Origin of the sequence: uncultured Sulfitobacter sp., assembly GCF_947500075.1 — a bacterium.
In the GTDB taxonomy this organism is placed as follows: Bacteria; Pseudomonadota; Alphaproteobacteria; order Rhodobacterales; family Rhodobacteraceae; genus Sulfitobacter.
In genome coordinates this window covers 1-224484 of the sequence record NZ_CANMQS010000002.1, presented here as the reverse complement: position 1 = coordinate 224484, position 224484 = coordinate 1, and the positions used below count along the sequence as shown (strand labels likewise).

At 61.5% G+C, this 224484-nt stretch carries 229 protein-coding genes, 1 tRNA gene, 3 pseudogenes and 2 riboswitches (1 of these 235 only partly in view); of the genes and pseudogenes, 99 read left to right on the top strand and 134 right to left on the bottom strand.

The features are described 5' to 3' along the window. On the bottom strand, positions 1-1167 hold the 5' portion of the coding sequence (metZ, locus tag Q1A91_RS06040) for an O-succinylhomoserine sulfhydrylase (protein WP_299874369.1). It extends 12 nt beyond the left edge of the window; the window shows 1167 of its 1179 coding nt (coding positions 1-1167); the start codon lies at positions 1165-1167; the stop codon falls past the left edge of the window. A 64-nt stretch (positions 1168-1231) separates the two neighbouring features. Continuing rightward, positions 1232-1308, bottom strand: a riboswitch (SAM riboswitch). An 83-nt stretch (positions 1309-1391) separates the two neighbouring features. Between metZ and Q1A91_RS06035 the strand changes: the two genes are divergently transcribed. Together Q1A91_RS06035 and Q1A91_RS06030 are read left to right on the top strand one after the other, a co-directional pair. Beyond that, the gene (locus Q1A91_RS06035) at positions 1392-2099 is read left to right on the top strand and encodes a glutathione S-transferase N-terminal domain-containing protein (RefSeq protein WP_299874367.1); all 708 of its coding nucleotides are present in this window, start codon (positions 1392-1394) and stop codon (positions 2097-2099) included. Positions 2100-2194: 95 nt separating this feature from the next. Continuing rightward, positions 2195-2911 (top strand): cyclic nucleotide-binding domain-containing protein, encoded by a 717-nt coding sequence (locus Q1A91_RS06030; RefSeq protein WP_299874366.1) that lies wholly within the window; start codon positions 2195-2197, stop codon positions 2909-2911. 2 nt (positions 2912-2913) lie between these two features. Here the strand turns inward: Q1A91_RS06030 and Q1A91_RS06025 are convergent, their stop codons facing one another. The 4 genes from Q1A91_RS06025 to Q1A91_RS06010 form a co-directional block, all read right to left on the bottom strand. After that, on the bottom strand, positions 2914-3519 hold the full coding sequence (locus tag Q1A91_RS06025; protein WP_299874363.1) for an inner membrane-spanning protein YciB: 606 nt from the start codon (positions 3517-3519) through the stop codon (positions 2914-2916). Between the two features lie 14 nt (positions 3520-3533). Beyond that, on the bottom strand, positions 3534-4436 hold the full coding sequence (locus tag Q1A91_RS06020; RefSeq protein WP_299874360.1) for a DMT family transporter: 903 nt from the start codon (positions 4434-4436) through the stop codon (positions 3534-3536). 162 nt (positions 4437-4598) lie between these two features. Further along, on the bottom strand, positions 4599-6023 hold the full coding sequence (gene ftsY / locus Q1A91_RS06015) for a signal recognition particle-docking protein FtsY (RefSeq protein WP_299876125.1): 1425 nt from the start codon (positions 6021-6023) through the stop codon (positions 4599-4601). A 415-nt stretch (positions 6024-6438) separates the two neighbouring features. Next, complete coding sequence (locus tag Q1A91_RS06010) at positions 6439-8151, bottom strand: NAD(P)H-dependent oxidoreductase subunit E (protein ID WP_299874357.1); 1713 nt, start codon at positions 8149-8151, stop codon at positions 6439-6441. A gap of 169 nt (positions 8152-8320) precedes the next feature. Between Q1A91_RS06010 and Q1A91_RS06005 the strand changes: the two genes are divergently transcribed. Next, on the top strand, positions 8321-9331 hold the full coding sequence (locus Q1A91_RS06005) for an alkane 1-monooxygenase (RefSeq protein WP_299876124.1): 1011 nt from the start codon (positions 8321-8323) through the stop codon (positions 9329-9331). 49 nt (positions 9332-9380) lie between these two features. Further along, positions 9381-9782, top strand: a complete 402-nt coding sequence (locus Q1A91_RS06000; protein WP_299874354.1) for a hypothetical protein — start codon at positions 9381-9383, stop codon at positions 9780-9782. A gap of 138 nt (positions 9783-9920) precedes the next feature. Here the strand turns inward: Q1A91_RS06000 and xseA are convergent, their stop codons facing one another. Next, positions 9921-11462 (bottom strand): exodeoxyribonuclease VII large subunit, encoded by a 1542-nt coding sequence (gene xseA / locus Q1A91_RS05995; RefSeq protein ID WP_299874351.1) that lies wholly within the window; start codon positions 11460-11462, stop codon positions 9921-9923. Positions 11463-11530: 68 nt separating this feature from the next. Between xseA and purD the strand changes: the two genes are divergently transcribed. Next, positions 11531-12793 carry a phosphoribosylamine--glycine ligase gene (gene purD, locus Q1A91_RS05990; RefSeq protein ID WP_299874348.1) on the top strand — a complete coding sequence of 421 codons (1263 nt, stop codon included), beginning with the start codon at positions 11531-11533 and terminating at the stop codon, positions 12791-12793. Between the two features lie 130 nt (positions 12794-12923). Here the strand turns inward: purD and Q1A91_RS05985 are convergent, their stop codons facing one another. From Q1A91_RS05985 to Q1A91_RS05975, 3 genes are read right to left on the bottom strand one after another with little or no spacing between them, the layout of a single operon-like run. Then, positions 12924-13313, bottom strand: coding sequence for a hypothetical protein (locus Q1A91_RS05985; protein ID WP_299874346.1), 390 nt, complete (start codon positions 13311-13313; stop codon positions 12924-12926). Continuing rightward, positions 13310-14017 (bottom strand): VCBS repeat-containing protein, encoded by a 708-nt coding sequence (locus Q1A91_RS05980; protein ID WP_299874343.1) that lies wholly within the window; start codon positions 14015-14017, stop codon positions 13310-13312. Before Q1A91_RS05980 ends, Q1A91_RS05985 begins: the two co-directional genes overlap by 4 nt. Beyond that, positions 14017-14340 carry a 2Fe-2S iron-sulfur cluster-binding protein gene (locus Q1A91_RS05975; protein ID WP_299874340.1) on the bottom strand — a complete coding sequence of 108 codons (324 nt, stop codon included), beginning with the start codon at positions 14338-14340 and terminating at the stop codon, positions 14017-14019. Before Q1A91_RS05975 ends, Q1A91_RS05980 begins: the two co-directional genes overlap by 1 nt. Before the next feature lie 178 nt (positions 14341-14518). On the opposite strand from Q1A91_RS05975, the gene Q1A91_RS05970 reads away from it, so the two are divergent. Next, entirely contained in the window at positions 14519-15070 is a 552-nt protein-coding gene (locus Q1A91_RS05970) for a peptidoglycan-binding domain-containing protein (RefSeq protein ID WP_299874337.1), read from the top strand. A gap of 57 nt (positions 15071-15127) precedes the next feature. Here the strand turns inward: Q1A91_RS05970 and Q1A91_RS05965 are convergent, their stop codons facing one another. The 7 genes from Q1A91_RS05965 to Q1A91_RS05935 form a co-directional block, all read right to left on the bottom strand. Beyond that, complete coding sequence (locus tag Q1A91_RS05965) at positions 15128-16537, bottom strand: DegQ family serine endoprotease (RefSeq protein WP_299876123.1); 1410 nt, start codon at positions 16535-16537, stop codon at positions 15128-15130. Positions 16538-16817: 280 nt separating this feature from the next. Beyond that, positions 16818-17012: a DUF2065 domain-containing protein gene (locus Q1A91_RS05960; protein WP_299874334.1), complete on the bottom strand. Its 195-nt coding sequence runs from the start codon at positions 17010-17012 to the stop codon at positions 16818-16820. Next, complete coding sequence (hflC, locus tag Q1A91_RS05955) at positions 17009-17908, bottom strand: protease modulator HflC (RefSeq protein ID WP_299874332.1); 900 nt, start codon at positions 17906-17908, stop codon at positions 17009-17011. Before hflC ends, Q1A91_RS05960 begins: the two co-directional genes overlap by 4 nt. Then, positions 17908-19128 carry an FtsH protease activity modulator HflK gene (gene hflK / locus Q1A91_RS05950; RefSeq protein WP_299874329.1) on the bottom strand — a complete coding sequence of 407 codons (1221 nt, stop codon included), beginning with the start codon at positions 19126-19128 and terminating at the stop codon, positions 17908-17910. The genes hflC and hflK overlap by 1 nt, the downstream gene beginning before the upstream one ends. 73 nt (positions 19129-19201) lie before the next feature. After that, a complete protein-coding gene (locus Q1A91_RS05945; RefSeq protein WP_299874327.1) occupies positions 19202-20674 on the bottom strand; it encodes an FAD-dependent oxidoreductase in 1473 nt (490 codons plus the stop codon). A gap of 156 nt (positions 20675-20830) precedes the next feature. Continuing rightward, the gene (rpiA, locus tag Q1A91_RS05940) at positions 20831-21619 is read right to left on the bottom strand and encodes a ribose-5-phosphate isomerase RpiA (protein ID WP_299874324.1); all 789 of its coding nucleotides are present in this window, start codon (positions 21617-21619) and stop codon (positions 20831-20833) included. Between the two features lie 156 nt (positions 21620-21775). After that, positions 21776-22357 carry a hypothetical protein gene (locus Q1A91_RS05935; RefSeq protein WP_299874322.1) on the bottom strand — a complete coding sequence of 194 codons (582 nt, stop codon included), beginning with the start codon at positions 22355-22357 and terminating at the stop codon, positions 21776-21778. 202 nt (positions 22358-22559) lie between these two features. Here Q1A91_RS05935 and Q1A91_RS05930 point away from each other — a divergent pair, with 202 nt between their 5' ends. From Q1A91_RS05930 to Q1A91_RS05910, 5 genes are read left to right on the top strand one after another with little or no spacing between them, the layout of a single operon-like run. Then, positions 22560-23933: an L-serine ammonia-lyase gene (locus tag Q1A91_RS05930; RefSeq protein WP_299874319.1), complete on the top strand. Its 1374-nt coding sequence runs from the start codon at positions 22560-22562 to the stop codon at positions 23931-23933. A gap of 43 nt (positions 23934-23976) precedes the next feature. Continuing rightward, positions 23977-25107 (top strand): DNA polymerase III subunit delta', encoded by a 1131-nt coding sequence (locus Q1A91_RS05925; protein WP_299874316.1) that lies wholly within the window; start codon positions 23977-23979, stop codon positions 25105-25107. After that, entirely contained in the window at positions 25104-25916 is an 813-nt protein-coding gene (locus Q1A91_RS05920; protein ID WP_299874313.1) for a TatD family hydrolase, read from the top strand. Before Q1A91_RS05925 ends, Q1A91_RS05920 begins: the two co-directional genes overlap by 4 nt. Further along, complete coding sequence (locus tag Q1A91_RS05915) at positions 25916-26716, top strand: MBL fold metallo-hydrolase (protein WP_299874311.1); 801 nt, start codon at positions 25916-25918, stop codon at positions 26714-26716. Before Q1A91_RS05920 ends, Q1A91_RS05915 begins: the two co-directional genes overlap by 1 nt. Positions 26717-26746: 30 nt before the next feature. Then, positions 26747-27676: an AEC family transporter gene (locus Q1A91_RS05910; RefSeq protein ID WP_299874308.1), complete on the top strand. Its 930-nt coding sequence runs from the start codon at positions 26747-26749 to the stop codon at positions 27674-27676. Between the two features lie 7 nt (positions 27677-27683). Here Q1A91_RS05910 and Q1A91_RS05905 read toward each other — a convergent pair whose 3' ends face one another. Further along, a complete protein-coding gene (locus tag Q1A91_RS05905; protein ID WP_299876122.1) occupies positions 27684-28253 on the bottom strand; it encodes a ferric reductase-like transmembrane domain-containing protein in 570 nt (189 codons plus the stop codon). Between the two features lie 61 nt (positions 28254-28314). Next, positions 28315-28803 (bottom strand): twin-arginine translocation pathway signal, encoded by a 489-nt coding sequence (locus Q1A91_RS05900; protein WP_299874305.1) that lies wholly within the window; start codon positions 28801-28803, stop codon positions 28315-28317. Positions 28804-29027: 224 nt separating this feature from the next. Here Q1A91_RS05900 and Q1A91_RS05895 point away from each other — a divergent pair, with 224 nt between their 5' ends. From Q1A91_RS05895 to Q1A91_RS05840, 12 genes are all read left to right on the top strand, one after another. Beyond that, positions 29028-30053 (top strand): LacI family DNA-binding transcriptional regulator, encoded by a 1026-nt coding sequence (locus Q1A91_RS05895; RefSeq protein ID WP_299874303.1) that lies wholly within the window; start codon positions 29028-29030, stop codon positions 30051-30053. Between the two features lie 95 nt (positions 30054-30148). Beyond that, positions 30149-31465: a sugar ABC transporter substrate-binding protein gene (locus Q1A91_RS05890; protein WP_299874301.1), complete on the top strand. Its 1317-nt coding sequence runs from the start codon at positions 30149-30151 to the stop codon at positions 31463-31465. A gap of 124 nt (positions 31466-31589) precedes the next feature. After that, positions 31590-32456 (top strand): carbohydrate ABC transporter permease, encoded by an 867-nt coding sequence (locus tag Q1A91_RS05885; RefSeq protein ID WP_299874299.1) that lies wholly within the window; start codon positions 31590-31592, stop codon positions 32454-32456. Between the two features lie 2 nt (positions 32457-32458). After that, positions 32459-33289: a carbohydrate ABC transporter permease gene (locus Q1A91_RS05880; protein ID WP_299874297.1), complete on the top strand. Its 831-nt coding sequence runs from the start codon at positions 32459-32461 to the stop codon at positions 33287-33289. A gap of 11 nt (positions 33290-33300) precedes the next feature. Beyond that, positions 33301-34302: an ABC transporter ATP-binding protein gene (locus Q1A91_RS05875; RefSeq protein ID WP_299874294.1), complete on the top strand. Its 1002-nt coding sequence runs from the start codon at positions 33301-33303 to the stop codon at positions 34300-34302. A 2-nt stretch (positions 34303-34304) separates the two neighbouring features. After that, positions 34305-35075, top strand: coding sequence for an L-iditol 2-dehydrogenase (locus Q1A91_RS05870; protein ID WP_299874291.1), 771 nt, complete (start codon positions 34305-34307; stop codon positions 35073-35075). Positions 35076-35086: 11 nt separating this feature from the next. After that, a complete protein-coding gene (locus Q1A91_RS05865) occupies positions 35087-36571 on the top strand; it encodes a mannitol dehydrogenase family protein (protein WP_299874288.1) in 1485 nt (494 codons plus the stop codon). Between the two features lie 32 nt (positions 36572-36603). Beyond that, complete coding sequence (locus Q1A91_RS05860) at positions 36604-37545, top strand: carbohydrate kinase (protein ID WP_299874285.1); 942 nt, start codon at positions 36604-36606, stop codon at positions 37543-37545. Next, a complete protein-coding gene (locus tag Q1A91_RS05855; RefSeq protein WP_299874282.1) occupies positions 37546-38160 on the top strand; it encodes a phosphoribulokinase in 615 nt (204 codons plus the stop codon). Positions 38161-38287: 127 nt separating this feature from the next. After that, positions 38288-40144: a hypothetical protein gene (locus Q1A91_RS05850; protein WP_299874280.1), complete on the top strand. Its 1857-nt coding sequence runs from the start codon at positions 38288-38290 to the stop codon at positions 40142-40144. Positions 40145-40215: 71 nt separating this feature from the next. Then, positions 40216-40380: a hypothetical protein gene (locus Q1A91_RS05845; protein ID WP_299874278.1), complete on the top strand. Its 165-nt coding sequence runs from the start codon at positions 40216-40218 to the stop codon at positions 40378-40380. 15 nt (positions 40381-40395) lie between these two features. Beyond that, positions 40396-41433 (top strand): HEXXH motif-containing putative peptide modification protein, encoded by a 1038-nt coding sequence (locus Q1A91_RS05840; protein WP_299874275.1) that lies wholly within the window; start codon positions 40396-40398, stop codon positions 41431-41433. A 226-nt stretch (positions 41434-41659) separates the two neighbouring features. Here the strand turns inward: Q1A91_RS05840 and Q1A91_RS05835 are convergent, their stop codons facing one another. Then, complete coding sequence (locus Q1A91_RS05835; protein WP_299874272.1) at positions 41660-42700, bottom strand: aromatic ring-hydroxylating dioxygenase subunit alpha; 1041 nt, start codon at positions 42698-42700, stop codon at positions 41660-41662. Between the two features lie 21 nt (positions 42701-42721). Further along, the gene (locus Q1A91_RS05830) at positions 42722-43435 is read right to left on the bottom strand and encodes a hypothetical protein (protein ID WP_299874270.1); all 714 of its coding nucleotides are present in this window, start codon (positions 43433-43435) and stop codon (positions 42722-42724) included. A gap of 90 nt (positions 43436-43525) precedes the next feature. Between Q1A91_RS05830 and Q1A91_RS05825 the strand changes: the two genes are divergently transcribed. From Q1A91_RS05825 to Q1A91_RS05815, 3 genes are all read left to right on the top strand, one after another. Then, positions 43526-44530, top strand: a complete 1005-nt coding sequence (locus Q1A91_RS05825; protein WP_299874267.1) for a hypothetical protein — start codon at positions 43526-43528, stop codon at positions 44528-44530. A 93-nt stretch (positions 44531-44623) separates the two neighbouring features. Continuing rightward, positions 44624-45532, top strand: coding sequence for a hypothetical protein (locus Q1A91_RS05820; RefSeq protein ID WP_299874265.1), 909 nt, complete (start codon positions 44624-44626; stop codon positions 45530-45532). Positions 45533-45684: 152 nt separating this feature from the next. Further along, complete coding sequence (locus Q1A91_RS05815; RefSeq protein WP_299874262.1) at positions 45685-46977, top strand: O-acetylhomoserine aminocarboxypropyltransferase/cysteine synthase family protein; 1293 nt, start codon at positions 45685-45687, stop codon at positions 46975-46977. Positions 46978-47015: 38 nt separating this feature from the next. Here Q1A91_RS05815 and Q1A91_RS05810 read toward each other — a convergent pair whose 3' ends face one another. After that, complete coding sequence (locus tag Q1A91_RS05810) at positions 47016-47711, bottom strand: SIMPL domain-containing protein (RefSeq protein WP_299874260.1); 696 nt, start codon at positions 47709-47711, stop codon at positions 47016-47018. Positions 47712-47882: 171 nt separating this feature from the next. On the opposite strand from Q1A91_RS05810, the gene Q1A91_RS05805 reads away from it, so the two are divergent. The 3 genes from Q1A91_RS05805 to Q1A91_RS05795 all read left to right on the top strand — a co-directional run bounded on the left by Q1A91_RS05805 (position 47883) and on the right by Q1A91_RS05795 (position 53183). Beyond that, a complete protein-coding gene (locus Q1A91_RS05805) occupies positions 47883-50639 on the top strand; it encodes a hypothetical protein (RefSeq protein WP_299874258.1) in 2757 nt (918 codons plus the stop codon). A gap of 150 nt (positions 50640-50789) precedes the next feature. Then, complete coding sequence (locus Q1A91_RS05800; RefSeq protein ID WP_299874256.1) at positions 50790-51245, top strand: Lrp/AsnC family transcriptional regulator; 456 nt, start codon at positions 50790-50792, stop codon at positions 51243-51245. A 30-nt stretch (positions 51246-51275) separates the two neighbouring features. Beyond that, complete coding sequence (locus Q1A91_RS05795; protein WP_299874254.1) at positions 51276-53183, top strand: cation:proton antiporter; 1908 nt, start codon at positions 51276-51278, stop codon at positions 53181-53183. 2 nt (positions 53184-53185) lie between these two features. Here Q1A91_RS05795 and cobT read toward each other — a convergent pair whose 3' ends face one another. Then, positions 53186-54199 (bottom strand): nicotinate-nucleotide--dimethylbenzimidazole phosphoribosyltransferase, encoded by a 1014-nt coding sequence (cobT, locus tag Q1A91_RS05790; protein WP_299874251.1) that lies wholly within the window; start codon positions 54197-54199, stop codon positions 53186-53188. An 82-nt stretch (positions 54200-54281) separates the two neighbouring features. Here cobT and Q1A91_RS05785 point away from each other — a divergent pair, with 82 nt between their 5' ends. Then, positions 54282-55067: an adenosylcobinamide-GDP ribazoletransferase gene (locus tag Q1A91_RS05785; protein ID WP_299874249.1), complete on the top strand. Its 786-nt coding sequence runs from the start codon at positions 54282-54284 to the stop codon at positions 55065-55067. Positions 55068-55122: 55 nt separating this feature from the next. On the opposite strand, the gene Q1A91_RS05780 is transcribed toward Q1A91_RS05785, so the two are convergent. The 5 genes from Q1A91_RS05780 to Q1A91_RS05760 all read right to left on the bottom strand — a co-directional run bounded on the left by Q1A91_RS05780 (position 55123) and on the right by Q1A91_RS05760 (position 60119). Beyond that, complete coding sequence (locus Q1A91_RS05780; RefSeq protein ID WP_299874246.1) at positions 55123-55635, bottom strand: CarD family transcriptional regulator; 513 nt, start codon at positions 55633-55635, stop codon at positions 55123-55125. Between the two features lie 304 nt (positions 55636-55939). Continuing rightward, on the bottom strand, positions 55940-56278 hold the full coding sequence (gene fdxA, locus Q1A91_RS05775; protein WP_299874244.1) for a ferredoxin FdxA: 339 nt from the start codon (positions 56276-56278) through the stop codon (positions 55940-55942). Between the two features lie 52 nt (positions 56279-56330). Continuing rightward, positions 56331-56717, bottom strand: coding sequence for an RNA-binding S4 domain-containing protein (locus tag Q1A91_RS05770; RefSeq protein ID WP_299874242.1), 387 nt, complete (start codon positions 56715-56717; stop codon positions 56331-56333). Then, positions 56718-59528, bottom strand: coding sequence for a helicase-related protein (locus Q1A91_RS05765; RefSeq protein WP_299874239.1), 2811 nt, complete (start codon positions 59526-59528; stop codon positions 56718-56720). 33 nt (positions 59529-59561) lie between these two features. Next, positions 59562-60119, bottom strand: coding sequence for a tetratricopeptide repeat protein (locus Q1A91_RS05760; RefSeq protein WP_299874236.1), 558 nt, complete (start codon positions 60117-60119; stop codon positions 59562-59564). A 74-nt stretch (positions 60120-60193) separates the two neighbouring features. Here Q1A91_RS05760 and Q1A91_RS05755 point away from each other — a divergent pair, with 74 nt between their 5' ends. The 6 genes from Q1A91_RS05755 to Q1A91_RS05730 all read left to right on the top strand — a co-directional run bounded on the left by Q1A91_RS05755 (position 60194) and on the right by Q1A91_RS05730 (position 66974). Beyond that, positions 60194-60484 (top strand): SCP2 sterol-binding domain-containing protein, encoded by a 291-nt coding sequence (locus Q1A91_RS05755; protein WP_299874233.1) that lies wholly within the window; start codon positions 60194-60196, stop codon positions 60482-60484. Next, positions 60484-61431: an alpha/beta fold hydrolase gene (locus Q1A91_RS05750; protein ID WP_299874230.1), complete on the top strand. Its 948-nt coding sequence runs from the start codon at positions 60484-60486 to the stop codon at positions 61429-61431. The genes Q1A91_RS05755 and Q1A91_RS05750 overlap by 1 nt, the downstream gene beginning before the upstream one ends. A gap of 60 nt (positions 61432-61491) precedes the next feature. Continuing rightward, entirely contained in the window at positions 61492-62520 is a 1029-nt protein-coding gene (locus Q1A91_RS05745; protein WP_299874227.1) for a ligase-associated DNA damage response exonuclease, read from the top strand. Next, a complete protein-coding gene (locus tag Q1A91_RS05740) occupies positions 62517-64115 on the top strand; it encodes an ATP-dependent DNA ligase (RefSeq protein WP_299874224.1) in 1599 nt (532 codons plus the stop codon). The genes Q1A91_RS05745 and Q1A91_RS05740 overlap by 4 nt, the downstream gene beginning before the upstream one ends. Positions 64116-64178: 63 nt before the next feature. Beyond that, a complete protein-coding gene (locus Q1A91_RS05735; RefSeq protein ID WP_299876120.1) occupies positions 64179-65999 on the top strand; it encodes a M3 family oligoendopeptidase in 1821 nt (606 codons plus the stop codon). A 21-nt stretch (positions 66000-66020) separates the two neighbouring features. After that, positions 66021-66974: an ADP-ribosylglycohydrolase family protein gene (locus Q1A91_RS05730; protein ID WP_299874222.1), complete on the top strand. Its 954-nt coding sequence runs from the start codon at positions 66021-66023 to the stop codon at positions 66972-66974. Here Q1A91_RS05730 and Q1A91_RS05725 read toward each other — a convergent pair. The 3 genes from Q1A91_RS05725 to Q1A91_RS05715 form a co-directional block, all read right to left on the bottom strand. Then, the gene (locus Q1A91_RS05725) at positions 66962-67231 is read right to left on the bottom strand and encodes a DksA/TraR family C4-type zinc finger protein (protein ID WP_299874219.1); all 270 of its coding nucleotides are present in this window, start codon (positions 67229-67231) and stop codon (positions 66962-66964) included. The two genes, Q1A91_RS05730 and Q1A91_RS05725, sit on opposite strands and share 13 nt — an antisense overlap. A 70-nt stretch (positions 67232-67301) precedes the next feature. Beyond that, a complete protein-coding gene (gene rpoH / locus Q1A91_RS05720; RefSeq protein WP_299874217.1) occupies positions 67302-68198 on the bottom strand; it encodes an RNA polymerase sigma factor RpoH in 897 nt (298 codons plus the stop codon). A 180-nt stretch (positions 68199-68378) separates the two neighbouring features. Beyond that, on the bottom strand, positions 68379-69401 hold the full coding sequence (locus Q1A91_RS05715; protein ID WP_299874215.1) for an RluA family pseudouridine synthase: 1023 nt from the start codon (positions 69399-69401) through the stop codon (positions 68379-68381). On the opposite strand from Q1A91_RS05715, the gene Q1A91_RS05710 reads away from it, so the two are divergent. Continuing rightward, entirely contained in the window at positions 69400-69684 is a 285-nt protein-coding gene (locus Q1A91_RS05710) for a DUF6476 family protein (protein WP_299874213.1), read from the top strand. The two genes, Q1A91_RS05715 and Q1A91_RS05710, sit on opposite strands and share 2 nt — an antisense overlap. 99 nt (positions 69685-69783) lie before the next feature. Here the strand turns inward: Q1A91_RS05710 and Q1A91_RS05705 are convergent. Both Q1A91_RS05705 and Q1A91_RS05700 read right to left on the bottom strand, forming a co-directional pair. Further along, positions 69784-69860, bottom strand: a tRNA-His gene (locus Q1A91_RS05705). A 53-nt stretch (positions 69861-69913) separates the two neighbouring features. After that, positions 69914-70396, bottom strand: a complete 483-nt coding sequence (locus Q1A91_RS05700; protein ID WP_299874210.1) for a GNAT family N-acetyltransferase — start codon at positions 70394-70396, stop codon at positions 69914-69916. Between the two features lie 77 nt (positions 70397-70473). Between Q1A91_RS05700 and Q1A91_RS05695 the strand changes: the two genes are divergently transcribed. Further along, entirely contained in the window at positions 70474-70659 is a 186-nt protein-coding gene (locus Q1A91_RS05695) for a DUF6324 family protein (RefSeq protein ID WP_299874208.1), read from the top strand. A gap of 4 nt (positions 70660-70663) precedes the next feature. On the opposite strand, the gene Q1A91_RS05690 is transcribed toward Q1A91_RS05695, so the two are convergent. Further along, positions 70664-71134 carry an MmcB family DNA repair protein gene (locus tag Q1A91_RS05690; protein ID WP_299874205.1) on the bottom strand — a complete coding sequence of 157 codons (471 nt, stop codon included), beginning with the start codon at positions 71132-71134 and terminating at the stop codon, positions 70664-70666. A 265-nt stretch (positions 71135-71399) separates the two neighbouring features. Here Q1A91_RS05690 and Q1A91_RS05685 point away from each other — a divergent pair, with 265 nt between their 5' ends. Both Q1A91_RS05685 and Q1A91_RS05680 read left to right on the top strand, forming a co-directional pair. Continuing rightward, positions 71400-71720, top strand: a complete 321-nt coding sequence (locus Q1A91_RS05685; protein WP_299874201.1) for a helix-turn-helix transcriptional regulator — start codon at positions 71400-71402, stop codon at positions 71718-71720. Beyond that, complete coding sequence (locus tag Q1A91_RS05680; protein ID WP_299874198.1) at positions 71717-72130, top strand: SRPBCC domain-containing protein; 414 nt, start codon at positions 71717-71719, stop codon at positions 72128-72130. Before Q1A91_RS05685 ends, Q1A91_RS05680 begins: the two co-directional genes overlap by 4 nt. A 257-nt stretch (positions 72131-72387) precedes the next feature. On the opposite strand, the gene Q1A91_RS05675 is transcribed toward Q1A91_RS05680, so the two are convergent. The 5 genes from Q1A91_RS05675 to Q1A91_RS05655 all read right to left on the bottom strand — a co-directional run bounded on the left by Q1A91_RS05675 (position 72388) and on the right by Q1A91_RS05655 (position 75587). Further along, positions 72388-72702, bottom strand: a complete 315-nt coding sequence (locus Q1A91_RS05675) for a hypothetical protein (protein WP_299874195.1) — start codon at positions 72700-72702, stop codon at positions 72388-72390. Positions 72703-72757: 55 nt separating this feature from the next. After that, complete coding sequence (gene nusB, locus Q1A91_RS05670) at positions 72758-73240, bottom strand: transcription antitermination factor NusB (protein ID WP_299874192.1); 483 nt, start codon at positions 73238-73240, stop codon at positions 72758-72760. Then, positions 73237-73788: a 6,7-dimethyl-8-ribityllumazine synthase gene (locus Q1A91_RS05665; RefSeq protein ID WP_299874189.1), complete on the bottom strand. Its 552-nt coding sequence runs from the start codon at positions 73786-73788 to the stop codon at positions 73237-73239. The genes nusB and Q1A91_RS05665 overlap by 4 nt, the downstream gene beginning before the upstream one ends. Before the next feature lie 3 nt (positions 73789-73791). Continuing rightward, positions 73792-74916 (bottom strand): 3,4-dihydroxy-2-butanone-4-phosphate synthase, encoded by a 1125-nt coding sequence (ribB, locus tag Q1A91_RS05660; RefSeq protein WP_299874186.1) that lies wholly within the window; start codon positions 74914-74916, stop codon positions 73792-73794. An 83-nt stretch (positions 74917-74999) separates the two neighbouring features. Continuing rightward, on the bottom strand, positions 75000-75587 hold the full coding sequence (locus Q1A91_RS05655; protein ID WP_299874183.1) for a riboflavin synthase: 588 nt from the start codon (positions 75585-75587) through the stop codon (positions 75000-75002). A 134-nt stretch (positions 75588-75721) separates the two neighbouring features. On the opposite strand from Q1A91_RS05655, the gene Q1A91_RS05650 reads away from it, so the two are divergent. The 3 genes from Q1A91_RS05650 (at position 75722) to Q1A91_RS05640 (ending at position 80302) form a co-directional block, all read left to right on the top strand. Continuing rightward, a complete protein-coding gene (locus tag Q1A91_RS05650) occupies positions 75722-77014 on the top strand; it encodes a capsular biosynthesis protein (protein WP_299874181.1) in 1293 nt (430 codons plus the stop codon). A gap of 117 nt (positions 77015-77131) precedes the next feature. Further along, positions 77132-78268 carry a polysaccharide biosynthesis/export family protein gene (locus tag Q1A91_RS05645; RefSeq protein ID WP_299874178.1) on the top strand — a complete coding sequence of 379 codons (1137 nt, stop codon included), beginning with the start codon at positions 77132-77134 and terminating at the stop codon, positions 78266-78268. Positions 78269-78274: 6 nt separating this feature from the next. After that, positions 78275-80302: a capsular polysaccharide biosynthesis protein gene (locus Q1A91_RS05640; protein ID WP_299874175.1), complete on the top strand. Its 2028-nt coding sequence runs from the start codon at positions 78275-78277 to the stop codon at positions 80300-80302. A 113-nt stretch (positions 80303-80415) separates the two neighbouring features. On the opposite strand, the gene ribD is transcribed toward Q1A91_RS05640, so the two are convergent. The 15 genes from ribD to Q1A91_RS05565 form a co-directional block, all read right to left on the bottom strand. Beyond that, positions 80416-81486, bottom strand: coding sequence for a bifunctional diaminohydroxyphosphoribosylaminopyrimidine deaminase/5-amino-6-(5-phosphoribosylamino)uracil reductase RibD (ribD, locus tag Q1A91_RS05635; RefSeq protein WP_299876118.1), 1071 nt, complete (start codon positions 81484-81486; stop codon positions 80416-80418). A gap of 14 nt (positions 81487-81500) precedes the next feature. Next, entirely contained in the window at positions 81501-81974 is a 474-nt protein-coding gene (gene nrdR, locus Q1A91_RS05630; protein ID WP_299874172.1) for a transcriptional regulator NrdR, read from the bottom strand. Between the two features lie 152 nt (positions 81975-82126). Beyond that, positions 82127-82543, bottom strand: coding sequence for a secondary thiamine-phosphate synthase enzyme YjbQ (locus Q1A91_RS05625; RefSeq protein ID WP_299874169.1), 417 nt, complete (start codon positions 82541-82543; stop codon positions 82127-82129). 45 nt (positions 82544-82588) lie between these two features. Beyond that, entirely contained in the window at positions 82589-82996 is a 408-nt protein-coding gene (locus Q1A91_RS05620; RefSeq protein ID WP_299874166.1) for a hypothetical protein, read from the bottom strand. After that, the gene (locus Q1A91_RS05615) at positions 82993-83388 is read right to left on the bottom strand and encodes a hypothetical protein (protein WP_299874163.1); all 396 of its coding nucleotides are present in this window, start codon (positions 83386-83388) and stop codon (positions 82993-82995) included. The genes Q1A91_RS05620 and Q1A91_RS05615 overlap by 4 nt, the downstream gene beginning before the upstream one ends. 1 nt (position 83389) lies before the next feature. Next, a complete protein-coding gene (locus tag Q1A91_RS05610) occupies positions 83390-83827 on the bottom strand; it encodes a hypothetical protein (RefSeq protein ID WP_299874160.1) in 438 nt (145 codons plus the stop codon). Positions 83828-83996: 169 nt separating this feature from the next. Beyond that, a complete protein-coding gene (rpoD, locus tag Q1A91_RS05605) occupies positions 83997-85979 on the bottom strand; it encodes an RNA polymerase sigma factor RpoD (protein ID WP_299874157.1) in 1983 nt (660 codons plus the stop codon). Between the two features lie 124 nt (positions 85980-86103). After that, the gene (gene dnaG, locus Q1A91_RS05600; protein WP_299874153.1) at positions 86104-88080 is read right to left on the bottom strand and encodes a DNA primase; all 1977 of its coding nucleotides are present in this window, start codon (positions 88078-88080) and stop codon (positions 86104-86106) included. 254 nt (positions 88081-88334) lie between these two features. Then, positions 88335-88685: a hypothetical protein gene (locus Q1A91_RS05595; RefSeq protein ID WP_299874150.1), complete on the bottom strand. Its 351-nt coding sequence runs from the start codon at positions 88683-88685 to the stop codon at positions 88335-88337. A gap of 34 nt (positions 88686-88719) precedes the next feature. Further along, the gene (locus Q1A91_RS05590; RefSeq protein ID WP_299874147.1) at positions 88720-89259 is read right to left on the bottom strand and encodes a sarcosine oxidase subunit gamma; all 540 of its coding nucleotides are present in this window, start codon (positions 89257-89259) and stop codon (positions 88720-88722) included. Continuing rightward, complete coding sequence (locus tag Q1A91_RS05585) at positions 89252-92176, bottom strand: sarcosine oxidase subunit alpha family protein (RefSeq protein ID WP_299874144.1); 2925 nt, start codon at positions 92174-92176, stop codon at positions 89252-89254. Before Q1A91_RS05585 ends, Q1A91_RS05590 begins: the two co-directional genes overlap by 8 nt. Beyond that, positions 92173-92439: a sarcosine oxidase subunit delta gene (locus Q1A91_RS05580; protein ID WP_299874141.1), complete on the bottom strand. Its 267-nt coding sequence runs from the start codon at positions 92437-92439 to the stop codon at positions 92173-92175. The genes Q1A91_RS05585 and Q1A91_RS05580 overlap by 4 nt, the downstream gene beginning before the upstream one ends. Positions 92440-92457: 18 nt before the next feature. Continuing rightward, a complete protein-coding gene (locus Q1A91_RS05575; RefSeq protein ID WP_299874139.1) occupies positions 92458-92952 on the bottom strand; it encodes a hypothetical protein in 495 nt (164 codons plus the stop codon). Continuing rightward, complete coding sequence (locus tag Q1A91_RS05570; RefSeq protein WP_299874135.1) at positions 92930-94183, bottom strand: sarcosine oxidase subunit beta family protein; 1254 nt, start codon at positions 94181-94183, stop codon at positions 92930-92932. Before Q1A91_RS05570 ends, Q1A91_RS05575 begins: the two co-directional genes overlap by 23 nt. Positions 94184-94617: 434 nt before the next feature. Beyond that, positions 94618-95640 carry a LacI family DNA-binding transcriptional regulator gene (locus tag Q1A91_RS05565; protein ID WP_299874132.1) on the bottom strand — a complete coding sequence of 341 codons (1023 nt, stop codon included), beginning with the start codon at positions 95638-95640 and terminating at the stop codon, positions 94618-94620. A gap of 139 nt (positions 95641-95779) precedes the next feature. On the opposite strand from Q1A91_RS05565, the gene Q1A91_RS05560 reads away from it, so the two are divergent. From Q1A91_RS05560 to Q1A91_RS05520, 9 genes are all read left to right on the top strand, one after another. After that, positions 95780-96859 (top strand): sugar ABC transporter substrate-binding protein, encoded by a 1080-nt coding sequence (locus Q1A91_RS05560; protein ID WP_299874129.1) that lies wholly within the window; start codon positions 95780-95782, stop codon positions 96857-96859. A 62-nt stretch (positions 96860-96921) separates the two neighbouring features. Beyond that, a complete protein-coding gene (locus Q1A91_RS05555; protein WP_299874126.1) occupies positions 96922-98439 on the top strand; it encodes a sugar ABC transporter ATP-binding protein in 1518 nt (505 codons plus the stop codon). Positions 98440-98443: 4 nt separating this feature from the next. After that, entirely contained in the window at positions 98444-99394 is a 951-nt protein-coding gene (locus Q1A91_RS05550; RefSeq protein ID WP_299874123.1) for an ABC transporter permease, read from the top strand. After that, a complete protein-coding gene (locus Q1A91_RS05545; protein WP_299874120.1) occupies positions 99394-100338 on the top strand; it encodes an ABC transporter permease in 945 nt (314 codons plus the stop codon). Before Q1A91_RS05550 ends, Q1A91_RS05545 begins: the two co-directional genes overlap by 1 nt. After that, positions 100335-101291, top strand: a complete 957-nt coding sequence (locus Q1A91_RS05540) for an SMP-30/gluconolactonase/LRE family protein (protein ID WP_299874117.1) — start codon at positions 100335-100337, stop codon at positions 101289-101291. The genes Q1A91_RS05545 and Q1A91_RS05540 overlap by 4 nt, the downstream gene beginning before the upstream one ends. Continuing rightward, on the top strand, positions 101288-102187 hold the full coding sequence (ltnD, locus tag Q1A91_RS05535; protein WP_299874114.1) for an L-threonate dehydrogenase: 900 nt from the start codon (positions 101288-101290) through the stop codon (positions 102185-102187). The genes Q1A91_RS05540 and ltnD overlap by 4 nt, the downstream gene beginning before the upstream one ends. Continuing rightward, complete coding sequence (gene otnK, locus Q1A91_RS05530; RefSeq protein ID WP_299874111.1) at positions 102184-103416, top strand: 3-oxo-tetronate kinase; 1233 nt, start codon at positions 102184-102186, stop codon at positions 103414-103416. Before ltnD ends, otnK begins: the two co-directional genes overlap by 4 nt. Next, positions 103413-104060, top strand: a complete 648-nt coding sequence (locus Q1A91_RS05525) for an aldolase (RefSeq protein WP_299874108.1) — start codon at positions 103413-103415, stop codon at positions 104058-104060. The genes otnK and Q1A91_RS05525 overlap by 4 nt, the downstream gene beginning before the upstream one ends. Next, on the top strand, positions 104057-104803 hold the full coding sequence (locus Q1A91_RS05520; protein WP_299874105.1) for a TIM barrel protein: 747 nt from the start codon (positions 104057-104059) through the stop codon (positions 104801-104803). The genes Q1A91_RS05525 and Q1A91_RS05520 overlap by 4 nt, the downstream gene beginning before the upstream one ends. A gap of 58 nt (positions 104804-104861) precedes the next feature. Here Q1A91_RS05520 and Q1A91_RS05515 read toward each other — a convergent pair whose 3' ends face one another. Further along, positions 104862-105335: an ester cyclase gene (locus Q1A91_RS05515; protein WP_299874102.1), complete on the bottom strand. Its 474-nt coding sequence runs from the start codon at positions 105333-105335 to the stop codon at positions 104862-104864. Between the two features lie 104 nt (positions 105336-105439). Here Q1A91_RS05515 and Q1A91_RS05510 point away from each other — a divergent pair, with 104 nt between their 5' ends. Further along, positions 105440-106303: a LysR family transcriptional regulator gene (locus tag Q1A91_RS05510; protein ID WP_299874099.1), complete on the top strand. Its 864-nt coding sequence runs from the start codon at positions 105440-105442 to the stop codon at positions 106301-106303. A gap of 99 nt (positions 106304-106402) precedes the next feature. On the opposite strand, the gene Q1A91_RS05505 is transcribed toward Q1A91_RS05510, so the two are convergent. From Q1A91_RS05505 to Q1A91_RS05490, 4 genes are all read right to left on the bottom strand, one after another. Further along, complete coding sequence (locus Q1A91_RS05505; protein WP_299874097.1) at positions 106403-106894, bottom strand: rhodanese-like domain-containing protein; 492 nt, start codon at positions 106892-106894, stop codon at positions 106403-106405. Positions 106895-106911: 17 nt separating this feature from the next. Continuing rightward, positions 106912-107436, bottom strand: coding sequence for a YHS domain-containing (seleno)protein (locus tag Q1A91_RS05500; RefSeq protein WP_299874094.1), 525 nt, complete (start codon positions 107434-107436; stop codon positions 106912-106914). A 128-nt stretch (positions 107437-107564) separates the two neighbouring features. Next, positions 107565-108341: an SseB family protein gene (locus Q1A91_RS05495; RefSeq protein WP_299874092.1), complete on the bottom strand. Its 777-nt coding sequence runs from the start codon at positions 108339-108341 to the stop codon at positions 107565-107567. Beyond that, a complete protein-coding gene (locus tag Q1A91_RS05490) occupies positions 108322-108921 on the bottom strand; it encodes a uracil-DNA glycosylase family protein (RefSeq protein WP_299874089.1) in 600 nt (199 codons plus the stop codon). The genes Q1A91_RS05495 and Q1A91_RS05490 overlap by 20 nt, the downstream gene beginning before the upstream one ends. Before the next feature lie 160 nt (positions 108922-109081). On the opposite strand from Q1A91_RS05490, the gene Q1A91_RS05485 reads away from it, so the two are divergent. The 6 genes from Q1A91_RS05485 to Q1A91_RS05460 all read left to right on the top strand — a co-directional run bounded on the left by Q1A91_RS05485 (position 109082) and on the right by Q1A91_RS05460 (position 115411). Further along, entirely contained in the window at positions 109082-109420 is a 339-nt protein-coding gene (locus tag Q1A91_RS05485) for a helix-turn-helix transcriptional regulator (RefSeq protein WP_299874087.1), read from the top strand. Continuing rightward, the gene (locus Q1A91_RS05480; RefSeq protein WP_299874085.1) at positions 109413-110444 is read left to right on the top strand and encodes a permease; all 1032 of its coding nucleotides are present in this window, start codon (positions 109413-109415) and stop codon (positions 110442-110444) included. The genes Q1A91_RS05485 and Q1A91_RS05480 overlap by 8 nt, the downstream gene beginning before the upstream one ends. A gap of 234 nt (positions 110445-110678) precedes the next feature. Then, the gene (locus Q1A91_RS05475; RefSeq protein ID WP_299874084.1) at positions 110679-111338 is read left to right on the top strand and encodes an ABC transporter ATP-binding protein; all 660 of its coding nucleotides are present in this window, start codon (positions 110679-110681) and stop codon (positions 111336-111338) included. Next, positions 111316-113058 carry a capsule biosynthesis protein gene (locus Q1A91_RS05470; RefSeq protein ID WP_299874081.1) on the top strand — a complete coding sequence of 581 codons (1743 nt, stop codon included), beginning with the start codon at positions 111316-111318 and terminating at the stop codon, positions 113056-113058. Before Q1A91_RS05475 ends, Q1A91_RS05470 begins: the two co-directional genes overlap by 23 nt. Further along, positions 113055-113888, top strand: a complete 834-nt coding sequence (gene kdsA / locus Q1A91_RS05465) for a 3-deoxy-8-phosphooctulonate synthase (protein WP_299874078.1) — start codon at positions 113055-113057, stop codon at positions 113886-113888. Before Q1A91_RS05470 ends, kdsA begins: the two co-directional genes overlap by 4 nt. 26 nt (positions 113889-113914) lie before the next feature. Then, the gene (locus Q1A91_RS05460) at positions 113915-115411 is read left to right on the top strand and encodes a phosphomannomutase/phosphoglucomutase (RefSeq protein WP_299874075.1); all 1497 of its coding nucleotides are present in this window, start codon (positions 113915-113917) and stop codon (positions 115409-115411) included. Between the two features lie 165 nt (positions 115412-115576). On the opposite strand, the gene Q1A91_RS05455 is transcribed toward Q1A91_RS05460, so the two are convergent. The 5 genes from Q1A91_RS05455 to rpsA all read right to left on the bottom strand — a co-directional run bounded on the left by Q1A91_RS05455 (position 115577) and on the right by rpsA (position 119594). Next, positions 115577-116224: a phosphoribosylanthranilate isomerase gene (locus tag Q1A91_RS05455; RefSeq protein ID WP_299874072.1), complete on the bottom strand. Its 648-nt coding sequence runs from the start codon at positions 116222-116224 to the stop codon at positions 115577-115579. 8 nt (positions 116225-116232) lie between these two features. Beyond that, the gene (locus tag Q1A91_RS05450) at positions 116233-116583 is read right to left on the bottom strand and encodes a LapA family protein (protein ID WP_299874069.1); all 351 of its coding nucleotides are present in this window, start codon (positions 116581-116583) and stop codon (positions 116233-116235) included. After that, positions 116583-116867 carry an integration host factor subunit beta gene (gene ihfB / locus Q1A91_RS05445; protein WP_299874066.1) on the bottom strand — a complete coding sequence of 95 codons (285 nt, stop codon included), beginning with the start codon at positions 116865-116867 and terminating at the stop codon, positions 116583-116585. Before ihfB ends, Q1A91_RS05450 begins: the two co-directional genes overlap by 1 nt. Before the next feature lie 258 nt (positions 116868-117125). Beyond that, entirely contained in the window at positions 117126-117761 is a 636-nt protein-coding gene (locus tag Q1A91_RS05440) for a VPLPA-CTERM sorting domain-containing protein (protein ID WP_299874063.1), read from the bottom strand. Positions 117762-117920: 159 nt separating this feature from the next. After that, positions 117921-119594 (bottom strand): 30S ribosomal protein S1, encoded by a 1674-nt coding sequence (gene rpsA, locus Q1A91_RS05435; protein ID WP_299874060.1) that lies wholly within the window; start codon positions 119592-119594, stop codon positions 117921-117923. A 403-nt stretch (positions 119595-119997) separates the two neighbouring features. Between rpsA and Q1A91_RS05430 the strand changes: the two genes are divergently transcribed. Then, a complete protein-coding gene (locus Q1A91_RS05430; RefSeq protein ID WP_299874057.1) occupies positions 119998-120477 on the top strand; it encodes a hypothetical protein in 480 nt (159 codons plus the stop codon). A gap of 60 nt (positions 120478-120537) precedes the next feature. Here Q1A91_RS05430 and Q1A91_RS05425 read toward each other — a convergent pair whose 3' ends face one another. Further along, positions 120538-121059 carry a GNAT family N-acetyltransferase gene (locus tag Q1A91_RS05425; RefSeq protein ID WP_299874054.1) on the bottom strand — a complete coding sequence of 174 codons (522 nt, stop codon included), beginning with the start codon at positions 121057-121059 and terminating at the stop codon, positions 120538-120540. A 186-nt stretch (positions 121060-121245) separates the two neighbouring features. Next, on the bottom strand, positions 121246-121632 hold the full coding sequence (locus Q1A91_RS05420) for a hypothetical protein (RefSeq protein WP_299874051.1): 387 nt from the start codon (positions 121630-121632) through the stop codon (positions 121246-121248). 371 nt (positions 121633-122003) lie between these two features. On the opposite strand from Q1A91_RS05420, the gene Q1A91_RS05415 reads away from it, so the two are divergent. Beyond that, a complete protein-coding gene (locus Q1A91_RS05415; protein ID WP_299874048.1) occupies positions 122004-122420 on the top strand; it encodes an STAS/SEC14 domain-containing protein in 417 nt (138 codons plus the stop codon). 118 nt (positions 122421-122538) lie between these two features. Continuing rightward, the gene (locus Q1A91_RS05410) at positions 122539-122967 is read left to right on the top strand and encodes a c-type cytochrome (protein WP_299874045.1); all 429 of its coding nucleotides are present in this window, start codon (positions 122539-122541) and stop codon (positions 122965-122967) included. 40 nt (positions 122968-123007) lie between these two features. On the opposite strand, the gene Q1A91_RS05405 is transcribed toward Q1A91_RS05410, so the two are convergent. The 10 genes from Q1A91_RS05405 to Q1A91_RS05360 all read right to left on the bottom strand — a co-directional run bounded on the left by Q1A91_RS05405 (position 123008) and on the right by Q1A91_RS05360 (position 131901). Beyond that, positions 123008-124381, bottom strand: a complete 1374-nt coding sequence (locus Q1A91_RS05405; protein WP_299874042.1) for a P-loop NTPase fold protein — start codon at positions 124379-124381, stop codon at positions 123008-123010. Next, on the bottom strand, positions 124362-124973 hold the full coding sequence (locus tag Q1A91_RS05400; protein WP_299874039.1) for an SCO family protein: 612 nt from the start codon (positions 124971-124973) through the stop codon (positions 124362-124364). Before Q1A91_RS05400 ends, Q1A91_RS05405 begins: the two co-directional genes overlap by 20 nt. Further along, on the bottom strand, positions 124973-125533 hold the full coding sequence (locus Q1A91_RS05395; protein WP_299874037.1) for a hypothetical protein: 561 nt from the start codon (positions 125531-125533) through the stop codon (positions 124973-124975). The genes Q1A91_RS05400 and Q1A91_RS05395 overlap by 1 nt, the downstream gene beginning before the upstream one ends. After that, a complete protein-coding gene (locus tag Q1A91_RS05390; RefSeq protein WP_299874034.1) occupies positions 125533-125976 on the bottom strand; it encodes a hypothetical protein in 444 nt (147 codons plus the stop codon). The genes Q1A91_RS05395 and Q1A91_RS05390 overlap by 1 nt, the downstream gene beginning before the upstream one ends. Before the next feature lie 237 nt (positions 125977-126213). Continuing rightward, a complete protein-coding gene (locus Q1A91_RS05385) occupies positions 126214-126678 on the bottom strand; it encodes a GNAT family N-acetyltransferase (RefSeq protein WP_299874031.1) in 465 nt (154 codons plus the stop codon). 361 nt (positions 126679-127039) lie between these two features. Further along, complete coding sequence (locus Q1A91_RS05380) at positions 127040-128038, bottom strand: sterol desaturase family protein (protein ID WP_299874028.1); 999 nt, start codon at positions 128036-128038, stop codon at positions 127040-127042. Between the two features lie 98 nt (positions 128039-128136). Further along, entirely contained in the window at positions 128137-128724 is a 588-nt protein-coding gene (locus tag Q1A91_RS05375; protein ID WP_299874025.1) for a hypothetical protein, read from the bottom strand. Between the two features lie 312 nt (positions 128725-129036). Beyond that, a complete protein-coding gene (locus Q1A91_RS05370) occupies positions 129037-129657 on the bottom strand; it encodes a d(CMP) kinase (protein WP_299874023.1) in 621 nt (206 codons plus the stop codon). Then, positions 129654-131006 (bottom strand): 3-phosphoshikimate 1-carboxyvinyltransferase, encoded by a 1353-nt coding sequence (aroA, locus tag Q1A91_RS05365; RefSeq protein ID WP_299874020.1) that lies wholly within the window; start codon positions 131004-131006, stop codon positions 129654-129656. The genes Q1A91_RS05370 and aroA overlap by 4 nt, the downstream gene beginning before the upstream one ends. A 175-nt stretch (positions 131007-131181) precedes the next feature. Further along, on the bottom strand, positions 131182-131901 hold the full coding sequence (locus tag Q1A91_RS05360) for a tRNA (guanosine(46)-N(7))-methyltransferase TrmB (RefSeq protein ID WP_299874018.1): 720 nt from the start codon (positions 131899-131901) through the stop codon (positions 131182-131184). Positions 131902-132010: 109 nt separating this feature from the next. Here Q1A91_RS05360 and Q1A91_RS05355 point away from each other — a divergent pair, with 109 nt between their 5' ends. After that, a complete protein-coding gene (locus Q1A91_RS05355) occupies positions 132011-132778 on the top strand; it encodes a response regulator (RefSeq protein WP_299874015.1) in 768 nt (255 codons plus the stop codon). Between the two features lie 305 nt (positions 132779-133083). On the opposite strand, the gene Q1A91_RS05350 is transcribed toward Q1A91_RS05355, so the two are convergent. The 23 genes from Q1A91_RS05350 to Q1A91_RS05240 form a co-directional block, all read right to left on the bottom strand. Beyond that, on the bottom strand, positions 133084-133806 hold the full coding sequence (locus Q1A91_RS05350) for a hypothetical protein (protein ID WP_299874012.1): 723 nt from the start codon (positions 133804-133806) through the stop codon (positions 133084-133086). Then, a complete protein-coding gene (metK, locus tag Q1A91_RS05345) occupies positions 133806-134987 on the bottom strand; it encodes a methionine adenosyltransferase (protein ID WP_299874009.1) in 1182 nt (393 codons plus the stop codon). The genes Q1A91_RS05350 and metK overlap by 1 nt, the downstream gene beginning before the upstream one ends. Positions 134988-134990: 3 nt before the next feature. Then, a riboswitch (SAM-SAH riboswitch) is annotated at positions 134991-135042 on the bottom strand. 38 nt (positions 135043-135080) lie between these two features. Next, a complete protein-coding gene (gene lnt / locus Q1A91_RS05340) occupies positions 135081-136574 on the bottom strand; it encodes an apolipoprotein N-acyltransferase (RefSeq protein WP_299874006.1) in 1494 nt (497 codons plus the stop codon). Beyond that, entirely contained in the window at positions 136571-137479 is a 909-nt protein-coding gene (locus Q1A91_RS05335) for a hemolysin family protein (protein WP_299874004.1), read from the bottom strand. Before Q1A91_RS05335 ends, lnt begins: the two co-directional genes overlap by 4 nt. A gap of 26 nt (positions 137480-137505) precedes the next feature. After that, complete coding sequence (gene ybeY, locus Q1A91_RS05330) at positions 137506-138021, bottom strand: rRNA maturation RNase YbeY (RefSeq protein WP_299874001.1); 516 nt, start codon at positions 138019-138021, stop codon at positions 137506-137508. Between the two features lie 193 nt (positions 138022-138214). Continuing rightward, entirely contained in the window at positions 138215-139207 is a 993-nt protein-coding gene (locus Q1A91_RS05325) for a PhoH family protein (RefSeq protein WP_299876116.1), read from the bottom strand. Between the two features lie 176 nt (positions 139208-139383). After that, complete coding sequence (locus Q1A91_RS05320) at positions 139384-139704, bottom strand: hypothetical protein (protein ID WP_299873998.1); 321 nt, start codon at positions 139702-139704, stop codon at positions 139384-139386. Between the two features lie 15 nt (positions 139705-139719). After that, complete coding sequence (locus tag Q1A91_RS05315; protein ID WP_299873995.1) at positions 139720-140295, bottom strand: OmpA family protein; 576 nt, start codon at positions 140293-140295, stop codon at positions 139720-139722. 266 nt (positions 140296-140561) lie between these two features. Further along, positions 140562-141026, bottom strand: coding sequence for a hypothetical protein (locus Q1A91_RS05310; RefSeq protein WP_299873992.1), 465 nt, complete (start codon positions 141024-141026; stop codon positions 140562-140564). A gap of 219 nt (positions 141027-141245) precedes the next feature. Beyond that, positions 141246-143204, bottom strand: a complete 1959-nt coding sequence (locus Q1A91_RS05305; RefSeq protein ID WP_299873989.1) for a TRAP transporter large permease subunit — start codon at positions 143202-143204, stop codon at positions 141246-141248. Between the two features lie 17 nt (positions 143205-143221). Then, on the bottom strand, positions 143222-144268 hold the full coding sequence (locus Q1A91_RS05300) for a C4-dicarboxylate TRAP transporter substrate-binding protein (protein ID WP_299873986.1): 1047 nt from the start codon (positions 144266-144268) through the stop codon (positions 143222-143224). A 20-nt stretch (positions 144269-144288) separates the two neighbouring features. Beyond that, positions 144289-144681, bottom strand: coding sequence for a YciI family protein (locus Q1A91_RS05295; RefSeq protein WP_299873983.1), 393 nt, complete (start codon positions 144679-144681; stop codon positions 144289-144291). 12 nt (positions 144682-144693) lie between these two features. After that, entirely contained in the window at positions 144694-145347 is a 654-nt protein-coding gene (locus tag Q1A91_RS05290; RefSeq protein ID WP_299873979.1) for a malonic semialdehyde reductase, read from the bottom strand. A 12-nt stretch (positions 145348-145359) separates the two neighbouring features. Beyond that, positions 145360-146190: a 3-keto-5-aminohexanoate cleavage protein gene (locus Q1A91_RS05285; RefSeq protein ID WP_299873977.1), complete on the bottom strand. Its 831-nt coding sequence runs from the start codon at positions 146188-146190 to the stop codon at positions 145360-145362. A gap of 3 nt (positions 146191-146193) precedes the next feature. Then, on the bottom strand, positions 146194-147108 hold the full coding sequence (locus Q1A91_RS05280) for an intradiol ring-cleavage dioxygenase (protein WP_299873974.1): 915 nt from the start codon (positions 147106-147108) through the stop codon (positions 146194-146196). A gap of 7 nt (positions 147109-147115) precedes the next feature. Then, the gene (locus tag Q1A91_RS05275) at positions 147116-148168 is read right to left on the bottom strand and encodes a maleylacetate reductase (protein ID WP_299876114.1); all 1053 of its coding nucleotides are present in this window, start codon (positions 148166-148168) and stop codon (positions 147116-147118) included. 121 nt (positions 148169-148289) lie between these two features. Next, positions 148290-149225, bottom strand: a complete 936-nt coding sequence (locus Q1A91_RS05270; protein WP_299873971.1) for a LysR family transcriptional regulator — start codon at positions 149223-149225, stop codon at positions 148290-148292. Between the two features lie 65 nt (positions 149226-149290). Then, entirely contained in the window at positions 149291-149857 is a 567-nt protein-coding gene (locus tag Q1A91_RS05265; RefSeq protein WP_299873968.1) for a hemerythrin domain-containing protein, read from the bottom strand. 80 nt (positions 149858-149937) lie between these two features. After that, positions 149938-151470, bottom strand: a complete 1533-nt coding sequence (locus Q1A91_RS05260; protein ID WP_299873964.1) for a glutamate synthase-related protein — start codon at positions 151468-151470, stop codon at positions 149938-149940. 1 nt (position 151471) lies between these two features. Next, entirely contained in the window at positions 151472-152461 is a 990-nt protein-coding gene (locus Q1A91_RS05255) for a glutathione S-transferase family protein (protein WP_299873961.1), read from the bottom strand. 11 nt (positions 152462-152472) lie between these two features. Then, positions 152473-153387 carry a pirin family protein gene (locus Q1A91_RS05250; RefSeq protein ID WP_299873958.1) on the bottom strand — a complete coding sequence of 305 codons (915 nt, stop codon included), beginning with the start codon at positions 153385-153387 and terminating at the stop codon, positions 152473-152475. Between the two features lie 20 nt (positions 153388-153407). Continuing rightward, positions 153408-154412 (bottom strand): hypothetical protein, encoded by a 1005-nt coding sequence (locus Q1A91_RS05245; RefSeq protein WP_299873955.1) that lies wholly within the window; start codon positions 154410-154412, stop codon positions 153408-153410. An 80-nt stretch (positions 154413-154492) separates the two neighbouring features. Next, positions 154493-155710 (bottom strand): hypothetical protein, encoded by a 1218-nt coding sequence (locus tag Q1A91_RS05240; RefSeq protein ID WP_299873952.1) that lies wholly within the window; start codon positions 155708-155710, stop codon positions 154493-154495. 204 nt (positions 155711-155914) lie between these two features. Between Q1A91_RS05240 and Q1A91_RS05235 the strand changes: the two genes are divergently transcribed. Beyond that, positions 155915-156805: a LysR family transcriptional regulator gene (locus Q1A91_RS05235; RefSeq protein WP_299873949.1), complete on the top strand. Its 891-nt coding sequence runs from the start codon at positions 155915-155917 to the stop codon at positions 156803-156805. A gap of 1056 nt (positions 156806-157861) precedes the next feature. On the opposite strand, the gene Q1A91_RS05230 is transcribed toward Q1A91_RS05235, so the two are convergent. Further along, positions 157862-158749 carry a LysR family transcriptional regulator gene (locus Q1A91_RS05230; protein WP_299873946.1) on the bottom strand — a complete coding sequence of 296 codons (888 nt, stop codon included), beginning with the start codon at positions 158747-158749 and terminating at the stop codon, positions 157862-157864. A gap of 84 nt (positions 158750-158833) precedes the next feature. On the opposite strand from Q1A91_RS05230, the gene Q1A91_RS05225 reads away from it, so the two are divergent. From Q1A91_RS05225 to Q1A91_RS05160, 14 genes are all read left to right on the top strand, one after another. Then, positions 158834-159988 (top strand): ABC transporter ATP-binding protein, encoded by a 1155-nt coding sequence (locus Q1A91_RS05225; protein WP_299873943.1) that lies wholly within the window; start codon positions 158834-158836, stop codon positions 159986-159988. 1 nt (position 159989) lies between these two features. Next, the gene (locus Q1A91_RS05220) at positions 159990-160955 is read left to right on the top strand and encodes a carbohydrate ABC transporter permease (protein ID WP_299873940.1); all 966 of its coding nucleotides are present in this window, start codon (positions 159990-159992) and stop codon (positions 160953-160955) included. Next, the gene (locus Q1A91_RS05215) at positions 160952-161914 is read left to right on the top strand and encodes a carbohydrate ABC transporter permease (RefSeq protein ID WP_299873937.1); all 963 of its coding nucleotides are present in this window, start codon (positions 160952-160954) and stop codon (positions 161912-161914) included. Before Q1A91_RS05220 ends, Q1A91_RS05215 begins: the two co-directional genes overlap by 4 nt. A gap of 122 nt (positions 161915-162036) precedes the next feature. Further along, positions 162037-163284, top strand: coding sequence for an ABC transporter substrate-binding protein (locus Q1A91_RS05210; protein ID WP_299873934.1), 1248 nt, complete (start codon positions 162037-162039; stop codon positions 163282-163284). Positions 163285-163368: 84 nt separating this feature from the next. Further along, a complete protein-coding gene (locus Q1A91_RS05205; protein WP_299873931.1) occupies positions 163369-164196 on the top strand; it encodes a phosphodiesterase in 828 nt (275 codons plus the stop codon). Further along, positions 164193-164975, top strand: coding sequence for a phosphodiesterase (locus Q1A91_RS05200; RefSeq protein WP_299873928.1), 783 nt, complete (start codon positions 164193-164195; stop codon positions 164973-164975). Before Q1A91_RS05205 ends, Q1A91_RS05200 begins: the two co-directional genes overlap by 4 nt. A 65-nt stretch (positions 164976-165040) precedes the next feature. Then, the gene (locus Q1A91_RS05195) at positions 165041-165910 is read left to right on the top strand and encodes a PhnD/SsuA/transferrin family substrate-binding protein (protein WP_299873925.1); all 870 of its coding nucleotides are present in this window, start codon (positions 165041-165043) and stop codon (positions 165908-165910) included. Further along, positions 165903-166721, top strand: coding sequence for a phosphonate ABC transporter ATP-binding protein (locus Q1A91_RS05190; protein ID WP_299873922.1), 819 nt, complete (start codon positions 165903-165905; stop codon positions 166719-166721). Before Q1A91_RS05195 ends, Q1A91_RS05190 begins: the two co-directional genes overlap by 8 nt. Beyond that, the gene (gene phnE / locus Q1A91_RS05185; RefSeq protein WP_299873919.1) at positions 166714-167517 is read left to right on the top strand and encodes a phosphonate ABC transporter, permease protein PhnE; all 804 of its coding nucleotides are present in this window, start codon (positions 166714-166716) and stop codon (positions 167515-167517) included. Before Q1A91_RS05190 ends, phnE begins: the two co-directional genes overlap by 8 nt. After that, entirely contained in the window at positions 167514-168158 is a 645-nt protein-coding gene (locus Q1A91_RS05180) for a bifunctional 2-polyprenyl-6-hydroxyphenol methylase/3-demethylubiquinol 3-O-methyltransferase UbiG (protein WP_299873916.1), read from the top strand. Before phnE ends, Q1A91_RS05180 begins: the two co-directional genes overlap by 4 nt. Then, the gene (locus Q1A91_RS05175; protein WP_299873913.1) at positions 168159-169388 is read left to right on the top strand and encodes an alpha-D-ribose 1-methylphosphonate 5-triphosphate diphosphatase; all 1230 of its coding nucleotides are present in this window, start codon (positions 168159-168161) and stop codon (positions 169386-169388) included. A 22-nt stretch (positions 169389-169410) separates the two neighbouring features. Continuing rightward, positions 169411-169590, top strand: a complete 180-nt coding sequence (locus Q1A91_RS05170) for a hypothetical protein (protein ID WP_299873910.1) — start codon at positions 169411-169413, stop codon at positions 169588-169590. A gap of 207 nt (positions 169591-169797) precedes the next feature. After that, positions 169798-170160 (top strand): MerR family transcriptional regulator, encoded by a 363-nt coding sequence (locus Q1A91_RS05165; RefSeq protein WP_299873906.1) that lies wholly within the window; start codon positions 169798-169800, stop codon positions 170158-170160. After that, entirely contained in the window at positions 170157-170756 is a 600-nt protein-coding gene (locus Q1A91_RS05160; protein WP_299873903.1) for a short chain dehydrogenase, read from the top strand. Before Q1A91_RS05165 ends, Q1A91_RS05160 begins: the two co-directional genes overlap by 4 nt. Positions 170757-170832: 76 nt before the next feature. On the opposite strand, the gene miaB is transcribed toward Q1A91_RS05160, so the two are convergent. Beyond that, complete coding sequence (gene miaB, locus Q1A91_RS05155) at positions 170833-172137, bottom strand: tRNA (N6-isopentenyl adenosine(37)-C2)-methylthiotransferase MiaB (protein ID WP_299873898.1); 1305 nt, start codon at positions 172135-172137, stop codon at positions 170833-170835. Positions 172138-172249: 112 nt separating this feature from the next. Between miaB and Q1A91_RS05150 the strand changes: the two genes are divergently transcribed. The 3 genes from Q1A91_RS05150 to Q1A91_RS05140 all read left to right on the top strand — a co-directional run bounded on the left by Q1A91_RS05150 (position 172250) and on the right by Q1A91_RS05140 (position 174997). Further along, entirely contained in the window at positions 172250-173119 is an 870-nt protein-coding gene (locus Q1A91_RS05150) for a hypothetical protein (protein WP_299873895.1), read from the top strand. Between the two features lie 115 nt (positions 173120-173234). Then, entirely contained in the window at positions 173235-174113 is an 879-nt protein-coding gene (locus tag Q1A91_RS05145; RefSeq protein ID WP_299873892.1) for an SGNH/GDSL hydrolase family protein, read from the top strand. Between the two features lie 8 nt (positions 174114-174121). Then, complete coding sequence (locus Q1A91_RS05140; RefSeq protein ID WP_299873888.1) at positions 174122-174997, top strand: SGNH/GDSL hydrolase family protein; 876 nt, start codon at positions 174122-174124, stop codon at positions 174995-174997. Here Q1A91_RS05140 and Q1A91_RS05135 read toward each other — a convergent pair. The 4 genes from Q1A91_RS05135 to Q1A91_RS05120 form a co-directional block, all read right to left on the bottom strand. Beyond that, positions 174994-175743 carry an isocitrate lyase/phosphoenolpyruvate mutase family protein gene (locus Q1A91_RS05135; RefSeq protein ID WP_299873885.1) on the bottom strand — a complete coding sequence of 250 codons (750 nt, stop codon included), beginning with the start codon at positions 175741-175743 and terminating at the stop codon, positions 174994-174996. The genes Q1A91_RS05140 and Q1A91_RS05135 overlap by 4 nt on opposite strands. Continuing rightward, a complete protein-coding gene (locus Q1A91_RS05130) occupies positions 175740-176810 on the bottom strand; it encodes a bifunctional transcriptional activator/DNA repair enzyme AdaA (RefSeq protein ID WP_299873882.1) in 1071 nt (356 codons plus the stop codon). The genes Q1A91_RS05135 and Q1A91_RS05130 overlap by 4 nt, the downstream gene beginning before the upstream one ends. An 85-nt stretch (positions 176811-176895) precedes the next feature. After that, a complete protein-coding gene (locus Q1A91_RS05125; RefSeq protein WP_299873880.1) occupies positions 176896-177300 on the bottom strand; it encodes an SH3 domain-containing protein in 405 nt (134 codons plus the stop codon). Further along, complete coding sequence (locus tag Q1A91_RS05120) at positions 177300-178730, bottom strand: Glu/Leu/Phe/Val dehydrogenase (protein WP_299873878.1); 1431 nt, start codon at positions 178728-178730, stop codon at positions 177300-177302. Before Q1A91_RS05120 ends, Q1A91_RS05125 begins: the two co-directional genes overlap by 1 nt. A gap of 460 nt (positions 178731-179190) precedes the next feature. Between Q1A91_RS05120 and Q1A91_RS05115 the strand changes: the two genes are divergently transcribed. Genes Q1A91_RS05115 through Q1A91_RS05105 form a run of 3 tightly spaced genes read left to right on the top strand, consistent with a single transcriptional unit; the run spans position 179191 to position 181714 of the window. Beyond that, entirely contained in the window at positions 179191-180603 is a 1413-nt protein-coding gene (locus Q1A91_RS05115; RefSeq protein WP_299873876.1) for a pilus assembly protein TadG-related protein, read from the top strand. After that, positions 180600-181142, top strand: coding sequence for a pilus assembly protein (locus Q1A91_RS05110; protein WP_299873874.1), 543 nt, complete (start codon positions 180600-180602; stop codon positions 181140-181142). Before Q1A91_RS05115 ends, Q1A91_RS05110 begins: the two co-directional genes overlap by 4 nt. After that, the gene (locus Q1A91_RS05105; RefSeq protein ID WP_299873872.1) at positions 181142-181714 is read left to right on the top strand and encodes a hypothetical protein; all 573 of its coding nucleotides are present in this window, start codon (positions 181142-181144) and stop codon (positions 181712-181714) included. The genes Q1A91_RS05110 and Q1A91_RS05105 overlap by 1 nt, the downstream gene beginning before the upstream one ends. 106 nt (positions 181715-181820) lie before the next feature. Here the strand turns inward: Q1A91_RS05105 and Q1A91_RS05100 are convergent, their stop codons facing one another. The 5 genes from Q1A91_RS05100 to Q1A91_RS05080 all read right to left on the bottom strand — a co-directional run bounded on the left by Q1A91_RS05100 (position 181821) and on the right by Q1A91_RS05080 (position 184429). Continuing rightward, on the bottom strand, positions 181821-182324 hold the full coding sequence (locus Q1A91_RS05100) for a hypothetical protein (protein WP_299873869.1): 504 nt from the start codon (positions 182322-182324) through the stop codon (positions 181821-181823). Positions 182325-182401: 77 nt separating this feature from the next. After that, positions 182402-182887, bottom strand: a complete 486-nt coding sequence (locus Q1A91_RS05095; protein ID WP_299873866.1) for a periplasmic heavy metal sensor — start codon at positions 182885-182887, stop codon at positions 182402-182404. Continuing rightward, positions 182880-183254, bottom strand: coding sequence for a hypothetical protein (locus tag Q1A91_RS05090; RefSeq protein ID WP_299873862.1), 375 nt, complete (start codon positions 183252-183254; stop codon positions 182880-182882). Before Q1A91_RS05090 ends, Q1A91_RS05095 begins: the two co-directional genes overlap by 8 nt. Further along, positions 183244-183834: an RNA polymerase sigma factor gene (locus Q1A91_RS05085; protein WP_299873860.1), complete on the bottom strand. Its 591-nt coding sequence runs from the start codon at positions 183832-183834 to the stop codon at positions 183244-183246. Before Q1A91_RS05085 ends, Q1A91_RS05090 begins: the two co-directional genes overlap by 11 nt. Positions 183835-183889: 55 nt before the next feature. Beyond that, on the bottom strand, positions 183890-184429 hold the full coding sequence (locus Q1A91_RS05080; protein WP_299873857.1) for a calcium sensor EFh: 540 nt from the start codon (positions 184427-184429) through the stop codon (positions 183890-183892). Positions 184430-184625: 196 nt separating this feature from the next. Here Q1A91_RS05080 and Q1A91_RS05075 point away from each other — a divergent pair, with 196 nt between their 5' ends. Beyond that, positions 184626-185045 (top strand): DUF983 domain-containing protein, encoded by a 420-nt coding sequence (locus tag Q1A91_RS05075; protein ID WP_299873854.1) that lies wholly within the window; start codon positions 184626-184628, stop codon positions 185043-185045. A 25-nt stretch (positions 185046-185070) separates the two neighbouring features. Then, entirely contained in the window at positions 185071-185769 is a 699-nt protein-coding gene (locus Q1A91_RS05070) for an NUDIX hydrolase (RefSeq protein ID WP_299873851.1), read from the top strand. Between the two features lie 87 nt (positions 185770-185856). On the opposite strand, the gene Q1A91_RS05065 is transcribed toward Q1A91_RS05070, so the two are convergent. The 7 genes from Q1A91_RS05065 to Q1A91_RS05035 all read right to left on the bottom strand — a co-directional run bounded on the left by Q1A91_RS05065 (position 185857) and on the right by Q1A91_RS05035 (position 192446). Next, a complete protein-coding gene (locus Q1A91_RS05065) occupies positions 185857-186759 on the bottom strand; it encodes a DMT family transporter (protein ID WP_299873849.1) in 903 nt (300 codons plus the stop codon). A 236-nt stretch (positions 186760-186995) separates the two neighbouring features. Then, positions 186996-187745: an SDR family oxidoreductase gene (locus tag Q1A91_RS05060; RefSeq protein WP_299873846.1), complete on the bottom strand. Its 750-nt coding sequence runs from the start codon at positions 187743-187745 to the stop codon at positions 186996-186998. Beyond that, positions 187742-189214: a carnitine 3-dehydrogenase gene (locus Q1A91_RS05055; RefSeq protein ID WP_299873843.1), complete on the bottom strand. Its 1473-nt coding sequence runs from the start codon at positions 189212-189214 to the stop codon at positions 187742-187744. The genes Q1A91_RS05060 and Q1A91_RS05055 overlap by 4 nt, the downstream gene beginning before the upstream one ends. Then, the gene (locus tag Q1A91_RS05050; protein WP_299873840.1) at positions 189211-189747 is read right to left on the bottom strand and encodes a lipocalin; all 537 of its coding nucleotides are present in this window, start codon (positions 189745-189747) and stop codon (positions 189211-189213) included. Before Q1A91_RS05050 ends, Q1A91_RS05055 begins: the two co-directional genes overlap by 4 nt. Before the next feature lie 5 nt (positions 189748-189752). Beyond that, the gene (locus Q1A91_RS05045) at positions 189753-190661 is read right to left on the bottom strand and encodes a 3-keto-5-aminohexanoate cleavage protein (protein WP_299873837.1); all 909 of its coding nucleotides are present in this window, start codon (positions 190659-190661) and stop codon (positions 189753-189755) included. Between the two features lie 117 nt (positions 190662-190778). Next, entirely contained in the window at positions 190779-191270 is a 492-nt protein-coding gene (locus Q1A91_RS05040; RefSeq protein WP_299873832.1) for a ClbS/DfsB family four-helix bundle protein, read from the bottom strand. Positions 191271-191402: 132 nt separating this feature from the next. Further along, the gene (locus tag Q1A91_RS05035) at positions 191403-192446 is read right to left on the bottom strand and encodes an aldo/keto reductase (protein ID WP_299873829.1); all 1044 of its coding nucleotides are present in this window, start codon (positions 192444-192446) and stop codon (positions 191403-191405) included. A 180-nt stretch (positions 192447-192626) separates the two neighbouring features. Between Q1A91_RS05035 and Q1A91_RS05030 the strand changes: the two genes are divergently transcribed. Next, complete coding sequence (locus Q1A91_RS05030) at positions 192627-193886, top strand: MFS transporter (RefSeq protein ID WP_299873826.1); 1260 nt, start codon at positions 192627-192629, stop codon at positions 193884-193886. 37 nt (positions 193887-193923) lie between these two features. Continuing rightward, positions 193924-195696, top strand: a pseudogene (metG, locus tag Q1A91_RS05025) (methionine--tRNA ligase); the annotation flags it as partial. 88 nt (positions 195697-195784) lie between these two features. Here metG and Q1A91_RS05020 read toward each other — a convergent pair. Then, positions 195785-198394, bottom strand: a complete 2610-nt coding sequence (locus tag Q1A91_RS05020) for a methyl-accepting chemotaxis protein (protein ID WP_299873820.1) — start codon at positions 198392-198394, stop codon at positions 195785-195787. A 132-nt stretch (positions 198395-198526) separates the two neighbouring features. Continuing rightward, positions 198527-199459 (bottom strand): hydrogen peroxide-inducible genes activator, encoded by a 933-nt coding sequence (locus Q1A91_RS05015; protein ID WP_299873817.1) that lies wholly within the window; start codon positions 199457-199459, stop codon positions 198527-198529. A gap of 96 nt (positions 199460-199555) precedes the next feature. Here Q1A91_RS05015 and katG point away from each other — a divergent pair, with 96 nt between their 5' ends. The 3 genes from katG (at position 199556) to Q1A91_RS05000 (ending at position 204695) form a co-directional block, all read left to right on the top strand. Beyond that, complete coding sequence (katG, locus tag Q1A91_RS05010) at positions 199556-201772, top strand: catalase/peroxidase HPI (protein WP_299873814.1); 2217 nt, start codon at positions 199556-199558, stop codon at positions 201770-201772. Positions 201773-201925: 153 nt separating this feature from the next. Next, positions 201926-204196 (top strand): molybdopterin-dependent oxidoreductase, encoded by a 2271-nt coding sequence (locus Q1A91_RS05005; protein ID WP_299873811.1) that lies wholly within the window; start codon positions 201926-201928, stop codon positions 204194-204196. A 151-nt stretch (positions 204197-204347) separates the two neighbouring features. Next, complete coding sequence (locus tag Q1A91_RS05000; protein WP_299873808.1) at positions 204348-204695, top strand: helix-turn-helix domain-containing protein; 348 nt, start codon at positions 204348-204350, stop codon at positions 204693-204695. Between the two features lie 17 nt (positions 204696-204712). Here Q1A91_RS05000 and Q1A91_RS04995 read toward each other — a convergent pair whose 3' ends face one another. After that, positions 204713-205594 carry a DMT family transporter gene (locus tag Q1A91_RS04995; RefSeq protein WP_299873806.1) on the bottom strand — a complete coding sequence of 294 codons (882 nt, stop codon included), beginning with the start codon at positions 205592-205594 and terminating at the stop codon, positions 204713-204715. Positions 205595-205675: 81 nt separating this feature from the next. Here Q1A91_RS04995 and Q1A91_RS04990 point away from each other — a divergent pair, with 81 nt between their 5' ends. From Q1A91_RS04990 to Q1A91_RS04980, 3 genes are all read left to right on the top strand, one after another. Continuing rightward, positions 205676-206140 (top strand): OsmC family protein, encoded by a 465-nt coding sequence (locus Q1A91_RS04990; protein ID WP_299873803.1) that lies wholly within the window; start codon positions 205676-205678, stop codon positions 206138-206140. A 69-nt stretch (positions 206141-206209) separates the two neighbouring features. Beyond that, positions 206210-207127 (top strand): MBL fold metallo-hydrolase, encoded by a 918-nt coding sequence (locus Q1A91_RS04985; RefSeq protein ID WP_299873800.1) that lies wholly within the window; start codon positions 206210-206212, stop codon positions 207125-207127. Then, positions 207127-208065 carry an MBL fold metallo-hydrolase gene (locus tag Q1A91_RS04980; RefSeq protein WP_299873797.1) on the top strand — a complete coding sequence of 313 codons (939 nt, stop codon included), beginning with the start codon at positions 207127-207129 and terminating at the stop codon, positions 208063-208065. The genes Q1A91_RS04985 and Q1A91_RS04980 overlap by 1 nt, the downstream gene beginning before the upstream one ends. Positions 208066-208069: 4 nt before the next feature. Here the strand turns inward: Q1A91_RS04980 and Q1A91_RS04975 are convergent, their stop codons facing one another. From Q1A91_RS04975 to Q1A91_RS04910, 14 genes are all read right to left on the bottom strand, one after another. Then, on the bottom strand, positions 208070-209131 hold the full coding sequence (locus Q1A91_RS04975) for a YeeE/YedE family protein (protein WP_299873794.1): 1062 nt from the start codon (positions 209129-209131) through the stop codon (positions 208070-208072). Between the two features lie 66 nt (positions 209132-209197). Continuing rightward, on the bottom strand, positions 209198-210421 hold the full coding sequence (hemA, locus tag Q1A91_RS04970) for a 5-aminolevulinate synthase (RefSeq protein WP_299873791.1): 1224 nt from the start codon (positions 210419-210421) through the stop codon (positions 209198-209200). Beyond that, positions 210422-210853, bottom strand: a complete 432-nt coding sequence (locus tag Q1A91_RS04965; RefSeq protein ID WP_299873789.1) for a DUF302 domain-containing protein — start codon at positions 210851-210853, stop codon at positions 210422-210424. A gap of 88 nt (positions 210854-210941) precedes the next feature. Continuing rightward, the gene (locus Q1A91_RS04960; RefSeq protein WP_299873786.1) at positions 210942-212210 is read right to left on the bottom strand and encodes an NAD(P)/FAD-dependent oxidoreductase; all 1269 of its coding nucleotides are present in this window, start codon (positions 212208-212210) and stop codon (positions 210942-210944) included. 30 nt (positions 212211-212240) lie between these two features. After that, positions 212241-212948 (bottom strand): c-type cytochrome, encoded by a 708-nt coding sequence (locus Q1A91_RS04955; RefSeq protein WP_299873783.1) that lies wholly within the window; start codon positions 212946-212948, stop codon positions 212241-212243. Then, positions 212948-213958, bottom strand: a complete 1011-nt coding sequence (locus Q1A91_RS04950) for a c-type cytochrome (protein ID WP_299873780.1) — start codon at positions 213956-213958, stop codon at positions 212948-212950. The genes Q1A91_RS04955 and Q1A91_RS04950 overlap by 1 nt, the downstream gene beginning before the upstream one ends. After that, entirely contained in the window at positions 213942-215210 is a 1269-nt protein-coding gene (gene soxC / locus Q1A91_RS04945; protein WP_299873777.1) for a sulfite dehydrogenase, read from the bottom strand. The genes Q1A91_RS04950 and soxC overlap by 17 nt, the downstream gene beginning before the upstream one ends. 25 nt (positions 215211-215235) lie before the next feature. After that, positions 215236-216933, bottom strand: a complete 1698-nt coding sequence (gene soxB, locus Q1A91_RS04940) for a thiosulfohydrolase SoxB (protein ID WP_299873774.1) — start codon at positions 216931-216933, stop codon at positions 215236-215238. 68 nt (positions 216934-217001) lie between these two features. Next, a complete protein-coding gene (gene soxA / locus Q1A91_RS04935) occupies positions 217002-217847 on the bottom strand; it encodes a sulfur oxidation c-type cytochrome SoxA (protein ID WP_299873771.1) in 846 nt (281 codons plus the stop codon). Between the two features lie 25 nt (positions 217848-217872). Continuing rightward, positions 217873-218202: a thiosulfate oxidation carrier complex protein SoxZ gene (soxZ, locus tag Q1A91_RS04930; RefSeq protein WP_299873767.1), complete on the bottom strand. Its 330-nt coding sequence runs from the start codon at positions 218200-218202 to the stop codon at positions 217873-217875. 16 nt (positions 218203-218218) lie between these two features. Next, complete coding sequence (soxY, locus tag Q1A91_RS04925) at positions 218219-218635, bottom strand: thiosulfate oxidation carrier protein SoxY (protein WP_299873764.1); 417 nt, start codon at positions 218633-218635, stop codon at positions 218219-218221. Between the two features lie 31 nt (positions 218636-218666). Next, positions 218667-219140: a sulfur oxidation c-type cytochrome SoxX gene (soxX, locus tag Q1A91_RS04920; RefSeq protein WP_299873762.1), complete on the bottom strand. Its 474-nt coding sequence runs from the start codon at positions 219138-219140 to the stop codon at positions 218667-218669. A 96-nt stretch (positions 219141-219236) separates the two neighbouring features. Next, the gene (locus tag Q1A91_RS04915; protein ID WP_299873759.1) at positions 219237-219809 is read right to left on the bottom strand and encodes a thioredoxin family protein; all 573 of its coding nucleotides are present in this window, start codon (positions 219807-219809) and stop codon (positions 219237-219239) included. A gap of 11 nt (positions 219810-219820) precedes the next feature. Beyond that, the gene (locus Q1A91_RS04910; RefSeq protein ID WP_299873756.1) at positions 219821-220558 is read right to left on the bottom strand and encodes a cytochrome c biogenesis CcdA family protein; all 738 of its coding nucleotides are present in this window, start codon (positions 220556-220558) and stop codon (positions 219821-219823) included. Between the two features lie 84 nt (positions 220559-220642). On the opposite strand from Q1A91_RS04910, the gene Q1A91_RS04905 reads away from it, so the two are divergent. From Q1A91_RS04905 to Q1A91_RS04885, 5 genes and pseudogenes are all read left to right on the top strand, one after another. After that, positions 220643-220987: a hypothetical protein gene (locus Q1A91_RS04905; RefSeq protein WP_367278646.1), complete on the top strand. Its 345-nt coding sequence runs from the start codon at positions 220643-220645 to the stop codon at positions 220985-220987. Between the two features lie 105 nt (positions 220988-221092). After that, positions 221093-221428 carry a helix-turn-helix transcriptional regulator gene (locus Q1A91_RS04900; RefSeq protein WP_299873749.1) on the top strand — a complete coding sequence of 112 codons (336 nt, stop codon included), beginning with the start codon at positions 221093-221095 and terminating at the stop codon, positions 221426-221428. A 39-nt stretch (positions 221429-221467) separates the two neighbouring features. Continuing rightward, complete coding sequence (locus Q1A91_RS04895; protein WP_299873746.1) at positions 221468-222529, top strand: YeeE/YedE family protein; 1062 nt, start codon at positions 221468-221470, stop codon at positions 222527-222529. A gap of 201 nt (positions 222530-222730) precedes the next feature. Further along, a pseudogene (locus Q1A91_RS04890) lies at positions 222731-223020 on the top strand (transposase); the annotation flags it as partial. Between the two features lie 105 nt (positions 223021-223125). Beyond that, positions 223126-223479, top strand: a pseudogene (locus Q1A91_RS04885) (integrase core domain-containing protein); the annotation flags it as partial. 354 nt (positions 223480-223833) lie between these two features. Here Q1A91_RS04885 and Q1A91_RS04880 read toward each other — a convergent pair. Continuing rightward, a partial coding sequence (locus Q1A91_RS04880; protein WP_299873743.1) for an IS3 family transposase occupies positions 223834-224484 on the bottom strand: 651 nt, incomplete at its 5' end.

Below are 224484 nucleotides of genomic sequence, written 5' to 3'. Positions count from 1 at the left end.
TGCCTGGGTGAAATCCGCCTGAAGGTCACGGACATCTTCCAGACCGACAGAGATTCGCACCAATCCGGGTGTGATTCCCAGCGCATCCTTCTGATCCTGCGGCAGCCGCTGGTGCGTGGTGAACGCAGGCGGTGTCAGGATGGTTTTGGCATCGCCGAGGTTGTTGGAGATGATCGCAACCTTACAGGCATTGAGGAACCGATATGACCCCTCCTTGCCGCCTTTGACCTCAATCGCCAGCATCGTGCCGCCATCGCCCATCTGGCGCAGGGTCAGAGCGTGCTGGGGATGGCTGGGAAGGCCCGGATAGATCACGCGGGAAAGGTTTTCATGGCCCTCAAGCGCCGTGGCCAGTGCCAGCGCCGTGGCCGATTGCGCCTGAACCCGCAGGCGCATCGTTTCAAGCCCCTTGAGCATGATCCAGGCGGTAAAGGGGCTCATCGAGCCGCCGGTGTGCTTCATGTAAGGCTCAACCGTCTTGCGGATCATCTCCCGCGTGCCAAGGATCACCCCGCCCAGCGCACGGCCCTGCCCGTCGATGTGCTTGGTAGCGGAATAGATCACGATATCAGCGCCTTGCGCGACGGCCTTCGAGTAGATCGGCGTGGCGAAAACGTTGTCACAGACCACAATCGCGCCCTTGGCATGGGCCAGCTTCGAGACCGCTTCGATGTCCACCAGTTCAAGCGCCGGGTTGGAGAGGGATTCGAAGAAGACCGCGCGGGTGTCGGGCCGAATGGCGGCTTCCCACTGGTCCAGATCATGGCCATCGACAAAGGTCACTTCGACGCCGAACCGGGGCAGGATTTCCTCGGCGATATACAGGCACGAGCCGAACAGCGCGCGGGAGGACACCACATGATCGCCCGCCTTGACCAGCGACATCAGCGCGCCATTGACCGCTGCCATGCCGGAAGCCGTGGCAAAGGCGTCTTCGGTCCCTTCGAGGGAGGCGATGCGTTCTTCGAACATCTTGACGGTGGGGTTGCCATAGCGGGCGTAGATGAATTCATCCTCGCCCAGTGCTTCGAACCGCGCCTCAGCCTGTTCGGCGCTGTCATAAACAAAGCCCTGCGTCATGAAGATCGCCTCGGACACTTCGCCGTATTGGCTGCGGCGGGTGCCTGCATGCACCGCACGGGTGCCTTTTTGCCAGTCTTTACTCATTGTTCCATTCCAGTGGTCTCTGCCCCCGAGACGCAAAAAAACCCCAAACGCGGTCAAGCGAAAGGGGGCTTTCATCCTGACCTTTTAGCAGATTGTTTAACGTGGCCCGCAATCCGGTAACAAATCACCACGAGAATTGCTTTACGCCTCTGACCCGGTGTCGGTCAAGCCTTCACTCCTCCGGAAATCCTGTCAAACTCACCTGACCTTGCAGGAGACCACCTATGCCCGCCCCCATCGACCTTTACTACTGGCCCACCCCCAATGGTTGGAAAGTCTCCATCGCGTTGGAGGAAATGGGCCTGCCCTATGAAACCCATCTGATCAACATCGGCGCAGGCGATCAGTTTGCACCTGACTTCCTGAAGATCGCCCCCAACAACCGGATGCCCGCGATTGTGGACCCGGATGGGCCAGATGGCGCGCCGGTGTCGGTCTTTGAATCCGGGGCGATCCTGCAATACCTCGCGCGGAAAACCGGGACGTTTAATGGCAAGACAGAGCGGGACCGCATTGCGGTGGAGGAATGGTTGATGTGGCAGATGGGCGGTCTGGGCCCCATGGCCGGGCAAGCGCATCACTTCCTGAAGTACGCGCCAGCGATGGACCCGCCAAACGATCTGCCCTACGCCAAGGACCGCTACCGGAGCGAGACGGCGCGGCTTTACGGCGTGCTGGATCGGCAGTTGGCACAGGCCGAATACGTCGCGGGTGATTTCATCTCCATCGCGGATTTTGCGATCTGGGGCTGGGCGTCGCTTTGGGAAGGGCAGCAGCAGACGCTGGAAGACAAACCGCACATGGCCCGCTGGCTTGAGACGATGGGCGCACGGCCCGGTGTGCAACGCGGACGGGCGCTGTTTGCGGAGAAACGCGGCGATTTCTCCAAGGACAAAGGCGCACAGGACAAGCTGTTCACCCACAAAAAATAGTCGCCCGCACACAGAATTCTTTACGCAGGGAAAATTTCGATGCAAGCTCTGTCATCTTAGGTCGAGAGAGAGCGTTTTGCGTGTTTGAATATTTGATGAGTCCCGAGACGCTCGTCTATGTGGCCGGTGTTTTCTACATCCTGGGCCTGCTTATCATTAACCAGATTGTTCTGCGATTGATGGTGCTGACGGGCACGGGGTTTTATACGGTCTACTACGCGACCGTCGCGGATACGCCGCTTTGGGAAGCGATGTTCATTTCGATCATGATTGGGTTTGCGAATATATACGGTCTGGCGATCCTGCTGGCGGGTCGGTCACGGCTGGCCATTCCGCGCAAACATGCGGATATCTTTGATCAGTTCTACAGCATGAAACCGGGCGACTTTCGCATCCTGATGCGCAGTGCGCGGCGTTATGTGGCGGATACGGATCTGGTGTTGACTACGGAGGGGATGCCGCTGACGCGATTGTTCTATGTGGTGTCCGGGCACACGTCGATTGTCAAAAAGGGCGACAGTTTCAACGTGCCCGCAGGGGTGTTTGTGGGGGAGGTTGCATATCTGACCGGCGGGCCTGCCTCGGCCACTACAACGCTGGCTGCCGGGTCTGAAATACTGGAGTGGACGGGCGAGGACCTTGCGCGTGCATCGGCACGCTCTGCCCGGTTCAAGCTGGCGCTGGAATCGGTTCTGTCCCTTGATCTGGCACAGAAAGTTGCGCATTCGGTTGCGCCCAACTCTCCGCAGTGGCGCCCCGGTCTGCAAGAGCCGATGGTACAGGAGACGCAGGCCTTGCAGCAGGCGCAGTAGCGTCAGCTTTCGTCTTCAGAGACTGTATATTTCTCAAGCGCCACGATCTGCGTCCAAAGGAATAGAAACGTCACGATCGGAAAGCCAAAGGTTTCGATCTTGACCCAGGCATCGGTGGACATGGTGCGCCAGATCACTTCGTTGGCCACCCCCATCGCCACAAAGAACATCGTCAGCCTCCGGGTCAGCACCATCCAGCCTTGATCAGTCATCGGGATCACCTCGGACATGACATAGGCAAGATAGCTGCGCCCCCGCGCAAGCCCGATGCCGAGGATGATCGCAAAAATGCCATAAGCTATGGTTGTTTTCATCTTGAAAAACTTCTCGTCATTGAACCACCACGTCAGGGCACCAAAGAAGATAACAATGCAGGCTGTGAATACCTGCAACCGGCTGAGTTGTCCGGTCATGGCCCAGAGAATACCCATCGCGATCAACAAGATTGGCACGAAAATAAGGGTTGCCACGATAAACCCGCTGTAGTCTGTCCCGCCCCAGGTAAACACGTCATCGCGGATGCGCTGGTAGATCACGAAAAACAGCAAGGGCGGACCCAGTTCAAGCACATGCTTGAGGATGGGGTTGATGGTTTTGGGCTCAGCCATGCAGGGTCTCTCCTTTATCCGCCCATCTCAACTATCACAGCGCCTGCTGCGATCAATGCCATCAGGCCAAGACGTCGCGGCCCAACGGTTTCTTTGAGAAAAATCCAGCCGATCAGCGCGGCAAACACGGTTGAGGTTTCGCGCAGCACCGCCGCCTCGCCCACCTTGTCGAGCCGCGTTGCCATCATGATCGCGCCAAAGCTGAGGAAAGCGGTGATGCCGCCCACAAACCCACGCGCCAGAAGCGGGCCAAGAGCGGGGGCGTCCACCATCCGCCGCCAGCGCGCCGCCGCGATGAAAGGCATCACCAGCCCGTCAATCATGAAAAACCACGCAAGGAACGTGAACGGGTTCTGCGTGGCGCGGATGCCGTAGGCGTCATAGGTGGTGTAGAGTGCGACAAAGAGCCCGGTCAGCACGGCAATGCCAAGGGCGGCGTGCAGGGTGTCGCGTTCGGACACCAGAAACACCATGTTGTAGATCGCCAGCCCGAAGATACCCGCCAGCAGCACGGCCACCCCCAGCCATTGCACACCTGTGAAGCGTTCCTCAAAGATCAGATAGGCCCCGATCACCGCAAAGAGCGGCCCGGTGCCGCGCACCACCGGGTAGACGACCGTATAGGCCCCCTTGGTATAGGCCCAGGCTTGCAGGCATTTGTAGATGATGTGGATGGAAAAGGCGCCAAGGAAGATGACCCACATATGTGGCTCCGGCCAGGGCACGACAAAAAGCGCAAAGGGGGCAGCCATGATGCAATAGGCGAAATCAATCGCGCCCCGCGTCAGCCACGGATCATGCCGCCCCTTTTGCAGCGCGCCAAAGACCGCGTGCAGAAACGCCGCCATGATGGCGAGGCCAAGGGCAACCTGATGCCCGGTCTCGGTGCCTTCGATGGAGAGCAGCCAATCGGTCAAGACGTACCTTCACACAACCGCCGTCCCCAGGCCTTGTTGTTGGAATTGAGTTTAAAGGCCAAATGAAGCGCAGGTCCGGGCTTCATTTGGCCAATAAACTCATGCGCAGCCGTCGCGCCGGGCAGAAAGCTGAAGTCGGAAGGACGCCCCCGCGCGGGAGGTCTACCGTTCATTGCCCACCAGCGCGTCGGCAAATTCCTCTGGATCAAAGGGTGACAGATCATCGATCTGTTCGCCCACGCCGATGGCATGGATCGGCAGGCCGAATTTATCGGCCAGCGCCACCAGCACGCCGCCCTTGGCGGTGCCGTCAAGTTTGGTCATCACCAGCCCGGATACGTCCGAGATTTCCTGAAACGTTTTCACCTGACTGAGCGCGTTCTGGCCCGTTGTCGCATCCAGCACCAGCAGCGTGTTGTGGGGCGCGGTTTCGTCTTTCTTGCGGATGACACGGACGATCTTGGCCAGTTCCTCCATCAGGTCGCCGCGGTTCTGCAAGCGGCCGGCGGTGTCGATCAGCAGAAGGTCCGCCCCATCGGCCTGCGCCTGTGCCATCGCGTCAAAGGCAAGGCTGGCAGGGTCACTGCCCTGTGCGGCGGTCAGCACGGGCACGCCTGCGCGGTCCCCCCAGACCTGAAGCTGTTCCACCGCCGCCGCGCGGAAGGTGTCGCCTGCGGCAATCACCACCTTCTTACCTGCGGCACGGAACTGGCTGGCGAGTTTGCCAATCGTGGTGGTCTTGCCCGACCCGTTCACGCCGACCACCAGCACCACCTGCGGTGTCTTGGGGAAAAGCGGCAGGGGCCGGGCCACAGGCTCCATGATGCGGGCGACTTCGTCGGCCATCAGGGTTTTGATTTCAGCGACGCTCAATTTCTTGCCGAGCCGCCCTTCGGCCATGTTGGCGGTCACGCGCAGGGCGGTGTCCACGCCCATGTCAGCGGTGATCAGCAATTCTTCGAGCTGTTCGAGCATGTCGTCGTCCAGCGTCCGGCGCACGACGGTCTTGGGGGCGCTGCGGCCCATGAGACGGCCCAGCAAGCCGGGTTTCTTGGCGGGTTCGGAGGTCTCTTCTTCGTCCTCGATGAGGGAGGGGGCAACGGGGGTCAATGTTGTGTGCAAGGGGGCCGGGGCTGCGGGCTCGGGCACGGCTTCTGCGGCCAGACGCTGAGCTTCGGTTTCTTCGGCGACGCGGGCGGCTTCGGCTGCATCACGCTCTGCCTGGGCGCGCGCTTCTTGCGCGGCTTTCTGCTCTGCGTCCAGCCGGGCCTGCTCTGCCGCTTGGGCGCGCGCGGCTTCTTCAGCGGCGCGCCGGTCGGCGTCTTCCTGCGCCTTTTGCGCGGCAGCCACACGCGCCGCTTCATGGGCGGCGGCAAGGCGTGCCGCTTCGGCTTGTGCGGCGGCTTCTGCTTCGGCGGCAAGGCGGGCCTCTTCAGCAGCGCGGGCGGCGGCGGCTTCGGCTTCCTGACGGGCGGCTTCATCTGCGGCCGCGGCGCGTTCGGCGGCAAGGCGTGCTTCCTCGGCGGCGGCTTCCTCAGCGGCGCGGCGTCTTGCAGCCTCTGCGGCGGCGGCTTGTTCCTCTGCGATGCGGGCCGCTTCCTGTTGGGCAGCCAGACGCGCGGCTTCGGCGGCGGCTTCCTCCTCGGCGGCAACACGGGCGGCCTCTTCTGCCGCCAGCCGCTCGGCTTGCGCCTGCGCTTCCCGCGCCGCTTCCTGGCGGGCTTCTTCCTCTGCCGCCAGACGCGCCGCTTCCGCTTCGCGCGCCGCTGCCGCCTGACGCTCCGCCTCGGCTTCCGCCGCGCCCGTCTCTACGACAAGCGTTTCTTCCTCACCACCATCGCTGACGATCGCCTCCAACCCCTCATCAATCTTGGATGAGGATTTGAACAGCCGCTCTTTGAGCTTCTTGAAAAATGCCAAAGGGGGGTCTCCGCGCCAGTGAACTCAGGTCTTTGACCCGATGTATAAGCTGGCGCGGTCAGATGGAAGGGCGCGCGGCCCTTCAGATTTCATCCGCGAAATGCTTCATCACCATGCGAATGGGGTTTGGTGCCGCCTGTCCCAGCCCGCAGATGGAGGCATCGACCATCGCAGTGGAGAGTTCCTCCAGCAGCGGCTGGTCCCATGTATCGGCCTGCATCAGCTTCACGGCCTTCTCACACCCAACGCGGCAGGGTGTGCACTGGCCACAGCTTTCATCCTCGAAGAACCGCAGCATGTTGAGCGCAGCAGCGCGGGCGCTGTCGGTCTCAGAGAGGACGACGACCGCCGCAGACCCGATGAAGCTGCCGTGCGGTTGCAGTGTGTCAAAATCCAGCGGGATGTCGTGCATCGTCGCAGGCAGCAGACCTGAAGAGGGGCCGCCGGGTTGGTAGGCTTTGAACACATGGCCGTCGGCCATGCCGCCGCAGGCTTCGATGATGTCCGTAATCGTGGACCCCGCAGGCAACAGATGCACGCCCGGATTGGCCACACGGCCCGAGACGGAATAGCTGCGCAACCCCTTGCGGCCGTTCTTTTCGGTGCCCGAAAGCACTTCCGGCCCTTCCCGGCAGATGCGGGCAACCCAATGCAATGTCTCGATATTATGGACCAGCGTGGGCTGGCCAAAGACACCCACCTGCGCCACAAAAGGCGGGCGGTGGCGCGGCATGCCGCGTTTGCCTTCGATGCTTTCGATCATCGCGGATTCCTCACCGCAGATGTAGGCCCCTGCCCCGCGGCGCAGGTCGATGTAGCCCTTCTCGACGACGCCCGCCGCTTCAAGTGCGGCGATTTCCTTTGCCAGAATGTGCAGCACGGCGGGGTATTCGTCGCGCATGTAGATAAAGCAGGTCTCCGCCTCCACCGCCCATGCGGCGATCAGCATCCCCTCAAGGAAGAGATGCGGGACACGCTCAAGGTAGTAGCGGTCTTTAAAAGTGCCCGGCTCGCCTTCGTCCCCGTTTACAGCGAGGTAACGGGGGCCTGCGTTGGCGCGGACAAAGCCCCATTTCTTGCCCGACGGGAACCCGGCGCCGCCCAATCCGCGCAGGCCAGAGGACAGGACTTTTTCCTGCACGTCTTCCCAATTGCCGTTTTCCCGCAGGTCCTTGAGCGCGGCATAGCCGCCTTCGGCGGCATAGGCGTCATAGGTCTGATAGTCGGGGATCACCGCGTGGGTGTCCTTGGCGGCGATGGCGGCTTTGACCTTGTCCACATCGGCGTGGTCGATGTGCTTGTGGCCCAGTTCCAGCACCGGGGCCGTGTCGCAACGTCCCATGCAGGGTGCGCGCAGCACGCGGACTTCGGCGGCATCAAAGCCGTCTTCCAGCGCTTTCTTCAACTGCTGGGCGCCGGCCAGCTCACACGACAGGCTATCGCAGACGCGGATGGTCAGCGCGGGGGGTGGGGTTTCGCCTTCTTTGACCACGTCGAAATGGGCATAGAAGGTCGCAACTTCATAGACCTCGGCCATGGACATGCGCATCTCTTCGGCCAGCGCGCGCAGGTGGGCGGCGGACAGGCAGCCGTAGCGGTCCTGAATGAGGTGCAGGAATTCGATCAACAGATCGGCGCGGCGCGGCTGGTCGCCCAGCAGCTCCTGCACGTCGGACCATGCCTGATCTTCCAACTGGCGGCCCTTGGTATGGTGGCGACCCTTGCCTTTGCCGGATTTCCACACGCCTTTGCCGGGTGCGTCCCCACCCGCTTTTTTCCGATCATCCAGCGCCATGTGCCGCTCCTTTAGCTCTGCGTGGCCATTCCTACCAAAGCTATTCCATATCAGCGGATAAAAAACGACAGATTATCCACCCTTTGCGCGGCGGTTGCGCCATGATGTGTTCTTTGTCTCGCCCAATTTCGCCGATACGAAACTTCTGACCCGTAACGAGAGCCCGCCCATGCTGTGGTACGCCATCGCCAGCCTGACCCCTGCCGCGCTTCTGGCGCTGGCGTGCCTGTGGGGCGGTGTGTTTCCGCTGGCGGCAGTGCTGTCGATCACGGTGGTGGTGTTTTTTGCCGACAAGCTGACGCGGCAAGTGCCGGTGTCGGAGGCCGACGGGCGCGCGGTCAGCCTGACGCTGGCAGCGGCGCATTTCCCGCTGCTGGGGGTGGGCATCTGGGCGCTGGCGGCGGGGCCACATCTGGACCTGCTGGACAAGGTGTTGATCTTTACCGGGCTGGGGCTGTTTTTCGGCCAGATTTCAAATTCCAACGCGCATGAGCTTATCCACGCGCAGGCCCGCCCGCTGCGGCGGTTGGGGGCGGCGATCTATACATCCATGCTGCACGGGCACCACGTTTCCGCACATCTGCGGGTGCACCACGTCCATGCCGCGACGGATGCGGACCCCAATTCCGCCCGCGCAGGTGAAGGGTTCTGGCGCTATTGCCTGCGGGCCATGCGTGGGGAGTTTATGGCTGGCTTGCGGGCGGAAAACGCACACCGGTCGCGGGGCGGCAGGCGGCCCCCGCTCAGCCATCCATATGTGGGCTATGTGCTTGGCGGGATTGGGGTTCTCTCCCTTTCCTTCGCCTTTCTTGGTGGCAAGGGTCTGGCCATCCATCTTGGCATCGCGGCTTACGCACAGGTGCAGCTGCTGTTGTCGGATTATGTGCAGCATTACGGTCTGCGGCGGCAGATCCAGCCAAGCGGCAAGCCCGAACCCGTTGGTCCACAGCACAGCTGGAATGCGCCGAAGTGGTATTCATCGGCGATGATGCTGAACGCGCCACGCCATTCCGACCACCATATGCGGCCCGGCAAGGCCTTTCCCGCGCTCGAACTGGATGCGGACCGGATGCCGATGCTGCCCCATTCCCTGCCCGTGATGGCGGTGGTCGCGCTGGTCCCGCCGCTGTGGCGCCGGGTGATGGACCGCCGGGTCGCGCACTGGCAAAACCCCGCGTGAGGCGCTTTGGCATCTGGTCTCTGCCCCGTGGTCGTGGCAGGCTGATGCCATGATGATCAGATGTCTTGTTCTGTGCCTGAGCCTTGCCTTGTCCACGCCGATTGCGGCGCAATCGACCATGTCCGCGGAGGAGTTTGACACCTACACCCGCGGCAAGACGCTGTTTTATGGCCGGGGTGGCAGTGCCTACGGGGCGGAGATCTATCTGGACAACCGCCGCGTGCAGTGGTCGTTTCTGGATGGGGAATGCAAGGACGGGGAATGGTATGAGGCGGATGGGTTGATCTGTTTTGTCTATGAGGACAACCCCGACCCGCAATGCTGGAGTTTTGAACTGGGCGCGCGCGGTCTGATTGCGCGGTTTGAGAACAATCCCGAGACGACAGAGCTTTATGAGGCGCAGGACACGGATGAAGAGATGATCTGTCTGGGGCCGAGGATCGGCGTTTAGAGCAGCCGACCCAAAACCTGAGGGCCTCAGGTTTTGGGTTGGCTGCTCTGGGTATGATTTGAGGTTTTCCGGGGCGGAAAACCACAAGCCTCCGGCGGGGTTTTTAGAACCATTTGGAAGATGGGCCGGGTGCCTGTACTAAAAGAGGGTGCCCTGATCCTCTGGTTTGGTCTTGGTTTTCTTTGCGGCAGGCTTTGCCCCCAGTGTCATCCGGGCGTCGGCAAATTCAATTTCCAACGTTTGGGCGGCCTTGGCAGCCTTGGTTGAGGTGACCACAGCGCCATCACCCCGCACGACCGCATAGCCGCGTGCCAATGTGCCTTTGTAGCTGAGCGTTTCGCGCAGACGGTCCAGCGCGGTGATCCGGTCGCGCAAGGTGTTGATCCGGCGGGTGCCATTGTCAGACAGGCGGGTCACCAGCCGGCCAAAATCCTGCGCCTTGCGCTGTTGATCCTGCACCAGGGCTTCGGGGCGGAAGGCGCGGGCGCGGGTTTCAAAGCGGTCGCGCCGCGTGGCGACGCTGCGGTCCAGCGCCGGGCCAAGCCGGGCGGAGAGTTCGTGCAGGCGGCGACGGTCGTTTTCCACACGGCGCTGCAAGGTGGCGGCGCGCAATCCGCCCGAGACATCGGCCAGCCGGACGCGGCGGCGCTGGACGCCGGAGATGAGCGCGGGGCCCAATTGCTCTGACGCGCGGTCGAGGCGTTGGCGCGGGGTGTCCAGCAAGGCATCGGCACGCGGCAGGGCGCGGGCCATGTCGCGCAAGCGCTGGCCGCGTGTGGTGATGCCCTGGCTCACAAGCTGGCTCATCCGTGCGGCCTGCCCTTCGACCCAGGCGACCAGTTCGTGCCGCACGGGCACTGCCAGTTCCGCCGCCGCCGTCGGCGTGGGGGCGCGTTTGTCGGAGACAAAGTCGATCAGGGTGGTGTCCGTTTCGTGCCCCACGGCCGAGATTAGCGGAATCTCAGAAGCGGCAGCCGCGCGGGCCACGATTTCCTCGTTAAAGCCCCAGAGGTCTTCGACCGATCCACCACCCCGCGCGACAATCAGCAGATCCGGGCGTGGCATCGCGCCACCCGGCGTCATTGCGTTGAACCCAGCAATGGCGCGGGCCACTTCGGGCGCGCAGGCCTGCCCCTGCACCGCGACGGGCCAGACCAGCACCTTGCGCGGGAACCGGTCGCGCAGGCGGTGCATGATGTCGCGGATCACCACCCCTTGCAGGGAGGTCACGACGCCGATGATTTCAGGCAGATAGGGCAGCGGCTTTTTCAGCGCCTCATCAAACAGCCCTTCGGCAGCCAGCGCTTTTTTGCGTTTCTCCAGCAGGGCCATCAGCGCGCCTTCGCCGGCGATGGCGAGGCGCTGGGCGTTAAGCGCAAATTTGGACTGGAAGCCGGAGGCGGTCATTTTGCCTTCGGCCACGACTTCGGTGCCTTCCTCGGGGATCAGGCCCAGTTGCGGGATCTGACCTTTCCACGTCATGCACGACAGAACGGAGCGGTCGTCCTTGAGGTCGAAATACAAATGCCCCGAGCGGGCCTGCACCACGCGGCCCACCTCCCCCTTGATGCGGACCCAGCCGAGTTCGGATTCCACCAGTTTCTTCACCGACCCCGCGATTTCGGAGACGGTGAATTCGGGGGTGTTTGACCCCGGCGTGGGGTCGTCGAGCAGGTCCATGGGGCGTCCTTGTATCTGGCGTTGTGCCAGCTTAGAACGCGGGGCATTGAAGGCCAAGGGAGAGCGCGATGAACATCCTCATTTTAGGCAGTGGTGGACGCGAACATGCGCTGGCCTGGGCGGTGATGCAGAACCCCAAGTGCGACCGTCTGGTGGTGGCACCGGGCAATGCCGGGATTGCAGCGATTGCGGATTGTGCGGATCTGGACATTCTCAACGGCATTGCGGTGGTGAGTTTCTGCGAGGAACGCAGCATTGATTTTGTGATCATAGGGCCGGAGGCGCCGCTGGCCGCGGGTGTGGCCGATGATCTGCGCAACGCCGGGTTCAAGGTCTTCGGGCCCTCGGCGGCGGCGGCGCAGTTGGAGGCCTCCAAGGCCTTCACCAAAGAGATCTGCGATGCTGCACAGGCGCCGACGGCGGCCTATGGTCATTTCACCGATGCGGCATCGGCTTTGGCTTATGTGGCCGCGCAAGGCGCGCCGATTGTGATCAAGGCCGATGGGCTGGCAGCAGGCAAAGGCGTGATCATTGCGATGACGGATGCGGAAGCGCAGGCGGCGGTTGAGACCATGTTTGACGGCGCTTTTGGCGATGCGGGCGCAGAGGTGGTGATCGAGGAATTCATGGAAGGCGAGGAGGCGTCATTCTTTGTGCTCTGCGATGGGGAGGATGTGCTGCCGATTGGCACGGCGCAGGACCACAAGCGTGTGGGGGACGGGGATACCGGGCCAAACACGGGCGGCATGGGGGCGTATTCCCCCGCGCCCGTCTTGAGCGACGCAATTGCAGAGCGCGCTCTGGCGGAAATCGTGCGGCCCACCATGGCAGAGATGGCGCGGCGGGGGATGCCCTATCAGGGGGTTCTGTACGTTGGATTGATGATCAAGGACGGCGCTCCGCGCCTGGTGGAATACAACGTGCGCTTTGGGGATCCGGAGTGTCAGGTGTTGATGATGCGGCTGGGCGCGCAGGCCTTTGACCTGATGCAGGCCTGTGCGGAAGGCCGGTTGGCCGAGATGCAGGTGAACTGGGCGGAAGATCATGCGATCAGCGTGGTGATGGCGGCCAATGGCTATCCGGGCAGTTACGCCAAGGGCAGCGTCATTGGTGGGCTGGATGCCGTGCCGGAAGACAGCGCCAACATGGTGTTTCACGCAGGCACGGGGCGATCCGGCGGGGATATCGTGGCCACGGGGGGGCGGGTGTTGAACGTCACCGCACGGGGGGCGTCGCTGGCAGAGGCGCAGGCACGGGCCTATGCGATGGTCGACCAGATCGACTGGGCGGATGGATTTTGCAGGCGTGACATCGGGTGGCGGGCGCTTTGAGCGCAGATGTATCCTGCAGGGCTGGTGTGGCGGGTTGAAATTTTCTGAAGAAGAAAATTTCAAGGCCTGCGGCTGCTCTAGGGCCAAAAAGAGAGGGGGCGGCGGTGCTCCCACGGGCCGGAGGGTCCGTTCACGAAAGCGGCGCGTCTTCACAGATGACCGGTTGGCGGCTGACCTCCGTGACCTTTTGAATGTTGAATTGGGGGGAGATCAGCACGGTCAGGCCCTGCTGATCATAGGGCACCCAGCAGTGTTCGGGTGTGGGCAGGTCTTCGTAGATGAAACAGACCTGCGGCCCGCGCACTTCGATCCTGCCGTAGGTGCAGGTGCCATCCGGCGTTGCCCAGACCGTGCGCGCGCGGCTGAGGAATTGTTCCACGCCGACAACGCCGCCATAGGGGTAAAGCTCAAACGTCAGGGTGCGTTGATCGGCACGGTCGAGGAAAGCGTCGGGGGTGATTTGTTCCTGCGCCTCAGCCGCACGGGCCAGCGCAAGGATCAGGCAGAGCGCGCGGATCATTTGCAGGCAAGCGCCTTTGCGAAGCTCTGGCGGTTCTGGTGGGGTCCGATGTCGGTGACTTTGAACGCCTCCCCGTCGAAAGTCACGGCCACGAGACGCGCCCAATCGGCGGTGGCGAGGATCATTTCAGGCGCGCCTGCACAGCTGCGGATGCCGCCCGCGATGTCACGTTCCCCGATGCGGTGATTGGTCAGCCCGCCCAGCGCGGCGGCATGGCGCAGCCTGCCACCCTCAAAGCGCCAGACCCGCAGTGTCCTGGCGAGGTGTGGGCGGTCGATATAGGCCACTTCGATCACACCGTCCCCGTCCAGGTCCGCCGCCCCGATGGGCGCAAGCCAGCGGTTGCGCTGGCCGATGTGGGGTGTCTCATCCAGTTTGCCGGTGGCGCCATAAACGGCAAGCGCGCCGCCCTGATAGACGTCCGTTTCGACCACGACGACCTCGGGCGATCCGTCGCCGGTCAGGTCCCACAGGCGGGGGGCAACATCCTCAAATACATGATCTTCGGGCAGGTCGATGCGCAGGGTCCGGGTTTCCCCGTCGCGGGCGACGTCGATCTCAAGCGTGCCCCATTCGATGGCATCGCCAAGAATGCCGTGGGCATAGCGATCTGTTGGCCCTGTGAACCGGGCGTCGGTGATGGTCTGCGCCGTGGCCCCGAAAGTGCCCAGCGCAAGCCATGTCACCGCCGCCCAGAGGCGCATCAGATCTGTTTTTCCGGCATCTGCACGCGCAGCCCATCCAGCGCATCCGTGACCTTGAGCTGGCAGGTCAGGCGGGAGCGGGTGGGGTCGGCTTCATAGGCGAAGTCGAGCATGTCGTCTTCCATGTCGTCCTTGGCGGGCAATTTGTCGACCCAGGCCGGATCCACGTAGACATGGCAGGTGGAGCAGGCACAGGCACCGCCGCAATCGGCTTCGATGCCGGGAATGTTGTTGTCGCGTGCGCCTTCCATGACCGTCAGGCCGTTGGCCACATCCACCACGTGCTCCGTGCCGTTGTGTTCTACATAGGTGATCTTGGCCATCTGGGGCGCCCTTCTGCTAATGATCTCGTGCAGGTGTATGTAACGCTGACCCTGCGGGTCTGCCAGTCCTTTTGTGGCAATGCCTTTCCGCCGCCGCAGGTTGGCGCAAAGCCCGCTAGGCAGGACCGGGCAAAGCCGTTAGGCTGGCGCAAAAGGCAGACCCATGAGGCATTGGGCCATGACACAGGCATCCATGACATTCGCACGGCCCAAGGCTGTGATCCTGGCGTTCGGGCTGGGGGTGCTGGCCGGGTGTGAGACGGAAGCTCCCGCGGTGGAGGCCCCCGAACCCGGTGTGCTGGAAGCCACGCGCAATGGCCCTGACGGGGCGGCACCGGGCAGCTGCTGGGGCCGCACCGTCAGCCCTGCGGTGGTGGAGCAGGTGCGCGAGCAGGTGCAGGTCAGCCCGGCAGAGGTGAGCGTGGATGGCACGATCACCAAGCTGCCGGTCTTTCGCAACGAGGTGCGGGAGCAGATCGTCACGCCGCGTCGGGACAATTGGTTCGAAACCCCTTGCCCCGAAGTGATGACGCCCGCCTTTGTGGAAACCTTGCAGCGGGCCTTGGCGGTGCGCGGCTTCTACGCCGGTCCTGTCACCGGCCAGATGGATGCCGCGACGCGGGCCGCGGTGTTACAGTTGCAATCGAGCGAGGGCTTGCCCTCCGGCGTGCTGTCGCTGGCCACGGCGCGGCAATTGGGATTGGTAGCCGTCGAACTGGTGGCAGAGTAGTGCCACAAAAAAGGGCGCCTGCGGGGCGCCCTTCTGGTGGTTGTCAAAGGTCTCGGATTACTCCGGCAGGCTGAGCGCCACAAAGCGGGGGTCGCCTGCGCGGCGCACTAGCAGCAACAGAGATTTGCGCCCTGCGTCCTTCGCAGCTTTGATCCGCTCTTCGAGGTTGGCGATGCTTGCCACTTTCTGCTGACCTGCCTCGGTGATGATATCACCCACCCGGAGACCTTTTTCAAAGGCTTCAGAAGTCTCGTCGATGTCTGTCACGGCAAGACCGGCCATACCGGCATCCGCCCCCAGTTCTTCGCGGATTTCATCCGTGAGCGGTGTCAGCGTCAGGCCCATCATGGTGGCGGTTGCAGGTGCCTCGGGCTCATCCGGGGTGGTTTGTGCGGCGGGTGTTGCGCCATTGGCGTCTTCGCGGCGGCCCAGCACAACCTTGATCGTCTGGCTCTTGCCCTCGCGCAGGACGGTCACCCGCACGGAAGCGCCCACAGCGGAGTTGCCAACCTGACGGACAAGACCGCGTGTGTCGGCCACATCGACGCCGTCAAAGGACAGGATCACGTCGCCGGTTTCCAGACCGGCGTCCTTGGCCGGACCATCCGGCACGTCGGTGATCAGCGCGCCTGCGGCTTTCTCCAGCCCCAGACCTTCGGCGATGTCATCGGTCACGTCCTGGATGCGCACACCCAGCCAGCCGCGCCGCGTTTCGCCGAATTCCTTCAACTGGTCGACCACGCGGGTCACCACGTTGGAGGCCATGGAAAAGCCGATGCCGATGGAACCGCCGTTGGGCGACAGGATCGCGGTGTTCACGCCGATCACGTCACCATCCATGTTAAAAAGCGGCCCGCCCGAGTTGCCGCGGTTGATGGCAGCATCGGTCTGAATGTAGTCGTCATAGGTGCCCGACAACGCCCGGTTGCGCGCAGACACGATGCCTGCGGAAACCGAAAACCCCTGCCCCAGCGGGTTGCCCATGGCGATGACCCAGTCGCCCACACGGGCGGTGTTGCTGTCGCCGAAAGTCACAAATGGCAGTGGCTTGTCGGCTTCGACTTTCAACAGCGCGATGTCGGTGTTGGGATCGGTACCGATCACCTTGGCTTCGAGTTCCTCACCAGAGAAGAATTCGATGGTGATCTCATCCGCGCCTTCGATGACGTGGTTGTTGGTCACCACATAGCCGTCTTCGGAAATCACAAAACCCGACCCCAGTGCAGACGACCGACGCGGGCGATTGCCCTGACCGTTGTTGTTGCGGTCCTGAAATTCGCGAAAGAAATCCTCAAAAGGAGAGCCTTCGGGCACGATGCCCTGCGGGCCGGTGCGCCCTTCGACCACCGTGGAGGTGGTGATGTTGACCACCGAGGGGCTGATCTGCTCAGCCAGGGGGGCCAGACTTTCGGGCTTCGCCCATGATGCCACCGCTTGCAAAACCACAAAGGTTGCTGCCAGCACCATCAGTGCAAGGGCTTGATAAACGGATCTGTTTGTTGTCGGACGGGCAGCGGTCTGTGCCACTGCCGGTTTGACCGGTGACTGCATGGGTCGTCTCCTGCTTTGTCGTCTTGGAGCTTACGCTCTGAACCTCTTGGGAGGCAGAGTGCCTGTTGGCCGTGTCTGCCGCAACACCAAAGATGTGGCCAGAATGGGCGTTTTCAAGCCACGGTGGGCACTGCCCGCCTTCACAAAAGCGATACGGCAGGGCTGTTTCTTGCAACAATTATTGCTCTGGCGGCGCTCAGAACCCGATCTGGAATGCCAGCCAGACAAAAGCGACGCCCACCACCACCACGATGCCACCGATCTGGCGGACCGCCTCTGTCGGCATCTGGCGCAGCATTTCCAGCATGCGTTCCAAAAGCGAAGGGGCCAGTGCGTACACCAGCCCCTCGAAAATCATCACCAACCCGAGGGCCAGCAGCAGAACGCTCACGGACGTTCGCCTTCCTCAGACCGGCTGCCCTGATCTGAGCGCAGGTAGTTGAAGAACTCCGAATCCGGCGACATCACCATGGTGGAGTTGGACCCTTTCAGGGCCTCCTCATATGCTGTCAGCGAACGATAGAACTCAAAGAACTCCTGATTGCGGCTGTAGGCTTCGGCAAAGATGCGGTTCCGTTCCGCGTCTGCCTCACCTTCGATGATCCGGGCATCCCGGCGCGCCTCTGACAGGATCTCTTCGTAGGTACGATCCGCAAGAGCCGTCACACGCTGCGCGGCTTCTGAACCACGGGCGCGTTCATCTGTCGCTTCCCGGTCCCGTTCCGCGATCATCCGCTGAAGGGTCGCGTCAAAGTTCTGCTCCGGCAGGTTGGTCTGGCGCAGGCGCACGTCCACCACCTTGAGGCCCAGCGCCTGTGCCCGACGGTCAGACCGTTCGCGGATCTGGTCCATCAGGGCAGAGCGTTCGGGGGACAGGATCGTGTTGGAGGTCACACCCTGCGAACCCAGAACGGCGCGGATCTGGGATTCCAGAATACCACTGAGGTCGCTGCGCGCCTGACGTTCGCCGCCCACACCAATCGCCTGACGGTACTGCACGATGTCGTCAATCCGGTAGAGCACGAAGGCGTCAATTTCCAGACGGCGGTCATCGGCAGGTGTGACTTCGATCAGCTCGGTTTCGAGCGAGAGGATACGGTCCTCGAACCGGACCACCTCGTCAAAGACCGACAGTTTGAAGCCGATGCCGGGTTCCGTCACGGTCTGTTTGATCTGGCCAAATCGCAGCACAAGAACCTTTTCACGTTCGTCCACGATAAAGATCGAGGACATCAGGCCAGCGATGATGATGACCAGGATGGGAATGAGAAAACCTGTTTTCCGCATCAGTTCGACCCTCCGCTGCTGCGTCGCAGTTCATTGAGCGGCAGATAGGGCACAACGCCCTGCGCCGCGCCGCCACCGGTGCCGCCTTCGAGGATGATCTTGTCCACGTCGCCCAGCACCTTCTGCATTGTTTCGAGATAGAGACGTTTGCGCGTCACTTCGGGGGCCTGCTCGTATTCCGCCAGAACAGCCGTGAACCGGCTTGCCTCACCGATGGCGTCATTGACGACACGGGCGCGATAGCCTTCGGCGGCTTCCAGCAATTGCGCGCTTTCACCCCGTGCTTCAGCGGTGCGCCGGTTGGCATAGGCATCCGCCTGACGCTCCACCCGGTCGCGTTCCTGTTCCGCTGCCTGAACGTCGCGGAAGGCGTCCACAACAGAAGCCTGGCTGGTGGTGCCATCGGCGTTGGTAACGACCACAGACTGGCTGGGCGGGTCCACCTTGTTCACGTTAACACGCAGCACGTTGATGCCGGTATTGCGGTTATCAAGGGTCAGCTGGATCAGTTCCTTGACCCGGTCGGCCACAGCACCACGGTCCCGGTTCAGGATCGGGGCCAGTTCGGACTGTGCAATGACTTCGCGCATGGCGGATTCAGAAATCGCCCGGACAGAAGCATCAGGATCGCGCAGCGAGAATTTGAAATCCTTCGCGTTCTTGATGTTCCAGACCACCTGAAAATCGATGTCGACGATGTTTTCGTCCGTGGTCAGCATCAAGCCATCGTTGTCAGAGGTGCCCCGCCCCACGCCGATCTCTTCGGTGCGGTTGGTGGTCACGTCGAAGACTTCTGCGGTCACCACGGGCCAAGGTGCAAAGTTCAGACCTTCGGTGCCGATGGAGGAGAATTCCCCCAGAAACAGTTCAATGGACTGCTGTTCCGGGCGCACGGTGTAGATGCTGGCAAAGAGCCAGGCTGCCGCGGCAACCAAGACACCCAGGCCCACAGTACCGCGAGTCAGCAACGGACCACCGCCGCCACCGCCACCGCCTGTCCCGTTGGGGCGATTTCCGCCACCGCCGCCCATCAGGACGCGCAGCTGCTCCTGGCCTTTCTTGACCAGTTCGTCGATCTCGGGGATCTGGGGCTTTTCGCCGCCGGGACCACGCCCGCCGCCGTTGCTCCCACGGTCGCCACCGCCACCATTGTTGCGGTCACCATCGCCACCTTTGTTGCCTCCGCCCCCTCCCCAGGGGCCGCCTGTGTTACCAGCCATATTGTCCTATATTCCCTTCATGTGCCGCATTGCGCGGCGCGTCCTATCAGAAATGTGCAGTATCCGATGAAAATCAAGCCGAACGCATCGGATTGCGCATGGTCACGAGTTCTTCGGACATGGTCGGATGCACCGCACATGTCATGTCGAATTGTTCTTTTGTCAGCCCTGCCTTGACCGCGATCCCCACCATCTGGATCAATTCCCCCGCCGCAGGTGCGACGATGTGACAGCCCAGCACGACCCGCGTGGCCTTGGACACGACGAGCTTCATCAACACCCGGTTGGGTTTGTCGGCAAAGGCGGTCTGCATCGGGCGGAAGGAGGTGCAGTAGATCTCAACCTCCTCCTGGGCGCGGGCATCTTCCTCGCTCAGGCCCACGGTGCCCATTTCGGGCTGGGTGAAAATCGCCGACGGGATCAGGTCATGGTCAACGGCTGTGGGTGTTCCACCAAAGACCGTCTGCACGAACGCCATCCCCTCGCGGATCGCCACAGGTGTCAACGCCACGCGGTTGGTCACATCACCAATAGCGTAGATCGACGGCACGGCGGTCTGTGAATATTCATTCACCACAACCTCCCCGCGCCTGCCCAAAGCGACACCCGCTTCCTCCAGCCCCATGTTGCGGGTCGACGGGTCCCGCCCGGTGGCAAACAGCACCATGTCAAAGACCTGCTCAGCGCCGGTGGTGGACTTGACCCAGATCGGCCCGGAGGCGCCCTTGCTGCCTGTCTGTGCGCGCAGCGCCAGCGCATCCTGCGCGGTGGCGCCCATGGAGGCGTCCGATCCGGTCGGGCTTGGACCCTCCTCATGGGACGCGGCGGGAGCCATCTCAAGGATGTTGGTGCCCAGATGCAGGTTCACGCCGTTCTCCCGCATGCTTTCCGCAACCAGCCCGCGCGCTTCCTCATCAAAGCCCCGCAGCACCTGTGCACCGCGGTAGTATTGCGTCACCTCGACACCAAGGCCATTGAAAATACACGCGAACTCACAGGCGATGTAGCCGCCGCCGATGATCAGGATCGACTTTGGCAGTGTGTCGAGGTGGAAGATGTCATCCGACACGATGCCAAGATCGGCATTGGGAATGTCCGGACGCACCGGGTAGCCGCCCGTCGCGACAAGGATATGCTTGGCGGTCTTTGTTGTCCCATCCGACAGCGCGACGGTATGGGCGTCTTTGACCGTGGCGCGCAGGTCAAACGTCTCCACATCCGAGCCCGACAGCAGCTTGCGATAAACCCCTTCAAGGCGGTCCAGCTCTGCGTTCATGCGCCCACGGAAAGCGTCCCAATCAAAGGGGCCGTCTTTCAGGTCCCAGCCATAGGCGCGCGCTTCCTCCACAACCTCGGCGTAGCCGGAGGCGAAGACCATCAGCTTTTTCGGAACACATCCCCGGATCACACATGTGCCGCCATAGCGGTCATCTTCGGCCAGCGCGACCTTTGCCCCATACTCCCCCGCAGCGACCCGCGCCGCACGCACGCCGCCGGAGCCGCCGCCAATCACAAATAGATCGTAGTCGAATGTGTCTTGCGCCAAGGTCTGTCTCCTGTGCCGGGCTGTGGTTGCGCGCCCTTATAGGTGCGGTGGCGTGCAATGGCCATATCAAGGCGGTGTTGCGGGCGCCACTGGCTGTTGTGGCAGAGCTGCCGCGCCCGATGGAGCAGGACATGGTCCGCGTGCGGCGCGCGCGTCCTACTCAGACAGGTCTGCGAAGAGGTTATCACTTTCCACGAAATCGAGCCGTTCTGTCGCCACCGTGCCTTCGTTGATGTCGCGCACATCGACCCGGCCGTCCCCATAGCCGATCACAACCGCGTCACAGATGTCGATGAACAACCCGTTTTCCACGACGCCCGGCATCTGGTTGAGCACCAGCGCCAATTGCCGCGCGTTGCCGATTCGATTGAGGTGCAGATCGAGGATGTGATTGCCCTCATCCGTGACAAACGGCGTGTCGCCGTTCATGCGCAGGCTGGTTGAGCGGCCCAGCACATCCATGCTAATCAGCGTCTCCTCCACCAGCGCCTGCGTGGTCTGCCAGCCGAAGGGGATCACTTCGATGGGCAAAGGGAAGCCGCCCAGATGCTCCACCTCTTTGCCGATGTCGGCGATCACCACCATCTGATCGCTGGCTGTGGCGACGATCTTTTCCTGCAACAATGCGCCGCCGCTGCCCTTGATGAGGTTCAGATCACCGTCGAATTCATCCGCGCCATCGATGGTCAGATCCAGCCATTTCGCTTCATCCAGGCTGATCACCTGAATGCCCACTTCACGCGCCAGCATCGCAGTCCGGGTCGAGGTGGGCACGCCACGGATTTTCAATCCATCCTCGCGGACCATTTCCCCCAGACAGCGCACCAGCCAGGCGGCGGTTGATCCGGTCCCCAATCCCACACGCATGCCATCCTCGACATATTGCGCGGCGCGTTTGGCAGCGACAAACTTTGCTTTGTCGATGGGGGAGAGTTCTCCGGACATGGGGCAGCTCCATTTATCGGTTTCAATCGTGGGTATAAGACCAATTGCCCGAAGGTGCGAGAGGCGAGAGGCGGGTTTTTTCCCGTTCAGTCGCCAGATGCTGGATGCACGCCTGCCTGTCAGTGGATTGCCAACCGCATTCATCCCTGCCCTGACCTATGTTGCTGCGCCAAGTATCCGCACCGCTGCCTTGAGTTCCGAAAGAGTTACGCGCGCGTCATTGTCCGTGTCAAACACCATCAGCGCGCGCATTGCATCCGCCGACGTGGCATCCAGCGCCGCGCGGGCCCGGAGATCGGCGTAGGCGCGCAGTTCGGGCCAGCTGACGGTTTCGTCATCATTGGTATCGGCGGCCATGTGCCAGCTGACGCGCCTGCCGCGCATCACGGCGCTGGACGCCGCAACGGCCACATCCAGTTCCCGCGGCTGCAGCGCCAGGTCGTTGTTCAGATCCAGTTCCAGCAAGCGGCGAAGTTCGCGGGCGCGCACACGGGCACGTTCCGCCATGATGGCGTCTTCGATCTGCGGGGCGCTCAGCCCATCCGCGCCGCCAAAGCCCAGAATGACACCCGCCGCTTCGGTCAGGAAACGGTCAGGCGCATGACGCAGGTCCTTGAGGACAGCGCCGGGGGTGCGCGCCTCAAGCGCGGTCATCAGGGCGGCGGCATCCTGAGCCAGCGCAGGATTCAATGGGGCCAGGGCCAGAACAGCAAAAAGCAGCGCAAACAGTTGTCTCATATGTCCAAGAGCTAGGCCAACAGGGTTAACAAATCCTTTCCCGAAAAGGCCGAACCCGTCTCATTCTCTCCTGAAGGGTCGTATACGGCACGCCGCGCCGGGCGTTCGATGGGCTAGGTCGTGTCAAGCTGTCGGCGCGGTTGCGAATCCTCTGCCGGACGGCGATACCCTTGATGATCTGTCTCCTAACACTGTGTGTCCCATGTTTCTTTCCGTCTTCGACATGTTCAAAGTGGGCATTGGCCCGTCTTCCTCCCATACGATGGGGCCCATGGTGGCTGCCGCGCGGTTTCTGGACCTGATGCGCGCCTCGCCCTTTCATTTCGCGGGGCTGCGCGCCTCGCTGCATGGATCGCTGGCCTTTACGGGCGTTGGCCATGCGACGGACCGCGCGACCATTCTGGGGCTGGCAGGGTTCACACCGGAAGACTACGACGCGGACAGGGCCGAGGAGACGCTGAAGGCGATCGACGAGACGCATCAGATCACCGTGGATGGCTTGCCGCCCTTGTCGTTCACGCCGAAAACTGACCTGATTTTCGACTATGAAACCCGGCTGGAGGGCCATGCCAATGGCATGATGCTGATGGCCACCGATGCACAAGGCGATGTGACCCTGCGGGAGACCTACTATTCCATCGGGGGTGGTTTTGTGATGACCGAGGCGGAACTTGCCGCTGGCAAGGACAGCGAAGAAGGCGCGCCGATCCCGTTCCCCTTCAAGTCCGCCACCGAAATGCTTGAAATGGCGTCACAATCGGGGAAGAGCATCGCCCAGATGAAACGCGCGAATGAGGTCGCCCGAAATGGGGAAATTCACCTCCGCGACGGTGCCAGGCGCCTCTGGCAGGTGATGAACGATTGTATTGACCGTGGGTTGACAACCGAAGGCATTCTGCCCGGCGGTCTGTCCGTGAAACGCCGCGCCAAGGGCATCCATGACGCGCTGATCGCGGAGCGGGGGCAGAACCAATCCGCGCCCCATACGATCAACGACTGGATGAGCGTTTATGCCATGGCCGTGAACGAGGAAAACGCCGCTGGCGGGCAGGTTGTGACAGCGCCCACCAATGGGGCGGCGGGCGTGATGCCCGCGACCTTGCGCTATTACCTCGACCATGTGCCGGGCGCCTCCACCGCGCATATCGAGGATTTTCTGCTGACCGCGGCGGCGATTGGCGGGTTGGTGAAATTCAACGCCTCGATCTCCGGCGCGGAAGCGGGCTGTCAGGCGGAAGTGGGATCGGCGGCAGCCATGTCGGCGGCAGGGCTGTGCGCCGTGATGGGCGGCACGCCGGAACAGGTTGAGAATGCAGCAGAGATTGCGCTGGAGCATCATCTGGGCATGACCTGCGATCCTGTCAAAGGGCTGGTGCAGGTGCCGTGTATAGAACGCAATGGGCTGGGCGCGATCAAGGCGGTCTCTGCCGCGTCATTGGCCCTGCGGGGCGACGGCACGCATCTTGTGCCGCTGGATGCCTGTATTGAGACCATGCGCCAGACCGGCGAAGACATGGCAGAGAAATACAAGGAAACCTCTCTTGGCGGATTGGCTGTCAACGTGCCCAACTGCTGAACCCGGCATTCCCTTCCCGGCCCGAGTTGGGTAACACCACCCCATGAGCGACGAGCCCCTCCAACCGGACCGCCTTGAAGGCGCGCCACATCCACGCCAGACCCTGCACCTGATCGGTCAGGACGCGGCGGAGGCGGCTTTTCTGGAGGCGTTCAACACCGGCAAATTGCACCATGGCTGGCTGTTGACCGGCCCGCAGGGCGTGGGCAAAGCCACGCTGGCCTGGCGCATCGCGCGGTTCCTGCTCGCGACACCGGACCCCGACGACGGCGGCATGTTCGCGCCGGAGCCTGCAACGACCCTGACCATTCCGGACGACCACCCGGTCGCCCACCGGGTTGCGTCGGGCGGGGAGCCGGGGCTGAAATCCGTCACGCGCAGCGTGAACCCCGACACCAAGCGCCTGCGCCAGCAGATCGTGGTGGATGACATCCGCGCGCTGAACGGCTTTTTCCAGATGTCCTCAGCCGATGGCGGGCGGCGCGTTGTGATCATCGACGCGGCGGACGACATGAATGTGAATGCCGCCAATGCCCTGCTGAAGATGCTGGAGGAACCCCCTGCCCGCGCGACCCTGTTGTTGCTGAGCCATCAGCCCTCTGCCCTGCTGCCCACCATCCGTTCGAGATGTCGCACCTTGCGTCTGGGCACGCTTGGCCCCGACCAGATGGCTCAGGCGCTGACGCAATCGGGGGTGGAGATTACCGCCGACACCAATGCGCTTGCCGCCTTGTCAGGCGGTTCGGTTGGGGCGGCCCTGCGGCTTTCGCTGCTTGATGGGACCAGAATGTACGCCGAGTTACTCAGCCTGATGGACACCCTGCCCCTGCTCGACCGCGCCCGCGCGCTGAAACTGGCCGAAGCTGCTGCGGCACGCGGCGGGGAGGAAAAGCGCGACCTGCTGTTCAGCCTCATCGATCTGTTTCTGGCCCGTCTCGCCCGGACCGGTGCGACCGGTGCGCCCCCTGAACCGCGTGTCAGCCCCAAGGAACCCAGCCTGCTGATGCGCCTGGCGCCCTCACCGCATCAGGGCCGCGTCTGGGCGGATGTGCAGCAACGGGTCTCGGCCCGCGTCCAACACGGGTTGGCGGTCAACCTTGACCCTGCCTCACTGGTCCTAGATACCCTGCTGAGTATCAGCGAAAGCGCGCCCAGCAAGGCCCCCACAGCATGACCGACCCAAGCCTTCCCCAGATCACCGACAGCCATTGCCATCTGGATTTCCCTGATTTTGAAGGGAAATTGCCGGAGGTGATTGCGCGCGCGGCGGATGCTGGTGTGACGCGCATGGTCACGATCTGCACCCGCCTGCGGAACGAACCGGCGGTCCGCACCATCGCGGAGGCGCATGCACCGGTTTTCTACGCTGCGGGCACCCATCCGATGTCAGCGGCAGAAGAGCCGCTGACCAGCACAGACGAATTGATCGCCCTGACCCGGCACCCCAAGATGGTGGGCATCGGAGAGACGGGGCTCGACTACCACTACACCTCCGACAGCGCGGAGATCCAAAAGACCTCCCTGCGCATCCACATCGCAGCGGCACGGGAGACCGGGCTGCCGCTGATCATCCATGCACGGGATGCGGATGAGGACATGGCGCGCATTCTGGCTCAGGAACATGCAAACGGGGCCTATGCCTGCGTGATGCACTGCTTTTCGTCTTCGGCGGACTTGGCGCGGGCGGCGCTGGATCTGGGGTTTTACCTCAGCATGTCGGGGATCACGGCCTTTCCCAAGTCGACCGAGTTGCGGGATATTTTTGCGGCTGCCCCGCTGGACCGTATCCTTGTTGAGACTGACGCACCCTATCTCGCGCCGCCGCCCCATCGCGGCAAACGCAATGAGCCCGCTTTCACTGCCCACACCGCCGCCCGCGCGGCAGAGACCTTTGGCGTCGACTACCCGACTTTCGCGGCGCAGACCCAAGCCAACTTTGACCGCCTCTTTGCCAAGGCCGCTGCCTATCAGGGTGCCGCCTGATGGCCGAGATGCGGATCACCATTCTGGGGTGCGGATCCTCAGGCGGCGTGCCGCGTCTGGGCGGGCAATGGGGTGCCTGCGATCCCAATGAGCCGAAGAACCGGCGGCAGCGCTGTTCGGCTCTGGTGGAACGGGTCACGGAAGAAGGGACCACATCGGTCTTGATCGACACCTCCCCGGACATGCGCAACCAGCTGCTGGAGGCAGGCATCGGGCGGCTGGATGCGGTGATCTATACCCATGCCCATGCCGATCACGTCCATGGGCTCGATGATCTGCGGATGATCGTGATCAACATGCGCGCGCGCCTTCCCGTCTGGGCAGACGCGCCCACCAAAGCCGCACTGCTGGAGCGGTTTGGCTATGCGTTCATCCGGCCCGAAGGGTCAATGTATCCGCCCATTCTGGACCTGCATGACATTGACGGAGACGTGACCATTGACGGCGCAGGTGGCGCGCTGACATTTACCCCCTTCCTTGTGGGGCATGGCGGCATGGACGCCTTGGGGTTTCGCATGAACAACGTCGCCTATCTGCCTGATGTTATTGATATACCAGATGACAAATGGCCTTATCTCGAAGATCTGGAATGTTGGATCGTGGATGCGCTGCGCCGTGACCCGCATCCGACCCACAGCCATCTGGACAACACGCTTCAGTGGATCGCAAAGATGGCGCCGAAATCGGCTGTTCTGACGAACATGCACAATGACCTCGACTATCAGACCCTGCTGGCGGAGACGCCGGATCACATCCAGCCCGCCTATGACGGGATGCAACTGACCTTCCCGCTGGGCTAGGCCCCTCCTTCACGCGCAAAGGCCGCGCCCATGCAAACGCTTCTCGACGTCATTCTGCCGGTCTTTCTGGTGATCGGCTTTGGCTACGTGGCAGTCTGGCGCGGGTTGTTTCCAGTGTCAGGCATCGACGGGGTGATGCGGTTTACGCAGAACTTCGCCATCCCCTGCCTGCTGTTTCAGGCCATCGCCGGGCTGGATCTGTCGGCCTCCTTCGATCCCACGCTGCTGCTGAGCTTTTATGCCGGGGCGGCGATCTGTTTTGCGCTGGGGATGACCGGGGCGCGGCTGATCTTTCGCCGCGACTGGGAGGACTGCGTGGCCATCGGCTTTTGCTGCTTGTTTTCCAACTCCGTCCTGCTGGGTCTGCCGATTTCAGAGCGCGCCTATGGCGCTGATGCGCTGACCGGGAATTTCGCCATCATCGCGTTCCATTCGCCGTTCTGCTACGGGCTGGGCATCACGGTGATGGAGGTTGTGCGCAACCGCGGGCAGTCGCCCGGACAATTGGCCAAATCGGTGGGACGTGCGATGTTCCGCAATGCGCTCGTCATCGGCATACTTGCCGGGTTCGCGGTCAATGTTACCGGCCTGCCGATCCCCGGCGTGGTGGATGACGCGCTGTCGCTGATCGTGCGCGCCGCGCTGCCTGCGGCTCTGTTTGCCCTTGGTGGTGTGTTGATCCAGTACAAACCCGAAGGCGATATGAAAGCCATCGGGATGGTTTGCGGCATTGCGCTGCTCGTGCACCCCGCGCTGGTCTGGCTTTTCGGATCCGCGCTGTCGCTGCCGCAGGATTTCTTCCGCTCCGCCGTGCTGACCTCGGCCATGGCACCGGGGTTCAACGCCTACATCTTTGCCAATATGTATGGCCGCGCGCGCCGGGTGGCGGCCACATCCGTCCTGCTGGCCACGGCGCTTTCGGTGTTTTCCGTCTGGTTCTGGCTGTCGGTTCTGGGGTGACCTGCCCCTAACCGCGCCCCCGCTTGCGGATCGCCCAGACCCGCAGATCTGCCATCGCTTTGGCCGTGACGGCCAGAACCAACAGGCACAGCAGCGCTTTTGAGACGCTCTCCATCGTGCCCTGGATCAGCATTGCATGAACGACACTGCCCACAACCGTGATCACGGCAAGGGCCGTATGGCCAAGGCGCCAGACCCGCCAGCGCAGCCGCAAACGGCGGCGGAATGCGGCCAGCAAGGCCGCAGCAAAGACCGCCCACATCGCGATGACACCCCAGACCGCAAAGGGCGTGGGAGAGCGAAACAGCAGCACATCCACGACATCCGGAGGGCTGGTGATCCACAGCCCGCCGACGTGGACCAGCACCGACAGGACCAGCAGCAGGCCGCCCAAACGATGCACCTGCCGTGCGCGCTGCTCAGACACCCCCGGCAGGAGCTTTCCTGCCAGCAGCGGTTGTAGCAACAGAATGGCCAGCCCGATCACGCCCGCAAAGCCCGCCACGATGTAGGTCGGCTCCCGCCAGGCCAGCAGGGGGCTGAAGCCCGCAGCGACAACAGGTGTGACAATGGCCATGACCAGCGCCCCCCAGATCAGGGTCCGACGGGCCGGGCTGGTCGGTGCAGCGGGCACGGGGTCAGACCGGCTTCAGCACAAAATCCACGTTGAGGCTGGTGTCTTTCGCGCTTGGCATCACCGGACGCAGAAAGACTGTCTCAAAATCACCGCTGTCGTAGGCCAGATGGCCATGCGGTTGCCCGAAGGCGGGGACGATCTGGGGCATTTCCAGACGGAAGACGCCATTCTGATCCGTGAGGGTCGCGCCGTGGCTTTCAGGATCGCGTTCATGCCCTTCGGTGGTATGGGCCCAGATCTGGATGCGCTGACCTGTCAGCGGCATACCGTCACCCGCGCGGCGCACGGTGCCGGTCATCCAGAACCCGCCGCCGCCGATCCGTTCGACAATTGGCGCACCGGGACGATAGTTGTTGGCACCACCGCGCATGGTGGGCGTCGGGGCGATGCCCTGCGCCTGTGCGGGGGACACAAGGCCAGCGCCTGCGGTCATCACGGCGGCACTGCCCGTGGCCATCAGACGCCGGCGGGTCAGAAAAGGGGACGTCATATTGCATTCTCCTTTCAGGCATTCTCGTTTCATGCGGACCTGGAAGGCACGCCCGCTCCCCGCAGGAATATAGTATCCGCACACCGGATTCCGAGGCTGGAACGCTCACAAATGGGCGAGCAGGCGAAGTCTCCAACCCATTCTTTGCAATGCAAAGTTAATAATTGACGCGCGGCAAGGAAATTCTGACTATAGGGAAAAATCACGAATGTGTTGGAGTGACCGTGGCACAGCCCAAGATCAAGAACATGGAAGAGTTTGCCGCCGCCAGCGGGATCTCCCGCCCCACGGTGTCGAAGTATTTCCACGATCCCGACAGCGTCCGGCCCAGCACCCGCCAGCGCATTGAGATCGCGATCGAGAAATACGACTACCGGCCCAACATCTTTGCGATGAACCAGAACCGCAAGCTGACCAAGAACATCGGGATCGTCGTGCCGCTGATCTCCGACCCTTACTTTGCCGAGATCGCCCGTAGTCTGGAGAGCCGCTGCATCGACGCAGGCTACCGCCCGTCGCTGTTCAGCGCCCATGGCAGTGCGGCGTTGGAGGTGGAAGTGCTGGAACATCTGCGGTCCCTCAAACCCGCCGGTGTCCTGCTGGCCCCTCTTGGGCGCGCATCGGACCGCAAGGTGCTTGAGAAGTTCTGCGACGATATTCCCACCCTCATTTTTGACAGCAACGTCGAAGAATTCGGCATCGCCTTTGTCGGCTCGGACAATGCGCAGTTCACCACCCACATCACCGATTACCTGTGCCGCACCGGTGAGCCGCCCTGCTTTTTCGAGATGAAGACCCCTGCCAACCCCAACGCCCATCGCCGCCGCCAGAGCTATCTCACCGCGATGGAGGGGTTTGGCCACGCGCCGCAGGTCATTTCCGTTGCTGGCGAAGGTTGGGGATTTGAAGAGATCGGGCGTGTTGGCGGGCATGAGGCCCTGTCCGAGGGGCGGTTTTCAACCAATACCATTCTGTGCAGCAACGACCGTTTGGCGATTGGGTTGCTGACCGCATGTTATGAGCGGGGCCTGCGTGTCGGGCATGCCGAAGGCTGCTCGATTCGGGTCGCGGGGCAAGACGGACATCCGCATTCGCGGTATACCTGCCCCCCCCTGACCACGATCTCTCACAAGTATGACGCGGTTTCCAAAAGTGCAGCGGAGGCGCTGTTTGCCGCCATCGACGGCCATGTATCCCCATGGAAAAGCACACGTTTGGAAGGCACATTGATTTTGCGGGATTCCGCCTGAGCAAGAAATATTTTACGCGCGTAAAATTTATATTGACGCCGCGTACACCTTCCCTCTAGCGTAGGACGATAACATCCAATCAGGGAGGATACCGGATGTCTTTGAAAAGCACTTTAGGTGCTGCGACGGCGCTCGCGCTGATCACAGCAAGTGGCGCTTTCGCCGACGGCCATTCCAAAACGATCACTATCGCGACCGTGAACAACGGCGACATGATCCGCATGCAGGGCTACACAGACAACTTTACCGAAGCGACCGGCATTGCCGTAGAGTGGGTGACGCTCGAAGAAAACGTCCTTCGCCAGCGTGTGACCACGGACATCACCACCAAAGGTGGCCAGTTCGATATCATGACCATCGGCATGTACGAGACCCCCATCTGGGGTGCCAATGGCTGGCTCGTCCCGCTCGATGATCTGTCTGCTGAATATGACGTGGGCGACATTCTGCCCGCCATGGCAGGTGGCTTGTCCCACGAAGGTACGCTCTTTGCGGCACCGTTCTACGGCGAAAGCTCCATGATCATGTACCGCACGGATTTGATGGAAGCAGCAGGCATGGAAATGCCAGACGCGCCAACATGGGAGTTCATCGCAGAGGCCGCAGCGGCCATGACCGACCGCGACAATGAGATCAACGGCATCTGCCTGCGCGGCAAGGCCGGTTGGGGTGAGGGCGGCGCCTTCATCACAGCGATGTCCAACTCCTTTGGCGCACGCTGGTTCGACGAAGACTGGAATGCACAGTTCGACACAGAGCAGTGGGCGAACACGCTGAACTTCTACAAGAGCATGATGGACGCCTCCGGCCCCGCCGGTTACGCAACCAACGGCTTCAACGAGAACCTCAATCTGTTCCAGCAGGGCAAATGTGGCATGTGGATCGACGCAACGGTTGCGGCCTCCTTTGTGACCAACCCTGACGATTCCACCGTGGCCGACAGCGTCGGTTTCGCGCTGGCACCCGATACCGGTCTGGGCAAACGCTCCAACTGGCTCTGGGCATGGGCGCTGGGCATTCCAGCAGGCACCGAGCAGGAAGCAGAAGCCAAGCAGTTCATCGAGTGGGCCACATCCAAGGACTACATCGAGCTTGTTGCGGCCAACGAAGGCTGGGCAAACGTCCCTCCGGGTGCGCGGACGTCTCTCTATGAGAACCCCGAGTACCAGAAGGTGCCATTCGCAAAAATGACACTGGATTCCATCCTGTCCGCAGACCCCACCGACTCCACGGTTGAACCAAGCCCCTATGTCGGCATCCAGTTCGCCGCCATTCCGGAGTTTGCAGGCATCGCCACCGAGGTAAGCCAGGAATTCTCCGCCGCCTATGCCGGTCAGCAGACCGTTGAGGAGGCACTGGCGAAGGCTCAGGCCATCACCAACGAAGCAATGGAAGCTGCGGGCTACCGCTAAGCCTGCGCGACCTTCCGGAGGGCGGCATGTGTCGCTGCCCTCCGGTTCCCTACTCCCGTTCCATTAAAGTCGTCTGACAACAGGGCTGCACATCGGCTTCCTGTTCACGGAGGAGAACTGTCCAATGGCTACGAAGGCTTCCCGATCCGCTGCCCGCGTTATGATGGCCCCCGCTGTGATCCTGCTTCTGGGCTGGATGCTGGTGCCGCTGATCATGACCCTGTGGTTTTCTTTCCGGAAATATCTGCCGCTGCGCGGCGGTGATCTGGGCTTCGCCGGGTTTGACAACTACACCCGGTTCGTCACGTCCAGCGCCTTCTGGCCGGCTGTGCAGACAACGCTTGTGATCGTTTTGGGCGTTCTTGCCATTACCGTGGTTTTCGGGGTCCTGCTGGCACTGCTGCTGGACCAGCCCATGTGGGGCCAGGGGGTCGTCCGGATACTGGTCATCGCCCCGTTCTTTGTGATGCCGACTGTCTCTGCACTTGTGTGGAAGAACATGTTCATGGATCCGGTGAACGGCCTCTTCGCCCATCTGTGGCGGTTCTTTGGCGCAGATCCTGTGAGCTGGCTTTCAGATGCCTCCCTGCCCTCTATCATCATGATTGTAAGCTGGCAGTGGCTGCCGTTTGCCACCCTGATCCTGCTGACGGCGGTTCAGTCGCTGGACAGCGAACAGCTGGAAGCCGCTGAAATGGACGGCGCGCCCAAGCTCAAGCGCTTCTTCTACATCATCCTGCCGCACCTCAGCCGGGCCATGACCGTTGTGATCCTGATCCAGACGATCTTCCTTCTGGCCATTTTCGCCGAGATCTTTGTGACCACGGGCGGCGCCTTCGGCACCCGCACGCTGTCCTACCTGATCTTCCAGCGTGTGCTGGAAAGCCAGAACGTCGGCCTCGGCTCCGCCGGTGGTGTTTACGCCATCATCCTTGCAAACATCGTCGCGATCTTCCTGATGCGGATCGTCGGCAAGAACCTGGACGCTTGATCATGGCACGTGCTGTTTCCCCCCGCCGTAAGCTGATGAACACCACTTTTGCCTGGGCCATCGGGTTGCTGATCTTCTTCCCGATCCTGTGGACCATCCTCACCAGCTTCAAGACCGAGGCGCAGGCAATTGCCTCGCCACCCATATTCCTCGGCTTCGACTGGACGCTGGAGAACTACAGCGTGGTGATGGAACGCTCCAACTATGGCCGGTTCCTGTGGAATTCGATCATCATTGCGGGCGGGTCCACCATTCTGGGCTGCATCATCGCGGTTCCTGCCGCGTGGTCGATGGCCTTCGTGCCGTCCAAGCGGACCAAGGACATCCTGCTGTGGATGCTCTCCACCAAGATGCTTCCGGCGGTTGGCGTGCTCTATCCCATCTACCTTCTGTTCATCCAGATGGGTCTGCTGGACAGCCGCGCCGGGCTGGTGATCGTCCTGATGCTGATCAACCTGCCGATCATCATCTGGATGCTCTACACCTACTTCAAGGAGATCCCCGGCGAGATATTGGAAGCCGCCCGGATGGACGGTGCGGGCCTGAAGGAAGAACTCCTTTACGTGCTGACGCCGATGGCCATTCCCGGCATCGCCTCGACGCTCTTGCTGAACTTCATTCTGGCCTGGAACGAAGCGTTCTGGACCCTCAACCTCACCGCCGCCAAAGCCGCACCGCTTACGGCCTTCATCGCCAGCTATTCCTCTCCGGAGGGATTGTTCTTCGCGAAACTCAGCGCGGCCTCGACCATGGCCATCGCGCCGATCCTCATCCTTGGCTGGTTCAGCCAGAAACAACTTGTCCGGGGCCTGACCTTCGGCGCCGTGAAGTAGGAGATAGACCTGTGGGACAGATACAACTCAAGCAAGTCACCAAGAGCTTTGGTGAAACCCAAGTCATCCCGCCGCTGGACCTGACCATTCAGGACGGTGAGTTCACGGTCTTCGTCGGCCCGTCGGGTTGCGGCAAATCCACGCTTCTGCGCCTCATTGCAGGGCTGGAGGACATCACGACGGGTCATATCGAGATCGACGGAAAAGACGCCACCGATCTGGTTCCGGCCAAGCGTGGTCTGGCGATGGTGTTCCAGTCCTACGCGCTCTACCCGCATATGTCGGTGCGCAAGAACATCGCCTTCCCGCTGAAGATGGCGAAGCTGGACCCGGCAGAGATCAACCGCCGGGTCGAAGGCGCGGCGAGCGTGCTGAACCTGACGGACTACCTTGACCGTCGCCCCGGACAGTTGTCGGGTGGCCAGCGCCAGCGCGTTGCCATTGGCCGCGCCATTGTGCGTGAACCTGCGGCATTCCTGTTTGATGAGCCCTTGTCGAACCTTGATGCGGCCCTGCGTGTGGGCATGCGCATGGAAATCTCCGAGCTTCACAAGAAGCTGGATACAACGATGATCTATGTCACCCATGATCAGGTCGAAGCCATGACCATGGCCGACAAGATCGTCGTGTTGCAGGCTGGTGTGATTGAGCAGGTCGGCTCCCCGCTGGAACTCTACCGCGCACCGCGCAACACCTTTGTTGCGGGTTTCATCGGCTCGCCCAAGATGAACCTGATCGAAGGGGCAGCGGCCACGGAACACGGCGCGCATACCATCGGCATCCGGCCCGAACATATCGACGTGGTTGAGGACGGCGGCACATGGCAGGGCACAGTAGGCGTGGCAGAGCACCTTGGCTCCGACACGTTCTTTCACATCCACAACACCGGTCTGGCCGAAACGATCACGGTCCGGGCCATTGGCGATGTCAGCCTCACACATGGCGACACCATCCACCTCAATCCACGTCTGGATGAGATGCACAAATTCGGCGCTGACGGTCTGAGGCTCTGAACATGCGGCTTGGCGGGAAAACGGCCCTGATCACGGGGGCTGCGCGGGGCATTGGCCGGGCGTTTGCGCAAGCCTATGCGGCGGAAGGCGCGCGGGTCGCAATCGCGGACATCGATCTGATGCAGGCCACGCAGGTCGCGGCAGAAATTGGCGATGCGGCCATCGCGGTCGAGATGGACGTCGCCCGTCAGGACAGCATTGATGCCGCCATCGCCACCACCACCGATGCCTTCGGCCAGATCGACATCCTGATCAACAACGCGGCCCTTTTCACCGCCGCCCCGGTTGAAGAGATCACCCGCAGCGATTTCGACCGGGTCTTTGCCGTGAACGTCAGCGGCACGCTTTTCACCCTGCAAGCCGTTGCCCGCCACATGATCGAGCGGGGCATCAAGGGGCGGATCATCAACATGGCCAGTCAGGCCGGACGGCGCGGCGAAAGCCTTGTTGCGGTCTATTGCGCCAGCAAAGCCGCCGTGATCAGCCTGACGCAATCGGCCGGATTGAACCTGATCCAGCATGGCATCAACGTGAACGCCATTGCCCCCGGTGTGGTCGAGGGCGCGCATTGGGACGGCGTGGATGCGCTCTTTGCCAAGTATGAAGGCAAGGCACCGGGCCAGAAGAAAGCCGAAGTGGGTGCAGCCGTGCCCTTTGGCCGGATGGGCGCCGCTGAGGACCTGACCGGCATGGCTGTGTTTCTGGCAAGCGATGATGCCAGCTATATCGTCGGGCAGACATACGGCGTTGATGGTGGGAACTGGGTGTGCTGATGGAAGATCAGATGACAGGCCGCCCTGCCCCCAAACTGACGCTTGAGGCTCTGCCCACGCTGCCCGTGGATGTGCTGCGCCCCGGCTATGACCGCGCGGATATGCAGGCGGGCATCCTGCACATCGGTCTGGGCAATTTTCACCGTGCCCATCAGGCATGGTATCTGCACCGCTTGATGCAGCAGGGTCAGGCCTTGGATTGGGGCATTGTGGGCGCTGGCGTACGCCCCGGCGATGCGGTCCAACGGGAGAAATTGCAGCGGCAGGATTACCTGACGACCCTGATCGAACTCGCGCCTGAGACCACAACGGTTGAGATCACAGGCTCCATGCTGGATTTCATTGAGGTGCAGGACCACAACGCCGCCCTGATTGATCGGATGGCCCAGCCGGACATCCGCATCGTGGCGCTGACTGTGACCGAAGGGGGCTACTACGTCGACCCTGCCACCAAGGACTTTGACGCGACCCACCCCGACATCACCCATGACATTGCCAATCCAACGCAACCAAGAACCGCCTTTGGCGCAATGATTGCCGCGCTGGGGCGCAGGCGCGCCGATGGGACGGGACCTTTCACCTGCATGTGCTGTGACAATCTGCAAGGCAATGGCGCGATCCTGCGCAAGACTGTTGTCTCTCTCGCCCGGCTGACCGATCCCGATCTGGCGGCCTGGATTGATGCGCAGTGCACGTTCCCGAACTCCATGGTGGATTGCATCGTCCCGGCGACCGGCCCCACCGAACTCGCGCTGGTGCAGGCGCTGGGGGTGGATGATGCCGCCCCCGTCACCCATGAGAACTTCCGCCAATGGGTGATTGAGGATGATTTCTGCGCGGGCCGCCCCGATTGGGACCGGGTGGGCGCGACCTTTACCACGGACGTGCATGATTTCGAGGCCATGAAAATCCGCGTGCTGAATGGCGGACATCAGATCATCGCAAATGCGGGTGAGCTTTTGTCCATCGACACGATTGCGGGCTGTATGGAGAACGACACCATCCGGCAGTTGTTTGACCGGGTCACATCGCACGAAATCCTGCCGCATCTGACACCCGTTCCGGGCATGTCCCCTGCGGGCTATTTCGACCTGATCAAGACCCGCTTCAGCAATCCGCGCATTGTCGACACCACCCGGCGTGTGGCTTTTGACGGCACAGCGCGGCATCCGGGGTTCATCATTCCCTCCATCCGGGATGGCATTGCTGCGGGCACATCTGTCCGGGGTCTTGCATTGGTGGAGGCCGCGTGGGCCCGCATGTGTGCAGGCACACGCGAAGACGGCGGTGTGATCGCAGCAAACGATCCCTTCTGGGATGACGTGCAGGCGACAGCCCTGGCCGCCAGATCGGACCCGGCGCATTGGCTGGCCCAGCGCCAATATTATGGCGATCTCTCTGACAACGTGGCATTTGCGCAGGCCTTTGCATCGTGGCTCAATCTGATCTGGTCCGATGGATTTGAGAACGCAGTTGCGGCATATCTATCTGCGTAAGATCTGATTACTGCGTCAAGAGGGGGACACCCATGATCCTATGCTGCGGCGAAGCGCTGATCGACATGATCCCCGAACCAACGGTTTCGGGCGCTTCGGGCTTTGTGCCGCATTGTGGCGGTGCGGTCTTCAACACGGCCATCGCGCTGGGGCGTCTGGGGGCAACGGCCGGGCTTCTCAGCGGGCTTTCGCAGGACATGTTCGGCCAGCAACTGACCACCGCCCTGACGCAATCAGGGGTGGATACCGCGCATGTCATCTACAGCGCGCGGCCGACGACCCTTGCCTTTGTGCAACTGACCGACGGGCAGGCGCGCTATACCTTCATGGATGAGAATTCTGCCGGTCGCATGCTGACCCCATCCGACCTGCCGGCCCTTCAGCCAGAGGTATCCGCGCTCTATTTCGGCGGGATCAGCCTGGCTTGTGAGCCCGGTGCAGACGCCTATGCGGCTTTGCTGGCAAAGGAAGGGTCCGACCGTCTGGTCATGCTGGATCCCAACATCCGACCGGGGTTCATCGCTGATGCGACCCGCTACCGGGATCGGCTGGAGGGGATGATCGCGCAGGCGGACATTGTGAAAATCTCTGACGAAGACCTCGACTGGATCGTTCCCGGCGCTGACACGCATCCGCAAAAATCGCGGGCGTTGCTGGACCTTGGTGCGCGGACCGTCATCCTGACGCAGGGCGCGCAAGGGGCAACTGCTTATCTGCGCAATGGTACAGAGGTTCATGTGCCCGCACGTCCCGCGCAGATCGTCGATACCGTCGGGGCCGGCGACACCTTTAACGCAGGTGTTCTGGCGTCGCTGTCGCAGGCGGGGTGGCTGCGCAAAGACCGCTGGGCTGACATCACTGCCGCGCAGATGCACGATGCCCTGACCCTTGGGGCGCAGGTCGCTGCCATCACCGTGTCCCGCGCCGGGGCCAATCCGCCCTGGGCACATGAGTTAAACGGGAGCGACACCTAGATGCCCCTTGTCACGCAAGCCCAGCTCCTTTCGGAAATCGAACGCTGTGCCGAAGGAAAGTCGCGGATCCTGATCGGGATTGCGGGTCCTCCCGGCTCTGGCAAATCCACCATCGCGGAAGCGCTTGCGCAGGGCCTGCGGCTTCCAGCGGCGGTTGTACCGATGGACGGGTTTCACCTTGATAATGCCGAACTGATCCCTCTTGGCCTGCTGGAACGCAAAGGCGCGCCTGAGACCTTTGATGCTGCGGCTTTCGCAGCACTGGTGCGTCGTCTGAGGTCAGACACCACAATCACCTATCCCACCTTTGACCGGGAGGCAGACAAGACGGTGCCAGATGGGGCTGCGGTCAGTGCGGACACGCGGGTTTTGCTGATCGAAGGCAATTACCTGCTGCTGAACCGCGCCCCTTGGTCGGAACTTGACGGCTTGTTCGATCTGACCGTCCGCCTTGATGTGCCGCGCGCCACGCTGCACGCGCGGCTTGTGGAACGCTGGCGCAATCACGGCCTGTCCCCCGCCGACGCCACCGCACGGGCCGAGGGGAATGATATGCGTAACGCAGATGTCGTCCTGAACGAAGGGCGCGCGGCAGATTTCACCGTGCAGTCCTGATCGGCCCCACTTCCGGCTTTCACCCCACGCCCCCTGCCCGCCTGTCGTGGGTGCGCAGAGCGATTCCCAACTTGAGGGCAGACGCAAGGCCAACATCCCGTTAGGCTAAGGCTTCACGCGGGTGGGAATGGGAACACGGACTTTGGACATCGAAGACCACATCCAGATCGGGACGGTCCTGTACCGTTATGCCGACGGCAGCAGGCAACTCCGGCGGACAGCGCAGTTCGATCTGCCACCGCTGGAACGGTTCAACCCGGACCTGATGCGGCAGTTCCTGACCGATATGATGGCGATGGAACCCGAAGAGATGACAGCCCCCCGCAGACGGCCTTCCGTCACACTTGCGCCCGTGCAGGCGCAGTGCATTCAAGCGGTGTGTGTCCTGGCCCGACAGCTTCTTGTGGATGCAGGCCTGCCGTCCTTTGATCGGGAGAGGATCGTCGCCCTTTCCCAACCCGAAGCCCGCGGCGCGCCCACCGTCATCCTGACCATCCCGGTGACGGAACATATCCCCGCGCGGGTTTACCGGCTGGCCTATGGTGCCGCCTACAGCCTGATCCGCGATCTGGCCACCACTGCCAACGTGGTCGAAGACGTCAGGTCCAGGGCAGACGCCTTGGAGAAGGATGTCGTGGATGTCATCCGGTGGGAATGCGGGAGCGGCCCAAACTGCATCCACCTGCTCAAGGCGGCCTTTGAGCGGGGCATTCAGATCGAACATGTCGGCAGATCGGTCTACCAGCTTGGCACCGGTTCCCATGCCGTGCTTGTGGAACGCAGCATGACGCAGGGCGACGCGGCCATTGGCGCAAGGTCTGCAAAAGACAAATGGACCACCAGCAAGTGGCTGCAACAAAACGGCGTGCCCACAGCGCATTCGAGACTGGTAACCCGGCTGGATCACGCCTGCGCCTTTGCCGCGCAGCTGGGATATCCGGTGGTCGTCAAGCCGGAAAACCAGGATGGCAACAAAGGGGTGAGCGTGGACGTCATGGACGACGATCACATGAAAGTCGCGTTTGAAGCCGCCCGAGAGTTCACCAATTTCGTCATGGTCGAGCAGCGCATTCCCGGTCATTGCCACCGGCTTGTCACCTTCCGCAACAGATACGTCTTCGGCTTTACCCGCCATCCCAAAGCAGTTGTCGGTGACGGAACCAAGACCGTGGCGCAACTGGTCGAAGAGGCGCAGGTCAAACGGGCCAGAAAAGTCGCCTACAAGGCGGAGAAACCTTTCCCCCTCGATGATCTGGCGTTCGATTGTCTGGCAGATCAGGGGCTGGCGCTGCACGCCATCCCTGCGGCCGATCAGATTGCATACCTTCGGCGCAACAACACCCTTGACGAAGGTGGGCACAATGAAACCATCACGGACAAGGTGCACCCCGAAAACATCAAGCTGGCCGAACGCATTTCCCGGATGTTCCGGCTTGAAAGCATGGGGCTTGATCTGATCTCAACCGATCCCAGCCGCCCCTGGTTTGAGACGGGGGCCTGCATCACCGAAGTGAACTCCATGCCACAAATCGGGCACAACAGCGCGAAGGCTTATGTTGACGCCCTCTTTGGTGCGGAAAAAGGGGCCGTGCCGGTGCATGTCTACGTGGGCGATGACGCCGCAATGGAAAAAGCCCGCCTGCATCAGCAGCACTTGGCACAAGAGGGTGCCGCCGCCGTGTTGACGGCGCATGATCAGACACTCGGCGCGGATGGAGACCTGATCAGGTACCGGGACGGGGGCACCTTGGTGGAGCGGATCACCGCCGCACTTTCGGACACGCAGACAGGGGCGCTGATTGTGGTTGTGCAGGACGATGAACTGCTCGAACGGGGGCGTCCAATGCTTCACGTCACCTCCGCCCGGCAGGTGAATGATTCTCTCGTGTCGTTTCGGGATCGTGACAAATTCTTGCCACGAGACCGTATTGATGCCCTGATTGGGATTATTATCGACGGAATTGAACGCCCAAATTCAACATAACACGTTTTTCGTTGATCGAGGCCAAAGGGCCGCGTAGGCTGATGGTGTTTTTGAAAAAGGGGTTAATAGCTATGAAACATACTGTTTTGGCGCCATATGGCGCACTGAAATTTCTGCCACTCGCCACAAAAGTCGGCGACACCGGCAAGACCGGGACCGCTTCCATTCTGGCACCTTACGGTGCGATGAAGTTCCTGCCGATTGCGACAAAAGTTGGCGAGCAGAAGCCCGGCTGATAGAGCCACAGAGATATGGCTGATATCGAACAACAAACCGTCGGCGCTGCCCGCAGCGCTGGCGACTTTTTTTTGCCCTCGGCAAAAGCGGCGCAGGCGGTGGACAAAACGGTCCGGGATCGCCTGACGTCCAGCTTTGGCTGGTTGGCGGAAAGCTACCCGTGCCTGAGCATCGACGCGGCAACGCTTGACGCATGGCAGGCGCGCCCCACCGATTTCGGGCTCTACTTTGATCTTGCCTCTGCCGTGCACCACAACCCAGACAGCGCCACGTCAGAGGAATACATGGCCCGCGCCCAGCGTCTGGCGGATCGCGTGACAGCGGGAGCGCAGGGCAACAGCGGGCTTGCGATCAAGACGCTGAGTGCAGAACACTACGATGCGGTTGATGTGGATTGCCTGCTGCGCTGGTTCGATCTGGAGCCGGAAAACAGCATGGCACTGCTGCCGCTGGACGCGGCCGAGTTCAAGGATGCCACAGAGGTGCTGGGCCGCGCCCTGACCTGCATCGAACGCGCCCTGCCCGACTTTTACGGCGAATTGACCGCGCTGACGACCGAGATCATTTTCGCCAAACCCGGCCCTGACGCAAAGTTGAGCTTCGGCGGCGCCTCGTCTTTCGCGCTTTGGGGTGCGATGGCGCTGAACGCGCAGGCCCATGATCATTGGTGGGACTACCTGCCCCGGATCGCGCATGAATATTCGCATAACTTCCTGTTTGGCCTCGCCTCTGACGGCGAATTGGTGACCAACGATCCGTCAGAGCGGTTCCGGTCCCCACTGCGCGAAACACTGCGCCCGATCGACGGGATCTACCACGCATGCTATGTCTCCGCGCGGGAAACGGTGGCGATGGACGCGGTCCTGGCCGCCCTGCCGACGTTGGGTCTGGGAGCCGAGACCGACACGGTCGGTGCCTATTGCACCTCTATCCAGCAACGCTCGCTGTCCGCCTATCACGATTGCAAAGCCGTGATTGATGAGCATGCCAAGATGACGGATCTGGGCCAGAACGTTCTGAACGATACTGCAAGAGCCATCGCTGCACGCTGAGCCGTCTGACCTGAACGTCGCCTTGCACCCCCCTAAAACGCCGTCATCCGATAGCCCCACCTTCAATTGCGCTGTCGACACATGCGTTTCGCGCATCCCTTGGGAAGGTGGCGTAATCGTGCTCTTGTCGGATGCTGAGGGTGCTGCCCCCCCGGCATGCAAATGCCATCCCAATCCACCTCACGCCGGGGCTGGCTTTGCCCCTCTTGCGCTCTGCCGTAACGCTCTATTCCGCCATCTGGCGGTCAACCTCGCGTTCCTCATTGATCATCGCCTGTAACTGACGCCGGAAGCGCAGCTGACCGCCGTCAATGGGCAGATCGATGTGTGGGCTGGTCTTCTCCCGCATGCCGACCTGCACTTCGTTCAGCACGGCGCGGTCTTCTTCAAACGCATGCTGCACATCGTCGGTCATCAGTTGGGACAGCGCTGCATCGTCAGGCCGGATGTTGCGCAGCTGGAACCAATAGTACCGCGTGGTGCCTTCGGTGGTGGGTGTCATGAAGTTATAGCTGTCCATGATGAACACGTCCTCATGCAGCGGCCCCTCCGGTCCCCCCGTCCCCGCAGGCGTAAAAACCGCCTTCACCAACGCATGGGAGGGGTAGCGCACCTCGTAATGCTGGAGCCGGTCACAATTGCCCTCAAAGGCCACCACTTTCTTGTAGAAAGGGGCAGGTTCCACATCCATCATCCAGCGGTGCACGATCACACCATCGTCGGTCTTGGTCACGCGCAGCGGGGTGTCTCGCGTGGCACTTTGCCCGAAACTGCTTTCATGGACCCAGGCCACATGGGTTGGATCCAGCAGGTTGTCACACATCAGCAGGTAATTGCAGTCCAGCTCCATCGCAGCGCCGCGATTGATGCCCCATGTGGGATCGTCGTAGTGGTCGATCTCAAAGATCTCGGAAGGATCGGCAAGCGCGGGGTTGCCCATCCAGATCCATACCAACCCGTATTTCTCGTGCATTGGATAGGCATGGACGCGCGCGTTTGACGGGATGCGCCCGGCACCCGGTGCCCAGACACATTGCCCGGCACAGTCAAAGGTCAGCCCGTGATAGCCGCATTCCACGGTGTCGCCCCTGATGCGCCCTCTGGACAAGGGCAGCTTGCGGTGCGGACAGGCATCCTCAAGCCCCACCAGCGCACCGTCTTCGGTGCGAAAGACGCAGATCTTCTCACCCAGCACAACAACCTGTTGCAGATCGCGGGTGATCTCGTGATCCCATGCCGCGACATACCACGCGTTTTTCAGAAACATTTCAGGGCCTTTTCGAAAGGATCAGGGGATCAGCACATCACCACGCGCAAAGCGGGCGATGTCCATCGTCAGATCGTCATAGACCACCTGAATGGTGATCGTCTGCACCCCACCCAGCTGCAAGGTCAGCGCCGGAATGCCATCGTCTTCGAGGATCGCATTGGGGGTCGTATACTTCATGTGGCAGGGCGGCAGCGGCCAGTTCTGCATCGGCTCATCATTGACCGATATCGCCATCGCCGCCAGCCCGCAGCGCCAGCTCCACAGATGCGTGACATAGAGCCAGTCCTTGCCATCATATTCACGCACCGCAACCCAGTTGCCACGGGTCGCGTTCAGGATCGGTTTGATCTCTGTCGCGGTGGTGAATTTGCCGCTGGGGGTCTGGTCTTCGGCCATCAATCCTGCGGGCACCACGGCCATGTTGAAGGGGGTTGCGGCTGGTAAGGCAGTGGCGGCAGGTGCGGCGGTAGCGGCTGGCGCGGGCGTCGCGGTGGGTGCAGGGGTCGCGGCGGGTGCCGGCGCGGGTGCAAGGGTCGCGGCGGTCGCGCCCTGGACAACAACATTCTCTCCGATCACGACGCTGCCTTCACCAATTGTCACGGTCGCGCTGCTGTCGGCCTGCGGTTCTGCGGCCACGGCGGCAGGGGGATCGGCCACCGGTGCGGCCGCAGCCTGATCATTCTGCGCGCCATTCATGCCCGCTGCCACCATTGCGAAAAAGATATCCAGCATGTCTCACCCCCACCGCACGGCCCAAATGCCGCTTTTGCCAATCTGATCGAACGCCTATAGTGGCCGCAAAAGACCAAAGGCAGATCGAGTATGGCACGCAAGGCGCGCGCACCGCAAACATTCAACGTCGTCGTTGTGGGACAGCATGGCCGGCTGGCCTATGAGGCCTTGATCTTTGCCGCTTCGCTGCGGGCAAGAAGCCCCGGTTTAAAAGGCCGCCTGATCATCGCGGAACCGCAACCCGGACCCAAGTGGGACAAGGACCCCAGCATGCGCAGTGCTGACGTGCGCGATGCGCTTGCCGACTTCGGGGCAGAGATCATCCCGTTTGAGAGCAGACATTTCGGCAGCGCCTATCCCTATGGCAACAAAATCGAAATGCTGCGCGCCCTGCCCGAAGGGGAGCCGTTTGTCTTCTTTGACACCGATACGCTGATCACGTGCGACCTGAGCCGCGTGCCTTTTGATTTCGACCGCCCCTCCGCGTCGCTGCGCCGGGAAGGCACATGGCCGGAGCCTCAAATCTACGGCCCCGGCTACACGGGCCTTTGGAAATCGCTTTACGACAAGTTCGACCTGGACTTTGAAAGCAGCCTCGATCTGAGCCAGCCGGACGAATACTGGCGGCGATATCTGTATTTCAACGCAGGGTATTTCTTTTACAAATGCCCGCATGCCTTTGGACAGCTCTTTGAGCAATACGCGCTGGCCATCCGCAACGATCCCCCTGTCGAGCTGTGTTGTCAGTCGTTCGATCCATGGCTGGATCAGGTGGCCCTGCCGCTGGTGATCCATGCGCTGGGTGGCGGCCGTGACACCCTGCCCGAGGGCCTGCTGGATGGCACAGTGTCCTGCCACTACCGCCTGCTGCCGCTGCTCTATGCCCGCGAAAACGATCTGGCCGTACAGGTGCTGGAAGAGGTGACGGCCCCCAACAAGCTCAAGAAAGTGCTGAAGGGGTATGATGCGATCAAGCGGATGATCTATCAGGGGCGTGGTCGGAAGGTGCGGGCACTGTTTGATCAGGACAACCTGCCGCGCAAGGAGCAGGCCATTCGGAACCGGATCAAGTCGAATGGGTTCTGGATGCGGTAGGCGCCCCCTGACCATTTTCCGGCGACTTCCGTCGCAAAATCCGGGCCGATCAGAGCAGAAACCACGTTTGGGCCAAAGGCAAAAGGAATGCACATGCAGGCACGCGAGCCGGAATTGATCGAAACGCTGGCAGAGCTCTCTCCTGTTCTGCGGGAAAAGCGCCGACGCGGCTGGATCATTGCAGTGGCAACGGTGATCGGTGCAGTGGTCTTTGCTGTTTTTGCTCCCTCACTCTTCGACAGCAATGATCTGAGGATACCAGCGCTCGGGATCGCGGTGGGTTTCGGCGGGGTGACGATGCTGAACAGATGGGTGGCGCGCACGCAGCAACAGTTGGTCATGCCGCATTTAGCCCGGACAGTTGATCTGGAGTATCAGCAAAACGCATCCGCATTCCTGAACAGGATCCCGCAGCGGCTTTTGCCGCGCGCATCTGTGCAAAAAGCCGAAGATCACCTGAGTGGAAAGGTCTGCGGTCGCAAGTTTGAGATGGCAGAGGTCAAGATCAAGACAGGCGGCAAGCGGTCAAGAACAGTCTTCCAAGGGTTCGTCCTGCGGTTTGAGAACGTCGCACCGCTGCCGGCCTTCTTTCTCGCGCAAGCCCATGAAACCGACCGATGGTTCAGCAGGATCGATACGTCTGATCTTGTGGAATCGCAGAAGATCAGGGGGCAAAACGACGTTGCATACGGGGTTTGGCTGTCCAAAGCCGGGATGGCACAGAAAGACCCCGCACTGACCGCTGTGATTGATATCCTGACCGACCTTGAAGAGCAGATTGAGGGCTATGTGCGCTTGTTTTCAGCGACCAGTACAGGCGAAGAAATGCACATTGCGCTGGACCACAGCAGTGATCTTTACCGGATCGGTGGATTGATGGCCAGCGATGAGGCGATCATGGACGCCATCAAGAAGGCATCCGAAGAGCTGAACATCCCGCTACAGATCGTATCGACCTTGCTGGAGGCAGAGCGTCAGAGCGCACAGATCAAAGAGGTCTAGTTTTTGGCACCCCGAGCCGCAGAACACTCTCCCACCCCACACCTCATTCCAAGGACCACGTCCTCAAATCCCCCATCGCGCTTGTCTCCCCACGCGGCATCCCCTAACCATACCGCAAACCGCCATACCGATAGAATTAAGGAGATTTCACCATGACCGACGGCCCGACATACGGCTTTGACACCCTGCAAATCCACGCAGGCGCCCGTCCTGACCCGGCCACCGGCGCGCGGCAGACGCCGATCTACCAGACCACGGCTTATGTGTTCCGCGATGCCGATCATGCTGCGGCACTCTTCAACTTGCAGGAAGTCGGCTACATCTACTCGCGCCTGACCAACCCGACGGTTGCTGTGCTTCAGGAGCGGATTGCCACGCTTGAGGGCGGTGTTGGCGCGGTCTGCTGCTCCTCCGGGCACGCGGCACAGATCATGGCGCTCTTCCCGCTGATGGGACCGGGCAAGAACATTATCGCCTCCACCCGCCTATATGGCGGCACGGTCACGCAGTTCAGCCAGACGATCAAACGCTTCGGCTGGGAATGCAAATTCGTCGACTTTGACGATCTGGACGCGGTGCGTGCGGCGGTGGACGAAAACACCCGCGCGATCTTTGGCGAAGCCATCGCCAACCCCGGCGGCTATATCATGGATGTGCGCGCGGTGGCGGATGTCGCGGATGAAGCGGGCGTGCCGCTGATCATCGACAACACCTCCGCCACGCCGTACCTGTGCCGCCCGATTGAACATGGCGCGACGCTCGTGGTGCATTCCACCACCAAATACCTCACCGGCAACGGCACCGTCACCGGCGGATGCGTGGTGGACAGCGGCACCTTTGATTGGTCCGCAAATGACAAGTTCCCCTCCCTCAGCCAGCCCGAGCCTGCCTATCACGGCCTGAAGTTCCATGAGACCTTCGGCAATCTGGCTTTCACCTTCCACGGCATCGCCATCGGGCTGCGCGATCTGGGCATGACGATGAACCCGCAGGCGGCACATTACACGCTGATGGGGACCGAAACCCTGTCGCTGCGGATGGAGCGGCATGTAGAGAACGCCCGCAAAGTGGCCAAATGGCTGGAGGACGACGACCGGATTGACCATGTCACCTATGCCGGGCTGGAATCCTCCCCCTACTTTGAGCGCGTGAAAACTGTCTGCCCCAAGGGTGCGGGCGCGCTGTTCACAGTGGCGGTCAAAGGCGGCTATGACGCCTGTATCAAACTGGTCAACGCGCTGGAGATTTTCAGCCATGTGGCCAACCTCGGTGATACCCGCTCGCTGATCATCCACTCCGCCTCCACCACCCACCGGCAGTTGTCGGCAGAGCAGCAGGAAGCGGCGGGTGCGGGGCCAAGCGTGGTGCGGATCTCCATCGGGACCGAGGACGCGGATGACCTGATCGCGGATCTGGATCAGGCGCTCAGCAAAGCGGCGAGCTAACAGAACTCAACGCCGCCCTGCTTTCGCGTGGGGCGGCGTTATTCCTTTGCGGTGAAGGCAAAGACCATCGTGATCCGTGCGCTCACATCGACCTCGCCCGGTGCGATGGCGCTTTCCATACTGACGCGCGCGTCGGCCATGCCCATGTGCACCGGCCCTGCCCCGGACGCCCCGTCTGACAGCCGCAGCACCTCGCCCAGTTCCAGACCGGCCGCCTCAGCCAGCACACGGGCGCGCATCATTGCATCTGCGACAGCCGCTTTGCGGGCCTCTTCAACAGCGGCACTGTCATCCTGCAACCCAAAAGTCAGCCCGTTGAAGTCATTGGCCCCCGTTGCAATCACCGCATCCAGAATGGGCCCAAGCCCCGCCAGATCGCGCACGGTGACGGTCACCGCATTACCGGCTTCATAGCCGGTGATCTGCCGGCCCTGGTCGAGCCGCGCTTCGTTGTAGATGGGGTTCAGGTAGAACCGGCTGGTCTGCTGATCCGCCGCGTCAATGCCCTGCGCCTCAAGCGCTGCCAGAATACCGCTGACCGATTGCGCCATTGCATCCATCGCGGCCTGCGCCGTCTTTGCCCGCTCGCGCACGCCAAGGTTGATTATCGCCTGATCCGGCGCAACTGAAACGCGTCCCTCGCCTTGTACAAAGACACCTTGTGCAATTTCTTCTGCCTGCACCGCCGGGGCCATCGCAAGACAGGCGGCAGCCATCCAAAACCTGATTTTCATGGGGTTGTCCTTTCTATGAGGGTCGTTTGTGATCTTTACCTGACCTTAGCAAAGCCAACTGTACAGGGCAGAATGCGCCTCAACCCTTTTCATGGGCAAACTCCCGCGCTATTCTTAACTAAAATCCGGGGCGCGCTCGTCCCCTCACCGAGCATGTGTTAAAGCACGAACATGAAACCGAATTTTGCCCTTTCCCTGTCTTTTGAAGGCATCCGACTGCTGCATCGCGCGGCGGGGGGCTGGCGCATTGTCGGCGATGTTTCGCTGGATGCGCCGGATATGGCGGATGCGCTGGCGGTGCTGCGCAAAACGGCGACAGCGCTGGAACCCGGCGGGCTGCGGTCGAAACTGATGCTGCCGAATGATCAGATCAGATATCTGGTTATCGACACCCCCGGCATGGACACTGACGCCCGTCGCGCAGCGGCGGCTGAGGCATTGGACGGTGCCACGCCTTACGCGGTCGACGATCTCGCTTTTGACATCAGCGCCGAAGGGGATCGCACCCATATCGCCGCCGTCGCGCGTGAGACGCTTGCAGAAGCCGAAGCCTTTGCGGTGGAGCACCGGTTTCACCCCGTCAGCTTCGTGGCTGTGCCGGGCGACGAGGCCTATCTGGGAGAGCCGTTCTTTGGTCAGGCCCAGGCCGCCGAGGCACTGCTGGAGCCGGGAGAGAGCATTGAGCCGGACGGCATTGCCGTGGTTGTCATTGGCGAAGCCACATTGCCCAAGGCCCCGACGGTAGAAGAAACGCCAGCGGATGCTGAAAGCGATATCGCTCTGGAGGAGGACACCACGCCGGAGCCCTTGGTACTGGAAGATACCAAGGTTGAAGAAAAGACATCTGACGCAGAACCCGAACCAGAGGCCGAGGCCCCCCCAGAGGTCAAAGCCGAAGACCCGTCGGAGCAGGTGTCGCCCGCTACAAAAGACGCAGGCAAGCCCGCATCTGAAGCCCCTCCTGAAGAGGCCGCTGCCAAACCCGAGCCTGCCGCACCCCAGCAGGACGCAAAGCCAGAGCCAGAGCCAGAGCCAGAGCCAGAGCCAGAGCCAGAGATCGAAACCGCGCCGGCCGCCGAAACACCAGCCCCAACGCCCGAAATGCCGCCTCTTGTGGCCAAGGCACTGGGAAACGCGCCCTCTTTGCCCGACGCCGTCACCGCCGCTGCAAAAGGCAACGGCACCAATGACCCCATCGCCCCACCGGTAGAGCCGCCCTTAGAACAATCGGCACCGCCAAACGCCGGTTTTGCCAGCAGGCGGAGCACGGCACCCGAAGCACCTGCCCCGCTTCAGGCCGACACCCTGCGCGCAAGCCGCGCGGCACCTCCGGCCCCCGCAACAAACGTGACAGCGGCAGAACTTCCGATCGATCCTGACAGCAGTTCGCTTGACCACGCGGCAGAGATGGAAGAAACCCCGCCCGCGCCGCGTGGCGGGTTCCTGAGCCGCCGACGGGCCGCTGCAAAAGCAGCACTCGAAGAACGCGCTGTCGCGGCCACCGCCGTCCCCGCAACAGCGCATGCCGTCGGCACCCCCGACAGCGAAGCCGAGCGGATGACCGTTTTTGGCGCACGCCGTGCAGAAGTGGGCGGCAAGCCACGCTTCCTTGGCCTGATGCTCACCGCGGCGCTTCTGGTGTTCCTGGCCGGTGTCGCCGCCTGGGCATCGGTGTTTCTGGATGACGGGTTGGGATTGTCGCGTCTGTTCAGCAACCGCGAACCCGAAGTCACGGCCTCCGCCCCGCAAGAGCCTGACATCCCGGACGTTCCCGCAATCGTTGCCGCGCCTCCTGCCGAAGAAACCGTGCAGACAGCCGCCCTTGACCCTGACCTGACAGAAACGGACGAAGCCGTGCTGGACGCGCTGCGCCGCCCTGATCCCCTGCCCCCGCGTGAGTTGACCGAGGAGGAAGTCGAGGCAAAATACGCAGCCACCGGCATTTACCCCCGCGCGCCCGTTGTGCCGCCGGAGCCTGCCGGTCTGGTCAATATCGAAGACCTCTATCTGACCAGCATTGACCCGATCAGCACCGCGAATGACGCCGTCGCCCTGCCGCCTCTGGCCGAGGTGCGGCCGGATCAGGCGCTCGAAGACATCCCCTCCCCCGCTGCGGCCGGCACCACATTTACCTTTGACGCGCGCGGCTTGGTTGTGCCCACGCCCGAAGGGGCCCTGAACCCCGACGGGGTTGTGATCTTTGCAGGCAAACCACCCGCTGTGCCGCCAGAGGCACCAACGCGGTTCCAGACGGCCCCCGAAGTGACCCAGCCCCGCCCCGAACTGGCGGGTTTCAGACCCCGCGCGCGCCCCTCTGATCTGGTTGAAACCAACGAACGCGCGCAGTTGGGCGGATTGTCGAAATCGGAACTGGCTGAATATCGGCCTGTTCTGCGCCCGCAATCGGTGCAGGAACGGGTCGCCGCGGCCTCCTCTGCGGGGATTTCGGCGGCTGATACCGAACAGGCTGTGGCCGCGGCACTGGCCTCTACCGCCAATGTCGATGCCGATCCTTTTGCCGATGCAACACGGTTTGCGGTGCAAGCCTCTATCCGCCCCGATACGCGGCCTTCGAACTTCACCCGCACTGTCCAGCGCGCCCAGCAGAACCGGCCCGCCGAGGTAACGCAGGTGGCAAGCGCTGCCGCCGTGGCCCCCCGCACAGTCGCGCCCAAGATCCCTTCCAGCGCCTCTGTTTCGCGCAGTGCGACGGTCAAGAACGCGATCAACCTGCGCAAGGTCAACCTCATTGGGGTGTATGGCAAACCCTCCAACCGCCGGGCCTTGGTGCGGTTGGGCAATGGGCGCTACAAGAAGGTCGTTGTGGGCGACCGCATTGATGGCGGACGTGTCTCCGCCATCGGCGATTCTGAACTGCGCTATGTCAAAAGCGGGCGCAACGTCATCCTGAAGATGCCCAAGGGCTAGGACACCGGCCAAATTTGTCCGACGGGGGCATTCAGATATGCTCAGAAATCGGCCCAATTGACCCGGAATGCGCGGCAAACCCGCTCCGGCTATAGAAATCTTCATCATACCGCCGCATGATCCTTCTCAATCTGACGAAAGGCCCGCGCGATGCTGGATGATACGGATCTTCGACTTCTCTCTGCCCTGCAACGCGATGCCCATCTGACGGCACAGCAGTTGGGGGAAACCCTGCATCTGTCGCCCTCGCAAGCTGGACGGCGCAGGCAGAGGCTGGAAAGCGAAGGCTATATCCGCGGCTATACCGCCCGCGTCGATCCGGTGCGGCTGGGATTGAATGTACAGGGCTTCGTTCAGGTCCACCTTGGCACCCACGGGCCTGAGAATACGCGCAGTTTTTCACAACTTATGACCAGCAGACCCGAAATCGTGAGCGTCTGGACCCTGACAGGGGATGCGGATTATCTGCTGCGTGTCTATTGTGAAGATCTGCCCAGTTTGAATCGCCTCATTCACGAGGTACTTCTCCCCCATCCTGCGGTCGCACGCGTTCAAAGCCAGATCGTCATGGATCAGCTCAAACGCGACAGCCCGCTGCCCACCTGACCGCCCCGCGCGGGCGCCGAAAGGACCAACATGGAAGGTTTCCTGTTTCAGGCGACGATTTATCTGGCCGCCGCCGTCATAGCGGTGCCCATCGCCGCCCGGTTGGGGCTCGGATCGGTGCTGGGCTATCTGGCGGCCGGCATTCTGATCGGGCCGCTGCTGGGCCTTGTGGGGTCCGAGACGAAAGACCTGCAACACTTTGCCGAATTCGGCGTTGTGATGATGTTGTTCCTGATCGGGCTTGAGTTGGAACCCCGCACGCTGTGGAACATGCGCGACAAACTGCTGGGGCTGGGCGGGTTGCAGGTTGGTGTCTCCACCCTTGCCCTGATGGGCATTGCGATGGCCTATGATCAACCCTGGAACGTGGCGCTGGCGATTGGACTGACGCTGGCACTGTCTTCCACTGCGATTGTGCTGCAAACCCTGTCGGAAAAGAACCTGATGCGCACCAGTGGCGGGCGGTCGGTCTTTTCGGTGCTGCTGACGCAGGACATCGCGGTCATTCCCATTCTGGCCTTGCTGCCCCTTCTGGCGGTGAACGCCGCCACGGCGGTGATGCCGGATGGATCCATCACCGTCGACCCTGACAAGGTGGACGCCGCGCACAATGGCGGCCATCACAGCGCGGGTGCGGCAGATGCCGCGTTCAACTATGTGCAAAGCCTGCCGGGCTGGGGTGTCACCCTGCTGACCATCGGCGCGGTGGCTGCGATCATCATCGTTGGTGTGTTCTTCACCCGGCCCGTCTTCCGCTTCATCCACGCCGCCAAGCTGCGGGAGATGTACACGGCCCTGGCCCTGCTGATCGTGGTTGGCATTTCTTTCGTGATGATGCTGGTGGGCCTGTCCCCTGCCCTTGGTGCCTTTCTGGCCGGCGTGGTGCTGGCCAGTTCCGAATTCCGGCATGAGCTTGAGACGGACCTTGAACCCTTCAAGGGCCTTCTCTTGGGCCTGTTCTTTATCACCGTGGGCGCGGGCATCAATTTCGAGATGCTGTTTGGCGATCCGGTGATCATTCTGGGCATGGCACTGCTGGTGATCATCGTCAAAGGGCTGATCCTCTATGTGCTGGGGCGGGCCTTTGGCCTGCGGGGCGGGGATCAATGGCTGTTTGCCCTGGGGCTGGCGCAGGCGGGCGAATTTGGCTTTGTGCTCGCCAGTTTCTCGGTCACGACCGGCGCAATGCCTGCGGCAGTGGCGGAGACGCTGCTGTTGGTGATTGCCCTGTCGATGCTGATCACCCCGCTGCTGTTCATCCTCTATGACCAGATCAGCAAGCGCATGGATGACACGGCCCCCATCATCCCCGATGAGATTGACGAAGAGGGCCCGGTGATCATCGCAGGCATTGGCCGTTTCGGGCAGATCGTGAACCGTCTGGTGCAGGCCAGCGGCTTTCAGACCGTGGTGCTGGATCACAACCCCGAAACCATCGCCGTGATGCGCCGTTTCGGCTTCAAAGGCTTTCTGGGCGACCCCACCCGCCCCGATATTCTGCGCAAGGCAGGGCTGAAGGACGCGCGGGTGCTGGTGGTGACGCTGGATGACCCCAAGGCGGCGCTCAAGCTGATCACCTACGCCCGCAAGGAGCGGCCCGATCTGCACATCGTCAGCCGCGCCCGTGACCGGCCCGAGGTCTACCGCCAGTTTCAGGCAGGCTCGGACGACATCGTGCGGGAGATGTTTGACAGCTCCCTGCGGGCCGGACGCTATGTTCTGGAAAACCTTGGCTTGTCAGATTTCGAGGCGGCAGAAGCCTCCCGCCTGTTCTATGCCCATGACCGGGTATCGGTGAAGGAACTGGCGACCCTCTGGCGGCCCGATGTGGCCCCAAGTCAGAACAAGGAATATGTCGAACGCGCCAAGGAACTGCAAAAGGACCTTGAGACAGCCTTCCTCAACTTGGCCGATGAAAACGACCAGAAACGGGCGTAGCGTCAGCCGTCGCTGACGCCCGCCTGTGCAAAGGTCGCCATGCCCGCATGACAGGCCAGCGCTGCCTTGAGGAGCGGGATTGCCGTTGCCGCGCCCGATGCTTCGCCAAGGCGCAGACCAAGGTGCAGCAAAGGCTCTTTGCCCAGCGCCTGCAACAGTCGCCCATGGCCGCCTTCCGCGCTCAGATGCCCGGCAACCGCGTGGTCGAGCGCGCCATCGGCGGTCTTGGCAAGGCACAGCGCCGCCGCACAGCAAATGAAGCCATCCAGGATCACCGGAATACGCAGGCTGCGCGCGCGCGCCATCGCACCGACCATCGCAGCCAGTTCACGGCCTCCCAGACAGCGCAGGATGTCCAGCCCGTCTCCCGCATTCTTGTGCAAGGCCACGCCTTCGGCCACGACATCCGTCTTGATCCTGAGGCCCGCATCATCCACCCCGGTGCCCCGTCCGGTCCACTCCGCCGCATCCCCGCCCAGAAGCGCGCAGGCCAGTGCCGCCGCCGACGTGGTGTTGGCAATGCCCATCTCTCCGACGACAAGCAGGTCGGCATCTGTGCCCACGGCTGTCCAGCCCGCGTTCAGCGCGGCCAGAAAGGCCGCGTCGTCCATCGCGGGGCCTTGGGTAAAATCCTGCGTGGGCGTCTCAAGATCAAGCGGCACAACATCAAGGCTGGCGCCTGCAGTGCGCGCCAATTGGTTGATCGCCGCGCCGCCGTGTTGAAAGTTAAGCACCATCTGCGCTGTCACTTCTGCGGGGAACGCCGAGACCCCGCGCGCAGCAACCCCGTGGTTGCCTGCAAAAACAATGATCTGCGGCTCTGTAATCTCAACCAATGCGCCGCCGCGCCAGCTACGATACCACAACGCCAGATCTTCCAACTGCCCCAAGGCCCCCGGCGGTTTGGTCAATTGCCCGTTGTGATCGGATGCCGCCTGAAACGCGGCGGCATCTGCGGTTTCCTGCGCCGTCAATTGCGCGCGAAAATCAGCAAGGGAAGAAAGCGGTGTAGTCATCAGGCAGGCTCTGTTTGCGATTGAACTGGCCCCCTGTCTAGCCGTAGCCTGTGCCAGCCGAAAGGGCCGGAAGGGCAGATTGATGACGGATCGCGACATTGAAGCGGGAGGCGGGGCATTTCGGATGCGGGATGTGCATCTTGCCTTTGCCTTGCTGACGCGCCTGCCCTTGCCCCGGATTGCTTTTGACGATGCCGAAACCCGTCCCGCGGCCCATGGCGCATGGGCCTATCCGCTGGTTGGGCTGGCGGTGGGCGCAGCCGTGACACTCACCGCGCTGGTACTGAGCACACTTGGCGCGCCTGCGGCGGTTGCTGCGGGTTTTGCGGTGATGGCAGGCGTGCTGGTCACAGGGGCAATGCATGAAGACGGCCTGGCCGATTGCGCCGATGGATTTTGGGGCGGCTGGACGTCAGAACGGCGGCTGGAGATCATGAAAGACAGCCAGATCGGCACCTACGGCGTGCTGGCCCTTGGGCTGGTTGTGGGGCTGCGATGGGCGCTGCTGACCCATCTGATCCTGGAGGGCGCGGTTGCGGGCGCTGTGCTGAGCGCCGCCGTGACGTCCCGTGCGGTGATGGTCTGGGTGATGGGCAGCCTGCCATCGGTGCGCGCGGCCGGTTTGTCCCGGCAGACCGGACAGCCGCACCGGCAAGCGGTTCTTGCGGCAGCGGGCATTGGTGCCTGCGTGACACTCATTGCCGTGGGACATGCGGTTTTCCTGATCGCCGCATTGGCCGGGCTGGCGGGCTTTGGCCTGATGCGACTGGCCCGCGGCAAGATCGGCGGCCAGACCGGGGACGTTCTGGGCGGCACGCAACAGATCGTTGAGCTTGTCGTGCTGCTGGGTGTGACCCTCACCCTATGATGAAAGAAGGCCGCGTCCGGTGAGACGCGGCCTTTTCATCATCTTTTACAATCGCTTAGGCCGCGACGCGGCTCTCCAGCACATCACCAACCTGCTTGGCAGCAGCCATCTCATCGCCGCCACCAACGGCTGCAACTTCACGGGTCAGACGCTCCAGCGCGGCTTCGTACAGCTGACGCTCGGAATAGCTCTGCTCGCGCTGATCATCGGTGCGGTGCAGATCGCGCACGACCTCCGCGATGGCAATCAGATCACCGGAGTTGATCTTCTGCTCATACTCCTGCGCGCGGCGGGACCACATGGCGCGTTTCACCTTGGCCTTGCCCTTGAGCGTCTTCATCGCGTGGCTGATCACATCGGGGCTGCTGAGCGCACGCATCCCGATCTCTGTCGCCTTGTGGGTGGGCACCCGCAAGGTCATCTTGTCTTTCTCAAACGCAATCACAAAGAGCTCCAGCGTGATGCCGGCGACTTCCTGTTCCTCAACCGAGACGATCTGCCCAACGCCGTGCGCGGGATAGACAACAAACTCGTTCGGACGGAAGTCCAGCTTTTTCGATTTACTCATGTTCGGCTCCTGAGGCGCGGGGGTCCCGCAGTTAAGTGGCGTTGAACTGACGTCAAAAACGCCGTCGGCCGGTGGCAGCAACCACGTCCGAAAGCGCGTATTCTGAGGAATTGGATGTCATCCAGAGCAGTCTGGATGCGACACATGCCTGTTCGTCAGCTTCGTCGGTCTGTTTCAACTTTGCGACAGCATATCACAAAAACACCCCTTCCGAAAGCGCGACGCGCCGGAAAGTGGGCAAAATCCACGTTTTCCAGTGTGTTAGAGCCGTCACATTACCGTCATACAGCCAGGAGACGGCGAATCAGCCGCCTTCGCCCGGTGCTTCGGAGAAGTATTTCTCCAACTTGCCCGTTTCACCATCCCGTTCTTCTGCGTCGGGCAGCGGGTCTTTCTTGGTGATGATGACGGGCCAAAGTTCGGAATATTTGCGGTTGAACTCGACCCATTTTTCCGCATCCGGTTCCGTGTCCGGACGGATGGCGTCGGCGGGGCATTCGGGCTCGCAAACACCGCAATCAATGCACTCATCCGGGTGGATGACCAGCATGTTCTCCCCTTCATAGAAGCAATCCACCGGACATACCTCGACGCAGTCGGTGTATTTGCAGGCGATGCAGCTGTCGTTCACGATGTAGGTCATGCGATGATCTTCGTCCGTTCCGTTTGTATGCTAGCTAAATGAGGGCGGGCCATCATTCAAGATGGCGGGCCTTAGAAAGATCAAGCTGACGGCGGTCGCGCTTGGTCGGACGGCCTTTTCCCTCAAACGCCGGATTTTCGGGAGGTTTTTTCTCTTTTCGCGCCTCAGGCGGGGACAGATCGGTGTACAGCGCCTGCGCCTCGGGAGCCGGTCCCCGGCGGGTGCCCAAAGCGTCGATCTGGATCACGCGGATGTGATCCCCCTGGGCAAAGGTCAGCACGTCACCGGGGGTGATCGTCGCGGCGCGTTTGGTGGTCAGATCACCATTGATGCGCAGGTTGCCATCGGTCACGCGGGCGGCTGCAAGCGAACGTGTCTTGAAGAACCGTGCTTGCCACAGCCACTTGTCCACACGCAGCTTCTCAGCCTTTTCAGACACTTATTTGCCGTCCTTCAACCCCATAAGCGCCGCTGCGAAGGGGTTATCGGGGTCGATCTGCTTTTCCTTGCGCGGCGGCTTGGCCGAGAAGTTCTGCGATTTGCCACCCCGGTCACCCCGGTCGCCCTTGTCGCGCGGCCCGCCCTTGCGGCCCTTGGGTTTGCCCTTGCCCTGCGGACGGTCACCGCCGCCGCGCCGGTTCTGGGTGTTCGCGCGGGCATTGCCACCCCAGGTGAAGGAATAGAAAACCTCCATCTCAGGTGCGTCAATTTGCGCATCCGTTGAGGTGTCAGCTTCGCTGGTCACCTCGGGTTTTTCATCTGTTTCGGCCTCGGCGGTCGCTTCCGCAGGAACCTCCGCCTCATCAGGTACCTCGGCAGGTGCCTCTTCGGAGGGTGTTGCGGTCTCAGACGCAGGTGCATCCGCCGCAGCAGCAGGCGCTTCCGGCGCGGCTTTCACCTTCACCCGCTCGCCCTTTTCAGCGGCATATCCCAGCCCCTGCATCAGCTCTGCAAACTGATCAAGCGTCATGCCCGTGATCGACAGCATATCCGCCTTGGCTTCGAACCCACCGCGCGAATCCTCCACCCGCAGCATGTCCGCCAGCCGCTCCAGCATATCAATGCGGATCGCACGGGTGCCTGCATTGCGGTAGCCCGACATCGTGTCAGCGCCCGCAGGCGCGCCATCGTCAACCGGGATTGTCACCAGACCGGGTGGCGGGGATTCCGGAAAGGTCTCCAACCCCTTGGACAGCGACCACAACACCAGCCGCAGCCGTGTTGGTGCGGGCTTCAGAATAAGGGGCATAAAGATCGTGAACTGCCCAAAGCGCACACCATGTTTGCGCAGGGTTGCGCGCGCATCCTGGTCCAACGCCTTGACGTCACGCGCCACGGCAGCGCGGGGCAGAATACCAAAGGATTCAACCAGTTGAAACGCGAACCCCCGCACCAGGCCAGTCAGGGTTTCATCCTTGGACAAGGCCAGAAGCGGCTCGAACAAGGCGGCGACCTTCCGGTCGATGAAATGCTGCAACCGGCGCTGGACCTTCTGGGCCACTTCCGCGCCAGCGACGTCATCCACAAACACCTCAACCTGCGGGCGCAGCGCATCGGGCCCTGCCACCAGCTTGCCTACCGCAGAGGAGCCCCACATCAGGCCGCCCTGTTCGGTGAAATCAATCTCCGTATCCGGCGCGTTGTAGAAACGATCCGCGCGCAGATGGAACTGCGGCGCCAGCGCCTGCAACGCGGCGGTCTTGATCGTTTTCTCTTCTGCCCCGCCAGCACCCTTGTCAGCGCGGAAACGGAACCCGTCCAGCTTGCCTACAAATTCGCCTTCGACGGTGACTTCACCGGTATCATTTACTTCGGCCACCATGGCCTCCTTCTGTCCTAGCCGGCGCAGCAAAACAGAGGTGCGCCGGTCTACAAATCTTTGGGTCAGACGTTCATGCAGCGCGTCTGATAGGCGGTCTTCTACGACACGGGTCGCCCCGCGCCAATGGCTTTCATCACGAGTCCAGCCTTTGCGCTGTGCGACATAAGTCCATGTGCGGATAAAGGCGAGCCGTTTGGACAGCGCATCAATGTCCCCATCGGTGCGGTCGATGCGCTTGATTTGCCGCGCCAGCCAGTCTTCGCGGATCTCCCCATGCTGGTGCAGATCGGTGAAAATCGTCTCCAGCAAGCTGGCGTGTTCGGCGTGGCTGATGCCGCGAAAATCCGGGATGCGGCAGACATCCCAGAGCAGCTTCACCGATGGCCCGTCCCCGCAGCGTGCCATGATCTCATCCACCTGCCCCAGTGATTTCAGCGCGCGCAGATCATCCGCTTCGCGCGCCCGCACCAAACGCTCGTCCTCCGGCTTGGCTTCAAGCGTGGCGATCAGACGGTCGATGGAACCGAATTGCAGCGCGTGGTTGCGCCAGTTGATCTTGTTCTGCGGGGTGAAGTGATGGTCCATGATGGCCCGCGCCACACCGTCATCCAGCGCAGGCGCATCCCCGGTCACACCAAAGGTGCCGCTTTTCATGCCCCGCCCTGCGCGCCCCGCGATCTGGGCCAGTTCATTGGGCGCAAGCGGCCGCATCCGCCGTCCATCAAATTTTGCTAGCGCCGAGAACGCCACGTGATCCACATCCAGGTTCAGCCCCATTCCGATGGCATCCGTGGCCACCAGAAAATCAACTTCGCCGGATTGATACATGTCCACCTGCGCATTGCGGGTGCGCGGGGAAAGCGCGCCCATCACCACCGCTGCACCGCCCTTCTGGCGGCGGATCAGCTCTGCAATCGCATATACATTCTCAACCGAAAACCCGACTATTGCACTGCGCGGACGCATACGGCTTATCTTTTTCTGACCTGAATAGGTCAATTCGGACATCCGCTCCCGCCGCAGGAAATCCACCTTCGGGACAAGTGCGGCAATCGTGCCCCGCATGGTGTCAGAGCCCAGAAACAGCGTCTCATGCTGCCCCCGCGCGCGCAGCAGACGGTCGGTGAACACATGGCCCCGCTCAGGATCGGCGCAGAGCTGGATCTCATCAATCGCAACGCAATCCGCGCCCATGCCTTCTGGCATCGCCTCCACCGTGCAGACCCAATATTGGGTGCGCGGCGGCACGATCCGTTCCTCCCCCGTCACCAATGCAACAACCGACGGACCGCGCAGGGCCACGATGCGGTCATAGACCTCGCGGGCCAGCAGACGCAGCGGCAGGCCGATCACGCCCGTGCGGTGGGCGAGCATCCTGTCAATGGCATAGGTGGTCTTGCCGGTATTGGTCGGGCCCAGAACGGCCACGACCCTAGAAGTCCCTGACACATGCGTCCCCGATCAGATTTCCCGCCCAATCCCGTCGCGCTTGAGGCGCGACAACGCCTGACTTGCGTTCTCGTGATGGGGATAAATCGCCAGGACTTGGCGATAGAGGTCAGCGGCGCGGCGCAGATCGCCGAATTCCTGCATCATCACAGCCAGACCAAAGATGGCATCGTAATGCTGCGGGTTCAGGGCAAGGGTCCGCTCCAGATCATCCAAAGCCGGACCAAAAAGGTCCCGCCTGAAATACGCCTCTGCGCGGGCGTGGAACCCTTCGGCAAAATCCGGCGCATGATCTGTCAGGGCGGTAAAATGCTCAATCGCCAGCGGGTAGTTGCCCTCTTCCAGCGCTTCGCGGCCCCGGATCAACAGCATATCCATCGCCGCAGAGCCGGACCGCGACCATTCCCGCTCAATATCGTGGGCGATGCGCGGGGCATCCACCGGACCCGCTGTGCGCAGGTTTTCCAGCAGTTCGGCGGTCTTTTCCTGTGCTGTGGCCATGCTGGACAGCAACACCACGAAGCCAAGTGCCGTAAAGTGACGTTTGAGGTTGACGGGTAAGACGGGCATAACAAATGTGAATGTAACAGGCTGCCGCCGCAATTCCACCCGTGACTGCAGCATTTCACCAAAAAGGGACTACGATGAGTGATATTGTAAACGAAGCTGTGTCCGCGCTGAATGCAAAGCTGGCGGGCGCTGATTTCGATGGAACGGCCAAGTTCGACATCGCGGGCGAAGGCTGTGTGATGATGGACAGTTCCGGCGCACGTGCTGCCGATGAAGATGCCGATGTGACGCTGTCTGCGGATGTCGAGACGTTCAAGGGCATCATGGAAGGGGACACCAACCCTACGGCGGCCTTCATGTCCGGCAAACTTGCTGTTGACGGCGACATGGGCATGGCAATGAAGCTGGCTGCCGTCCTGGGCTGATGGAGCTGACGCCAGCGCCACTCTTCACGGATGTGTATCCGGGCCCTGAAGGGGGTGCGGCCCATTGGGCTGTCACCTCCGACGGGAAGCGGATCCGTGTGGGCGCCTGGCCGCTTCAGGGGGCCAAAGGCACGGTGCTGATGTTCCCTGGCCGGACGGAATACATTGAGAAATATGGCGAAACCGCGCGGGAACTTGCCACGCGCGGGTTTGCATCCATGTCGATTGACTGGCGCGGACAGGGCCTTGCGGACCGGATGTTGGACGATCCGCTGGTGGGCCATGTTGACGCCTTTCAGGACTACCAAAAGGACGTGGCCGCGATGATGCGCGCTGCGCGCACGCTGGGCATGCCGCGCCCGTTTTTCCTGCTGGCCCATTCCATGGGCGGCTGCATCGGGTTGCGCGCGGTGATGGAAGGCTTGCCGGTGCAATCAGCGGCCTTCACCGGGCCGATGTGGGGCATCTATATCAAGCCGCATCTGAAATTGGTGGCAGGCGTGCTGTCCACCATGATGCCGAAACTCGGCAAGGGCCATCTGCTGCCCCCCGGCTCCACCACGCAGCCCTATGTGCAGGCGGCCCCCTTTGAAGACAACATGCTGACCACAGATGCCGAGATGTACGATATGATGCGCGACCAGCTGGTCGCCCATCCTGAGCTGGCCCTTGGGGGTCCCAGCTATGTCTGGCTGCGCGAAGCGCTGGCAGAAACCGCCCATCTGTCAGAACGCGCCGCCCCCAACCTACCGGCGGTCGCCTGGATGGGCACAAACGAGCGCATCGTCGACATGCCCCGCGTCCAGTCCCGCATGGAAAGCTGGAAAGGCGGACGGCTGGAAATGGTCGAAGGGGGAGAGCACGAAGTGCTGATGGAAGTGCCCGACATGCGCAATCCGATCCTGGATGGCATCCAGCGGCTGTTCTCGGCAACCGTGACCTCCTGACCGCGGTCTCCAAAATCCTTACCCCTGTGCAAGCCGCGTGATGCAGCTACATTGCGGAGTATGAGCAAGGACGCGGTTCTCACCTTTACAGACAAAGGCATCTATTGCGCTGCCGGGGATTTCTACATCGATCCCTGGCGCCCGGTTGCACGGGCGCTGATCACCCACGGCCATGCCGACCATGCACGCTGGGGCATGGGCAGTTACCTTGCCACACATGCCGCACTGCCCGTGATGCGGCACCGGCTTGGGGATATCACCGCAGAAGGCATTGATTTTGGAGAAGTCCGCCAGATCGGCGGTGCACAGGTGTCGTTCCATCCGGCGGGCCATGTGCCCGGCTCTGCCCAGATCCGCGTCGAGGTCGGCGGTGAGGTCTGGGTCGCCTCCGGGGATTACAAGATCGTCGATGATGGGCTGAGCGAGGCATTTGAACCCGTGCGCTGCCATCACTTCATCACCGAAAGCACCTTTGGCCTGCCGGTGTTTCGCTGGGCCGATCAACGCGATGTGGCGGCGGCGTTGAATGAGTGGTGGGCTGGCTGTGCCGCACAGGGCAAAACCGCGTTTCTGGGGGCCTATGCCCTGGGCAAGGCGCAGCGGCTGATGGCGATGCTGGATCCGGCGATTGGTCCGATCCTCACCCATGGCGCTGTTGAGCATACGAATAGAGTCCTTCGGGATCAGGGGCTTACCCTGCCTGACACGACCCTCGCCAATGCGGAACTGAGCCCAAAGGACCACCCCCGCGCGCTGGTCCTTGCCCCGCCATCGGCACTGGGCAGCAAATGGGCCAAGACGTTCGGCCCGCAGGAAACCGCCTTCGCCTCTGGCTGGATGGCGCTGCGCGGTGTGCGCAGGCGGCGTGCGGGGGATCGGGGGTTTGTGATTTCTGACCATGCGGACTGGCATGGGTTGCTCTGGGCGATCAAAGAGACGGGCGCGGAAAACATATATGTCACGCATGGTTACACGGATGTCTTCACGCGGTATCTACAAGACGAAGGCTGGAACGCGCAGGTTGTGCCAACCCAGTTTGAAGGCGAAACCCTCGACGCCAGCACAGATGAGCCGGAGGGCGCGACATGAAGCGCTTTGCCGCCCTTTTCAACGCCATTGACCAAAGCACGAAAACCACCGTGAAAGTCGCGGCATTGGCCGATTACTTCAACGATGCCAATGACATGGACCGGCTGTGGACCGTTGCGCTGTTCTCCGGACGCCGCCCGAAGCGGGCTGTGACCACCACGCGCCTGCGCGAATGGGCGGCGGAAGCGGCGGAGATCCCGCTCTGGCTCTTTGAAGACAGCTATGCCGTTGTGGGCGATCTGGCAGAGACCATTGCCCTTGTATTACCCCCGAACGACACTGAGGATAAATCCGATCTCTCCTTCTGGATCAATGCACTACGCGGCTTAGCTGATGTGGGTGAACTCAACCGCAAGACCTTTGTTATCGACGCATGGAACCGGCTGGGCGGGACGGAGCGGTTCGTCTTCAACAAACTGATCACCGGTGGGTTTCGCATGGGCGTCAGTCAGAAACTGATGACCCGCGCGCTGTCTCGGGCAACGGGCAAGCCGGAGGCGGAACTGGCCCACCGCTTGATGGGCAACTGGCACCCGGATGATGTCACTTGGCACCAGTTGATTGAAGCCGACGACGCCACCGCCGATGCCTCCCGCCCCTATCCTTTCTACCTTGCCTATGCCCTGGAAGACGGCCCCGGCACGCTCGGTGATCCGCAGGACTGGCGCGCGGAATGGAAATGGGACGGCATCCGGGGGCAGTTGATCCTGCGCGATGGGTCTTACTTCGTCTGGTCGCGGGGAGAGGAATTGATGACGGACCGCTTCCCCGAACTCGCCCGCGCCATTGACCACATCCCGCCGGGCACCGTGCTGGATGGTGAGCTGCTCGTCTGGCCTGCGGATCAGGATAAACCATCCAGTTTCAATGCACTGCAAGCCCGCATCGGGCGCAAGACCGTGCCGAAAAAGCTGTTGGCGGAGGCCCCCGTGGTACTTCACGCCTATGACATGCTCGAATGGCAAGGCGATGACCTGCGCGACGCGCCCTTCGCGGACCGGCGCGCCTTGCTCGAACAGACCTGTGCCGATCTGCCGCCCGAAGCACCTTTGCGCCTCTCCCCGCAACACCCGTTTGAAAGCTGGGACACCCTCGCCTCCCTGCGCAGCACCGCGCGGGAGGCCCATGCCGAAGGCCTGATGCTCAAACGCGCGGACAGCCCCTATCTGGCCGGGCGCAAGAAGGGCGATTGGTGGAAATGGAAGCTTGACCCGCTGACCATCGACGCGGTGATGATCTATGCGCAAGCCGGCTCCGGCAGGCGGGCAAACCTGTTTACCGATTTCACCTTTGCCGTCTGGAACGGCAATGAACTTGTGCCTTTCACCAAAGCCTATTCCGGCCTCACAGATGCCGAGTTCCGCCAGATCACCGCCTGGGTGCGCAAGAACACCCTGCAACGCTTTGGCCCCGTGCGGCAGGTCACGCCCCATCACGTGTTTGAGATCGCCTTTGAAGGCATTCAGGCGAGCAAACGCCACAAATCCGGTGTCGCCCTGCGCTTTCCGCGCATGGCGCGCTGGCGGCAGGACAAACCACTGGCAGAGGCGAACACCCTCGACGATCTCAACGAAATGCTGCGCATCTATGGCTGAGCGGTGGTTGTCCCCGCCCCCGCCCCGGCTTAGGTGTAGCGAAACAGTTTATGAGGCCTGATGATGTTCCAACTGCCCTTCCCCGTCCGTGATGCCAATGCCGTTGGAGGTGATGACAACCTCGGCGATCTGCCCGAATGGGATCTGACCGATCTCTATGCCAGTGAAGACGCGCCTGAACTCAAGCGCGATCTGGACTGGCTGGAGCAGGCGTGCAGCAGTTTTGCCGCGGACTACGAAGGCAAGCTGGCCGATCTGGACGCCGCAGGTTTTCTCGACTGCGTCCTGCGCAACGAAAAGATCAACCAGATCGCCGGGCGCATCATGTCCTTTGCGGGGCTGCGCTATTACCAGCTGACCACCGACGCGGACCGGGCCAAATTTATGTCCGACTGTCAGGAAAGCATCACCAATTTCACCACCCCGCTGGTGTTTTTCACGCTTGAAATCAACCGTCTGGAGGACAACCACCTAGACGGTCTGTTCGCCCAGAACGCCGATCTTGCCCGCTACAAGCCAATCTTCGATCGCATCCGCGCGATGAAGCCGCATCAACTGTCTGACGAGTTGGAGAAATTCCTGCACGATCTGGGCGTCGTCGGCGACGCATGGGAGCGGATGTTTGATGAGACCATCGCAGGCCTCACCTTTGATGTGGCCGGAGAGACGCGCAACATCGAAGGCACGCTGAACCTGCTGACCGATCCGGACCGCGATCTGCGCAAAGCTGCGGCCAAGGAGTTGGCGAAAGTATTTGGCGACAACGTCAAGACCTTCGCCCGCGTGCACAACACGCAAGCCAAGGAGAAAGAAATCCTCGACCGCTGGCGCGGGATGCCCACGGCACAGCATGGGCGGCATCTGTCCAATCAGGTGGAACCGGAGGTGGTGGAAGCCCTGCGCGACGCAGTTGTCAAAGCCTACCCCAAGCTCAGCCACCGCTACTATGAACTGAAACGCAAATGGCTCGGCCTTGATAAAATGCAGGTCTGGGACCGCAACGCGCCTCTGCCAATGGAAGACCCCCGCATCGTCAACTGGACGCAGGCGGAGAAGATGGTCATGGACGCCTACAGCGCTTTTGATCCGCGTATGGGAGAGCTAGCGGCACCTTTCTTCAGCAAGGGTTGGATTGATGCGGCCGTCAAACCCGGCAAGGCGCCCGGTGCCTTTGCCCACCCCACGGTGACGGATGTGCATCCTTATGTGATGCTGAATTATCTGGGAAAACCGCGTGATGTCATGACCTTGGCGCATGAGCTGGGCCATGGGGTGCATCAGGTGCTGGCCGCTGGACAGGGGGAAATGCTGTCCTCCACCCCGCTGACGCTGGCTGAAACGGCGTCCGTGTTTGGGGAGATGCTGACCTTCCGCAAAATGCTCGACAATGCGTCCACGGATACCGAACGCAAGGTGCTGCTCGCGGGCAAGGTCGAAGACATGATCAACACCGTTGTCCGCCAGATTGCGTTTTACGACTTCGAATGCAAACTCCACGCCGCGCGCCGGAATGGCGAACTGACGCCCGAAGACATCAACGCCCTGTGGATGTCCGTGCAGGCCGAAAGCCTTGGACCTGCCTTTGAATTCATGGACGGCTATGAGACCTTCTGGTCCTACGTCCCGCACTTCGTGCATTCGCCTTTCTACGTCTATGCCTACGCCTTTGGCGATGGCTTGGTGAACGCGCTCTATGCGGTTTACGCCGATGGGGAAGCCGGGTTCGAGGAGAAGTATTTCGACATGCTCAAAGCAGGCGGCTCCAAACACCACAAGGAGTTGCTTGCCCCCTTCGGTCTGGACGCCAGCGATCCCGCGTTCTGGGACAAGGGGCTGAGCGTGATTTCCGGCTTCATTGATGAGCTTGAAGCGATGGAAGACTGATCCACACCAAAGGAGACCCCCATGGCAAATGACGTGCAAAACCGCAGCAAGAACATGGTCTTGGGCGCGCTTGTCGCCGACGCGGCAACCATGGGGCTCCACTGGATCTACGATCAGGACCACATCCGCAAACGGGTGCCTGAGGCGCCGGAATTCACGGCACCACAGGCAGAGAATTACGAGGGCGTCCCCGCCTATTTTGCGCATCCGAACCGCGTGCCCGGCCAGCAATCGCAGTATGGGGAGCAGTTGATCGTCATGCAGCGCGCACTGGCCCAAAACAACGGTGCCTTTGATCTGCAAACCTACATCAAAGCCTTCTGCGCCCATTTCGGCTACGGCGGCACCTATGTAGGCTATATCGACCACGCCACGCGCGGCAGTCTGGACAACTTCGCCAAGGCGGAGGAGGACAAACTGGCTCAAACACGGGGCGCCGTGGATGTGCAAATGCCTGCCATCGCCAAACTGCCCGGCCTGATCCCCGCGCTTTGGGCGCAAAAGATCAGCGGTGATGCCTTTGACGCCACCGTCGATGACGCCATCCGCGCCACCAGCGACCATGAAGAAGCCCGCGCCTATGGCCGCATCTGCGCGCATATGATGGCGGCAGCGCTTTATGCCGATGACATGACAACCATCATCGAGGCGGGCTGCAATGTGGCCGAAGGCGAACCGCTCGACCGCCTCAACCAGGCGCTTGCGATGACGGATCAGGACACAAATGCGGCGACCAAACACTTTGGCCTCGCCTGTGATCTCAGCTACGGCGTGCCAAGCGTGACCCACAACATGGCCACCACCCCGTCCTTCCGCGACGCCATCCGCAACAACATCTACGCTGGTGGCGACAATTGCGGCCGGGCCATGCTGCTGGGCGCTGTCATGGGCGCGCTCTATGGGGTTGGAGGCGACAACGGCATCCCGCCTGAATGGATAGACAGGCTGGCGGTCACAGATCTCTACTTCAGCTGACTGTCCTTTGACCCACGCCGATTGATCCCGCCCCGCGCCTTGAACTGCGCATCCCGCTCCTGCACGCAGTCGATACACAGCTTCACGCCCGGCAGGGCCTCCCGCCGTGCCTCGGGGATCGGTTCCTCGCATTCCGCGCAATGGGTCAGGCTTTCCCCCACCGGCGCGCGGCGCTGCTGCATCCGCGCCAATTCATCATTGATGGACGCCTCAATCTGTTCAGACACCGCGCCGTCTTTTGCCCAACCGCCTGCCATGGCTCCCTCCATACAAAAAGACCCTGCCCGATCATGCGGGCAGGGTCGTTCTTTCGTCAAGGTGGTGGGGTCAGGCTGACGCCAGCATCCCCTTCTCTTTCGCCAGTTCACGCATGCGCTTTTGCAGTTTCTCAAAAGCGCGCACTTCGATCTGACGAATGCGTTCGCGACTCACGTCATACTGGCTCGACAAATCCTCCAGTGTGATGGTCTCATCGCTGAGGCGGCGCTGGGTCAGGATGTCTTTCTCCCGATCGTTCAACACATCCAGCGCTTCAGCCAGCATTTCACGGCGGGTTTCCAACTCATCACGGGCCTCGTAATCACCGGCCTGATCGGCATCTTCATCCTCCAACCAGTCCTGCCACTGCATGGTGCCTTCACCATCAGAGCCGACCTGCGCGTTCAATGACGCATCTCCGCCCGACATGCGCCGGTTCATCGAGATCACTTCGGCCTCCGTCACGCCCAGTTGGGTCGCGATGGTCTTGACGTTTTCAGGGCGCAGATCGCCTTCCTCCAGCGCACCAATCTTGTTCTTGGCCTTGCGCAGGTTGAAAAACAGCTTCTTCTGACCGGAGGTCGTGCCCAGTTTCACCAGAGACCAGGACCGCAGGATGTACTCCTGGATCGAGGCCCGGATCCACCACATCGCATAGGTCGCCAGGCGGAAACCCTTTTCAGGGTCAAAGCGTTTGACGGCCTGCATCAGGCCAACGTTGGCTTCCGAAATGACCTCAGCCTGCGGCAGGCCATAGCCACGGTATCCCATGGCAATCTTGGCCGCCAGACGCAGGTGAGACGTCACCATCTGATGCGCCGCTTCCGTGTCCTGTTCTTCGACCCAGCGTTTGGCAAGCATATACTCCTGCTCGGGCTCAAGCAGGGGGAACTTGCGGATTTCCTGCATGTACCGGTTCAAACCGCCTTCTGGGGTGGGTGCCGGTAGATTTGCGTAATTGGCCATGTCATGTCCTTCCCTGAATGCCCTATGTTTAGGGCCTTAACATCCATATGGGGGCAGTTTGTGGTCGGTTCAAGATATCGGTCGTCTTTTGTGCAGTATTGCCAAAGGAGCTATGAAATAAAAGTAAATGCCCCGTGCGCTCACGCACCTGTGCGGTGCATCACCCCGCAGAAATGCCCCTCAACCCAGCGTTTTGAGAAGGTTTTCCATATCTTCCGGCAAAGCTGCTTCAAACCGCATGTTTTCGTTCGTTACGGGGTGTTCAAACCCCAAAACGGCTGCATGCAGCGCCTGTCTGGGGAAAGCCCGCACCGCTTCGGCCGCCCTTTCGGACAGGGCCGTGCGCGGCAGTTTGCGTTTCCCGCCATAGGTCTGATCGCCCACCAAAGCATGGCCCGCATGGGCCATATGCACGCGGATCTGATGGGTGCGCCCGGTTTCCAGCCAGCATTCCATCAGCGCCAGCACCGGCGGCGTGCCAAATTGCGCCACCCGCCGTGCGCGTGTGACCGCGTGTTTGCCGCCCTGAAACAACACCGCCTGCCGCTGTCGGTCCGTGCGGTGGCGCGCCAGCTGGGTGGTCAGCTTGAGGATATTGCCCGGCTCGAACGACGCGCCCTTGATGCCCCGCAAGCGCGGATCGCTGCCATCCGGTGCGCCGTAAACCAGCGCCTTGTAATACCGCTCCACACTGTGCTGCTCAAACTGCGCGGCCAGACCGTGATGCGCCGCATCTGATTTAGCAACGACGAGTAAACCACTGGTATCTTTATCAATCCGGTGCACAATGCCCGGACGTTTGACGCCACCAACGCCCGACAGATGATCCCCGCAATGGGCCAGCAACGCATTGACCAACGTCCCCGACGGCGTGCCCGGTGCCGGATGCACCACCATGCCTACGGGTTTGTTCACCACGATCAGATCGTCATCCTCAAACACCACGTCCAGCGGAATATCCTCCGCCTCGATATGGCTTTCCACAGCAACCTCAACGGTGATGCTGACGTGATCGCCCTCCGTCACCCGCCCGCGCGGGTCTTCGACCACCGTGCCATTGACCGAAACCGCGCCCTCCGCGATCAACCGCGCCAGCCGTGTGCGCGACAATTGCGCGGCCTCTGGCACATCGCGCGCGAGGGCCTTATCAAGACGGGGCGGTGGCGCCTCTGCCAGCGTGAAGGTGATGGTGCGTTGCGACATGGATGATCCGATTGAGCCTGCAAACCTGCGGTTTCTGCGCCGTATGGTGACGGTGCTGACCGCCGTGATGATTTGCGGCGTTCTAGTGGTTGTGGGCCTGCTTGTCACCCGGCTTCAACGGGACGCGCCGCCCCTGCCCGATCAGATCACCCTGCCCGAGGGTGTCAGCGCCCAGGCCTTCACTCAGGCCGCCGATTGGTATGCGGTGGTAACGGACAACAATGAAATACTGATCTATGACCGGCTCACCGGTGCCTTGCGCCAAACGATCAGGATTGACTGACCCCGCCCCTCTTTTTGGCCAAAAATATCCATGCGCCCGCTCTCCCCCATGAACAACGTCCGAAGGTCAGGCGCAAACACAGCAACAAAAGATGAAGGGTGGTACCACCTCCTGGTCTCGAACCAGGGACCTCTTGATCCACAATCAAGCGCTCTAACCAACTGAGCTAAGGCGGCACAGGCCTCGATTTATCGCCCCGACTGGCAGATTGCAAGACCCCGATCACCCGCTAAAGCGTGATCCGCCAAGTCTGTTCCACATTGGGCTTTCCGAAAGAATGCACCGGCTTGCTGTCCGTCAGTTCCCAACCGGCCCTGGCATAGAGCGCACCCGCCGCGCGATGGGATTCGTGGGTCCAGAGCTGCATCCGGCGGTATCCGGCAGCGCGCGCGAAATCCATGTTGTGTGCCAGCATCCGGCGGCCCAGTCCCGAGCCCCGCGCCTCCGGCGTCAACAGGAAGAGCCGCAGCTTGGCCGTCTCTTCGTCCAGCCGCACGCAAAAGACCGATCCCAGCCGCTGATCGCCCCGCCACGCGATCCAGCCGACCTCCGCCACCGGGTTGTGATCGGCGAGGAAATCATCAACGATCCGGCCCACCAACTCGCCAAAGGTGTCATCAAACCCCTCTTCAGCGGCGTAATGGTCCCGGTGCTGTGCCACCAGCCAGTCGCGGTCCGCAGGTCCAAAACGTTTCAATACAATCTCATCCATGGGCCCAGAATGCCCGCCTCCCGCTTGCCTTTCAATCGCCGGCGCGCTAGCGATAGCTGCCGTGACAGGAGAGACCCATGGGCATCAACAGCGAACGTGACATCACCGCAAATCTGCAAATCGGCCCCACCGATGCAGGCATGGTGCGGCTTTTTGTTGAAGCCGAAGGCGTTGAGGTTCCAATGGACTTCACTCCCGAAGAAGCGCTTGAGATTGCAGAGGAAATCACCGCAGCAGCCAACCGTGTGGGTGGCAAGGGCTGACAGGTCAGTCCAGCGGCATCTGCATGTCCGGATCGCGCAGCTGGTGCAGCCTCCGGGCGGCGTGGAAGGCAAACTTCTGCACCATTACCTTGCGGCGCGCGGGCGCAAGCCGCGTCTCAGGCCCCATGCGGATGATTTCACCCGCGTAGGCGTCCGCAATGATCAATCCGGTGTCATCCGGCAGCATTTCAACCGGAAAATCCGCATCGACCGCCCAGAAAAACCGGTCAGCCCATTCCAGATACCCGTCCCATTTCGCATCTGAGGTGAAATCGGCGCGGCTGGATTTGCATTCGACGATCCAGACTTCCCCCTTCGGGCCCAGTGCCATCACGTCCACCCGCAGGCCGCGTGTGGGCACGAGTTCTTCGACGCAGACGAAGCCATGACTGGCCAAATGACGGCAGACGCCACGGGCCAGCAATTGCCCCGGCTGCGGCGTGCGTGTCTGTGGTGTGAGGTCAACCTGGGCCATGATACCCACTATGAACATTTAGTGAACATTGGCAAGTCCGGCGGCGAATCCCATCTGTTTTGGCGAATGGAGGACCGCGCCGCGCCTGGAGATTTGCCTGTCCATCAACAGTGACCTGATGGAGAGACGCCCACAACGAGGCGACAATAATCCAATTATTACAATGCCTAAAGATGCGATCCTCATGTTATCCATCACGCACCTTGACATGATACCAAAAAGTATCTCTTTATAAATGATACCGAAAAGTATCACAAAGGACCCCATGACCCCGCACAGCCAACCCACCTTCCGCGCCCTCGCCGATCCGACGCGCCGTGACATCCTCAAGATGCTCACCGCGCAGGAGATGACGATCGCCGACGTTTCCGCGCATTTCGACATGACGCGGGCGGCGGTGAAGAAACATCTCACCGTGCTCAGCGATGGCGGTCTCATCACGGTTGAGACCCGCGGCCGCACCCGCATCAACCGCATCAACCCCGCAGGCTTTGCGCCCGTGCTCGATTGGCTCGATTTCTTCGATCATTTCTGGGACGACCGCCTTGCTGCCCTGAAAAACGCCATTGAAAAGGACACCAAATGACCACTCATACCCTGCGCAAGTCTGTCATCCTCGCCGCCCCGCGCGACATCGTCTGGGGGTATCTCACCCAGCCGGACAAGCTCGCCCTCTGGTTCCATCCGCCCAAAGTGCCGCTGGAGGAAGGCAAACCGCTGGAGATGTTCGGCGCGGACAGTGGTGATTTGCTGATGTGGGGCAAGGTGATCACGGCGCGGGCGCCGGAATATCTGGAATATACCTTTACAATCAAACCGATGGGAGATGCCGTGAGCCTTGTCAAATGGCACCTTGAAGCCGTGGAAACCGGCACCCGTCTGTCGCTGGAACATGAAGGGCTTCCAACAGGGGCTGAGCCATTCGGCCTGCTCATGGCCCTCGACAAAGGCTGGGATGAGCATCTGGGGCGCATGCGTGCGGACATCGCAGGATAGGGCCGCGCTGACGCAGGCAAGCTTTCTGCCCAACACCCATTGCCGCCCGCTGCCCCGCCCCCTACATAGGATGGTGTGGCGGGTTCTGCCCTGTTCGTGAGACGTTACATTCCAGTGGCCTTAAGCAAATCCGAGGGAGCTGGCTCTGTCCGAGCCCTGGTTCGGTTACCTGGCGCCCACCTGTATATACAGGTCCTCGGGAATAAAAAACTGACCGGCACGTGCGGTCCCGTCACACCTTTCCCGAAAACCAGGGATCAGCGCAGGCTGCGGCCACCCGGCGCAGGGGCTTCCTGACGAAGGGGCACCAGCCGCTCTGGCGTGCCACCCCGCGGGCCGTCATCTTCGTCATCCTCAGCCAGCAACATCACCGCCACGGCCATCTGCGCCCCGGCAAAAACAATGCCGTTCAACACCCAGAACACCACCAGCGCCATCAGCCCGATGTCAGATGTGCTGATCAGGTGCCACAGGTTCAGAACGTTGTAATAGAGCAGACCGCCGATAAAGAGCGCGGAAATCCCGAAGCCGATCACACAGTGTTTGATATAGAAGCGGACGATTGTTGGCATGACGTGCCCTCCTGCTGACCAAGTATAGCACAGCGGGGGATGCGTTCAAACTGCCTCAAAACGCCTCAGGCCGCGCCTCGCGGGCCATGTGGTCCAGCACCGCGTTCACGAAACTGGGTTCTTTCCCATCGGGAAAGAACGCCCGCGCGACGTCGACATATTCGCTGATCGCAACCTTGGGCGGCACGGAGGTGTCGCGGAATTCTGCACCTGCGGCCCGGAACAGCGCGCGCAGGGTGGGGTCAATCCGGGCGATGGGCCATTTGGCGACCAGGGCGCGGTCGGTCATCTGGTCGATAGGCGCCTGATAATTCACGGCATCTTCAAGGAGCTGCGCGAAATGGGTGACGTCGCCATCGACCATCTCCGCACCTTCGTATTCCGCGCCGAACCGGTGATCCAGAAATTCCCGCCGGACCTGATCGACGGATTGGGACGAATGCTCCATCTGGAACAGCGCCTGCACGGCATAGAGCCGGGCGGCGGATTTCATCTTGCGTTTCTGGTTGCCGGACAGTCCCGGCGCGGGGGTATTCATGCGATTGTGTTTCCGTCTGCGTCACCGGCCATCAGCGTATCTTCGCCCATGGGTTTGAACCCGATGCCCTTGCTTGTCGCCGACCACTTACGGGCGAGCGCGATCAGATGCAAGGCAGCCGCTGCGGCACCGCCGCCCTTGTTCTGGCCGTTTGGATCGGCGCGCACCTCGGCCTGCTTCTTGTTCTCCACCGTCAGGATGCCATTGCCGATGCACAGCCCCTGCAACCCCAGCAATTGCAACGCGCGGGAACTGTCGTTGCACACGGTGTCGTAATGCGTGGTTTCCCCCCGGATCACGCAGCCCAGCGCAACATAGCCGTCAAAGTTGCTGCGCCGGTCGGAAATGCCGATGGCCGTCGGCACTTCCAGCGCACCGGGCATCTCGATCACCTCATAGGTGGCCCCCGCCGCGTCCAGCTCGGCCTTGGCACCAGTCAAAAGGCCCGCCGCGATGTCCGCGTAATAGGGCGAGATGACAATCAGCACCTTCACGGGTTTATCAAACGAAGGGCGTGGCAGGATCGTGTGGTCTTCGGCAGTGGCCATGGGTTACTCCGTCGTGATGGGCCGGGTGGCCACGATTTCCAGCTTGTAGGCGTCCAGCCCCAGATAGCGCGTATCGGGATTGTCGGTCAGCAGGATGAGCTGGTGCAACCCAAGCGAAGACAGGATCTGCGCGCCCAGACCGGTGTTCTTCACCGTGCGCGGGCCGTCGTCGTCTTCCTCATCCAGCCGCAGTTTCGGATAGGGATCGCGGAACAGCACAACCGCGCCGCGCCCTTCCTCGGCGATGATCTGCATCGCGCGGGGCAGCTCATCCGCAGGGCTTGGTCCAAGGCCGAGGATGTCTTCCAGCGCGTTGATCGCATGGGTCCGCACCAGCACCGGCGCATCTGTGGTGATGTCGCCTTTGGTCAGCACCACATGATCGGTCCCGGTGATCTGGTCGGCAAAGATACGCATCTGCCAATCGCCGCCATAAGCAGAGGTCACCGCGCGGCTGTCGCGCTCCACCAGCAGGTTGTCGTGACGCTGGCGGTAGGTGATCAGATCGCTGATCGTGCCGATTTTCATGCTGTGGGTCTTGGCGAAATCCACCAGATCCGGCAGCCGCGCCATGGTGCCATCGTCCTTCATGATCTCGCAAATCACGCCCGAGGGATGCAGCCCGGCAAGGCGCGAGATATCCACTGCGGCTTCGGTATGCCCTGCCCGCACCAGCACGCCGCCGTCGCGGGCGCGCAGCGGGAACACATGGCCGGGGGTGGCGATATCGGCCGCGCCTGCCTGTTCATCAATCGCCACGGACACGGTCAGCGCCCGGTCACCTGCGGAAATTCCGGTGCTGACCCCTTCGCGGGCCTCAATGCTGACGGTAAAGGCCGTCTCGTGCCGGGATGAGTTGTTCACGGCCATCATCGGCAGACCCAGATGGTCAATCCGGGCGGAGGTCATCGGCAGACACACCAGCCCGCGCCCATAGGTCGCCATGAAATTGATCGCCGCCGTGTCCGCAAATTGCGCAGGTATCACCAGATCACCTTCGTTCTCACGGTCCTCATGGTCGACAAGGATGAACATCCGCCCCTGCCGCGCGTCCTCAATGATATCTTCAATGGGCGAGATCGCATCGGCGAGCCCTGCTTCCACTGGTCCGGGTTGTTCGAAATTCATGGCTTTCCCTTCGTCCTGGCCCCGACATAGCAGGGCCATGCGGCCGTTGCCAGCCAGCTTACGGCACCGGCAACGCCGTGCCGTCAGGACATCTCAGCCAGCCGCGCGACGTAGCGGGCCAGCGTGTCGATTTCCAGATTGACCCGATCCCCCATCGCCACATCGCCCCAGGTGGTCACCTCTTTGGTGTGGGGGATGAAATTGATGCCGAAATCGCAGCCGTCGACCTCGTTCACTGTCAATGACGTGCCGTTCAGCGCAACCGAGCCCTTGGACGCAATGAACCGCGCCAGCGCCTTGGGCGCGCGCAGGGTCACGCGGGTGCTGTCGCCTTCGTCCTCCAGCCCGACAACCTCTGCCACACCGTCGACATGGCCCGACACGATATGCCCGCCCAACTCATCGCCCACTTTCAGCGCCCGTTCCAGGTTCAGCCGTTTGCCGACACCCCAGGCGCTGATGTTGGTCTTGTCCACCGTTTCGGCACTGATCTGCACCTCGTACCAGTCCGGCCCCAGATCGACGACCGTCAGGCAAACCCCATCACTGGCGATGGAGGCGCCCATGTCGATGCTGGCCGTATCATAACTGGTCTGGATGCGGGCACGCAGATCGCCTTCCATTGCCAGTGACGCAATCCGTCCGACGTCCGTGATGATCCCGGTAAACATGGGAGAAGCTCCTTTTGCTGGCTTGTGCATGGACCTAGCCGCGCCACAGCCCCGATACAAGAGCGCAGGCCGCCTCATTCTTGCCCATTTTTTGTGGTGCACCAAGAGCTGGATACGTGCATCAAGGACCTGTCATGGCCAGTACCGCATCAGACAGCCGCGTGTTCTTGTTTCTGCAAGGACCGCATGGCCCCTTCTTTCACCGTCTTGGCCGGATGCTGGCCAAAGCGGGGGCGCAGGTCTGGCGTGTGGGGTTCAACGCAGGCGACCGCGCCTTCTGGTTCCAGCCGTCGACCTATATTCCCTTTCGCGGCAGCGCCGCCGACTGGCCTGAAACCTTTGGACAGTTGATCGACGAAAAAGGCGTGACCGATATCGTCCTTTACGGCGACACACGCCCCATCCACGCGCAGGCCATTGAAGCCGCCCGCGCCCGCGGGATCGAAGTGCATGTGTTTGAGGAAGGCTACATGCGCCCCTACTGGGTGACCTATGAACGCGCGGGCTCCAACGGCAATTCACGCCTGATGGACATGAGCATCGCGCAGATGCAGGCGGCTCTTGCCAATTCCGACATGGAAGCGCCGCTGCCGCCCGGACATTGGGGCGACATGCGGCAGCATATCTTCTACGGCGCCCTTTACCATTGGTTCGTGATGTTCCGGAACGGCGATTATCGCAATTTCCGCCCGCACCGCAGCTTGCCTGTGACCAAGGAATTCCAGCTCTATATCAAGCGCTTGCTGCTGATGCCGTTTCTATCTCTGGACCGGCTGCTCTCCACCCTGCGCATCAGGTTGAGCGGCTTTCCCTATCACCTCGCGCTGTTGCAGCTGGAGCATGACAGTTCTTTCCAGATGCACTCCCCGTTTGAAACGATGACGGATTTTCTGGAAACGGTGATCGACGGCTTTGCCAAAGGCGCGCCACAACACCACCATCTGGTGATCAAGGCGCATCCGCTTGAGGATGGCCGTGTGCCCCTGCGCCGTGCATTGCGCCGTCTGGCCAAGGCACACGGCATTTCGAACCGGGTGCATTATGTGCGCGGCGGCAAGCTGGCGCAGCTCCTGAACGATGCGCGCACCGCTGTCACCGTGAACTCAACCGCCGGTCAGCAGGTGCTCTGGCGCGGCATTCCGCTGAAGGTCTTTGGCCGGGCGGTCTATGCCAAGCCGGAGTTTGTCTCTGATCAGCCGCTGCCTGCGTTCTTTGCCGGTGCCTCCCGTCCAGACAACCGCGCCTACAAGGATTTCCGCCGCTATCTGCTTGAAACATCACAGATACCGGGTGGCTTTTATGCCGCGCGCGGACGCCGTCAATTGATGCGGCAGGTTGTTGATATGATGCTCAGCCCCGATGATCCCTATGAGGCGCTGGAACGGGGCACCGCGGCTCCACGGCAACAGTTAAGCGTCGTTCGCTGATCCCCATCCCCTGCCCAACTGGATTTTTAGCCTGCCCTGCGGTAGCTTGCCGACAATTACGTCGGAAAAATACCGGCGAACCCGAGGCAGAGTGACATAGGTCGAGGAGACCGGGCAGTGAAATCCCTTATCAATCGGTGGGCGCGTCCCACCGCCGTACTTGCGGCTGTAGCCGTTGTTGCATCCTGTGGCTTGCCGAACGTGGGCCCCAACAAACGGCAGCTCTATGCAGGCTCGGTCCAGCAAGAGGGCGACGCCTTTGTCGTCTCCGTCAATGATCGGGTGACCCGTGCAACGGCGGTTGTGCCCGCCCTTGGGTTCTCCGACGCCTTCAAGAACGCCGCCACGCTGGGGTCGGACACAATCCGTCCCGGCGATGTGCTGGGCATCACTGTTTATGAAAACGTCGACGACCCGCTGCTGGGCGTGGAAGGCGCGCCTGCCACGGCACTGAGCGAAGTGCAGGTGGATGGCTCTGGCTTCATCTTCATCCCCTATGCAGGCCGCATCAAAGCCGCAGGCAACACCCCTGACGCGATCCGCCGGATCATCACCACCAAACTGGGTGAACAGACCCCCGACCCGCAGGTCGAAGTGCGCCGGGCCGCCGGTGACGGTGCAACCGTATCACTGGTTGGTGCCGTGGGCGGTCAGGGTGTCTATCCCATCGAACGCCCCACCCGCACGCTGGGTGCGATGCTGGCGCAGGCCGGTGGCGTGGTGATCGAACCTGAGATCGCGCAAGTCACCGTGATCCGCGGCAATCACCGGGGCAAGATCTGGTTCCAGGACCTTTATGACCACCCCGAACTCGACATCGCGCTGCGCGCAGGCGACCGCATTCTGGTCGAAGAGGACACCCGCTCCTTCACGGCATTGGGCGCAACCGGCGGTCAGGCGCAGGTTGGTTTTGAATCTCACACCCTCTCCGCGCTCGAAGGCATCGCGCAGGTGGGCGGGCTCAACCCCTCCACGGCCGATCCCACCGGCGTCTTTATCCTGCGCAACGAAGCGCCCGAGATCGTCGCGCAGGTGCTCGGCCGGAACGATTTGCAAGGCGCCCAGCGTATGGTCTATGTGCTTGACCTCACGCAGCCCAACGGCATGTTCATGGCCCGCGACTTTGTCATCCGCGATGGCGACACGCTCTATGTGACCGAAGCGCCCTTCACGCAATGGACCAAGGTCATCTCAGCGATCACCGGCACGGCAAGCTCTGCCAGCAGCCTCAGCACCCTCACGGGCAGCGAATAAAGGCACATGGCTTTAGGGCCGGATTTCTACGACACCCCCGCCGCCGGTTCTGAAAAGAACCGGCGGCTTTTTGTCTTTAACGGTGGCTTTCTCACCCAATCCCGCATCCGGCGCATCCTGACGCTGGCGGGATATTCGGTACATGTCGGGCTGCCGGGTGACGGCGATGCCGTGGCCGTCTGGGGCAATTCCCCCACCGCCCATCGCGGTGAAGGTGTGGCGGAAAAACGCGATGCGCCTGTTGTGCGGGTTGAGGATACATTTCTGCGGTCCCTCCACCCCGGTCGTGATGGAGAGCCGCCGCTCGGCCTCTTGATCGACCATCGCGGCGTGCATTTCGACCCGACGCATCCTTCCGATCTGGAGGTGCTGCTGGCCACCCATCCGCTGGACGACAGCGCGCTGCTGGCCCGCGCGCGCGGTGCCATGGCGCGCATCGCCGAGGCGCATCTGACCAAATACACCGCCTTCGATCCTGCCACGCCCGCCCCCGCGCCCGGCTATGTGCTGGTGATCGACCAGACCAAAGGCGATGCCGCCGTCACCGCCTCCGGCGCGGATCGGGGCCGCTTTCTGGAAATGCTGGTCTTTGCACAGGAAGAACACCCCGGCTGCCCGGTGATCATCAAAAGCCATCCCGAAACCGCCGCAGGCCACAGGCCGGGCTATTTCACCGAAGCCGATACCAACGCGCGTGTCACGCTGCTGGACACGCCGGTGAGCCCGCAAGCGCTGTTTGAAGGGGCGGTCGGCGTCTATACCGTGTCCTCACAAATGGGGTTCGAAGCGATTTTCGCAGGCCACAAACCCCGCGTCTTCGGCCAGCCCTTCTACGCAGGCTGGGGCCTGACCACAGATGAATTCCCCGTCCAGCGCCGCCAGCGCCCCCTGACCCGCGCGCAACTCTTTGCAGCAGCGATGATCCTTTATCCGAACTGGTACGACCCCTACCGCGATGCCCTCTGCCCGCTGGAAGACACGCTTGAGGCACTGGCCGCGCAGACCCGCACATGGCGCGAAGACCACAAGGGCTGGATCGCCTCCGAAATGCGCCTGTGGAAACGCAAACCCCTGCAAGAGTTCTTTGGCAGTGTCACGCCAATGGTGTTTCAGGACACACCGCCGGACATCTCTGACAGGCCCCGCATGGTCTGGGCCGGCAAGGCAACAGAGGCGCATGCAGGCGCGACCCGCGTCGAAGACGGCTTCCTGCGCTCGCGCGGATTGGGCGCAGAGCTGATCCCGCCGCTGTCGCTGGTGGCAGATGATCTGGGCATCTACTACGACCCCACGCGCCCCAGCCGGCTAGAGCATCTGATCGCCGCCCGTGCCGACCTGCGGCCTGACCAACACGCGCGGGCCGAACGCCTGATCGAACGTCTGACCGCAGCCGGGCTGAGCAAATACAACCTCACCGCTGATGCACCCGATCTGTCGGACCTGCCCAAAGGCCAGCGCATCCTTGTGCCGGGTCAGGTGGAGGACGATGCCTCCATCCGCACCGGTACTGATGCGGTCAGCACCAATGCGGCCCTGCTCAAAGCCACACGCGCAGCCAATCCGGAGGCGGTCATCCTCTACAAGCCTCACCCCGACGTCGAAGCAGGCCTGCGCGACGGCGGCAACGACACTGCCGACGCAGACGCCGTTCTCACCCACACCGACCCCATCGCGCTCTTGGCAGAGGTCGATGCAGTCTGGACCATGACATCGCTCTTGGGGTTCGAAGCCCTCCTGCGCGGCCTCCCCGTCACCACCCTCGGCGCGCCGTTCTATGCCGGATGGGGCCTGACGACCGACCTTGGCGACGTGCCCCCGCGCCGCCGGGCGGAACCCGGCCTTGCAGGTCTCGTGCACGCCACACTCATCGACTACCCGCGCTACCGCGACCCGGTCACAGGCCTGCCCTGCCCAGTCGAAGTCATCGTGGAACGGCTTGCGCAGGGTGACGTGCCAAAACCCGGCCCCGGCAACCGCCTTTTGTCAAAACTGCAAGGCCTGTTCGCGTCAAAAGCGCACCTCTGGCGCCGCTAACCCCCATCTTTTCTCCAAAAATATCCCGGAGGTCCGGAGGCAGAGCCTCCGAAATTCCCACCCCCACAACACGCACTACCGCAAAGAAAAAGCACCCAACAGCGCAGCTACCCCTACCCCCGCGCCCAGACGTGCATCGTGTCCGGCCCGACCCGCGACACCGATTGCAGATCAAACCGCGGCGCATCGCGCAGATGGGACAGGCCCATCGCGCCAATCCCCGGCAGGCCTTCGGCCCCGATGATCACCCCCGCCGTGAAGCCCACCAGCCGGTCCACCTGATCCGCTTCGATCAGCGACGCCGCCAGCGCCCCGCCACCTTCACAGAACACCCGCGTCAGCCCGTGGCGGCCCAATTGCTGCATCACATCCACCGGATCCAGCTGCCCGCCCCTGGCTTCACAAGCCAACAGCGTCGCGCCCAGATCGCGCCATGTGCGGGACAATTCCGCATCCGCATCGCGCCCGTGGCACAGGATCAAAGGCACCTCCGCCGCCGTGCGTGCCAGTTTGCCCATCAACGGCAGGTCCAACCTGCGCGAGACGACAACCCGCACCGGTTGATGGGACAGCCCCAGATCCCGCACTGTCAGGCTCGGATCATCCTTGCGGGCCGTGCCGCCGCCCACCATCACCGCGTCATGGCGCGCGCGCATCCCGTGCACGGCGCGGCGTGCGTTTGGGCCGGTGATCCACTGGCTTTCACCGGTGCCCGTGGCAATGCGCCCGTCAAAGGAACTGGCCAGTTTCAGCGTCAGCATCGGACGCCCCAGCGTGGTGCGGGTCAGAAACCCCGCATGGTCAGCCTGTGCCTGCGCCGCGCAGACACCCAGATCAACGGTAATGCCCGCGTCCCGCAGGATCTCCAGCCCCATCCCATCGACGCGCGGATCACTGTCGGCAATCGCCACCACAACCCGCGCCACACCGGCGGCCACCAAAGCCTCGGCGCAGGGCGGGGTCTGGCCGTGGTGCGCACAGGGCTCCAATGTCACATAAACCGTGGCGCCGCGCGCGGCCTCACCGGCCTCTGCCAGCGCCTGCGGCTCTGCATGGGGGCGGCCGCCGGGCTGGGTCCAGCCCCGGCCAAGGATCCGGCCACCTGCCACGATCACGCAGCCCACCGCCGGGTTCGGCCAACACCGCCCCTGCCCCCTGCGGCCCAAACTCAGGGCCAGAGACATGAAGCGCGCGTCGCTCACTCTTCTTCTTCGGAACCACCGTCCGGGCGCAATTCCTGCACGAACTTGTCAAAGTCGTCCGCCGCCTGGAAGTTCTTGTACACACTGGCAAATCGCACGTAAGCCACGGTGTCGATCCGGGCCAGCGCCTCCATCACGATCTCACCGATCTGTTTGGAGTTGATGTCCGTCTCGCCCATGCTCTCCAACCGCCGCACGATGCCGCTGATCATCTGGTCGATGCGCTCGGGATCAATGGGACGTTTCTGCATGGAGATGCGGATGGAGCGTTCCAGCTTGTCGCGGTCAAAATCCTCGCGCTTGCCAGAGGATTTGATCACCACCAGATCGCGCAGCTGCACACGTTCGTAGGTGGTAAAGCGCCCCCCGCAGGCCGGGCAAAAGCGACGACGGCGGATGGATACGTGATCTTCCGCCGGACGGCTGTCTTTTACCTGAGTGTCAATATTTCCGCAAAACGGGCAGCGCATCGGCAGTCCCCTTCTCTGTCATCCGCCTCTATAGGGGCGCTCTCCGCCCTCGTTACCATTTGTATAGGGGGTGAGACAGGTTTTGGGTAGAGGGGAAATTCACCGCTATATCTTGGGGGTGCTACCTGTTGCGCGCCGCCCACGGGGAAGGCTCAATCAGCGCGAAAATGGGCGGCAATCTGTCGGCGGTGCGGGGCATCGCGGTGCTCAAAGAGGTAAATGCCCTGCCATGTCCCCAACATCATGCGTCCGCTCTGCACCGGGATCGACAGGCTGACGGGCAGCACCGCCGCCTTGATGTGGGCAGGCATGTCATCCGGCCCCTCGATCACATGAGACAGATAGGCCATCGACGGATCGTCAGCGGGCGGCACAAGCCGCGCAAAATAGGCGCGCAGATCACGCTGCACATCCGCATCCACATTCTCCTGTATCAGCAGGGAGGCCGATGTGTGCCGCACCAACAGCGTCAACAGACCATTCCCCGATGACCTCAGCCACCCGGCAACCTGCCCCGTGATCTCATACAGGCCCTGGCCCGTGGTTGTGATGTCAAAGACGTCCTGCATGGCGGCCACAGTGCCACCCTGCCCGCAGGGGTCAAGCGTGAAGCGTCATTTGGTGGCCCGCGTGAAGGCATCGCGGCAGAAACTGCGCGCGACGTTGGATTTCAACATGCTCCCCGGCCGCACAATGGAGATGCTGGTCTGCCCCTGCGGTGCAGGCAGTCCTGCTCCACTGGTGGAAAACACAACGGCTTTGCGGCCAGGTGCGCTGCTGCTCGGCCCGCGCGGACGTTTGAGGTAGATCGCCGTTGTCCCCGGCAGGCCTGACCGCCGTTCGACGAAGGTTCCGGCGCCGCACCAGAAATCTGTCGCCCCCATGCTCCGGGTCTCCACTACTTCGAAATCGGAGGCGTTCAGGCGGTTGATGACCATCGTGTCTTCTTCGCCCGTCGTCGCGGCCTGTGCCGTCAGGGGCAAAGCGGTGGCCAACAGGCCCGCAACAATCCTGCGCATCATCGCCCGTTTCTCAATCTGAAGTCAGCGCAATAGACATTGGCTTGATCGACCGACAGATTGGCGCCGGGAGTTTTGATCGAGGACGACAGGAACGTTACCGAAGACGGCGTCAGCCCTGTCGGGTCGAGGGTAAAGATCACCGGATTGCCGGCCCCGCGCCCTTTGCTTTTTGCCACATAGATCCGCTGCGTGCCTCCGGCCCCCAAGACATCACGCGCATAATCCGCTGCGGCACACCACATGCCCCGCGCCCACTGACCATTCCCATCTGCGATCGCAAAGCCATTTGCGACCGGGGTCACATCCACCCGGTTCTCCGCGCGGAACGTCTGGGCGGCTGCGGGGGTGGCCAAGGCAAGGGCAAGCGCCAGAGTACTTAAATGCTTGATCATGTTAACTTCCTTTCCTGCGGAAATGTATGTCGTCCGGTTCAATGATGTTGTCGCGGCAATACTGGATCGCTTGCCCCAAAGACATGCTCAATCCGACGGTTCCGGTGCTCACCGAGTAGGAGCCGCCGGGCGGTTGCGTCAGACCGCTGGCATCAAACGTGAACACCACGCCCTTTCGCCCCGGCGCCGTGATCGCAGGCCCGCGCGCGGTTTTGACATAGACGCGCTGCGCGTTCGACAACCGCAACCGTTTCATGCCGTAATCCGCCGCCGCACACCACATCCCGGTCGCGCCTTCGCCGCGGGCTTCAATCACTTCGAAGTCCATGGCGTTGAGGGGGTTCACCTTGAGGTGGTTCTGCGCCGTAAACGTTTGGGCCGAGGCAGCTGTCCCGACAAGGGCCAGGGCAAGACCGGCTGCAATGGTGATGTGTCGCATGTCGAACGCTCCCCTGCTGTGCTCGGGGCATTGCCCCTGTCAGAGAGATAGGGCTTGGCGTGAACACATCAAAATCACAGATCCGTCACGTGACCTGTAACACCTGCAAGACATGGAAAAGGCGCGCAGGGTGTCCCGCGCGCCTTGCCAGAAATCTCATGTTGGTCGCTTACTGATCGAGGAACGACCGCAGCTTGCGTGAGCGGCTGGGATGCTTGAGCTTGCGCAGCGCCTTCGCCTCAATCTGGCGAATACGTTCGCGTGTCACGCTGAACTGCTGGCCCACCTCTTCCAGCGTGTGATCGGTGTTCATGCCGATGCCAAACCGCATGCGCAGCACACGTTCTTCGCGCGGCGTCAGCGAGGCCAGCACCCGCGTGGTGGTCTCCTTGAGGTTCTCCTGAATGGCACTGTCCAACGGCAGCACGGCATTCTTGTCCTCGATGAAATCGCCCAGCTGGCTGTCTTCCTCGTCGCCAATCGGCGTTTCGAGCGAGATTGGCTCCTTGGCGATTTTCATCACCTTGCGGACCTTCTCCAGCGGCATTTGCAGCTTCTCGGCCAGTTCTTCGGGCGTCGGCTCCCGGCCAATCTCATGCAGCATCTGGCGGCCTGTGCGCACCAGCTTGTTGATCGTCTCGATCATGTGCACGGGGATACGGATGGTGCGGGCCTGATCCGCGATGCTCCGCGTGATCGCCTGCCGGATCCACCATGTCGCATAGGTGGAGAATTTGTAGCCCCGGCGGTATTCGAACTTATCGACCGCTTTCATCAGGCCGATGTTCCCTTCCTGAATCAAATCAAGGAATTGCAGGCCGCGGTTCGTGTACTTTTTGGCAATCGAGATCACCAGACGCAGGTTCGCTTCGACCATTTCCTTCTTGGCCTGACGGGCTTCTTTCTCACCCTTCTGGACCTGCTGCACGATGCGGCGGAATTCGGAGATGTCGAGGCCCACATACTGGCCTACCTGCGCCATGTCCGCGCGCAGTTCCTCAACCTTGTCGGTGGAGCGTTCGATGAACATCTGCCAGCCGCGACCGGGTTTCTCGGCCATCCGCTCCATCCAGCCGGGATCAAGTTCATAGCCGCGATAGGCATCGACGAATTCCTTGCGGTTGATGCGCGCCTGATCGGCGAGCTTCACCATGGCGCTGTCAATCTGCATGATCCGGCGGTTGATGCCGTAGAGCTGGTCGATCAGCGCTTCGATCCGGTTGTTGTGCAGGTGCAGGTCATTAACCAGCAGCACGATTTCCGACCGCAGCTTCTGGTACGTCGCTTCCTGCTTCTCGCTGAAGGTGCCATCCTCGTTCAGGGTGGCAGAGATCCGGCTGTCCTGCATGTCGCTCAATTGCGCGTAGTCGTCCGCGATCATGTCCAGCGCTTCCAGCACCTGCGGCTTCAGCGCGGCTTCCATCGCCGCCAGCGACATGTTGGCCTGTTCGTCCTCGTCATCATCATCATCTGTGGTGATGGGATTGCCGTCAGCGTCGAGTTCCTGTTTGGCTTCCTCTGTCTTTTCCTCGGCCACACCGCCTGCGGGCACAACGGGGGTTGTTTCCTCATCATCGCCCAACTGATTGCCAAAGGTGGCTTCCAGATCAATGACGTCGCGCAACAGGATGTCTTCGCTCAGCAATTCGTCGCGCCAGATGGTGATCGCCTGGAAAGTCAGCGGGCTTTCACACAGGCCCGCGATCATCGTGTTGCGGCCCGCCTCGATGCGCTTGGCGATGGCGATTTCGCCTTCACGGCTCAGCAGTTCGACGCTGCCCATCTCGCGCAGGTACATGCGTACCGGATCGTCCGTGCGGTCCAGCTTTTCCGCCGTGCCGGAAGATAGGGCGACTTCCTTGGCGCTGTCGGTGGTCGCAAGTTCGGTGGAGCCTTTGGCCTCCTCCTCTTCCGCGTCCTCATCTTCGATGATGTTGATGCCCATCTCCGACAGCATCGACATCACGTCTTCGATCTGTTCGGAGGACACCTGATCCGGCGGCAGCACCGTGTTCAGCTGATCGTATGTGATGTAGCCCTTCTCACGCGCCTCTGCGATCATCTTCTTGACCGCGGCCTGGCTCATGTCCAGCGAATGGGCGCCGTCCGCATCGTCGCGTTTGGTGTCTTCGTTGGTATCTTTCGCGGCCATGTGTCCCTCCAGGCGTGAACGAATCAGTATCAGTGATTCGGGGTAGACCGAATCATGCGGGGTTTGGGGTGATTCTTAAACCCATCTCCCTTATTTTTCCTAAAGTTCGGGTCAAAAGGACACGTCAGCCCTTTTCCCGCCCTCTCGACTTCTCGAACCGGATGCCCCCCAGCAGCTGGTCCAGGGCACTGCGTTCGTCGCGGCTGATCCGGGCGCCGTTGTCGCCCACCTCATATTCCGCCGTGTCTTCCTGCGCCGCCCGCGCTGCCCTGTCGGCGGCCCTTGCCGCCTCCGATAACCGCCAGGTGACGGCTTCGTCTGCCGTTTCCCCAATGTCTTCAACCGCTTCCGCGATTTCCTCGCTCAGGCCGCGCGCAGCTTCCAGCTTCGCCAGCTCCTCTGCCACGGTCATCGCCGCCATCTGCGCGTTCCCCGGCTGGCGCACACAGGGCACGATGGCGACATGGCGCTGGGAGGTCAGCATTTCAAGGGCATCCGGCCCCAAAGCCTGCGCTACCTTGTCGCGGAGAACCTCCGCCCCCTGCCCCGCATGGCGCAACAACAGATCGCGCAACCGCGCGTGCATGGGGTCGGCGCAGTCCATGGCTTCCAACCCGCTTTCAAACTCTTCCACGATCTCGGGACAGGTGGCAAAGGCCGCCAGGATCACCGCTTCGCGCAGATGCGCGGTGCTGCCCGCGCCGGTGGCGGCCACCAGCACAGAGGCTTTGGCGGTGGGTGTCGGCCCCTGCGGTGCCGCCTGCCAGCGCGCCCCCACTTCGCGCATGCCGCCTGCCCGCTTGGGTGCTGCCGGGCGGGCGCGGAACAGCTCCCAGCGCATGTCCTTGATCGCCTGCCCGTAATGGCTGCGGATCGACGGGTCCTTGATCAGCATGATCTTCTCGCGCAGCGCCTTGTCGAGCGCCGCCTTGCGTTCGGGGCTGTCAAAGACGCGGCCCTCGGTCTCCCGCTGCCACATCAGCTTGACCATCGGCACCGCTTCATCCAGCAGCTTTTGCAGGGCTGCGGGCCCTGATGCTTTCAACAGATCGTCCGGATCCTGCCCTTCGGGCATCATGGCAAACCGCAAGGATTGCCCCGCTTCCAACAGCGGCAGCGCCAGATCAATCAGCCGCAGCGCCGCGCGCTGGCCCGCCGCATCGCCGTCCAGCGTGATGATCGGCTCAGGCGCAATGCGCCAGAGCATCTGCAACTGGTTTTCCGTGATCGCCGTGCCCAAAGGTGCGACCGCCGCCTCAAACCCTGCGCCATGCAGGGCAATCACATCCATATACCCTTCGGCCACCAGCAAAGGCATGCCCTTGCCCGCCGCCGTGCGCGCGTCGCGCACGTTGTAGAGGCTGCGGCCCTTGTCAAAGAGCTCTGTCTCCGGCGAGTTGAGGTATTTCGCATTATCCGCCGGGTCCATCGCCCGCCCGCCAAAGGCAATCGCCCGCCCCCGCGCATCGCGAATGGGGAACATGATGCGGCCCCGAAAGGTGTCGTAAGGCTTGCCGCCTTTGGTCGAAGGCTTGGCCAGCCCTGCGCCGAGGATCAGCTCATCGGCGATGTCCTTGCCTTTCAGCGCGTCCCACAGCCCCTGCCAACTGTCGGGGGCAAAGCCGATCTCCCACCGGTCGAGCGCGGCTTTGTCCAGCCCGCGCCGATCCAGATAGGCCCGCGCCTCTGCCGCGCCGGAGGTCTGGAGTTGCAACCGGAACCAGCGCAGGGCCAGTTCCATGACCTCTGCCAATTGCGTGCGTTTGTCCGCCTTCTGCTGCGCCTGCGGGTCCCGTTCGGGCATTGGCATGCCTGCTTCGCGCGCCAGGATCTCCACCGCTTCCATGAAGCCCACGTTTTCGGTTTCCTGCACGAATGAGATCGCATCGCCTTTGGCATGGCAGCCAAAGCAATAGTAAAACCCCTTGCGGTCATCGACGTGAAAGCTGGCGGATTTTTCCTGATGGAAGGGGCATGGGGCCCACATGTCGCCTTTGCCCTGATTGGACTTGCGCGCGTCCCACATGACCTTGCGCCCGACCACCTGTGACAGGCTCGACCGGGTGCGCAATTCGTCCAGAAATCCGGGTGGCAGGCTCATGCCCCGTTATATTGGGCGGGGGGGCGCAGAGTCCAGTGGACTGGGTGGGGAGATGGTCATTATCGTTAAGATTGGCGGGGCCACGTGAGAGGGGGCCCCTGCCCCGCCGGTGTGGCGTCCGGGGCATCGGGTGCGCAGGGATATTTTTGGCCAAAAAGAGGGGCCAGGGCGGTGGTATGGTGGCGGGCCGGTCTGGCTGGGCGGGCCTGGCAGGCGGGTGAGGCAAAGGGGGGCGCCTCCTTTGCCGGTCAGCGTCAGTTTGTGATGGACTTCTGGAGCGCCTGGATCTGCTCGTAGTTTTCAAGGCATTGGGTCTGTGCCACTTCGCCAAGGTCGACCTTGCGCAGGTCGCGTTTCTTGATGCCGTAGATATGCGCGCCGATGGCGGGCACTGTATCCAGCACGGTTTGTGACAGGTCGGGGTTGGCGGCCTTCACTGCGTCGACCAGTTTGTTCTTGCGCACGCCGTCCAGCCGCGCCTGCTGGACCGCCCCCATCACCTGCCCCTGAATGGCGCAGTCCCGTTCCTTCTGCGATTGCGCCTGCGCGCCACCGGCGACCATCGCCAGTCCCAGAACCGCGCTGCACATCATTGCCTTCATCATAGCGACATCTCCGTTTGCCTGTTGGCCTGCGGGGTCAGCCCCGCGCCGTCACGCTCTCCATAGCGCGTTTGAGATCGTGAACCAAGGTGGTGGCCATGGAGCGGAAGACAAGGATCTCGAAGGCGTCAGGCCCCAGACGGGTGATGGCGGCGTTCATATGCCCCAAAAGCGTGCGCGCGCTGTGGCCGCGTTTGAACATGGCCGCAGAGAGGTTCACGGGCACCAGCCGGGCCAGCACCTCTTCTGCGCCAGCGCCTTGCAGCTGCACCACTGCCCAGCCGTCTGTGACATCCACCACAGCCCCATGTTTGCCCAGTGATGGCTCCGGGGCAGGGCCGATCAACAGCACCTCCCGGTGGCCGAACCAGATGCAGCGCGTCTGCGCCTTGCCGTTGCTGCGGTTTGGCGCGGGCCAGGCGATCCCATGCGCCTTTTTCAGCGCCGCGCCCATGGCGTCTGCGTCAAATGCCGTCAGGGAGGTCAGCGCCCCCGGCAGGCGTTCTTCCACCGTGAAACGGCCAATGCTGAGCGGCAAGAGACCCGCGCCCGCACTTGTCTCGTTCAGATCAGCCACGCAACCGCTCCCCTTCTGGATCCACAAAGACGGGGGCGCAGATTTCCACCGCTGTTTCCACCTTGCGCAGACCATCAACCAGCCGGATCACCTCGCCCATCCGCGCAGGCCCGCCTTTGACAAAACCCAGCCCGATGTCGCAGCCCAGCGCCGGCGAATAGCCGACGGAGGTGACATAGCCCTGGTTGTTCACCCGCGTCGCGTCGGCCCCCGCGTCATAGAGATGCGCACCGGCGGTCAGCGTGCCCCCCGCCACGGGTTTCAGCCCGACCAGTTGTTCGCGCGTCTCTTCCACCAGACCGGGGCGGGCGGCCATGGTCTTGCCGATGCAGTCCTTCCTGGCCGAGACCATCCGGCCCATGCCGATGTCAAAGGCCGTCACGCGCCCGTGGATTTCGGCATGGGTGATGAAGCCTTTCTCGATCCGCAGCACATTCAGCGCTTCCATCCCGTAGGCCCCGCCGCCCAGCGCCTCGGCCTTCTTCACCAGCAGATCGAAGAGGCTCGCACCGTAGCGCGCGGGTACGGCGATTTCGTATCCCTGCTCCCCGGAGAAAGAGATGCGGAAGAGCCGCCCCGTGACCCCCGCCACGCGGGTCTCCCCACAGGACATGAACGGCCAGCTGTCGTTGTCGATGGGCGGGTCCAGCACATCATTGAGCAGGTCCCGCGCCTTTGGCCCTGCCACGGCGTACTGCGCCCAGTGTTCGGTGACGGAGGTAAAGGCCACCTGCCAGTCGGGGTGCAGCACCTGACAGACAAACTCCAGATGCCGCATCACCTGCCCGGCGGCGGCGGTGGTGGTGGTCATCAGATAGTGCTGATCGCCCAGCCGCGCGCAGGTGCCGTCATCCATGACATGCCCGTCTTCGCGCAGCATCAGACCATAGCGGACGCGGCCCAGCTTCAGTGTGGAGAACATGTTGGTATAGACAAAATCCAGCAGCTGCGCCGCATCCGGCCCCTGGATGTCGATCTTGCCCAGGGTCGAGACATCGCAGATGCCCACCGCCTGCCGGACATAGCCGATCTCCCGGTCGCAGGATTGCCGCCAGGTGCTTTCTCCCGGTTTGGGGAAGTAGCTGGGCCTGTACCACAGCCCCGCTTCGATCATCGGCGCGCCCATCGCCACGGATTGTCTATGCGAGGTCATGAACCGCTGCGGGGCGAAACCTTCGCCCTGCCCGCCTGCGCCCATCGCCGCAATCGACACAGGGACAAACGGGGGCCGATAGGTGGTGGTGCCGGTTTCAGGGATGGCGCGGCCCGTGGCATCGGCCAGAATCGCCAGCGCGGCCATGTTGGAGGACTTGCCCTGATCGGTGGCCATGCCTTGGGTGGTGTAGCGCTTCATATGCTCCACGGATTGGAAGTTCTCAACTGCGGCCTGTTTGACGTCCTTCACGGTCACATCGTTCTGAAAATCCAGCCATGCGCGGCCCTTGCCCGCCACGGCCCAGAGAGGGTCCAGCGCGTATGCTGCATCGTCGGCCTGTGGCACCTCCACCGCAGCCGCGCGTTTGCCCAGTGCTTTCACCGCCTCTTTGCCCGCGCGCAGGCCGTCTTCCAGACAGCCCTTTGTTGAAAACACGCCATTGCACGCGCCCGCCGGGATCAGATCGGGCACCGCGCCGGGGGTGGGCACGAAGGTTTGCAGATCCGCATTCCATGTGGGCCGCCCGTTCATGTGACAGGTCAGATGCACCGTCGGGTTCCACCCGCCGGAGATCGCCAGACAATCGGTCTGAATGGCGTCCTCCCCGTCGGCAGTGCGCACCGTGATGCTCTCCAACGCGGTGCGGCCGCTGGCATTGCAGACCTGCGCACCCGCGTAGACCGGGAAATCCGCACCGTCGAAGGTCACCCCTTCGCGGCTGTCGATCAGGGCAGCGATATGCACGCCTGCCGCCGCCAGATCGCGCGCGGTGCGGTGCGCGTCATCGTTGTTGCCGAAGATCGTGACATGCTTGCCGGGGCAGACACCCCAGCGGTTGAGGTAGGCGCGCAGCGCGCCGGCCAGCATGATGCCGGGGCGGTCGTTGTTCTGAAAGGCGATGGGCCGCTCCAGCGCGCCAGCGGCCAGGACGCATTGCCGCGCAGTGATGCGCCAGAAGCATTCGACCGGCGCGCCGGACGGGGCCTGCGCATCCAGCCGCTCCAATGCGCCATAGACATTGCCGTCATAGGCCCCGGTCACCGTGGTGCGCGGCATGATGCGCACGTTCTCCATCGCGCGCAGCTTCTCTGCCAGTGCCGCGGCCCAGACGTGGCCCGCCTGATGGCCCACTGCTTCTGTCTCTGCCATGAGGCGACCACCCGGCAGCGCGTCCTCATCGGCAAGGATCACCTCGACCCCGGATTGCGCCGCCACCCAGGCCGCCATCAACCCGGCAGGCCCTGCGCCCACCACCAGCACATCGCAAAAGGCGAAGGCCTTGTCATAGGTCTGCGTGTTGCTCTTGCCTGACAGCGCGCCCAGTCCGGCGGCCTTGCGGATCACCGGCTCATAAACCCATTCCCAGAACGCCCTGGGCCACATGAAGGTCTTGTAATAGAAGCCCGCCCCCAGAAACGGCGCGGCCAGATCGTTCACCGCCATCACGTCAAAATTGAGCGACGGCCATGCGTTCTGCGACCGGGCGACCAGCCCGTCGTAGATCTCCTGCTGGGTCGCGCGCACATTGGGGACCTGAGCGGCCCCCTTGCCCACCGTGATCAGCGCATTGGGTTCCTCACTGCCCGCGGTCAGGGGCCCGCGCGGGCGGTGGTACTTGAACGACCGCCCCATCAGCACCTGCCCCCTGGCCAGCAGGGCGGAAGCGACGGTGTCGCCTGCAAATCCCTTCACCGGGACACCGTCAAAGGTAAACGTGACCGGCTGCGCCCGATCGACCAGCCCCTTGCCCGCAATCCTCATGCGCCTGCCCCCTTGGCATCTGCCGCCAGCACAACATCCGTGATCACGTGGCTGACCGTGTCCCGTGTGACCACCAGCCACGCGCCGCAGCCGCCTTCGTGCTGCCACAGGTCACGGGTCTCCCCTGCCGGGTTGTCGCGCAGGTGCATGTAGTCATCCCACGCGGCCTCGCCTGCGTCGGGCGCGGGCCGGGTCAATGCGGCCCCCTGATAGTAGAACTCCCGCCGGTCCCGTGCACCGCAGAGCGGACATTCAATCCTCATGTGACCCTTCTCCCGCTCTCATTCCCACCGTCCCGCACAGGCGCTGTCGGGCAGCCGTTGCAACTTGTAGCTGACCCGCTGATCCGGCACTTCGGCCAGATCCACCTCGCCGCCGCAGTCATCGCCTGTGCCGGTCAGGAAATACGCTGTGCGCAGCAACAGCCCGTCCTGATCCAGCCCCATGATCTCCAAGGTGCCGCCATCACATTCCGCCGAACAGGCCCAGCGCCCGGTATCGCGCAACGTGCAGCGCGCGATCTGCCCGTAGGTGCCGCCGCCCTGCCCGCTTGCCGCCGCATGCCCCTGATCTGCGGTGACCACGATCACATCCGCCCATGGCACGCTGTCGCCGCTGAAATCGCCAAACGCCACAGAGATTTCGCGCACCACTTGCGCAGGATGCCTGGCCAGATGCGCCTCACTATAGGTGCGCGCGAAACACCCCTCGGGGGCGGTCTGCGCTGCTGCCTGTGTGGCCAGTGCCAGCACGCTAATGCAGATTATGCTGCGCACCGGTGCCCTCCTCGTCCATCAGGCCGCGCCCGGTGCGGAAGCGGTCCAGCCGGAAGGCGGCCGCCGTGTCATGCGGCGTGCCCGTGGCCATCAGATGCGAGAACGCATAGCCCGACCCCGGCACCGCCTTGAACCCGCCGTAACACCAGCCGCAGTTGAGGAACAAACCCTCCGTCTCCGTGCGGTCAATGATCGGAGAGCCGTCAGGCGTCATGTCCATGATCCCGCCCCAGGATCGCAGCACCCGCGCCTTGCCGATCATCGGCATCAGCGTCATGCCCGCCTCCATCACGTGTTCCTTCATCGGCAGATTGCCGCGCTGCGCGTAGGAGGCGTAGAAATCCAGATCACCGCCAAAGACCAGCCCGCCCTTGTCCGACTGGCTGATATAGAAATGCCCCATGCCAAAACTGACCACATGGTCGATCACAGGCTTCAGCCCCTCGGTCACAAAGGCCTGCAACACGTGGCTTTCAATCGGCAACCGCATCCCCGCCATCGCCGCCACCTGGGAGGAGCGACCAGCGACGACAATGCCCACTTTCTTGGCCCGGATCGCCCCGCGCGTGGTCTGCACGCCCGTCACGCGCCCGTTCTCGATGTCGATCCCCGTGACTTCACACTGCTGGATCAGATCCACGCCCAGCTGGTCCGCCCCGCGCGCATAGCCCCAGGCCACCGCATCGTGCCGCGCGGATCCGCCGCGCCCGTGCAGCAACCCACCGTAGATCGGAAACCGCGTGTTCTCGAAATCCAGATAGGGCAGCAACCGCCGCACCCCTTCGGTGTCCAACAGCTCCGCATCATCCCCCTGCGCCAGCATCGCATTGCCGCGCCGCGCAAAGGCGTCGCGCTGGCCATCGGAATGGCACAGCATCAGCACGCCGCGCTGCGACATCATTACGTTGTAGTTCAGCTCTTCCTCCAGCCCTTCCCACAGCTTGAGCGAATGGGAATAGAACTGCGAGTTGCCTTCAAGGAAGTAATTGGCCCGCACAATCGTCGTGTTGCGCCCGATGTTGCCCCCGCCCAGATAGCCCTTCTCCAGCACCGCGATGTTGCGCATGCCATGGTTCCTGGCCAGATAATACGCCGTCGACAACCCATGCCCGCCGCCACCAATGATGATCGCGTCATATTCGGCCTTTGGTTCTGGGTCGCGCCAGTGACCGGTCCAGCCCTTGTTGCCGGACAGCCCCTCCCGCAGAATGCGCAGGCCGGAAAACCGCATGATATGTCCCCTCTCGTTTGGCCGACCTTAGCCAGCCCGTCGGGTCAGTATCAATGTTTGATCTGCCACCGGCTAGGCTCAGGACCCATTAATTCTACATCGTCAGTTCGCCAGATTTTTTCGCTGACAAGGAACGTCTGCGCAAGAATAGTGGTTCTATTTCAAGCAGATGTGACGCAGGCAGAGGGAAAATCCGGCGAACCCGCAGGGCGACGATTTCACTTCATTTCAGCGTCTCGGGCCGCTTGCAAATAGAACCACCACTGACCGACAGCGTATCGCAAAGCGATGCGCGAGAGGGAATTGGCGGCGCATCCCAAACCACTGAAATCTCGTGAAATTGTCGCTGGCGATGTAGAATTAATGGGTCCTGAGCCTAGAATGTTCGCGGCAGCGCAGGGTATGGCAGCGACAGGCACACCCCGGCTGGTGGCTCAGGTGGTTTGCCCGATCCGCAGTTTGGCCTGCAAGGCAACCTTGCGTGTCTCCGCGCCTTCCTCAGCCTGCATCAACCACGCCGCCGCCGCCGTGCCGATGTCAAACCGGGGCGTCACGGTTGTGGTGATCAGCTTTGGCAGGGCCGACAGAAAGCCAAGGCCATTGAACCCCGCCAGCGCCAGTTGATCCGGCGTTGCGATGCCTTCGGCAAGGCAGTGCATCAGCCCGCCCGCCGCCAGATCGTCGTTGGCGTAATAGATCGCGCGCGGCGGTGTCGGGTGCTGCATCAGCTTGTGGGTAATGCTCCGCCCCACTTCCATCGACGAAGCGACCTCAGAGGTTTCCATCGCCACGATCTGCGCCCCCGCTTCCCGGATGATCCGCGCAAAAGCCTCGAACCGCTTGGTTGCCCGCAGATCCAGCCCGCCCTGACTGCCCACATAGGCAAAGGTCCGGTAGCCGCGTTCGATCAGATGCCTGGCCATGTCCTCCCCCGCCTGAACATGGGAAAACCCAAAACAGGTGGAGATCGGATCGCCATCGGTGTCCATGATCTCGGCCACGCGCACGCCGGTCTGGGCGACGATCTTGCGCAGGGATGCGGTGTGCTCCAGCCCGGACAGAATCAGACCGCGCGGGCGCCAGGACAACAGGTCGAACACCAGATCCTCCTCGGTCTCCAATGAATATTCCGAAACACCGAAGACCGGCCGCAGCCCGCTTTCGTCCAGCGTTGTGTTGATGCCGGCCAGCACTTCCGTGAACACCCGGTTCTGCATGGTGGGCACAACGACACCGACAATCGGATTGTCATATGTGGCGTTCCCGCCCGCCAGTCTGTTGTGCACATAGCCGATCTCTCGCGCGGCCTTAACAACCTCATTTCGCACATCTTTTGAGATGTAGCCGGTGCCGCGCATCACGCGCGACACCGTCATCTGGCTGACGCCTGCAACCCGCGCAACATCGTGCATCGTGGGCTGCGTCTTGTCAGAATGGGGCGACCGGCGTTTGACCATTTGGGCGCATCTTTCAACTCTTTGCTTGACGCATGTTTACGTAAACACGTACACCTTTGGCAATGTGTTTACGTAAACATGCGTGGCGCATTTTGACAGATTGAAGAAAATCGGCAGGTCACACTGCCTGGGAGGACACATGAAAAAACTGCTTTTGAGCTCAGCGCTTGCTGTGGCATCCGCGGGGGTTGCATTCGCTGAAACACATCGTCCGGAGTGCTTTGCACCGGCACCGGATACATCGACCATTTCCTATGACGCCAAGGAAGGCCCCTACAAGCTGGCCTTCGTGAACGGCTTTGCAGGCAACGACTGGCGCATTCAGGCGATCCAGTCCGCCAAAGCCTGGGCCGCGCGGCCTGAAAACGCGGGCAAGATCGGTGAATTCACCGTCGTCTCCGTCGGCAATGACAGTGCCGCACAGATCGCCGCGATCGATAACTTCATTGCCGCAGGCTATGACGCGATCACCTTCATCGCCGTGAACCCCACCGCCTTTGAGCCGGTCATCCGCCGCGCCGAACGCGCAGGCACGATCCTTGTGCCCTTTGACAACGTGTTGGACACCGACAAGGTGGTACAGGTCAACGAAAGCCAGCTCGCCCTTGGCACGCTGAAGGCAAAGACCGTGATGGAGATCCTCGGCGGCGAAGCCGACAAGATCCTGATGGTCAACGGCCTGCCCGGCAATGCCACAGACCGCGACCGCCGTCTGGGCATGATGAGCGTTCTGGAAAAGGTCGACGGCCTTGAGATCGTGGAAGTTGTGGGCAACTGGGACACCGGCACCAGCCAGAAAGTGGTCGCCGATGCGCTGGCCACCCATGGTGAGTTTGACGCGGTTGTCTCGCAGCACGGCTCTGCCGGGTCGATCAACGCGATGCAATCTGCGGGCCATCCAATTGTGCCCATGGGCGTGGACGGTGAAAACGGCGTGCGCATGCTGATGAGCGATCTGGGCATTCCGGGCGTCTCCGCCAGCCAGGCCCCTGCCATGTCAGCGGTTGCGCTGGAAGCGGCCGTGGCACTGCTGGAAGGTCATGAACTGCCGCAGACGATCTTTCTGCCCATTCCGCAGGTGACATCCGATGCGCTTGAAGCGGGGGTAAACTACTTCCCCGACCTGCCGAAGTCCTTCAACACCGGCACCGGCTATGAAGAGTGTTTTGCGCCCTTCACCCCGGAAGAGCTGTTGGGCCAGTCGCCCGACAACACCTAGGACCTCCCCCAGCAGCGGCGCGTCACAAGACACGCGCCGCTGCGTCAGCTTGAGTGACCGTCATGTCAAACAGCAGCACGCCTCTGCTGGAGATGCGCGACATCTCCATGCACTTCGGGGCAACCAAGGCCCTTGATGGCGTCGATTTCATCTGCAACGCAGGCGAAGTGCATGCGGTGCTGGGTGAAAACGGCGCAGGCAAGTCCACGCTGATGAAGCTGATCGCAGGCGTGCTGCAACCCACCCATGGCCAGCTGCGTGTGGATGGCAGCGATGTGTTTCTCAACGCCCCGCAAGCCGCCTTGCGCCATGGGCTGGTCTGCATGTTTCAGGAACTCTCGCTTGTCCCTGACCTGACGGTGCGTGAAAACCTGTTGCTGGGCGCGCCGGCTGCCGGAATCGGATGGCTGCGCGGGCAAGGTCTGGACAAAGCGCAGGACGTGCTTGGCCGCATCGGTGGCGCCCAGATCAAGATGGCCGCGCGGGTGGCGGATTTGACCCTGCCCCAGCGCCAGCAGGTCGAAATCGCCAAAGCCATCATGAAAAAGCCCCGGCTGCTGATCCTGGATGAGGCGACCTCGGCGCTGAGCGCATCGGTGGTGGAGAAGGTCTTCGATCTGGTGCGGGAAGAACGCGACAGCGGCACGGCGATCCTGTTCATCTCCCACCGGTTCCATGAGATCGAAGCACTGGCGGACCGCGTGTCCGTCTTCCGCAACGGCCAGCGGGTTGAGACCTTCATGAAAGGCGATCACGACTATGCCGCGATCATCAACATGATGGTCGGCCAGAAGATCGAAGAACTGTTCCCCGAAAAGCCCCCACCCCGGCAAGACGCCGAAGCGGTGCTGGAGGTGCGCAACTACACCTGGGAAGGTCAGGTCAAGGACGTCTCCCTGACCGTGCGCCGGGGCCAGATCGTGGGTCTGGGCGGGCTGGACGGACAGGGACAGGGGGCGTTTCTGATGGGCCTTGTCGGCCTGCTGCGCAAGGCAGACGGCACCACGGCCATCGCGGGCCAGCCGACCCGGATCGGCAGCCCAAAGCAGGCCAAACATCAAGACATCGCGCTGGCCTACATCCCCGAGGACCGCAAGACCGAAGGTCTGATCCTTGATCAGAGCATTCAGGAAAACCTTGAACTGGCCGCCCTCGGCCGGTCGGATCTGGATGCGGGTGACGCGGCGCTCTACGCCGGCGCGCTGGAGCAGTTGGCGCTGAAACACGGCGGGCTGGAACTGCCGGTGTCTTCGCTGTCTGGGGGCAATCAGCAGAAAGTCGTGCTCGCCAAATGGCTGGCGCTGAAACCGCGCTGCCTGCTGCTGGCCGACCCGACGCGCGGCATTGACGTGAAAACCAAAACCCAGATCTACGCAATCCTGCGCCAGCTGGCGGATCAGGGCACCGCGATCCTGTTGCTCAGCACGGATTACGAAGAATTGATCCAGCTTTGCGACGAAACCCATGTCTTCTTTGACGGAGCGGTCGTCGCCTCGCTCAGCGGGGACGATCTGACGCCCCAGAACATCATCGCAGCGACACTGAATGTATCGCCCGAACCGCAGGCCGCCCATGCTTGACTACATGAGATCCAACCGCCGGGAGGTGATCGCCGGTGTGGTGCTGGTCGCGCTTCTGAGCGCCTATCTGGGCACCCACCCGCGTGGGGCCTCAACCTATGTGATGACGATCTGGGCCAACCAGTGCCTGATCCTTGGCCTTGCCGCCTGCGCGCAGTTCTTTGCCGTGGTGGTGCGGGGGATCGACTTGTCCGTCGGCGCGGTGATGGCGCTGACCAATTGCGTGGCCTCCTATGTGCTGGAGGGGTCGGCGGTTGGCATGGCCTTCGGGATGGTGGCGGTTGTGGCGGCAGGCGCGCTTTGTGGTTTGCTCAACGGGCTGATCATCGTCTACGGGCGCATCCAGCCGATTGTGGTGACACTGGCGACGGCATCCATTTTTGTGGGCATTGCGCTGCTGCTCAGGCCCACGCCGGGCGGTGCGGTGAACTATGATCTGGCCGATGCGATGACGCTGGATGTTCTGGGCATTCCGACCGCGCTGGTCATCACAGCCGTCGCGATCTTCGGCTTCTGGCTGCCGTTCCGGCGCACCGGTCTGGGGCTTGGCCTCTATGCGCTGGGATCATCCGAACAAGCGGCGTTTCAGTCAGGCATCAACACCCGTTTCATTCGACTGGCGGCATTCACGCTTGCCGGGGTGTTCGGCGGGCTGGCGGGGCTGTTCTACAGCTTCGTCACCACCACGGGCGACGCCGGAATCTCGGCGGGGTTCACCCTGAACTCCATCGCGGCGGTGGTGCTTGGCGGCGTGTTGCTGCGCGGCGGTGTCGGCTCGCTCATCGGCGCGCTTGCGGGGGCGTTTATCCTCAAGACCATCGCGTCGCTGATGTTCTTTTCCGGCATTCCATCGCTGGCGCAGCCCTTGTTCGAAGGGCTGATCCTCGCCGCTGCCATTGCGATTGGTGGCGCGGACGTGCTGCGCGCACGCAACAAGCTGGAGGTCTACGCCTGATGCTGCGTTCCATATCCATCGACAGCCTGATGCCGTATTTTGGCGTGGTCCTGCTGGTCTTCGCAGGCAGTGCGTTCTTCCCGCAGATCCTCAGCGCCGATTACCTTACGCAACAGCTTCAGATCGCCGCCTTTCTGGGCCTGCTGGCCACGGGTGCGACCATTGTCATCCTGCTGGGCCATATCGACCTGTCGGTGCCCTGGGTGCTGACCGGATCAGCGATCCTGTCGACCTCCCTTGTGGGCACGGGCAACCCGACGCTCACGTTTCTGGCGGTGCCTGCGGCGCTTGCCTTCGGGGCGCTGATCGGAGTGATCAACGGCATCGGCGTCGCCATCCTGCGCATCCCGTCGATGGTCTGGACGCTGGCTGTGAATTCGATGCTGCTGGGGCTGGCCGTGCTCAACACCGGCGGGTTCAACCCCAAGGGTGAATCCAGCCCGCTGATGAACGCCATGGCCTCCGGAGACCTGCTGGGCCTGCCGATCAGCTTCCTGATCTGGATCGCGATTTCTGTCGGGCTGGCCGCTTTCCTGACCCGCACACCCTTCGGGCGCTACCTGCGCTCGATCGGGTTCAATGAAAAGGCGACATTCCTGTCAGGCGTATCCACGCCCTCGGTGGTGTTTGCCGCCTTCGCCATTGCGGGCATGTGTTCGGCTCTTGGGGGCGTGATGCTGGCCGGTTATGCCAATCAGGCGTATCAAAGCATGGGCGATCCGTTCCTGCTGCCCACCATTGCCGCCGTGGTCATCGGCGGCACGTCGATCCTTGGCGGGCGCGGCGGGCTTTTTGGCACCATTGGCGGGGCACTGTTCATCACGCTGCTGACCTCTATCCTGTCGGTGATGCAAATTGACGACGCATGGCGCAACATCATCTTCGGGGTGATCATCCTTGTCATGTTGCTGTTCCAAACCCTTCGGAAAGGGGCCGTCGCATGACCGCACCACATTACGTCACCGTCGATCCGCTGTTTGAGGAATACGTCAACACCGCGCGCCCGCCGGAGCAAATCGCCGATGGCTTCACCTGGACCGAAGGGCCGGTGTGGCTGGACGGGCAGTTGTTCTTCAACGACATCCCCAACAAGCGGATGATGCGCTGGTCTGAGCGCACCGGCGTGCAGGTCGCCCTGGGCCAAAGCGAATTTGCCAACGGCAACACCCTCGACCTGAACGGGCAGATGGTGTCTTGCGAACACGGCGGGCGGCGGGTGCTCCGGCGGATTGACCCGCAGGACCCAGACGCGGTGGAGGTGGTTGCCGACAGCTTTGAGGGCAAACGGCTGAATTCGCCCAACGATGTTGTGGTCCGGTCAGACGGCACGATCTGGTTCACCGATCCGCCCTATGGCATCAATTCCGACATCGAAGGCTACCCTGCAGAAAGCGAGATCGGCGGCTGCTATGTCTTCTGCGCCACGCCCGACGGCACACTGCATGCAGTGGCGACCGATTTTGACAAACCCAACGGGCTTGCCTTCTCCCCCGATGAGAAACGGCTCTACGTGGCGGATTCAGGCGCGATCAAAGGGGCGAGCTTTCCCGGCATCGACTATGACCTGCCGCATCATATCCGCATGTTCGATGTGGACGGAACAGTGCTGCGCAATCCGCGCGTCTTTGCAGTGGTCGCCCCCGGTGTGCCGGACGGCTTCCGGGTGGACCACGAAGGGGTCGTCTGGACCTCGGCGCTGGATGGCATTCACTGCCTGTCGCCCGACGGGGCGCTGATCGGGAAAATCCGGTTGCCGCAGCAAACCTCGAACATCTGCTTCGGCGGGGCTGCGGGCCATACGATGTTCATCACCTCCTCGGACAAAGTCTACCGGGTGGAAAGCACGCGGCGCGATGCCGCCCACGTCCTGAAAGACCGCGAAAGGAAACCGGCATGAGCATGAATATCGCTGTCTTTGGATTGGGGTCGATGGGCTACGGCATGGCCCGGTGCTGCCTGCGCGCGGGCAACACCGTGCATGGATTTGATGTCATGGCAGAGCATGTCGCCCGCTTCATTGCAGAGGGCGGCAGGAACGGGACAGTTGCCGATGCGGCCCTCACCATGGACGCGGTGGTGGTCGTTGTGCTGAATGCAGCCCAGGTGGAAAGCGTGCTCTTTGGCGATGACGGCATCGTGCCGCGCCTGCGGCCCGGTGCGGTTGTGATGGCCTGTGCCACAGTCCCGCCGGAGTTTGCCAAACAGATGGAGCAGCGCTGCGCGGCCCATGCGGTCCTCTACCTTGATGCGCCGATATCGGGCGGATCGGTCAAGGCGGGCGAAGGGCGGCTGGGCGTCATGGCCTCCGGCAGTGCCGCCGCCTTTGACGCCGCGCGCCCGGTTCTGGACGCAACGGCTGAAACGGTCTTTCACCTTGGGGATGCAGCCGGTGCCGGCTCTGCGATGAAAGCGGTCAATCAACTGCTCGCCGGGGTGCATATCGCCACCATGGCGGAGGCGCTGACATTCGGCATGACCCAAGGCATCAAACCTGAGACCTTTGTGGAGGTGATCACCAAATGCGCGGGCAATTCATGGATGCTGGAGAACCGCGCGCCCCATGTGGTGGCAGGCGATTACACGCCCCACAGTCAGGTGAACATCTGGCCCAAGGATCTGGGCATCGTGCTGGAGGCCGCCAGAGCGTCGGGCTTTCAGGCGCACCTCACCGAAACCGCACTGGCGCAATACAAACGCGCGGTTGAGATGGGTCTGGGCCGCGAAGACGACGCCGCCATCGCCAAGGTCTATGCCCGTGCGGCGGGACTGGTCCTGCCGGAAGACCAGACATGAAACTGGGCTGCATCGGCGATGATTTCACCGGGTCCAGCGACCTTGCCAACACGCTGGCCAAACAGGGCATGCGCGTGGTGCAATACGCGGGCATTCCCGCCGCCCCCGCCGCGGCTGGGGTGGAGGCCGGTGTGGTATCGCTCAAATCCCGCTCCATCGACCCGGCGGCGGCAGTCGCGCAATCCCTTGCCGCGTTGGCGTGGCTCAAGGCGCAGGGATGCACGCAATTCTTTTTCAAATACTGCTCCACTTTCGATTCAACACCGGAAGGCAACATCGGCCCGGTGGCGGATGCGCTTGCCGATGCGCTGGGGGCGGACCCTGTGATTGTCTGCCCGGCCTTTCCGGGCACCGGGCGGTCGGTCTATCAGGGGCATCTGTTTGTGCAGGACAAGCTGCTGAACGCATCGGGGATGGAACACCATCCCCTGACCCCAATGACGGACGCCGATCTGCGCCGCTGGATGGCCCCGCAAAGCGCCTACCCCATTGGCCACGTTGATGCGCAGACCGTGTTTGCAGGCGCCGATGCCATCGGTGCGGCATTGCAGGCGGAGCACGCCGACGGCAAGCGGCACATCGTCGTCGATGCCATCCGCGACGCCGACCTGATGGAGATCGGGCGCGCCGCTGCGGATCTCAAGCTGGTCACAGGCGGCTCGGGCGTCGCCCTTGGATTGCCTGCCAATTTTGGCTGCACCCCCGGCACGCCGGCATGGCAGGGGCAATCCGGCCCGGCACTGGCGCTTTCGGGGTCCTGCTCTGCCGCGACGCGGGCGCAGGTCGCGCGCCACGCCGCGTCCCACCCGACCTGCGAAGTGCGGGCCGAAGACATCCTCCACGCCAGCGTCACAGCGACAGCCGTGGTGGATTGGGCGATGGCGGCCAAAGGGCTGCCGCTGGTCTACAGTTCTGCCGATCCGCAGGTGGTGAAAGCCGTCCAGACGCAATTTGGCCGCGATGCCGCCGCCGCCGCGATTGAAGGCTTCTTTGCCGATCTGGCCCGCCTTGCGGTCGCGGCCGGCATCACCCGGATCATCACCGCAGGCGGCGAAACCTCCGGCGCGGTGGTTGAAGCCCTTGCCCTGCAAGAGCTGCAAATCGGACCCGAGATCGACCCCGGCGTGCCTGCCCTGCGCGCCGGACCCGCGCTTGTCGTGGCGCTCAAATCCGGCAATTTCGGCGCGGAGGATTTCTTTGAAAAAGCTGCCGGAGTCTTGGCCGGATGAGGGAAGCAAAGCTGCGCGAGGACATCTGCCTGCTGGCGAAATCCCTCTTTGATCGCGGGCTGACCCATGGCTCGACCGGCAATATCTCGGCGCGCACAGAAGACGGCGGGCTTCTCGTCTCGCCCACCGGCACCAGCTTTGGCAGGCTCGATCCCGCGCGTCTCAGCCGGTTCGATCCGCAGGGCCGTCTGATCAACGGCGATGCCCCCACCAAGGAAATGCCGCTGCACAGCGCCTTCTATGACACCCGCAGCACCGCAGGCGCAGTGGTGCATCTGCACTCCTGCCACTCTGTCGCGCTGTCCCTTCTGCCCGATGCCGACGCCGACAACTTCCTGCCGCCGCTCACGCCCTACGCGATCATGCAGCTGGGCCGGGTGAAGCTGTTGCCATTCTTCGTACCGGGCGATCCGGCCATGGGCGATGCGGTCCGCGGGCTTGCGGGCAAACGCGCCGCGGTCATGCTGGCCAACCACGGACCCGTCGTTGCCGGCAAGACGGTGGAAGCCGCGTGTAATGCCATCGAAGAGCTGGAGGCCACAGCAAAGCTGGCCCTGATGATGCGGGGGTTACCCGCGCAGGCCCTGTCGCCCGAGCAGATCAGTCAGGTGGTGACCAAATTTGATGTGGAGTGGGATCAATGACCCGATTTTCCGCCAACCTTGGCTTTCTCTGGACCGACCGCCCTCTGCCGGAGGCGATCCATGCGGCCCATGCTGCGGGCTTTGCCGCTGTGGAATGCCACTGGCCCTATGACACCCCCGCCGAAGAGGTCCGCGCGGCTCTGGATGCCACAGGGCTGCCGATGCTGGGTCTGAACACGGTACGCGGCAACCCCGGTGAAAACGGCTTGGCCGCCTTGCCGGGACGGGAGGCTGAGGCCCGCGCCGCCATTGATCAAGCCATCCGCTATGCCGATGCGGTTGACGCCGGCGCGATCCATGTGATGGCGGGTTTTGCCTCCGGTGCGGAGGCCCGCGCGGCATTTGACGCAAACCTTGCCTATGCGACTGATCAGACCGACCGGATGATCCTGATCGAACCGCTCAACCGGCATGACGCGCCGGGCTACTTTCTGCACACCACCGATCAGGCGTCCCAGATCATCGCCAGCGTCGGGGCCCCCAACCTGCGGCTGATGTTTGACTGCTATCACGTGGGCCGGACCGAAGGGGACGTGATGAGCCGGCTCACGGACCTGCTGCCGCTCATCGGCCATATCCAGTTCGCCTCCGTGCCCGACCGGGGCGCGCCGGATCACGGGGAGCTGAACTACACCGCCATTTTTGACCACATCGCAGCCCTTGGATGGGAAACACCCCTGGGGGCTGAGTTCAAAACGCAGGAGCCGGATCAGGCGGCGGCGTGGATGACGTCGCACGCTTGAGACCCATAGGGGATCATGCGCCCAATCCATCAGGACCGGGCGCATGGCGTTTTCGTGTCTATTCAGCCGTCAGCTGGCCAATGGCGGTCAGCCATTCCTCGATATGATAGGATTCCTTCAGACGTCCGTCCTCAACCCGGTGCACATCAATCGACATGATCTCAAAGCTCTTGCCGGTTTCTGGATCAACTCCAAGGAACGGCCCCTGTGGCGTGCCGGTGGCAATGCCCCGCACGATATAGGTATCGCCGTCCTGCCAGATCTCCTGCACCTCCCAGCGCAGATCCGGGATCAACCCGCCAAAGGCCTGAAGCGTGGTGAGAAACCCTTCGGCGCCCGGCCCACCCAAAGGGGTCGGCGTGGATTTCCAATCCTCCGCAACGACGGCGCGCACAGCCTCCGAAGTGGCATCCGCAGGTGTTGTCAGCAGGTCAGTGTAAAAGCTGCGGACGGTGTCGATATCGCCGGCAAAAACCGGTGCGCAGATCAACGCGGCGGCAGCAGCGGCCGCGAGTGTTTGAAGTGTTTTCATGGTCAGGTCCTCATTCAGGTTTGAATGCCCCAACACTGGCCTTCTGGCAGATCTTTCAGTAGATGTGAATAACAGAATTGAATATTAGGTTCAGGCGAACAAATATGGCATCGCATCAAACCCTCCGGCGGCTGGTCTATTTCGCCGCGATTGCGCAGACCGGCTCGATCCGCGGGGCGGCGGCGCGATTGAACCTGTCCGTGCCGGTGTTGTCTGAAGCCCTGTCTGAACTGGAAGCCGAACTCGGCGTGTCCCTCGCGACCCGCACAACCCGCCGCTTTGCCTTGACCGAAGCGGGGGTGCACGCCCATGCGGCAGCGCAACGGATCATCGAAACCGCCGAAGGGCTGACGGATCTGACATCGGACGCGCAGCCCCTTGTCGGCACGCTGGCAATCACATTGCCCGTTGAATTGGCAGGGTTCTGGCTGCCTGAACGGATATTGGCCTTTCGCGCAGCGCACCCGGACGTTGTTTTCGATATCGATGTGACGGACAGCGTGATTGACCTGCACGCAGGCGCGGTCGAAGTCGCGATCCGGGCCGACTATGTCGCGCCGGGTGCCAGCAGCCGGTCGTCTCAAAACCTGCCATTGGTGGTCGTTGCCAGAGCCCCTGTAAACGTCAGCCCAAAGGGCGCGGTCGCAGGGGCGTTGATCGACAGCCAGCTTGATCGAAAGCTCGTTGCAACATCACCAGAAGGCTCTCCGCTCCCTTTGCACTTTTTCCAAACGCTTAGAGTGACGAACAGAGCCGCTGCATTGGGTCTGGCACGGGCGGGGGTCGGCGCCGTCATGGTGATGCGTGGTTCAGTTGAGGCGGAACTGGCAACGGGTGCATTGGTAGAGGTGCTGCCGGGTTTTGACTTCGGCTCAATCGACGTGATGATCCGTTTTCGCGATCGCATGCCGGGAAAGGTGGCGCGCAGGTTTGTCGCGTCCCTCGACCTTGGTGACGGTGCGGCTTAAGGCCAGGGCACAGCACCATTGCGTGCGCGCCCGGTGGTGTTATGACAGTGTCATGACCGCTCCGCCCATCTGCAGACAGCGGCCCTGACGCGCCCCGCCCTACTGGCGCACCACCGGTAATCCGCGTTTCACCCAACCCGGCCCTGCCCCCGATCCCAACATACCCTCAGGCACGTCGATGATCCGCGTGAACCCGGCCTCTTTCAGCCGCGCGCTCAACCGTGCGGACCGCACACCGCGTGCACAAATCAGCGCCACCGGCGTGTCGCGGTCTCCACCCGTCTGCGTCAGCAACTCCGCAATGAAATCGTCGCGGCGCATGTCGATGCCCACGCCGCCTTCGGGCACGCCGGTGCGCGCCCATTCGTCCGGACGGCGGATATCCACCAGCGTGATCTCTCCCGCCAGTGCCGCCTCCCGCGCCTCGGGCGCGGTCATATCACCGCCGCTTACCTGCGCCGAGACATTGAACCACCGGGCAGAGCCCAACGCGCCCACACCAAGCACCGCCAGACCACCCAGCACAAAACCCCGCCGCGCGATGCGCGACGGGGATTTGCCTGTTTCCGACCGAGGGAGATCAGAAGACATATCTCAAACGCCTTTCATCAGTTGACGGGCGCAGGGCTGGAATACTTCGGGATCGCACGGTCCGACCCCGGTGCGCCTTCGATGCCCGGCCAGTTGCCTTCGGCCAGATTGATGTTGCCCGGAATGTCCTCTTCCCAGAAGCCCACCACGTTCTTGGTGATGTTCAGGTAGAGCTTGTCATCCACAATCCGCCACAGCGTCGGGTTGCCGGGGACCTTACCGCCCTTGGACACCCCATAGGCGCAATGGCCATCATACTGCGGCGCGTATTTCGCAGGATCGGCATCAAACTTCGCCTTGTTCTCAGCCGAGGAGAAGGCGAATGTCGCGTCATTATACTCAGAGGTGAACGCCTTGCTGCCTGCAACCGGCGCGGGCTGGCTCTGACCCACAGGGTTCTGCGGCAGATCAAAATACGCCACAACGTCAAAGCCCGAGGCGGCAAAGCCCGTGTTGTCAACATATTGCTCGCCCGCAAAGGCAGCGCTTGCCATGCTGATCGCGGTCGCGGCTGCGGCAATGGTGAGGGTGAAACGGTTCATCGCGGTGTTCTCCTGTAGGGCCTGTCCGGCGGGTGATGGGAGTAAGCTATGCGGGTCGCCCTGCCATTGCACCCCACGGCTCCGTGACCTCCCCTTTATGTGAGCGCGCGCGCCCTTCCCCGTGACAATTATTTCAAAATCGGCGGTTTTGAGGGGTCAGAGCCGGGTGCCATGCGCGGTGTATGTTGCAAACCCTCGCCCTGCGGCAGGTCAAACCGCAAGCCCACACGCGCCAGTTTGGCCACCACCGGATCATCCGGCGCGAAAAAGCCCACGTCCATCGCCCCCGCTTCCACTCCCGAAAAGGTCAGCGCTTCGGAGGCCGCCCGCACCAGCGCCTCCCGCGCCCGCTCCTGCGCGCCCACAAAGGCCAGCAAATGCCCCCGCCCACCGCTGTCATAAACGACCTCAACCAGAAACGCGCCTGCGGCCATGCCCGTGGCGGTGGCCAGCTTGGCGTCAATCGCGGCAATCACTACCTCGGGCAAACCACCCGGCGGCAGCACCCGGTCGATCTTCGCTTCCACCTCGCCCGCTTCATGGGCCAGCGTCTGCCGCAGCCAGTCCATCGCATCCGCCGGCAGCAGGATCTCCGAGGGTGCCACACCGATGTTCACCGCCAGCCCCAGAGGCTGCCCCTCCAGCATGCCGGCAATCGACCGGCCCGACAATGCCACGAACGGCGCCTCCGCCCCCACATGTTCGGCCAGCCGCTCCGCCCGGTCAAAGACCATGACATAGTCTTGCGCGTACAAAACCGGAGACACCTGATCCCCCACCGCCTCCTCCTCCAACAACAGATACAACTCCACATCCGCCACGCGCTCATAAAACCGCAGGCGGGCGGCATCATCCTGCGGCGCGGCCATCATCGCGGCGTGGGCCTCATCCAGCGGGGTCATCATGCAACACGTCCTTCACACTTGCCCGCAGCCTTGGCACCACTTCGGCCTCGAACCACGGGTTTTTCTTCAGCCACCCGGTATTGCGCCACGAGGGATGAGGCAAGGCAAAGACGCCCGGCGGATGGTCGCGCCAGCCCGCCACGGCATCGGTGACCTTGGTGAAGCCCTCCAGATGATACTTCATCGCATAGCCCCCAATCAGCACCGTCAGCCGCACATCGGGCACCATCGCCAGCGCCTGCGCGCGCCATGTGCGCGCGCAAACCGGCGGCGGCGGCAAATCACTGCCCTTGGCGTTGTAGCCCGGAAAACAAAACCCCATCGGCACAATCGCCACGCGGCTCTGATCGTAAAAGACGTCTTCCTCCAGCCCCAGCCAATCGCGCAGGCGCATGCCAGAGGCATCCCAGAACGGCTTGCCCGCTTCATGCACCCGCATGCCGGGTGCCTGTCCCGCGATCAGGATCCGCGCCTCGGGCGCGAACCAGACAATCGGCCTCGGCCTGTGCCGCGTTGCCGTTGCAGCAAAACGCGCCGCACAGATCGTGCAGGCCCTCAGATCATCACGCATGTCCTTCATCGCCCCATAGATACCCCGTTAAACGGACAGGCCAACCCCGCCCCTCTTTTTGGCCAAAAATATCCCAGTGCCACAGCTGCCACACAGAGGGACGGATTTTATTTCGACAAACATCGAAATAACCTTGCAGGTGCACTTATATTTCGATATCTCTAGAAATATGAAAACCGATTCCTCCCCCCCGACGCTCACCCGCGCCGCCGCCAGCTTCGCCGCCCTTGGGTCCGAACAACGCCTCGGCGTGCTCCGCACTCTTGTGCGCGCCGGGCCGCAGGGGCTGAGCATTGGCGATCTGGGCGACCGGACCGGCGTGACCGGCTCAACCCTGACGCACCATCTGAAAATCCTGGCTGCTGCCGGCCTCGTCAAACAGGAACGTCAGGGCCGCAGCATCATCTGCGCCGCTGTCGCCTATACGGAAGTCGAAGCGCTGTCGCATTTCCTGCTGACCGAATGCTGCGCGGACGCAGGCCTTGAGACGGGGCATCACCATGGCTGACACCACGCAAACGCAAGCCAGCGCGGCGCGGCGCATCTGGACACCCGGCGCCTGGGGCTTCACGGGGGGTCTGCTGGTCCTGATTGCCCTGCTCGACTGGCCCGAATTTTTGCCCACCCTGCTTTTCACCGGCAACGCACTGGCCCATACCGCGCCATTCATCGCTTTCGCCGTGATGGCTGTCGCATACCTCAAGGCCAGCGGCGCGGAGACCCTGCTGGCCCGCGCGTTCGAAGGCGCGCCTGCCCGGATGATCGTCATGGCAGCCCTGCTGGGCGGTCTGTCGCCCTTCTGCTCCTGCGAAGTCATTCCCTTTATCGCCGCGCTTCTGGCCGTCGGCGCGCCGCTGGGGGCTGTGATGGCCTTCTGGCTGGCCTCCCCGCTGATGGACCCGGCGATGTTCGCGATCACCTCCGGCACGCTGGGCTTTGACTTTGCCCTTGCGAAAACCCTTGCTGCGGTCAGCATCGGGATGATGGGCGGCTTTGCGGTGATGGCGATGTCCCAAACCGCGCTTTTCACCGATCCTTTACGTGAACAACTCGCCGTAGGAGGTTGTTGTGGCGCACAAAAACCCTTCTCAGGCACGCCCGTCTGGGCCTTCTGGAAAGACAGCGCCCGCCGCGCGACCTTCAACGATACCGCGCTGACAAATGCGCTGTTCCTGATCAAATGGCTGACGCTGGCCTATGTGGTTGAGGCGATCATGCTCACCTATGTCCCGGCCGAGATGATCGCAGGTGTTCTGGGCGGCGAAGGCCTGATGCCCATCCTGCTGGGCGCGCTGGTGGGGGCCCCTGCCTACCTCAACGGCTACGCCGCTGTGCCGCTGGTCGACGCGCTGCTGGCGCAGGGCATGACGCAGGGAGCGGCCATGTCCTTTGTGATTGCAGGCGGCGTCAGCTGTATCCCGGCGGCCATCGCGGTCTGGGCACTGGTCAAACCGCGGGTCTTTGCCGCGTATCTGGGCTTTGCGCTGATCGGCGCGATGCTGGCGGGCATTGCGTGGCAGGCCGTCGCCTGATCGGTGCGCCACCCCAACCTCCCGGCCTCGTTTTCTTTGAAAGAAAACGGCCGGAAACTTTGAAAGTTTCCGCGCCCCGACAAATCCGCCGCACTTCCGCCTGCGGGGGCTTTGCACGTTGTACTTCTGCGTCATTTTAGGACATAATGATGCCCAAGTCAGTGCGTAAAGCCTTAAGAAAGCCCTGTTAAAAGGGATAGGAGCCATTGGTTCACAGCAGCAACCGGAGCAGGCATGCTGGAGTTTGAGAACGTATCCAAGTCCTTCTGGACAGGATCCCAGCATAAGGTGATCCTGGACAAGGCGTCGTTTCGCGTGGACCTTGGCCAGTCGCTTGGCATTCTGGCCCCCAATGGCACCGGCAAAACCACCCTCGTGAACATGATGGCCGGGCTGGAAAAACCCGACGAAGGGGAAATCCGCCGCAACTGCAAAATCTCCTTCCCGCTGGGGTTCATGGGCGGCGTGATCACCCGCCTGTCGGCCATGGACAACGCCCGCTACATCGCGCGGCTCTATGGGCTGGACCCCGACTATGTCGAAAGCTTCTGCCGCTGGCTCTGCGGTTTGGGCGAATACTTCGACCAGCCCCTTGGCACCTATTCGGCCGGCATGCGCGCACGGTTCTCGTTTTCCCTGCTGCTGGCGCTGGATTTCGACATCTACCTGATCGATGAAGGCATGCCGTCCACCACGGACGCTGAATTCAACCGCAAAGCAGGCGACCTGCTGCAAGAACGCCTGCGCACAACCACCATCATCATCGTCTCCCACCAGCCCGGCACGCTGGAGAAATTCGCCCGCTCTGCGGCGGTGCTGCTGGGGGGCAGACTGCATATGTTCGACACCTTGGAAGAAGCGAAACAGCTCTATGACTACGAAACCCAAGGCTAGAAAGTTCCGCATCAAGCGGAGCACGCCCGTCATGCAAACCACCGGCAGCGCCGGCGGGGCCGCCGCCGTGCGCGCGCCCCAACCGGATGCGGCACCTGATCCCGCGCCGCTCGGCCCGTCCGCCGCCGCCGCAGTGCCCGACGCAGCGCCGCAGCGCCCGCGCCCCGCGCCTGCCCCCGAACCGCCCGCCATCAGCGCGCCCCAGCCCGCCGCCACCGCCACCAAAGCGGGCGAAGTGTCCAGCCCCGGTGAAGTCAGCGGCGAACAGGACATCGACGCCATCCGCCGCGAGGGGCTGACCGGTCGCCAGTTGCGCATGGCCCGCCGGGTGGCGCAGAAACACGGGCTTGCCCCCACGTCGGACTTTGACGCCGTGCGCCTGTTGCGCGCCAAGGGCATCGACCCGTTCCAGCGCGCCAACATGCTGGAGCTGGTGGTGCCGCAGGGTGAAAACACCCCCGCCACAACCGGACAGGCCCCTGCCGGCAAAGGCCCTGTGCAACTGCCGCAGACCATGCCGATTGGCGCGCCCGGTGTGCCCGGCCTGCCCTCCAGTGACGTCAGCCCCGCCGAACGCCGCCAGGCGGAGATCATGGAGATTCAGCGCGACATCTCCCGCCGCCGCCGCAAAAAGCTCGGGCTGCTGCTGGTCCGGCTGGCCTTCTTTGTCTTCATCCCGACCTTTGCGGTGGGCTATTACTTCTACAACATCGCCACCCCGATGTACGCCACCACAAGCCAGTTCCTGATCATCCAGAGCGAAGGCGGCGGCGGCACCAGCCCGTTTGGCAACATCCTGCCCACGCAATTCGCCAACTCCGCCGACAGCATCGCGACGCAGGCCTATCTGCAATCCAAGGATGCCATGCTCAGGCTGGATGAAGACCGCGGCTTCAAATCCCATTTCGCGTCTGAGGAAGTGGATGCCATCCAGCGGCTCGAAGCAAACGCCACCAACGAAGACGCCTACAGCATCTACAAGAAAAACGTCAAAATCGGCTATGACCCCACCGAAGGGGTGATCCGGATGGAGGTGATTGCCGCCAATCCCCAGGTGTCTGAGGATTTCTCCCGCAGCCTGCTCGATTATGCCGAAGAACGGGTCAACGACCTGTCCAAGCAAAAGCGCGAAGATGGCATGCGCGACGCCCGCAACGGGTTTGAAACCGCACAGGCCAACCGCCGCGCCGCGCAAGAGGCGCTGATCACGCTCCAGGTCGAAAACGGCGTCGATCCCGAAGCGCAGATCGCCTCCATCCGCGGTCAGATCAGCACCTACGAAGGGCTGCTGATCGAGAAAGAACTCGAACTGGCCGCCCTGCTGGACAACGCCCGCCCCAACCGCGCCAAAGTGGACGGCGCTCAGGGCGATGTGGACCGCCTGAACGCGCAACTTGACCGCCTGCGCGAAAAGATGACCAGCGCCACCGCCGGCGACAATTCACTGGCCCAGCAGGCCGTGACCATGCAGCTGGCCCAGGCCGATCTGGCCGCTGCCGACATGGTCCTGCAAAGCGCGCAGACGGCGATGGAACAGGCCCGGACCGAGGCGGGCCGTCAGGTCCGCTATCTGACCATCGCGGTGGAACCTGTGGCCCCGCAGGAACCAACCTATCCGAAAGCATTTGAGAACACGATCTTGGCTTTCCTCGTCTTTGCGGGCATCTACCTCATGCTGTCCCTGACAGCGTCGATCTTGCGAGAACAGGTAACCTCATGACCCAAGTCCCCGTTGGTGACGTCCTCATCGGCAATGACCGCCCGTTGACCGTCATCGCTGGCCCCTGCCAGCTGGAAAGCGCCGACCACGCCCAGATGATCGCAGGCAAGATGAAAGAAGCCTGCGCGGCCGTCGGCGCGCAGTTCATCTTCAAAGCCAGCTATGACAAAGCCAACCGCACGTCGCTTTCCGGCAAGCGCGGTCTGGGCATCGACGAAGGGCTGAAGGTCCTGCAATCAGTGGGCCGCGCCAACGGCGTGCCGGTGCTGACGGATGTGCATACGGAAAGCCAATGCGCCATCGCGGCTGAGGCTGTCGATGTGCTGCAAATTCCCGCCTTTCTGTGCCGCCAGACCGATATGCTGCTGGCCGCAGGCAACACCGGCAAAGCCGTGAACGTCAAGAAGGGCCAGTGGATGGCCCCCTGGGACATGGCCAATGTGGTCGACAAGATCGCCAGCACCGGGAACGACAAAATCCTGCTCACCGAACGCGGCACCGCCTTCGGCTACAACACCCTTGTGGCGGACATGCGCTCCCTGCCGCAGATGGCCCAAACCGGCTATCCGGTGGTGATGGATGCCACCCATTCCGTCGCCCAACCGGGTGGTCTTGGCGGCTCCTCCGGCGGCCAGCGTGAATTTGCCCCCGTCATGGCCCGCGCGGCGGCCGCCATCGGCGTGGCCGCCCTCTTCATGGAAACCCACGAAGACCCTGACCGCGCGCCCAGCGATGGCCCCAACATGATTTACCTTGACCAGATGCCTGCCCTCATCAAGGTCCTGATGCAGTTCGATGCGCTGGCCAAGGCGCACCCGCTGACCTTCTGATCCCCGCTGAATAAAGAGTATACACAGTGACCAAACCCGCCCCCACCGTGACCCAGAACACCTGGGAATTCCTGCGCGATGCGATGATCACCCCCACGGGGTTCCGTGAATATGACGCCCGCTGGAAATACCCCGATGACATTAACCTGCCGGGCATCACCGCTCTCGGCCTCGGCCTCGGCACGCAAATGCACCGCCGTGGGATCGACCCGGTGATCGCCGTCGGCAACGACTACCGCGACTATTCGCTGTCGATCAAGAACGCGCTGATGCTGGGCCTGATGCAGGCAGGCATCCACGTGCGTGACATCGGCCCCGCCCTCTCCCCCATGGCCTATTTCGCGCAGTTCCACCTCGATGCGCCCGCCGTCGCCATGGTCACCGCGTCCCACAACCCCAACGGCTGGACCGGCGTGAAAATGGGCTTTGAGCGCCCCCTCACCCACGGCCCCGATGAGATGGGCGAACTCCGCGACATCGTGCTGGGTGGCGAAGGCCAGCCCCGCGCGGGCGGCACATATGAATTTGTGCCGGGTGTCCGCGAAGCCTACCTCGACGACCTTGTCGGTGACTTCAAAATGACGCGGCCTCTCAAGGTCGTCTGCGCCACCGGCAACGGCACGGCCTCCGCCTTCGCACCTGAACTCTTCAAACGCATCGGCGTCGACGTCGTCGCCAGCCACAATGAACTCGACTACACCTTCCCGCACTACAACCCCAATCCCGAAGCCATGGAAATGCTCCACGACATGAGCGCATCGGTCAAAGCCTCCGGTGCTGACTTCGCGCTCGGCTTCGACGGTGACGGCGACCGCTGCGGCGTGGTGGATGACGAGGGTGAGGAGATTTTCGCAGACAAGGTCGGCGTGATCATGGCCCGCGACTTCGCCAGGCTCTACCCAAATTCAACCTTCGTGGCAGACGTCAAATCCACCGGCCTCTTCGCCTCCGACCCGGAACTCCAGAAATACGGCGCCAAAGCCGACTACTGGAAGACGGGTCACAGCCACATGAAACGCCGGGTCAAGGAAATCGGCGCGCTGGCAGGCTTTGAAAAATCCGGCCACTACTTCCTCGCGGAACCGGTGGGCCGCGGCTACGACTGCGGTCTGCGCGTCGCTGTGGAAATCTGCAAACTCATGGACCGCAACCCGGACAAGAGCATGTCCGACCTGCGCCGCGCCCTGCCCCAGACCTTCTCTTCCCCCACTATGTCCCCCTATTGCGCCGACACGGAAAAATACGACACGCTCGACCGCCTGGTCGCCAAACTCGTCGCCAAACATGAGGCCGGAGACACCATCGGCGGCCGCACCATCAAGGAGGTCGTCACTGTCAACGGCGCCCGCGTGATCCTCGACAATGGCGGCTGGGGCCTGGTGCGCGCTTCCTCCAACACCCCCAACCTCGTCGTCGTCTGCGAAAGCCCGGAGTCCGACGCCGAACTCCGCGCTATCTTCGCCGACATCGACACCGTCATCCGCACCGAGCCCAACGTCGGCGAATACGACCAAACCCTCTGACCCCGCCCCCCCTCTTTTCTCCATAAATATCCCGGAGGTCCGGAGGCAGAGCCTCCGAAAGGCGCGCCGCATCCCAAAGGCAAATCCGTCAATGTGACCCACACCCCCAAAACAAAAAAGGGGGCCGCAGGCCCCCTCCCGGTCGGATTGCGGAGCAATTCGAAACTACGCCACACCCGCCGCCTTACAAAACGCCGCAATCAATCCCGCATCCTTCACCCCCGGCGCGCGCTCCACCGCCGAAGACAGATCAACCTGCCGCGCGCCTGTCACCCGAATGGCCTCTGCCACCGTCTGCGCGTTCAGCCCCCCCGCCAGCATCCACGGCACCGGCCAGCGGCGGCCCGCGATCAGCGACCAGTCAAACGCCAGCCCATTGCCGCCGGGCAAATCCGCGCCTTTGGGCGGCTTGGTATCCACCAGCAATTGGTCCGCCACAGCGGCGTAGGCGTCCAATGCCGCCAGATCTTCCGGCCCGCCAATGGCCACCGCCTTCATCACCGGCAAACCATATCGCGCCTTGATTTCCGCCACGCGCGCCGGTGTCTCCGCGCCATGCAGCTGGATCATATCCATCGGCACCTCCGCCACCAGCGCGTCCAGTGCCGCATCCGTCGGATTGACCACCAACGCGACCTTGCAGATGCCCGCAGGTGTGCCCGCCGCCAGTGCGGCCGCCTGCGCGGGCGCCACGTATCGCGGCGATTTGGGAAAGAAATTCAACCCGATATAGCGCCCGCCCGCATCCGCGACGGCTGCAATATCCTCTGGACGGGTCACCCCGCAGATTTTCACATGGATCTGAGCGGACATCGCCTGCCTCAGCTGGCCTTGTCCAGCAGCGCCAGCACTTCGTCCTGGCCTTCGTGCTTCTCGCTCTTCAGGCGCGCCACTTCACGCTCCAGCCGGCGCATCTCTCGGGCCTGTTTGGCCGCTTCGGCGCGCTGCGCGTGCTCGCGGATCCATTCCCAGACAAAGCCGACCAGCAGCCCCGCCACGATGGATCCAAGGATCACGAAAAACAGCGGCAGGGTCACCTGCGGGTTGACCGCAAAGAGCCCGGCAATCTCATCCGGCAGCACTTTCAGATCGACCATGGCCCGATTGGCCAAAGCGACAGAAATCAGCGCAATCGCAAAAACCGCGATACAGGCATACCGAACATACCGCATCAGGCGCGCCCGTTCAGCCGGTCACGCAGCAGTTTGCCCGTCTTGAAAAACGGCACATGCTTTTCCTCGACCTGCACGGTTTCTCCGGTACGCGGGTTGCGCCCCACACGCGCATCGCGCTTTTTAACCGAAAACGCGCCAAAGCCGCGCAGTTCCACCCGGTCGCCCTTGGCCATGGCTCCGGTGATCTCATCAAAGATGGTGTTCACAATCCGCTCCACATCCCGCTGATAGAGATGCGGGTTATCGTCGGCGATTTTCTGAATGAGTTCTGACCGGATCATATTTTACCCCCCCAAGGGTTATTCTTTGTATTTTTCCTCAATGACTATAGGAACATTGGCCGCACCCGTGAAGGGACGGTTTGCCCCCTGATCTCATTTTCCTGCGCCGAAGGCGCTGTTATCGGGGGGTTTTCCGCCAATCTGCTGACACAAATGGACCAACCGCACCGCAGAGACCTGCCGGCCCCCTTTTCTGGCCCATGGCGATTCGCTCCCGCGGCAGGGCGCGCCTTGCCCCCAGCCGCTGGTTGCATGCGCTTACGACCGGTGGCGGCGCGCCATGCCCAGACCCGCCAGCCCTCCCAGCAACAGCAACGCCGTCGCAGGCAGCGGTACAGAGGAGGGTGTGATGTCCGCCACGCCGATATCCAGACGCCACTTGGCCGAAATCACATCCGTTGGGAAAGGACCGGAGGAGGCCTGAATCGCGAAGTTGAAGATGCCATTGACGGGGGCGTTGGTGATGAACAAACCACCCGACCCATTGCCGCTGATCGTGTCCAGTGTAAAGGCGACGTTGCCAATGCTCTCGGCAATGGTGAACGTGATGTCATTGGTCTGGCCCTGATCATTCCCGCCAAAGCTCGCCACAGCGTCAAAGACAGAGAAGGTGACCGACTGGATCGCCCGGTTCGGGTTCAGAAAGACCGAGAAACTGTCGGAAAAATCGCCCCCCGTGCAGGACGGCTGGGAAAACGGATCGCATGTCGCCGACAAGCTGCCGCTGACCGTGTTGATCCCGATATCGGACAGATCAAATGCCGATGGGGCCGGTGACAGCGGGACGGCTCCGATGCTTTGATTCGTGAAATCAGTTGACCCTTCATTGATCGTCGCGGCTTGCGCAGACAGGGCGCCGAGCAAAAAAGCGGCTGCTAAAATGACATTCTTCATTGAATTTACCTTTGTTTACAGTCCCCTTTTCTAGCAAGCCGATGGCACGGCAACAACCAAAAGGGGATTACCCCCTGCTGCACGCCCCCAGCACATGCAAAAGGCCCCGCAGTCAAACTGCGGGGCCTTGTGTTCTGACGTGTCAAACCCGCAAAGGGTTTATTCGTCGCCCTTCAGAGCGGCACCGAGGATATCACCCAGGGATGCACCGGAATCGGAGGAGCCATACTGCTCAACCGCTTCCTTCTCTTCGGCAATCTCACGGGCCTTGATGGAGACACCCAGACGATGCGCCTTCGCGTCGACGTTGGTGATGCGCACATCAACCTTGTCGCCGACAGAGAAACGCTCGGGGCGCTGCTCGGCACGGTCACGGGACAGATCGGAGCGGCGGATGAAGGCTTTCATGCCTTCGTATTCCACTTCGATGCCACCATCCTCGATGGAGGTCACATTCACCGTCACCACGGAGCCGCGCTTCACGCCGCCCACAGCTTCGGCGAACTTGTCACCGCCAACACCTTTGATCGACAGGGAAATCCGCTCTTTCTCGACGTCCACTTCGGAGACAACGGCCTGAACCATGTCGCCTTTGCGGTAGTCCTGAATGGCTTCTTCGCCACGCTGGTCCCATGACAGATCGGAGAGGTGCACCATGCCGTCGATGTCGCCGGGCAGACCCACGAACAGACCGAATTCGGTGATGTTCTTGACTTCGCCTTCGACTTCCGTGCCCTCGGGGTGTGTTTCTGCAAACACTTCCCATGGGTTGCGCATGGTCTGCTTGAGGCCAAGGGAGACGCGGCGCTTGGCACCGTCGATTTCCAGCACCATGACTTCCACTTCCTGAGAGGTGGAGACGATCTTGCCGGGGTGCACGTTCTTCTTGGTCCAGGACATCTCGGAGACGTGGACCAGACCTTCAACACCGGGCTCGAGCTCAACAAAGGCACCGTAATCGGTGATGTTGGTCACGCGGCCTGTGTGGGAGGATTCCAGCGGGTACTTCGCCGCAACCAGATCCCATGGATCTTCCTGCAACTGCTTCATGCCGAGGGAGATGCGGTGTGTCTCTTTGTTGATCTTGATGACCTGCACCTTGATCGTCTCGCCAATGGCGAGGATCTCGGACGGGTGGTTCACACGGCGCCATGCCATGTCCGTCACGTGCAGCAGGCCGTCGACACCGCCAAGGTCCACAAACGCACCGTATTCGGTGATGTTCTTGACCACACCGTCGACCGTCTGGCCTTCGGTCAGGTTGCCGATCACTTCGGCGCGCTGCTCGGCACGGCTCTCTTCGAGGATCGCACGACGCGAGACAACGATGTTGCCACGGCGACGGTCCATTTTCAGAACCTGGAACGGCTGCTTGAGACCCATCAGAGGGCCTGCATCGCGCACGGGGCGCACGTCGACCTGGGAGCCGGGCAGGAACGCAACAGCGCCGCCAAGGTCCACAGTGAAACCGCCTTTGACACGGCCAAAGATCGCGCCTTCGACACGCTCTTCTGCGGCATAGGCTTTTTCCAGACGATCCCAGGCCTCTTCCCGGCGCGCCATCTCACGGGAGATAACCGCTTCACCGCGGGAGTTCTCAACCTGGCGGAGGAAGACTTCAACCTCATCGCCAACTTCGATCTTGGGCGCTTCGCCCGGATCGGCAAATTCTTTCAGCTCAACTCGGCCTTCCATTTTGTAGCCGACGTCGATGATGGCCTGACCGGCCTCGATGGCAATGACCTTGCCTTTGACAACAGACCCCTCTTCGGGTGTGTCCATCTCGAAGCTCTCATTCAGAAGGGCTTCAAATTCGTCCATAGCGTTTGACATGTAAGTATGCGTTTCCTTTTAGCGTTTGTTTCTGGCCGTGCGGTTGTCTCCGCCGGTCTTTGCTGGGTGCCCACCTTCGGTGTGACGGTGAAAATTGGACCTTGGGGCGAGTTCCGGTCGGGATAAAGAAAGAGGGCCGGACAAATCCGACCCTGCTCAGGATATCACGTCCGGTGCGTGTATCCGCCCCTTAGACAGCGCGCGTATAGGCGATATGCGCCATGGGTGCAAGGGGGCGGATGCGCCCCGGCCTGTATGAGCGGCGATGTGCTGTCTGGCACTGGCACTCCGGTGCCGGAGGCGGCTATCAAGGCCAAACACAACCTTTCCGTGTTTAACCTGCTTCCGGTTTCGCGTAGGCAGTCAACAGCACCGCGTACCACCACCACAAAAGGCCCCTGAAATGAAAAACGCCCTCGCCCTTCTCATCGCTTGCGGGATGCTGACCGCCTGCACCTCCACTGGCAGTTCAAACAGGTATCAGGCACAGGTCGGCTCCACCATGATCTCATGGAAGCAATTCGACGCCCCGCACTTGGGAGAGGCGGGAGAGACAACTTACATGGTCACACGACTGGAATCGGCACCGGTTGTGCTGTCCAACGGAATGCCGATCCCGAATTCCGATTGCATGGCCGTCATCCGGCAACAGGTGCAAAATGCTGTGGCTCTGTACAATGAATGCAATGAAAAAGTACGCAACCGCCCTGCCCCGAGTCTACAGCGTTTCATCGCCGAGGCCGAGCAGGTGATCCGCGCGGATGGACGCTGTACGTGGCTGGGATATGATCAGGCATTCGATTTTGCAGTTCGGGCCGAGGGGCTGCTTGCCTCGCTCCGCGACGAACGGCTCTTCTTCACCCGGATGCGCTGCGGCGGATAGAACGGCCAGCGCGGCTGAAGACGCCACTGTGATTGCAGTCCAATGGGCGGCTTGCCTGCCTCACGGGTCTTCCACCGGGTGCACCCACACCTCCGCCTCCGGCTCATGGGGCGCGCGCGTCCCGTCCGTGACCGCGCCAAGCCTTCCTGCCACCGCCTGCGACCTTGTGTTGCCCCGGTCGATGTAGCTGTAGAGCCGGTCCAGCCCCAGACCCTCATGCGCCCATGTCTTGACCGCAATCGCCGCTTCCGTGGCAAAGCCCTTGCCCTCCGCACCTTCAAACAGATGCCAGGCCAGTTCCACATCCGGCCAGCCCGCATGTTTGAGCAGCCCCACCCGGCCCACGGGGTGCCCGGTTTGCCGAAGGACCACCGTGAAGAAGCCAAAGCCATGCCACTGCCAATGGCCAACGCCGGTCAGAAAGCCGAACCACGCCTGCTCCGCCGTGACCGTCTCTCCCTGTGCGATCATCGACGGGGCAGAGGTCATGAAGCGGGTGAGCGCGGGCAGATCCTCCCGCTCGGGTCCCCGCAAAACCAGCCGCTGTGTGGTCAGCGTGGGGGCTGTCGTGAGTGTGGCCATGCGCCGCCCTTTCGGTTGCAGATCCGGGTATCGGTGAAGTGCAGTATAGCGGTGGGTCGCGCGGGGCGGAAAGGGGCCGTTCCGACGGGCCGCTCTGGTCGGCGGGTAGGTGTGACGGCGGTCGCGGGTGGTTTTGTTTGCTGGGAGGGTTGTGCGGGGCGCAGCGGACAGCCAAGGAGACCAATGCTACCCCTGCTCCGAAAAGTGTGTCTCGCACAACTCCCGCATACTTGGGCTGACCCGCCATACAGCCTCAAGTTCGACATCCCAACTCGCCCAATACCATATTTGCCACCCGTGAATGTCGATGCGTTCCGAGAGCGATGACAGAAACGCCGCCCAATCCGAGTTGGCTGAAAGTTTGAAATCAGCGCTCTCAAATGCCTGTATGATCATGTCTGCAAGAACAAATCGCACATCGTCCCTACCCCGCACTTCTTCAAAAAGAGTTAGATATTGAGGGAGGCCTGACGGTTCAGAAACTTCAAATTCCCAGTCCTGCATCTCAGCGTAGTTCGGCAAGTCCAGTCGGTTCGCAATGAAGTCAATTGCTTCTTTGGTCGGATGGCGCATTGGAGGTTCAAACATAAGACTTGTACTAAGCAGCAATTCCAGACGAGGCAAACGCTTCACCCTAAGTTCATTCCACCGCCCGACATTCCCAATCACGCGCGACATCCTCACCGCCTGTCACCACCCAACCGCAGAGACGGACAAAGCCCCTCCGGGATGCGTGTTGAAAATCCATAACCGTCAGAGCGTTTGCCGGTCCCATGTGGTTTTGCTTCATCATCACCGAAGATGAGGTACCCCATGACATAGCGCAGCAAGACCACCGCATCCTGCCACAGGCCCGCACCTGATCCGCCCCAGATTGACCTGCATCAACGCAGCCCGTGCAAAAACCGCGCATCCTCGGGGACAGCAGCCAAAGGAATCCACGCATGTTGAACGTCTCGAAACCATCCGCCAACCGACTGGACCTTGACCTCACCGGCAAAATTGATGCCGACGCCATGCGCGCAGGCCTTGAGACCCTGCTGGCGCAATCCGAAGGCATGAGCGGCGGCAAGATGCTCTACCGCATTGCCGATTTCGAAATGCCGACGCCGGGGGCGCTGGTGGTGGAACTCCAATTGATGCCCAAGCTCTTCAGCCTGATCGGCCGGTTCAGCAAATGCGCGGTGCTGTGTGACACCGGATGGATCCGCAGCGCGGCGGAAATCGAAGGCGCGCTCTTTCCTGGGCTGGAGATCAAAAGCTTCACCCTGTCGGGCGCAGCGGCAGCCGAAGCCTGGCTCGGCGGTGGGGAGCCGGGCGATGCGGGCGACGACGCAGAGGATGAGAATTTCCCGGTGTGACCCGCCCCTGCCCGCGCGGGACGGTGGCGGCGACACAGGACGGCAACCGACCGCCTGCGGGCAAGCAGGGCTTGCGGCGGGCACCACAGGTCATAGAGTGATCCAAAAAGGGACGCGCATGTACAGGACGATCATGGCAGCAATCGCAGGCGGAGGTGCTTTGGTGGCCCTTGCCGCCTGCACGGATTTCAACCGTCAGAACCAGACGATGCCCACGGTGGATGACGGGGCCGCGTTCTTTGCGCAGAACTGCGCGGCCTGTCACGGGGCCGATGGCCGGGGCACCGGGGCAGCGGCGGGTGACCTTGCCACCGCGCCTGTGAACCTGACGACCCTGAGCCGCCAAAACGGCGGCACCTTCCCCGCCGCCCGCGCATTGAGCTACATCTACGGCGATCCCGAAAACGGCCACCTCGCCCGCGTCATGCCCCAGTTCGGCGCGGAGATGGCCGAGGACCTCGTACCGGTTGAGATCGACGGCGTGCTGACCCCCACCCCGCGGGAGTTGGCGGGGTTGTTGGTGTATCTGGAGGCGGTGCAGGAGTAGTGGGGTTGTCGGAGACATGCATCCGTTGCAGTGCTGGTCTCTAGTCCACCTGAAGCCTGTGAACGGCATCCAACATTGCTTCATGATCCGGTATGTAGTGTGGTGCCAAGAAGTAGTAGATGCAGTACCATGGAAAGTAGTCCTTTCCGTCATCTGGGATATGCATCTGATGCCGCTCAAGGGTTAGAAACTCTGGGTATTTGGCATTGATTTCATGGTCAATTTTCGCAGTGTATTTCCCATGTCCTTCCCTTGTTTTATTGCTGTTTTGCCTCTCCATGACTTGGTGACCGTTCTCCGGTGTCATTTCCGATCGAGGAAAAGTGGATTTCCCAAATTTGGACTGAATGTCATTGGCTTCCGTGCCCTCCGTAAATGCGAGCCAAATCAACAATGGCAAATCTATATATTCACTACGGTAAATCCGACAACATAAGTCGACACGTTCAATCGTTTTCTTGATCTGCCGCATCGAAAGGCCAGATCTTGGACCAAGCTCGTGCGCAAGCTTTGCTGCAGCCTCAACACCGAAAGCGGGATGTTCGCTTAGCGGTTTCTCCAATTCCAATTGCAAGGTCAGAACGTGGGTAGCCGCAGCCATACTCGCGGCATCCGCTTCCAGTTTAAGCCGCAAATCAACGAACTTTTCGATGTAGAACTCCCCTTCAACTGCCCCACCAAATCGACGCGCAGCAATGTTCTCCAGATACTCACGATTGACCATCAGCATGAAAACAAAGCCGTCCTGATCGAAGACCAACTTCATCGCCTCCAACAAGGCTATGGCATAGTCCGGATGACATCGGTCCAATTCGTCGATGAGCACAATGATACGGTCAGTGTCTCTCTCTGCTGTGATTTGCGCATGGAGCACCTTCAAGTGCTCATTCAATTCAAGACGTGTCTTCTCTGCCGACAGTTGCCTGGCAATTGCGTCACCTGCAGCTTTCGACAGATCCTCTCCTGCTGCCTTGGCGATCTCTTCAAACACGCCAGCGTCGCCATCCGCGGGCGACATTTGATCAAACAGTTCTTCGGCCCCCTCACGCAGGACGGCTTTGCTAATTATCTTTGCGCCACCAACCGCGATCTTCTTTCCAACATCAACCGCGCTTCGCCACTTCTCTGCATCATTTTTCGGTACGTGATTAAGCAAAGCCCCCAAAAAAGTAATGACCGGGCCACCGGAATGATCGGACAGGCGTGCGTCTATCTCCACAACACATTCGCCGGAAGCCTTTAGCTGCTTGGCCCATCGCTCTCGAAAGAACGTCTTACCGCGTCCATATCCTGCTTCAATTGATATGGTGCGGTGATCTTCAATCGACGTGACGAGGCTGGTGAAAGCATCACCTCGCTCTCGATACCCTAAGAGGTCGTCATTCCATATCTCGTCAATATCCTGTTCTGGCAACTCTCTGCTTTCCAATTGAAGTCATCACACAAACCTCACCCCCCAGATACCCCAACGCAATCCCCGCCGCCTGCTCTGCCCCCAAAATCGGCGGGATCAGGGTCAGCAACTCCCCTGCCCCGTCCAGCAGATGGATGAACGACCCGTGCGCGTAGATCCACCCATGCTCGGGGTCCTGAAAGATCGGGGTGATCTCCACCCCGAAGGCGTCATAGACCGCAGCCAGAGCCGCCTCATCCCCGGTCAGGCCGATGTAATCGGGGTGGATCGCCGCCAAAGGCGCGCCCATGCTCTCCACCGTGTCGCGGTCGGGGGAGATGGTGATCATCACCGGGGTGACCGCGATGCCGTCCTCGGCCAGCGCATCCGTGATCTCGGCCATCAGCGGCAGAGCGGCGGTGCAGATGTCGGGGCAGTTGATGTAGCCAAAGAACACCAGTTGCGCGCGCCCCTGCGGGTCCGCCTGCGTGCGGGTCTGGCCGTGTTGGTCGATCAGCTCATAGGCCCCGCCCAGCGCCAGCGGGAACGGCTCATTCGCCAGCGCGGGCCCGCCCAGCAGCAGTGCCGCGCAGAGCGCGCGCAGCAGAGGCATCAGAAATTCTCGGCGATATAGGCCTCGTCGGTCTCCAGCCCCAGACCCAGATAGCCTTCCTCCGCGATGATCGCCTTCACGCGCGGATCGCGGCGGAACCATGGGCCCTTGCCCTTGGCATCGGGGTTGGCCTTGGCCCATTCCTTGGTCCATTGGTTGGCCTTCGCAGTGGTGCCGTCCGCGGTGGTCACGGTCTGCACCAGATAGATGTTCTTGACCGGGAAATCCTCATCCTCGATCAGCAAGCCGTCCACGGTCACGGTCTGCCCGCAATAGGGCAACAGATCCGTCGCAGCGCCGGTAAAGGCCGGCTGGTTGTTCTTGAGCGGGAAGACCATCACATCATCGGCAGAGCGCAGCAGGCCCAACTGCCGCGTGCCATCGCCGCAGTTCTCCGGGCAATCGCCCGTGAGGTCACATAGAACGTCCACCACGGTCGCCTCGAACCTCGCGGGCACCTCTGCATAAAGGTTCCAGGTCTTGGCCCCCGACCCTTCGGAAAAATCCTGAGCGGCCAGCGGGGTGGCGGCGAGCGTCAACAAAGCTATCAGATGTTTCATCAATTCGGATCCGGGATAGAGAAGGAAGGGACGTTGCCATAGTCTTCATGCGTCTTGTTCTGGATATCCAGATCAGAGACCACATCCGACACCACCAGATAATCCAGCCCGTCGCGTGTATAGTGCATCCCGTCGACCTCCACCGTATGGGCGGCCATCTTCAGAATCGTATCGCCGCCATTGGCATTCTCGTCGCCCGCCATCTTGAGGATCATGTAGACCGTGCCATCCTCCGCCAGCATCCCCACCGGAATGCCCCCAGCACTGCACCACAGCGCACAGGTATGATGGGCTGAACCCACCACGGAATCCGGTCCGCCCATGACGCCGGAGTAATAACACCAGGTGTCGATGATCTCACCTTTGACCTGTATCCGCGTGCCGTCGGCGGCAAGCGCGGGCAAGGCCAGCGCGGAGAGGAGGAGGGACAACAGCAGGCGCATGGGCGTTCCTTTCATGGGGTGGGTTGAGCCTAGGCGCGAATGTGCGGGGGGATCAATGATTGAGTGCGGTGGGGGTGATCACTTTTTTTTGGGGGGGGGTGAGGGGGCGTGTGCGGTATGCGGACTTTGCTGCCCTCAGCCTTGCGGAAACGAATGTCTGCTCCGACCTGAGGCTTCAACAGACGGCCGCAACACATTGGCAAAAGTCACTGCCGGTCTTTCGTGGCGCAAGGTATTTCACGGGCGCACATTAAGCGGCTTTCTCATCAAGACGAATGGCCCTTCCGGGTATGATTGCAATTCCACAAATTCATAGCCAAGAGCCGCGTAAAACTCCCGCGCTGTTAGTGAGGAATGAAGCATCATTTCCGGGATTGCTCTCTGTCGCGCTTCTTCTTCAATTCTTGCAACCAGCACTTTGCCTAGACCTTGCCCCTGAAACGCTGGGTCCACGAACAATGATCGCAAATAGTTACCTTTCAGCCCCACAGTGCCAACAAGACTGGCACCCGAGAAACACAAAAGAATAGCCTCATTTTCGAGTCTTTCGACGAGCGGCTCCGGTTCAAAAATCGCGCACAGCATATCAATTGATTTTTGACCATAGTCCCTAGCATTTGAAACGCGGATTGTGCGCTGGATCAACCCGCTGAGCGGTACCACATCGGCAACGGTAGCCTTAAGGAATTTGAGCGACTTCATCACGTCAACTCTATTCCGGGACATGGGGCATCGACAAGCTGACAAAGATGGCGGATTCATGAACTCCATAGCGTGTCCTGTCGGCTATCGGATCAGATGACGCCATCGCGATTGCAGACGTTCGTGCGCAGCGCAGCATTTGTCACATTGGGCTCAGACCAGCCATTTCCCGCCCCCCAGCCCGGAACAAGGCGTCGCCTCCAGGCCATCGCCTGCCCCGCTTGGGCAGGCGAATCCGTCAGGCTGTTTGGGTCAGTGAGAAGAAACACACAAGCCGCACCATAAGTGGCAGAGAATGAAGGTCAGATCGCCTTACCGGCACAGACGATACCCCGTCTTGCTTTGCGCCTAATCGCCCCCCTCACACCTTTCCATACATCGCCCGCTTGCGCGCCTTCGTCGCCGCCCGCCCCGCCTCCGTCCCGTCATGGAAGGTCCCGAACCAGCGGTCCCAGGGCATCTCCTGATTGCCGTAGTTGCACTCATAATACCGGTGGTGGAGCTGGTGATAAAATGTCCCCAAGGCCAGCCGCCGCTTGTCGCGGATCAGCAGATCTTCGTACCCTGTATGCGTCATCGCCGCCCCCGGCCCCTGATAAATCACGTGAAAGATCAGATGCACCGGATGCGAGGCCACCACCACATGCACCAGCAGCGTGGTCAGATACAGCAGATGCTCCACCGGGTGCATCGACAGCCCCGACCACGGGCCGATGTTGACGTTGCGATGATGCAGGGAATGCACGTGTTTATACAGCACAGGCACATGCAGCAGCCGGTGCACCCAATAGAAATGAAACGCCGACCACACCGGCAGCAGCATCAGCCAGACCACAAACCACACAGGGCTTTCCGCCAGCGTGATCACCGGGGCGTAGCCGTTGGCCATCAGCCACATCACCCCCACCTGAAACGCCGTCAGCTGCGCCACCCCGCTGGTCAGGGACCAGAACATATTGTCATGCACCTGATTGGAGAACTGCCACAGCCGGTTGTTCCTGGCCTGCTCGCGCGGGTCGAACTTCAGCCGCTTGCCCTGCCCTCGGCGCATGTAGAAATACCAATGCAGCCCGCCCGCGATGGTGATCATCATCCCCATGTTGACCGCCCAGGTCTGAAACACCCAGCCAAAAGCGAAGGTCTGTGCCGTCTCAAGCGATGGATAGGCCACCAGCCACAGCACCATGGCCAATACCAAAATCATCACCCGCTCGCTCAACGTCAGCCAGTTGCGCCGCAACCAGCCCAGCAGAAAGCGCGGATCGGGTGGCCATTGAAAAATCGACGGGTTGGCCAGTGGCAGGTCAGGAAAGTAGTGCCACTCCCGGCTCATCGGGGCGTCGTCTTTGGGGTCTTTCATCGGGCCTCACCGGGATTTGGGATCACCCCTCAACCCTGCCCGCGCGATGCGGCGTGTTTCTGCCCGGTTTGCGACACGGCTCCGGCGGATTCAGACCGTCAAAGCGCCTCGCCCTTCTTCTTCAGCTCCTCCAGCAACTCACGGTAAATCCCGTTGGTATCGCCCCCGCCAAAGATCTGCGCGCCACCGGAATAGGCCGTGCCATAGGTCCGCGCCACGGTCACCGTCTGCACCAGCCCCGACAGGAACTGATCCTTCTCCAGTGGCGACAGCGGGTGGATGAACACCCCCCAGAGCCGCCCGTTCGCCACGGCATAGCGCGCATCCAGCGCGCTATCAAAATTCGCCTGCATCATCCGCATCAAGTCCGCCGCGCTTAACCCGTCGGCGCTGGCAATCGGCACCATCGCCCGCATCCGATCCGCGCGGGCATCCGCAATGACGATGACCGGGATATCATCCAGCGTGAATTCAATCGCAGGCCCCTGTGCGCGCGCGTCCGGGTCCAGCGCCAGCACAATCTCCCCCAGCCGCGCCATGGTCATCGGCCCTTCGGCCTCCGGCCCAACCTCGGGCAGGACCTCAGCGGGTGGCTCTTCGGTCGGGGTGGTCTGGGCACTGGCACTGAAAGAGGCCAGCGCCATCAAGGCAGCAGCCGTCAGCGGCATCAGAGGGAAACGGATCATATCAGGCTCTCCTTTGTTACCCCAAAGGTAGTCCCAATCCATGTTTCAAACCATGCACCTTTGGGTGAGCACCGCGCGATCAGGTCAGGAAACCTTAACACGATCCCTCTATACCTCGGTCTTGGTTAACCAAGCCCTGCGTCTGACACATGCGGGGCAAACGGGTCTATTCGGTTGGGGATACCCCAACCCCTGCAAGACGCGCATTACCGGGCTTCCCGGTCAGGATCACCGACCCTCCCTTCGGGGCGGCGCCGCTTCCTTTATGACATATGCTCTGGATCGACGGGCCATGCCCCCCGGACAGCAGGATCAGGAATGATCCACCCGCTTGGCCTTGATAAGGGCCACAGCGGCCGCAACCGCATCGGCAATCTTCATGTCGGTGGTGTCAATCTCCACCGCATCCGCCGCCGCGCGCAAAGGCGCATCCGCCCGGCCCATATCCCGCGCATCCCGCGCGGTGACATCGGCCAGCACCTCCTCCAGCGTCACATCATGCCCCTTGCCCTGCAACTCCGCGCAGCGGCGGCGCGCACGCACCTCCCGGCTGGCAGTGACAAAGAGCTTCACCTGCGCGCCCGGACAGATCACCGTGCCAATGTCGCGCCCGTCCAGCACCGCACCGCCTGCGCGCGCTGCAAATGTGCGCTGGAAATCCACCAAAGCCGCCCGGACCTCCGGCACCGCCGCGACCCGGCTGGCGGCTTGCGCAACCTCCGGCGTGCGCAGGGCATCGCTCTCCAGATCCTCCGGCACCAGCGCGCGGGCAGCATCTTCGGGCGTCACCCCCTCCAACACCCGCGCGCCCACCGCCCGGTACAAAAGCCCGGTATCGAGATGCGCAAAGCCAAAGGCCTCCGCCACAGCCCGGCTGATCGTCCCCTTGCCCGAGGCCGCAGGCCCGTCAATGGCGACAGTGAACCCGTTCACGCGCGGTCCCTGCTCACCTGCGCGCCCAAGGCCCCCATCAGCGGCTCAAAGATCGGAAAGGACGTGGCAATCGGCCCGCCATCATCCACCTTCACCGGCGCATTGGCCGCCATGCCGAGGATCAGAAACGACATCGCAATCCGGTGATCCAGATGGCTGGCACAAACAGCGCCTCCGGGCACATTGCCATGCCCCAAACCGTTGACGATCCACCAATCCGGCCCGTCTTCAACTTCGACCCCATTGGCGCGCAGCCCGGTGGCCATCGCATCAATCCGGTCGCTTTCCTTCACGCGCAATTCCTTGACGCCGCGCATCACCGTCTGCCCTTCGGCAAAGGCCGCCACCACGGACAGGACCGGATATTCATCAATCATCGAAGCCGCGCGCTCGGGCGGCACTTCAATGCCCTTCAATCCCGGCGAAAACTTCGCCCGCAGATCCGCCACCGGCTCCCCGCCTTCCTCACGCGCGTTCTCGTAAGCCAGATCCGCCCCCATCTCCCGCAGCGTGGTGAACAACCCCGCCCGCGTCGGATTGAGCCCAATCCCCGGCACCAGCACATCGGAGCCCGGCACAATCAACGCCGCACAAACCGGAAAGGCCGCCGAAGACGGATCACGCGGCACTTCAATTTGCTGAGCGCGCAACTCCGGCTGCCCCGTCAGCGTGATCTCCCGCCCCTCTTCGGTCTCCTGCACAGAAATCTCCGCACCAAATCCCGCCAGCATCCGTTCCGTATGATCCCGTGTCGCTTCCGCCTCGATCACAACAGTCTGACCGGGCGCATTCAACCCCGCCAGCAGAACCGCCGATTTCACCTGCGCCGAAGGCACCGGCACCACATAGCGCACCGGCACAGGCTCCACGGCCCCCACCAGCGTCATCGGCAAACGCCCACCCGTGCGCCCCACCGCCTGACAGCCGAACAATGCCAGCGGATCTGTCACCCGCGCCATCGGCCGCCCGTTCAAACTCGCATCTCCCGTGAAGGTCGCCACGATTGGCGAGGTCGCCATCGCCCCCATGATCAACCGCACGCCGGTGCCGGAGTTCCCACAATCAATCACCCCGTCTGGTTCCGCAAACCCGCCAACACCAACCCCGCGCACCGACCAATTGCCGCCGCCCAGATCACTCACCTCCGCCCCAAAGGCGCGCATCGCCTTGGCCGTATCCAGCACATCCTGCCCCTCCAGCAGACCCGCAATGGTCGTCTCACCAATGCACATCGCGCCCAGGATCAACGACCGATGGGAAATCGACTTGTCCCCCGGCACTTCGGCCACCCCTGTGAGCGGCCCACAGGCCGCAGATGTCATCGGAATTGGATCACCATGGCTCGACATAACATTCCCCGTTCTTTCCCGCCGCTTCTACCGCAGCCCAACAGAGGCGTCCATGCCAAGCCCCCGCCGCCCCCCATCTTTTCTCCATGAATATCCCGGAGCACGAGGCAGAGCCTCGTCCAATTTCGCTTCAGCGAAATTCATGAAATCAAACGCGGGCTTGCCCGCTCAATGCTTAGGCCTGCATCCGCCGGAACGTCAGATAATGCGGCACCCGGCCTTCGCGCAACGCCTTCTGCTCATAGCGTGTGGACAGCCAGTCATCCCAGGGCTCCCGCCAATCCGCAGGGCGCTCCGCCAGCCATTCAAACCCGTGACGCGGCACCTCTTCCAGGGTCTGGCGCACGTAATCCTCAATATCCGTCGCCACCCGCAACAGCGCACCGGGCTGCATCACCAGCGCCAGCGGCACCAGATGTTCCTCGGTCACGAACCGTCGGCGGTGGTGGCGGGTTTTGGGCCAGGGGTCAGGGTAAAGCAAAAACGCCCGCGCCACCGAGGCTTCGGGCAGCACGTCAAACAGGTCGCGCGCGTCGCCGGGGTGCACGGCGAGGTTCTCCACGCCGGCGCGGCGGATCTTGCCCAGCAGCATCGCCACCCCGTTGATATAGGGCTCGCAGCCGATGATGCCGACATCCGGGTTGGAAGCGGCCTGATGGACCAGATGCTCGCCGCCGCCAAAGCCAATCTCAAGCCAGACGGGCTTGCCCCCAAAAAGGGCGTCCGGATCCAGCGGCCTGCGGGCCGGGTTGTCCTCCCAGCTGACCGCACCGGGGGACAGGGCGGCAAGGTCCTCTTCGAGATAGCGCCGTTGGGACGCCTTGAGCGTCTTGCCTTTGAGGCGTCCATAGAAATTGCGCCGGGGGCGTTCGGGATCAGGGGTATCATGCGTCATGCGCCGCCTTTAGCGCGCCCGTCCCACAGCGGCAACCGGCACGTGTTCACGCGGTGTTAGGGGATTGCCCGCTACCACGGGGGGGTGAGACGCAAAAGGACCCTTGCCCATGCCCCCTGCCCTGCGCGCGGCCCCGGACCCGCAGTTGACGCCGCTCCATGTGTTGATCCTGGATGATGAACGGTTTGACCGGCACCGGCTGGCGCGGCTTTGTTCCGGGCTTGAGCAGAAGTGCGCGGTGACCAATGCCGCCACCCTTGCCGCCTTCGACACCGCGCTTGAGGCGGCACGGTTCGATCTGATCATGCTGGATTATCAACTGCCTGACGGCACCGGTCTTGATGCGCTGGCGCGGGTGCGGATGTCGGCGCGCAACTGCACGGCCGGCATCCTGATGGTCACCGGACAGGGCCATGATGCCATTGCCCGGCGCGCGATCGAGGACGGATGCAGCGATTACCTGACCAAGGAAGAACTGACCAAACCCACGTTCGAGCGCGCGGTGGCCAATGCGCTCCAGAAATCCGCACTGGCGGTAAAGCTGGAAAACCAGACCTTCCGGCGGGCGGAAGTCGAAGCGGTGCTGGCGCATTTTGCAGGCCAATGCGCCCGCGACATCAAACCCATGCTCAGCCGCATGATGCGTCAGGTGCGGGCCTTGCCCGACGCTGCCGGGATGGACAGCACCACGCCCCGGCAGGCGATTGAGCAAAGCTGCATGGATCTGTGGCATTTCCTGCTGGCGCTGGAACGGCATCAGGGCAAAACGCTCTTTGCCGATCTGGAGCCGGTGCCGGATGGGCCTGCCCCGGTGGCAGCGCCTGACCCGTCAGCCCCCCGCAGGCCTCCCTCTCCCTTTCGCAGACCGTTGCATTGAGACGGGTTGGCGCGGGGGCCAGGCTTGCGGGGAACCTCCGCTGCGTCGCGCTTGGGGCATGCGCTGTGCCGCCGCCACGGGGGGCGGCGGGATGAGGGTTTTCCACCCTCATACGCCCGAGGTTTCTTGAACCATTTGGAAGGGGCGGCTGAGGGCGGTGGGAGGCCGCTGCCCTGTGGTTCAGGCAGCGGGTGATGTGGTACAGATTTCAAGCCTCTGGCAGGGTTTTTTGAACCATTTGGAAGAGGCGGCTGTGCGGAGAGTGAGGTGCAGGCGGCAGGATCTGCGGACCGCGGGCGGCGCGGTTACTCGGTCAGCACGCCTGCGGCCAGCAGCACCGCGCGGTAGGGGCGCCACATGGAGGCATCGGGTTTGCGCAGGCTCTGGATCGCGAAGGTCGGGTCAACGCCGCGGTTGATCATGTAGCTCAGCCGGTTGAAGGTTTCGGTCTGGGTGTCCTGATACATCCATGAGGCAAAATCGAAGGGGGTGTCCCATTCGCCCCATTCCTTGTTGTCCTTGTAGTATTCCTCAACATCATCGGGCGTCCAGTAGAGCTGGTGAAAGCCCAGCCGCCCGCCCCGCGCCAGCGTGCGGTTGGTGCCGCCCAGAAAGATCGTCACGCAGGAGCTTTCGCAGATGTTGCGCACATGGGTGTCGAGGCCAAAGTCGATCACCAGCGCGCCGATTTCCATGGAGGCGTAGTGATTGCCACCCGTAGATTCCAGTTCCAGCACCGTGATGCCCCTGTGGCGGCGCAGCAGGTTGCGCAGCGCTTTCACGTCTGACCCGCGCACGCCCCGTTCCTTGCCCTCCAGCTTGGCGACGGTGTCGAAGATCAGGCTGGTGCCGTCGACCCGGTAGCGTTGGGAGGTGTCGGGCGCTTTGTCTGCTGCGCTGTCTGGTGTGGCGGTTGGTGCCTCTTTCTGCGGGCTGCCGGACGGTTGTTCATCCTGCGCGGCCACAGGCAGGGACAGGCAGAGCCCCAGGCCTGCCGCCAGAAGCCCCGCCGCCAGGCCGCGCCGCATTACACTGCGGCTTTCAGCGCATCCACCAGATCGGTCTTTTCCCAGCTGAACCCGCCATCCGCATCCGGCGCGCGGCCGAAGTGGCCGTAGGCCGCGGTGCGCTGATAGATCGGTTTGTTCAGTTGCAGGTGTTCGCGGATGCCGCGCGGGGTGAGGTCCATACATTGCGCCACAGCCGCCTCGATCGCGGTTTCGGGCACTTGCCCGGTGCCGAAGGTGTCGCAATAGATCGACAGGGGTTTGCTGACCCCGATGGCATAGCTGAGCTGGATCGTGCATTTGCGGGCCAGGCCGGAGGCCACCACGTTCTTGGCCAGATAGCGCGCCGCATACGCGGCAGAGCGGTCGACCTTGGTCGGGTCCTTGCCCGAAAACGCGCCGCCGCCGTGGGGGGCCGCACCGCCGTAGGTGTCTACGATGATCTTGCGCCCGGTCAGACCTGCATCGCCGTCCGGGCCGCCGATGACAAAAGTGCCGGTGGGGTTCACCCACCATTCGGTGGCCTCCGTGATCCATTCCGCAGGCAGCACTTCGCGGATATAGGGCTCCACGATGGCGCGGATGTCGTCCGACGTCTGGTCGATGCTTTCGTGCTGGGTGGAGAGCACGATGGAAGTGACTTCCACCGGTTTGCCGTCTTCATAGCGCAGGCTGATCTGGCTTTTGGCATCCGGGCGCAGGGTCGGTTCGGTGCCGTCTTTGCGCACCTCGGCCAGGCGGCGCAGGATCGCGTGGGAATACTGGATGGGGGCGGGCATCAACTCCGGCGTTTCATCCACCGCGTAGCCGAACATGATCCCCTGGTCCCCTGCCCCTTCGTCCTTGTTGTCGGAGGCATCGACCCCTTGGGCGATATGGGCGGATTGTTCGTGCAGGAAGTTCAGCACGTGGCAAGTGTTCCAGTGGAAATGCTCCTGCTCGTACCCGATGTCCTTGATGCAGTCGCGGGCGATCTGGCTGATGCGGCCCATGTAGTCTTTCAGCCGGTCCTGATCGGACAGGCCGACCTCCCCGCCAATGACCACCATGCCGGAGGTGGCAAAGGTCTCTGCTGCGACACGGGCCTGTGGTTCTTCGGAAAGGAAGGCATCCAGCACGGCGTCGGAAATGCGGTCGCAGACCTTATCCGGGTGCCCCTCGGACACGGATTCCGAGGTGAAGACATAGTTTTGACGGGACATAAGTGCTCCAGCTGATAAACATGCGCGCCACGTCAGGAAGCCGTTGTGGCGATGTGGATTGGGCTTATCCGGGGGGATTCGTCAGGTCAACGTCTAAACGTCGCGGCGCCGCGTCACAGCTGCGACAAGCAGCGCGAGGAGGAGTGCGGCGGTGATCGGCAGATCACCCGTGCGGGCATAGAGCGTGGGCGGCAGCGGCGCGGGCAATGCGGCATCGACAAAGCCTGCCTCATTGAGCGGCAGCGCGCGCAGAATACGCCCGTAGGGGTCGATCATCGCGGAGATGCCGGTGTTGGCCGCACGCGCCAGCGGCAGGCCCTGCTCAATCGCGCGCATGCGGGCCTGGGCCAGATGCTGGCGCGGGCCAGCAGCACGGCCGAACCATGCGTCATTGGTAATCTGGATCAGGAACGCAGGCCGCTCAGGGGCGGCGTTCACGTCATGGGCAAAGACCGCCTCATAGCAGATCAGCGGCAGCGCGCGGCCCAACGGGCCGAAATCCATCAGCGCCGCGCCGGGGCCTGCGGAATATCCGTTCCCGTCGCGCGCCGCCAGACCGTGGATGCCAAAGCGCGCCAGCAGATCGCCAAAGGGCATGTATTCGCCAAAGGGCACGAGGTGATGTTTGTCATAGCTTTCCGCCACAGCTCCGTCCGGTGCGAGCGCCACCATCGCGTTGTAGATCCGGTTGCCCTCCACCCGGCGCGCGCCGAGGGCGACCTGCGATGTCCCCGCCGAGGCGGCGATCTCATCCAGTGCGCTTTCGGCGTGGTGCAGGGACCAGGGGATTGCGCTTTCGGGCCAGATCACCAGATCGGGCGTGGGCTGGCCCGCGGCGGGCGGGCGGGCGGTGAAATCAAGCTGGCGCTGGAAAAAGACCGGGATTTTGTCTGGGTCCCATTTGTCGCGTTGGGCGGCGTTGGGCTGGATGAGGCGCAGGGTGTGGTCGGTCAGGGCGGCATCGGGGCGGGCGATGCCCAGCACCATGGGGACCGCCAGCACAAAGGCCAAAACCCCTTGGCCATAGCGGCGTATCAAGGGCCAGGGCGCGGAGGTGCCGATCATCACCGCAGCGGCCACCAAGGCCGTGTTCATCCCATGCGGGCCAACCCAGGCCAGCCCCTGCCCCGCCAGCACGTCAACGGTGGATTGTGCGGGCGACGCCCAGGGAAAGCCGGTGAAGACATAGGCGCGCAACAGCTCCGCCCCCGCCCAGCAGGGGATCAGCGGCCAGCAGCGCACAGGCGCGAGCCGCCGCGCGGCCCAGAACGCCCCGCCCCAGAACAGCGCCATGCCTGCGGCCAGAAACACCACCGCAAAGGGGGCCATCCAGCCGTGGCGCGCCACATCCACCATGAAGGGCGACACGATCCATTGCAGCGCATGGGCGAAATAGCCAAAGCCGAAGCCCGCCCCCACCAGCAGGGCGCGGCGCGGCGTGGCACTGTCTTCAAACAGGAAGGCGGCCAGAGCCATCGCGGCCAATATCAATGCGGGAAAATTGTAAGGCGCCTGCCCGAAGGCGCCCACGGCCCCCGCGAGGCCCGACAGCGCAACAAGCTGCCAGCCGCGCAGGGTGCGGATCATCCTTGCGCCACGGTCGTGCGCACCCGCAGCCGTTTGATCCGGCGCGGATCCGCGTCGATCACTTCGAATTCCGGCCCGTCCGGGTGCAGCACCACTTCGCCGCGCGCAGGCACCCGGCCCGACAGCATGAAGACCAGCCCGCCGAGCGTTTCGATCTCTTCCTCGTCCACGTCGTCGTGGTCGGTCAGGGAATGGCCGATCTCCGCTTCGAAATCCTCCAGCGGGGTTTTGGCAAGCGCCAGATAGGTGCCGGGTTTTTCCTGCGTCCAGTAGATGCCTTCGTCGATGTCGTGCTCGTCCTCGATCTCTCCGATGACCTGTTCGATCAGGTCTTCGATGGTCACAAGGCCGTCGACCCCGCCGTATTCGTCAATCACCAGCGCCATGTGGCGGCGTTCGGCCTGCATCTTGGTCAGCAGCACGCCGATGCCCATGGAGGGGGGCACAAACAGCAGCGGGCGGATCAGTTTTTGCAGATCGAAGTTCCTCGGCTTGCCGTTGAAGCCGTATTGCAGGGCCAGATCCTTGAGGTGGGCCATGCCGACGGGTGTATCGAGCGTGCCGTCATAGACCGGCAGGCGGGTCAGCCCGCTTTCCTTGAAGACCGACACCAGTTCATCCATGTCCGTGGTCAGGGACACTGCGATGATGTCCGCCTTGGGGACAGAGACGTCATCGACCCGCATCCGGCGCAGGTTGGCCATGCCGCGTGCGCCCAGCCGGTCCACGGGGGCCGCTGTGAATTCGTTGTCGTTTTCCGTGTCCGAGGGGCTGAGCGCCCCGATCACCCGAGAGAAAAAGCCGCCCTGCGGCGCCGGACTGTCGTCCGCTGTGTCGTCATCCGGGTGTGTCTGATCCGCATGCGCGCCCCGCGCTGCGTCAGAAGAATCGTCAGTGTCGCCCATTGGGTCCTGTGCTTGTTAAGAGGCAGTCACTCTGCCTGTGAAACCCTATATGGGTTATCGAGACCCATTTTGCCAAGTATTTTGACCTCAAGCCCTTCCATGAGAGCCGCATCGGGGTCGGTTTCGTGATCATAGCCCAGAAGATGCAACACCCCATGCACGATCAGGTGTGTGGTGTGGTGCCTCATCGGCGTGCCCGCCTCTTCGGCCTCAGCCGCGCAGGTTTCATAGGCCAGCGCGATGTCGCCGAGGGGCAGCGTGCCATCGGGATCGGGGGTTGGCGGCAGCGGCGCGCCGCCCGGTGTCGCCGCCCCGCGTTCTGCGGCGGGCCAGCTCAGCACATTGGTGGGCGTGGGTTTGTTGCGGTGGGTGGCGTTCAGTGCTGCAATCGCCGCGTCGTCGCAGGCGAGGATCGTGACGTCGCACAGGTCAGGCGGCAGCGCGAGGAAGCGCAGGGTGGTTTCGCAGGCCGTCGCGGCCAGCGGTTCAAGGTCGATGCTCTCCCAGGCAGAGGTTTCCACCACAATGTCGAGGTTGTCCATCACACCAGCGCTTTACCGGCTGAAGGTCCGTTCGGCGCGGCTGTTGCGGAGGGATATTTTCGGCCAAAAAGAGGGGCAAGGCCGGTGGTCCGGACAGGGCCCGCGGGTGAGGACGACAGGTCTGCGGGCACCGGCTGTGAAGGGGGAGATTGTAGAGGGGCTGCGCGGGGAGCGGAAGGTGGACGCCAGTGCATCAGGTGTTTCCCGTATCCGCCTCATAGGCTTCGATGATGGCTGCCACCAGCGGGTGGCGCACCACGTCCTTGGAGGTGAAGTAGTTGAAGCTGATCTTGGGGATCGTTTTCAGCAGGCGTTCGGCATCTGCCAGCCCCGATTGGGTGCCGCGCGGCAGATCAATCTGGGTGCGGTCACCGGTGATCACCATGCGCGAGCCTTCGCCAAGGCGCGTCAGGAACATCTTCATCTGCATCGAGGTCGCGTTCTGCGCCTCATCCAGCACCACGAAGGCATTGGAGAGTGTCCGGCCGCGCATGAAGGCCAGCGGCGCGATTTCGATGCGTTTGTCTTCCAGGAGTTTGGCCAGTTGCTTGCCCGGCAGGAAGTCATTGAGCGCGTCATACAAGGGCTGCATGTAGGGATCGACCTTGTCCTTCATGTCGCCGGGCAGATAGCCGAGCTTTTCGCCCGCCTCCACCGCCGGGCGGGAGAGGATGATCCGGTCAACGTGGCCGCCGATGAACATGCTCACGCCCACGGCGACGGCGAGATAGGTTTTGCCGGTGCCCGCAGGGCCGATGCCGAAGGCCAGTTCATTGTCGAAGAGCGATTGCACATAGGCCTTTTGCGCGGCTGTGCGCGGCTCCACCCGTTTCTTGCGGGTCTGGATTTCGACGCCGCCTGCGATGGGCATTTCGATCTGGTCGCCCGCGCGGCTGCCGGTGTCTTCGGCGGAGGTGCCCATGCGCAGCAGGCTGTCCACATCCGCCGGTTCCACCGCGCGGCCCGATTCCAGCCGGGTGTAGAGCGTATTCAGCACCACCTCGGCCTGCGCCTGCGCCGCTTCATCCTCTGCCATCACCGACAGTTGATTGCCGCGCCGCACGATCTGCACCTCCAGTGCCTTTTCGATGGCGGCCAGATGCGCATCATAGGCGCCGCAGAGGTCAATCAGCAGGCGGTTGTCGGGAAATTCCAGAACCTTCGGGGGCACGGGTGTGCCGGTCATGGCGGTATCTGCGGGCAAAACACTGTCCTTTTGGTTGAAGCGCTTGATGTAGGGTGTCGGGCTTGAGTCGTGTAGCCCCCTTTTGGGGGGAGAAAACGCAAAAGGCCGGCATGTGCAACACGCCGGCCCCGTTTGTGGGCTTTCCTGGGCAGATGTTTGCCCCCAGGTATGGCAAATCAGTTGGGATCCCGGACGGAAGAGCCGCCTTTGAAATCACCAACCGTCTGTGTGGGCGGTGCCACGCCAGAGCAGACTGGCTTGCCGTATTTGTCCAGCCGGGCGGAGAGATACCCTTCGACGCCATCGTCGATGATCCAGTGGTCGCAGCCGTTTGGATCGACCCAGATGCCGGCCTGAAGCTGGCTGAGGTGCTTTTTGTCAAAGCCCCGGTCGACGGTCTTGTCAGAGGGGTAGCCCCGTCCGAGGCCGCCTTCGAAGTCGGCACAGGCGCTGAGGCCAAAGGCACAGGCTGTGATCAGCAATATCTTGGTTTTCATCACGTTCAGGTCCCCTTAGCGGATGCAGATGATTTCGACGCGGCGGTTCTTGGCCATGCCGTGGGCGGTGCTGTTGGTGGCCGCTGGCAGGCGTTCGCCGTAGCCGCGGACATCCGCGATCCTGGCGCCCGATGCGTTGGCGATCTTGGCCACCGCTGTGGCGCGGTTGAAGCTCAGGCGCATGTTGTATTCATCAGAGGCACGGCTGTCGGTGTGGCCGGTGATGATGTAGGATACAGCACCGGTGGTCTTGAAGAACTCCGCCAGACGCGCGCGGCCCTTTTTGTGGATGCGGTAGCTGTCGGTGGCAAAGAACTGATCCGACGGCATCACGCCGCAGACATTGCCCCGGCGGCAGACCGGAATGCCCTGACGGTTGGTGTGCGGTGTCATGTAGCCTTCGGCGCCGTCGTCCATCACCCAATGCTCGCAGCCGTCCGGGTCGACCCAGATGGTGGGTGTGTAGATGCCTTTGTCCCGGCCCTCCTGCGAGGGTGTCTGTGCCTGTGCGCTTGGTGCCTGTATGGACAGTGCTGCGGCCAGTGCCACCCCTGCCACGGCACGCGCAGTTTTGGAGAGTGTGTGTCTCACTGCTTCGTTCCTTTTTCTCGTTCCCCAGTATAGCGCGCGGGAGGCGAATCCCGTTTGCGCCCTGCCGCGACGGTAAGCAAGATTTTGGGGCCTGTGAAGCAGGAACGCTATATTTAGCGGGTCCACTCGACATTTTGTGGATAGATTGAGAGTTATCCACAGAGGGGCGGATGGCGGCTTGGGGGCCAAAGCGCTCACCAGACGCACATCGTGCGGCGGCAAGGTGGGTGTTTGGGGGGGCTGGAGGGAGGTCAATGGGACACGACCTATTGCCAGTCAAGCATCGCTTTCGCGGAGGCTTTATCGTGATTGATCCTGGCCAGATAGGTCCTTGCTCGTTCAACCGGGTCGTACCTGTATTGGTCTGGTCCCAACATTTTCCGTTCGTTCAGGTCCGCCGTGCAGAGGAGATCAAAGTCCACCCGTTCCAGACGGCAATTCCACCCTTCTGAATACGCGCCAGCCCAGTTGTTCGTATAGTAGCGGACCAAGCGATTGCGCATAGAATAGCCGTGATAATCAAAGGCCAATGTACCGTTCGTGACGTATATGTGATTTCCGGCAAAGCCCTTGCCTGGGACAATGCGTTCTGCATAGAATGCTGGAAGATGAGCCTGCCGCAAATACACGCCAGCAAGGATGTGACAGGCCCCATTCCCGAAGAAGACCCTATCGGGGAGCGCCCATCTGCGTTCCGGGTCCTGTTTGTTCCCGGGCTTCATTCTGTACATACTGATACTCTAGTGTGTGCAGCGGTGCCGCGAAAGGCAGCTTCGCCCCGCACACCCGAGATCGTTGGCAGCAAGAGAGGTGCATGAGGCCGACTGAAACTGTCGGATGGCAGGTTTGAGCCCAACCTGTCAATTCAGCTTTTGCGCTGCGTGCGCGTGCAGCGAAAGAATCACTGCGGCTGCACTATTTTTGACGCCGCTTTGCGGCGTGAAAAGCGGTCATTCAAAGAACAAGCTCAATGCTGGAAAGAATGTTAGGAGCAAAGTGACAATCGTCATCATGATCACAAAAGGGAAAGTGCCAGCGAAGATGTCACCCAAAGTTGTACTTCGATCCGCGATGGTGGCCTTCACCACATAAACAGTCAGTCCGAACGGTGGTGTCAGCAGCCCAATTTCAACGGCAATGACGGTGACAATCCCAAACCAAATCAGATCACCGCCAAGTTCGGTCACAATCGGAAGGCACAGCGGAAGCAAAATCAGCATGATCGACGTGCTGTCCAGAATCATGCCCATAATGATAACAAGCACCAGATAGATCATCATGAACCCCATCAAGCTGAGTCCCATTCCAGCAAAGAACTGGGTGGTCTCTTGCGGGATCGTCGAAAGAGTCAACATACGTGAATACATTGACGCAGCGATGATCAGCATCAGAATCGAGACAGAAACCAAACCTGTATCCACCAGCACACGCCAGAATTTGGCCCATGTGAGGCTTCGCTTTACGAGGGCAACAAGAATAGCGGCCGCGGCTCCTGCGGCGCCAGCTTCTGTTGGCGTAAAGAACCCCGAATAAATGCCGCCCAGCACAATCACCACCAGCGCCGCGATTGGGAGCAGTTTTTGCACCGCCGTGACCCACGTTTCGCCTTCGATGGTCACAGGCCGTTCAGATTGCATGACGGATTTCGGTCGAATAACGGCCATCAGGTAAATGCCGACGCCAAACACCAAGGCCAGAATACCACCCGGAACGATTGCCGCTAAGAAAAGAGCTCCAACCGATTGTTCAGCCAAGACGCCATAGATGATCAGCAAAAGACTGGGAGGGATGAGCATTCCCAGCACCGATGAACCGGCAACAACGCCCAAAGCAAACCGATTGCTGTACCCGTTGGCCACCATCTGTGGCACCGCCACCCGGGAAAATACAGCTGCTGACGCGATGGAGATCCCGGTAATCGACGCAAAGACAGCATTCGCCGCCACAGTCGCAATACCCAGCCCGCCGCGAATCCGCTGCAGGAGCCATGCCGCGACGCGGTAGGCATCCTTGCCGATATCAGCCACATCGACAATCAGCCCCATCAGCACGAACAATGGCACCACGCCAAACAGATAACGGTTGATAGCCCCATCTGCAGCGAGGGCGAGTGACCGCATCGCCACTGTCGGGTTGTCCCGGATCAGCCAGATGCCAAGGAAACTAAGAAGGATCAAAACGACCGCGATATGGGCTCCAGAAAAGATGAGAAGCAGCATAAAACCAATGGCGACCAATCCGACCTCTATACGGCCCAGGTCAGCCCAGAAAATTGCATAGCCAATGACAACAACCGTCACGAAAGCAATCAGATACGGCCAGCCCTTTGGTTTGGTGATGACTGAGTGTCTGACGCGAAGGGGCGACAACCGGCCTGAGTTGGCAACCTCTTTCAAATCATTCAGCGCCTGAACCGCAAATGCCAACGCAGTCAGCAACGAACCACCAAAGAGGCACGCCTTGATGGGCCAAACCGGCGCGGTAAAAACGCCCTGCGCCCCAAAGAACTCCCCTTCGACCCAAGCGTCGACAAGTTTTGGCCACGTACCCTGCGCGATAAGAGCAAAGACAACAAAGCCAGCGAGGTGAAATGCGATGCGCATTGCACCGGCAGAGAAAGGTCGTTCTTTTTCCAGCCAACCCGCCAGGATGTCTGTTCGGGTCATGCGACCGCACATCAACGCATGTGCCGCCTGCAAGAAAACAATTGCAACGATGGAATTGGCCACGATTTCTGCAACGCCTTGAACCGGCGCGTTGAAAATGGAGCGCCCAATGATGTCTGAGCAAATCAGGATCATGAGGCAGAAAATCCAGATGGATGCGGCACCACTGACAAATCCGGTAAGCGCAGAGACTGCGCCTACCGTCTTGTTCGTTCCGTGGCGAAATGAAGCTGAAGTCAGCATTGTGCGCCCCCGTTTCTTTACTTGGATGCCCAGTCGATCTGTGCATCAAGCCCGGCTTCGCGGACCTTCTCCATGTATGCGGCGAGCACTGCATCGGCGCCGTCTGATTGGTTTGCGGCGATCCACTCCCCGGCAAGGTTCGGCATATTTGAAGCCCACGCTTCAACGTCCGCGGCAGGAAGCTCGGTTACCGTGGCGCCAACTTCGGGAAGTTTCGCGAGGAAGCTGTCGTAACGCGCCATCACCTCTTGGGCGTGAGCCACTGTGTATTCTTCGCCGAGTTCAGTCAGGACCTTTCGAACGTCGCCAGACAAGCCTTCCCAAATGTCTTTATTGATCCCAAGCCCACCCGTCATTTGAGCTCCCAAGCCGACGAGTGTCACATATGGCGCGACCTCGTAATGTTTGTTCGGAAACGCGCCGGTCAAGATGATGACCATGCCATCGGCCACGCCGGTTTGGACCTGATTGTAGTAAGTCGGAAGCGCACCATTGACGGGCACCGCACCCAGATGCTTGATCCAGTTCGCGGATGGACCTGGAGCAAGAATCTTCCGCCCTTCCAGATCCGCAATAGAATTCACCGGAAAATTGGTCATCAGGTGATAGGTCTCGACTCCGCTGGCACCGAGAAAGACGACATTCTGGTCATCCCAGGCGGCTTGAAGCTCCGGCAACTCACGATGCAGTTCGTTCATGATCTGCAATGTCGCGACGAGATCATCCGATATGAACGGTGTGAAGTAGGTCATGTTCTGAAGGGGCATTTTCGACCCTTCCCAAAGTGTGCCCACCCAGCCAGCATCGGTCAGACCGTCGCCGACAGCTTCCAGCGTATCCTTGAACCCATAAAGCGATCCACCGTAGGCTTCTGTCCATTCAACCCTGTCTCCGGAGCCCATAGCTTCGAGGCGGCTATTGGTTTCAGCGACAACCAATGTCGACAACTGGCCAACCCACGGCAGCACTGTCGGATGACTTGATGCCATCGTTAGTTCGTAAGTTTCTGCTTGTGCTGTAACGCCGGCGAGCGAGATCGCTGCGGCTGAAATGAGATTTTTCATTTTTTCCTCCCTAAGATGTTTCAAGTAACGGTGTAGATGCCAGTCGAAAAATCGAATTGAACGTTCATTCCGCCTTCGTTAAGTAGCCATGGGCGCACCGTGAATTTCCGTGCTCCACTTGAGTGCATCGGATCTTCGCCCGCGATTTCAGTGGCATGCGCAAGACTGTCGGCGCGAAGGATCACCATGCCTTCGCCGTGCCAGCTGTGCTCATCATCGGCCCAGTGAGGTCCTGCACCAAAAAGGATCCCATCCTGGCCAAGCTTGACCAAGAAGGCCAAATGCTCCTCCAAGGCAGCCATGACAGGCTCCATCCCATCAGTTGGGCTCGTGGAAACCACGTAGAACTGCTTTTGCAGCATGCCTTGAGTGGCTTTCAGGATGTCGTCCTTTGTGATCGTCGGCTCTGCCATTTCGTTCTCCACTCAGATTGTTTCGCAAACGGTTTCGAAATCGAGGCGAGGTAATCTTCGGAAGATCTTCGACGTATCGGCATATCCCAAGTTCACCAGAAAATTGGATTTCAACGAGGAGCCGTGGAAAAATTCTTCGTCCACCTTGGCATTTTCGAAACCAGACATGCCGCCGACGTCCAACCCGACGGCCCGCGCAGCCAACATGAAATATGCCCCCTGCAGAGTGCCGTTTCTAAACGCGTTCACCTGCGCTGCAGTTGCATTGTTCTTGAAGATCTCCTGTGCATCTGGGTTGGGTGGAAATGTGTTTGGCAGTTCCTCCCAAAAGTTCAGATCATAGGCGATGATCGCGGTTACCGGAGCACTACGCATCTTTGGCCGGTTACCTTCAAAAAGCGCGGGCTCCAGCCGATCCTTCGCGTCCTCTGAATGCACGAAGATCACCCGCATCGGTTGCTGGTTCATCGACGTCGGGCCCATTTTTGCGATTTCATATAGCGATTTCAGAGTGTCTTCGCTGACGTCGCGATCCTGCCAGCCGTAATGTGTGCGGGCTTCGGTAAACAGCAGTTGCAGCGTCGTTTCGTCCGCTAAAAGGTTGCGGGCTTGAAACGCTGCGGCTGAGCTGCGCGCTTCATTGTCGAGAGTATCAGTGTCAGGCATGTGAGTTTCCTTTCAAACCGGCCTAAGGCCGAGAATGCTGCGTGCTTGGGATGGCGTTGCGATTGGGCGGTCGTAAATCGCGCAGATTTCTGCAGTTTTTCGAACGAGCGCAGCATTGGAGGGGGCCAATGTGTTGCGATCCAGACGGATGTTGTCCTCGAGACCAGTTCTGGCGTGACCGCCAGCCGCAATCGCCCAATCGTTCAATATTGCCTGCTCCCGCCCGATACCGGCGGCGCACCAAGGCGAACCTGGAAAGAGGTGCGTGACTGTTTCGACATAGAAGTCGAATACTCGCCTATCCGCGGGCATTGCGTTTTTTACACCCATCACAAACTGCACATATGGTGTTCCGGCGATGGCACCGGCCCGGTGCATCTCGGCCGCCTTGAGTATGTGACTCAGATCAAATGCTTCGATTTCAGGTTTGATGTCATAGGCGCGCATTTCAGCGGCCAACCAATCGATCAGATCAGGCGGGTTTTCATAGACGCGGGTCGGAAAGTTATTCGAGCCAACACTCAACGAGGCCATGTCCGGACGCAGGCTCAGCATACCGCCACGGTCTTTGCCCGCACCAGAACGACCGCCCGTTGAAAACTGCACGATCATACCGGGACAGTGCTGTTCAATGCCCTCTTTTAACCGCGCAAACTTCTCTGGATCGCTGGATGGCGTCTCGTCCCCGTTGCGAACATGTGCATGACAAATTGTGGCCCCGGCCTCGAATGCCTCTTGGGTGCTTTCGATCTGTTCGGATACCGAAATCGGCACTGCGGGGTTCATTGCCTTTCGCGGCAGAGACCCAGTAATGGCGACACATATGATGCAAGGCGTCGTCATTTCCTAAGTTTTTGGTGCCAAAACGAAATCGAATTCAACATCCCAATAAAATGGCCCTTCAAAACCCATTTCAGCAATTTTCTTGGGGTCTTCGACCTTCACGAATTCTGCGATCAGGCTTTCCTTCACTCCAAAAACTGCATCGTTATTGATGTAGATGTCATCAGGATCGAAAATGTGGGTCGTTACTTCGTCGTAGCCTTCTTTGGCGATGATGTAGTGGAGGTGGGCAGGCCGATAGGGATGCCGGCCAAGGGCATAGAGCAACTCTCCGACTGGCCCATCATCAGGGATGGAATAATGCTGCGGGCGCACGGCTTTGAACGAATAGGTGCCATCGGCCCCAGTGCGAAAAACACCACGGAGGTTGAAGTCTGGTTGGATGCCCTTTTGCTGAACGTCATAGAAGCCTTCGTCATTAGCTTGCCAGACATCTATCTTGACCCCTTCAAGTGGATTGCCATCGACATCCAGCACCCGGCCGCGGGCAACCATATCCTCACCTTTGCCATCCAAACAAATATTGAAGCCCATCTCATATTCGGGTGTGCCTCCGACGTGGAAAGGTCCCAGAACAGTATTCTCGGACGCGCCTTTGGGGCGACGCGAATTGATCGCATCGACCAGCATTGACACGCCGAGCACATCCGACAACAGAATGAATTCCTGTCGCCAGTCGTCGCTTTTGTGGCCCGTCGCAGTGAGGAAAAGGATCGCCTTCATCCACTCCTCCTGGGAAGGCTCGATCTCTTTGATCGCCGCGTGCAGATGACGCGTGATGATTTCCATAGCTTTCTTCAGGCGGGCGTCTTTGGCATTCACATTTTGCCCTGTGACGACATCGGCTGAGTCATCCTCAGTGAAATATGCCTTGGGCAGGTGCTTAATGATCTCTGCTATGTCTGCGTCAGTCGTCATCTTGTCCTCAATGGATTGGGGCAGTGCCGTCCCAGGCGTTCTGCAATAGTTCACGAATACCCTCAGCGGTGATCTCACGCGGGTTCCAGTAAGGCTTTCCGAGAGCCACTTCGGTTGCTCTGTCGAGATCGCTTTCAACAAGGCCGATGTCTTTGAGCGACATTGGTGCGTCGAGATCTTTGGCGAAACGCCACAGTGCAAGTCCCGGCGAAGAGCCGTCCAACAGATCGCTAATTGGTTTCAATAATTCAGGAACAGCCTGCTCATTGAAGTGAATGGCATGAGGCAGAACAATGGCGTGCGTGTCTGCGTGTGACAGATCAAAAGTGCCGCCGAGCGTGTGGCAAAGCTTGTGATGCAGCGCCATGCCAACCCGGCCCAAAACCGCGCCGCACGCCCATGCACCTCGCAACGTTTCTTCCCTTGCGGCGATATCGTCCGGAGCACGCAAGACATCAGGCAATGCATTCGCAAAAGACCTTAGCCCACCGATCGCAAGATTTGTGCTATCGGCGTCTTTATCGCGCGCATAAAGAGCTTCCGCTGCGTGCGCCATCGCATTCAATGCCGACGTTATGGTCATACCGACGGGAAGCGTTACAACGAGTTCCGGGTCATACAGAACGACGTCAGGGAGCACCTTCTTGTCGGTCAAGGTGGTCTTTACGCCGCCTTCAGTTTGCCCGAGAATTGGCGTTGCTTCGCTGCCTGCATAGGTCGTTGGGATCACAATTTGCGGCAGGCCTGTGCGCAATGCGATGGCTTTTCCAAGCCCAGTCGTCGAACCGCCACCTACGGCGACAACGCAGTCGGCGTTCACCTCCCGAGCGTGCTGGACAGCCTCCTCAGAAACATGTGTCGGAGTATGCATGGCGGCTTTGGAGAACACGCCTGCGGACAGCCCACCCAAATCGGCCGCAATGTCCAAGGCTGACGATGACTGTGGCGGCGTGGATAAAATCAGAGCTCGTGCGCATCCTAGGCGGGACACCTCTTCGGAAAGGCTGTGCCTGACACCCGCTCCGAACAAAACCCTTTGATTTTCAGACGATGTTGACATCGCTTCCTCGCGCCATGCGGAATAACTCATTGTGGAAAGACTAGCGGGCAGTATGTGTCGGTAGGATCGAATTGCTGCAAATCTGTATACCAAATTGGTATGTGGTAGACGGGTCGATTAGCTAAACGGAGTCGTGCATGTTCATAAGATCATTCAGCGACGACAACTCTGCCCCAAGGTATTGAAGCAGCCTGGTCCGCGCCGGAAAATCAGGAGAAGCCGCTGGAGTTAAGGCGCACAAATGTCGGTCCGGATCCCCAATCGGGAGCGGTAAAGCCGAAAGCGTGTTTTGCCGACTTAGTCTGTAGACCACAGAATAAGGCAAAACCGTCAACGCATCAGATTCGTGAAGAAAGTTCAAAACAGATGCGAGCGAACCACCCGAAAAACTAACTTTGAGATCTGTGACACCGATCCTTTCCAAAACGCTTCGAAGATCGTGATAAAGTGGGCTTTCTGGCGGCGGCGCAATCCATGCATAGTCGATCAATGCCTCGGCCAGGAGCGACGGGTGGCGGGCAAGAGGATGCCCAAGTCTGCACGCAATAACGTTGCGGCCAGGCAGGAGTTGTTGCGCCTTCACACCCGCTGGTACCTGAGACGATCTGATGGGCACGATACCAATGTCCAACTGGTCAGAAGTCAGACTATCGAGGATTTTTTGGACATATCCGTATCGTTGCTCAATCGTAATTGCCGGGTATTCAGCTTGAAAAGCCGCGAGTGTCGGAGACACAACTCCGTCCATAAAAATGGGAGACCCAGCCACTCGAACAGCCCCAGCCTGACCCCGCTTGAACCGTATGACGTATTCGCTTGCGGATCTCCCCGCTTCGGAAATGGTTCGCCCATATTGTGCAAGCTGGTTGCAGAATTCGGTTGGACGAAGCGGACGCTTCCGACTCTCAAAGAGACGAACGCCCAACCTCTTTTCCAGCTCAGATACTGAACGTGACACGCTTGGTTGTGTTTTTCCAAGTGCGTTGGCCCCTTCGGTGACCCCACCATGGGTGACAATTGCCGTGAGCATTTCGAGGTGACGTGGGTCGATTTTCATAGAATTTCACCCCTTCGAGTTCTCGGTGTCCTGGCAAAGTTGGTCTGAGCAAACGGGCATATCGTCTAACCGCGCAGCCGGTGTTGCAGAATGATTGGAACGGCGAGGTCTTCCTCGTCGCTTAGGTGACGCTTTAGAAAGGCTTCGATCACACTTGCCTGTCCGTGAATTGCGCCAGCCTCATTATAAGTTTGGGCCTCGTCCAAAGCGGTCAACTTGATCACGCGATTGGCCTGTCGGGTAAAATCTTCCAACACGACATCCAGATCAGCATGATCTTGTTCCAGCACCTCAAGACCCGCATCAAAACGCGGGTCGGCGGCGGAGAGCTCTGGGAAATAGCTGTGATCTTCCCAGCTATGATGGCCATGAAGGTTGCCGACCAGCCTCCCGCCCAGAAAAGACAAACGTGCGGCATAATCGTCCGCTGCCATGTCCTTATTGAGCAGCAATTCAGTGTCCGCGCGAATGCGTTCGGCCAACATCCGAAAACCCTGATGCGCGTGCATCCATTGACGCGTCTTGTCCTTGAACCCAGGGTGCGCCTCCCAACTATCGCGGGGGAAATGGTTCAGGAGCAGCCGCATGTCTTTCGGCATCTCGTCCTGGCGGATTTGGTATGTATCGAGCATTGGTCGTCTCCTTTCACGTCCTACGTGGGCAGGTTGGCGCCTGCCCAGTAGGTCAGCGATTGCAGGAACAGCTATGCGTCTTAGGAAACTCCGGCATAGCGAATACCGCTCAGATCAGCTGTTTCGCGTTTCCAACTGGTTATGTCGCGCGGCGTGAAGTCGGACAGGCTGTCGTGACCGCATGCACGGGCCATTACTTGCATCAACTCGACACTGGCACCGAAATAACGTGCCAAGCGTTCTGCCCCGACTTGGACGTCAAGGCGCTTGCGCAACTCGGGCTTTTGCGTTGCAACACCGACCGGGCAGTTGTTGGAATTGCACATGCGTGCCGCGATACAGCCGACTGCCTGCATAGCCGAATTGCTGACAGCGACCGCATCGGCACCGAGCGCCAAGGCTTTGACAAAATCCTCGGCAACGCGCAGCCCACCCGTGATGACCAACGTCACTTCACGTCCGGTCTTTGCATCCAAATGCTTGCGCGCACGCGCCAAAGCCGGGATTGTCGGCACTGAAATATGGTCACGGAAAATCAATGGTGCGGCACCTGTACCGCCTCCGCGTCCATCGAGGATGATGTAGTCCGCGCTCGCTTCCAACGCAAAGTCGATATCGTCTTCGATGTGATTGGCCGAAAGTTTGAACCCGATAGGAATACCGCCGGAGCGTTCGCGCACTTGATCGGCAATGCGTTTGAAATCCTGCGGCGTATGAAGCTCCGGGAAAGTCGCTGGAGAAATCGCGTCCTGGCCCTCCTTCAGTCCGCGCACCTCCGCTATTTTGCCCTGAACTTTATTGCCTGGCAGGTGACCCCCAGTGCCGGTCTTGGCACCTTGACCACCCTTAAAATGAAAGGCCTGCACGTGTGCAACATGATCCAGCGACCAACCAAACTGTGCAGAAGCCAATTCATAGAAGTAGTGCGCATTTTCGGCCTGCTCTTCTGGTAACATGCCGCCTTCGCCTGAACAAATGCCCGTGCCTGCAATTTGGGCCCCTCGGGCAAGCGCGGTTTTGGCCTCTTCAGAAAGCGCACCATAGCTCATGTCAGAGACAAAGAGCGGGATATCGAGTTGCAGGGGCCTTTTGGCACGTGGTCCAATGGTGATTGCCGTAGAAACCGAGGCGTCGTCCAACAACGGTTTGCGCGCCATCTGCGCGGGAAGTATCTGAATGTCGTCCCAATGCGGCAGATCTTTGCGAGGCACACCCATGGACCCCATTTCACCATGGTGACCCAGTTTCGATAGCCCGTCCTTGGCTAGCGCGTGGATGCGGGCCACTGTAGGCTCCTCGGGGGTTGGGGTCGCCTGCGGGGTGTCCGACTTGGGTGCAGGTGCTGCGTCGCCCACTGCCAGATCACCGAGCCGGGTATGCGAGCCGTCACAGAAAGGGCCATTGGCCGTGGATTTGCATTGGCACAATGCTGCATCGCCGTCTTTTTCGGCGGTAAATTTCAGCGGTGTGATATCAGTCCCAGCGTGCGAACCATCGCAGAAAGGTTGTGATTTGGAACGACCGCATTGGCACCAAAAGTAGTCTTTTCCGGCCTCCAGGGCGACTTTGGTTGGGGCTTTGGCAGCAATGATCGGAACGGCTTGATTGCTCATCCTATGTCTCCTTGTTCAAACGCGCACGATCATGCGGCGCGGTGTAGTCAATAATCGGCCCCATAGGCACGACGCTTGTCGGGTTCACGGTCGTATGGCTGCCGTAATAGTGGTTTTTGATGTAAGGCAGGTCGACGGTCTCAGCGACGCCCGGTTGCTGATAGAGGTCACGCACATAGCCAAACAGGTTCTGGTAATCCGCGATACGACGCAGGTTGCATTTGAAGTGACCGACATAAACCGGATCAAAACGCACGAGTGTGGTAAAGAGCCGCCAATCGGCCTCAGTCTGTGTGCTGCCCATAAGATAGCGGCGTGTCGAAAGACGCTCTTCTAGCCAATCCAGCGTATCAAACAACGGTACAAGCGCTTCTTCGTAGGCGTCTTGTGTGGTGGCGAACCCGGCTTTGTAGACGCCGTTGTTGACAGTGTCGTAGATGCGCTCGTTGATCTCGTCGATTTCACCCCGCAACGGTTGGGGGTAGTAGTCGCCGGGTTTGGCACCAATCTCGTCAAACGCGTTATTCAGCATCCGAATGATCTCGGCGCTTTCGTTGGACACGATCGTGTTTTGCACCTTGTCCCACAAAACGGGGACGGTAACGCGCCCAGAGTACGTTGCATCAGCCGTGGTATAGACTTGGTACAGAAACTCCGAGCCATGAAGATGATCTGGCGTAGCACCTTCCCCGGGCGAAAACGTCCAACCGTCCTTGCCCATGAACCAGTTCACGACCGAAACGTCGATCATATCTTCTAGCCCTTTGAGCGCGCGGAAGATCAGTGTCCGATGCGCCCATGGGCAGGCCAAAGAAACGTATAGATGATATCGGCCAGCCTCAGCCTTGAAGCCATCGGTCCCGGTGGGACCAGCAGCGCCGTCCGCAGTGACCCAATTGCGAAACGCTGAGTCCTTTCGGACGAACCTGCCGCCGCTCGATTTTGTGTCGTACCACTGGTCGACCCATTTGCCGTCTTGAAGCAGTCCCATACTCAGATCTTCTAGTGGTCTAATGGTTTTATGAAGGTGTCATTGCGCAACTCGGCAAAGGCCTGCTGCAGCTCTGCTTTCGTGTTCATCACGATCGGGCCATGCCAGGCGACAGGTTCTTTGATCGGTGTCCCGGCGACCAACAGAAAGCGCACGCCCTCTGGGCTTGCCTGAACCTCTATATCGTCGCCTGTGCCAAAGCGGATCAACGTGCGATTGCCGGACATGTCGCGGATGTTCAGCTCTTGTCCGGCAACCTCTTTTTCCAGCAGAACGCCAGAAGGGGCCGAAGCATCTGTGAACCGCGCTTGCCCATCAAAAACATAAGCAAAAGTGCTGCGATAGGTGTCGACCTTGAACCGCTTTTTCAACCCAGCGGGCACCCGGATATCTAGGTAAAGCGGATCAGCCGCGATACCATCAACGGGACCACGCTTGCCCCAGAACTCTCCGATCACGACTTTCACGACGGTGCCATCATCGTCGACAATCTCGGGTATCTCTGTAGCCTCGACATCTTGATAGCGCGGTGCTGTCATTTTGAGGCTGCCCGGAAGGTTGGCCCAAAGCTGAAACCCGTGCATCTGACCGCGTGCATTACCAGTTGGCATTTCTTGATGCAGAATACCTGATCCGGCGGTCATCCACTGAATGTCACCCGCGCCGAGCGATCCGGTGTTACCCAGACTGTCAGAATGCTCCACCGAACCTTCGAGCACATAGGTGATCGTTTCAATCCCTCGATGGGGGTGCCATGGAAAACCGCGTTCAAAGGCTGCTGGATCGTCGTTGCGAAAGTCGTCCAGAAGCAGGAAAGGGTCGTGTGCTTCAGGCTCCTGAAAGCCAAAGGCACGATGCAAATGAACACCTGCGCCTTCCATCGTGGGTTGGGCAAGTGAGCTGCCAATGGCGGGACGAATGGACATGGAAACCTCCTTTGGTGGGCTTATTCCGACGTAATGTTGATGGAGAGGCGCACGGGGTCTGTTCTCAAACCGATTGTGCCCGGTTTTGCGTCAAATGGTGCGCCAATCGTATTGCCGGACACATCCTCAAGTTCTGGATCAACCTTGAGATCATAAGAACCCGGCTGCCATGGCACGTCCGGCACAAAGGACCAGCCGCCGCCATCCGTTGTTATGTGGCCAGCCATCTGGGTACCGTCAGGTGCATTCAGAGTGAGCAATCGCCGGACAGCACCGCTGTCCATTATCCGATCAAAGGCGACCGTGAGTGGTGATTGGCTCCCTGCCTGAGGCACAAGGATCTGCCATGTTTCTGGGTTGATCGCGCGGCGTTCCGCTGGCCCGACACGCAGTGCGATCGAAACATCGCTGCCAAGTGGTTGCCCGGCCGCGCTACGCACATTGCCCGCTACGCGCAGACGATAACTCTCGCCAGCTTCCAACGGCGCACCGACCTCTGCATTTGGGCCAACACCTTGCTTGATCCGGCCGGGATCAAGAAGCAGTGTCGCGCGGGTCTGTGCGCCATCCCATAGCTCTGTCTCGAGGTTCAGGAACGGGTTCGGTACCTCCGTGCCATCAGCGCGCAGCAAGGTCACAGACTGTCTCAACTGTCCACTGTCCATAGGCTGCGAGAAGGTCAGATAAAGCCTCAAAATGTTGGCCGGGAGCACCGCTTGAGACGGAGCAAAGGCGATCAGTTGTGGGGCTTCTGCATCGGGCGCTGGTAGTGTCAAGATGGTCTCAAATTGGCTCTTTGGAAGGTCCAGCTTCAGCGCATAGTCGGTGCCCGGGCGCAGCGGGAACCGCGGGGCGACCAAGATATCGCCACTATCTGAGACTAGGGAAACCAACATCCCGCGATCTGACATCGACGACGCCACCTGGAGACGCAAGACATCCGGTTTCGCCAGCACAGCTTGGTGTTCAGCTGATGCAAGCCCAGACAGAACAACATTGCCAGTCTCGATGTCCAGTCGTGCCACAATTTCCGCAAAGACTGGTATAGGGTTGGAAAGGAGAACGGCGAGCAAAGCTCGCCGCACCCAACGTCTTAGGGTGGACATTAGTTGTATTCCACCGGAGGAGCGGCCTTGTACCCGAACGGATCGGGGCTGCCGTCAAAGTTCATCTCAACCACGTGGTCGGCACGATCAAAGAAGAATGGCATTGGGACCGTGTGCAACTGCATGTTGCGCACATCCTCGGGGCTGCGGCGCACAACAAGCGCATAGGTGTCGTCCAGCGTGTCCAGGTGCAGTGTACCACTCATAGGCAATGGGAATTGATCAACACCGGCGACCGAGAACACGTTCTGTACACCTTCGCCATGCGGCATTGCTTCGGCCGCGCCGATCGCTTCAATGTTCAGCGAGGCCGCGGATCGGTTGGAATTAGTCACAACCACATTGCTGGTCCCGTCCCAACCATTGACATAAGGAACGATGTCGAGCGGGGTGTTGCCAAAGCCCATTTCCCCGATCATCGTTCCGCGCACCTCCGCGCCGTCAGTCAGATCCGTGAGCGGGATTTTGACGATTGGCGTACAAGCGTAGATCGCGATCAGCGTTGGCACACCGTCCAGCTCAGCCACAGTTTGAGAAATGATTGGAGCGCGAGTTTCATATTGAGCGTGCACGGCATGCCAAATTTCGATCGACGATGTGCTGATCTCATTTGTGAAAGGGAACGGGATGCGACGTAGCTTGGAGCTGAATTCCTCATTCGACACGCCTGCCACAAGAAGCTCACCGTTGTAGTAATCGATGTCTGTGATTGCGAGTGTGTTCAGCGGCTGCCCAAACTCCAGTGTCTCGGACGTCGGAACAGGTCCAACGCTCATCGAAGAATGCTCTGCCGCGTCAAGATCAATCAGTTCAAGTGCACCATTGTTCACCGCAATGATCACCGCCTCGGCATCAGGACCGTGACCGCGATGAATCGAAAGAAGAACTTGTTTGGTAGGCTTGTGCACTACCATGTCATTGATCACGACATCAGCTGCCTCTATGCCCAGAAGGGCTGCAATTTCAACGTCGAGATGATTGAAGATCGTGCGTCCTTCAAAGGTTTGCGCGCGGCCCAACTGATAGTCGGCCTGATCCACAAGCGCGCCTGACAAGTCAAACGCATGAACAAGTCCCGCTTTGGCATCGCCAACAAAGAGAGTGTTGGTGTCGTCAAATGCCAAGGCACCAGCCGAGGACATAGATTGGGCTTGCGCTGCACCCGCCGCGACCAAAGCCAAGGCGCTTGCAGCAAGAAGTGATTTCTTCAGTGACATTGGAGTTTCCGGATTTGTGATTGAACACTCTTCAAGCTAGAGGTTGCACAGAATTTCAATAGCCGGAAAAATGTGACCTCTAGGTTCGCAAATTGAGAACGCCTGTGCTCTTACGAACGCACGTTACTCAAGCTATCAAGATCCATCTCGCTCGGCAGCTTTAGAGTCGTGCTGGCTAGGTGAAAGAGGAAAGGCAGACTAAAGATGGGCCAGATCGAAGACCTACGTTTATTTGTCAAAATCGTAGATAGCGGCGGTATCGCCCGTGCCGCAGAAGCGATGAATATCGCTAAATCCGCGGTCAGTCGCAGGCTAAGCCAGTTGGAGGACCGCTATGGCGTCCGATTGATCGATCGCCAACCCCGCGTATGGGAGGTGACAAGCGCAGGGCAAGAACTCTATCAGCGGGCCAGCGGGATGGTGGCTGACGCCGATGATCTTGATGCGGATTTCATGCAACAAAGCCTTGCTTTGAAGGGACCACTATCGTTCACCATCGCGCGTGAATTCGGTTTGTCTTTCCTGAAGCCGGCGCTCTTTCGATTTGCCGAAGATCACCCCCAAATTGACCTAACAATCGACTTTGATGACCGCACCGTCGATCTCGAAAACGAAAACTACGATCTTGCCGTGCGTGTTACGGCGACTGAATTGAAGGGGTTGAATTGTCATCGGATTGGCACAACCCGGCACGGCCTGTTTGCCAGCCGAACTTACTCTCAGGCACGTGACTTACCCCAGAGCATCGAGGATTTGTCTTCACACCCGCTGTTGCACTACGGCTCGGAACGTCGGGCCACTTGGGTTCTTGACGAGGCGGGGAAACGTAGGACGGTCACATTTCGCCCTGCCTTGAGGTCAAATTATGGGTCATTTCTGGTGGATGCGGCCTTGAACGACCATGGAATCATTCGATTGCCTTTGTTCGTAGTGGACGAACAGTTGAGTGCGGGCGCTCTGGTGCCCGTGTTGCCCCATCTGAGTCACAACGATTACGGCATTTACGTCGTCCACAGCAGCAATCGTCGGCTAAACAAACGCATGCGTGCGATGATAGAAGCACTCAGCGAAAGTTGCGGAGCTCTAGAAAACTGAATTTAGTCCAATGCGCTGAATTCTGACAAACCAGATCCTTCGTTCTGGCAACGCTTGGGATCAGGTGTTCGAAAAAGCGCGCGAAATGTCCGCTTTCAAGATTTGAGATGATCGCAGCAAAAATCACGCTGCGAGTGCAAAGTGATGCTGCGCCAGCGAATGCCCAAATCCCAACGACGGCATTGTCCACACACCCGCCATCGGTGGCAGCAAAAAGGGGCGCATAAGGCCGACTAAAACTGTCGGATGACTGCTATCAACCCTTGTTGACCATTGCCAACTGACAATAATTCTCTTGTAAGTGGTGAAGACCTGAAGAGAAAACCTCTTCTTTTTGATGTGAGAGCACCGGAAGGATAATTATGCGATTAGAGCTAGGTATCGCGATCTCAGCGCTAGTGGTAGCAACCTCGTGCTCAACTGCTCGTCCAAACCCATTTGGAAAAACTGAACTTGGCGCAAAACGGGTTGAGCTCTATCAGCGCAAATATCAAGAAGATCTATTCGCGAGCTTAGAAAGAGACAGAAGTTTCAGTAATTTACTTGGAAACGCGGCCTTTGAGATGACACGAGGAATGAACGCAGAGCGTGCAATCAAAACCTTTGAGGCTGATGGCGCATCTTGTTCTGGCTTTACCTGTACATGGAGGTACAGGATACGCGAACGCTTGTTCCCATGTGGTGTTCCCCCTCTGAATTTCATTTCCATGTGCATTCGACAGCCCGGGCCACGAAGAACTTTTGAAGAAACATACACAGTGCAGCTCCTTGGCCAGAAAATCGAAGAGCGAGCCGACATCTCAATTCAGACCTCACGCCGGACCATAGCTGATCCCGAATGACAGCCTCTCCACACACCCGACATCAGTGGCAGCAAGAGGGGCGCATGAGGCCGACTGAAACTGTCGGATGATAGCCTTGAGTCAAAAACCGGGGTGATCGCAGATTGCCATACGTCTGTCTTGCGCTTGAAACGTGCGGCGCCTTGTCTGAATACCTGGCATCTGACGTGCCGCCAGCTGCGGTGAGCCAACGTCCGGTGGAGGGTTCAGACGTTCACACAACGGCTGCGTTAATGAATTCCGCGACAAGTTTCAGGCGCGTGCGGTCCTTGGTTGCAATCAGATAGGTATCCTGGGGGTCCGGCATCTCGCTGACGGCGATCTGTGCGATATTGTCCTGAATCAGGCTGCTGTTGCGCAGAAACAGCGCCACACCAATGCCTTGCAGCACGGCTTCGCACATCAGCGGAAAGGTTGTCATCGTGACCATGCGGGTCAGCGTGATGTCGTGGTTCTTGCAGGTCCTTGCAAGCAGGCGCTGTGTGAGCGATCCCTTTTCCGGCACAATGAGCGTTTCGTGTTGCAGATCCTTCAGCGACACTTCGTCGTGTCGGGCAAGTCGATGATCGGCAGGGCAGTAGAGGACGTAATGGGACCGCTCGATATGGACACGCTCCCAGGTTTCATGTTCCGGAGCATCGGTGATCAGCCCAACATCGGCCAACCGGCTGCGGATCATGGATGTGGCTGTCGTCCAGTCATGCAGACCAAAATCAACGCGGATATCCGGGTAGCGCTGCCGGAAACGGGCGATAATCCTCAAGGCAGGCTGTGGCGCATTGCCGATGACGTTGAGCCTGCCTTCCTGCATTGCATTGAACCCTTCCAGACGTTCAGAGACTTCTGCATCAAGGGCGACCATACGGTCAGCCAGATCGTAGAAATCCTGCCCGGTCGGGGTAAGCTCCACACCATCGCGGCCCCGTACCAAGAGCATCGTGCCGACGCTCTTTTCCAGTTTGGCAATATGCTGTGTGATTGTGGATTGCGTCACCGCCAGCCGGGCTGCGGCAGCGGAAAAACTGCCTTCACGAACGACATAGGCGAACGCTTCGAATTGGTGGTGGTTCGGGCGCACGGCAGATCCTTTCCCATCACCCATAGCACCCATCGGTTTCACTAATATGACGTCACAAAACTTAAGTCTGCCACGACGTAAGGTTGGTCTGTTCCGAGGGGGAATCGCATGGCTGACCTGTCTATTACATCGATCACCAAACGCTTTGGGGAAACACCGGTCCTGAAAGGTGTCTCACTGGATGTGGTCAATGGCGAGTTCGTCTCGCTCGTTGGTCCATCAGGCTGTGGAAAGTCCACGCTGTTGCGCATCATCGCCGGGCTTGAGGCCCCGACGACGGGCAATATTGCCCTTGGAGGGGTTGATGTGACCGGCACGCGCGCTGCCGATCGCAACCTGTCGATGGTGTTTCAGTCTTACGCGCTCTACCCGCATCTGAGCGTGGGCGAGAACATCGCCGTTCCGCTGCGGATGCGCGAATTGAACGGCCTTCAGCGGTTGCCTGTTGTGGGCAGCGTGATGCCTGGTGCCAGAGCGCATAACGCGCGCATCGCAAGCCAGGTCAGTCGCGCCGCAGACATGTTGGAAATTGCCGCGTTGTTGGATCGCAAGCCCGGGCAACTGTCCGGAGGGCAGCGACAGCGGGTGGCGTTGGGCCGGGCGCTGGTTCGGAACCCGGCCGCATTTCTGTTAGATGAACCGCTGTCAAACCTCGACGCGAAACTGCGGGTTCAGACACGTGCGGAGATCGCGGAACTGCACCGGAACCTTGCGGCAACATTCATCTACGTGACGCATGACCAGGTGGAAGCGATGACCATGTCGGACCGCATCGCCGTGATGATGGACGGCGAGATTTTGCAATGCGCCGCACCTGACATCATTTATGAAGACCCCGATGACATCCGCGTGGCCGAGTTCATCGGCTCCCCCAAGATCAACATCTTACCGCTGGAACGATCCGGCACTGACCTGCACTTGTTTGGCAGGTCGCTGGATTGGCACGTCACATCTGCCACCCCGGAGATAATGCAGCTTGGATTGCGCCCCGAGGCGCTGCACCTGACGCAGCATACCCCACGGTTGACGGGCCGGGTGGTACATTTCGAGAACCTCGGCTCTGAAGTCTTCGCCCAGATTGCGCTTGACGACGATGCAATGCGCGTGACCCTCCGGGCGACACCTGCGCAGCGGCAGATGCTGGGACTTGGGGCGGAGGTTGGGCTGGGCTTCGACACGCGGGTGGGACTGGTTTTTGACGCGCGCGGAAAGCGTTTGCGCAGCGTCGAAGCCATGGTCGACTTGACAAGCGAGGTCGCCTGAGATGGCGGTGCTTGACGCGGATCTGCAACCGCTGCGCAAGGAAGAGAACCGGCAAGCGCGCACGGCCTGGGGTCTGGCAGCCCCGGCGCTGGCACTGATGATCCTGATCCTGCTGGTGCCGGTCTGCGTGGCAATCGTGCTGTCGTTCAGCAACTACGCCTTGGGCAATCCGGGATTTGACTGGGTTGGGGTGCAGAACTACGAAAGGCTTTTCACCCGCTCAACTTACGAGAAGATGTTCATCGCGACCTTCACCTATGTGGTGACAGTGGTGCCGATCTCTGTCGGTCTGGGGCTGGGCGCGGCCATGCTGGTGCATTCGCTTGGCCGGATCGGTGACATCTACAAGACAATCTATTTCCTGCCCGTCATGGCAACGCTGCTGGCGATGGCCATCGCTTGGGAGTTCATGTTGCATCCAACAATCGGGATGGTGAACCGGACCCTGGCGATGGCCTGTGGCACATGGATGGAGGCCATCGCGTTCTTTGGAAACGGCTGCGCTGACGGGTTTCCGCTGTGGCTGAGGGATCGTGACTATGCCATCTGGGTCGTGTGCTTCATTGGCATCTGGCAGGGTTTTGGCTTCAACATGGTGCTGTACCTTGCAGGGCTGACCTCCGTGCACCGCGAGTTGTATCACGCTGCTGAAATGGACGGGGCGAGAAGCGCCTGGGAGCGGTTCCGGTTGGTCACCTGGCCTGCGCTTGGGCCGACAACCGTGTTTGTTGTGACCATTTCCTGCATCCGCGCCTTTCAGGTCTTTGACACAATCGAGGCCTTCTGGCCACAAGGCGGCGGTCCGAACAAATCTGCCTATGTGATGATGTTCGCGATTTTCGAGAAAGGCGTTCAGCAGAACCTGATCGGCATTGGATCCGCCATCACCGTCTTGTTTCTGGTCTTCGTGATGTTTCTGACCCTGATCCAGCGCTGGCTGGTCGAGCGAAAGGTGCATTACGGATGACACGCGACTGGCTCAAACATCTTGTCCTGATCTTTGGCGCAATCATTGTGCTTGCCCCATTTTACATGATGGTCAGCTACTCCTTCAAAAGCCCCGGTGAGATCGACCGAGGCGAAGGCGGCTTCTTTGGGCGGCAGGAGATGATGATCGATCCGCGTTGCGTTGCGCTGCGCCAGCCTGACCGGGCCGATATTGAAGCGGCGCGGTCGCGTTTTCCCAACGAGGATGATGCTGGCGTGCAGGAGGCTTTGCTGACGGAAACGACAGCGGCATGCGCGATGCGCCCTGTTGTCTTCAACTACACCAAGGCGTTCACCGAAGCGCCTTTGATACGCTACCTGCTCAACGGGGTGGTCGTCACCGTCTCGATCTTTCTGATCCAGATTGTCGTGGCGCTGCCTGCTGCCTATGCGCTTGCCAAGCTGAAGTTCTGGGGCCGCGAGGCGGTGTTCGGGCTGGTTCTGTTCTGCCTGCTGATCCCGGTCCATGCCATTGCACTGCCGCTTTACATCATGCTGGCCAAGCTGGGGCTGACCAACACCTATGCGGCTTTGGTCTTGCCCTGGACGATCTCCGTCTTTGGCATCTTCCTGATGCGCCAGTTCTTCATGACCGTGCCCGATGACCTGATCGACGCGGCACGGATGGATGGGATGAGCGAGTTTGCCATCGTCTGGCGCGTCATGCTGCCCACGGCAATCCCCGCGCTGCTGGCTTTCGCCATCTTCAGCATCGTGGCCCATTGGAACGATTACTTCTGGCCGCGCATCGTCGTGACCGGCAACCGGGACCTCTTCACGCCGCCGCTGGGTCTGCGCGAGTTCAAGGGCGATGGAGACGGGTCGTTCTTCGGTCCCATGATGGCCACAGCCACTGTCATCGTCACACCGCTGATCGTCGCGTTTCTGATCGCGCAGCGCCGCTTCATCGAGGGGATCACATTGTCTGGAATGAAGTAAGGCGGGATCGCTCCCGCCCTACCCATAGCCCCGCAAGGGGACCATCACCTCCCCTGCAGGGGAAAATCATTGAGGTCTGCCAATCGCCAAACCGTCAGGCCTCAGCAACAGGAGTAAACCTAATGAAACTGACCACAACTGCAATGGTCCTGGTATTGTCGGCCAGCGCCGTCTTCGCCGAGGAAAAGGTAACGATCGAGTTTGCCTATCCCTACAGCCACCTCTTTGACGTGACCTATGAGGCGATGATGCCCGCCTTCAAGGAAGCCCATCCGAACATCGAGGTGAAGTTTCGCGCCACCTACGAGAGCTACGAGGATGCCACAAACACAATCCTCCGCGAAGCGGTTGCAGGGAACCTGCCCGATGTGACCATGCAGGGTCTGAACCGTCAGGCGCCGCTGATCGACAAGGGCATCGCGCAGTCGCTGGAGCCCTTCATCGCTTCGGAGGCCGATTTCGAGAAGGACGGGTATCACGAGGCGATGCTGTCGCTGTCGACCTTCGATAACACCGTCTATGGCCTGCCGTTCTCCATCTCCCTGCCGGTGGGATACTACAACATAGACATCCTGCGCGCGGGTGGCATCGAAGAGCTGCCAACCACCTGGGATGAAGTGATCGCAGCCTGCAAGACCATGAAAGCCAACGGCATCGACAACCCGATTTTCTGGGGCTGGAACATCACCGGCAACTGGTTCGTTCAGGCCCTGTTGTGGAGCCAGGACAGCGCAATTGTTGACGGCGGCCGCGTGACGCTGGACAGCCCAGAGGCGCTGGTCGCTCTTGAGCAGATGCAAGAGATTTTCACGGAATGCGAGATGCAAAACCTCGAATGGAAAGCGGCGCTGTCCTCTTTCTCAGCCGGTGACATTGGTATGATGTTCTGGTCCACATCCGCGCTGGGTGCCGTGGAGCGGAGCCAAGGTGACTTCGAACTCGTGACCGGCCCGTTTCCGGGCCTCGATGGCGCGCCGATGGGCCTGCCTGCGGGGGGTAACGCGGCGATGCTGACCTCTACCTCGGACGACCCGAAGGTGCGTGACGCTGCATGGACATGGCTCAAGTACATCACGTCGGGCGATGGCGCGGCGGAAGTGGCCAAAACGACAGGTTACATGCCGCCCAACAAGGCCGCCAATGAGATCATCCTCGCCGATTTCTACGAGCAGAACCCCAACAAGCAGACAGCAGTGGATCAGCTGCCCCTGCTGCGCGACTGGCTTGCCTATCCCGGCGACAACGGTCTGGCGATCACGCAAGTGATCTATGACAGCATTGAGCGGATCGTGACGGGGGATGCCACCGACATGAACGCGCTTCAGCAAGAGATGGTGGAAGAGGTTGCTGACCTTTTGCCAAACGGCTGAGCATGCGGTGACCCGTGCGGGGGGGATCTTTCTCCCCCGCACGTTCTGGACGAAATCTGACTTTTGAACACAGCAGGAGCCGCCATGAAGCTCATCCACATGTCCGACATCCATCTCAGCGTGCCCGGTGAACAGATGGGCGGCCTCGATCCCCATGCACGCTTTGCGCAAGCTCTGGCGCATGTCGCGGCCCATCACAGCGATGCCCTGCGTCTGATCATCACCGGTGATCTGACCCATTGGGGGGAGCCCGAGGCATACGGCGCGCTGAAAGAAGCGATTGATGATTTTGTCGTGCCGGTTCGCCTGATGATTGGCAATCACGATGATCGCGGGGCGTTTCAGAGCGCCTTTCCCGATCACCCGGCAGATCCCTCCGGGTACATCAACTACACCGATGACGTGGATGGGCTGCGGCTGATCTATCTCGACACATGCGCGCCCAAGACACATGCGGGCCACTTTGGCGCGGACCGCTGCGATTGGCTTGCAGAGGCGCTTGAGGGTGCCCCCCGCGCACGGCTGTTTCTGCACCACAACCCGATGACGCTGGGCCTGCCCGCGGAAGACAAAATCGCCCTGGTGCCCGCAGACCGCCCCGGTTTCCGCGCGATCCTTGAAGCCTATCAGGATCGGATCGAATACCTCCATTTCGGCCATGTGCACGCGCCGATCCACGGCACCTATTGCGGCATTCCCTTCGCCAGCGTGCCTTCGACCGGGAACCAGTCCATTCCGGATCTGCGGGAGACGGAGATGTTGATCGGCGGTCCACTGCCCCCCGCCTATTTCGTCCTTGTGGTTGATGAGGGGGCAACCACCATCCACCAGATCCCCTTTGCCTGGGACGGGCCGGTGCACAAGACCGGCACCGCATGGGATGACTGGGCCAAGCCGGTGGCGGCAGAATGAAATTCATCCATCTCACCGATACACACGTTGTTGGCGGCGGCTTGCTTTATGGCCAAGACCCTGCGGCTGCTTTGGCGCGCGCCGTGCAGTCGATCAACGACGCGCATGGTGATGCCGCCTTTGTCGTGGTGACAGGGGATCTGACCCACTGGGGTGATGCTGACGCCTATGCGCGTTTCGCTGGTGAGATGGGTAAGCTGCACGTGCCCGCGTATCTGATGGTGGGAAACCATGACGACACACCGGCGTTCGCAGCGGCATTTCCCAAGACACCAAGAGACGAAAACGGGTTTGTCCAAACGGTGCTCCACACAGAGGCCGGGCGGTTTCTGCTGCTTGATACCAAGGCCCCCGAAGGCGCGGGCGGGGCCTATTGCGCCCTGCGGCGTGACTGGTTGCGGCGACAACTCGACGGGTCGGATGATCCCATTGTGATGTTCATGCACCACCCGCCTTGTCCGGTAGGGATCCCCGCCATGGACCGGATCATGCTGCACGAAGCCGAGGCATTTTTCGACGTAATCGCACCGCACATCGCCCGCATTCGCCACCTGTTTTTCGGCCATGTGCACCGTGCCATCTGGGGCAACTGGCGCGGCATCAGCTATTCATGCATGCGCGGGCTGAACCATCAGGTCGCGCTTGACCTAGGTGGTCCCAAAGACCGCATCTCCGGCACCTTCGAACCTGCCGCTTACGGCGTGGTTCTGCTGGGGGAGGATCAGGTCACGGTGCACCTGCATGACTTCACTGACAGCTCCGAAAGGTTCGACTTGTAGCGTCAATTGCCACTCAAGGCTGTCCCCGAAACCCTCAACCTACCCCCCCCAACCTGGAGAGACTTATGAACCTCAGATCACTTATCCTCGGTATCGGCCTTGCCGCTGTATCCGCCCTGTCCGTCGCGGCGGAGACCTGGAAACTGGCCGTCACGGACGTCGAAGGCATGGAGCGCCTGCAACTGGAGTGGGGGCCCTTCAAGGATGCGCTGGAAGCCGCAACGGGCGACACATTTGAATTCTACGCCGTAAACTCGCGCACCGCGGCAGCCGAGGCATTGCGCGGCGAGACGGTGGATTTTGTGGTGTCAGGCCCTGCTGAATATGTCGTTGTGAACAAGCTGACCAATGCCACGCCCCTGATCGGCCTGGGTCGCCCGGACTATCACTGCGCCATCATCGTGCGCGCGGACAGTGGCATCAACGTGCCGGCCGACCTGAAAGGCAAAAAGGTTGCATTCGGCGATATCGGTTCGACATCGAATATGCTGTGCCCGATGCAGGTGCTCGCCGATCACGGTGTCGATCCTGTGAATGACATCGACAGGACCCACACCTCGCGCAACATCGCCCACGAGGCGCTGAAGGCAGGCGACGTGGACGCCATTGGCTCCAACGCCGGCTCCTGGCTGAACGTGCGGAACAAGGAGACCGACCTGCCTTACGGCTTCTTCAAGATGATCGCGCGGTCGGGGGATCTGCCCAATGACATGATCATGGTGGGCGCGCATGTGCCGTCTGAAGCCGCAGAGATGGTCAAGAACGCGATACTTGAAAACAAGACCCAGATCATTGCCGGCATCACCGCCCATGAAGAGAACGACAAATATGTCGGCATGGACCTCGTCGCGATTGATGACAGCGCCTATGACTACGTGCGCTCGATGTATTCAAACGCGGGCTTCCCCCAGTTCGACAACTTCATCGGTGACTGATCTTGTCGTCACAAAACGGGCTGCGCCCCTTGCGCAGTCCGAACCCACCGGGGCGGCATTTGCGCCGGTGTCACCCGTCGACATCGAAGCGCGCGGCGTTACCAAACACTTTGGCAAGACGAAAGTTTTCTCCGACGTGAGCTTTCGTCTGGCGCGCGGCGAGGCGGTGGCGCTGGTGGGCGCCAACGGGACCGGCAAGTCCACGCTGCTGCGCTGCCTGATGGGGCTTATCCCGGTGACCGGCGGCAATGTGCATTTGCTGGGTCAGCAGACCGATACGTCGGGTGCCGCTGCCTTGCGTCAGTTGAGGGCAAAGGCTGGGCTGGTTTCTCAGAAACACAACCTGGTGCCGCGCCTGAGTGTGCTTTCAAACGTCGTTCACGGGCTGTTGGGGAAACACCCCGGCATGCGCCACTGGAGCCATACGCTGGCCCCGCAATCCTCTCCTGCGGCTGCCCTGCATGCGTTGGAACGTGTGGGACTGGGGGAATTTGCGGGCCGCCGCGCGGACCGTCTGTCGGGCGGACAATCGCAGCGGGTCGCGATCGCGCGCGCCATTGTCGGTGCACCAAAGGTGCTTTTTGCCGATGAACCCTGCGCCTCACTCGACCCCGCCGCAGGCGAGGACGTGATGGACTTGTTCTTTCGTCTTGTCCGGGACGAAGGGGTCACGGTCGTCTTTACCTCTCACAACGTCGCGCATGCGCTGAGATATGGCGACCGGGTGCTTGGCCTGGCGCAAGGCCGCATGCAGCTTGACGCAACCGCTGCCTCCTTGAGTGCAGAAGACCTGCGGGGGCTTTATGACTGACGCCGCACTTAAACGCTTTGAGCGCCCGTCGGCCCTTGCGTTCCTCGGCTATATCCTGGGTGTGTCGATCATTTTCTGGTGCCTCGCAGGTGCCGGGTTCTCGCTTGAAAAAGTCGCCAGCGCCCCGCCACGCTTTGCCGATTTCGCCTCCCGCGCGTTCCCTCCGAACCTTGAGCCGGACGTTTTGGTCCGGTTGGGTTGGAAAATGGTTGAAACACTGCAAATCGCTGTCGCTGGGGCCGTGATCGGTGTCATCCTGTCGGTGCCCGTTGCGCTTGTGGCGGCGCGCGGGCTGATCGCTGCGCCATGGGCCAACCAGATTGTGCGCACAACGTTGGGTTTCATCCGTGCCGTGCCCGACATCGCTTGGGCGCTGGTTTTTGTTGTCGCTGTGGGGCTTGGCCCTTTTGCGGGCATGCTGGCCATCGTGATCGACACGATCGGTTTTTGTGGACGCTTTTTTGCCGACGACATGGAAGCGACCGAAAGGGGGCCAGCCGAAAGCCTGACGGCCACTGGTGCGCGCAAGATCGACGTGGTCGCCTGCGCCACCATCCCCGCCGCCCTGCCCGCCTTTATCTCAACCTCGCTCTACGCTCTGGAAAAAGCGATGCGGTCATCGACCATCCTTGGTCTGGTGGGCGCAGGCGGGATTGGCATCGAACTGAAGGTCGGTTTTGATCTTTTCGACTACCCCACGGCGATGACGGTGATCCTGATGATCGCCGTTGTGGTTATCGGAATAGAACAGTTGAGCGGCTGGACCCGTACCAAAATCATCGGAGAACAAAGGTGAAGACAGATACAGCCGATCAGCACTGGAATGACCAGTGGGCGGGCATTGAGCCGGGAAGCAAATGGCTGACCCCCGAAGAGGACGTGAAGGTCTGGGCAACCGGGCTGCCGAAAGGTGCACGCATCCTCGATCTGGGCGCAGGCGTCGGACGTCATGCGTTGTGGCTTGCAGGCCAAGGGTTCGACGTGACAGCCCTGGATGCAGCCCCCGAGGGTCTGGACGAGATTGCCACGTCAGGCGGCGTAAAAACGGTGCTGGCCCGGATGGACAGCCTGCCTTTTGAGGATCACAGTTTCGATCATGTGCTGAGCTGGAACGTGATCTATCACGGGGACGAGGACGTCCTGCTGCGCACCATCGCTGAAATCCGGCGGGTCCTGAAGCCTGGCGGCAGCTATATGGGCACCATGCTGTCCAAACGCCGCCTGCCCCATGAACAGGCCAGGTATCGGGGCCGCGAAATCGGCCGCAACGCCTGGGTTTTTGATGCACCGGGCACCGACAAGGTCCATCCACACTACTTCTGCTCTGCGGCTGACCTCCTGGCCTTGTTCTCAGGCTTCGAGTGCCTCAGTCTGAAGGACCGGGAGCATGACAAACCCGGCTCCTGGCACTGGCACCTGACCTTGGAACGGCTCTAGATGATTACCTTTGAAGGCGCGCAGGTCTACCTGCCGAACGAGATTGCGGAAACAACCGTTACCGTGGCGGAGGGCCAGATTGCCGAGATTGGCGGTCCCGCCCAAGGTCAGGTGATAGATGCGCGCGGGTTGATCCTGGCCCCTGCCTTGATCGACGTGCACGGCGATGCGTTTGAACGCCAGCTGATGCCCCGGCCCGGCGTTTTCTTTCCCACTGAAACGGCGCTGATAGATACGGACAGACAACTGGCGTCCAACGGCATCGCGACGGCCTATCACGCCATTACCCTTGGATGGGAACCGGGCCTGCGCGACGTTGCACGCGGCCGCGATCTGATACAGGCGATGCGCGATCTGGCACCGCGGCTCACGGTGGAGAACCGGGTGCAGCTGCGCTGGGAGACCTTCGCCTTTGAGGCACTGGACGTCATCGAATGGGCGCTTTCCGGGCCGCTGCTGCCGTCCATCGCGTTCAACGACCACACATCCATGACGATGCGCGCCTATGACATGTCCCTTCAGGATCGCGCGTTTGAACTGTCGCCTGATTTCTCGATTGCGGCGCTGGATGATGAGCGGATGAAGGCGCGCACAGCCTCCAAGGCGCATCGCGCGGGTCTGAGCCAAGAGGATTACATCGCGCTTCTGGCCCACGTCTGGGACCGGCGAGGTGACGTGCCGGACGTCATCGCGAAGGTCGCACAAATGGGCCTGGATGCCGGTGCCCCGATGCTGAGCCATGATGACACTCGGGCCGACACCCGCGCCTACTACCGTGAACTGGGCGCCAACGTCGCCGAATTTCCCATGGTCATGGAGGCGGTAAAGGCAGCGCGTTCGGCAGGTGAACCCATCATCTTCGGAGCCCCCAATGCAGCGCGTGGTGGCAGCCATATCGGCTCACTCGGTGCAGGCGACATGGTTGAGGCGGGCCTGTGTGATGCGTTGGCCTCTGACTATTTCTATCCATCCATGCTTGCGGCCATCGTCAGACTGGACGCAGAGCGCCGCGCGGACCGCCTTTCGCTTTGGTCCCTGGTCTCAACCGGGCCTGCGCAAGCGATGAAGCTGCCCGACCGGGGTGAGATCGCACTTGGCAAACGCGCGGATCTCGTTTTGGTGGACTGGCCCAATGGCGCGGCTCCGGCAATTCTGGGAACCTGGGTCGCTGGCCGCTGCGCGTATCGGGGTATGCCTGCCGAAACCCGGGTGTCATCAAGACCAGCCTGAGGCGCGACGACAATGACCTTGCGTGGATAAGGCCCGTTTGCAGGTGACCCGATTGCCGATGCGGGTCGTGGGGACAGCGCGGCATGTGCTCAAGGCGCGCCCCGGCTGCGACGGACCGGTCTGCCAGCTTTTGCCGCATCGCAGACCCAAGATCGCTGCACAGGCGAGAGGATCCTACATCACCAGCAGCCAAACCGTTTGAGGCCGGGTTTGTCCCGAACAGCCGAGATCGGTGGCAGCAGAAGGGGCGCATGAGGCCGGCTGAAACTGTGGGATGGCATGTTTTGAGTCCAATGTCACAGATGCTGCGAGATGCACGAGTGTCGGCTTCCACGACAATTCTGAAAGAAAGCGTTTAACCTAACGTAGCTTCAGGTCGGTATGAAGCCGGACGGAAGGATCAGAACGCATGAAAATTTCAGAAGTTGCTGAGCGCACGGGGCTAAGTATCCCCACAATACGTTTCTATGAGAAATCGGGGCTGTGCCCGTTCATAGAGCGCGGCCCTGACGGGAAGCGCAGGTTTTCAACGACGGACTCAGACTGGCTGGCGTTGCTTGCATCTTTGCGCGCGACCGGGATGCCCACGGCAGAAATGCGAGCATTCGCGGACCTTTACGCATCAGGTGACAGCACAGTCCCCGAGCGCAGGGCCGCACTCCTTGCACATAGGCAGAGCCTTGAAGACCGCCAGGCAGAGTTGGACCTCTGCCGCACGATCCTAGACCAAAAACTGAAAAAGTATGATGATATAATGAAGGATCAGACATGAGAATAATCATGGTTGGCGCGGCTGGCGATATTGGACAAGCCGCCTGCAAGGAGCTTGAGCAAAGGCATGAAGTCATCAAGGTTGGTCGCTCAGGCGGAGACTATCGCGTTGATGTAGCCGACATATCTGCGGTGAAATCGCTATATGAGGCAGTCGGCGATTTTGATGCAGTTGTGTCATGTGCGGGCGATGCGACCTTCGCGCCTTTAGCGGAGATGGATCAGAAGTCATTCATGGTCGGTCTTCAGCAAAAGGTCATGGGACAGGTTAACCTCGTTTTGGCTGGCCTCGACTTCACCGCTGATGGCGGGTCATTCACGCTGACAAGCGGCGTGCTTGATCGTGACCCAATCCGCATGGGGACAAATGCAGCGACCGCAAACGGTGCGTTGGCGGGCTTCGTCAAAGGTGCCGCGATTGAGATACCACGGGGGCTGAGAGTGAATGTCGTCAGTCCCGGAATGCTCGACGTGTCCGCGCCTCGCTATGGCGCATGGTTTCAGGGTCACAAGCCGGTTTCATCCCATGATGTCGGGCTGGCCTATGCAAAATGCGTTGAAGGTGCCTTGACCGGACAGGTCGTTATCGTGGACTAACCAGCCAACGCGAAAAACCGGACATTGGCGCAAGCGCAGCGAAGTAGTGCTAAGTCCCACTCAGCCGACCTTGGCCTCAAACCTCCACCGCCGACAGAGAGTTGGTCTTCGACGCCACCACCCGCACCCGCGCGATGTCGCCGACCTGCGCGGTTGCTTCCTCGATATGCACCGAATGCAGGTGATCGGATTTGCCCACGACCTGCCCGGCCTCACGGCCTTCACGCTCCACCAGCACAGACACCTCACGGCCAACCATGGCGTCCTGCACCTCCCGCTGGTGTTTTGTGATCAGCGTTTGCAGGCGTTGCAGGCGGGCGTCGGCGACATCCGGGTCGACGTTTGCACGCTCTGCCGCAGGGGTCCCCGGACGGGCGGAGTATTTGAAGGAATAGGCGTAGCCGTATTTGACCTCTTCGACGAGCTGCATCGTCGCCTCGAAATCGGCGTCCGTCTCTTCGGGGAAGCCGACGATGAAATCGCCTGACAGCACGATGTCGGGGCGCGCGGCGCGGAAGCGTTCGAGCAGGCGCAGATAGCCCTCGGCGGTGTGCTTGCGGTTCATGCGTTTGAGGATGCGGTCGCTGCCGGATTGCACGGGCAGATGCAGGTAGGGCATCAGTTCGGGCACCTCGCCGTGGGCGGCGATCAGGTCGTCTTCCATGTCGTTGGGGTGGCTGGTGGTGTAGCGGATGCGCTCCAGCCCGTCGACCTTGGCCAGTTTGCGGATCAGCGCCGCCAGCCCCATGCCGCCGTGGTAGGCGTTGACGTTCTGGCCCAGTAGCGTGATTTCGCGCACGCCGCGTTCGACCAGATCGCGCGCTTCGGCGATCACACGTTCGGCGGGGCGGCTGACTTCGGCACCCCGGGTGTAGGGCACCACGCAGAAGGCGCAAAACTTGTCGCAGCCTTCTTGCACCGTCAGGAAGGCTGCCGGCGCGCGGCGGGCCTTGGGGCGGCTCTTGAGGTGCTCAAACTTGTCTTCCTCGGGGAAGTCGGTGTCCAGAGCGGTCTGACCCTTCGCCAGACGTTCCTCCATCGCGGGCAGACGGTGGTAGCTTTGCGGCCCGACCACCAGATCGACGGCAGGCTGGCGGCGCATGATCTCTTCGCCTTCGGCTTGGGCCACACAGCCCGCGACGCCGATCTTCAAATCCGGTTTGTCGGTCTTCAGCTTCTTCAGACGGCCCAGTTCGGAATAGACCTTCTCCGCCGCCTTTTCGCGGATGTGGCAGGTGTTGAGCAGGATCATATCCGCCTCCGCCGCCTCAGAGGTTTCCACATACCCCTGCCCGCCCAGCGCTTCGGCCATGCGTTCGCTGTCATAGACATTCATCTGACAGCCGTAGGTCTTGATAAAGAGCTTCTTCGGGGCGGACATGGCGGCACCTGCGTGAGGTTGGGATTGGGCGGGGTCTAACAGCGTGTCTGGACGCTTGCAATGCAGGCGAAATTAACCGATTCTGGTGCACAAAACCAATATGAGAGCAGACATGAGCTATCCTTCCCTTTCCGCAATGATCGCGGCGGAGCAGGCCGCGCTGGCGGCAGGGCCCGTGGCGCTGATCATGGTGGAGGATGACGTGGAGATTGCGACCACCCTGCGCCACCACCAGCAGATGGGGTTTGACAGTGTCGTGGCGCTGATGCCGCGCGACTTTGATCTGCCTGCCGATCTGGCCCTGACCGTGCTGCGGGTCGATTATGACATGTATGCCGACCGCGCGATGGAGCGGGCGGTGGATACGGTCAGTGACGCGGTGCCGGGGCAATGGGTCTATTATTGTTTCAACGCCGAATACCTGTTCTTTCCCTTCTGTGAGACGCGCAACGTCAAAGAAATGCTCGCCTTTCATACCGAGGAACGGCGCCATGCGATGCTGGCCTATGTGATCGACCTCTATGCCGGTGATCTGGAAACCTACCCCGATGCGGTGTCACTGGATGAGGCGCATCTGGACCGGTCGGGGTATTACGCGCTGGCGCGGGCGGACATGAACAAAGGGGGGGAGCCGAAAGAGCGGCAGCTGGATTTCTTCGGCGGATTGCGCTGGCGGTTTGAGGAACACGTGCCCCCCGCGCGCCGCAAGATCGACCGCATCCCGCTGTTTCGCGCAAAGAAAGGCCTGCGCCTGCGCGACGATCACACCTTCGAGGATGAGGAATACAACACCTACGCCTGCCCCTGGCACCACAACATCACCGCCGCGATCTGTTCGTTCCGCGCCGCCAAGGCGCTCAAAAGCAATCCGGGCAGCCGGTATGACATTCATACCTTCAAATGGCACAACTCCGCCCCGTTTGAATGGCATTCGCGGCAATTGCTGGATCTGGGGCTGATGGAGCCGGGGCAGTGGTTCTGAGGGGCGACACCCCCGCAGGTTGATCGCCGCAGGCAGGGCACGCGCCCATCACCTTCCTGTCACCGGCCCAAAAAAACGCTTCCCAAAAACCACAACCTCGCGTCCAATCCGGGGCATGACGTTGCACCGCCCCCTTTGGATCTGCGCCGCCCTTGCGCTGGCGATGCTGTCCTGCACCCCTGCCGTGATCCGCGCGCCCGTGCCACCGGCACCACCGTCCCTGCCCCCGCAGCAGGTCGGCACGGCGCAGATCCTGATGCTGGGCGACAGCCAGATTTCCTTCGGCGCGGGTGGGCCGTACATCCAATTCCTGCAATCCCTCGGGCAGACCTGCGCGGGCCTGCCTCCTGCCTATGCGCGCGCCACCGCGCAAGCCATCGGGGTGCGCTCCACCGCGCTGCACAACTGGACGGCGCGCAGTGCGCCGGACCGGGACACGATTTGTGAGGTCGACCAGACCTATGGCGTGAATGCGGGCAGCTACGGGGTCAGCTCTGCGGGGTTGAGCTATGTGCAGATCGGCACGGCGGACTATCCCTATTGCGGTGGCGGCACCACGCCGCTGAAGGCGGCTGCCGACCATGTCGATCCCGACCTGATCATTCTGGCGTTTCTGGGCAATGCCACGGCGCGCTGGCAGAACGCGGGCGTGGCGCGCAGCGACTGGCAGGATGCGATGCGCCAATTGCCGCCCGACCTGCCTTGCATGGTGATGACCACCATCCCCGCTTTCGCGCCTGCGGAAAACCAGCGCAGGCGCATCGCGCAGGACAACCTTGGCGCGGCGGTCAGCGCCTCCGGCAGATGCAGCTTTGCGCCCGGCATCACCCCGGAGACCTTGCAGGCCATCGAAGGCCGCCCTGAGAATTTCCGCACCGATGCTGCGGGCAATGTGACGGACGCGACCCATCCCACCGCAGCCTCTGCCGCGCGGTTCCTGGCCGCCAATCAATCCACCCTCTGCACCGGTCTGCGGGCCGCCCTGACCGACTGAAAGACCCCATGCGCCTGATCCCTGCCCTTCTCTCCGCCCTTCTGCTGGCCACACCTGCGCAGGCAGAAGACTTCGTCTCTCCCGATATTGTCATTCTGGGCGACAGCCAGATCCCTTTCGGCTCCGGCCCCGCCTTTCTGGACTTCTTCGAGAACATCAAAACCCACTGCCCCCCGACAGAGGCGCAAGCCAAGGATCTCAAGACGCTGGGAGAGATGAAAGTGGCCGTGATCGGTGTGCGCTCAACCTCCCTGCATTCATGGACAGCACGCAAGGGGCGCGGCAAGGGGGCGATCTGTGATGTGGACAAAAAGTGGAAAGCCAATGCGGGCACCTTCGGGTTCATCAACCGCTCCAGCCACAAATATGTGCAGATCGGGCGCGGCAAGCCCTATCAGTTCTGCAAACCGGGCAAATCCGCCTTTGAGGCGATGTTCGCGCCGGATTATTACAAACCCCGTCTGCTGCTGATGTCCTTTCTGGGCAATGCGACCAAACGCTGGGGGACCAGCCGCGAAAAGGCGCTGGAGGACGTACAAAAGACCATGGCGCAGATCCCGGCGGGCATGCCGTGTATCTTCATGACCACTGCGCCGGCCTATTCCGAAAAGATCATCAAACGCCGGCTGAAGGCGCAGGCCAACATCAAATGGGCGTTTGAGGAAGCGGGTGCAGAGTGCACCTTCATCGAAGGGGCCACACCGCGCACGGTTGCGGCCAATCAGGGCAACAAGCAATACTTCCGGCTGAACAAGTCAGGCCGGGTGAAGGACCCGTTCCATCCCAATGAAAAGGCTGCGAAAAACTTCTTTGCCATTGAGATGGAGACGATCTGCACCGCCATCTACAAGGAGATCGGCGATGCGATGCCTGATCCGAGTTAGATGAGCGCAGCCTCGGTCACGGCTTTCATCGCGGCCAGATACGGCCCCGGTCCGTGGCTGATCCTTGCGACTCCGGCTTGCGCGTAGGTCTCTACCGATACCTTGTCGCCCATCCGCATGACGTTGATCGGCAGCGCCTGTTCTTCCGCCATCCGGGCAATCAGGTCCAGATCGCCTAGCCCCGGCACAAACAACCCGCTGGCACCAGCCGCGTGATAGGCGGCGGCGCGCTCCAGTGCTTCGGCCATCAGGTCACCGGCAGGCGGGGCGTCCTTGCCTTGAAAGAACACATCTGTGCGGGCGTTGATGAAGAGGTTAACACCTGCCGCATCCGCCGCAGCGCGCAGGGCGGCGAGACGGGCGGCATGCGCGTCGATGCCGTGCAGGCCCTTGCCGCCGACGATGCGGTCCTCGACGTTGATGCCGATCACGCCGGTTTCCAAAAGCGCGCTGAGGTTCTCTGCCATCTCCTCCGGCGCAACCGCATAGCCGCCTTCGAAATCCACGCTCACCGGCAGATCGACCGCTCCGACCACTTGTCTGGCCGCGCGCAGCACGTCCTCCAGCGGCAGCGCCTCTCCATCGGCGAACCCCTGGGCGGCGGCGACGGACCAGCTGCCTGTGGCAATTGCTTTGGCACCTGCCTCTGCCACCGCTTTGGCCGATCCCGCGTCCCAGACGTTCCACAATACCAGCGGCGTCCCCTTCACGTGCAGCGCATGAAACGCCTTTGCCTTGTCCGTCATCCTTCAACTCCTGTCTTTTCGCGGGCATAGGCCCGCTCCATCTCAATCAAAGCCTGTTTGCGCCACAGCCCGCCGCCGTAGCCCGTCAAGGCCCCATCCGCGCCCAGCACCCGGTGGCAGGGGATGGCGATGGCAATCGGGTTCGCGCCATTGGCCCGTGCCACTGCGCGGGTGGCGTCCGGGCGGCCCATCTGGGCAGCGAGGCCGGAATAGCTGCGTGTCTCCCCCGCCGGGATGGTGCGCAAGGCGGTCCAGACCTTTTGCGCGAAAGGCGGGCCAAGGGGGGCGAGCGGGGTGGTGAACTGCGGGCTGTCGCCGCGCATGAAAGCAGCCAGTTCCTGCTCGATCCGGTCCGTGGGCGCGAAACGCCCGAACCCCAGCGACCCTTTCGCGTGATCGTAGAGCCGCCGCAATTCCCCCGGCAACGCGCGGCGTTCGGTGAATTCCAGCAGATGCACCGCTTGGGCGGAGGCAACCACAATCATCGCGCCCAGCGTCGTGTCGATCAGCTCTGCCCGCAGCAGCGCGTCCTTGGCAAAGCGCCCCGGTGCCAACCCCAACCACTTGCCGAATGCCGCCCGGAAGGCAGCGGGGGAGGAGAACCCCGCATCCATCTGCGCCTCGATCACCTTTCCCTTTGGCAAAGCCGCAGCACCCAGCCGCAGGCGGCTCTGCCGGGCCATCTCCAGAAAGCTCATGCCGAAGTGGCGCTGAAACGCCCGGCGCACGGTGGAGGGATCATACCCTTGCGCCCGCAGCCGCGCTTCGGACCACCGTTCCTCCGGTGCCGCCTCCAGCGCTTTGAGCAAGCGCGCGACACCGGGATCGCCCTGCGCCTCCGGCCCCATCGGGTGGCAGCGTTTGCAGGCGCGAAAGCCTGCGCGCATCGCCTCTGCCACCGATCCGACAAAGACGCAATTGGCCTGCTTGGGTTTGCGCGCGGGACAGGTCAGCCGACAAAACACCCCCGTAGAGGTCACACCGACATAGGCCCGCCCCTCCCACGCGCCGTCGCGGGTGAGCAGCGCGTGATAAAGCGTGTCGTTGTCTGGCAGAGCATCTTTCATGGGGCCAGCTTACCCCCATCGCCGTCCCCTGTCCGCCTGCAAACAGGCGTCTATTCCTCAAAAAGCGTCAGCCTTTCGCCCGGCCTCAGTGATAGAAGTCGCACAGATACCCTGTGTGCGCCCAGCCGTAGACCGGCAGTTCCTTCACCGGCTGGGAGATGCCGTTCTGCGTCACCGTGCGGTAGCCATCCACGATACGCACCCAATTGCCCGACCATTCGCGGATATCCACGGTCAGGATCGCCAGCCGGTTGAAGGCGCGTACTTTGGGGAAGGAGGTATCCGGCCCGCTGCGCACTGTCAGAAAGCCGTCTGGGCCGTTCACGTTGCAGACCATTGCGTCAAGCAGCGCCACACGGCTCAACGGCCAATTCACCCGCGCGAGGCCTGCCAGTTCGACCTCTCCGTAGACCGCGAATTCGGCCTGTGCGGCGGAGGGCAGCAGCAGCATCGCTGCCACCGCCCCCCGCAGTGTCGTCGCCAGGCCCATCAGAGGCCTTTGGCGCGGTAGCTCGCTGCGACTTTCTCAATCGCGACCAGATAGGACGCGGTGCGCAGGTCGATGTTGTCATCGCGCCCGTGCCAGACATTGGCCATGGATTGGTAGGCCGTCTGCATCGTGTCATCGAGACCCGAGCGCACCAGTTCCAGCTCCCCTGCCCCGCGCAGATACTTCTCCTTGAAGTTCGGGCTGAGTTCCCAACCGATGCCTGAATCCGCGCTGAGGCGTTCCAGTTCATCCACCACCAGTTGGTGCCGGGTTTCCTCCTGACGGCGCTGCATCCGGCCAAAGCGGATGTGGGAGAGGTTCTTGACCCATTCGAAATAGGACACCGTCACACCGCCTGCGTTGGCGTACATGTCCGGGATGATCACCACGCCCTTGTTGCGCAGGATCTCATCCGCGCCAGCGGTGACCGGGCCATTGGCAGCTTCGATGACCAGCCGGGCCTTGACGCCTTTGGCGTTGTCCAGATGAATGACCCCTTCCAGCGCTGCGGGGATGAGGATGTCACAATCCGCTTCCAGCAGTTTGGCCCCGTCGGGTTCATGTTTGGCGTTGGGATAGGTGGCGACGCCGTCATGTTTCGCGATCCAGTCGCGGACGGCTTCGACATCCAGACCGTTTTCATCATAAAGCGCGCCGTCGCGTTCAATGATCGCCACGATCTTGCAGCCGTCTTCCTCCGACAGGAACTTCGCCGCGTGGTAGCCCACGTTGCCAAGGCCCTGCACCACGACACGCTTGCCGTCCAGCCCGCTTTCGAAACCGGCTTTCTTCATGCCGTCCTTGTCGCGGAAGAAGGCGTGCAGCGCGTATTGCACACCCCGGCCCGTGGCTTCGGTCCGGCCCTGAATGCCGCCCGCATGGGTCGGCTTGCCGGTGACGCAGGCCACGCCGTTGATGTCGGTGGTGTTCATGCGCTTGTACTGGTCGGCGATCCAGGACATCTCCCGTTCACCGGTGCCCATGTCGGGGGCGGGGACGTTTTGCGCGGGGTTGATCATGTCGCGCTTGATCAGCTCATAGGCAAAGCGCCGGGTGATCAGCTCAAGCTCATGTTCGTCATAGGCGCGCGGGTCCACGCAGAGCCCGCCTTTGGAGCCGCCAAACGGCGCCTCCACCAGCGCGCATTTGTAGGTCATCAGGGCGGCCAGCGCCTCCACCTCATCCTGGTTCACCCCGAGGGAAAAACGAATGCCGCCCTTCACCGGTTCCATATGTTCGGAATGCACGGAGCGGTAGCCGGTGAAGGTCTGGATCTGGCCGCGCAGGCGCACGCCGAAGCGGACGGTATAGGTCGCGTTGCAGACCCGTATCTTTTCCTCCAGCCCCGGCGGCAAATCCATCAGAGCCACAGCGCGGTTAAACATGATGTCGACGCTGTCGCGGAAACTCGGCTCGTTGGCGGGTGTCATCGGTTCTTTCTCCTTGCAACCGGAACGGTACAAGACGCAGCCTAACGTGGGGTTGCAGCCAGTGCGACAAAAATTCGCACATTTAATAAGCGAATTGAAAACATCCCTGATCCACCCGCTTTGCCGGGATGAGCGGAATTCGCAGGGTAGGATGGCAAATCCCCGCCGACCCGTTTGACTGGGCAAGAATCCGCCAGACCGGCAGACCAAGCGACAGGTTGGAAATTGGTTAATCGAGATCGTCGGTTTCGGGCGAATTTGGGCAAAAACAGACCGACTGTGCACGGTTCAGAAACAGCCACCGCAATTGTGCCAGATTATCGCCAAGAAACTCCTCAAAGCCCGTCATTTTGCCTAGGCTTTGCCCCATTTCAGCCATCTTCACCGGTCAAAAGCGAACCAGGAATTTCCGGACTTGGACATGGGGGTGTCGTGAGTCGGATCATGAAAGGTAAACAGTATGGAACTCAAACGACGCGATATTAACGCGCTCTGCGACCGGCTCGTTTCCGCTGAGCGGCGTTTTGCCGATGATGAAGACGGGTCGGTGACGATCTTCGCGTGTTTCATGATCGCCATCATGGTGCTTGTGGGGGGCATCGGTGTTGACATGATGCGCCACGAGATGGAACGCACACAATTGCAGGCCACCGCCGACCGCGCGGTGCTTGCTGCTGCCGACCTGGATCAAACCCTCGATCCTGAAGCCGTTGTCCGCGACTACTTCGAGAAGTCCGGCATGGGCGACTATGTCTCTTCCGTGAATGTGGATGAAGGGCTGAACTACCGCACGGTGTCCGTGGATGCGACCAACACGGTCAGCACCCAGTTCATGGATCTGCTTGGAGTGCCCACGCTGGACGTTCCGGCCTTTGCCGAAGCGGAAGAGAAGGTCAACAAGGTTGAAATCTCACTGGTGCTCGACATCTCAGGGTCGATGGGGCGCAACAGCCGCATCCAGAACCTGCGTCCGGCGGCCAAGGAATTCGTGAATACGGTTCTCAAGGATGAAAGCGAGGATCTGATCTCCGTTTCCATCGTGCCTTACTCCGCCCACGTGAACGCGGGTCCAGAGATCATGAGCCGCATGAACATGAACATCGATCACAACTACTCGCACTGCGTTGAGTTTGACGACAATCAGTTCAGCACAACCGGTCTCGACTGGAACAACACTTACGACCAGATGCAGCACTTCGCACGCTGGAACCCAGGCTACAACGATCTGGACGAAACCGTGTGCCCGCGCTTCAGCTATGAGCGCATCACGGCGCTGAGCCAGGACCGTACTGCCCTGAACAACCAGATCGACAACCTGCAACCGCGGGCCAACACCTCGATCTTTCTGGGTATGAAATGGGCGTCCATCCTGCTGGATCCCTCGTTCAACCAGATTGCCGCTGACATGGCGGATGACAATCTGATCGACGATGTGTTCTCCAACCGTCCGGCCGCCTATTCGGATCCTGAGACCTTCAAGACTGTCATCCTGATGACAGACGGTCAGAACGTGGCGACCGACCGTATCCAGAACTGGTACTACAACTCCAACAGCGAGATTGTGCACTGGAACCGGTACAACGCAGGTTGGTATGTCGACAACTACGTGGGCTGGCGTTACCGCAACAACTTCTTCTACCAGAAGTACTCCGCATCCAAAGGCGACACCCTGCTTTATGCAGTCTGTGACGCGGCCAAGGCACAGAACATCGTGATCTGGTCCATCGGCTTTGAGGTCAGCGACCACGGTGCCAACGTCATGAAAAACTGTGCTTCTTCACCCAGCCACTTCTTCCGGGTTGAAGGTATCGAAATCTCCGAGGCGTTCAAAGCCATTGCGCGCCAGATTAACCAGTTGAGGTTGACGCTATGAGAAAGCTTATCCCAAACCGCTTTCGACGTTTCCGCGAGGACGAGAACGGCTCTGCTCTGATGATTGAATTCGTCGTCTTTGTCCCGCTCCTGTTCGCATCATTCCTGATGGCCGTGGAGATGAGCCTCTACACCATGCGCAGCATGATGCTGGACCGGGGAACAGATGTGGCCGTGCGTGCCATTCGCCTGAACACCGGCACACCGCAGATCACCCATGACTGGGTCAAGGACACGATCTGCCGCAACGCCGGCTGGCTGGAAGAATGCGACGAGCAGCTGAAGCTTGAGATGATCACCGTTGATCCTCGTAACTTCGCTGCACTGGATCAGACACCTGATTGTGTCGACGTGACACAAGACCCCGATCCGGTCCGTGGCTTCGCCCTTGGCCAGCAGCATGAAATGATGATCATGCGTGCCTGCGTCCGCTTCAAGCCGGTTTTCCCGACCTCGGGTCTGGGCCGCGCCTTTGATAAAGACGTTGAGGGACGCGCCAAGATGATCTCTGTCACCGCCTTCGTACAGGAGCCAACCTGATGAAACAGCTCATGATCAAAAACCGGCTGCGTGCCGCCCTGCGGTGTGACTTCCTGCGCCGCGAGGACGGGACCATCGCGATCGAAGCCATGATCATCATGCCTATGATGTTCTGGACCTTCTTGGCGCTCTTCTCGATCTTCGATACCTATCGGATGTACGGGATCCACCAGAAGGCATCCTACACCATTGCCGATGCGGTCTCTCGCGAGACACTGCCGATCGACAACGACTACATCGACGGTGTGCATGAGATGTTTGAATATCTGGCGTCCAGCCAGGGTCAGACCAACATGCGGATCAGCCAGGTGAAATACGATGCCGACGGCGACCGTTTCTACAAGGACTGGTCCGTCACACGCGGCGATATCGCAGCACTGGACCATGCAACGGTGTCAGACTGGAATGACCGCCTGCCCAACATGGTCGATGAAGAGCGTATCATCATCGTGGAAACCGTGACCAACTTCGATCCGCCCTTCAACACCGGGCTGGAAGAGCGGGAGATCGTGAACTTCGTTTTCACCCGTCCACGTTACGCCCCGCGCGTGTGCTACTACAGCTGCAACTGATCTGATCCCGGATCACCGCAGCGGTGCACAACCGTGTTGAAAACAAAACAAACCCCGCAGGTTCGCGCCTGCGGGGTTTGTCGTTTCAGATCAAAGGGGAAGCGTCCTACTCTGGGTTCTTTTCCCGCTGCGCCATCAGGGTTGCCAGCACGTCGGACATGAACTTGGTCTGATTGCCCGGCGTCATCCCCCCGATGCCAATCCGCCGCCCCATGCGCCACCACAGGCCGGGTCGCCAGATCCGCCCGTCGCCCGCGCCGCTGTGCAGTTTCAGCAAGAACCCGTTGGAGGGTTTGAACGCGAAAAAGCCGCGGTCCATGCTCTGGATATCTTCAATGGCGGCGATCACCGTGCCGTCGGCGTCGCGCAGGCCCTTGGGGGTCAGTTCAACCCGGCTGGCCGTGGCGCGGCGCATTGCGTCCGCGATCCACAGGGACGCGCCGCCCACGGCGATCAGGAACATCTGCCAGACCAATTCAGGCGGGCGCACGAGGGCGATGTAGATCAGCAGAACCCCCAGCAGCCCCAGCGACACAAGCCCCAGAAACCGGCGCCCGGCAGAGGCGGCAACGGTGGCCAGAACCTCATTCTCGTCTTCAAACTGGATCATCACCCATCCCCATGTCGCCACCCGTGGCGGCATACCCTGCGGGACAAGGCGGGGCAAGCGCCCCGGCGCGGCCTGCTTCAGCGGTCCTTGCGCGGCCTGCGCTGCATGCGCTCTTCCAGCCGGTCGGCATAGGCGGCGCGGTCTGCTTCGCTCATCTGGCTGACCTGGCGCAGCCATTCGGCCTGCGCAGCCTCTTGCGCGCGGCCCAGGGCGCCTGCGTATTGGCGCAGGATTGTTTCGGCCTGCGTCGGCTCGAAGGGTTGCGTGCGCAGGGCCGTCACCATGGTGTCATAGGCTGCACGACGGGCCGCACGGTCGGGCAGATGGCCGCCTGTGCGCAAGGCCCGGAACAGGGCGCGGCGTTCGGCACGGGGCAGTTCGCGCAAGTAAGGCGCGCCAAAGCCGCGCAGCTCTGCGGCGTGTTTGCCACCGCCATGCGGCCCGCCACCGCGCAGGACGGCCCCGGCCACCAGACCGATGAACATGAGGTTCAGCGCCAGTGACACCCCCAGCAGCCAGCGCCAGCGCCGGGAGGGGGGCTTTGCTCCAACCGTTTCACTCATCCTCAAATCCTTCCTCAATCCCGGAAATCCAGCCGCCGTCATAGACATCCACCATGGCCAGTTCCGTTGTGTTTTCCGTGCCCAAAGCCCAGATCGCTTCGCCCACATCCGGCAGGCCCTCTGGCGGGGCCAGCCCCAGCCAGAACCCCACGCAGGTGGCCGTGACCATGCCGCCAAGCGCCGGCAGGCCGCCCAGTGCCGCAAGGGCGCGCTGCACCAAGGACCCACCCCCGCGCGGTGCGGGCATCTGTGCCGCCGCATCCGCCACAACCGCCGCCATCAGCGCATCCGGCACTTTCGGGGGTGCAGCCCGCGCCGCGTCAAAAAGCGCATCAAGCGATTGATCTGCCTTATCTTTATCCATCATCCTCAAACCCCAATGCAGCCCGCTGGCCGCTCAATGCCGTGGTCAACCCCCGTTTCCCACGTGCCGTCAAACTCTCCACCGCTTCAACGCCCACCCCCAGAATGCCACCTATCTCGGTGTTGGACAGCCCCTCAATGTGGCGCAACACAACCGCCTGCCGCTGCCGGTCCGGCAATGTGGACAGGGCGGCCTGCAAAGCGTCCAGCCGTGCGGCATCCTGCATCCGCCCTTCGGCCGTGGGCGCGGGATCAATCGGCTCGGCCACCGCATCCAGCGCAACCGTCCGCTGCTTGCGCAGCAGATCCGTGCACAGGTTCGCCACCACCCGGTAGGCCCATGTGCTGACCTGCGCCTCACCGGCGCGCCAGTCCGGCGCGATCTTCCAGACCCGCAGCATCGCCTCCTGCACCACGTCCTGCGCTGCGGCCTCATCCGCCAGAACGCGCACGGCATAGGCATAAAGCCGGGGCGTCAGACGCGCCGCCAGCAGCCGTGCCGCGGCGGCATCTCCGGCGGCGTAGCGGCTGAGCAAATCGGCATCTGCATCCCGATCCGCCTGATCTGAAAGGCGCGCGTCCATCAAGCTACCTTTGTCGGGATCGGGCCCGCAAGACAAGCGGGCCCGACCCACAGCGTTACTCGCCGCGCCGCTTTCCATGACGCGCCTTGGCAAACTCTTCCGCGCTCAATGCGCCGTCGCCGTCTGCATCCAGCCGCGCCAGCATGTCCGCCGGATCGCGCCGGGCGGTGATCTCTGCCAGATCAAGCTTGCCGTCCGCGTTGGTATCCAGCCGCTTCATCATCCGCGCGCCGCGCCGGTCCTTGCGCTTGTCGCCCGCCGCTTCCAGCTCCGCCTTGTCGAGCATGCCGTTGCCATCAGTGTCATGCCGTTCCAGCATCTTGGCCGCCCGGTCTGTGCCGTTCTTGCCGTGCCGTGCGGCGCGGGCGCTGCGCATCTCATCCGGCGTCAGGAAGCCGTCGCCATCCGCATCCGCATCCGCAAAGCGCGCGGCCGCATGGGCCTGCAACTCCTCGACCGTGACCGATCCGTTCTTGTCCGTATCCATTGCCTCAAACAGTGCCGCAGGGTCCTTGCCGCGCGCCTCTGCCGCGACAGCACCAGCAGCGATCAGCCCACTCAGCGCCATCACCTGTACGATTGCCTTGCGTTTCATCTTGTACTCTCCGTTTTCAGTTCAGATGAGCGCCCCTTTCCGGGCCGCCATATCCTTCAAACGGTGCAGTTGCTGCTTTCCGTCGCAGTTTTTTTCGCCCGCAGGCCATTTTTTGCGACATCGCGCCGCAACTGGCCCGCCGCCCCTTCCATAAAAGCGCCGGATCGCCCATATGGGACCAGCGGAAGGACCCATGATGAACCAGCGCGCCACCCAAGCAGACACTGCCACCCTTGAGCACAGCGATGCCGCCGAACGGCCCCGCTGGCCTGCGATGCTGCGCGGCTGGCGTGGCAAATGCCCCAGTTGCGGATCAGGCCCCTTGCTGAAAGGCTACCTGAAGGTGAACCACGACTGCACGGTCTGCCGTCAGGAATTTCACCACCACCGGGCCGATGACGGGCCTGCCTATCTGACCATTCTGATCGTGGGCCACCTGATGGCGCCACTGCTGCATCTGGTCTTTGTCACATGGCGCCCAGAGCCGCTGACGCTGTTCACCATTTTTACGGTTGGCTGCGTCGGCCTGTCGCTCTACCTTCTGCCACGACTGAAGGGGGCGATGATCGGCTTCCAATGGGCGCGGGAGATGGGCGGGTTTGGCCGGTCCAGCTGACGCGCGGCAACCGAAAGACCGCAATTTGGCTGAAATCGACAAGACCCAGATCCGCAATGCGGCCACCGTGATCGTCCTGCGCGACCGCTTTACCGCGCCGCGTATCCTGATGGGACAGCGCGGCGCGCAGGCCGCGTTCATGCCCAACAAGTTCGTCTTCCCCGGCGGCGCGGTCGATGCGGGCGATGCGGCTGTCCCGCTGGCCACGCCTGTGCCCGACATCTGCGCCCAGCGCCTGTCGGAGGAAGCGGATGCCACCCTTGCCCACGCCATCACCGTCGCCGCCATTCGGGAGTTATGGGAGGAAACCGGCCAGATCCTCGGCGCGCCCGGCACATGGCACAGCCCGCCGCCGCCCGACTGGACCACATTCGCCGCCACCGGCCACCTGCCCGCCGCCGATGCCCTGCAATTTGTGTTCCGCGCGCTGACCCCTCCGGGCCGCCCCCGGCGGTTTGACGCGCGGTTCTTTCTGGTGGACGCCGATGCGCTGACCACGGACCCCGATGATTTCGATGCCGCCAGTGATGAGCTGTCGCATCTGCAATGGATCCCGCTGTCGGAGATCCGCACTTTCGACATGCCCTTCATCACCCAGGTGGTGCTGGCCGAGGTCCAGGCGCGCGCGCAGGATCTGACCCCGCCTACTTCCGTCCCCTACTTCCGCAACAATGATGAGGAAAGCCTCTTCATGCGCCTGCATGGCCGCCCGATGGAAGACTGACCACCGCCCGCGACACCCATCGGAATGTTTCAAACATTCCGACCGATTTCTTTCAAGGAAATCGTCCCCCACCACACGGCAAAGCGCTCAGATCACCATCACCAGCATCAGGATGGACGCCATCAGGACCGCCATCCCGATCCATTCCCGACCGCTTATCTTCTCTTTGAAAAACAACATGCTGGCAGCGATGCTCAGGATCAGCTCCACCTGCCCCAGCGCCTTGACATAAGCCGCGTTCTGCAAGGTAAACGCAATGAACCAACACAGCGATCCGCCCATCGACGTCAACCCGATCCACAATGCCACCTTTCGCGCGCCCCAGACGGCGGCAATCTGGCCCGGCTCGCGCAGGCTCAGCCAGACCACCATGATCACCGTCTGCATCGCCACCACCGCCGCCAGCGTCACACTGGCGCGCATCAACGGATCATCGCTCAGCACCGCCAGCGATGCCGCGCGGTAGCTGACAGCAGAAAAGGCAAACAACACACCCGAAGCGATCCCAAGCCCCGCCGCCCGGTTGCCCAGATGGCGCAGCTTGATCCCGCCCGTCTCCTTGCCGCCCGACAACAGGAGCAGTGCGACACCGCCCAGGGCAATCGCCAGCAAACCCAGCGGCGTCACCCCTTCGCCCAGCACGATCCAACCCACCAACGCCGTCTGGATCACTTCGGTCTTCTTGAAAGTGATGCCAACGGCAAAGTTGCGCTCCTTGAACAGCAGCACCACACAAACAGTCGCGCAGATCTGCGCCGTGGCCCCGATCACCCCGAAGGTCCAGAACCCCGGCCCGATCTCCGGCAGTCCCGTCCCGCGCAGCCCGACATATCCCGCCAGCAAGACCCAGATGAACGGCAGCGAATAAAGAAACCGCGAAAACGTCGCCCCCGCCGCCGAGAGCGTCTGCGCCGCCATCACCTTCTGCAACATGAACCGCACGGTCTGAAACGCCGCCGCCGCCAGCGTTATCGGTATCCAAAGTCCCACCATCATCCTCCCGCACTGCCTTTCGGATCGGAGCCACCGTCGCCTGTGCCCTGCTGGCCCGAGGACGCCCCGCGTGTCCAGCGAAATCGCCGAGGGGCCCCCTTGGGGGATACGGACTATTTCTCTGGATGCGCGGGGTGGGCTCTGGCACGCAAGGGATCAGGCGACGGTGGGTCTGGTCCGAAAGGTCTTTCGGATGGGTGAACCCGAAGCTCCCGCCTCAGCCCACCACAGACTCATACCTTCGGATCAGGGTTCTCCGTATGCCCATCCACCGCAATCACCTGCCCCGACACCATCCGCGCGCGGTCAGATCCCAGAAACACCGCCATCTCCGCAATGTCCCGCGCCTCGACAAAGGACCGCAGGGAGGTGCCCGCCGCATAGCCGTCATAGACCTGATCGCGCGTCATGCCTTTGGCCGCCGCTTCCCGCGCCAGCACGCCCTCCATGCGCGGCCCTTCGACCGCGCCGGGACAGATCGCATTGGCGCGCACGCCAAACGGCCCCAACTCCATCGCCAATGTCTTCATCAACCCGATGATCGCCCATTTCGCCGCCGCATAGGGCGCGCGGTTGGGATAGCCGTAGAGGCCCGCCGTTGAGGATGTCAGCACGATCGACCCCGCCCCGGCCGCTTTCATCAGCGGTGCGGCGTGTTTCGCGGCCAGAAACGCACCCTCAAGGTTCACACTCACACAGGCGCGCCAATCGGCCAGCGCCACATCCTCCACCAGCGCCGTCGGCCCTGCGATGCCCGCATTGGCACAGAGCACGTCCAGGCGCCCCATCTCGGCGCATAGCGCTGCCATCGCCGCCTCGTCGGTGGCATTGACCTCACGACACTGCCACCCTTCGGGACAGCCCGCCAAAGCCGCAGCATCCACATCCGTCACCCAGATGTCATACCCCTCAGCGGCAAACCCCTCTGCCATGGCGCGCCCGATGCCGGACGCCCCTGCGGTGATCAAAACCCGCCCGCTCATCCCGGCTGCCGGATCGCCGCCCCCGCGCCTTCGGGTTTGGGCAACGCCGCATGACCTTCCGCAATCCGCACCAGCGCCGCTTCCACCGCCGGTCCCGGCACGCTGGGCTTGCGGGTCTCCAGACTCACATGCAGGAGGAAATGCTCCCCCGTGGCCAGCAACCGATCCCCTTCGCGCATCTCATGCCAGAGGTGCATTTTCTTGCCCGCCCCCAGAATGACCTGCGTGGTGATCTCGATCTGTGCCCCCGCATGCACCTCATCCAGATGCCGGATATGGGTCTCCGCCGTGAAATAACTCCCCCCCGAGGAGATATATTCCGCATCACAGCCGATCATCTCCATGAACCGATCCGTCGCATCGGCAAAGGCGTGCAGATAGCGGCTCTCGGTCATATGGCCGTTGTAATCGGTCCAATCCAGCGGCACCACGCGCTGCGCCGTCACCACCGGCCGGTCCGCTGGCACATCCGCCGCCACCGCGCCCATCGGCCCGCCCTGTTTCAACGCGGCCTCCTGCGCCGCGATCAGTGCCCCCGCACCCCAGTTCTGCGCCTTTAAGCTGCGCATCATCGCCACCAGATTGTTGTCGCGGATGCGCTCCAATTCCCGGATCGAATGGTGCCCGGATTGGGCATCCGACTGCCCCGCGATCAGATCGACCAATTCGTCGGTGAACTCCGGCACATCCATCAGCTTGGTCCAGGGCCATTTCAACGCAGGACCAAACTGCGCCATGAAATGCTTCATGCCCGCCTCGCCCCCCGCCACGCGGTAGGTCTCAAACAGGCCCATCTGCGCCCAGCGGATGCCAAAGCCATAGCGGATCGCGTCGTCAATCTCCTCCGTCGTGGCGATGCCGTCCTTGACCAGCCACAGCGCCTCGCGCCAGACGGCTTCAAGGAACCTGTCCGCCACATGGGCGTCAATTTCCTTCTTCAAATGCAGCGCGTGCATCCCCAGCGAAGCGAGCGTCGCCTTGGCGCGCTCAATGAGCGCCGCATCCCCCACATCCCCCGGCACCAGTTCAATCAGCGGCAGCAGATAGACCGGGTTGAACGGATGGGCGACCATGATCTGACCGGGCCGTGCCGCGCCCTGCTGCAACTCTGACGGTTTGAACCCCGAGGTCGACGACCCAATCACCGCATCCGGCGCGCATGCCGCCTGCACCTCCGCAAAGGTCGCGTGTTTGATCTCCAGCCTTTCCGGCACGCTCTCCTGTATCCATGCAGCACCCTGCACCGCCTCGGCAATGCTCCCGTGAAAGGACAACGCCCCCTCGCCGGGCAACGCCACATCCGTCAGCCCCGGCAGGGACCGGCGCGCATTGCCCAGCACTTCCCCAATCTTGCGCTCGGCTTCCGGGTCCGGATCATAGACCCGCACGTCCCAACCATTGAGCAGGAACCTTGCCGCCCAACCGCCGCCAATCACGCCGCCGCCTATGATTGCTGCTGTCTTGCTCATCCCTCAACTCTCTGTATCTGGCTGACATCCCAGCCGTTGAAATCCAAAATTTCCCTGGCCGCTTTCACCCGGTCCGCCCCGCCGGGCCGCGCCCGGTCGATGACCGCCGCCCACGTGCCCGCCGCATCGCCCACCGCCGCCGTGCGGAACCCGTCGTCAACCCACATCACCACCAAGGTCTGCCCGCCGCCCCGCGCGTGCAACACGCCGGGGGCCGTGATATCAAACCCTGTAGAATCACCGCCCGCGACCCGGACATAGGCATCATCTGTTGCCACGCTGTATTGCGCCGCCTCTGCGCAGGTCCCGATGCAGGCGACCGTCTGCCAGTCTCCGGCAAAGCGCGCCGCGTCAAACCGCGTTGTCCCCGCCAAAACCGCGCCCTCATCGCGCAGCGCATCAGATGCGGGCGGGGCGACAGCAGCACATCCCGCCAGCCCCAAAAGCCCCAGAAAAGCCCATGCTGCACTGCGGCGGTGTACAGGTTGTGTACAGGTTGTGCACAGCCCGCGACCCGCCCGGAACGGCCCCATTGCCCTCACTTCGCCGCCTGTTTGGTCAGCCCAAGTGTTGCGCGGACTTCTTTTGGCCCAATGACTTTCGCCCCCATATTCTCAATGATGGCGCCCGCCCGTTCGACCAGTTGCCAGTTCTCCGCCAGCACGCCCTTGTCGAGCCACAGGTTGTCCTCCAGCCCCACCCTTACGTTGCCCCCGGCCAGTACCGAAGCGGCCACATAGGCCATCTGATTGCGCCCCAGCCCGAAGGCCGAGAACGTCCAGTCATCCGGCACATTGTTCACCATCGCCATGAAGGTGTTGAGATCATCCGGCGCGCCCCAGGGCACCCCCATGCAGAGCTGCACCAAAGCGGGGCTGTCCAGCACACCATCGGCAACCAGTTGTTTTGCATACCATAAATGGCCCGTGTCAAAAGCCTCAATCTCCGGCTTCACGCCCAGATCGGTCATCATCCGGCCCATGGCCGTCAACATGCCGGGGGTGTTGGTCATCACGTAATCGGCCTCGGCGAAGTTCATCGTGCCGCAATCCAGCGTGCAGATCTCCGGCAGGCAATCGGCGATATGCGCGACCCGCTCCGTGGCCCCCACCATGTCCGTGCCTTCGCGTGTGGGGAACGGCGCTTCCACGTCGCCAAAGACAATGTCCCCGCCCATCCCGGCCGTCAGGTTCAGCACCACATCGGTGCCACTGTCACGGATGCGGTCGGTGACTTCACGATAGAGTAACCTGTCGCGGCTAGGGTGCCCGGTCTCCGGATCACGCACGTGGCAATGCACCACTGCCGCGCCGGCCTTGGCCGCCGCAATCGCGCTTTCGGCAATTTGCCGGGGCGAACGCGGCACATGCGGGCTGCGGTCCTGGGTGCTGCCGGAGCCGGTGACGGCGCAGGTGATGAACACCTCTTTGTTCATGGTAAGGGGCATGTGCGGGGTCTCCTCTGGCAAGCCTGTTGCGGCTGACCATGGGCCAAGGTGCAGGCGAAGACCATGCTGAAAACGACGCTTTTGGAGCGGAAAAATGACGCCACCGACGCAGCAACACTACATCGCTTTCAACCGCTGCCGCAGGTATTTCGTGGCAGAGCGATAATGGCTCGGGCCCGCCGCCTCCGCCCAGCGGCCCGGTGTCCAGGTGTTCCTGGCCCCCTGCATCGGCCCGCCATAGAGCGCCGCGTCTGAGCGTTCCTGCATGAAGCTCAGCAAGGCCTTGGCATTGCGGTGCAACAGGGCGACAGCCGCAGGCCAGTCCAGATCGCTCTGCCGGGCGCGCAGGTCGGCGTTGTAGCGTTTGAGGTCATTCCATTTGTAGCCCGGTGCGGGGAAATGCACCTCTTTGCCCGCCTGCCCGTCCGCGTACCACCCCAGAAACAGCGCGATCCAATGGGCCCGGTGCGCCACCACATCCTTGATGGAGGTGTCGTCGGCATCCTTGATCATCGCCTGCGCCGGGTCGACCTCGCCCAGCAGCTTTTCCAGCTTGGCAAGTTCCTTCACAGTCACGTCAATCAATGCGGATTTGGTTGTGGCTGGCATGTCCCCCGACCTTTCCGCCAGAGCATACCGCCCGCCCCCCCAGAGCGCATTGATCTGCGTCAAAAAATCGTTTTCTTTCAAAGAAAACGGACGGAAACTTTCAAAGTTTCCGATGCCCGCCGCTGCCTCATCTCAATAGGGCATCGGGTGCTTGCGGTGGATGTCGTCCAGCGCGCTCATCACTTCATCGCTCAAGGTCACGTCGGCAGCACCCAGCGCCAGTTCCAGCTGATCCATCGTCGTCGCGCCAAAGATCACCGAGCCCATGAACGGCCGCTGGCGGCACCATGCCAGCGCCATATGCACCGGCTCCAGATCATGGGCCTGCGCCAGCGCCAGATAGGCCTCAACCGCCTTGAACGCGCGCGGTCCCTTGCGCCCGCCCAGCTCCGGCACCAGCGACATGCGCGACCCTTCAGGCACCCGGCCGCGCTGGTACTTGCCCGTCAACAGACCTGCGGCGAGCGGGGAAAAGGCAAACATATCAATTTCTTCGTTGATGCAGGCTTCGGCCACATCGGTGTCCGCCATCCGGCACAACAAGGAGTATTCATTCTGCACCGAGATGGGCCGTGGCCCGCCCACGCGCTCTGCCACGGCGGCCCATTGCGCCATGCCCCAGGCGCTTTCATTGCTCAGCCCGAAGGCGCGGATGGTGCCGCGCTTGATCTCGTCCTGAAGCGCGCCCATGCAGTCTTCCATATTGGCAATCGTCTCTGCCCTGTTCTGGCCGGAAGGATCATAGGTCCAGTTCTTCCGGAACATGTAGCTGCCCCGGTTGGGCCAGTGGAACTGATAAAGGTCGATGTAATCCGTCTTCAGCCGCCGCAGCGATCCCTCCACCGTCTCCCTGATCGTCTCGGAGGAGATCGGCGCCCCTTCGCGCACATGGGCCACGCCCGCGCCGGAGTGTTTGGTGGCCAGCACCACGTCGTCCCGGCGCATGTCGCGTTCAAACCACAGCCCGATGATCCGCTCCGTCCGGCCGGTGGTTTCGGCACTGACCGGGTTGACCGGATACATCTCAGCGGTGTCGATGAAGTTGATCCCGGCATCCAGCGCCCGGTCAATCTGTTCGTGCCCTTCGTCCACGGTGTTCTGCGTGCCCCAGGTCATGGAGCCGAGGCACAGATCGGTCACTTCAATATCGCTGCTGCCAAGTTTCTTGCGCTTCATTGCGTGGTCCTTCTGTTCGCCCTCTTGCGCACCCTACCCCGCTGAGTACGGGCTGCAAGGGCGCATCATCCCCGAGGGCGTGCCACAAAAAGCTGAACAATTCCTCCAAGCCGCTGAAAAACGACGCGGCGGGTCGGGAATTCGAGGGGCGGCATCTGAAAATGCGCCTAAGAGGATCCCATGCGCATGCTCATTTCCTTTGCCGCCCTGTTCCTGTCGGTGCTGTTGTTGCAGCTGTCCTCGGGCGGTGTGGGGCCGCTGGATGTGCTGTCGGGCACCGCACTGGGCTTTTCGCGCCAAGAGATTGGTCTCTTGGGCTCAGCGCATTTTCTGGGCTTCTTTATTGGCTGCTGGTGGGCCCCGCGCCTGATGGGATCGGTGGGCCACAGCCGCGCCTTTGCGGCTTTCACGGCCACCGGGGCGATTGGTCTTTTGGCCCATATGCTGGTGCTGGACGCCTATGCCTGGACGGTGATGCGTATGGCCTCGGGCCTGTGTGTCGCGGGCTGCTATACAGTGATCGAAGCCTGGTTGCAGGCCAAGGTCACCAATGACACGCGGGGCCGCGCGATGGGGGTGTACCGGGTTGTGGACATGACCGGATCGCTGGGTGCGCAGATGCTAGTCGGGGTCCTCGCCCCGGCCTCCTACGTTTCCTACAATCTGCTGGCGATCCTGTGCTGTGCCGCCCTGCTGCCCGTGGTGCTGAGCACGGTGCAACAGCCCGACACCCCCAGCCAGCCCCGCCTGCGGCCCCGGCTGGCGATTGACCGCTCTCCTCTGGCAGCAGCCGGGGTTGTGGTGGCCGCACTGTCCAGCGCCTCGTTCCGGATGGTCGGGCCGATCTACGGGCAGGAGGTGGGGCTCACGGCGGCGCAGATCGCGTGGTTCCTGTCGGCCTTCGTCATTGGCGGCGCGGTGGCGCAGTTCCCGGTGGGCTGGCTGGCGGACAAATACGACCGCCGCTGGGTGCTGATCTGGCTGTCGGTAGCGGCCATGGGCAGTTGCGCGGTCACGATCTTTGCCACAGGCCTTGGCACCACGGGGGTCTATCTGACGGCCGGCTTGTTCGGGCTTACGACCTTTCCGATCTATTCGGTCGCCGCCGCCCACGCCCATGACTTTGCCAGTTCCGAAGAACGGGTGGAGCTGTCTGCCGCGTTGATGTTCTGGTTTGCCGTCGGCGCGATCTTTGCCCCCTATGCCGCATCGGTCCTGATCGAGAATTTCGGACCACCTGCGCTTTTCGCGATGATCTCCGTCGGACATGGGGTGCTGGTTGTCTTTGGCCTGATCCGGATGCGCGCGCGGCCCGCGGCGCAGGAACGCACGGCTTATGTCTATGCGCCGCGCACCTCGTTCCTGATCGGCAGGCTGTTGCGCAAGGACCGCGACGCGGGCGCGCGCCGGGCGGATCCGCCATCAGACGCGCCGCGCTGATTGATCCGGGCGCGCAAGGCGGTTATGGAAGCCTGAACGCGCTAAAGGACACCTCATGGCCCGCCATCTGATCACTTCCGCCATTCCCTATATCAACGGGATCAAGCATCTGGGCAACCTTGTGGGCAGCCAGCTGCCTGCGGACCTCTATGCACGTTATCTGCGCACGCGGGGGCATGAGGTGCTGTTTCTGTGTGCGACGGACGAACACGGCACGCCCGCCGAACTGGCCGCAGCCAAGGCAGGCAAGCCGGTGGCGGCGTATTGCGCCGAACTGCACGACATTCAGGCGGAGATCGCACGCGGCTTTCGGCTGTCGTTTGATCACTTCGGTCGCTCCTCGGGACCGCAGAACCAGAAGCTGACGCAGCATTTCGCCGGGGTGCTGGCCGATCAGGGGCTGATCGACGAGGTTGAACAGCGCCAGATCTATTCCGAGACCGACGGCCGTTTCCTGCCAGACCGCTATGTCGAAGGCACCTGCCCCAACTGCGGGTTCGAGGACGCGCGGGGCGATCAATGTGACAATTGCACCAAGCAGTTGGACCCCGAAGACCTGATCAACCCGCGCTCCACCGTATCAGGCGCCACAGACCTTGAGATGCGGCCCACCAAGCACCTGATGCTGCGCCAGAGCGCGATGAAGGATCAGCTGGACGCGTGGATTTCATCCAAGACCGACTGGCCCGTGCTGACCACGTCGATTGCCAAGAAATGGCTGCACGACGGCGACGGATTGCAGGACCGGGGCATCACGCGGGACCTGAAATGGGGCGTGCCCGTCAAACGTGGCAATGCGGATTGGCCGGGGATGGAGGGCAAGGTCTTCTACGTCTGGTTCGATGCGCCGATTGAATACATCGCCTGCGCGCAGGAATGGGTCGATGCGGGCAAGGGCCCCGCGCCCGAACCGGGCGCACATAAAGACAGTGTCTGGGAGCGCTGGTGGCGCACCGATAAAGGCGCGGATGATGTGCGCTATACCCAGTTCATGGGCAAGGACAACGTGCCCTTCCACACGCTCAGCTTTCCCGCCACGATCATGGGATCGGGTGAGCCTTGGAAGCTGGTGGATTACATCAAGTCGTTCAATTTCCTCAATTATGACGGCGGGCAATTCTCCACCTCGCGCGGGCGGGGTGTGTTCATGGATCAGGCGCTTGAGATCCTGCCGAGCGATTACTGGCGCTGGTGGCTGCTGTCTCACGCGCCGGAGAATTCGGATGCGGAGTTCACCTGGGAGAATTTCCAGTCCTCGATCAACAAGGATCTGGCGGACGTGCTGGGCAATTTTGTCAGCCGTATCACCAAGTTCTGCCGGTCCAAGTTCGGTGAAGCGGTGCCGGAGGCCGGGGCATATGGAGCGCCCGAAGAGGCGCTGATTGCGGATCTGACGGCCCGCGTGGGGCGGTATGGCGCGGCGATGGATGCCATTGAAGTGCGCAAGGCCGCGCAGGAGCTTCGGGCGATCTGGGCGGCGGGCAATGAATATCTGCAAGCCGAAGCGCCCTGGACCACCTTCAAGACCGACCCCGACAAGGCCGCCGCACAGGTGCGGCTGGCGTTGAACCTGATCCCGCTTTACGCGCGGCTGTCATCCCCCTTTGTGCCGGATGCAGGGGCTGCGATGCTGGCGGCCATGGGCGTTGAGGATGCCGGATGGCCGGACGACGTGCCTGCCGCCCTGGCGCAGCTTGCCCCCGGTCACGCCTTTGAGGTGCCGGAGGTGCTGTTTGCCAAGATCACCGATGAACAGCGCGAGGATTGGGCGACGCGGTTTGCGGGCACCCGCGACGAGAAGGCTCTTTGAAAGGCCGGAGGCCTGTCGCATCGCTTTTTACGGTACCATCCCTGTGTTCAAGAGGCCGGTTTGCAGCGCGTGCTTTGGGCGCGCGGACCTAGAATTCCTCCCAGCCGTCGGCATCCAGATCAGCGCTCATATCAAGCGCGGCATTGCCCTGCGTCGCAGCAGCGGGCTGGGCTGCGGGAGGTGGCGCGCTCACCTGTCGGCTGGAGGGCGGCGGTGATTTTTCCGCTGACCGCGCCGGTGCCACCTCCTGCCCCTTCATGCGGAACCGGGAGACCGCATTGGCCAGCGCATCCGCCTCTGACGTCAGCGCGTGGCTGGCGGCTGTTGTTTCTTCGAACATGGCGGCGTTCTGCTGGGTGACGTGGTCGAGTTCGTTCACAGCTGTGTTGATCTCTGCCAGCCCGCTGGATTGTTCGCGGGCGGAGGTGGCAATGGTCGCGATCCGGTCAGAGATGTCCGAGACGGAGGAGACAATCGCGTCCAGCGCCTTGCCGGTGCGGTCCACCAGATCGACCCCCTGTTTCACCTGATCGCCACTTGAGCTGATCAGTGTATTGATCTCCCGCGCAGCGTCGGAGGAGCGTTGTGCCAGCGCGCGCACCTCTGTTGCGACCACCGCAAAGCCACGGCCCGCTTCGCCCGCGCGCGCGGCTTCGACGCCTGCGTTCAAGGCCAGCAGATTGGTCTGGAAGGCGATGTCGTCGATCACGCTGGTGATCTTTGAGATTTCCTGTGAGGAGTTTTTGATCCCATCCATCGCCTCCACCGTCTGGCGGGCAACTTTGCCGCCCTGTTCGGCGTTCTTTTGCGCCTCTGCCGACATTTTGGCTGCGTCATCCGCCCCTTCGGCTGCGGATTTCACCGAGACGGTCAATTCATCCAGCGCCGCGGCGGTTTCTTCAAGCGTTGCTGCCTGCTTTTCGGTGCGCCGGGACAGATCATCCGCCGCGGTGGCGATTTCGCTGGTTTCATTGCGGATGGAATCGGCGTTGTGCATCACGCCGCCGATGGCCTGACGCAACGCGGCGACCGCCCCATTGAAATCAGCGCGCAGGGCTTCGTAGTCCCCCGGCACGCTTTCGGAGATTTCGGAATCGAGGTCGCCATCGGCAAAATCACGCAACGCGGCGCCCAGGAGCGAGACGATCCGACCCTGTTCGGTTACGGCGCGCGCGCGGGCCTTTTCCGCGGCCTGCATGGCGGCGTCCTGATCGGTGACATCGGTGCCCAGAAAGATGATCTGTTCGGGCCTGCCATTTTCATCATCGATGGTCGAGAAGCTGCCCTCAAAGACAAAGTGTTTGTCTGCATGGGTGCTGTAGGCGCCGAACCGTCCCGGCGGTATCGCTTTTTCAAACAGCTTGCGGGCGAACAGCTTGCCATCGGGGTCATTGTCCAGATTGCCCGCAAAGATTTTTGACAGCGTACACACACGTGTGTCTTCAAAAGTGCCTTTGATCGCCTCAAGGAAGTTGTCGTTACACATGCTCACATTGCCGGCTTGGTCAAACTCAATCCTCACCTGCTTTGCGTTGATCGCATTCAGCAGGGCCGCGTTCCGCTCTGACCGGGTGCGGTCGGACCATTCCACGACGCAGCCAAAGACCGTGCCGTCGCTGGCCACCGAAGGGTTCAGCCGGATGCGCACCTTGCGGTTGCCAATCGATGTCAGCACTTCGGCCGGTTTGATGGCTGGCCCCTGCCCTCCACCGTCGAAGGCGGCTTTCAGCGGTGCCACGTCGGACAGCTTTGCACCAATCAGGGCGGTCTGGCTGATGCCCGGCCAGATCTCCGTCAGGTCAGCGCCGAAGGTTTCAAGCAGCGACGTGCAGGCCGGGTTGCAGAAGGTCACGGTCAGGTTTTCGTCCGCGACCATCAGCGGGGCGGTGGAGCCATCAAACGCCGCCCCCTTGAACATCGTTTCGTGCTGCGCATCTGCGGCATCGGACAGGGCAAGGCGGAATCCGTCCAGACGCCCGGCGATCTGACCAATTTCATCGCGGCGCTTGGTATGGGGCACCTCAACCGCGTAGTCCCCCGTCGCAATCTTGTTCATGGCCTGACCAAGCTGCACCAGCGGCCTGGACATTCGGTGGCGCAGTGAAAAACCGGCCACCACAAGTGCGGCAAGCAAGACCCCAAGCGCAAGCAGCAGCGTGCGTTTCTGTTTTTCGGCCAGGGTTGCCTGCTGATGCTCGAAAGTCCAAGCCGTCACGACACTGCCAACCGCCGTCCCATCCTTCCCGAACAGGACCGGTTCCGCGTGTTGCAGCCCATCAGCCGAGGACCGACCGCCGCCCGATTCCAGCGCCTGTTGCCCAAGCGCCTGCATTTGCTGGGCGCGCGTCCCCTCCAACGCGGGCGAGGCGGTCTGGTAGATCGTCTTGCCGGAGGCATCCGTGATCAGGACCCCCAGCACATCCTCGCCGGCGGTTTCGATGAACTGCCCCATTGCTGCTTCCAGCGCAGGGACATTGGCAAACCGCACTTCCCCGCCGATGTTGTCACTGATCAGCCCGGTCACGACGCCGACCCGGTTGGCCATCTTTTCATGCAGGATCTGGTTCATGCCGTAGGCATTGCGGGTCACGATCGTCGCGACCACGACAATGGTGCAAAGCGCAACCATGAAGGTGCATTTGAAGAACAGGCTTTGCAGGGGGCGAACGCGGGAGGTGTCCGTAGCGGGCGAAGTCATCAGCAATTCCTCTTGCGGGAAAGTATGGCACCCACAAGCGCGGGCTCTGCACCTTACGATCACAGGTCTTACGGGCTGATTAACAGCACCCTGCACATTCCCTCGTGCCCCCCCTGCCCTTTGCTTTGAGTTTTAGAGAGTTTCGCCAGATCGACTGTGCAGCACACGCGCCCCGTTGCAGGTCGTGCGCGCGGCCTCGCGCACGACCTGCGCCACTTGCAGCAGTTCCTGGGTCATCGGGTTGGTGCGGCGCCAGACCATGCCGATGGTGCGCCCCGGCACGGAGCCGCGAAACGCCGAACAGGTCACATCGGCCATGCGCGTCTCTAGCGGGACCGCCATTTCCGGCAACACGGTCACGCCCAACCCCGCGCCCACCATCTGCACCAGCGTCGACAGCGAACTGCCGTCCAGATCATCACGTGCAAAGCCCGCGGGGCGGTTGCAGAACGACAGGGCCTGATCGCGCAGGCAATGCCCTTCTTCCAGCAGCAGCATGTTGCGCAGTTCGGTGATATGCGGCACCGGGTGCGCGCCCTCCGCACGGGGCCGCACCAACACAAAATCCTCCGCAAAAAGCGGTGTTTCGGTGAGTGACGTCTCCTCAACCGGCAACGCCACAAGGGCGGCATCCAGGCGGCCCTGCAACAACTCCTCCACCAGTCTTGCCGTCTGGCTTTCGCGCAGACGCAACTCAATATCGGGAAAATGCGCGGACAGCTGCGGCACCAGTCCGGGCAGCAGATAAGGCGCCACCGTGGGGATCACGCCCAGCCGGAACCGCCCTGCAAGCCGCTCCCGCGAGGCCGCAGCAAAGGCACCCAGATCATCGGCCTGCCGCAGCAGGATGCGCACGCGGCTTGCAAAATCCTCTCCAAAAGCGGTGAGGCGCACCTGCCGCGCGCCGCGTTCAAACAGGGCCTTGCCGGTTTGCTGTTCCAACTCCTTGATCTGCACGGACAAGGCGGGCTGGGAGATCGCGCAGACCTCCGCCGCGCGGCCAAAATGCTGCTGTTCGGCCAGCGCTTCGAAATATCTGAGCTGTTTCAGGGTGAAGTTCGTCATAACCTCAGACTATCGCAGTCATCAGAACATTCAACTACAACTTATGATCTACGCTCGTTATAACGATTCTAAATTCCCCCAACCCAGGAGCAGATCATGGACGGCAATGATTATGAAAACGGCGGCGGTTGCCCCGTCATGCACACCAGCGCGAAGAACACCACATTCAACGTGCGGTCCAACAAAGACTGGTGGCCCAACCAGCTGAACCTCAAGATCCTGCACCAGAATGCCGCGGTCTGCGATCCGATGGAAGGTGACTTCGACTATGCCGAGGCGTTCAAGAGCCTTGATCTGGATGCGGTGAAAGCCGATCTGGCGGCGCTGATGACCGACAGTCAGGACTGGTGGCCTGCGGATTACGGCCACTATGGTCCGATGTTCGTGCGCATGGCATGGCATGCGGCAGGCACCTACCGCACGGCGGACGGCCGTGGTGGTGCGGGCTCCGGCTCCCAGCGGTTTGCGCCGCTGAATTCCTGGCCCGACAACGGCAACCTCGACAAGGCGCGTCGCCTGCTCTGGCCGATCAAGCAGAAGTACGGTGCGGCCCTGTCCTGGGCAGACCTGTTTGTGCTGACCGGCAACGTCGCGATGGAAACGATGGGCTTCAAAACCTTCGGTTTCGCGGGCGGGCGTGCCGATATCTGGGAGCCCGAAGAAGACGTCTACTGGGGCACCGAAACCGAATGGCTCGCCACTTCTGACAAACCGGGCAGCCGCTATTCCGGCGAACGGGCGTTGGAAAACCCCCTCGCTGCGGTGCAGATGGGTCTGATCTATGTGAACCCTGAAGGCCCGGACGGGAACCCCGATCCGCAAGCCTCTGCCCATGATATTCGCGAGACCTTTGCGCGGATGGCGATGAATGATGAGGAAACCGTGGCGCTGACCGCAGGTGGTCACACCTTTGGCAAGGCCCATGGCGCGGGCGATCCGGCGTTGGTCGGGGCGGAGCCTGAAGGCGCTGGCATCGAAGAGATGGGGCTGGGCTGGAAAAACGCGTTTGAAAGCGGTGTGGGTGTGCACACCACCACCTCCGGCATCGAAGGCGCATGGACACCGACGCCCACGACATGGGACATGTCCTATTTCGAGACGCTGCTGGGCAACGAATGGGAACTGACCAAGAGCCCCGCTGGCGCGCAACAGTGGAAGCCAAAGGGCGACGCGATGGCCGATGCCGTGCCGGATGCCCATGACCCCAGCCGCACACATGCGCCGATGATGACCACCGCCGATATGGCAATGAAAGTGGATCCGGAATACCGCAAGATTTCAGAGCGTTATGCGGCTGATCCGGCGCTCTTTGCGGATGCCTATGCCCGTGCGTGGTTCAAGCTGACCCACCGCGACATGGGACCCAAGGCGCGCTATCTGGGCAAGGAAGTCCCTGCCGAAGATCTGATCTGGCAGGACCCGATCCCGGCTGTGGATCACCCGCTGGTGGATGATGCCGACATCGCGGCGCTGAAAAAGCAGATCCTCGATACCGGTCTGTCCACGGCTGATCTGGTGTCTGTTGCATGGGCCTCTGCCTCTACCTTCCGGGGCTCGGACAAACGGGGCGGTGCCAATGGCGCGCGCATCCGTCTGGCGCCGCAGAAGGATTGGGAAGTCAACGAGCCTGCGAAGCTGGCCAAGGTGCTTGCAGCACTTGAAGGCGTGCAATCCGCGTTCAACGCCTCTGCCTCCGGTGGCAAGAAAGTCTCCCTCGCTGATCTGATCGTGCTGGGTGGCGGAGCGGCGATTGAAGCGGCGGCGGATCACAAGATCACCGTGCCCTTCACACCGGGCCGGATGGACGCCAGCCAGGAGCAGACCGACGTCGAGAGCTTTGAGCCGCTTGAGCCGCAGGCGGATGGTTTCCGCAACTACCTGCGCACCGAATTCTCTGTCCCGACAGAGAAGATGCTGGTGGACCGCGCGCAACTGCTGACCCTGACGGCACCTGAGATGACCGTGCTGGTGGGTGGCCTGCGGGTGTTGGGTGCCAACTATGGCGGGGCCAACCACGGTGTCTTCACCGACCGTCCCGGCACGCTGAGCAATGACTTCTTCACCAACATCCTCGACATGACCTGCACATGGGTCGCGACGGATGACAGCAAGCAGGTGTTTGAAGGCAAGGATCGCTCCACAGGAGACGTGGTGCGCACCGGCACCCGCTGTGATCTGATCTTCGGCTCCAACTCGCAACTGCGGGCTGTGGCAGAGGTTTATGGCAGCGCGGATGCGGGCGACAAGTTCATGTCCGACTTCGTTGCCGCCTGGACCAAGGTGATGAACGCAGACCGGTTCGATCTGGCCTGATCTGACCCTGCGCCAAGTTTGAAACCGCCCTCATGGAAACATGGGGGCGGTTTTGTTTTGGGCGATCGGTGCTTGTCCTTGCGTTAAGGATGTGACTTTCTCAAGATGCAGCCAACGGCTGCGCCACGCCATGTCCGAACGGATGAAGACACCATGACTGATCTCAAAAGCCTGCCCCTGACCAGCTTTCACTGGGGCACGTACCGTGTTGAGACGGAGGCAGATGACGTTGTGGCCCTGCACCCGTTTGAAGAAGACCCCGACCCGTCGCGCATCGGTGAGGGATACGTCGGCGTCCTGAAAGACAGCAACCGGATCACCGCCCCACATGTGCGCAAAAGCTGGTTGGAGAACGGACCAACGGGCACGGGTGCCACACGGGGCCACGATCCCTTTGTCGAGGTCAGCTGGGACAAGGCCGAAGAACTGGTCGCGGCAGAGCTGACGCGGGTGCGCGAAGCGCATGGCAACGAGAGCATCTTTGGCGGGTCCTATGGCTGGGCCAGTGCGGGGCGGTTTCATCATGCGCAGGGGCAACTGAAACGGTTCCTGAACCTGAATGGCGGGTTCACCAGGTCGGTCAATTCCTACAGCCTGGCGGCGGGTGAGGTCATTCTGCCCCATGTGCTGGGCGCGGGCAGTTTCCTGACAGGCGCGAACACATGGCAGTCGGTCATTGATCATTGCGACCTGATGGTGGCGTTTGGCGGGCTTCCGATCAAGAACGCGCAGATCGGTCAGGGTGGCGTGGGCGCGCATCGCGCAGGACCGGCTTTGCGCGCGGCCAAGGCGGCGGGGGTTGAGTTCGTCAGTATCTCTCCGCTGAAATCTGATGCAATTGATGTGCTTGAAGCCCAATGGCTCGCGCCGCGCCCCTCCACGGATGCGGCGTTGATGATCGCGCTTGCCCATACGCTGCTGGACGAAGGGCTGACGGACAGCGATTTCATCGCGTCCCACACAACCGGTTTCGACAGTTTCGCAAGCTACCTGCGCGGTGATGCGGATGGCACCCCCAAGACCGCCGATTGGGCCGCCGCGATCTGCGATCTGCCAGCGGATGACATCCGCACCCTTGCCAGGCGCATGGCGAAGGGGCGCACAATGATCTCCGTTTCCTGGTCGCTCACACGGCAGGACCATGGGGAGCAGCCCTTCTGGCTGGGCACGGTGCTGGCTGCAATGCTGGGGCAGATCGGCCTGCCCGGTGGCGGCATCGGCTTTGGCTATTGCGCGGTGAACACGGTGGGGCTTGAGCGGGAACGCCCTGACTTCCCCTCCGTGCCGCAAGGCCGGAACCCGGTAGAGACCTTCATCCCCGTCGCCCGCATCACGGAGATGCTGGAAAACCCCGGTGGCGCCTTTGAATACAACGGCAAGACCCGCCACTACCCAGACACCCGGCTGATCTGGTGGGCAGGGGGCAATCCGTTTCATCACCATCAGGATCTCAACCGGCTGCGCCAAGCCTGGACCAGACCCGATACAGTGATCGTCAACGAATGGTGCTGGAATGCGCTGGCGCGCCATGCGGATATCGTGCTGCCCTGTACCACGCCATTGGAACGCCGCGATGTCACGATGACGCCGCGCGATCCCTATATGATCTCCATGGAGCCTGCCGTGCCCCCTGCGGGTCAAGCCCGCAACGATTATGACATCTTCCGCGGCATCGCCCGGCATCTGGGGCTGGAAGAGGCGTTTTCAGAAGGCCGGACCGAAGACGATTGGCTGCGCTGGCTCTATGATGGGGCTCGCACGGAGACCGCGCAGACCAACCACCCCCTGCCCGCCTATGACACTTTCCGCGCGCAGGGCTGGCACAAGCTGCCGGTCACGGACACCCACCGGGTCATGCTGGAAGGGTTCCGCAAGGACCCGGTCGCCAACCCGCTCACCACGCCCAGCGGCCGGATCGAGATCTATTCGGAAACCATTGCCGGGTTCGGATATGCCGATTGCCCCGGCCATCCCACATGGATGGAGCCGGTGGAATGGCTGGGCGCTGCGGAGGAAGGTCAGCTGCATCTGGTGTCGAACCAGCCCAAGAACAAACTGCACAGCCAGCTGGATCACGGCCCCTATGCGCAATCCGAGCGGGTGAACGGGCTGGAACCGGCCCATATGAACGCACAGGACGCCGCCGCGCGGGGGATCAGCGATGGCGACCCTGTCCGCCTGCACAACGCCCGTGGGGCCTGTCTGTGTGCAGCGGTGGTCAGTGACGGGGTCCGGCCCGGCGTCATTCAGGTCAGCACTGGCGCGTGGTACAGGCCCGACGACGACGCAGGCCATTGCAGCAACGGCAACCCGAATGTGCTGACGCTAGACAAGGGGACGTCGTCATTGGCGCAGGGGCCGATTGCGCATACCTGTCTGGTGGAGGTAGAACGGGCTTTGAATACAGATATTCTTGACGAATAATCAACCTTCTACGGACAACTCTTAAAGTGCCTCTTGATCCCGTAGGCGCCAGAATCCCCCCTCGCAGAAGGTCCATGACAGAACGGGCCCCGGCAGCTAGGCTGGGACGGGCAGACACGACTGCACGTAACCGCTCCGCATCGAGGATGTCTTGACCACCAAAATCCCCAAACCCGGCGCGCCGGTCCGCGGATCAAAGACCGGCAAACCCGTGATGGCGCTTTTCGACCTGCTGGGGCGCAGCTGGGCGCAGGGGGTGATCTGGCAACTGGCGGACGGCCCCCTGACCTTTCGCAAGCTGCAAGACGCCTGTGACGCGGTCTCTCCCACGGTGCTGAACCGGCGGCTGAAGGAGTTGCGCGAAGCCGGCTTTGTGGAACATGGCTCCGACGGCTATGCGCTCAGCCCGCTGGGAAAGGATCTGCTGGCGCAAATGCGGCCCCTGGATGCGTTCTCCCACCGGTGGGCGAGCCACATCGGGTCGGGCGATCCGGGCTAGCCCGGCGGGCCGCCCTGTCAGCCGCCAGACAGGATCAGCGCGATGCCAAGGCAGCAAGCCAATGCGCCCCCGGCGCTGCGCGCGGTGGGACGGGCACCGTTGCGACGCCAGAGGATCGGCAGCACCAGCACCGGCGAAAGGGATCCCAACACTGACGCCACGGCGGCATCCATATTGGCCAGCGCATACAACAGCAAAGACGAACACAGCACATACCCCATCAAGCCGGGCACAGCGGCGGCTGCAATCATGCCGGGGGTCTTGGCCGCGCCCGTTGCCAACCGTGCCCCCAAAACAGGAGCCGCAAGCGCGATCAACACCGCCGCCCCCGACAGCCGGATCGCGGTGACCGCAATCGGGTCCGCACCGGCCGTCAGGGCGGGTTTCACGACCAGAAAGCCAAGGCTCTGACTGACGGTTGCGATCACACCGAGGGCGATGACCTGCCACAGCGGTGCGGCATGTCGGCGTTCTTCCGGATCCGGCGCAATGGCCAGCAGAATGCCGATGAGCACGAGGGCCGCCCCCAGAAGCTCAAGCGGGTCGGGCAGTTCGCCAAACCAGAAAAAGGCAATCACGCCGATCACAAGCGCCTTCATCGAAACCAAGAGCTCGGCCCGGCGGGGGCCACCAAGGCGCAGGCAGCCAACCATTGCCAGATTGCCGATGATCACGCCGACACAGGCACTGACGGCATATGCAGGCCAATCGCTCAGCTGCACCGACTGCCACAGGCCAAAGGCGGTGCAGATGCCGCAGGCGGCTGTTGCGCAGATGATCAGCTGGATCCGGGTGAAGTCAAACGCCCCGAGCGCCCGCGCAGGCCGTTCGGCCAATACAATCGCAGATGCCCACCCCACTGACGCCAACAGCGCCGCACCACTTGCCAATACGGACATCGTCAAGTCCTCTTGCTACTTAATCAGTAGCGTATATACATGCTACCCATTGCGTAGCAACCGGATTGACAGGAGAATGTAATGGGTGACGCAGTACACAGGGCAGTTGTGGAATGGTCTTTGGATGGCGGATACTTCAGCAAAGGCAGATACAGCCGATCGCATCTGTGGTCCTTTGACGGCGGCGCGCGCGTTCCCGCGTCGGCCTCCCCGCATATTGTACGAGAACCTTTCGCCGATCCCAAGAACGTGGACCCGGAGGAGGCCTATATCGCGGCGCTGTCCGCATGCCATATGCTGTGGTTTCTGGACATTGCGCGGCAGGCAGGACACGTCGTTTTGACATACCATGATTGCGCCGAAGGCGTGATGGCGGGCAACGCGACCGGCAACCAGTGGGTCAGCACCGTTACATTGCGCCCTCAGGTCCAATGGGCGGGAAACGGGCCAGCGCCGGACGCCCTGACCACGCTGCACGCAGAGGCGCATGCGCGGTGCTATCTGGCAAATTCTGTCCGAACCCGTATTCAGATCGAACCGCGATAGCCCTCTTGTCTTGCGGCGAGAGGCATGTCACATTCAAAAAGAGGAATTTGTTTGGGGGGAGAACAGAACATGCAGATCGACCGCAGGCAGACCCTGCTGGGGCTGGGCAGTCTTGCCGCCTACGGCATCCCGTCGATCTCCCTTGCGGAGACCACGATCACCCTCCAAAGCAGCGTCATCCACAGCATCAGCGATGGCCATCTGACCCTGCCGGGTGCGATGTTCTTTGAAGATCTGCCGGAAGATGAGCTTGCCCCCATCCTTGCCCGTCACGGCCTGACACAGGCGCAGCTTGAGCCGCCCTGCAATCTGACGCTGTTGCGGCAGGGCGACCGGAATGTGCTCTTTGACGCAGGCTCCGGCAGTGGGTTCATGCCAACGGCGGGCATGATGCTGGACAGTCTGGACGCGCTTGATCTGACGGCGGGCGACATCACCGATGTGATCTTTACCCATGCCCATCCCGACCACCTGTGGGGCATTCTGGATGATTTTGACGATCTGGTCTTTCCCAATGCCACCCTGATGATCGGACAAGGCGAATGGGACTACTGGACCGACCCAGACACCGTCAACACCATCGGAGAGGCGCGCGCCTCCTTTGCCGTGGGCGCCGCGCGGCGGCTGGAGGCGGTTGCGGACCAGATGCGTATGATCAGCGACGGGCAGGAAGTTCTGCCCGGCGTCATGGCCCATGCCACCTTCGGCCACACACCGGGCCACATGTCGTTTGAGATCCGCGATGGATCGGATGCGCTGATGGTGGGCGGCGATGCCATCGGCAACCACCACGTTGCCTTCGCCCGCCCCGAATGGGCCAGCGGAAGCGATCAGGACCCGCAACTGGGCGCGCAGACGCGGGTGCGGCTGCTGGACCAACTGGCGACGGATCAGATGACGCTTCTGGGCTTTCACCTGCCGGACGGGGGCTTGGGCCGGGTGGAACGCGCGGGCACGGCGTATCGTTTTGTGGCGGAGGGATCGTGATGCGCTGGCTTCTCCCCCTCATGATCGCCGCCCCTGCCTGGGCGAGCGAGGACATCGCGGACAAATACCCGGCTTCCCTGCTCTATGACAAACCGGTTGAGGTGATCCCCGGTGTGTTCTCTGCCATCGGGGCCACTGCGCCGCCAACCTATGAAAACGCAGGCCATAACAACAACCTCAGCTTCATTGTCACCGGGGACGGTGTTGTGGTGATCAACGGCGGTGCGGCCTACGGGTTGGCCAAGGCCCTGCATGAAGAGATCAAGGCGGTGACCGATCAGCCGGTGAAGATGGTCTTCAACGAGAACGGCCAGGGCCACGCGGTTCTGGGCAATAACTATTGGACGGACCTGGGCGTGCCGGTCATTGCCCATGTGGATGCGGCAGAGGAAGTGGCGGAATACGGCGGTTCTATTCTGGAAGGCATGAAACGCTACAACCGGGACAGGGCCGAAGGCACGGTGCTGCAAGGCCCGACAGAGACCTTTGAGGAGGAATACATCGTCGAGATGGGCGATTTCCGGATCGAGGCGCGCTATCTGGGCCCTGCGCATTCACCGGGCGACATCGTCGTCTGGCTGCCGGAACAAAGCCTCGTCATCGCAGGCGACATGGCCTTTCACGAGCGGATGCTGCCGATCTTCGAGCATACCTACACCGCCGACTGGCTGGAGACTTGGGACACCGCATTCGAAGCGCTGGAGGCCACCTATGTGATCCCCGGCCACGGGCACCCGACCAACATGGCGCAGGTGCGGCGCTACACCAAAGGGTATCTGGAGCATCTGCGCGCCCAGATCGGCGCGCATCTGGAGGCAGGCGGCGGGCTGGCCGATGCCTATTACGTCGATCAATCGGCCTACGCGCATCTTGATACGTTTGAGGAGTTGGCGACCAAAAACGCCGGACGGGTGTTTGAACAGATGGAGTTTGAGTAAGCGCTCAGGCCACGGTGGCAGAAGGCGCATGCGCCAGCAGGCGGTTCGTGGCCATTGCGCCGACCCACATGCAGAACACCGCGACCCATGCGGTGATGGCAAAGACCGATCCGCCTGACATACCTGCCCCCACGGCGCAGCCGCCTGCCAGCATGCTGCCAAATCCCATCAGCACCGCACCGATCAGGTAACGCTCCATCGGGGTGTCGGGGCCAAAGCGTTCGATCTTGGCCTCCCGCGCGATCAGGGCCATCACCCCTGCCCCGGCAAAAACCCCCGGCACCAGCCCGACGCCAAAGCTGAGCGGCAGATCGGTGGCATTGACCAGCCCCATCAGTGTGTCCGTGGAAGGGCCGGTGAAGGTGACCGAAGAGATCGGGACAACCTCGAATGAGGTCTGCGCGATGGCATAGGTCAGCAGCCAGCCCAGCGCCACGGCACCGCCAACGAAGACCGCCGCGATGATCCGGGTGGCCTGAACCTCAAACCGCAGCGCAAACGCAATTGCCACCATAACGGCCAGCCCCGCCACAGCGGCCGCAACGCCCGAAGACAGGCCAAGCTGCACCAGCATGTTGCGCGCCTCTCCGCCCGGCACCAGCCACAGCCCCGCCAGCGCTTCGCGCATCGGGGCCAGCACCCCGCGCAAAGAGGCCTGCGCGACCAGCGTCAGCACCAGCCCCGTCAGGATCGCCCGCAGGTTGCCCGTGGCCGACAGCACCAGCAGACGGCTGGCACAGCCGCGCGCAAGGATCATGCCGACGCCAAACAGCAATCCACCAATGATCGCACCTGACATGCTGCCGGTGGCCGCTAGTTGCCGCGCCTCCGAGACATCCAGCGCGCCAAGGGCAATCGCCCCCTGCACCAACAGCACAGCCGCGCTGAAGGCGATCAGCCAGACCGACAGCCTGCCGCCCACCTGTCCTTCGGACAGCTCCACCGTGGCGGCGCGCAGGCAGAACCGTGAATGCTGTGCGGCCACGCCAAAGACGATGCCGACGATGGCCCCCGCCATCATCAGCACCGCGCCGTCACCAAACCTGTCAATCAGGGTTTCCAACATCGTCAGACCTTTCGCTTGGGGGGTCTTTACCAACCCCTGCCCGGCGCGACCTTGATGTGGGTCAAATCACTGCGCTGCCAGCGGCATCCGGGCCAGTTCGCATTGGGTCCACAGCGCGCCCAGCGCGGTGACAAGCTGATCCATATCCGCCTCCGAATGCACCGGCGACGGGGTGATGCGCAGCCGCTCAGTGCCCTTGGGCACGGTGGGATAGTTGATGGGCTGGATGTAGATGCCGTAATCCTTGAGCAGCAGGTCGGAGATGTATTTGCACTTCACCGGATCGCCCACCATCACCGGGATGATGTGGCTGGGGTTGCGTTCATGGGGGATGCCCTGTGCATCCAGCCGCGCGCGCAAATCGGCCACCTTGGCCTGATGCGCCGCGCGCTCAACCTGCGAGGTTTTCAAGTGCCGGATCGACGCCGCAGCCCCCGCAGCCACAGCAGGCGGGATGGCCGTGGTAAAGATAAACCCACTGGCAAAGCTGCGCACGAAGTCGCACAGATCGGCTGACGCGGCGATATAGCCCCCCATCACGCCAAAGGCCTTGCCAAGCGTGCCTTCGATCACTGTCAGGCGGTCCATCAGCCCTTCGCGTTCTGCAATGCCGCCGCCGCGCGGGCCGTAAAGGCCCACGGCATGCACCTCATCGAGATAGGTCATGGCATTGTATCTGTCCGCCAGATCGCAAATCTCCTTGATCGGCGCGATGTCCCCGTCCATGGAATAGACGCTTTCAAAGGCGATCAGCTTGGGCCGGTCCAGCGGTTGCGCGGCCAGCTTGGCTTCGAGATCGGCCAGATCGTTGTGTCTCCAGATCACCCGGTCCGCCTTGGAATGGCGGATGCCTTCGATCATGGAGGCATGGTTGAGCGCATCTGACAGCACCAGACAATCCGGGATGCGCGCGGCCAATGTGCCCAGCGCGGCCCAATTCGACACATAGCCGGAGGTGAACAAGAGCGCATCTTCCTTGCCGTGCAGGTCCGCCAGTTCTGCCTCCAGCAGCACATGGTCATGCGTCGTGCCGGAGATGTTGCGCGTGCCCCCTGCGCCTGCGCCGCAGCGGTCAAGTGCCTCGTGCATCGCGGTCAGCACCTTGGGGTGCTGGCCCATGCCCAGATAATCGTTCGAACACCAGATGGTGACGGGTTTGGTGGTGCCGCCCCCGTGGTTGGCCGCATGGGGAAAGTCTCCGCAGCGCCGCTCAAGCTCGGCAAACACGCGATAGTTGCCTTCGGCCTTGAGCGCATCAAGACGGTCGGCAAAGAAAGTCTGGTAGTTCATTTACTCCATCGCCTCTTTCACGATGCTGTCCAAAAGCGCCTGCACGTCCTGCATCTCGCCTTGTGGATATTGACGGTAGCCCACCATGACCTCCCCTGCCTGATCGGCGACGAAGATGCCATAGGGACAATGGGCGATGTTCATGGGGTCTGCTTCCATCACCTTGCGCGACAGCTTGGCAGAACAGAACAAAAAGATGTCGGCTTCGGCAAAGAGCGGCTTGGTGCTGCCCACGTCTGCGCCTGTGCGGTTGAGCATTTCACCGGTGTGGCTGACGTAATCAATCACCAGCCCCCGGCCCACAATCGCACTTTCCACGGCAAAGGTCGCGTCCTCAAAACTGCCGTCAAACGGATAGGTCACCGCCTGATCCCCGGCGGTTGCAGCACTTGCCGTCATCGCCAACAGGGCCGCGCATATCGCTTTCCTCATCGTCTCATCCCCCATTTTCCTCTGATGGAATACTCCTACAGAGGGTGCCGCACCCGGACCTTGACATTTGTCAGGTCCGGGTGGCTTTTCAGCTGAACATGTCCGAGGTAATACCGGCGTACCAGCCTTCGGATTCCTCATAGGTCGCCTTGCGCAGGTCAGCGCTTTCCCCGGTGGCAGAGATAAATCCGTCCACCTTGGCGATCTTTTCGTCCGTGGCTTCATAGGTGGCGCCGACCTTGACGCCATCATTGGTGTCGATCAGCGACCAGCAGGTGTTGGAGAACTTGGCCGGGAACACCTTGGAGCCGGTCAGCGCGCCGCGCACCGCGTTGGCGCAGACCTTCGCCTGGCTGTTGGCAGAGAAGCCCGATTTCGGCATATCACCCTGCTGGGACGCATCGCCCAGCACATAGACATCCGCATCCGCCTTCGACGACATGTCAGCGGCATTCACAGGCGCCCAGTTGCCATCGGTCACGCCGGCCATCTCTGCGATCCGACCTGCTTTCATGGCCGGAATGACGTTACAAACATCGACCTTGGTTTCCTCGCCGTCGATGGTCACCGTCATCGCAGCAGGATCGACAGAGACATCACCGCCCCCGAAATCCTCACCGATCCAGTCGATCATGCCGTCATAGTGATCCGCCCAGCCTTCCTGAAACAGCGCCATCTTGGAGAACTTCGGCTTGGGATCCGCAACGATGATCTTGGCCGTGGGGTTGTTGGCTTTCAACTGATGCGCGATCATGGAGATCCGCTCATACGGCCCCGGAGGGCAGCGGTAGGGGTTGGGCGGGGCGACCATCGCAAAGGTGCCGCCTTCGGGCATGGCCATGACCTGCGCCTTCAGCAGTTCGGTCTGCGATCCGCCTTTATAGGCATGGGGCATCGCGTTCTGCGCGCTCAGGTCCCAGCCGTCCACGGCGCCATCGACAAAATCGATGCCGGGGCTGAGGATCAGCTTGTCATAAGGCAGCACGCCCCCCCCGGCGAGGCTGACCGTCTTGGCATCGCGGTCCACATCCACGGCCCAGTCATGCACCACGTTGATCCCGTATTTCGCCGCCAGCGTGCCGTAGTTGTGGCCCAGATCGTCAATCTCCTTGAAGCCCCCCAGATAGAGGTTGGAGAAGAAGCAGGTGAAATAGGTCCGCGAGGGTTCGATCAGCGTGACGGCAACCTCCCCCTTGCTGTCCTTGGCGATGTAACGCGCGGCGGTCGCCCCGCCCGCACCGCCGCCAATCACCACAACCCGTGGTTTGCCATGACCATCGGCCAACACGGCTGGCGCACTCAAGGCCGCTGCGGCCGCAGCACCCGTGCCCAAAAACATACGTCTGTTAAAAGTCATGTCATTTCCTCCCAGAAATTGCGCTTCGTCTTATTGATCGAGGCCTTTGAAATATGCAGCCAGAGCTGCGATCTCTTCGTCATTCAGGCGGCCCGCCATCATCTGCATCACAGGATGCGGGCGTAGTTTTCGCTTGTAGGCGTACATGGCGATCACGAAATCCTCCGTCGGCCACAGGGTGATGGAGGGGATGCCTTCGGCACTGCCATCGGACTGGTGGCAGGTCAGGCATTCGCTTGCCAGATACTCCCCAAACTCCGGGTCCCCCTCCAGCGCGAGGATCGCAGGGTCGATGTCGTGGTCGGTCGGCAAAGCCGTCGGCTCGGCTTCGGGAATGTCCGCCGGGTTGTCCGAGAAATCCCGCAGGTAGGCCAAAAGGTTGCTGCGGTCCTGCGCGCTTTTCAACCCGCGAAAGCTCATCCGTGTCTTGGAGACAAGCGCCCTTGGGTTTTCGAAATAGGCGTCGAGGGTTTCGGCGGTCCAGACCAACCCGTCCGCCCCTGCCCGCTCCATTGATTTGGAATAGGCATAGCCCGCATGCGCCGCCGCCTTGCGGCCAAAGATACCGTTCAGATGCGGACCGATCCGGTCTGTCGCGCCCTGACCCACCTCGTGACAGCCCTTGCACTTTGCAAAGACCTTTGCGCCCGCCTCAGCATCACCAAGATCTTCGGAAAAGGCCGTGCCGGCCATATGAACCATGGCCAGCACGGCAGGGAGGAGAGAACGCAACAACATCACTCGTTAAAGCTCTGAAGGTAGGCGGTAATTGCAATGAGGTCCTCTTCCTTGCGGAGGCCTGCAAAGCTCATCTTGGTGCCCTTCATGAAGGCCTTTGGCTTGGCCAGAAATGCCGTAAGTGCAGCCTCATCCCAGACCAGACCGTCCTCGGCCATTGCGGTGAGCGCCTTGGAGTACTTGAACCCGTCGACCTGCCCTGCCGGGCTGCCGACGATGCCTGTCAGGATCGGACCTGCACGGTTCTTTGCCCCTTCACCAAGCTGGTGGCAGGATTTGCACTTCTTGAAGACCTTCTCTCCGGCTTCGATCAAGGCAGGATCAATCGCCGTGACCTCCTCCGCCGCTGGTTCCTTAACCGCTGCTTCGGTCACCTCGGCAGCGCCTTCTTCTTCGGGCGTCACATCCAGCACCATGGCGCGCATGGTAACTTTCACCTCATCCTTGCAGTCCTGCATGCAGGGCTCCCCCACCCATTGAGTGAACTCCGTCTCCATCCGGTCATCGACGATGAAGCCATCCGCGTTGGGCATCTCAAAATCGCCAAACGTCTCATCGGACAGGACGAAATCCTCATCCACCAGATCGTTGGAATAGAGGATATAGGCCACAATCGCATAGACCTCATCCGGCTCCAGCGACTGCGCATCGCCAAACGGCATGGAGCGGTTCACATAGTCCCATGTCGTCGACAGGTAGGGCCAATAGCTGCCCACGGTCTTGAGCGGATCGTCATCCGCCAGCGTGTCCCAGCCACCTGCGAGCTTGGGCCAATTGTCCACGCCTTCGGCGAAATCGCCGTGGCAGACCGCACATTTGTCGGCAAAGACCTCTTCGCCGGTCAGCACATCGCCAGAGCCTGCGGGCAAGCCGGTGCCATCGGGGCTGACATCGAGATCCCAGGCGGCGATCTCTTCCGGCAATGCCGCGCGGCCCAATCCGAAATTCCCCGCCAATGCCGGGGTGGCAAGCAGCGCAAGCGCGGTTGTAACCTTAAGAAACTTCAACATTTTCCGCCTCCCCATTGGCGCGCACCCACCATGTCTGGATGCAGTTGTTGTGATAGATGGAATTCAGCCCGCGCACCTCGCGCAGCTGCGTCTTGGTGGGCTGGACATAACCGGTTTCGTCCATGGCGCGGGATTGCAGGAACATCTCCTCCCCGTCCCATTCGGTGTCCAGATAGAACCGTGTCAGCGCCATCTTCTCCCCCGGTTTGGCGAGCCGCGCGGTTTCCCAGCTTTTGCCGCCGTCCCTGGAGACATCCACGCGGGTGATCGCGCCCCGGCCGGACCACGCCAGCCCGGTGATGACCAGTGGCCCCTTGCCGTGGGTGATCGGCGCCTGCGGGCTGGGTGAGGTGACGACGGATTTCGCGTCCATCGCCCATGTCCACTTGCGGCTGGTGCCGTCTTCCAGCGTGTCGGTGTATTTCGAGGTCTCCTCGCGGCTTTCGACGGGTCCGTCCATGACCTCCACCCGGCGCAGCCATTTGACCCACATGTTGCCTTCCCAGCCCGGCACCACCAGCCGCACAGGGTAGCCGTGTTCCTTGCGCAGGGCTTCGCCGTTGGCCTTGAAGGCGACCAGCACGTCGTCCAGCGCCTTTTCCATCGGGATGGAGCGCCCGTTGGAGGAGGCATCGGCACCTTCGACATAGACCCATTTGTCCTTGAGGTCGCCCGCGGCATCCAGCCCCGCTTCTTGCAGGATCGTGCGCAGCGGCACGCCGGTGTATTCCATGTTGTGGATCATGCCATGGGTGAACTGCGCGCCGTTCAGCTGCGCGCCCGCCCATTCCATGCCCGTATTGGCCGCGCATTCGCAGAAATACACGTGGTTTTCGCGCGGGAAGCGCTCCAGATCAGCGTAGGAGAAGACCAGCGGGCGGTCGACCAAGCCGTTGATCATCAAGCGGTAATCCGGCTTGGACAGTTCAATCGCGCCCGAATGATGCCGCTCAAACGCGCAGCCCTGCGGGGTGATCGTGCCATCCAGCGCATGGATGGGCGTGAAGTTGATCGAACTGATCGTATCCGCCGTCAGCCATTCCACATTGCGCCGGATCACATCGTCCTCAAACTCAATCGGCAGCCCATATGGCGTGGCATCCACACCATCGCCAAGGCCGGAGGCCCAGGGCTGGACCTCGGTGATCAACGGATCGGGTGTCGCGGCGGCAGCGCTGCTGGCCGCCAGCCCGGCTCCGGTTGCAGCGGCCCCTTTCAGGAACGCGCGGCGGGAAGGAATGTTCTTGCTCATCTCAATGCCTTTCTGCTGTGGGATCTCAGGCCCCGACAACTGTCACACTGTCATTTGGTGACACGGAAACCGTGCCTTGCTTGCGGATATGGCTTTCCACCACATCCCAGATCTGCGGCCCTTCGGTGCCTTCGTTGACCGATGCCCAGCCCGCCACCTGATAGGTTCTGGCGGGGTCGATCTTCTCTTGGGTGCTGAGCAGCGTCATCTCCGTGATGCGGCTGCCCTGCGGCTGGGTGATGTCGATGCGGTAGCCAAGGCCACCGGTGCGCACCATGTCCCCGCCCTGCTGGTAATAGGGGTCGGGGTTGAACAGGTTGTCGGCCACGTCTTCCAGCACCACATGCAGGAATTCGCCGGTCATTTCCGTGCGGTAGGCCGCGCCATAGGTCATCGAGGTGACGTTCCAGATGTCCTCGCGGGTGATGTCCTGTCCCGGCAGCAGCGATGGCCCCCAACGCACGCCGGGCGACAGGGCGATGTCCGCTTCGCGTTCGGACAGCAGCGCGTCACAGATCAGGTCATCCCAGGTGCCGTTGAAGTTGCCCCGGCGGTAGAGCAGGCTATCGGTCTGGCCGATCACCTCCGAGAGCTGCGCCTCAAACGGCGCGCGCACGCCGTCGATCACGGCGGCGACCTCCTTGTCGGGCGCGATGACATCCGACAGGATCGGGATCAGCTTGTGCCGGAAGCCCATCATGCGCCCGTTCTGCACGTCCAGATCCACCCGGCTGACGAATTTGCCGTTGGAGCCGGACGCGACGATGATCGTATCCTCCACCATCACCGGTTCGGGCAATGCGTCATGGGTATGGCCCGACAGGATCACGTCGATGCCCTTGACGATGCCGGCCATCTTCTTGTCCACGTCAAAGCCATTGTGGCTGAGGCAGACAACCAGTTCCGCCCCTTGGGCGCGGACCTCATCCACCATCTCCTGCATGTTCTCATCGCGGATGCCGAAGGCATATTCGGGGAACATCCAGCCGGGGTTCGCGATGGGCATATAGGGGAACGCCTGCCCGATCACCGCGATCTTCACGCCGCCGCGTTCAAAGAACTGGTAGGGCGGGAACAGCTCTGCCGGTTCGTCCCATTCCGCGTCAAAGATGTTCTGACCAAGCGCGGCAAAGGGCAGACCTTCGACAATCTCGTTCACCCGGTCCGACCCCAGCGTGAACTCCCAATGGAAGGTCATCGCATCGGGCTTCAGCGCGTTCATCACATCGACCATGTCCTGACCTTGGGTCTGGTAGCAGGTGTAGCTGCCGTGCCAGGTGTCGCCACCGTCCAGCAGAAGCGCGTCCGGACGGTCAGACCTGATCTGGTTAATCACCGTCGCCACCCGGTCCAGCCCCCCAACCCGGCCGTAGCCCTTGGCCAGCGCTGCGAAATCCCCCGCCGACAGGGCGTAATGGGCATAAGACCCGTCATCAATCCCGTACATCTTGCGGAAATCCGCCCCCGTCACATGAGGCACAGCACCCTTGTTGCTGCCGACGCCGATGTTGATCGACGGCTCACGGAAATAGATCGGCTTCAGTTGCGCATGGATGTCGGTGATATGGATGAGCGAGACATTCCCGAAGGTCTCAAATTCAAGCAGTTGGTCCTGCGTGACCGCCTGCTGGGCGGCAAGTCTGCTCCACTGCCCAAACCCCGACGCGCCGAGGATCGCGCTGGCGGCCATCGAGGTCTGGAGAAAGTCGCGCCGGGAAATCATATGCGTATTCCTGAATGTATTTGAGAGAAGAAAGCCCCACATGCGCAAACATGCAGGGCCCTCAAGTGTCAGTTACGGATGGACGGCCCTTCAACGGACAGACCATTGCCGCGCGAAGCAACGTAAAGCTCAAGCGCCACAAACTCCGGGCTGCCGGGTTTGAACGTCTCTGCCCGTGTGTCGCGCACACAGCCTTTGAAACGCGCGTGGACGGAATTGAGCTTGGTGTTCTTCAGACGGTAGGTCGGGAATCCGTTGATCTGCCCCTGGCTGAGGTGATCGGCGCGGATCATGTTGCCGTAGTTGTCCTCGTGACAGGAGGCACACGCCAGTTCCAACTGCCCCGTGCGGGTATAGTAAAGCTCCTTGCCCTGCTCCCACATGGATTGCGCAGGCCCGGTGATGGCCACATCCACCGGCATACCGCGCGAGACGGAGGAAATCAGCGCAACCATGTTGGTCATGTCGCCGCCGGTGTATTTCCACTTCTCCGCACCCATCCGGTTTTCGCGGCAATCGTTGACCTGCATCTCCAGCGTGCGCACTTCGCCTGCGGCTTCGTTCCACTTGGGATAGACCGCGCGGACACCTTTCATGGAATCGGTGCCCTCATGGCAGCTTGAACATGACTTGCCTTCGGACCCGTCGGCGGTGTTCCAGACCTCTTCAGCCTGTTCGACAAAGATCATGCCGGGGTTGTCGAAATCATCGGCCTGCATGGCGCGGGTCTCGGTGCCGCGGAAATGCCAGCCGGAGATCACTTCATCCAGCACATCCGACACATGTGCGGGTGCCGCGGTGCGGGTGACCATCGTGATCTCTTCGTTCAGGATCAGCGTGTCCTCCACCGGATCGGCCATCAACGGCGTGCAGAACACTGCACTGGCCAGCAAAGCGCTTGTCAGCTTTTTCATGTTTGTCCCTCCCAAGACGTCTCGATTACCCGATCGCGATTTTCTTGGCGGTGTCGTAGACCGACCCGTCATCGTCATACCAGGTGAACTTGAATTCCCCCGCTTCGGGCACTTTTGCCTCGAACTCGAAGTAAGGGTTTGTCGAAATCGCCGGCTCCAGCGTTACATCAATGACGTTCTCGCCATTAAAATCGCAGGTGAAGCGGTTGATGATCGACCGTGGGATCACGTTGCCATCATCGTCCTTGCGCTGCCCGGATTCCATCTTGTGGCTGATCAGCGTCTTGATGGTGATCGTGTCACCGGCTGCTGCCGTCTTGGGCACTTTAACGCGGGGTTTTACACCTTTTGCCATGTCTCAAATCTCCTGATTAGCCGCCGCAGCCGCCGATTGTTACCTTGACGGTCGAGGACGCTTGCACGAACGACCCGTCATCCAGCTTGGCGATTGCAATCACGTCCTGCGTGCCCGCAAGGCGGATGCGTGTAGACGCCGCGCGTGACCCTGAGAGGGGGCCGAACTTGAAGGTTGCCACCGCCGGTGTCGGATTGCCAAGCGCCAGCACCATGATCTCCGCTGCGGTCTCGGACGCGACTTCGATGGGCACGGTGTTGCCGTTCTCCGCGATCTCGGGCGCGGTCAGGGTGATGTCCCCTGCGCCGACATCGGCACCGCCCGTGAAGGCGGCAATCGCATCTTCGCCCGCCGCAGACACCCGGATGGGCAATCCGGCCACGAACAGCGCGCCAGCCCCTGCAATCATTGCATTACGTCTTGTCAGTTCCATCTGAACCTCCAGATTGATCCCCCGAGGGGCGTTAGTCCTTGAGCGTGACGAGGTAGGCCACGACATCTTCGATTTGTTGCGCGTTCAGCAGCGGGCCAAACGTGTCGTCTGCCGCTTTGCCGGTGTAGGCATTGCCGGGCCGGATGAAACCTTCGGTCTTGTAGAAAGACGGCATCAGGCTGTCCTCGAACATCATCTTGGCGTTGGCGACGATGCCGCGCAGTTCTGCCTCGGTCCAGCGGTCCCCGGCCCCGTCCAGCATCGGTCCGATTTCTCCGTGGAACGGCACATCGGCCAGATCGGTGACTTCGTGGCAGGCGACGCAGTTGCCCAGCGACTTGTTCCCGACGATCTCCCGGCCCATGGCCGGATCGCCCGGCACGCCGGTCAGGGATGCCTCGACGGATCCGTCACTGAAGGAAACCTGCGTCGGCGTGATCTCCCCTGCCGAGACCGCAAGCGGTGCGGCAACCAAAGCCAGTATTGCGAGATATGAGCGTTTCATGCGTCCTCCCAAAACACATTCATTATTTCGCATACCATAGGGCACAGAATCGGAATTGAGCAAGATCAAATTCGGATATTTGAATTTGATCTGACCTCAATCGAATGAACCGTCTGCACGCTCTTGAATGCGCCTTGCGTGGTAGCGCTGGAAATCTTCTTCTGTTTCAAGCGCATAGCGCTCTTCGCTCACCCAGGTGAACATGTCCAACGTGGTCCCCGGCCCAAAGGCACCGGGCATCAGGGCCACCGCAGCGCTTTGCGCTGTGGCGCCCTCCTCCACGGTCTGGGGCAGGAACAGGATCGACGGGGTGAACAGCAGCCCCCACTTCCGCGCCGCCTGTTTCTCGGTCAGGACCTCACCGTCGAAATCCGTGACTTCGGTGTCACCGTGCAGATTGATCTGCACCACAAAGAAATTGTCGCGAATGTAGCTGGCCACGTCTTCGCGCGGAAAGACCTCCTCGTGCATCTTGGTGCAATAGATGCAGCCGCGCTGCTCCACCATCAGGGCCAGTCGTTTCCCTTCGGCATTTGCCTCCTCCAGATCCTCGCGCAGGTCCTTGAAGGTATCGCGCATCCAGTCGGTTTTATGCAGCCCGTCGTCTCCCAACTCCGCCGCAAATGCAGGCATCGCCAGCAGACAGATCACCATCAACAGTCGTTTCATTGTGCGCCTCCTTAGATTTCTTGAAAAACAGGAAAGGTTTCCAGCATCCACTGCGCGATGTAGTTGACGCTGTCCGTGGCGATGAGCACCGCGAAGAGGATCATCAGCAGGCCCATCGCCTTTTCGACCTTGGGCAAATGGCGGCGAAACCGGCTGACGAACTTCAAAAAGGGGCCGATGAACAGCGATGCCACCACAAACGGCGCGGTCATCGCCACGCCAAAGACCAGCAGCAGGATCAGGCCCCGTGCCGCCGTGGCCTCCGTGCTGGCGGTGAAGACCACCGCCGTCAGCACCCCGCCCACGCACGGCGTCCAGCCCGCGGCAAAGGCAAAGCCCACCACATAGGCCCCCAGCACCGACATGTTCTGCGTCTCTCCGGCGTCCATCTGAAAGACCCGGTTCAGGAACCCGATCCGCAACACCCCCAGAAAATGCAGCCCCATGACCAGCACGATCAGTGCCGCGACAATGCGGAACTCCGTCTGGGCACTGCGGAAGGTCTGGCTCAAACCGTAGGCCGCCGCCCCCAGCAGGACAAACACCGTGATGATCCCCAGCGAAAACATCACCGACGCCAGAAATGCCCGCCTGCGCACACCCGGCGCCAGGGCCCCTTCCGCACTGATCTCAGACATCGAAGCACCCGCCATATAGCTGAGGTAGAAGGGCACAATCGGCAACACACAGGGCGAGAAAAAGACGATCAGACCGCCCGCAAACGCGCCAAAAAACGTGACATCAAACATCGATACCGGCTCCAGCGCTTGTCAAATTACATATTCAAGATATTATATGTTTACTGAACCCGTCAAATCGGAAATGCGATGAGAATGCTCCTGCCGTCCCTGCTGGCCGCAATCCTGGCCCTGCCTGCCTATGCGGCAGAGCTGGTGATGGTCGAACAGGACGGCTGCCACTGGTGCGCGCGGTGGAACGCCGAAATCGGCCATATCTACCCCAAGACGGATGAGGGCAAAGAGGCGCCACTGCGCCGGGTGGACCTGCGGGACCTGCCGGATGACATCACCTTTGCCTCCCGGCCGGTGTTCACCCCGACCTTCGTGCTGGTGGAAGATGGGCAGGAACTGTCTCGGATCGAAGGCTATGCGGGTGACGAATTCTTCTGGTTTTTGCTCAACAAGCTCCTAAATGAACGCGCAGCAGGGGCAGAGTGACCCGCCAGGCGCGGTGGATGCGGTTGATCTGCGGCAGGCTGACAAATTGCTTTGAGATGCAATAGCGCGTAAGAGGGCCCGAAAATGTTGGACGAAACCCGCGAAATGTCACTTCCTACCATTCGACCTGACATGACCGATCTTGAGATTGATCGGATGATGGAGAACGCCTGCGATGCCTCCAACTTCCTCAAGGCGATCAGCCATGAGGGACGGTTGATGATCCTGTGCCATCTGGCCACCGGCGAAAAATCCGTGACCGAGCTTGAAGAACTGCTGTCCGCCCGACAGGCCGCCGTGTCCCAGCAATTGTCGCGTCTGCGGGTGGAGGGGCTGGTCTCCCCCCGCCGCGAAGGCAAGGCGATTTACTATAGTTTGACAGACGAACGCGCGATCAAGATACTCGACCTCGTCTACGACCTGTTCTGCAAGAACAACTGACGCGCTTGCCACGCCCGTAGACAATCGGGAGGGGACCGCATGGGATTCGAGATTTCTGACGCAATGATGCTTGCGCTGATTGGCGCGGCAGGAGGCATTGTGCTGGGCCTTGCCGCGCGGCTGGGGCGGTTTTGCACGCTGGGTGCGATTGAGGATTTTCTCTATCAGGGCAACGACACGCGCCTGCGGATGTGGGCGCTGGCCATCGGCGTGGCGGGACTGGCCACCTATGCTCTGGTGGCATTCGGATGGCTTGATCCGGGGCAGAGCATTTATCATCAGGCCACCTGGTCCCCGGCGGTTGCGGTGCTGGGCGGGTTGTTGTTCGGCTATGGCATGGCGCTGGCAGGCAATTGCGGCTTTGGCGCGCTGGCGCGCTTTGGCGGCGGCGATCTGAGGTCATTCGTGGTGGTGGTGGTGATGGGCCTCAGCGCTTATTGCGTGCTCTCCGGTCCGCTGGCGGCCCTGCGCCTGTCCGCGCTGGCACTGGCGGAGGTCCCGATTGAACCGCGCAGCTACCCCGAGGTGTTGAGCGGGCTGACGGGCATCTCCGTCTCGCTCTGGGGTCTTTTGATCTGCGCGTTGATCACCGGAGCGGCGCTTTTGTCCAGATCCTTCCTCTCCCACCCCAAATCCATCCTCTGGGGCGTGCTGATCGGGCTGGCGATTGCCAGCGGCTGGGCCGGCACCCAATGGGTCGCGGACACCGGCTTCAGCGCCTTTCCGGTCAACAGCCACACTTTCACTGCTCCGCTGGGAGAGACCATGCTGTTTCTGATGACCTCAAGCGGCGGCGGGATCAGCTTTGGCGTGGGGTCCGTCTCGGGTGTTCTGGTCGGTGCCTTTGCTGGCAGCCTGATCAAGGGCCATTTCCGCTGGGAAGCCTGCGAAGACCCGCGTGAATTGAAACGGCAGGTTCTGGGCGCGATGCTGATGGGCGCCGGTGCAATGCTCGCCATGGGGTGCACCATCGGACAGGGCATTTCAGCCTTTTCGCTCCTGACCCTGAACGCCCCGCTTGTCCTCGGCGCGATCTTCCTCGGCGCAGCGATCGGCCTGCGGCAGTTGATCGAAGGTGTGCCATTCGGCCGGATCAGCTAGGCACTGCCCTGTCGGGGGTGACGTCCTCGAATGGCAGATAAGTGCGCAATGGGTGCCGTCCAGTTGTGACGTACCGCGATGACAGAACTGCGGATTTGCTGATCCTGCTCAAGAAAGGGCTTCAGGGTCAAAGGCCACAATCCGAGACTGAATCGCACCGGGTTTGCCGGAGGCTCCAACTCATGAGTAGGATGGAGCATCATGAGCAAGACAACGAACAAATCTTCACCAGAAGTGCGCGAACGTGCCGTACGGATGGTTTTGGATGGCGCGTGGCAGCATGAAAGCCGTTGGGCGGCGATTGTATCGATTTCATCGAAGATTGGCTGCGCGCCGCAAACGCTAAATGAATAGGTCAAGAAGGTCGAAGTGGATCGGGGTGAGCGCGGCGGCATCAGCACCGAACAAGCCGAGAAGATGAAGGCCTGGAACGCGAAGTGCGCGAGTTGAGACAGGCCAACGAGATCCTGCGCAAAGCGTCCGCATATTTTGCCCCCGCTCTCATCGCCGCAAGCGGCGACTGCCGCGCAGCGTAACGGAGCTCGACCGCCCATCGAAGGCCCCTCCCGGCAGATTTGCTTTGGAACAGGCGGTAGGTACATCAACGCCAACCTGGGTCAGGCCTGACACATCACTCCAATCGCGGGTCGCAATACCTGTCCATTCGCTACACAGAACGACTGGCGGAAGCTGGGATCGAACCGTCTGTCGGCAGCGTGAGGGACAGTTACGACAACGCTCTGGCCGAGACGATCAATGGCTTGTTCAAGACCGAGGTCATTCACCGACGTGGCCTATGGCGCAGCTTCGATGCTGTGGAATATGCAACCCTCGAATGGCTCGATTGGTTCAATAACCGTCGTCTGCTTGAGCCTATCGGAAGTATCCCACCAGCCGAAGCAGAGGCGAACTTCTACGCTGCTCTGGAAACATCAGACATGGCAGCGTAACTAGAAAAAATCAGCCTCCGGCAAACCCGGCGCGGTTCACCTCGTTCTCGAGGTGATAGTAGAACTGTCTATTTGAGTTCGACAGCAGCTTGCACTTCTTGATGTTCGACAGGTTGGTAGTGCCTAGCTTGATCGTGCAACCTCTCAATTCATGCTATTGGGTTTGCGGTGTCTGGCCAAAAAACCATTGCCCCAACTTGAGCATTCAGCCCTTCGACGTCCTCTTCGGTTAATTTCGGCGTTTTCTTCCGCCACACTCAAATTCACCAGACGGGTCTTCCAACAGCGCATGCTTCACAGTGTGAATGAGCAGCAAACGCTGATCAGCCCCACTTGAGTGGTCCAATTTGATTGTTAGTGCATGATCGGCCTTTGGTCCATCTGGACAATGGTTTCTGGGGCCGGTGGGCGGTATCCCAGAGCACTATGTGGTCGTTTCGTGTTGTAGTGTTTTCTCCATTCCTCAATCAGGATTTGTGCCTCGGGCAGGCTGTAGAAGATTTCGCCGTTCAGGAACTCGTCCCGGAACCTTGCGTTGAAGCTTTCGCAGTATCCGTTTTCCCAAGGTGACCCTGGTTCGATGTAGGCGGTCTTCGCGCCAACGGCCTTGATCCAATCTTGGACGGCCTGAGCAACAAACTCCGGGCCATTGTCTGAGCGAATGAATGAAGGGATGCCGCGCAGGATGAACAGATCACTCAAGACGTCGATGACATTGCCTGAGTTGAGCTTACGATCCACACGAATGGCCAAGCATTCTCGGCTGTATTCATCGATGATGTTCAGCGTGCGGAACGCCCTGCCGTCATCGGTCCGGCAATGCACGAAGTCGTAAGACCAGACATGGTTGCGATACTCAGGCCGTAACCGAACACACGAGCTATCATTCAGCCAGAGCCGCCCTTTCTTCGGTTGTTTCATTGGCACTTTCAGCCCCTCTCGTCGCCACAGTCTTTCGACCCGCTTGTCGTTGACATACCAGCCAGCATCTCTCAGCAAGGCTGC

Coding starts and splice junctions, on each gene's coding strand:
- Q1A91_RS05350 (WP_299874012.1), bottom strand. CDS start 133,806: ATGCGGCGCGGCCTGGCGGCGGGGCTTCTGGCGGCAGGCCTGGGGCTC.
- Q1A91_RS05500 (WP_299874094.1), bottom strand. CDS start 107,436: ATGAACCGTTTCACCCTCACCATTGCCGCAGCCGCGACCGCGATCAGC.
- dnaG (WP_299874153.1), bottom strand. CDS start 88,080: ATGAGCCTGCCACCCGGATTTCTGGACGAATTGCGCACCCGGTCGAGC.
- Q1A91_RS05305 (WP_299873989.1), bottom strand. CDS start 143,204: ATGCTGACTTCAGCTTCATTTCGCCACGGAACGAACAAGACGGTAGGC.
- rpoH (WP_299874217.1), bottom strand. CDS start 68,198: ATGGCCAATTACGCAAATCTACCGGCACCCACCCCAGAAGGCGGTTTG.
- Q1A91_RS05820 (WP_299874265.1), top strand. CDS start 44,624: ATGCAGGCACGCGAGCCGGAATTGATCGAAACGCTGGCAGAGCTCTCT.
- Q1A91_RS05470 (WP_299874081.1), top strand. CDS start 111,316: ATGACTACGAAACCCAAGGCTAGAAAGTTCCGCATCAAGCGGAGCACG.
- ribB (WP_299874186.1), bottom strand. CDS start 74,916: ATGAATTTCGAACAACCCGGACCAGTGGAAGCAGGGCTCGCCGATGCG.
- ihfB (WP_299874066.1), bottom strand. CDS start 116,867: ATGATCCGGTCAGAACTCATTCAGAAAATCGCCGACGATAACCCGCAT.
- Q1A91_RS05320 (WP_299873998.1), bottom strand. CDS start 139,704: ATGAAAACCAAGATATTGCTGATCACAGCCTGTGCCTTTGGCCTCAGC.
- Q1A91_RS04990 (WP_299873803.1), top strand. CDS start 205,676: ATGGGTGACGCAGTACACAGGGCAGTTGTGGAATGGTCTTTGGATGGC.
- Q1A91_RS05625 (WP_299874169.1), bottom strand. CDS start 82,543: ATGCAGGACGTCTTTGACATCACAACCACGGGCCAGGGCCTGTATGAG.
- Q1A91_RS05360 (WP_299874018.1), bottom strand. CDS start 131,901: ATGACGCATGATACCCCTGATCCCGAACGCCCCCGGCGCAATTTCTAT.
- Q1A91_RS05195 (WP_299873925.1), top strand. CDS start 165,041: ATGAACCTCAGATCACTTATCCTCGGTATCGGCCTTGCCGCTGTATCC.
- soxB (WP_299873774.1), bottom strand. CDS start 216,933: ATGATTTCCCGGCGCGACTTTCTCCAGACCTCGATGGCCGCCAGCGCG.
- Q1A91_RS05490 (WP_299874089.1), bottom strand. CDS start 108,921: ATGAAGGACATGCGTGATGATCTGAGGGCCTGCACGATCTGTGCGGCG.
- Q1A91_RS05685 (WP_299874201.1), top strand. CDS start 71,400: ATGACCCCGCACAGCCAACCCACCTTCCGCGCCCTCGCCGATCCGACG.
- Q1A91_RS05675 (WP_299874195.1), bottom strand. CDS start 72,702: ATGCCAACAATCGTCCGCTTCTATATCAAACACTGTGTGATCGGCTTC.
- soxA (WP_299873771.1), bottom strand. CDS start 217,847: ATGAAAAAGCTGACAAGCGCTTTGCTGGCCAGTGCAGTGTTCTGCACG.
- Q1A91_RS05540 (WP_299874117.1), top strand. CDS start 100,335: ATGACCGCACCACATTACGTCACCGTCGATCCGCTGTTTGAGGAATAC.
- Q1A91_RS05200 (WP_299873928.1), top strand. CDS start 164,193: ATGAAATTCATCCATCTCACCGATACACACGTTGTTGGCGGCGGCTTG.
- Q1A91_RS06000 (WP_299874354.1), top strand. CDS start 9,381: ATGATGATCAGATGTCTTGTTCTGTGCCTGAGCCTTGCCTTGTCCACG.
- lnt (WP_299874006.1), bottom strand. CDS start 136,574: ATGATCCGCACCCTGCGCGGCTGGCAGCTTGTTGCGCTGTCGGGCCTC.
- Q1A91_RS05610 (WP_299874160.1), bottom strand. CDS start 83,827: ATGCGACACATCACCATTGCAGCCGGTCTTGCCCTGGCCCTTGTCGGG.
- Q1A91_RS05085 (WP_299873860.1), bottom strand. CDS start 183,834: ATGGACGCGCGCCTTTCAGATCAGGCGGATCGGGATGCAGATGCCGAT.
- Q1A91_RS05225 (WP_299873943.1), top strand. CDS start 158,834: ATGGCTGACCTGTCTATTACATCGATCACCAAACGCTTTGGGGAAACA.
- nusB (WP_299874192.1), bottom strand. CDS start 73,240: ATGAATACCCCCGCGCCGGGACTGTCCGGCAACCAGAAACGCAAGATG.
- phnE (WP_299873919.1), top strand. CDS start 166,714: ATGACTGACGCCGCACTTAAACGCTTTGAGCGCCCGTCGGCCCTTGCG.
- Q1A91_RS05150 (WP_299873895.1), top strand. CDS start 172,250: ATGAGCTATCCTTCCCTTTCCGCAATGATCGCGGCGGAGCAGGCCGCG.
- Q1A91_RS05555 (WP_299874126.1), top strand. CDS start 96,922: ATGTCAAACAGCAGCACGCCTCTGCTGGAGATGCGCGACATCTCCATG.
- rpoD (WP_299874157.1), bottom strand. CDS start 85,979: ATGGCCGCGAAAGATACCAACGAAGACACCAAACGCGACGATGCGGAC.
- Q1A91_RS04960 (WP_299873786.1), bottom strand. CDS start 212,210: ATGACTTTTAACAGACGTATGTTTTTGGGCACGGGTGCTGCGGCCGCA.
- hemA (WP_299873791.1), bottom strand. CDS start 210,421: ATGAACTACCAGACTTTCTTTGCCGACCGTCTTGATGCGCTCAAGGCC.
- rpsA (WP_299874060.1), bottom strand. CDS start 119,594: ATGTCAAACGCTATGGACGAATTTGAAGCCCTTCTGAATGAGAGCTTC.
- Q1A91_RS05395 (WP_299874037.1), bottom strand. CDS start 125,533: ATGAAACATCTGATAGCTTTGTTGACGCTCGCCGCCACCCCGCTGGCC.
- Q1A91_RS05855 (WP_299874282.1), top strand. CDS start 37,546: ATGCCCCTTGTCACGCAAGCCCAGCTCCTTTCGGAAATCGAACGCTGT.
- Q1A91_RS05980 (WP_299874343.1), bottom strand. CDS start 14,017: ATGCGCCTCTGGGCGGCGGTGACATGGCTTGCGCTGGGCACTTTCGGG.
- Q1A91_RS04950 (WP_299873780.1), bottom strand. CDS start 213,958: ATGTTGAAGTTTCTTAAGGTTACAACCGCGCTTGCGCTGCTTGCCACC.
- Q1A91_RS05130 (WP_299873882.1), bottom strand. CDS start 176,810: ATGAAAGATGCTCTGCCAGACAACGACACGCTTTATCACGCGCTGCTC.
- Q1A91_RS05805 (WP_299874258.1), top strand. CDS start 47,883: ATGAAACCGAATTTTGCCCTTTCCCTGTCTTTTGAAGGCATCCGACTG.
- fdxA (WP_299874244.1), bottom strand. CDS start 56,278: ATGACCTACATCGTGAACGACAGCTGCATCGCCTGCAAATACACCGAC.
- Q1A91_RS05175 (WP_299873913.1), top strand. CDS start 168,159: ATGATTACCTTTGAAGGCGCGCAGGTCTACCTGCCGAACGAGATTGCG.
- hflC (WP_299874332.1), bottom strand. CDS start 17,908: ATGCGGAAAACAGGTTTTCTCATTCCCATCCTGGTCATCATCATCGCT.
- Q1A91_RS05725 (WP_299874219.1), bottom strand. CDS start 67,231: ATGGCAGGCGGTTGGGCAAAAGACGGCGCGGTGTCTGAACAGATTGAG.
- ybeY (WP_299874001.1), bottom strand. CDS start 138,021: ATGGACAACCTCGACATTGTGGTGGAAACCTCTGCCTGGGAGAGCATC.
- Q1A91_RS05930 (WP_299874319.1), top strand. CDS start 22,560: ATGTTTCTTTCCGTCTTCGACATGTTCAAAGTGGGCATTGGCCCGTCT.
- Q1A91_RS05090 (WP_299873862.1), bottom strand. CDS start 183,254: ATGATGGATAAAGATAAGGCAGATCAATCGCTTGATGCGCTTTTTGAC.
- Q1A91_RS05475 (WP_299874084.1), top strand. CDS start 110,679: ATGCTGGAGTTTGAGAACGTATCCAAGTCCTTCTGGACAGGATCCCAG.
- Q1A91_RS05785 (WP_299874249.1), top strand. CDS start 54,282: ATGACGGATCGCGACATTGAAGCGGGAGGCGGGGCATTTCGGATGCGG.
- Q1A91_RS05975 (WP_299874340.1), bottom strand. CDS start 14,340: ATGGCCAAGATCACCTATGTAGAACACAACGGCACGGAGCACGTGGTG.
- Q1A91_RS05545 (WP_299874120.1), top strand. CDS start 99,394: ATGCTGCGTTCCATATCCATCGACAGCCTGATGCCGTATTTTGGCGTG.
- Q1A91_RS05075 (WP_299873854.1), top strand. CDS start 184,626: ATGAACCAGCGCGCCACCCAAGCAGACACTGCCACCCTTGAGCACAGC.
- xseA (WP_299874351.1), bottom strand. CDS start 11,462: ATGGACCTGCTCGACGACCCCACGCCGGGGTCAAACACCCCCGAATTC.
- Q1A91_RS05935 (WP_299874322.1), bottom strand. CDS start 22,357: ATGAGACAACTGTTTGCGCTGCTTTTTGCTGTTCTGGCCCTGGCCCCA.
- Q1A91_RS05565 (WP_299874132.1), bottom strand. CDS start 95,640: ATGGTCAAACGCCGGTCGCCCCATTCTGACAAGACGCAGCCCACGATG.
- Q1A91_RS05235 (WP_299873949.1), top strand. CDS start 155,915: ATGGGCCAGATCGAAGACCTACGTTTATTTGTCAAAATCGTAGATAGC.
- Q1A91_RS05335 (WP_299874004.1), bottom strand. CDS start 137,479: ATGGGCGACACTGACGATTCTTCTGACGCAGCGCGGGGCGCGCATGCG.
- Q1A91_RS05385 (WP_299874031.1), bottom strand. CDS start 126,678: ATGAAGTCGCTCAAATTCCTTAAGGCTACCGTTGCCGATGTGGTACCG.
- Q1A91_RS05560 (WP_299874129.1), top strand. CDS start 95,780: ATGAAAAAACTGCTTTTGAGCTCAGCGCTTGCTGTGGCATCCGCGGGG.
- Q1A91_RS05005 (WP_299873811.1), top strand. CDS start 201,926: ATGACTGATCTCAAAAGCCTGCCCCTGACCAGCTTTCACTGGGGCACG.
- Q1A91_RS05595 (WP_299874150.1), bottom strand. CDS start 88,685: ATGATGAAGGCAATGATGTGCAGCGCGGTTCTGGGACTGGCGATGGTC.
- Q1A91_RS05055 (WP_299873843.1), bottom strand. CDS start 189,214: ATGAGCAAGACAGCAGCAATCATAGGCGGCGGCGTGATTGGCGGCGGT.
- Q1A91_RS05580 (WP_299874141.1), bottom strand. CDS start 92,439: ATGAGGATTGAATGTCCGCTCTGCGGTGCACGGGACCGGCGGGAGTTC.
- Q1A91_RS05015 (WP_299873817.1), bottom strand. CDS start 199,459: ATGACGAACTTCACCCTGAAACAGCTCAGATATTTCGAAGCGCTGGCC.
- Q1A91_RS05870 (WP_299874291.1), top strand. CDS start 34,305: ATGCGGCTTGGCGGGAAAACGGCCCTGATCACGGGGGCTGCGCGGGGC.
- Q1A91_RS05295 (WP_299873983.1), bottom strand. CDS start 144,681: ATGGCAGAGCCGACGATCACAAAGGACGACATCCTGAAAGCCACTCAA.
- Q1A91_RS05840 (WP_299874275.1), top strand. CDS start 40,396: ATGGCTGATATCGAACAACAAACCGTCGGCGCTGCCCGCAGCGCTGGC.
- Q1A91_RS05280 (WP_299873974.1), bottom strand. CDS start 147,108: ATGACGACTGACGCAGACATAGCAGAGATCATTAAGCACCTGCCCAAG.
- Q1A91_RS05105 (WP_299873872.1), top strand. CDS start 181,142: ATGAAACAGCTCATGATCAAAAACCGGCTGCGTGCCGCCCTGCGGTGT.
- rpiA (WP_299874324.1), bottom strand. CDS start 21,619: ATGTCCGGAGAACTCTCCCCCATCGACAAAGCAAAGTTTGTCGCTGCC.
- Q1A91_RS05615 (WP_299874163.1), bottom strand. CDS start 83,388: ATGATCAAGCATTTAAGTACTCTGGCGCTTGCCCTTGCCTTGGCCACC.
- Q1A91_RS05110 (WP_299873874.1), top strand. CDS start 180,600: ATGAGAAAGCTTATCCCAAACCGCTTTCGACGTTTCCGCGAGGACGAG.
- Q1A91_RS05255 (WP_299873961.1), bottom strand. CDS start 152,461: ATGGGACTGCTTCAAGACGGCAAATGGGTCGACCAGTGGTACGACACA.
- Q1A91_RS05485 (WP_299874087.1), top strand. CDS start 109,082: ATGAAAACCGATTCCTCCCCCCCGACGCTCACCCGCGCCGCCGCCAGC.
- Q1A91_RS05325 (WP_299876116.1), bottom strand. CDS start 139,207: ATGACCGGCACACCCGTGCCCCCGAAGGTTCTGGAATTTCCCGACAAC.
- Q1A91_RS05060 (WP_299873846.1), bottom strand. CDS start 187,745: ATGAGCGGGCGGGTTTTGATCACCGCAGGGGCGTCCGGCATCGGGCGC.
- Q1A91_RS05760 (WP_299874236.1), bottom strand. CDS start 60,119: ATGCCCGTCTTACCCGTCAACCTCAAACGTCACTTTACGGCACTTGGC.
- soxZ (WP_299873767.1), bottom strand. CDS start 218,202: ATGGCAAAAGGTGTAAAACCCCGCGTTAAAGTGCCCAAGACGGCAGCA.
- Q1A91_RS06010 (WP_299874357.1), bottom strand. CDS start 8,151: ATGGCGCTGGATGATCGGAAAAAAGCGGGTGGGGACGCACCCGGCAAA.
- Q1A91_RS05125 (WP_299873880.1), bottom strand. CDS start 177,300: ATGGGCCTGGCGACGACACTGCGGGGGGCGGTGGCAGCGATGCTGCTG.
- Q1A91_RS05380 (WP_299874028.1), bottom strand. CDS start 128,038: ATGAAAGACCCCAAAGACGACGCCCCGATGAGCCGGGAGTGGCACTAC.
- Q1A91_RS05810 (WP_299874260.1), bottom strand. CDS start 47,711: ATGAAAATCAGGTTTTGGATGGCTGCCGCCTGTCTTGCGATGGCCCCG.
- Q1A91_RS05050 (WP_299873840.1), bottom strand. CDS start 189,747: ATGGGGCCGTTCCGGGCGGGTCGCGGGCTGTGCACAACCTGTACACAA.
- Q1A91_RS05040 (WP_299873832.1), bottom strand. CDS start 191,270: ATGCCAGCCACAACCAAATCCGCATTGATTGACGTGACTGTGAAGGAA.
- Q1A91_RS05220 (WP_299873940.1), top strand. CDS start 159,990: ATGGCGGTGCTTGACGCGGATCTGCAACCGCTGCGCAAGGAAGAGAAC.
- soxC (WP_299873777.1), bottom strand. CDS start 215,210: ATGAGCAAGAACATTCCTTCCCGCCGCGCGTTCCTGAAAGGGGCCGCT.
- Q1A91_RS05750 (WP_299874230.1), top strand. CDS start 60,484: ATGGAGCTGACGCCAGCGCCACTCTTCACGGATGTGTATCCGGGCCCT.
- Q1A91_RS05430 (WP_299874057.1), top strand. CDS start 119,998: ATGAAAAACGCCCTCGCCCTTCTCATCGCTTGCGGGATGCTGACCGCC.
- Q1A91_RS05915 (WP_299874311.1), top strand. CDS start 25,916: ATGGCCGAGATGCGGATCACCATTCTGGGGTGCGGATCCTCAGGCGGC.
- Q1A91_RS06035 (WP_299874367.1), top strand. CDS start 1,392: ATGCCCGCCCCCATCGACCTTTACTACTGGCCCACCCCCAATGGTTGG.
- Q1A91_RS05880 (WP_299874297.1), top strand. CDS start 32,459: ATGGCACGTGCTGTTTCCCCCCGCCGTAAGCTGATGAACACCACTTTT.
- Q1A91_RS04980 (WP_299873797.1), top strand. CDS start 207,127: ATGCGCTGGCTTCTCCCCCTCATGATCGCCGCCCCTGCCTGGGCGAGC.
- Q1A91_RS04915 (WP_299873759.1), bottom strand. CDS start 219,809: ATGAAACGACTGTTGATGGTGATCTGTCTGCTGGCGATGCCTGCATTT.
- Q1A91_RS05515 (WP_299874102.1), bottom strand. CDS start 105,335: ATGAAAACACTTCAAACACTCGCGGCCGCTGCTGCCGCCGCGTTGATC.
- Q1A91_RS05390 (WP_299874034.1), bottom strand. CDS start 125,976: ATGCGCCTGCTGTTGTCCCTCCTCCTCTCCGCGCTGGCCTTGCCCGCG.
- Q1A91_RS05905 (WP_299876122.1), bottom strand. CDS start 28,253: ATGGCCATTGTCACACCTGTTGTCGCTGCGGGCTTCAGCCCCCTGCTG.
- miaB (WP_299873898.1), bottom strand. CDS start 172,137: ATGTCCGCCCCGAAGAAGCTCTTTATCAAGACCTACGGCTGTCAGATG.
- Q1A91_RS04900 (WP_299873749.1), top strand. CDS start 221,093: ATGTCACTTCCTACCATTCGACCTGACATGACCGATCTTGAGATTGAT.
- Q1A91_RS05165 (WP_299873906.1), top strand. CDS start 169,798: ATGAAAATTTCAGAAGTTGCTGAGCGCACGGGGCTAAGTATCCCCACA.
- Q1A91_RS05135 (WP_299873885.1), bottom strand. CDS start 175,743: ATGACGGACAAGGCAAAGGCGTTTCATGCGCTGCACGTGAAGGGGACG.
- Q1A91_RS05250 (WP_299873958.1), bottom strand. CDS start 153,387: ATGTCCATTCGTCCCGCCATTGGCAGCTCACTTGCCCAACCCACGATG.
- Q1A91_RS04965 (WP_299873789.1), bottom strand. CDS start 210,853: ATGAGGAAAGCGATATGCGCGGCCCTGTTGGCGATGACGGCAAGTGCT.
- Q1A91_RS05860 (WP_299874285.1), top strand. CDS start 36,604: ATGATCCTATGCTGCGGCGAAGCGCTGATCGACATGATCCCCGAACCA.
- Q1A91_RS05965 (WP_299876123.1), bottom strand. CDS start 16,537: ATGGTGCTGGCAGCAACCTTTGTGGTTTTGCAAGCGGTGGCATCATGG.
- Q1A91_RS05890 (WP_299874301.1), top strand. CDS start 30,149: ATGTCTTTGAAAAGCACTTTAGGTGCTGCGACGGCGCTCGCGCTGATC.
- Q1A91_RS05985 (WP_299874346.1), bottom strand. CDS start 13,313: ATGATCCGCGCGCTCTGCCTGATCCTTGCGCTGGCCCGTGCGGCTGAG.
- Q1A91_RS04905 (WP_367278646.1), top strand. CDS start 220,643: ATGCTCCTGCCGTCCCTGCTGGCCGCAATCCTGGCCCTGCCTGCCTAT.
- Q1A91_RS05910 (WP_299874308.1), top strand. CDS start 26,747: ATGCAAACGCTTCTCGACGTCATTCTGCCGGTCTTTCTGGTGATCGGC.
- Q1A91_RS05425 (WP_299874054.1), bottom strand. CDS start 121,059: ATGGCCACACTCACGACAGCCCCCACGCTGACCACACAGCGGCTGGTT.
- Q1A91_RS05240 (WP_299873952.1), bottom strand. CDS start 155,710: ATGTCACTGAAGAAATCACTTCTTGCTGCAAGCGCCTTGGCTTTGGTC.
- Q1A91_RS05550 (WP_299874123.1), top strand. CDS start 98,444: ATGAGATCCAACCGCCGGGAGGTGATCGCCGGTGTGGTGCTGGTCGCG.
- metK (WP_299874009.1), bottom strand. CDS start 134,987: ATGTCCCGTCAAAACTATGTCTTCACCTCGGAATCCGTGTCCGAGGGG.
- Q1A91_RS05655 (WP_299874183.1), bottom strand. CDS start 75,587: ATGTTTACCGGGATCATCACGGACGTCGGACGGATTGCGTCACTGGCA.
- Q1A91_RS05410 (WP_299874045.1), top strand. CDS start 122,539: ATGTACAGGACGATCATGGCAGCAATCGCAGGCGGAGGTGCTTTGGTG.
- Q1A91_RS06030 (WP_299874366.1), top strand. CDS start 2,195: ATGAGTCCCGAGACGCTCGTCTATGTGGCCGGTGTTTTCTACATCCTG.
- Q1A91_RS05275 (WP_299876114.1), bottom strand. CDS start 148,168: ATGTCAACATCGTCTGAAAATCAAAGGGTTTTGTTCGGAGCGGGTGTC.
- Q1A91_RS05205 (WP_299873931.1), top strand. CDS start 163,369: ATGAAGCTCATCCACATGTCCGACATCCATCTCAGCGTGCCCGGTGAA.
- Q1A91_RS05925 (WP_299874316.1), top strand. CDS start 23,977: ATGAGCGACGAGCCCCTCCAACCGGACCGCCTTGAAGGCGCGCCACAT.
- Q1A91_RS05650 (WP_299874181.1), top strand. CDS start 75,722: ATGGCCAGTACCGCATCAGACAGCCGCGTGTTCTTGTTTCTGCAAGGA.
- Q1A91_RS04910 (WP_299873756.1), bottom strand. CDS start 220,558: ATGTTTGATGTCACGTTTTTTGGCGCGTTTGCGGGCGGTCTGATCGTC.
- Q1A91_RS05400 (WP_299874039.1), bottom strand. CDS start 124,973: ATGCCTCTGCTGCGCGCGCTCTGCGCGGCACTGCTGCTGGGCGGGCCC.
- Q1A91_RS05265 (WP_299873968.1), bottom strand. CDS start 149,857: ATGCTCGATACATACCAAATCCGCCAGGACGAGATGCCGAAAGACATG.
- Q1A91_RS05825 (WP_299874267.1), top strand. CDS start 43,526: ATGGCACGCAAGGCGCGCGCACCGCAAACATTCAACGTCGTCGTTGTG.
- Q1A91_RS05120 (WP_299873878.1), bottom strand. CDS start 178,730: ATGACACCCGCCAACGAGCCGAGTTTCCGCGACAGCGTCGACATCATG.
- Q1A91_RS05270 (WP_299873971.1), bottom strand. CDS start 149,225: ATGAAAATCGACCCACGTCACCTCGAAATGCTCACGGCAATTGTCACC.
- Q1A91_RS05845 (WP_299874278.1), top strand. CDS start 40,216: ATGAAACATACTGTTTTGGCGCCATATGGCGCACTGAAATTTCTGCCA.
- Q1A91_RS05585 (WP_299874144.1), bottom strand. CDS start 92,176: ATGAGGATTGCGGGCAAGGGGCTGGTCGATCGGGCGCAGCCGGTCACG.
- Q1A91_RS05215 (WP_299873937.1), top strand. CDS start 160,952: ATGACACGCGACTGGCTCAAACATCTTGTCCTGATCTTTGGCGCAATC.
- Q1A91_RS05665 (WP_299874189.1), bottom strand. CDS start 73,788: ATGGCCACTGCCGAAGACCACACGATCCTGCCACGCCCTTCGTTTGAT.
- hflK (WP_299874329.1), bottom strand. CDS start 19,128: ATGGCTGGTAACACAGGCGGCCCCTGGGGAGGGGGCGGAGGCAACAAA.
- Q1A91_RS05865 (WP_299874288.1), top strand. CDS start 35,087: ATGACAGGCCGCCCTGCCCCCAAACTGACGCTTGAGGCTCTGCCCACG.
- soxX (WP_299873762.1), bottom strand. CDS start 219,140: ATGAAACGCTCATATCTCGCAATACTGGCTTTGGTTGCCGCACCGCTT.
- Q1A91_RS05045 (WP_299873837.1), bottom strand. CDS start 190,661: ATGCCCCTTACCATGAACAAAGAGGTGTTCATCACCTGCGCCGTCACC.
- Q1A91_RS05730 (WP_299874222.1), top strand. CDS start 66,021: ATGGCAAATGACGTGCAAAACCGCAGCAAGAACATGGTCTTGGGCGCG.
- Q1A91_RS05900 (WP_299874305.1), bottom strand. CDS start 28,803: ATGACGTCCCCTTTTCTGACCCGCCGGCGTCTGATGGCCACGGGCAGT.
- Q1A91_RS04895 (WP_299873746.1), top strand. CDS start 221,468: ATGGGATTCGAGATTTCTGACGCAATGATGCTTGCGCTGATTGGCGCG.
- Q1A91_RS05100 (WP_299873869.1), bottom strand. CDS start 182,324: ATGATCCAGTTTGAAGACGAGAATGAGGTTCTGGCCACCGTTGCCGCC.
- Q1A91_RS05970 (WP_299874337.1), top strand. CDS start 14,519: ATGACACAGGCATCCATGACATTCGCACGGCCCAAGGCTGTGATCCTG.
- Q1A91_RS05640 (WP_299874175.1), top strand. CDS start 78,275: ATGGCTTTAGGGCCGGATTTCTACGACACCCCCGCCGCCGGTTCTGAA.
- Q1A91_RS05455 (WP_299874072.1), bottom strand. CDS start 116,224: ATGTCCGCTCAGATCCATGTGAAAATCTGCGGGGTGACCCGTCCAGAG.
- Q1A91_RS05115 (WP_299873876.1), top strand. CDS start 179,191: ATGGAACTCAAACGACGCGATATTAACGCGCTCTGCGACCGGCTCGTT.
- Q1A91_RS05525 (WP_299874108.1), top strand. CDS start 103,413: ATGAGGGAAGCAAAGCTGCGCGAGGACATCTGCCTGCTGGCGAAATCC.
- Q1A91_RS05035 (WP_299873829.1), bottom strand. CDS start 192,446: ATGAAGCGCAAGAAACTTGGCAGCAGCGATATTGAAGTGACCGATCTG.
- Q1A91_RS05415 (WP_299874048.1), top strand. CDS start 122,004: ATGTTGAACGTCTCGAAACCATCCGCCAACCGACTGGACCTTGACCTC.
- Q1A91_RS05755 (WP_299874233.1), top strand. CDS start 60,194: ATGAGTGATATTGTAAACGAAGCTGTGTCCGCGCTGAATGCAAAGCTG.
- Q1A91_RS05480 (WP_299874085.1), top strand. CDS start 109,413: ATGGCTGACACCACGCAAACGCAAGCCAGCGCGGCGCGGCGCATCTGG.
- Q1A91_RS05210 (WP_299873934.1), top strand. CDS start 162,037: ATGAAACTGACCACAACTGCAATGGTCCTGGTATTGTCGGCCAGCGCC.
- Q1A91_RS04985 (WP_299873800.1), top strand. CDS start 206,210: ATGCAGATCGACCGCAGGCAGACCCTGCTGGGGCTGGGCAGTCTTGCC.
- Q1A91_RS05260 (WP_299873964.1), bottom strand. CDS start 151,470: ATGAGCAATCAAGCCGTTCCGATCATTGCTGCCAAAGCCCCAACCAAA.
- otnK (WP_299874111.1), top strand. CDS start 102,184: ATGAAACTGGGCTGCATCGGCGATGATTTCACCGGGTCCAGCGACCTT.
- Q1A91_RS05020 (WP_299873820.1), bottom strand. CDS start 198,394: ATGACTTCGCCCGCTACGGACACCTCCCGCGTTCGCCCCCTGCAAAGC.
- Q1A91_RS05815 (WP_299874262.1), top strand. CDS start 45,685: ATGACCGACGGCCCGACATACGGCTTTGACACCCTGCAAATCCACGCA.
- Q1A91_RS05620 (WP_299874166.1), bottom strand. CDS start 82,996: ATGATGCGCAGGATTGTTGCGGGCCTGTTGGCCACCGCTTTGCCCCTG.
- Q1A91_RS05735 (WP_299876120.1), top strand. CDS start 64,179: ATGTTCCAACTGCCCTTCCCCGTCCGTGATGCCAATGCCGTTGGAGGT.
- ribD (WP_299876118.1), bottom strand. CDS start 81,486: ATGTCTCTGGCCCTGAGTTTGGGCCGCAGGGGGCAGGGGCGGTGTTGG.
- Q1A91_RS05440 (WP_299874063.1), bottom strand. CDS start 117,761: ATGAAGAATGTCATTTTAGCAGCCGCTTTTTTGCTCGGCGCCCTGTCT.
- Q1A91_RS05375 (WP_299874025.1), bottom strand. CDS start 128,724: ATGATCCGTTTCCCTCTGATGCCGCTGACGGCTGCTGCCTTGATGGCG.
- Q1A91_RS05690 (WP_299874205.1), bottom strand. CDS start 71,134: ATGGCCCAGGTTGACCTCACACCACAGACACGCACGCCGCAGCCGGGG.
- Q1A91_RS05850 (WP_299874280.1), top strand. CDS start 38,288: ATGGGAACACGGACTTTGGACATCGAAGACCACATCCAGATCGGGACG.
- Q1A91_RS05030 (WP_299873826.1), top strand. CDS start 192,627: ATGCGCATGCTCATTTCCTTTGCCGCCCTGTTCCTGTCGGTGCTGTTG.
- Q1A91_RS05570 (WP_299874135.1), bottom strand. CDS start 94,183: ATGCGGTTTTCCGGCCTGCGCATTCTGCGGGAGGGGCTGTCCGGCAAC.
- ltnD (WP_299874114.1), top strand. CDS start 101,288: ATGAGCATGAATATCGCTGTCTTTGGATTGGGGTCGATGGGCTACGGC.
- Q1A91_RS05700 (WP_299874210.1), bottom strand. CDS start 70,396: ATGGATGAGATTGTATTGAAACGTTTTGGACCTGCGGACCGCGACTGG.
- Q1A91_RS05300 (WP_299873986.1), bottom strand. CDS start 144,268: ATGAAAAATCTCATTTCAGCCGCAGCGATCTCGCTCGCCGGCGTTACA.
- Q1A91_RS06025 (WP_299874363.1), bottom strand. CDS start 3,519: ATGGCTGAGCCCAAAACCATCAACCCCATCCTCAAGCATGTGCTTGAA.
- Q1A91_RS05160 (WP_299873903.1), top strand. CDS start 170,157: ATGAGAATAATCATGGTTGGCGCGGCTGGCGATATTGGACAAGCCGCC.
- Q1A91_RS05505 (WP_299874097.1), bottom strand. CDS start 106,894: ATGTCTTCTGATCTCCCTCGGTCGGAAACAGGCAAATCCCCGTCGCGC.
- Q1A91_RS05800 (WP_299874256.1), top strand. CDS start 50,790: ATGCTGGATGATACGGATCTTCGACTTCTCTCTGCCCTGCAACGCGAT.
- Q1A91_RS05885 (WP_299874299.1), top strand. CDS start 31,590: ATGGCTACGAAGGCTTCCCGATCCGCTGCCCGCGTTATGATGGCCCCC.
- Q1A91_RS05450 (WP_299874069.1), bottom strand. CDS start 116,583: ATGCGGTATGTTCGGTATGCCTGTATCGCGGTTTTTGCGATTGCGCTG.
- Q1A91_RS05920 (WP_299874313.1), top strand. CDS start 25,104: ATGACCGACCCAAGCCTTCCCCAGATCACCGACAGCCATTGCCATCTG.
- nrdR (WP_299874172.1), bottom strand. CDS start 81,974: ATGCGCTGCCCGTTTTGCGGAAATATTGACACTCAGGTAAAAGACAGC.
- Q1A91_RS05310 (WP_299873992.1), bottom strand. CDS start 141,026: ATGTACAGAATGAAGCCCGGGAACAAACAGGACCCGGAACGCAGATGG.
- Q1A91_RS05710 (WP_299874213.1), top strand. CDS start 69,400: ATGGATGATCCGATTGAGCCTGCAAACCTGCGGTTTCTGCGCCGTATG.
- purD (WP_299874348.1), top strand. CDS start 11,531: ATGAACATCCTCATTTTAGGCAGTGGTGGACGCGAACATGCGCTGGCC.
- Q1A91_RS05290 (WP_299873979.1), bottom strand. CDS start 145,347: ATGCCTGACACTGATACTCTCGACAATGAAGCGCGCAGCTCAGCCGCA.
- Q1A91_RS05495 (WP_299874092.1), bottom strand. CDS start 108,341: ATGATGACCCCGCTGGATGAGGCCCACGCCGCGATGATGGCCGCGCCG.
- kdsA (WP_299874078.1), top strand. CDS start 113,055: ATGACCCAAGTCCCCGTTGGTGACGTCCTCATCGGCAATGACCGCCCG.
- Q1A91_RS05080 (WP_299873857.1), bottom strand. CDS start 184,429: ATGAAACGCAAGGCAATCGTACAGGTGATGGCGCTGAGTGGGCTGATC.
- Q1A91_RS05680 (WP_299874198.1), top strand. CDS start 71,717: ATGACCACTCATACCCTGCGCAAGTCTGTCATCCTCGCCGCCCCGCGC.
- Q1A91_RS04955 (WP_299873783.1), bottom strand. CDS start 212,948: ATGTTGTTGCGTTCTCTCCTCCCTGCCGTGCTGGCCATGGTTCATATG.
- Q1A91_RS05835 (WP_299874272.1), bottom strand. CDS start 42,700: ATGTTTCTGAAAAACGCGTGGTATGTCGCGGCATGGGATCACGAGATC.
- soxY (WP_299873764.1), bottom strand. CDS start 218,635: ATGGAACTGACAAGACGTAATGCAATGATTGCAGGGGCTGGCGCGCTG.
- Q1A91_RS05715 (WP_299874215.1), bottom strand. CDS start 69,401: ATGTCGCAACGCACCATCACCTTCACGCTGGCAGAGGCGCCACCGCCC.
- Q1A91_RS05520 (WP_299874105.1), top strand. CDS start 104,057: ATGACCCGATTTTCCGCCAACCTTGGCTTTCTCTGGACCGACCGCCCT.
- Q1A91_RS05145 (WP_299873892.1), top strand. CDS start 173,235: ATGACGTTGCACCGCCCCCTTTGGATCTGCGCCGCCCTTGCGCTGGCG.
- Q1A91_RS05355 (WP_299874015.1), top strand. CDS start 132,011: ATGCCCCCTGCCCTGCGCGCGGCCCCGGACCCGCAGTTGACGCCGCTC.
- Q1A91_RS05780 (WP_299874246.1), bottom strand. CDS start 55,635: ATGAGTAAATCGAAAAAGCTGGACTTCCGTCCGAACGAGTTTGTTGTC.
- Q1A91_RS05795 (WP_299874254.1), top strand. CDS start 51,276: ATGGAAGGTTTCCTGTTTCAGGCGACGATTTATCTGGCCGCCGCCGTC.
- Q1A91_RS05095 (WP_299873866.1), bottom strand. CDS start 182,887: ATGAGTGAAACGGTTGGAGCAAAGCCCCCCTCCCGGCGCTGGCGCTGG.
- Q1A91_RS05745 (WP_299874227.1), top strand. CDS start 61,492: ATGAGCAAGGACGCGGTTCTCACCTTTACAGACAAAGGCATCTATTGC.
- Q1A91_RS05830 (WP_299874270.1), bottom strand. CDS start 43,435: ATGCTGGATATCTTTTTCGCAATGGTGGCAGCGGGCATGAATGGCGCG.
- Q1A91_RS05230 (WP_299873946.1), bottom strand. CDS start 158,749: ATGGGTGATGGGAAAGGATCTGCCGTGCGCCCGAACCACCACCAATTC.
- Q1A91_RS06005 (WP_299876124.1), top strand. CDS start 8,321: ATGCTGTGGTACGCCATCGCCAGCCTGACCCCTGCCGCGCTTCTGGCG.
- Q1A91_RS05695 (WP_299874208.1), top strand. CDS start 70,474: ATGGGCATCAACAGCGAACGTGACATCACCGCAAATCTGCAAATCGGC.
- Q1A91_RS05510 (WP_299874099.1), top strand. CDS start 105,440: ATGGCATCGCATCAAACCCTCCGGCGGCTGGTCTATTTCGCCGCGATT.
- cobT (WP_299874251.1), bottom strand. CDS start 54,199: ATGACTACACCGCTTTCTTCCCTTGCTGATTTTCGCGCGCAATTGACG.
- Q1A91_RS04995 (WP_299873806.1), bottom strand. CDS start 205,594: ATGTCCGTATTGGCAAGTGGTGCGGCGCTGTTGGCGTCAGTGGGGTGG.
- Q1A91_RS04975 (WP_299873794.1), bottom strand. CDS start 209,131: ATGTTGGAAACCCTGATTGACAGGTTTGGTGACGGCGCGGTGCTGATG.
- Q1A91_RS05285 (WP_299873977.1), bottom strand. CDS start 146,190: ATGACGACGCCTTGCATCATATGTGTCGCCATTACTGGGTCTCTGCCG.
- Q1A91_RS05740 (WP_299874224.1), top strand. CDS start 62,517: ATGAAGCGCTTTGCCGCCCTTTTCAACGCCATTGACCAAAGCACGAAA.
- Q1A91_RS05420 (WP_299874051.1), bottom strand. CDS start 121,632: ATGCGCCATCCGACCAAAGAAGCAATTGACTTCATTGCGAACCGACTG.
- katG (WP_299873814.1), top strand. CDS start 199,556: ATGGACGGCAATGATTATGAAAACGGCGGCGGTTGCCCCGTCATGCAC.
- Q1A91_RS05140 (WP_299873888.1), top strand. CDS start 174,122: ATGCGCCTGATCCCTGCCCTTCTCTCCGCCCTTCTGCTGGCCACACCT.
- aroA (WP_299874020.1), bottom strand. CDS start 131,006: ATGTCGAGCCATGGTGATCCAATTCCGATGACATCTGCGGCCTGTGGG.